Source organism: Ruegeria sp. HKCCA4633 (genome assembly GCF_013034605.1).
GTDB lineage: Bacteria > Pseudomonadota > Alphaproteobacteria > Rhodobacterales > Rhodobacteraceae > Ruegeria.
The window spans coordinates 1-230,686 of sequence record NZ_WQGJ01000002.1 but is presented as its reverse complement, the minus strand read 5'-3'; the positions used below and the strand labels follow the sequence as shown (position 1 = coordinate 230,686).

General features: G+C 55.8%; 204 protein-coding genes and 5 pseudogenes (1 of these 209 cut by a window edge). 82 read left to right on the top strand and 127 right to left on the bottom strand.

Annotated elements, in window-relative coordinates; translation table 11 throughout:
- The 13 genes from GOV85_RS07670 to GOV85_RS07610 all read right to left on the bottom strand — a co-directional run.
- Positions 1–630, bottom strand: partial view of a 2Fe-2S iron-sulfur cluster-binding protein gene (locus GOV85_RS07670; protein ID WP_171176658.1) — the 5' portion only. The gene continues 444 nt to the left of window position 1, outside the view; 630 of the gene's 1,074 nt are visible here — the first part of the coding sequence; the start codon lies at positions 628–630; its stop codon lies off the left edge, out of view.
- A 13-nt stretch (positions 631–643) separates the two neighbouring features.
- Positions 644–1,102: a 1,2-phenylacetyl-CoA epoxidase subunit PaaD gene (paaD, locus tag GOV85_RS07665; RefSeq protein WP_171176656.1), complete on the bottom strand. Its 459-nt coding sequence runs from the start codon at positions 1,100–1,102 to the stop codon at positions 644–646.
- Positions 1,103–1,108: 6 nt separating this feature from the next.
- Positions 1,109–1,876: a 1,2-phenylacetyl-CoA epoxidase subunit PaaC gene (paaC, locus tag GOV85_RS07660; protein ID WP_171176654.1), complete on the bottom strand. Its 768-nt coding sequence runs from the start codon at positions 1,874–1,876 to the stop codon at positions 1,109–1,111.
- The gene (gene paaB, locus GOV85_RS07655; RefSeq protein WP_170404692.1) at positions 1,876–2,160 is read right to left on the bottom strand and encodes a 1,2-phenylacetyl-CoA epoxidase subunit PaaB; all 285 of its coding nucleotides are present in this window, start codon (positions 2,158–2,160) and stop codon (positions 1,876–1,878) included. Before paaB ends, paaC begins: the two co-directional genes overlap by 1 nt.
- Positions 2,161–2,178: 18 nt before the next feature.
- Positions 2,179–3,156, bottom strand: coding sequence for a 1,2-phenylacetyl-CoA epoxidase subunit PaaA (paaA, locus tag GOV85_RS07650; RefSeq protein ID WP_171176652.1), 978 nt, complete (start codon positions 3,154–3,156; stop codon positions 2,179–2,181).
- A gap of 15 nt (positions 3,157–3,171) precedes the next feature.
- Positions 3,172–4,374: a 3-oxoadipyl-CoA thiolase gene (pcaF, locus tag GOV85_RS07645; RefSeq protein WP_171176650.1), complete on the bottom strand. Its 1,203-nt coding sequence runs from the start codon at positions 4,372–4,374 to the stop codon at positions 3,172–3,174.
- 221 nt (positions 4,375–4,595) lie between these two features.
- Complete coding sequence (locus tag GOV85_RS07640) at positions 4,596–5,411, bottom strand: PaaX family transcriptional regulator C-terminal domain-containing protein (RefSeq protein ID WP_171176648.1); 816 nt, start codon at positions 5,409–5,411, stop codon at positions 4,596–4,598.
- 61 nt (positions 5,412–5,472) lie between these two features.
- The gene (gene paaZ, locus GOV85_RS07635) at positions 5,473–7,503 is read right to left on the bottom strand and encodes a phenylacetic acid degradation bifunctional protein PaaZ (RefSeq protein ID WP_171176646.1); all 2,031 of its coding nucleotides are present in this window, start codon (positions 7,501–7,503) and stop codon (positions 5,473–5,475) included.
- A 117-nt stretch (positions 7,504–7,620) separates the two neighbouring features.
- A complete protein-coding gene (locus GOV85_RS07630) occupies positions 7,621–8,808 on the bottom strand; it encodes a cytochrome P450 (RefSeq protein ID WP_171176644.1) in 1,188 nt (395 codons plus the stop codon).
- A complete protein-coding gene (locus tag GOV85_RS07625; RefSeq protein WP_171176642.1) occupies positions 8,808–10,160 on the bottom strand; it encodes a TRAP transporter large permease in 1,353 nt (450 codons plus the stop codon). Before GOV85_RS07625 ends, GOV85_RS07630 begins: the two co-directional genes overlap by 1 nt.
- Complete coding sequence (locus tag GOV85_RS07620; protein ID WP_171176640.1) at positions 10,160–10,663, bottom strand: TRAP transporter small permease; 504 nt, start codon at positions 10,661–10,663, stop codon at positions 10,160–10,162. The genes GOV85_RS07625 and GOV85_RS07620 overlap by 1 nt, the downstream gene beginning before the upstream one ends.
- Positions 10,664–10,720: 57 nt before the next feature.
- The gene (locus GOV85_RS07615) at positions 10,721–11,740 is read right to left on the bottom strand and encodes a TRAP transporter substrate-binding protein (protein WP_171176638.1); all 1,020 of its coding nucleotides are present in this window, start codon (positions 11,738–11,740) and stop codon (positions 10,721–10,723) included.
- A 70-nt stretch (positions 11,741–11,810) separates the two neighbouring features.
- Positions 11,811–13,844: an FAD-dependent oxidoreductase gene (locus tag GOV85_RS07610; RefSeq protein ID WP_171176636.1), complete on the bottom strand. Its 2,034-nt coding sequence runs from the start codon at positions 13,842–13,844 to the stop codon at positions 11,811–11,813.
- Positions 13,845–13,947: 103 nt separating this feature from the next.
- Here GOV85_RS07610 and paaG point away from each other — a divergent pair, with 103 nt between their 5' ends.
- The 4 genes from paaG to GOV85_RS07590 are packed head-to-tail and all read left to right on the top strand — an operon-like array spanning position 13,948 to position 17,096.
- Entirely contained in the window at positions 13,948–14,733 is a 786-nt protein-coding gene (paaG, locus tag GOV85_RS07605; RefSeq protein WP_171176634.1) for a 2-(1,2-epoxy-1,2-dihydrophenyl)acetyl-CoA isomerase PaaG, read from the top strand.
- A gap of 2 nt (positions 14,734–14,735) precedes the next feature.
- Entirely contained in the window at positions 14,736–15,161 is a 426-nt protein-coding gene (paaI, locus tag GOV85_RS07600; protein ID WP_171176632.1) for a hydroxyphenylacetyl-CoA thioesterase PaaI, read from the top strand.
- Between the two features lie 24 nt (positions 15,162–15,185).
- Positions 15,186–16,496 (top strand): phenylacetate--CoA ligase PaaK, encoded by a 1,311-nt coding sequence (paaK, locus tag GOV85_RS07595; protein WP_171176630.1) that lies wholly within the window; start codon positions 15,186–15,188, stop codon positions 16,494–16,496.
- A 3-nt stretch (positions 16,497–16,499) separates the two neighbouring features.
- Positions 16,500–17,096 (top strand): TetR/AcrR family transcriptional regulator, encoded by a 597-nt coding sequence (locus GOV85_RS07590; RefSeq protein WP_171176628.1) that lies wholly within the window; start codon positions 16,500–16,502, stop codon positions 17,094–17,096.
- Positions 17,097–17,120: 24 nt separating this feature from the next.
- On the opposite strand, the gene GOV85_RS07585 is transcribed toward GOV85_RS07590, so the two are convergent.
- The 8 genes from GOV85_RS07585 to GOV85_RS07550 all read right to left on the bottom strand — a co-directional run bounded on the left by GOV85_RS07585 (position 17,121) and on the right by GOV85_RS07550 (position 24,995).
- Entirely contained in the window at positions 17,121–17,711 is a 591-nt protein-coding gene (locus tag GOV85_RS07585; RefSeq protein ID WP_171176626.1) for a hypothetical protein, read from the bottom strand.
- 251 nt (positions 17,712–17,962) lie between these two features.
- Entirely contained in the window at positions 17,963–19,018 is a 1,056-nt protein-coding gene (locus GOV85_RS07580) for an aldolase/citrate lyase family protein (RefSeq protein ID WP_171176625.1), read from the bottom strand.
- Positions 19,019–19,029: 11 nt separating this feature from the next.
- On the bottom strand, positions 19,030–19,830 hold the full coding sequence (hpaH, locus tag GOV85_RS07575; RefSeq protein ID WP_171176623.1) for a 2-oxo-hept-4-ene-1,7-dioate hydratase: 801 nt from the start codon (positions 19,828–19,830) through the stop codon (positions 19,030–19,032).
- Positions 19,827–20,681, bottom strand: a complete 855-nt coding sequence (locus GOV85_RS07570; RefSeq protein WP_171176621.1) for a fumarylacetoacetate hydrolase family protein — start codon at positions 20,679–20,681, stop codon at positions 19,827–19,829. Before GOV85_RS07570 ends, hpaH begins: the two co-directional genes overlap by 4 nt.
- The gene (locus GOV85_RS07565) at positions 20,678–22,075 is read right to left on the bottom strand and encodes a pyridoxal-dependent decarboxylase (RefSeq protein ID WP_171176619.1); all 1,398 of its coding nucleotides are present in this window, start codon (positions 22,073–22,075) and stop codon (positions 20,678–20,680) included. The genes GOV85_RS07570 and GOV85_RS07565 overlap by 4 nt, the downstream gene beginning before the upstream one ends.
- Before the next feature lie 109 nt (positions 22,076–22,184).
- Complete coding sequence (gene hpaD / locus GOV85_RS07560) at positions 22,185–23,027, bottom strand: 3,4-dihydroxyphenylacetate 2,3-dioxygenase (protein WP_171176617.1); 843 nt, start codon at positions 23,025–23,027, stop codon at positions 22,185–22,187.
- A 57-nt stretch (positions 23,028–23,084) separates the two neighbouring features.
- Entirely contained in the window at positions 23,085–24,593 is a 1,509-nt protein-coding gene (hpaE, locus tag GOV85_RS07555; RefSeq protein WP_171176615.1) for a 5-carboxymethyl-2-hydroxymuconate semialdehyde dehydrogenase, read from the bottom strand.
- A 3-nt stretch (positions 24,594–24,596) separates the two neighbouring features.
- On the bottom strand, positions 24,597–24,995 hold the full coding sequence (locus GOV85_RS07550) for a 5-carboxymethyl-2-hydroxymuconate Delta-isomerase (protein ID WP_171176613.1): 399 nt from the start codon (positions 24,993–24,995) through the stop codon (positions 24,597–24,599).
- 105 nt (positions 24,996–25,100) lie between these two features.
- Here GOV85_RS07550 and hpaR point away from each other — a divergent pair, with 105 nt between their 5' ends.
- Complete coding sequence (gene hpaR, locus GOV85_RS07545; RefSeq protein ID WP_171176611.1) at positions 25,101–25,541, top strand: homoprotocatechuate degradation operon regulator HpaR; 441 nt, start codon at positions 25,101–25,103, stop codon at positions 25,539–25,541.
- 33 nt (positions 25,542–25,574) lie between these two features.
- Here the strand turns inward: hpaR and GOV85_RS07540 are convergent, their stop codons facing one another.
- Together GOV85_RS07540 and GOV85_RS07535 are read right to left on the bottom strand one after the other, a co-directional pair.
- Positions 25,575–26,927 (bottom strand): aminotransferase class III-fold pyridoxal phosphate-dependent enzyme, encoded by a 1,353-nt coding sequence (locus GOV85_RS07540; protein ID WP_171176609.1) that lies wholly within the window; start codon positions 26,925–26,927, stop codon positions 25,575–25,577.
- A gap of 34 nt (positions 26,928–26,961) precedes the next feature.
- Positions 26,962–27,741, bottom strand: coding sequence for an IclR family transcriptional regulator (locus tag GOV85_RS07535; RefSeq protein WP_171176607.1), 780 nt, complete (start codon positions 27,739–27,741; stop codon positions 26,962–26,964).
- 108 nt (positions 27,742–27,849) lie between these two features.
- Between GOV85_RS07535 and GOV85_RS07530 the strand changes: the two genes are divergently transcribed.
- From GOV85_RS07530 to GOV85_RS07495, 8 genes are all read left to right on the top strand, one after another.
- Positions 27,850–28,779, top strand: coding sequence for a tripartite tricarboxylate transporter substrate binding protein (locus tag GOV85_RS07530; RefSeq protein ID WP_171176605.1), 930 nt, complete (start codon positions 27,850–27,852; stop codon positions 28,777–28,779).
- 62 nt (positions 28,780–28,841) lie between these two features.
- Positions 28,842–29,378, top strand: coding sequence for a tripartite tricarboxylate transporter TctB family protein (locus GOV85_RS07525; RefSeq protein WP_171176603.1), 537 nt, complete (start codon positions 28,842–28,844; stop codon positions 29,376–29,378).
- 7 nt (positions 29,379–29,385) lie between these two features.
- On the top strand, positions 29,386–30,906 hold the full coding sequence (locus GOV85_RS07520; RefSeq protein WP_171176601.1) for a tripartite tricarboxylate transporter permease: 1,521 nt from the start codon (positions 29,386–29,388) through the stop codon (positions 30,904–30,906).
- A 6-nt stretch (positions 30,907–30,912) separates the two neighbouring features.
- Positions 30,913–32,397 (top strand): aldehyde dehydrogenase family protein, encoded by a 1,485-nt coding sequence (locus tag GOV85_RS07515; protein ID WP_171176599.1) that lies wholly within the window; start codon positions 30,913–30,915, stop codon positions 32,395–32,397.
- A gap of 25 nt (positions 32,398–32,422) precedes the next feature.
- On the top strand, positions 32,423–33,661 hold the full coding sequence (locus GOV85_RS07510) for a Tm-1-like ATP-binding domain-containing protein (RefSeq protein WP_171176597.1): 1,239 nt from the start codon (positions 32,423–32,425) through the stop codon (positions 33,659–33,661).
- 261 nt (positions 33,662–33,922) lie between these two features.
- A complete protein-coding gene (locus GOV85_RS07505) occupies positions 33,923–35,341 on the top strand; it encodes a trimethylamine methyltransferase family protein (RefSeq protein ID WP_171176595.1) in 1,419 nt (472 codons plus the stop codon).
- Positions 35,342–35,345: 4 nt separating this feature from the next.
- Positions 35,346–37,763, top strand: coding sequence for an FAD-dependent oxidoreductase (locus GOV85_RS07500; RefSeq protein ID WP_171176593.1), 2,418 nt, complete (start codon positions 35,346–35,348; stop codon positions 37,761–37,763).
- 5 nt (positions 37,764–37,768) lie between these two features.
- Complete coding sequence (locus GOV85_RS07495; RefSeq protein ID WP_171176591.1) at positions 37,769–40,183, top strand: FAD-dependent oxidoreductase; 2,415 nt, start codon at positions 37,769–37,771, stop codon at positions 40,181–40,183.
- Positions 40,184–40,226: 43 nt separating this feature from the next.
- Here GOV85_RS07495 and GOV85_RS07490 read toward each other — a convergent pair whose 3' ends face one another.
- The 5 genes from GOV85_RS07490 to GOV85_RS07470 all read right to left on the bottom strand — a co-directional run bounded on the left by GOV85_RS07490 (position 40,227) and on the right by GOV85_RS07470 (position 46,749).
- Positions 40,227–41,486 (bottom strand): aminotransferase class V-fold PLP-dependent enzyme, encoded by a 1,260-nt coding sequence (locus GOV85_RS07490; protein WP_171176589.1) that lies wholly within the window; start codon positions 41,484–41,486, stop codon positions 40,227–40,229.
- Positions 41,487–41,505: 19 nt separating this feature from the next.
- Positions 41,506–42,519, bottom strand: coding sequence for a glutamate cyclase domain-containing protein (locus GOV85_RS07485; protein ID WP_171176587.1), 1,014 nt, complete (start codon positions 42,517–42,519; stop codon positions 41,506–41,508).
- On the bottom strand, positions 42,520–43,782 hold the full coding sequence (locus tag GOV85_RS07480) for an aminotransferase class I/II-fold pyridoxal phosphate-dependent enzyme (RefSeq protein ID WP_171176585.1): 1,263 nt from the start codon (positions 43,780–43,782) through the stop codon (positions 42,520–42,522).
- Positions 43,779–45,263, bottom strand: coding sequence for an aldehyde dehydrogenase family protein (locus tag GOV85_RS07475; RefSeq protein WP_171176583.1), 1,485 nt, complete (start codon positions 45,261–45,263; stop codon positions 43,779–43,781). The genes GOV85_RS07480 and GOV85_RS07475 overlap by 4 nt, the downstream gene beginning before the upstream one ends.
- 109 nt (positions 45,264–45,372) lie before the next feature.
- Complete coding sequence (locus tag GOV85_RS07470; protein ID WP_171176581.1) at positions 45,373–46,749, bottom strand: aminotransferase; 1,377 nt, start codon at positions 46,747–46,749, stop codon at positions 45,373–45,375.
- Between the two features lie 106 nt (positions 46,750–46,855).
- Here GOV85_RS07470 and GOV85_RS07465 point away from each other — a divergent pair, with 106 nt between their 5' ends.
- Entirely contained in the window at positions 46,856–47,782 is a 927-nt protein-coding gene (locus GOV85_RS07465; RefSeq protein ID WP_171176579.1) for a LysR family transcriptional regulator, read from the top strand.
- An 11-nt stretch (positions 47,783–47,793) separates the two neighbouring features.
- On the opposite strand, the gene GOV85_RS07460 is transcribed toward GOV85_RS07465, so the two are convergent.
- From GOV85_RS07460 to GOV85_RS07445, 4 genes are all read right to left on the bottom strand, one after another.
- Positions 47,794–48,900: a Hint domain-containing protein gene (locus GOV85_RS07460; RefSeq protein WP_171176577.1), complete on the bottom strand. Its 1,107-nt coding sequence runs from the start codon at positions 48,898–48,900 to the stop codon at positions 47,794–47,796.
- Between the two features lie 136 nt (positions 48,901–49,036).
- Entirely contained in the window at positions 49,037–50,833 is a 1,797-nt protein-coding gene (locus GOV85_RS07455; RefSeq protein WP_171176575.1) for a cobalamin-dependent protein, read from the bottom strand.
- Positions 50,834–50,904: 71 nt separating this feature from the next.
- Positions 50,905–52,164 (bottom strand): Xaa-Pro peptidase family protein, encoded by a 1,260-nt coding sequence (locus GOV85_RS07450; RefSeq protein ID WP_171176573.1) that lies wholly within the window; start codon positions 52,162–52,164, stop codon positions 50,905–50,907.
- Complete coding sequence (locus GOV85_RS07445; protein WP_171176572.1) at positions 52,161–52,952, bottom strand: 2OG-Fe(II) oxygenase; 792 nt, start codon at positions 52,950–52,952, stop codon at positions 52,161–52,163. Before GOV85_RS07445 ends, GOV85_RS07450 begins: the two co-directional genes overlap by 4 nt.
- A 60-nt stretch (positions 52,953–53,012) precedes the next feature.
- Between GOV85_RS07445 and GOV85_RS07440 the strand changes: the two genes are divergently transcribed.
- On the top strand, positions 53,013–53,942 hold the full coding sequence (locus GOV85_RS07440) for a LysR family transcriptional regulator (RefSeq protein WP_171176570.1): 930 nt from the start codon (positions 53,013–53,015) through the stop codon (positions 53,940–53,942).
- Between the two features lie 124 nt (positions 53,943–54,066).
- Here the strand turns inward: GOV85_RS07440 and GOV85_RS07435 are convergent, their stop codons facing one another.
- Positions 54,067–54,882, bottom strand: a complete 816-nt coding sequence (locus GOV85_RS07435) for an IclR family transcriptional regulator (RefSeq protein ID WP_171176568.1) — start codon at positions 54,880–54,882, stop codon at positions 54,067–54,069.
- 210 nt (positions 54,883–55,092) lie between these two features.
- Here GOV85_RS07435 and bhcA point away from each other — a divergent pair, with 210 nt between their 5' ends.
- The 4 genes from bhcA to bhcD all read left to right on the top strand — a co-directional run bounded on the left by bhcA (position 55,093) and on the right by bhcD (position 59,514).
- A complete protein-coding gene (gene bhcA, locus GOV85_RS07430) occupies positions 55,093–56,283 on the top strand; it encodes an L-aspartate--glyoxylate aminotransferase BhcA (protein WP_171176566.1) in 1,191 nt (396 codons plus the stop codon).
- A 10-nt stretch (positions 56,284–56,293) separates the two neighbouring features.
- Positions 56,294–57,268, top strand: a complete 975-nt coding sequence (bhcB, locus tag GOV85_RS07425) for a beta-hydroxyaspartate dehydratase BhcB (protein WP_171176564.1) — start codon at positions 56,294–56,296, stop codon at positions 57,266–57,268.
- Positions 57,269–57,280: 12 nt separating this feature from the next.
- Positions 57,281–58,444 carry a 3-hydroxy-D-aspartate aldolase BhcC gene (gene bhcC / locus GOV85_RS07420; protein WP_171176562.1) on the top strand — a complete coding sequence of 388 codons (1,164 nt, stop codon included), beginning with the start codon at positions 57,281–57,283 and terminating at the stop codon, positions 58,442–58,444.
- Between the two features lie 89 nt (positions 58,445–58,533).
- Positions 58,534–59,514 (top strand): iminosuccinate reductase BhcD, encoded by a 981-nt coding sequence (gene bhcD / locus GOV85_RS07415; protein WP_209509419.1) that lies wholly within the window; start codon positions 58,534–58,536, stop codon positions 59,512–59,514.
- An 11-nt stretch (positions 59,515–59,525) separates the two neighbouring features.
- On the opposite strand, the gene GOV85_RS07410 is transcribed toward bhcD, so the two are convergent.
- The 5 genes from GOV85_RS07410 to GOV85_RS07390 form a co-directional block, all read right to left on the bottom strand.
- On the bottom strand, positions 59,526–60,206 hold the full coding sequence (locus GOV85_RS07410; protein WP_171176559.1) for a GntR family transcriptional regulator: 681 nt from the start codon (positions 60,204–60,206) through the stop codon (positions 59,526–59,528).
- A gap of 128 nt (positions 60,207–60,334) precedes the next feature.
- Complete coding sequence (locus GOV85_RS07405; RefSeq protein ID WP_171176557.1) at positions 60,335–61,360, bottom strand: proline racemase family protein; 1,026 nt, start codon at positions 61,358–61,360, stop codon at positions 60,335–60,337.
- 77 nt (positions 61,361–61,437) lie between these two features.
- The gene (locus GOV85_RS07400; RefSeq protein WP_171176556.1) at positions 61,438–62,688 is read right to left on the bottom strand and encodes an FAD-binding oxidoreductase; all 1,251 of its coding nucleotides are present in this window, start codon (positions 62,686–62,688) and stop codon (positions 61,438–61,440) included.
- A 66-nt stretch (positions 62,689–62,754) separates the two neighbouring features.
- Positions 62,755–63,687 carry a proline racemase family protein gene (locus tag GOV85_RS07395; RefSeq protein WP_171176554.1) on the bottom strand — a complete coding sequence of 311 codons (933 nt, stop codon included), beginning with the start codon at positions 63,685–63,687 and terminating at the stop codon, positions 62,755–62,757.
- Positions 63,678–64,637 carry a dihydrodipicolinate synthase family protein gene (locus GOV85_RS07390; RefSeq protein ID WP_171176552.1) on the bottom strand — a complete coding sequence of 320 codons (960 nt, stop codon included), beginning with the start codon at positions 64,635–64,637 and terminating at the stop codon, positions 63,678–63,680. Before GOV85_RS07390 ends, GOV85_RS07395 begins: the two co-directional genes overlap by 10 nt.
- A 649-nt stretch (positions 64,638–65,286) precedes the next feature.
- On the opposite strand from GOV85_RS07390, the gene GOV85_RS07385 reads away from it, so the two are divergent.
- On the top strand, positions 65,287–66,429 hold the full coding sequence (locus GOV85_RS07385) for an aminotransferase (protein ID WP_171176550.1): 1,143 nt from the start codon (positions 65,287–65,289) through the stop codon (positions 66,427–66,429).
- A gap of 327 nt (positions 66,430–66,756) precedes the next feature.
- On the opposite strand, the gene GOV85_RS07380 is transcribed toward GOV85_RS07385, so the two are convergent.
- The 4 genes from GOV85_RS07380 to GOV85_RS07365 form a co-directional block, all read right to left on the bottom strand.
- Positions 66,757–68,274 carry a proline/glycine betaine ABC transporter permease gene (locus GOV85_RS07380; protein WP_171176548.1) on the bottom strand — a complete coding sequence of 506 codons (1,518 nt, stop codon included), beginning with the start codon at positions 68,272–68,274 and terminating at the stop codon, positions 66,757–66,759.
- Positions 68,275–68,284: 10 nt separating this feature from the next.
- Positions 68,285–69,334, bottom strand: a complete 1,050-nt coding sequence (locus tag GOV85_RS07375; RefSeq protein ID WP_171176546.1) for a glycine betaine/L-proline ABC transporter ATP-binding protein — start codon at positions 69,332–69,334, stop codon at positions 68,285–68,287.
- A gap of 62 nt (positions 69,335–69,396) precedes the next feature.
- Positions 69,397–70,365, bottom strand: coding sequence for a glycine betaine ABC transporter substrate-binding protein (locus GOV85_RS07370; RefSeq protein ID WP_171176544.1), 969 nt, complete (start codon positions 70,363–70,365; stop codon positions 69,397–69,399).
- Between the two features lie 35 nt (positions 70,366–70,400).
- Entirely contained in the window at positions 70,401–72,722 is a 2,322-nt protein-coding gene (locus tag GOV85_RS07365) for a DUF1989 domain-containing protein (RefSeq protein ID WP_171176542.1), read from the bottom strand.
- 107 nt (positions 72,723–72,829) lie between these two features.
- Here GOV85_RS07365 and GOV85_RS07360 point away from each other — a divergent pair, with 107 nt between their 5' ends.
- Both GOV85_RS07360 and GOV85_RS07355 read left to right on the top strand, forming a co-directional pair.
- Positions 72,830–73,843, top strand: coding sequence for a LacI family DNA-binding transcriptional regulator (locus tag GOV85_RS07360; protein WP_171176539.1), 1,014 nt, complete (start codon positions 72,830–72,832; stop codon positions 73,841–73,843).
- A gap of 448 nt (positions 73,844–74,291) precedes the next feature.
- A complete protein-coding gene (locus tag GOV85_RS07355; RefSeq protein ID WP_171176537.1) occupies positions 74,292–74,480 on the top strand; it encodes a hypothetical protein in 189 nt (62 codons plus the stop codon).
- A 222-nt stretch (positions 74,481–74,702) separates the two neighbouring features.
- Here the strand turns inward: GOV85_RS07355 and GOV85_RS07350 are convergent, their stop codons facing one another.
- Positions 74,703–75,776, bottom strand: a complete 1,074-nt coding sequence (locus GOV85_RS07350) for a hypothetical protein (RefSeq protein WP_171176281.1) — start codon at positions 75,774–75,776, stop codon at positions 74,703–74,705.
- A gap of 192 nt (positions 75,777–75,968) precedes the next feature.
- On the opposite strand from GOV85_RS07350, the gene GOV85_RS07345 reads away from it, so the two are divergent.
- Genes GOV85_RS07345 through GOV85_RS07335 form a run of 3 tightly spaced genes read left to right on the top strand, consistent with a single transcriptional unit; the run spans position 75,969 to position 78,758 of the window.
- On the top strand, positions 75,969–76,733 hold the full coding sequence (locus tag GOV85_RS07345) for a PepSY domain-containing protein (RefSeq protein WP_171176534.1): 765 nt from the start codon (positions 75,969–75,971) through the stop codon (positions 76,731–76,733).
- Between the two features lie 37 nt (positions 76,734–76,770).
- Positions 76,771–77,430, top strand: a complete 660-nt coding sequence (locus GOV85_RS07340; RefSeq protein ID WP_171176532.1) for a response regulator transcription factor — start codon at positions 76,771–76,773, stop codon at positions 77,428–77,430.
- Complete coding sequence (locus GOV85_RS07335) at positions 77,430–78,758, top strand: HAMP domain-containing sensor histidine kinase (RefSeq protein ID WP_171176530.1); 1,329 nt, start codon at positions 77,430–77,432, stop codon at positions 78,756–78,758. The genes GOV85_RS07340 and GOV85_RS07335 overlap by 1 nt, the downstream gene beginning before the upstream one ends.
- Positions 78,759–79,108: 350 nt before the next feature.
- Here GOV85_RS07335 and GOV85_RS07330 read toward each other — a convergent pair whose 3' ends face one another.
- The gene (locus GOV85_RS07330; RefSeq protein WP_171176528.1) at positions 79,109–80,140 is read right to left on the bottom strand and encodes a LacI family DNA-binding transcriptional regulator; all 1,032 of its coding nucleotides are present in this window, start codon (positions 80,138–80,140) and stop codon (positions 79,109–79,111) included.
- A 113-nt stretch (positions 80,141–80,253) separates the two neighbouring features.
- Between GOV85_RS07330 and GOV85_RS07325 the strand changes: the two genes are divergently transcribed.
- From GOV85_RS07325 to GOV85_RS07305, 5 genes are read left to right on the top strand one after another with little or no spacing between them, the layout of a single operon-like run.
- Positions 80,254–81,765 (top strand): tripartite tricarboxylate transporter permease, encoded by a 1,512-nt coding sequence (locus tag GOV85_RS07325; RefSeq protein ID WP_171176526.1) that lies wholly within the window; start codon positions 80,254–80,256, stop codon positions 81,763–81,765.
- On the top strand, positions 81,762–82,217 hold the full coding sequence (locus GOV85_RS07320) for a tripartite tricarboxylate transporter TctB family protein (protein ID WP_171176524.1): 456 nt from the start codon (positions 81,762–81,764) through the stop codon (positions 82,215–82,217). The genes GOV85_RS07325 and GOV85_RS07320 overlap by 4 nt, the downstream gene beginning before the upstream one ends.
- Positions 82,218–82,261: 44 nt before the next feature.
- Complete coding sequence (locus GOV85_RS07315) at positions 82,262–83,221, top strand: tripartite tricarboxylate transporter substrate binding protein (RefSeq protein WP_171176522.1); 960 nt, start codon at positions 82,262–82,264, stop codon at positions 83,219–83,221.
- Between the two features lie 59 nt (positions 83,222–83,280).
- Positions 83,281–84,702, top strand: coding sequence for an aldehyde dehydrogenase family protein (locus tag GOV85_RS07310; RefSeq protein WP_171176520.1), 1,422 nt, complete (start codon positions 83,281–83,283; stop codon positions 84,700–84,702).
- A complete protein-coding gene (locus tag GOV85_RS07305; RefSeq protein WP_171176517.1) occupies positions 84,699–86,195 on the top strand; it encodes a class I adenylate-forming enzyme family protein in 1,497 nt (498 codons plus the stop codon). The genes GOV85_RS07310 and GOV85_RS07305 overlap by 4 nt, the downstream gene beginning before the upstream one ends.
- Before the next feature lie 464 nt (positions 86,196–86,659).
- On the opposite strand, the gene GOV85_RS07300 is transcribed toward GOV85_RS07305, so the two are convergent.
- From GOV85_RS07300 to GOV85_RS07285, 4 genes are read right to left on the bottom strand one after another with little or no spacing between them, the layout of a single operon-like run.
- Positions 86,660–87,148, bottom strand: coding sequence for a universal stress protein (locus tag GOV85_RS07300; RefSeq protein WP_171176515.1), 489 nt, complete (start codon positions 87,146–87,148; stop codon positions 86,660–86,662).
- A 24-nt stretch (positions 87,149–87,172) separates the two neighbouring features.
- Complete coding sequence (locus GOV85_RS07295) at positions 87,173–88,513, bottom strand: TRAP transporter large permease (protein WP_171176513.1); 1,341 nt, start codon at positions 88,511–88,513, stop codon at positions 87,173–87,175.
- Positions 88,513–89,055: a TRAP transporter small permease gene (locus GOV85_RS07290; RefSeq protein WP_171176511.1), complete on the bottom strand. Its 543-nt coding sequence runs from the start codon at positions 89,053–89,055 to the stop codon at positions 88,513–88,515. The genes GOV85_RS07295 and GOV85_RS07290 overlap by 1 nt, the downstream gene beginning before the upstream one ends.
- A 58-nt stretch (positions 89,056–89,113) precedes the next feature.
- Positions 89,114–90,130: a TRAP transporter substrate-binding protein gene (locus GOV85_RS07285; RefSeq protein ID WP_171176509.1), complete on the bottom strand. Its 1,017-nt coding sequence runs from the start codon at positions 90,128–90,130 to the stop codon at positions 89,114–89,116.
- Between the two features lie 148 nt (positions 90,131–90,278).
- On the opposite strand from GOV85_RS07285, the gene GOV85_RS07280 reads away from it, so the two are divergent.
- Positions 90,279–91,196, top strand: a complete 918-nt coding sequence (locus GOV85_RS07280; RefSeq protein WP_171176507.1) for a LysR family transcriptional regulator — start codon at positions 90,279–90,281, stop codon at positions 91,194–91,196.
- Positions 91,197–91,582: 386 nt separating this feature from the next.
- Here GOV85_RS07280 and GOV85_RS07275 read toward each other — a convergent pair.
- Both GOV85_RS07275 and GOV85_RS07270 read right to left on the bottom strand, forming a co-directional pair.
- Positions 91,583–91,705, bottom strand: a pseudogene (locus tag GOV85_RS07275) (winged helix-turn-helix transcriptional regulator); the annotation flags it as partial.
- A gap of 20 nt (positions 91,706–91,725) precedes the next feature.
- Positions 91,726–92,448 (bottom strand): haloacid dehalogenase type II, encoded by a 723-nt coding sequence (locus GOV85_RS07270; RefSeq protein ID WP_171176505.1) that lies wholly within the window; start codon positions 92,446–92,448, stop codon positions 91,726–91,728.
- A 14-nt stretch (positions 92,449–92,462) separates the two neighbouring features.
- On the opposite strand from GOV85_RS07270, the gene GOV85_RS07265 reads away from it, so the two are divergent.
- Positions 92,463–93,776 carry an FAD-binding oxidoreductase gene (locus tag GOV85_RS07265; protein ID WP_371813582.1) on the top strand — a complete coding sequence of 438 codons (1,314 nt, stop codon included), beginning with the start codon at positions 92,463–92,465 and terminating at the stop codon, positions 93,774–93,776.
- 410 nt (positions 93,777–94,186) lie between these two features.
- On the opposite strand, the gene GOV85_RS07260 is transcribed toward GOV85_RS07265, so the two are convergent.
- The 4 genes from GOV85_RS07260 to GOV85_RS07245 form a co-directional block, all read right to left on the bottom strand.
- Entirely contained in the window at positions 94,187–94,567 is a 381-nt protein-coding gene (locus GOV85_RS07260; RefSeq protein ID WP_171176503.1) for a carboxymuconolactone decarboxylase family protein, read from the bottom strand.
- 261 nt (positions 94,568–94,828) lie between these two features.
- Positions 94,829–96,283 (bottom strand): aldehyde dehydrogenase family protein, encoded by a 1,455-nt coding sequence (locus tag GOV85_RS07255; protein ID WP_171176501.1) that lies wholly within the window; start codon positions 96,281–96,283, stop codon positions 94,829–94,831.
- Between the two features lie 68 nt (positions 96,284–96,351).
- Entirely contained in the window at positions 96,352–97,440 is a 1,089-nt protein-coding gene (locus tag GOV85_RS07250; protein WP_171176499.1) for an SRPBCC family protein, read from the bottom strand.
- Positions 97,437–98,324 (bottom strand): MurR/RpiR family transcriptional regulator, encoded by an 888-nt coding sequence (locus GOV85_RS07245; protein WP_171177283.1) that lies wholly within the window; start codon positions 98,322–98,324, stop codon positions 97,437–97,439. The genes GOV85_RS07250 and GOV85_RS07245 overlap by 4 nt, the downstream gene beginning before the upstream one ends.
- 106 nt (positions 98,325–98,430) lie before the next feature.
- Here GOV85_RS07245 and GOV85_RS07240 point away from each other — a divergent pair, with 106 nt between their 5' ends.
- The 6 genes from GOV85_RS07240 (at position 98,431) to GOV85_RS07215 (ending at position 106,868) form a co-directional block, all read left to right on the top strand.
- The gene (locus GOV85_RS07240; protein ID WP_171176497.1) at positions 98,431–100,908 is read left to right on the top strand and encodes an FAD-dependent oxidoreductase; all 2,478 of its coding nucleotides are present in this window, start codon (positions 98,431–98,433) and stop codon (positions 100,906–100,908) included.
- 172 nt (positions 100,909–101,080) lie between these two features.
- On the top strand, positions 101,081–102,184 hold the full coding sequence (locus tag GOV85_RS07235; RefSeq protein ID WP_171176495.1) for a mandelate racemase/muconate lactonizing enzyme family protein: 1,104 nt from the start codon (positions 101,081–101,083) through the stop codon (positions 102,182–102,184).
- Positions 102,185–102,214: 30 nt separating this feature from the next.
- Positions 102,215–103,576, top strand: a complete 1,362-nt coding sequence (locus tag GOV85_RS07230; RefSeq protein ID WP_171176493.1) for an aminotransferase class III-fold pyridoxal phosphate-dependent enzyme — start codon at positions 102,215–102,217, stop codon at positions 103,574–103,576.
- Between the two features lie 24 nt (positions 103,577–103,600).
- Positions 103,601–104,815 carry an NAD(P)/FAD-dependent oxidoreductase gene (locus GOV85_RS07225; protein ID WP_171176491.1) on the top strand — a complete coding sequence of 405 codons (1,215 nt, stop codon included), beginning with the start codon at positions 103,601–103,603 and terminating at the stop codon, positions 104,813–104,815.
- A gap of 18 nt (positions 104,816–104,833) precedes the next feature.
- Positions 104,834–105,868 (top strand): GlxA family transcriptional regulator, encoded by a 1,035-nt coding sequence (locus GOV85_RS07220; protein ID WP_171176489.1) that lies wholly within the window; start codon positions 104,834–104,836, stop codon positions 105,866–105,868.
- A 166-nt stretch (positions 105,869–106,034) separates the two neighbouring features.
- Positions 106,035–106,868: a MaoC family dehydratase N-terminal domain-containing protein gene (locus GOV85_RS07215; RefSeq protein WP_171176487.1), complete on the top strand. Its 834-nt coding sequence runs from the start codon at positions 106,035–106,037 to the stop codon at positions 106,866–106,868.
- A 373-nt stretch (positions 106,869–107,241) separates the two neighbouring features.
- Here the strand turns inward: GOV85_RS07215 and GOV85_RS07210 are convergent, their stop codons facing one another.
- The 7 genes from GOV85_RS07210 to GOV85_RS07180 form a co-directional block, all read right to left on the bottom strand.
- The gene (locus GOV85_RS07210) at positions 107,242–108,144 is read right to left on the bottom strand and encodes a LysR family transcriptional regulator (protein WP_171176485.1); all 903 of its coding nucleotides are present in this window, start codon (positions 108,142–108,144) and stop codon (positions 107,242–107,244) included.
- A 251-nt stretch (positions 108,145–108,395) separates the two neighbouring features.
- Entirely contained in the window at positions 108,396–109,193 is a 798-nt protein-coding gene (locus GOV85_RS07205) for a pyrroline-5-carboxylate reductase (RefSeq protein ID WP_171176483.1), read from the bottom strand.
- Positions 109,194–109,343: 150 nt separating this feature from the next.
- Entirely contained in the window at positions 109,344–110,360 is a 1,017-nt protein-coding gene (locus tag GOV85_RS07200) for a proline racemase family protein (RefSeq protein ID WP_171176481.1), read from the bottom strand.
- Between the two features lie 477 nt (positions 110,361–110,837).
- Positions 110,838–111,311 carry a hypothetical protein gene (locus GOV85_RS07195; RefSeq protein ID WP_171176479.1) on the bottom strand — a complete coding sequence of 158 codons (474 nt, stop codon included), beginning with the start codon at positions 111,309–111,311 and terminating at the stop codon, positions 110,838–110,840.
- A gap of 194 nt (positions 111,312–111,505) precedes the next feature.
- A complete protein-coding gene (locus GOV85_RS07190) occupies positions 111,506–112,288 on the bottom strand; it encodes an ATP-binding cassette domain-containing protein (protein ID WP_171176477.1) in 783 nt (260 codons plus the stop codon).
- Positions 112,288–113,358: an ABC transporter permease gene (locus tag GOV85_RS07185; RefSeq protein ID WP_171176475.1), complete on the bottom strand. Its 1,071-nt coding sequence runs from the start codon at positions 113,356–113,358 to the stop codon at positions 112,288–112,290. The genes GOV85_RS07190 and GOV85_RS07185 overlap by 1 nt, the downstream gene beginning before the upstream one ends.
- 117 nt (positions 113,359–113,475) lie before the next feature.
- Positions 113,476–114,450 carry a sugar ABC transporter substrate-binding protein gene (locus GOV85_RS07180; RefSeq protein ID WP_245223183.1) on the bottom strand — a complete coding sequence of 325 codons (975 nt, stop codon included), beginning with the start codon at positions 114,448–114,450 and terminating at the stop codon, positions 113,476–113,478.
- 231 nt (positions 114,451–114,681) lie between these two features.
- Between GOV85_RS07180 and GOV85_RS07175 the strand changes: the two genes are divergently transcribed.
- Positions 114,682–115,881, top strand: coding sequence for an ROK family transcriptional regulator (locus GOV85_RS07175; protein WP_171177281.1), 1,200 nt, complete (start codon positions 114,682–114,684; stop codon positions 115,879–115,881).
- A gap of 96 nt (positions 115,882–115,977) precedes the next feature.
- A complete protein-coding gene (locus tag GOV85_RS07170) occupies positions 115,978–116,262 on the top strand; it encodes a hypothetical protein (protein ID WP_171176471.1) in 285 nt (94 codons plus the stop codon).
- On the opposite strand, the gene GOV85_RS07165 is transcribed toward GOV85_RS07170, so the two are convergent.
- The 4 genes from GOV85_RS07165 to GOV85_RS07150 all read right to left on the bottom strand — a co-directional run bounded on the left by GOV85_RS07165 (position 116,263) and on the right by GOV85_RS07150 (position 120,382).
- Complete coding sequence (locus tag GOV85_RS07165) at positions 116,263–117,042, bottom strand: IclR family transcriptional regulator (protein WP_171176469.1); 780 nt, start codon at positions 117,040–117,042, stop codon at positions 116,263–116,265.
- Positions 117,043–117,053: 11 nt separating this feature from the next.
- The gene (locus tag GOV85_RS07160; protein ID WP_171176467.1) at positions 117,054–118,412 is read right to left on the bottom strand and encodes a TRAP transporter large permease; all 1,359 of its coding nucleotides are present in this window, start codon (positions 118,410–118,412) and stop codon (positions 117,054–117,056) included.
- Positions 118,412–119,077, bottom strand: a complete 666-nt coding sequence (locus tag GOV85_RS07155; RefSeq protein WP_171176465.1) for a TRAP transporter small permease — start codon at positions 119,075–119,077, stop codon at positions 118,412–118,414. Before GOV85_RS07155 ends, GOV85_RS07160 begins: the two co-directional genes overlap by 1 nt.
- Before the next feature lie 66 nt (positions 119,078–119,143).
- Complete coding sequence (locus tag GOV85_RS07150) at positions 119,144–120,382, bottom strand: TRAP transporter substrate-binding protein (protein ID WP_171176463.1); 1,239 nt, start codon at positions 120,380–120,382, stop codon at positions 119,144–119,146.
- Positions 120,383–120,491: 109 nt separating this feature from the next.
- Here GOV85_RS07150 and GOV85_RS07145 point away from each other — a divergent pair, with 109 nt between their 5' ends.
- Positions 120,492–122,087, top strand: coding sequence for a GMC family oxidoreductase (locus GOV85_RS07145; RefSeq protein ID WP_171176461.1), 1,596 nt, complete (start codon positions 120,492–120,494; stop codon positions 122,085–122,087).
- A gap of 91 nt (positions 122,088–122,178) precedes the next feature.
- Here the strand turns inward: GOV85_RS07145 and GOV85_RS07140 are convergent, their stop codons facing one another.
- From GOV85_RS07140 to GOV85_RS07090, 11 genes are all read right to left on the bottom strand, one after another.
- Positions 122,179–123,648 (bottom strand): M81 family metallopeptidase, encoded by a 1,470-nt coding sequence (locus tag GOV85_RS07140; RefSeq protein ID WP_171176459.1) that lies wholly within the window; start codon positions 123,646–123,648, stop codon positions 122,179–122,181.
- Between the two features lie 16 nt (positions 123,649–123,664).
- The gene (locus tag GOV85_RS07135) at positions 123,665–124,519 is read right to left on the bottom strand and encodes an alpha/beta fold hydrolase (protein WP_171176457.1); all 855 of its coding nucleotides are present in this window, start codon (positions 124,517–124,519) and stop codon (positions 123,665–123,667) included.
- A gap of 69 nt (positions 124,520–124,588) precedes the next feature.
- Complete coding sequence (locus GOV85_RS07130; protein ID WP_171176455.1) at positions 124,589–126,607, bottom strand: CocE/NonD family hydrolase; 2,019 nt, start codon at positions 126,605–126,607, stop codon at positions 124,589–124,591.
- Complete coding sequence (locus GOV85_RS07125; RefSeq protein WP_171176453.1) at positions 126,604–127,605, bottom strand: ABC transporter ATP-binding protein; 1,002 nt, start codon at positions 127,603–127,605, stop codon at positions 126,604–126,606. Before GOV85_RS07125 ends, GOV85_RS07130 begins: the two co-directional genes overlap by 4 nt.
- Positions 127,602–128,588, bottom strand: a complete 987-nt coding sequence (locus GOV85_RS07120; protein ID WP_171176452.1) for an ABC transporter ATP-binding protein — start codon at positions 128,586–128,588, stop codon at positions 127,602–127,604. The genes GOV85_RS07125 and GOV85_RS07120 overlap by 4 nt, the downstream gene beginning before the upstream one ends.
- The gene (locus GOV85_RS07115; RefSeq protein WP_171176450.1) at positions 128,588–129,430 is read right to left on the bottom strand and encodes an ABC transporter permease; all 843 of its coding nucleotides are present in this window, start codon (positions 129,428–129,430) and stop codon (positions 128,588–128,590) included. Before GOV85_RS07115 ends, GOV85_RS07120 begins: the two co-directional genes overlap by 1 nt.
- Before the next feature lie 16 nt (positions 129,431–129,446).
- Positions 129,447–130,391, bottom strand: coding sequence for an ABC transporter permease (locus tag GOV85_RS07110; RefSeq protein WP_171176448.1), 945 nt, complete (start codon positions 130,389–130,391; stop codon positions 129,447–129,449).
- Between the two features lie 54 nt (positions 130,392–130,445).
- Positions 130,446–132,005: an ABC transporter substrate-binding protein gene (locus GOV85_RS07105; RefSeq protein WP_171176446.1), complete on the bottom strand. Its 1,560-nt coding sequence runs from the start codon at positions 132,003–132,005 to the stop codon at positions 130,446–130,448.
- A 90-nt stretch (positions 132,006–132,095) separates the two neighbouring features.
- Positions 132,096–132,788, bottom strand: coding sequence for an XRE family transcriptional regulator (locus GOV85_RS07100; protein ID WP_170572598.1), 693 nt, complete (start codon positions 132,786–132,788; stop codon positions 132,096–132,098).
- Positions 132,789–132,916: 128 nt separating this feature from the next.
- Positions 132,917–134,956, bottom strand: coding sequence for an NADH:flavin oxidoreductase (locus GOV85_RS07095; protein WP_171176444.1), 2,040 nt, complete (start codon positions 134,954–134,956; stop codon positions 132,917–132,919).
- Complete coding sequence (locus GOV85_RS07090) at positions 134,953–135,615, bottom strand: helix-turn-helix domain-containing protein (RefSeq protein WP_171176442.1); 663 nt, start codon at positions 135,613–135,615, stop codon at positions 134,953–134,955. The genes GOV85_RS07095 and GOV85_RS07090 overlap by 4 nt, the downstream gene beginning before the upstream one ends.
- Before the next feature lie 165 nt (positions 135,616–135,780).
- Here GOV85_RS07090 and GOV85_RS07085 point away from each other — a divergent pair, with 165 nt between their 5' ends.
- On the top strand, positions 135,781–137,787 hold the full coding sequence (locus GOV85_RS07085) for a CocE/NonD family hydrolase (RefSeq protein ID WP_171176440.1): 2,007 nt from the start codon (positions 135,781–135,783) through the stop codon (positions 137,785–137,787).
- Between the two features lie 54 nt (positions 137,788–137,841).
- Here GOV85_RS07085 and GOV85_RS07080 read toward each other — a convergent pair whose 3' ends face one another.
- From GOV85_RS07080 to GOV85_RS07055, 6 genes are all read right to left on the bottom strand, one after another.
- The gene (locus tag GOV85_RS07080; protein ID WP_171176438.1) at positions 137,842–138,537 is read right to left on the bottom strand and encodes an ABC transporter ATP-binding protein; all 696 of its coding nucleotides are present in this window, start codon (positions 138,535–138,537) and stop codon (positions 137,842–137,844) included.
- Entirely contained in the window at positions 138,530–139,261 is a 732-nt protein-coding gene (locus tag GOV85_RS07075; RefSeq protein WP_171176436.1) for an ABC transporter ATP-binding protein, read from the bottom strand. The genes GOV85_RS07080 and GOV85_RS07075 overlap by 8 nt, the downstream gene beginning before the upstream one ends.
- Entirely contained in the window at positions 139,249–140,190 is a 942-nt protein-coding gene (locus GOV85_RS07070) for a branched-chain amino acid ABC transporter permease (RefSeq protein ID WP_171176434.1), read from the bottom strand. Before GOV85_RS07070 ends, GOV85_RS07075 begins: the two co-directional genes overlap by 13 nt.
- Positions 140,190–141,116 (bottom strand): branched-chain amino acid ABC transporter permease, encoded by a 927-nt coding sequence (locus GOV85_RS07065; protein ID WP_171176432.1) that lies wholly within the window; start codon positions 141,114–141,116, stop codon positions 140,190–140,192. The genes GOV85_RS07070 and GOV85_RS07065 overlap by 1 nt, the downstream gene beginning before the upstream one ends.
- A 30-nt stretch (positions 141,117–141,146) precedes the next feature.
- Positions 141,147–142,439: an ABC transporter substrate-binding protein gene (locus tag GOV85_RS07060; RefSeq protein ID WP_171176430.1), complete on the bottom strand. Its 1,293-nt coding sequence runs from the start codon at positions 142,437–142,439 to the stop codon at positions 141,147–141,149.
- Between the two features lie 87 nt (positions 142,440–142,526).
- A complete protein-coding gene (locus GOV85_RS07055) occupies positions 142,527–143,912 on the bottom strand; it encodes a hypothetical protein (protein WP_171176429.1) in 1,386 nt (461 codons plus the stop codon).
- A 42-nt stretch (positions 143,913–143,954) separates the two neighbouring features.
- Between GOV85_RS07055 and GOV85_RS07050 the strand changes: the two genes are divergently transcribed.
- Together GOV85_RS07050 and GOV85_RS07045 are read left to right on the top strand one after the other, a co-directional pair.
- Entirely contained in the window at positions 143,955–144,722 is a 768-nt protein-coding gene (locus tag GOV85_RS07050; protein ID WP_171176427.1) for a copper chaperone PCu(A)C, read from the top strand.
- 219 nt (positions 144,723–144,941) lie between these two features.
- On the top strand, positions 144,942–146,108 hold the full coding sequence (locus GOV85_RS07045; RefSeq protein ID WP_171176424.1) for an amidohydrolase family protein: 1,167 nt from the start codon (positions 144,942–144,944) through the stop codon (positions 146,106–146,108).
- A 13-nt stretch (positions 146,109–146,121) separates the two neighbouring features.
- Here GOV85_RS07045 and GOV85_RS07040 read toward each other — a convergent pair whose 3' ends face one another.
- The 7 genes from GOV85_RS07040 to GOV85_RS07010 are packed head-to-tail and all read right to left on the bottom strand — an operon-like array spanning position 146,122 to position 153,611.
- The gene (locus GOV85_RS07040; protein WP_171176414.1) at positions 146,122–146,547 is read right to left on the bottom strand and encodes a MarR family winged helix-turn-helix transcriptional regulator; all 426 of its coding nucleotides are present in this window, start codon (positions 146,545–146,547) and stop codon (positions 146,122–146,124) included.
- Between the two features lie 8 nt (positions 146,548–146,555).
- Positions 146,556–147,140 carry an amino acid synthesis family protein gene (locus GOV85_RS07035; RefSeq protein WP_171176412.1) on the bottom strand — a complete coding sequence of 195 codons (585 nt, stop codon included), beginning with the start codon at positions 147,138–147,140 and terminating at the stop codon, positions 146,556–146,558.
- Entirely contained in the window at positions 147,137–147,718 is a 582-nt protein-coding gene (locus GOV85_RS07030; protein WP_171176409.1) for an amino acid synthesis family protein, read from the bottom strand. The genes GOV85_RS07035 and GOV85_RS07030 overlap by 4 nt, the downstream gene beginning before the upstream one ends.
- On the bottom strand, positions 147,705–148,568 hold the full coding sequence (locus GOV85_RS07025) for a UPF0280 family protein (RefSeq protein WP_171176407.1): 864 nt from the start codon (positions 148,566–148,568) through the stop codon (positions 147,705–147,707). Before GOV85_RS07025 ends, GOV85_RS07030 begins: the two co-directional genes overlap by 14 nt.
- Entirely contained in the window at positions 148,565–150,049 is a 1,485-nt protein-coding gene (locus tag GOV85_RS07020; RefSeq protein ID WP_171176405.1) for a 6-hydroxynicotinate reductase, read from the bottom strand. The genes GOV85_RS07025 and GOV85_RS07020 overlap by 4 nt, the downstream gene beginning before the upstream one ends.
- Positions 150,046–152,784, bottom strand: a complete 2,739-nt coding sequence (locus GOV85_RS07015) for a molybdopterin cofactor-binding domain-containing protein (RefSeq protein ID WP_171176403.1) — start codon at positions 152,782–152,784, stop codon at positions 150,046–150,048. Before GOV85_RS07015 ends, GOV85_RS07020 begins: the two co-directional genes overlap by 4 nt.
- On the bottom strand, positions 152,781–153,611 hold the full coding sequence (locus GOV85_RS07010) for a xanthine dehydrogenase family protein subunit M (protein WP_171176402.1): 831 nt from the start codon (positions 153,609–153,611) through the stop codon (positions 152,781–152,783). The genes GOV85_RS07015 and GOV85_RS07010 overlap by 4 nt, the downstream gene beginning before the upstream one ends.
- 333 nt (positions 153,612–153,944) lie before the next feature.
- On the opposite strand from GOV85_RS07010, the gene GOV85_RS07005 reads away from it, so the two are divergent.
- Positions 153,945–154,313, top strand: a complete 369-nt coding sequence (locus GOV85_RS07005) for a hypothetical protein (protein ID WP_174827339.1) — start codon at positions 153,945–153,947, stop codon at positions 154,311–154,313.
- Between the two features lie 476 nt (positions 154,314–154,789).
- Here GOV85_RS07005 and GOV85_RS07000 read toward each other — a convergent pair whose 3' ends face one another.
- The gene (locus tag GOV85_RS07000) at positions 154,790–155,638 is read right to left on the bottom strand and encodes a fumarylacetoacetate hydrolase family protein (RefSeq protein ID WP_171176400.1); all 849 of its coding nucleotides are present in this window, start codon (positions 155,636–155,638) and stop codon (positions 154,790–154,792) included.
- A 15-nt stretch (positions 155,639–155,653) separates the two neighbouring features.
- On the opposite strand from GOV85_RS07000, the gene GOV85_RS06995 reads away from it, so the two are divergent.
- The 3 genes from GOV85_RS06995 (at position 155,654) to GOV85_RS06985 (ending at position 159,512) form a co-directional block, all read left to right on the top strand.
- Positions 155,654–156,583 carry a LysR family transcriptional regulator gene (locus GOV85_RS06995; protein WP_371809160.1) on the top strand — a complete coding sequence of 310 codons (930 nt, stop codon included), beginning with the start codon at positions 155,654–155,656 and terminating at the stop codon, positions 156,581–156,583.
- A gap of 89 nt (positions 156,584–156,672) precedes the next feature.
- On the top strand, positions 156,673–157,908 hold the full coding sequence (gene acdA, locus GOV85_RS06990; RefSeq protein WP_171176396.1) for a 3-sulfinopropanoyl-CoA desulfinase: 1,236 nt from the start codon (positions 156,673–156,675) through the stop codon (positions 157,906–157,908).
- A 185-nt stretch (positions 157,909–158,093) separates the two neighbouring features.
- On the top strand, positions 158,094–159,512 hold the full coding sequence (locus GOV85_RS06985; RefSeq protein WP_171176394.1) for a tetratricopeptide repeat protein: 1,419 nt from the start codon (positions 158,094–158,096) through the stop codon (positions 159,510–159,512).
- 92 nt (positions 159,513–159,604) lie between these two features.
- Here GOV85_RS06985 and GOV85_RS06980 read toward each other — a convergent pair whose 3' ends face one another.
- Both GOV85_RS06980 and GOV85_RS06975 read right to left on the bottom strand, forming a co-directional pair.
- Positions 159,605–160,180, bottom strand: coding sequence for a hypothetical protein (locus GOV85_RS06980; protein WP_171176392.1), 576 nt, complete (start codon positions 160,178–160,180; stop codon positions 159,605–159,607).
- Between the two features lie 321 nt (positions 160,181–160,501).
- Entirely contained in the window at positions 160,502–161,464 is a 963-nt protein-coding gene (locus GOV85_RS06975; RefSeq protein WP_171176390.1) for a LysR family transcriptional regulator, read from the bottom strand.
- Between the two features lie 128 nt (positions 161,465–161,592).
- Here GOV85_RS06975 and GOV85_RS06970 point away from each other — a divergent pair, with 128 nt between their 5' ends.
- From GOV85_RS06970 to GOV85_RS06940, 7 genes are all read left to right on the top strand, one after another.
- Positions 161,593–162,600: a TAXI family TRAP transporter solute-binding subunit gene (locus tag GOV85_RS06970; RefSeq protein WP_171176388.1), complete on the top strand. Its 1,008-nt coding sequence runs from the start codon at positions 161,593–161,595 to the stop codon at positions 162,598–162,600.
- Positions 162,601–162,681: 81 nt separating this feature from the next.
- Complete coding sequence (locus tag GOV85_RS06965) at positions 162,682–164,895, top strand: TRAP transporter fused permease subunit (protein WP_171176386.1); 2,214 nt, start codon at positions 162,682–162,684, stop codon at positions 164,893–164,895.
- A gap of 4 nt (positions 164,896–164,899) precedes the next feature.
- Positions 164,900–166,138, top strand: a complete 1,239-nt coding sequence (locus tag GOV85_RS06960) for an FAD-binding oxidoreductase (RefSeq protein WP_171176383.1) — start codon at positions 164,900–164,902, stop codon at positions 166,136–166,138.
- Positions 166,139–166,165: 27 nt separating this feature from the next.
- The gene (locus tag GOV85_RS06955; protein WP_171176381.1) at positions 166,166–166,906 is read left to right on the top strand and encodes an aspartate/glutamate racemase family protein; all 741 of its coding nucleotides are present in this window, start codon (positions 166,166–166,168) and stop codon (positions 166,904–166,906) included.
- 38 nt (positions 166,907–166,944) lie between these two features.
- On the top strand, positions 166,945–167,673 hold the full coding sequence (locus GOV85_RS06950; RefSeq protein ID WP_171176379.1) for a hypothetical protein: 729 nt from the start codon (positions 166,945–166,947) through the stop codon (positions 167,671–167,673).
- A gap of 16 nt (positions 167,674–167,689) precedes the next feature.
- Positions 167,690–168,721: a D-cysteine desulfhydrase family protein gene (locus GOV85_RS06945; RefSeq protein WP_371809901.1), complete on the top strand. Its 1,032-nt coding sequence runs from the start codon at positions 167,690–167,692 to the stop codon at positions 168,719–168,721.
- A gap of 127 nt (positions 168,722–168,848) precedes the next feature.
- A complete protein-coding gene (locus GOV85_RS06940; protein WP_171176377.1) occupies positions 168,849–169,193 on the top strand; it encodes a RidA family protein in 345 nt (114 codons plus the stop codon).
- A 195-nt stretch (positions 169,194–169,388) separates the two neighbouring features.
- Here GOV85_RS06940 and GOV85_RS06935 read toward each other — a convergent pair whose 3' ends face one another.
- A complete protein-coding gene (locus GOV85_RS06935; protein ID WP_171176375.1) occupies positions 169,389–170,297 on the bottom strand; it encodes a LysR substrate-binding domain-containing protein in 909 nt (302 codons plus the stop codon).
- Between the two features lie 92 nt (positions 170,298–170,389).
- Between GOV85_RS06935 and GOV85_RS06930 the strand changes: the two genes are divergently transcribed.
- Together GOV85_RS06930 and GOV85_RS06925 are read left to right on the top strand one after the other, a co-directional pair.
- Positions 170,390–171,910 (top strand): trimethylamine methyltransferase family protein, encoded by a 1,521-nt coding sequence (locus tag GOV85_RS06930; RefSeq protein WP_171176373.1) that lies wholly within the window; start codon positions 170,390–170,392, stop codon positions 171,908–171,910.
- 63 nt (positions 171,911–171,973) lie between these two features.
- A pseudogene (locus GOV85_RS06925) lies at positions 171,974–172,777 on the top strand (IS5 family transposase).
- 9 nt (positions 172,778–172,786) lie between these two features.
- On the opposite strand, the gene GOV85_RS06920 reads toward GOV85_RS06925, so the two are convergent.
- From GOV85_RS06920 to GOV85_RS06850, 15 genes are all read right to left on the bottom strand, one after another.
- The gene (locus tag GOV85_RS06920; RefSeq protein ID WP_171176371.1) at positions 172,787–173,482 is read right to left on the bottom strand and encodes an RraA family protein; all 696 of its coding nucleotides are present in this window, start codon (positions 173,480–173,482) and stop codon (positions 172,787–172,789) included.
- Positions 173,479–174,174: an alpha/beta fold hydrolase gene (locus GOV85_RS06915; protein ID WP_171176369.1), complete on the bottom strand. Its 696-nt coding sequence runs from the start codon at positions 174,172–174,174 to the stop codon at positions 173,479–173,481. The genes GOV85_RS06920 and GOV85_RS06915 overlap by 4 nt, the downstream gene beginning before the upstream one ends.
- Positions 174,171–175,295 carry a cobalamin-independent methionine synthase II family protein gene (locus GOV85_RS06910; RefSeq protein ID WP_171176367.1) on the bottom strand — a complete coding sequence of 375 codons (1,125 nt, stop codon included), beginning with the start codon at positions 175,293–175,295 and terminating at the stop codon, positions 174,171–174,173. Before GOV85_RS06910 ends, GOV85_RS06915 begins: the two co-directional genes overlap by 4 nt.
- A 102-nt stretch (positions 175,296–175,397) precedes the next feature.
- Positions 175,398–176,360 (bottom strand): cupin, encoded by a 963-nt coding sequence (locus GOV85_RS06905; RefSeq protein ID WP_171176365.1) that lies wholly within the window; start codon positions 176,358–176,360, stop codon positions 175,398–175,400.
- A gap of 151 nt (positions 176,361–176,511) precedes the next feature.
- A complete protein-coding gene (locus GOV85_RS06900) occupies positions 176,512–177,486 on the bottom strand; it encodes an ester cyclase (protein WP_171176363.1) in 975 nt (324 codons plus the stop codon).
- On the bottom strand, positions 177,483–178,502 hold the full coding sequence (locus tag GOV85_RS06895; RefSeq protein WP_171176361.1) for a LacI family DNA-binding transcriptional regulator: 1,020 nt from the start codon (positions 178,500–178,502) through the stop codon (positions 177,483–177,485). The genes GOV85_RS06900 and GOV85_RS06895 overlap by 4 nt, the downstream gene beginning before the upstream one ends.
- Entirely contained in the window at positions 178,502–179,269 is a 768-nt protein-coding gene (locus tag GOV85_RS06890) for an SDR family NAD(P)-dependent oxidoreductase (protein WP_171176359.1), read from the bottom strand. Before GOV85_RS06890 ends, GOV85_RS06895 begins: the two co-directional genes overlap by 1 nt.
- Before the next feature lies 1 nt (position 179,270).
- The gene (locus tag GOV85_RS06885) at positions 179,271–180,335 is read right to left on the bottom strand and encodes an ester cyclase (protein ID WP_245223163.1); all 1,065 of its coding nucleotides are present in this window, start codon (positions 180,333–180,335) and stop codon (positions 179,271–179,273) included.
- A gap of 78 nt (positions 180,336–180,413) precedes the next feature.
- On the bottom strand, positions 180,414–181,754 hold the full coding sequence (hisD, locus tag GOV85_RS06880; protein ID WP_171176357.1) for a histidinol dehydrogenase: 1,341 nt from the start codon (positions 181,752–181,754) through the stop codon (positions 180,414–180,416).
- 11 nt (positions 181,755–181,765) lie between these two features.
- Positions 181,766–182,296, bottom strand: coding sequence for an ester cyclase (locus GOV85_RS06875; protein WP_171176356.1), 531 nt, complete (start codon positions 182,294–182,296; stop codon positions 181,766–181,768).
- A 132-nt stretch (positions 182,297–182,428) separates the two neighbouring features.
- Positions 182,429–183,451: an ester cyclase gene (locus tag GOV85_RS06870; RefSeq protein ID WP_171176354.1), complete on the bottom strand. Its 1,023-nt coding sequence runs from the start codon at positions 183,449–183,451 to the stop codon at positions 182,429–182,431.
- Between the two features lie 2 nt (positions 183,452–183,453).
- Positions 183,454–184,335, bottom strand: a complete 882-nt coding sequence (locus GOV85_RS06865) for a carbohydrate ABC transporter permease (protein ID WP_170575797.1) — start codon at positions 184,333–184,335, stop codon at positions 183,454–183,456.
- Between the two features lie 9 nt (positions 184,336–184,344).
- On the bottom strand, positions 184,345–185,376 hold the full coding sequence (locus GOV85_RS06860) for a carbohydrate ABC transporter permease (protein WP_171176352.1): 1,032 nt from the start codon (positions 185,374–185,376) through the stop codon (positions 184,345–184,347).
- Positions 185,377–185,443: 67 nt separating this feature from the next.
- Complete coding sequence (locus GOV85_RS06855) at positions 185,444–186,697, bottom strand: ABC transporter substrate-binding protein (RefSeq protein WP_171176350.1); 1,254 nt, start codon at positions 186,695–186,697, stop codon at positions 185,444–185,446.
- Positions 186,698–186,792: 95 nt separating this feature from the next.
- Positions 186,793–187,839, bottom strand: a complete 1,047-nt coding sequence (locus GOV85_RS06850; protein WP_171176341.1) for an ABC transporter ATP-binding protein — start codon at positions 187,837–187,839, stop codon at positions 186,793–186,795.
- 157 nt (positions 187,840–187,996) lie between these two features.
- Here GOV85_RS06850 and GOV85_RS06845 point away from each other — a divergent pair, with 157 nt between their 5' ends.
- Together GOV85_RS06845 and GOV85_RS06840 are read left to right on the top strand one after the other, a co-directional pair.
- Positions 187,997–188,998 carry an ester cyclase gene (locus GOV85_RS06845; RefSeq protein ID WP_171176339.1) on the top strand — a complete coding sequence of 334 codons (1,002 nt, stop codon included), beginning with the start codon at positions 187,997–187,999 and terminating at the stop codon, positions 188,996–188,998.
- Positions 188,995–189,906: an amidohydrolase gene (locus GOV85_RS06840; protein WP_171176337.1), complete on the top strand. Its 912-nt coding sequence runs from the start codon at positions 188,995–188,997 to the stop codon at positions 189,904–189,906. Before GOV85_RS06845 ends, GOV85_RS06840 begins: the two co-directional genes overlap by 4 nt.
- Positions 189,907–190,012: 106 nt before the next feature.
- Here GOV85_RS06840 and GOV85_RS06835 read toward each other — a convergent pair.
- The 4 genes from GOV85_RS06835 to GOV85_RS06820 all read right to left on the bottom strand — a co-directional run bounded on the left by GOV85_RS06835 (position 190,013) and on the right by GOV85_RS06820 (position 195,992).
- Positions 190,013–191,364 (bottom strand): IS3 family transposase gene (locus GOV85_RS06835; RefSeq protein WP_171176335.1). Its coding sequence is split into 2 segments (ribosomal slippage): positions 190,013–191,028 and positions 191,028–191,364, totalling 1,353 coding nucleotides; the frame shifts between segments, so codons are not numbered across the junction.
- 490 nt (positions 191,365–191,854) lie between these two features.
- Complete coding sequence (locus GOV85_RS06830) at positions 191,855–193,798, bottom strand: DUF3604 domain-containing protein (RefSeq protein ID WP_245223164.1); 1,944 nt, start codon at positions 193,796–193,798, stop codon at positions 191,855–191,857.
- Positions 193,799–194,106: 308 nt separating this feature from the next.
- Positions 194,107–194,751, bottom strand: a complete 645-nt coding sequence (locus GOV85_RS06825; RefSeq protein WP_171176333.1) for a class II aldolase/adducin family protein — start codon at positions 194,749–194,751, stop codon at positions 194,107–194,109.
- A gap of 119 nt (positions 194,752–194,870) precedes the next feature.
- Complete coding sequence (locus tag GOV85_RS06820) at positions 194,871–195,992, bottom strand: GTP-binding protein (RefSeq protein ID WP_171176331.1); 1,122 nt, start codon at positions 195,990–195,992, stop codon at positions 194,871–194,873.
- A gap of 396 nt (positions 195,993–196,388) precedes the next feature.
- Here GOV85_RS06820 and GOV85_RS06815 point away from each other — a divergent pair, with 396 nt between their 5' ends.
- From GOV85_RS06815 to GOV85_RS06795, 5 genes are read left to right on the top strand one after another with little or no spacing between them, the layout of a single operon-like run.
- Positions 196,389–197,009, top strand: coding sequence for a glutathione S-transferase family protein (locus GOV85_RS06815; RefSeq protein WP_171176329.1), 621 nt, complete (start codon positions 196,389–196,391; stop codon positions 197,007–197,009).
- A 37-nt stretch (positions 197,010–197,046) separates the two neighbouring features.
- Entirely contained in the window at positions 197,047–197,715 is a 669-nt protein-coding gene (locus GOV85_RS06810; RefSeq protein WP_171176327.1) for a cupin domain-containing protein, read from the top strand.
- A gap of 3 nt (positions 197,716–197,718) precedes the next feature.
- A complete protein-coding gene (locus GOV85_RS06805; protein WP_171176325.1) occupies positions 197,719–198,402 on the top strand; it encodes an SDR family NAD(P)-dependent oxidoreductase in 684 nt (227 codons plus the stop codon).
- Between the two features lie 3 nt (positions 198,403–198,405).
- Entirely contained in the window at positions 198,406–199,467 is a 1,062-nt protein-coding gene (locus GOV85_RS06800) for an NAD(P)/FAD-dependent oxidoreductase (protein ID WP_171176323.1), read from the top strand.
- 4 nt (positions 199,468–199,471) lie between these two features.
- Positions 199,472–200,032 (top strand): TetR/AcrR family transcriptional regulator, encoded by a 561-nt coding sequence (locus tag GOV85_RS06795; RefSeq protein WP_171176321.1) that lies wholly within the window; start codon positions 199,472–199,474, stop codon positions 200,030–200,032.
- 602 nt (positions 200,033–200,634) lie between these two features.
- Here the strand turns inward: GOV85_RS06795 and GOV85_RS06790 are convergent.
- From GOV85_RS06790 to GOV85_RS06775, 4 genes are read right to left on the bottom strand one after another with little or no spacing between them, the layout of a single operon-like run.
- Positions 200,635–201,978 carry a cytochrome P450 gene (locus tag GOV85_RS06790; RefSeq protein WP_171176319.1) on the bottom strand — a complete coding sequence of 448 codons (1,344 nt, stop codon included), beginning with the start codon at positions 201,976–201,978 and terminating at the stop codon, positions 200,635–200,637.
- Between the two features lie 15 nt (positions 201,979–201,993).
- On the bottom strand, positions 201,994–203,676 hold the full coding sequence (locus tag GOV85_RS06785) for a peroxidase (RefSeq protein WP_171176317.1): 1,683 nt from the start codon (positions 203,674–203,676) through the stop codon (positions 201,994–201,996).
- A 15-nt stretch (positions 203,677–203,691) separates the two neighbouring features.
- Positions 203,692–204,717: a phage holin family protein gene (locus GOV85_RS06780; protein ID WP_171176316.1), complete on the bottom strand. Its 1,026-nt coding sequence runs from the start codon at positions 204,715–204,717 to the stop codon at positions 203,692–203,694.
- On the bottom strand, positions 204,717–205,421 hold the full coding sequence (locus GOV85_RS06775) for a hypothetical protein (RefSeq protein ID WP_171176314.1): 705 nt from the start codon (positions 205,419–205,421) through the stop codon (positions 204,717–204,719). Before GOV85_RS06775 ends, GOV85_RS06780 begins: the two co-directional genes overlap by 1 nt.
- A gap of 259 nt (positions 205,422–205,680) precedes the next feature.
- Between GOV85_RS06775 and GOV85_RS06770 the strand changes: the two are divergent.
- From GOV85_RS06770 to GOV85_RS06750, 5 genes and pseudogenes are all read left to right on the top strand, one after another.
- A pseudogene (locus GOV85_RS06770) lies at positions 205,681–206,251 on the top strand (IS6 family transposase).
- Between the two features lie 157 nt (positions 206,252–206,408).
- Complete coding sequence (locus tag GOV85_RS06765) at positions 206,409–207,089, top strand: IS6 family transposase (RefSeq protein WP_171176312.1); 681 nt, start codon at positions 206,409–206,411, stop codon at positions 207,087–207,089.
- A 340-nt stretch (positions 207,090–207,429) separates the two neighbouring features.
- A pseudogene (locus GOV85_RS06760) lies at positions 207,430–208,020 on the top strand (TRAP transporter large permease subunit); the annotation flags it as partial.
- A 141-nt stretch (positions 208,021–208,161) separates the two neighbouring features.
- The gene (locus GOV85_RS06755) at positions 208,162–208,572 is read left to right on the top strand and encodes a universal stress protein (RefSeq protein WP_171176310.1); all 411 of its coding nucleotides are present in this window, start codon (positions 208,162–208,164) and stop codon (positions 208,570–208,572) included.
- A gap of 230 nt (positions 208,573–208,802) precedes the next feature.
- Positions 208,803–209,435 carry a tyrosine-type recombinase/integrase gene (locus tag GOV85_RS06750; protein WP_171176308.1) on the top strand — a complete coding sequence of 211 codons (633 nt, stop codon included), beginning with the start codon at positions 208,803–208,805 and terminating at the stop codon, positions 209,433–209,435.
- 138 nt (positions 209,436–209,573) lie between these two features.
- Here GOV85_RS06750 and GOV85_RS21535 read toward each other — a convergent pair whose 3' ends face one another.
- Positions 209,574–209,792, bottom strand: coding sequence for a GDCCVxC domain-containing (seleno)protein (locus GOV85_RS21535; RefSeq protein ID WP_245223166.1), 219 nt, complete (start codon positions 209,790–209,792; stop codon positions 209,574–209,576).
- Positions 209,793–209,796: 4 nt separating this feature from the next.
- Positions 209,797–210,120, bottom strand: coding sequence for a hypothetical protein (locus GOV85_RS06745; protein WP_170724270.1), 324 nt, complete (start codon positions 210,118–210,120; stop codon positions 209,797–209,799).
- A 99-nt stretch (positions 210,121–210,219) separates the two neighbouring features.
- Here GOV85_RS06745 and GOV85_RS06740 point away from each other — a divergent pair, with 99 nt between their 5' ends.
- From GOV85_RS06740 to GOV85_RS06730, 3 genes are all read left to right on the top strand, one after another.
- Positions 210,220–210,618: a MerR family transcriptional regulator gene (locus GOV85_RS06740; RefSeq protein ID WP_171176306.1), complete on the top strand. Its 399-nt coding sequence runs from the start codon at positions 210,220–210,222 to the stop codon at positions 210,616–210,618.
- 154 nt (positions 210,619–210,772) lie between these two features.
- On the top strand, positions 210,773–212,125 hold the full coding sequence (locus GOV85_RS21765) for a sensor histidine kinase (protein WP_171176303.1): 1,353 nt from the start codon (positions 210,773–210,775) through the stop codon (positions 212,123–212,125).
- Positions 212,122–212,769: a response regulator transcription factor gene (locus tag GOV85_RS06730; RefSeq protein ID WP_171091450.1), complete on the top strand. Its 648-nt coding sequence runs from the start codon at positions 212,122–212,124 to the stop codon at positions 212,767–212,769. The genes GOV85_RS21765 and GOV85_RS06730 overlap by 4 nt, the downstream gene beginning before the upstream one ends.
- A gap of 74 nt (positions 212,770–212,843) precedes the next feature.
- On the opposite strand, the gene GOV85_RS21425 is transcribed toward GOV85_RS06730, so the two are convergent.
- From GOV85_RS21425 to GOV85_RS06710, 4 genes are all read right to left on the bottom strand, one after another.
- The gene (locus GOV85_RS21425) at positions 212,844–213,641 is read right to left on the bottom strand and encodes a hypothetical protein (protein WP_217358283.1); all 798 of its coding nucleotides are present in this window, start codon (positions 213,639–213,641) and stop codon (positions 212,844–212,846) included.
- Between the two features lie 159 nt (positions 213,642–213,800).
- Complete coding sequence (locus GOV85_RS06720) at positions 213,801–214,682, bottom strand: cation diffusion facilitator family transporter (RefSeq protein ID WP_171176301.1); 882 nt, start codon at positions 214,680–214,682, stop codon at positions 213,801–213,803.
- Positions 214,683–214,840: 158 nt separating this feature from the next.
- Positions 214,841–215,668 carry a cytochrome c gene (locus GOV85_RS06715; RefSeq protein WP_171176299.1) on the bottom strand — a complete coding sequence of 276 codons (828 nt, stop codon included), beginning with the start codon at positions 215,666–215,668 and terminating at the stop codon, positions 214,841–214,843.
- 94 nt (positions 215,669–215,762) lie between these two features.
- The gene (locus GOV85_RS06710) at positions 215,763–216,230 is read right to left on the bottom strand and encodes a cytochrome c (protein ID WP_171176297.1); all 468 of its coding nucleotides are present in this window, start codon (positions 216,228–216,230) and stop codon (positions 215,763–215,765) included.
- Between the two features lie 86 nt (positions 216,231–216,316).
- On the opposite strand from GOV85_RS06710, the gene GOV85_RS06705 reads away from it, so the two are divergent.
- From GOV85_RS06705 to GOV85_RS06690, 4 genes are all read left to right on the top strand, one after another.
- The gene (locus tag GOV85_RS06705; protein ID WP_171176295.1) at positions 216,317–217,162 is read left to right on the top strand and encodes a LysR family transcriptional regulator; all 846 of its coding nucleotides are present in this window, start codon (positions 216,317–216,319) and stop codon (positions 217,160–217,162) included.
- Between the two features lie 1,743 nt (positions 217,163–218,905).
- Positions 218,906–219,043, top strand: coding sequence for a hypothetical protein (locus tag GOV85_RS06700; RefSeq protein WP_170447558.1), 138 nt, complete (start codon positions 218,906–218,908; stop codon positions 219,041–219,043).
- A complete protein-coding gene (locus GOV85_RS06695) occupies positions 219,043–219,732 on the top strand; it encodes a hypothetical protein (protein WP_170447557.1) in 690 nt (229 codons plus the stop codon). Before GOV85_RS06700 ends, GOV85_RS06695 begins: the two co-directional genes overlap by 1 nt.
- 74 nt (positions 219,733–219,806) lie before the next feature.
- Positions 219,807–220,055, top strand: a complete 249-nt coding sequence (locus GOV85_RS06690; protein WP_170447556.1) for a ParB N-terminal domain-containing protein — start codon at positions 219,807–219,809, stop codon at positions 220,053–220,055.
- Here GOV85_RS06690 and GOV85_RS06685 read toward each other — a convergent pair.
- The 5 genes and pseudogenes from GOV85_RS06685 to GOV85_RS06665 form a co-directional block, all read right to left on the bottom strand.
- A complete protein-coding gene (locus tag GOV85_RS06685; RefSeq protein WP_254442962.1) occupies positions 220,047–221,060 on the bottom strand; it encodes a fatty acid desaturase in 1,014 nt (337 codons plus the stop codon). The genes GOV85_RS06690 and GOV85_RS06685 overlap by 9 nt on opposite strands.
- Positions 221,061–221,132: 72 nt before the next feature.
- Positions 221,133–221,339, bottom strand: a complete 207-nt coding sequence (locus GOV85_RS06680; protein ID WP_170430361.1) for a cold-shock protein — start codon at positions 221,337–221,339, stop codon at positions 221,133–221,135.
- 503 nt (positions 221,340–221,842) lie between these two features.
- A complete protein-coding gene (locus GOV85_RS21690; protein ID WP_171176291.1) occupies positions 221,843–222,232 on the bottom strand; it encodes a MerR family transcriptional regulator in 390 nt (129 codons plus the stop codon).
- A 216-nt stretch (positions 222,233–222,448) separates the two neighbouring features.
- Positions 222,449–223,807 carry an ISKra4 family transposase gene (locus GOV85_RS06670; RefSeq protein ID WP_171176289.1) on the bottom strand — a complete coding sequence of 453 codons (1,359 nt, stop codon included), beginning with the start codon at positions 223,805–223,807 and terminating at the stop codon, positions 222,449–222,451.
- Between the two features lie 105 nt (positions 223,808–223,912).
- A pseudogene (locus GOV85_RS06665) lies at positions 223,913–224,449 on the bottom strand (IS6 family transposase); the annotation flags it as partial.
- A gap of 333 nt (positions 224,450–224,782) precedes the next feature.
- Between GOV85_RS06665 and GOV85_RS06660 the strand changes: the two are divergent.
- The 6 genes from GOV85_RS06660 (at position 224,783) to glnT (ending at position 230,498) form a co-directional block, all read left to right on the top strand.
- Positions 224,783–224,995 carry a hypothetical protein gene (locus GOV85_RS06660; RefSeq protein ID WP_217358282.1) on the top strand — a complete coding sequence of 71 codons (213 nt, stop codon included), beginning with the start codon at positions 224,783–224,785 and terminating at the stop codon, positions 224,993–224,995.
- A 339-nt stretch (positions 224,996–225,334) separates the two neighbouring features.
- Positions 225,335–225,985 (top strand): XRE family transcriptional regulator, encoded by a 651-nt coding sequence (locus tag GOV85_RS06655; protein WP_170682348.1) that lies wholly within the window; start codon positions 225,335–225,337, stop codon positions 225,983–225,985.
- 167 nt (positions 225,986–226,152) lie between these two features.
- Entirely contained in the window at positions 226,153–227,049 is an 897-nt protein-coding gene (locus tag GOV85_RS06650; RefSeq protein ID WP_171176287.1) for a glutamine amidotransferase family protein, read from the top strand.
- A gap of 1 nt (position 227,050) precedes the next feature.
- The gene (locus tag GOV85_RS06645) at positions 227,051–227,734 is read left to right on the top strand and encodes a GXGXG domain-containing protein (protein WP_170508319.1); all 684 of its coding nucleotides are present in this window, start codon (positions 227,051–227,053) and stop codon (positions 227,732–227,734) included.
- A gap of 20 nt (positions 227,735–227,754) precedes the next feature.
- Positions 227,755–229,083 (top strand): FMN-binding glutamate synthase family protein, encoded by a 1,329-nt coding sequence (locus tag GOV85_RS06640; RefSeq protein WP_171176286.1) that lies wholly within the window; start codon positions 227,755–227,757, stop codon positions 229,081–229,083.
- Between the two features lie 86 nt (positions 229,084–229,169).
- The gene (glnT, locus tag GOV85_RS06635; RefSeq protein ID WP_171176284.1) at positions 229,170–230,498 is read left to right on the top strand and encodes a type III glutamate--ammonia ligase; all 1,329 of its coding nucleotides are present in this window, start codon (positions 229,170–229,172) and stop codon (positions 230,496–230,498) included.
- The last annotated feature ends 188 nt before the right edge of the window (positions 230,499–230,686 follow it).

Below are 230,686 nucleotides of genomic sequence, written 5' to 3'. Positions count from 1 at the left end.
CACGTTCTTGATGTCGATCCAGTGCTTAAACAGTTCGCCGCATTTTTCCTGCGTCACAAGCCCCGTGAACAAGTCGATCTCCTGCGCGTCGGTCTCAAGAATATGGATCACGTTCAGGCGACCCATATAGAGGTTTTTCAGGTCCTCCAGCTCCTCTCGGAACATGATCGAGTTGATGCCCTTGTTGGCGTAGATCAGCGTGAAGCGGGACTTGGGTTCGCGCGCCAGCGTTGTTTTCAGGATCGAAAGGACGGGTGTAATCCCCGATCCACCTGCAAAGCCGAGGTATTGTTTTTCCGCGCCCGCTTCGATTGGCACGTGAAAGCTGCCCATAGGCGGCATCGCTTGAACAACGTCACCAACGCTCAACTCTGCGTTGGCCCAGCTTGAGAAAGCACCACCTTCGACGCGTTTAATGCCAACTTGAAGAACGCCGTCATCCTTTCCCGCGCAGATCGAATACGAGCGGCGCAGTTCTTCGCCGTCAAAATCACGCCGGAAGGTCAGGTATTGACCCGCGGTGAAATCGAACTGTTCCGCTGCGCCATTCACAGGCTCAAGCGTCACAACAACCGCATCGCGGATGGTTTTGTGGATGTCGGTGACTTTCAGGTCATGAAAACGTGCCATCCGGTGCTCCTCCTCAGATGCACTTGAAATAGTCAAAAGGTTCCAGGCAGTCAGTGCAGCGCCAGTGAGCCTTGCATGGGGTCGAGCCGAACTGGCTGACTTTTTCAACAGCCTTGCTGCCGCAATGCGGACACCGTTCTGGCCCGCCCGCCGGTTGCGGTGGCGCAATGCCATAGTCTTCCAGCTTGGCGCGGCCTTTTTCACTTAGCCAATCGGTGGTCCAGGCGGGCGAAATGCTGGTTTCGATCCTCACTTCGCTGATCCCATGGTCTCGCAGCGCGGTTTCGATATCCATGCTGATGACGGAAGTCGCCGGACAGCCTGAGTACGTTGGTGTGACGGTCACAACCAACGTTCCGGCGTCCCAACGCACACCGCGAACGATTCCCAGATCCACGACCGAGATCACCGGTATCTCGGGATCGGGAACAGCATCCAACCAACTCCAGATCTGATCAGTCGAGGATTGCATCCGCTCTCACCACTTGGCTCCGGGATAGGCGCGTTGCAGCCATTGCATCTGCGTCAGCAGATGACCCAGATGCTCGGTATGCATGCGCCCGTCACGCCCGCCCTTATGGGCAAACTGGCTTTCTGGAATGCTCAGTGTTGCCTGGGTCAGTATCCTTCCGACCAAAGCGTCATATTCTTCTCGCAAGTCAGTCGGATTGGGTGCGATACCTGCGGCGACCATCTGGGCGTCGACTTCATCGCTTGCGAACATCTCACCGACATAGGGCCACAGATAATCGAGAGCTTCCTGCATACGGGCATGGCTTTCCTCTGTCCCGTCGCCCAGCCCCACTACGGTGTCGCCCGAGCGTTCGAGGTGATAGGCAACCTCTTTGCTGGCTTTGGCGGCAATGGCAGCGACACGATCATCCGCGGATGTCATCAAGCGCCCCAGCATAATCGAATGCCATGCGTCGAACAGAAACTGACGCATCAGTGTACGACCGAAATCGCCGTTGGGAACCTCGACAAGCAGTACATTGCGGAAATCCCAAGCGTCGCGCAGAAAGGCCAGATCGTCAGCGCTTTTGCCACCATCAATCTCGCCCGCAAGACCAAGCCACATCTGGGTCTGTCCGATCAGATCCAACGCAGTGTTGGCCAGCGCGATGTCTTCCTCCAGAACCGGCGCGTGCCCGCACCACTCGCTGACCCGGTGGCCAAGGATCAGCGTATTGTCCCCCATCCGCAGCAGGAATTGATGCAAAGCGTCGTTGGAAACAGAAACACTCATTACATCGCCCCCACTTCTTCGGGGATATCGAAGAAAGTTGGATGGCGGTACACTTTGCTTTCGCTGGGTTCGTACAGCGGGCCTTTATCACTGGGCGATGAGGCCGAGATGTTGTTTGCCTCGACAACCCAAATCGAAACACCTTCGTTGCGGCGTGTGTAAACATCGCGCGCGTTCTTGATTGCCATTTCGGCGTCCGGGGCGTGCAGCGATCCAACATGTCGGTGGCTCATACCGTGTTGGCCGCGGATAAAGATTTCCCACAGGGGCCATTCGTTGTTCATCGGGTTTCCTCCTTGGGTTTACTCTGCTGCCAGATTGCCGGATTGCTTCTTGCGGGCGTGCGCCAAAAGACCGTCACGCACCCATTTCCCGTCATCCCAGGCCTTGTTGCGGGCTGCCAGACGATCCACGTTGCACGGCCCGTTGCCTTTGATCACGTCGAAGAATTCCGACCAGTCAGGTTCTGAGAAATCGTAGTGCCCGCGTTCTTCGTTCCATTTCAGGTCTGAGTCGGGAATGGTCAGGCCCAGATACTCGGCCTGCGGCACGGTCTGGTCGACAAACTTTTGACGCAGCTCATCATTTGTATTGATCTTGATTTTCCACGCCATCGACTGGGCAGAATGAACCGAGTCCTTGTCGGACGGGCCGAACATCATCAGGGACGGATACCAGAAGCGGTTCATCGCATCCTGAGCCATCTTGCGCTGCTCGGGCGTACCTTCGGCCATTTTGCGGATCGCGTCGTAACCTTGCCGCTGATGGAAGCTCTCTTCCTTGCAGATACGGATCATGGCGCGCGAGTATGGTCCGAAAGATGTCCGCTGCAGCGGAACTTGGTTCATGATAGCCGCCCCATCCACCAGCCATCCAACAGCACCAATATCGGCCCAGTTCAACGTCGGATAGTTGAAGATCGACGAGTATTTCATACGCCCATCAAGCAGCATCTCGGTGATCTCGTCCCGGCTGACACCCAGCGTCTCAGCTGCACAGTAGAGGTAAAGTCCATGCCCGGCTTCATCCTGCACCTTGGCCAGCAGGATCGCCTTGCGCTCCAACGTCGGTGCGCGGGTGATCCAGTTGCCTTCGGGCAGTTGACCTACGATTTCAGAATGCGCGTGCTGACCGATCTGACGGATCAGGGTCTTGCGATAAGCCTGAGGCATCCAATCTTTTGGTTCGATCTTGATATCGGCATCAATCCGCGCCTGGAACTCTGCCAGTTTCTCCGGATCTTCGTTTGATGCTTCGGATTTAACCATCTGAGCATACATGTCCCGTCTCCTCCGTTACACGCGTTCAAGAATGAGGGCCGCGCCCTGCCCGACGCCCACACACATGGTGCAGAGCGCATAGCGACCCCCGGTTCGCTTCAATTGATAGGCCGCGGTCAGCACCAGACGCGCACCGCTCATGCCCAGTGGGTGGCCCAAAGCGATGGCCCCTCCATTGGGGTTCACGTGGGACGCATCGTCCGGCAGGCCCAACTCGCGCAGGGTGGCAAGGCCCTGAGAGGCAAACGCCTCATTCAACTCGATCACGTCCATCTGTTCGATGCTCAACCCTGCTCGGGCCAGAACCTTGCGGCTGGCGGGCACCGGGCCGATGCCCATGACACGCGGCGCAACACCCGCAACCGACATGCCCACCACACGGGCCATCGGGGTCAGACCATTCTTGACCGCCGCCGTCTCATTCGCCATCAGAATGGCTGCCGCGCCATCATTTACACCTGAAGCATTGCCCGCTGTGACGGTCTTTTCCGGTCCGTTCACCCCTTTGAGACCCGACAGCTTTTCTGCTGTGGTTCCCGGACGCGGGTGTTCATCCGTATCCACAATGATCGGGTCGCCTTTTCGCTGTGGCACCGAAACCGGAGTGATTTCATCGCCGAAAACACCCGCCGCATGAGCGGCCGCCCACCGGGCCTGGCTGCGTGCAGCAAAGGCATCCTGATCTTCACGACTGATGCCATAGTCCTCAGCCACGTTGTCGGCAGTCTGCGGCATGGAATCCACGCCGTAGTCCTGCTTCATCTTCGGGTTCACGAAACGCCATCCGATCGTGGTGTCGTGCACCGCGTTGTTGCGAGTGAACGCCGAAGTTGCCTTGGGCATCACAAACGGTGCGCGGGACATGCTTTCCACGCCCCCCGCAATGGCCAGATCGTAATCGCCTGCCTTGATGCCACGGGCTGCCATTCCAACGGCATCCATACCGCTGGCGCAAAGACGGTTTACCGTTGTTCCCGGAACGTCGATTGGCAACCCGGCCAACAAGGCCGCCATTCGCGCAACGTTCCTGTTGCTCTCTCCGGCCTGATTGGCATCACCATAGATCACATCGTCGACACTGGCCCAATCGACCTGAGGGTTGCGTTCTTTCAACGCCGCCAGTGGCAAAGCCGCAAGATCATCCGTGCGAACCGAAGACAGCGCTCCGCCATACCGCCCAATCGGTGTACGCGTCGCGTCGCAAATGAATGCGTCCATGTCCGAGGTCTCCTGTTCGCGTCAGTATTCATTAACCGTCTGGTCGGTTTTTATTAAAGTAACCGATTCGAGGCAAGCTTTATGTTACCTTTCTTTGACCACGTTCACCATTTTTGTAACATATAAAGTCAGAACTTTATCGTTGCGATATTCGGGGCCGCCTAAGGCGGTGATCCAAACAATACTTAGCTGACCGGGCGACGCTCACGTCCCGCTCGGAATCAATCGTCTAAAACGGCTTCCAGCGACGCAAGGTTCGGGCGAGGCAACCTGTCTAACAGCTGCACCACGGACTGTCGGCACTCCGCACCTTTCCAGTCTTCTGGCAGAAAGGCAGGTGGCAAAGGGGGATGGCGTAGGATAAGCCGCCGCCACCCATGAACGATCAGAACACGCAGAACGGCAGTTTGCAGGGGGTCTTCCATCCCCTTGGTGGGCAAATGATGCTCGACGAACTGAAGAGTGGTCCAGAACTGACTGTAAGCGTCTTTCAGAGGTTCAGGCCCACACAAATCTCGCATCCAATCGGGCACTGATATGGCACTGCTTTCAATCCCCAGCAGGTCTTCCAGCCCATCAGGGGCCGGGCCCGGTGCCATGGCCGTAGAGGCATTGACTGAGATATAGTCACCAATGAGCATCAGATCTGACAGTTCTTTGCGGGAACTTTCAGAACCGCTGGCGATCAGCACATGCCAGATGTCCGGCTTGTCGGTCTCACGGGAATAGATACGCGGCGCGGCGGCGGCACTTTGGCTGCGACCAAAATCCGTCAAGCGGTGCACGCTGGTGCGCCCCACCCGCGTACTTTCGATCCAACCTTCTTTCCGCAGCCGATGTAGTGCAACACGCGTCGCCTCAGACTTGATTCCGGCCAGACTGGTGAGCGCCGTGATCAAGCTGCCACTGACCCGGTCCGATCCGCTGGGCGCCAAATCTCCAAATATCGTAACCAGCACTGACCACACCCGCTGTGTGCCGGTGTTGGTCAGTTGACTGACACAGGTTTCGAACCAATCAGGGCTGATGTCTTTCATACACGAAGTATAATCGGGCCGAAGGGAATTACCATCCGGCCCATCGCAAGCATCCAAGTGGCTAGTAAGCAACCATCGTCAATAGCTCATATTCTGCGACCTGTTCGTCATCTTGCTGAGTCAGCGTGACGTGCCAACGAACTTCGCCATATTCGTCATTGCGCTTAGTTTTGGCCTTGACCGTCAGGCGCACTTTGATGCTGTCACCGGCTTCAACCGGCTTCATAAAACGCAACCCATCCAGACCGGTATTGGCCAGCACCGGCCCTTCATTTGGTTCGACAAACAATCCAGCGGCAAATGACAGCAACAAATAGCCATGGGCGACGCGACCCGGAAAGAACGGGTTCCGCTCCGCCGCCGCCTGATCCATATGGGCATAGAAGGTATCGCCTGTGAAAGTGGCGAAGTGTTCAATGTCTTCCATTGTTATGGTGCGCGGTTCCGTGTGGATGGTCTCGCCAATCGCAAGGTCATGAAACCTGCGCGTGAACGGATGGGCGGGGCCTTTGACCTCGGTCGCGCCGGGCACCCATCTGTTTCCAATCGCGGTCAACAGATCAGGTGAGCCCTGAATGGCGGTCCGTTGCATATAGTGTTTAACACCACGCACGCCGCCCATCTCTTCGCCGCCGCCAGCGCGTCCGGGGCCGCCATGCACCATATGAGGCAAAGGTGAACCGTGACCGGTGGATTCTTTCATCGAGTCACGGTTGTTGAAGTACAAACGCCCATGATACGCCCCTGCCCCAATGGCGACCTGACGCGCCACGTCAGGATCATGCGTGATGACCGACGCCACCAAAGATCCTTGCCCCCGGTTTGCCAGTTCAATCGCATGGTCGAGATCGCGATAGCCCATGACCGTGCTAACCGGCCCAAAAGCTTCGGTATCGTGTACACGCTGCGCCGCGTCAGGGTTGGCACAATGGTAAAGCATCGGCGGCAGGAAGGCCCCTTTTTCAGGATCTGCTCCATCGACCGCAAAATCATCCGGGTTGCCAAAGACACGCTCGGCCTCTTGGCCAATGATCGTCGCCTTTTCCAGAACGTCACGTTTCTGACCATTCGAGACCAATGCGCCCATGCGGGTGGTTTCAAGCCTTGGGTCGCCGATAACGGTTTTGGCCAGCCGCGCGGACAACGCCTCGATCACGGCTTGCACCTGCACCTCTGGCGCGATGATCCGACGGATTGCGGTACATTTCTGACCAGCCTTCGCCGTCATCTCGCGCTGGACCTCTTTGACGAAAAGGTCGAACTCAGGCGTACCCGGCTTGGCATCTGGACCAAGTATCGAGCAATTAAGGCTATCCTGTTCCGCCACAAACCGCACAGAGTTTTCAAGGATCACGGGGTTGGATCGCAATTTCAACGCCGTATCTGCCGAGCCGGTAAAGCTGACCACATCCTGCAGGGTCAAACGGTCCAGCATGTCGCCCAAACCGCCCGACACCAACTGAAGCGCCCCGGCGGGCAAAATACCGGAGTCCAACATCAACCGCACACACAGCTCGGTCACGTAGCAAGAATTCGTCGCCGGTTTAACGATGGCCGGAACACCGGCCAACAGAGTTGGCGCCAGTTTCTCCAACATACCCCAGACCGGAAAGTTAAACGCATTTATGTGAACCGCCACGCCGTGCAACGGGGTGCAGATGTGCTGGCCCAGAAACGTCCCGTTGCGCGATAGTTGCTCAACATCACCGTCCAGATAGACATGCCCGTCCGGCATTTCCCGGCGTCCCTTCGAGGCAAAGACAAACATCGTGCCAATGCCGCCATCGATGTCGATCATATGGTCCGACTGCGTCGCGCCTGTGTTGAAAGACAGATCATAGAGCGCCTGCTTGTGCTGGCCCAGATGCAGCGACACCGCCTTGAGCATCTTGGCCCGCTCATGAAAGGTCATCTTGCGCAGGGCCGGCCCACCGACGTCGCGCGCATAGTCCAGCATTCCTTGCACGTCCAGTTCCGCGTTGCCCGCAGTTGCAATCACCTCGCCCGTTACGGCGCTGGCAATATTGCGCGCCCCGGCACCAGGCGGCACCCATGCACCGGCGGCAAAGCTGGATATCTGTTGGATGGTCATGAGCGTCTCCTCATCAGTGTCTGGATCCTCACATCACCTAGCCGAACGTGTGAGGTCATATCTTTAACCGTACGGTCGGTCGTTATTTTTGCACAGCAACAACATAAACCGTACCCTTCAAAACTGCGCGGGAAGTCGCGCGAAACCCCGAAACCGGATACGGCCACCGCGTTCAGCACCATCGGTGATGCAATAATTCGGGAAGCGAGCCAGAAAACGCCCGACCGCCACGCGGCCCTCCATACGGGCCAAGGTCAGGCCAACGCAGGTGTGGGGTCCACCAGCAAAGGCGTGATGTTTATTGCGGCGTCGGTCCAACTTCATTTCATCGGGCCGCTCAAACTGTCGCGGGTCGCGGTTGGCGGCTCCGATGCAAAGATGGATATCTGTTCCGGCGGGAATGGTTTGGCCGTGGAAGATGACATCCTCGGTGGTCAAACGGTTGCCGAATTGGTTGGGGCTTTCCAACCTCAGAAACTCGTCCACGGCTGTGTTTATGAACTCTGGGTCGGCCAGCAACTCGGCCCGCTTGTCACGGTGCCGGTCCAGCAACTCCAGCGCGTTGCCGATCAGATTGGTCGTGGTCTCATGCCCAGCATTCAGGATGAAGATGCAGTTTTGGTACAACTCGACCTCGGTCAACCCGCCATCGGTGTCATCCTGCATCAATCGTGTCAGCACGTCCGTTGACGGGTCACCTGGATTGGCGCGACGATCATCTATGATGTGGCGCAGGAATGCTTTGAAGTCAGACACCGCACGGTTGCCCCAGTCTTCTTGGTCCGGAGTTAACTGAGGCTCCAGCGCGCCCAAAATGGCCAGAGACCAATCCCGCAGGGGCCCGCGCTCGGATCGGGGAATGCCTAGTAAGTTGCCGATAATCTCAATCGGGATGGCCCCGGCAAAATCCCCAATCAACTCAACGGTGCCCTTGGCCTGCATCTGGTCCAGCAAGCCGTCGACAAGCTGCACAAGGCCAGGCTCCATCTGCGCCAGTGCCCGCGGGTTCATCGCACCGACCATCACCTTACGAACACGGGTGTGCAAAGGCGGATCATTGAACACCAAACTGGTCGTGTGATGTTCGTATAAAGGGCTGTCGACCCCGTATTTCGGCCCGAAAACCGCCTTCTTGTCCGAAATGAACCGTGTCGTGTCCCGATACACCAGATCCAGATCGTCATAGCGCGAAAGGATGACAGACCCATCGGCTTGAAAGCAGACAGGCGTGTCTTCGCGCAGCGCGGCATAGGCCGGGTAAGGGTCCGCGTGAAAACCGGTTGGAAGTTCGGTCAGAGAGAACATCAGTGACCCATCGCTCCCATATGTTCCGGCAGAACCAGCACCAGCCATGGCACCAGAACGATCAGCGCCAGGCGGAAGATATCCGCCACCCAAAACGGCGTGACGCCCTTAAAGATGGTCCCGGTTGAGACATCCCCCACCACACCTTTCAGAATGAACACGTTCAAACCGACCGGGGGAGTGATCAAGCTGATCTCAGTCACGACAACGACAACGATGCCAAACCAGATCGGATCATAACCCAGCGATGTCACCAGCGGGAAAAAGATAGGCACTGTCAGCAGCAGCATCGACAGCGATTCAAAGACACAGCCCAGAATGATGTAGATCCCGAGGATCATCAGGATCACCATAAACGGCTCAACCTCATAGGCCGTCACCAAAGCGATCAGTGCCTCGGGAAGGCCAGCCAAGTTGATGAAATTCGAAAAGATCTGAGCTCCGATCAGAACCGAGAACAGCGCCGCAGCAGTGAAACTAGTCTCTTTCAACACTTCAAAGATGGAACCAAGGGTTAGCCCACCCCGAGACAGCGCAATCAGGAAGGCACCCATTGCGCCCATGCCAGCTGCCTCGGTCGGGCTGAAGGTCAGGTTCAGCGGATAGAAGTCAAACACCCCGTACAACCCGCCGATCACAAGGAAGAACAGCAGCAGCACGGCCCAGACCGAGCGCAGAGCCGAAAGGCGTTCGCCCCAGCCATGCCGCTCTCCTGCTGGTCCGGCGTCGGGTCTGCGCCAAACGGTCCAACGCACCGCCAGCAGATAGAACAGGATGCCCAACACGCCGGGAATTATTCCCGCAACGAAAAGCTTGCCAATCGAGGTTTCGGTCAAAAGGCCATAGATCACCAGTATAACCGATGGCGGGATCAGAATGCCCAGTGTTCCACCCGCAGCAATCGACGCCGTCGACAACTCATCCGAGTAACCGTAGCGGCGCATTTCCGGCATCGCGACTTTCGACATCGTTGCCGCTGTGGCCAGCGACGAGCCACAAATGGCAGAAAACCCACCACAGGCTGCAACCGTGGCCATGGCGATGCCGCCGCGGAAATGGCCCAGGAAGGCATTCGATACCGCATAAAGTTCACGCGCAAGGCCACCCTTGTTGACGAACAGGCCCATCAGGATGAACAGCGGCACAACAGACAGCCCGTAATCCTGCGCCGTATCGGTGATCTGGCGGCCTACCATGGACATCGCAGCCTTCAACCCACGTTCGGACAGGATGCTGCCGCCGCGTTCATATGCAAAGCCAAGCGTCCCAACTAGCCCCATCGCAAACACAATGGGCAGGCGCAGCAGCACAAGAACAAGGACAAGGGCGAAACCGATCAAAGCTGCAGTCATCAGGAGTGCTCCGACAAGGCTTGGGGGGCAAAAATGTGCAAAATCCCGGTGATGATCATCGCGATAGCAGTGATCGCGGTGAAGGCAGCGATGAACCAACCCACGTAGAAGACAGGAATCGACAGGTATTCGGTGACATCGCCGTAGTCCCGCGCCCGCTCTGCCAACACCCAGACACGCTGAATTGGCCAGATCAGCATGATGCCGGATACCAGATACACAATCGCGTCCCGCACCCGGCTCAGCCGCAGACGTGCGAAAATCCCGTCTGTCAGGTCCACGGCGATCTGTCCGCGTCCGGCCGATATTATGGGCAGGACCGAAAAGACAAGGATCGCCATCAGAATACGTGTCAGCTCAGTCGCAGCCTCGATTGGCGCGTTGAAGACAGAACGCAAGATAACGTCGAAAAAGGTCATCACCATCAGGATGAACAGCGCCACACAGGCCAGCAGCGTCGGAACGACACTGATGCGTCGCGCAAAGGTCACGAGTGAGTGCATGATTGGTCCCCGTCGGGTGAAAAGGGCTGGCGGGTCATGCCCGCCAGCCGGGCTGCATTACTGCGAAGCCATTTCATTTACGATCATGTCATAAGCGGCTTGAGCGTCGATGCCCGCGTCGTTGACTTCGTCAATGACCTTGGCGCGCACGTCGACGGCAATCGTGTTGAATTTCTCAAGATCTTCAGCAGATGCCGCGTTGATCGCGTTGCCCTCGGTGGTTTCGGTTGCTTCGCGACCGATGGCGTCGATCTCGTCCCAGATTTTGCCAATCTCGCGGCTCAGCGGTTCACCAAAGACGTTCTCTTCCAAAGCAGCCTGCAGATCTTCGGGCAGATCGGCAAAAGTGTCTTCGTTCATGATGAAGGCAAACGATCCGCGATAGAGACCACCTGGAACTTCGTAAACATTCTGTGCCACTTCCGTGAGCTTGAAGCCCTTGCGGGATTCAAAGGGCATCACAACCCCATCAGCAGCTTTCGAGGCCAGGGTTTCATAGACTTTCGGCGCAGGGACCTGAATGCCGGTCGCACCCAGAGCCGTGCCAACGTCCCCCCCAACGCCACCCGGGATACGCACCTTGAGGCCCGACACCTCATCCAGCGTGGTCACAGGGCTGCTGGAATGTAACTGGGCAGGGCCATGCGTGTGCAGAGCGATCACCTTCACACCGCGATGTTCGTCTGCCTCTTTGAGGAACTTGTCATATGTGCGCCAATAAGCGACCGAGGCGTCCTCGGCCGAACCCTCGTATCCGGGCAGTTCGATCATCTTGGTGGTGACAAAACGACCGGGTTGATAACCATGGAAGATGATCGACGCATCAGCTGCACCATCCATGATCAAGTCCATCTGCGCCGGTGGCGGCGCAATGCCCAGCTTGAGTTCTGCCGTAACCTTACCGTCTGTCGCCTCTTCAACCATCTCCACGAATTTCGGCCACATCTTGGCGTTGATGCCATGGGTCGGCGGCGCCCAGCTTGAAATGGTCAGCGTATAATCCGCAGCCAGTGCCACTGTGCCCGAAACGGCCAACGCGGCCGACGCCAATAATGTGCTTAGCTTGGTGAATTTCATGGTTCTGTCTCCTCCCTGTGAAACATGACTCGAGAATGCGTTAATGGTCGCTTTTGTAACCATCAACATATTAAAGATCCCCCGAATGGTCCGCGATCCTCCAAGAGCCGGGGTTTTCGTTCGCAACTGTCAACATCGTTGCACGCGAAATTGCGATGCCGATTTCCTTGCTGTAGTTCATTGGCCCGCCACGCCACCGCGGGAATCCATATCCATGGATTTGCACCATATCGACAGATTCCGCGTTTTCCGCGATGCGTTCCTGAACGATTAAAGCGCCCTCGTTGGCCAGAACCGCTAGAATACGCGAGGAAATGTCCTGCTCTGTAAAGCTTCGGCGGGTTATGCCCTGTTCGGCCGAGTAGGTTTCGATCAACGCCTCAACTTCCGGGTCGCGGACCGGTTTACGGTTGCCATCTTCGTACCGGTACCATCCTTTGCCCGTACGTTGGCCAAGCCGCCCCATCTCACACAATTGGTCGGCGATGGTGACATAGCGTTCATCAGGGTTTCGTGTTTCGGCGTTGCGCTTGCGGTTGGCCCAGGCGATCTGAAGACCGGTCAGATCCTGCAGCTCATAAGGTCCCATGGGCATCCCAAACGCGCGCATCGCTTGATCCACCTGATAAGGCAGCGCCCCATCGGCCAGAAGATAATCAGCCTCGCGCCGATACGCCGCCAGCATGCGGTTGCCTATGAATCCATCGCAGATACCCGAAAGAACCGACACTTTCCGCAGCTTTCTGCCCAAGGCGAAACCTGTGGCCAAAACTTCGGGCGACGTATCAGGCGTATGTACGATCTCAAGCAGCTTCATCACATGGGCCGGGCTGAAGAAATGCAGGCCAATGCAGCGAGCCTTGTTTTCTACGTCCTCAAAGATGTCTACCGGATCTAGGTAGGACGTATTCGTGGCCAGGATTGCATCCCGGTGCATATGGCTGGCAAGCTCCGCAAACACCGATTGCTTGACGGACAAATCCTCAAATACAGCCTCGATTGCCAACTCGGCATCTGCAGCAACGGCATAGCTCTCGGCAGCCTGAAAACTTGTCAGACGATTACGCAACTGCGCTTCAGAAATCTTGCCCCGTTTGACGGCCCCGTTCAGCAGAGATTCAACCCGCTGCTGAGCGGCCGATGCAGCCTCAGCGTTTTGCTCAATCAAAGTGACCGACAGCCCGCCATTCAGCGCGGCCGTCGCAATGCCTGCACCCATCAGCCCACCGCCGACAACAGCTATCCGAGTGATGTCACGGGCTGTAGAACCCTTGATCAAAGCAGGCTTGGATACGGTGCGTTCAGCAAAGAATGCGTGACGTAGCGCCCTGCTTTCAGCGCATTGGCGCAAAGCCAAGTGGCGGGCGCGTTCTTTCGGTTGCCCCTCGGCGAATGGCTCAACGGACCAACCGAGAGCGCTCAGGTTTTCCAGCGGCGATGGCTGCCCTTTGGCGCGTTTCCGCAACGCCAGACGGCTTGTTTCAAACAGATCGGGCGCAAAGTCCGGTACAGTGCGCTGACTGACAGGCAGTGGACGTTCAGGCAAGTCGGCAACAAATCCCGAAACTGCATCCAATAGGTCGTCGGCGATCAAATCAATGCCCCCGATTTCCGCCAGCGCTTCAGCTTTCATGATCTTGCCGGAACACGCCATGTCAATTGCAGCTTGCATCCCCACAAGACGCGGCAAGCGTTGCGTGCCACCTGCCCCGGGGATCAGTCCCACATTGACCTCGGGCAAACCAAAACCGGTATCCCGCGCTGCGATCCGCCACGCACAGGCCATCGCTATCTCAAATCCGCCGCCCAGCACGTTGCCGTGCATACAGGCGACAAATGGCACTTTGCTGTCTTCGATCTTCTGAACAACATCCGGTAAATGCGGCTCAATCGGCGGCACATCAAACTCGGACATGTCACCACCAGCGATGAAGGTCCTGCCAGCGCAACACAACACCGCCACGCGCGCGCCCTGAACCGCATCAACAGCGTCGGACAGCCCCTGTCGAACACCGGTCGAGGTCGCGTTCACTGGCGGGTTGTTGACCGTGACCCAAGCCACGTCACCCTTTAATTCAACACTTACCAGCGACGACTGCAACATCGACAACCCTTTTGATCGATCCAGATTCGGTACTGGTTTATATATTGACCAACCGTTCGGTTAATGCAATGATTAAGTTGGAACGAGGCCGGAAGAGAACGTCATGAGCGATACAATACTTGTAGAAAACAACGGGAACTGGGTTGAAATTACCCTGAACCGCCCAGACAAGTTGAACGCGTTCAATGAAGACATGCACGCGGCCCTGCAAGACGCATTGAAGACCGCACGCGACAACGGGGCCCGCGCAATACTGCTGACCGGTGCCGGGCGCGGGTTCTGCGCAGGTCAAGACCTGGGCGATCGCGATCCATCCAAAATGGATGGCCCTCCGGATCTGAGCAAAACGGTACGAACGTTTTATGCGCCTCTGGTCCGGTTGATCCGGTCCTTGGAGTTCCCGGTCATCTGTGCCGTAAACGGAGTCGCCGCAGGCGCAGGTGCAAATCTTGCGTTGGCCTGTGACATGGTTGTGGCTGGGGAAAGTGCCAAATTCATTCAGAGCTTTTCCAAGGTCGGCCTGATACCGGATACGGGTGGCAGTTGGCATTTGCCGCGCCTGTTAGGTGAAGCACGCGCTAAGGGGTTGGCTCTGACCGCCCAACCCCTTTCAGCCAAACAGGCAGAGGATTGGGGACTGATCTGGAAAACACTGCCCGACGATCAACTGATGAGTGAGGCACGCACGCTTACCGCGCAGTTGGCGAACGGCCCAACACTTGGGCTGGGCCTGACAAAGCAATGCATTCAATCTGCGGCCACCACATCGCTTTCGGATCAGCTTGAGATTGAGGCGGACGCGATGAAAACCTGCGGGGAAAGCGTGGATTATGCCGAAGGCGTATCCAGTTTCCTTGAAAAACGCGCGCCAAACTTTCAGGGGCGGTGACGATGACACCAAAGGAACGCGCCGAAAAATCCGCCGCTGCAATGTGGGCAAATGACGAGGCAAGCAAATGGTTCGGCATGGAGCTTGTCGAGATTGACGAAGGCCACGCAGTTCTGGCACTGACCGTCGCCAGCCATCACTGCAATGGTCATGGCACATGCCATGGGGGCGTCACCCACGCTCTGGCCGACAGCGCCTTTGCCTTTGCCTGCAATAGCCGAAACAAGGCAACCGTCGCGCAACACACAATGATCAGCTTCCTCGCCCCCGGAAGCAAAGGCGACCGCCTGACAGCCACCGCGACAGAGGTCACTGTGTCCGGACGCAGCGGTATCTATGACGTTCGCGTCACAAACCAAGACAACACTCTGATCGCCGAGTTTCGCGGCATGTCCCGCGCAGTGGGCGGTCAGAATTTTCAAGAATAGCTTCGCGACTGGAGGAGTGACGCGATGGAAGACCTTTCCCCAAACAAAGCGGATCTTGACCCGATCGAGATCGCCTCGATCGACGAAATTCGCGCCACACAGCTTGAACGGCTCAAGTGGTCCGTACGCCACGCATACGAAAACGTTGCGATGTACAAACAGCGGTTTGACGAAGCCGGTGTGCATCCCGACGATCTGCAGCAACTGACCGACCTTTCGAAGTTTCCGTTCACATACAAAAACGATCTGCGCGACAATTACCCTTTTGGCTTGTTTGCAGTTCCGCGCAGCGAGATCATTCGTCTTCACGCGTCCTCGGGCACGACTGGTAAACCGACCGTGGTGGGTTACACCAGGAATGACATCGACAACTGGGCGGATTTGGGCGCGCGTTCTCTGCGTGCTTCGGGACTGCGCAAAGGCGACATGGTCCACAATGCCTATGGTTATGGGCTGTTCACCGGCGGGTTGGGCGCCCATTATGGGATTGAACGCCTTGGCGCGACCGTTGTTCCCATGTCCGGGGGGCAAACCGAGAAACAGGTTAACCTGATCAACGATTTCCAGCCTGACGGGATCATGGTGACGCCGTCCTATATGCTCAATATCCTAGAGCAGTTCCACAAGGCCGGTCTCGACCCCCGAGAAAGCTCTTTGAAAGTTGGTGTGTTTGGTGCTGAACCCTGGACTGATGCGATGCGGGCCGAGGTCGAAGCCGCGTTTGATATGCATGCGGTCGATATCTATGGCCTGTCCGAGATCATGGGTCCTGGGGTGGCCAATGAATGCGTTGAAACCAAAGACGGTCCGGTGATCTGGGAGGATCACTTCCTGCCGGAAATCATCGACCCCGTGTCCGGTGAGGTCCTGCCCGATGGCGAAACTGGTGAATTGGTGTTCACAACCCTGACCAAGGAAGGGCTGCCAATGATCCGTTATCGCACGCGCGACCTGACATGCCTGCTGCCGGGAACTGCACGTTCCATGCGCCGGATGGCAAAGATTACAGGTCGCAGCGACGACATGATGATCCTGCGTGGCGTAAACGTCTTCCCCAGCCAGATCGAAGAACAGGTCATGGCGACGGGCGGGCTTGCCCCGTATTATCAGATCGAATTGTATAAGTCGGGCCGCATGGATGCGATGCGTGTATTTGTTGAATCCTCAACCGATTCCACCGACGAACTCTCCAAAACTGCGGCGGCGCGAATGCTGACCAAGCGGATCAAGGACGTTGTTGGCGTTTCAACGGAAATTGTTGTAGGTGACCCCGGCGACGTCGAACGCTCTCAGGGCAAGGCGAAGCGCGTCGTCGACAATCGCGATAAGGAATAGACCGTGGCCCGAACAATCGCCAAAGACCACGACCAAAAGCGGGAGCAGATCCTGAAAATGGCGGCCAAAGTGTTTGCCGATCAGGGGTTTGATCGCGCATCGATGACATTGCTGGCCAAAGAATGCGGGATCTCGAAGGCCAACATCTATCACTACTACGACAGCAAGGATGCCATCCTGTATGACATCCTTGAAACATACCTGCGCGAGTTAAGGGATCGGATCTGTAACGTGGATCTTAGCGGTTTGAACCCCGAGCAGAAGCTGCGCACAGCGGTGCGCGAAATCCTGTTTGCTTATCAGGGCGCAGATGACGAGCACCGCGTACAGATCAGCGGCATGAGCGCGCTGACAGACGAGCAGCAGAAACTCCTGCGGGGCTATCAGCTTGATTTGGTGAATTTTGTGCGCGACATCCTCAAAGAGTTGTCTCCCGAAGCTTTCGACGATGCCAAAGACAAGTTGCGCGGTGCCACGATGTCGGTCTTCGGGATGCTGAACTGGTATTATATGTGGAATACCGGCGCGGGCCCCAAAGCCCGCGAAGACTATGCCGATCTGGTCAGCACGCTGACAGTGCATGGCGTGCAAAAGCTTTAGGCGCACAACGCTGCACACAAAACGTTATGTCGCGGCTTTAGACCTATCCAGATAGGCTTGCTTTGCGATCATGACATCCTCGTCCGTCATGTCTGATCGGTTCAGTTCTAAGAAATGTTCTGAGGCCCCAACCGGTTGAACATTCAGGTTGCGGACGGGTGTCAGATCATCCGACCGTACATTCAAAATCGAAAGCACCTTGGTGACGGGAAACAAACGATCGCTCAGACCCGAGGTGTTCAGAGAGATAACGTCAGCTCGTGAAGACATATGCTCGGCGACCCGAGCCACCACGCCATCAAGGTCCGCGCCCGGGTTCAGCAGTTCAGTGTATTCGCACAGGTCTTCTTGTATTCTGTTTCCGCGAATGTTCTGCCAATACACGCTTTTGATCCAATCAGTAGTATCTCTGGTCGTGTAAAAGAATGTGATCCGCGCCTTGTTGTCTGTGAGTCTGTTGATTTCCTCACAGATAACTTCGGCAAGGATGTGCGTTTGGGCATAGGACCACACACCCTTGCGTCCCGGGATCATGCCTGCAAACTCTTCGCTGCTGATCAGCAACGGCAAGTCAGAGTGGCCATCCAACGACAGCAGAACCTGACGGAATTTCATGCGAAATTTTTCAAGCGTTCTTTCTTCCGATACCACTGAAAAACGGCGCGCGGCAACGCCAGCGTCTTTCAAATTCCGTGGCACTAAAGCATTGACTCGGGTCTTTAACCGGAAACGGTTCCTGTACAGCATCGTTTGCAGGGTTCTGGTTCCGGTTTTGTGAAACCCCTGATGGACAACAACCTTCAGCATCGAACCTACGACTCAATCAACGTGCAACTTCGGAAGTTAGAGCCACCGCATCGAAAACTTCAAGCGGTCCAATCGATGCTCAGTTCTTCTCGAAAGGCAAAGCGGGTCAAATGCGCCTCGATCACCTTTTGCCAACGACGCAAATCGCCACGCGGGCCGGTTGTGGCGGTCACCGTCAAAGTGGTTGCATCTGCTGTCAATGTCACCCGATCGCCGTCAGGGAAAGACGCGCTGCCCTGCGTTCCATCAAAGGAGACCTCGGCCTTGTGCGACCAATGTTTGCAGAGCTGCTGCAGGTATTTTGAGGCCGCGCTCGTTTGCGCAATGCCTGTTGCGGTCTGATCAGGCAACAGGCTCAGACCCGCGACAGCGGCAGACCGGATTGATTTGGCAAACAAGGTCACGTCAATGTTGGTGGCCACAAACGTCGCGCCGAGATCCAGACACTTACGTTGAAGGTCTGGATCCAGCGTCAAAATCCCGGCCGCTTTACCTGCTGCCACGATGCGGCGGATTGCATCCAGCACTGCGGCAACCACCTCAGGGTGGTTCGCATCCCCTAGATGGCCCATGTCAGCGGCGAGGTCGGCGGGACCGATAAACACACCGTCCACATCAGTCGCCAGAACATCGTCCAGCGCGTCCATGCCCTTGTTGCTCTCGACCTGCACAAGCAGGCAAATCTGTTCGTCGGCGGATTTCAAATAATCGGGTATCGCAGCGAAGCGTGACGCCCGCGCCAGCGATGATCCAACCCCACGAACGCCATGCGGCGGATATTGCACGGCCCGGACCAGTTCGCGCGCCTGATCGCCGCTTTCGACCATCGGCACCAGAATATTCTGCACTCCTGCGTCGAGATATTGCTTGATCATCCAGGTTTCGCCAATCGGCAGGCGTGCGACCGGCACACTGCCGGACCCCTCAATCACGCGCACCTGCTCCAGGATCGATTGCAGATCGTTAGGCGCGTGTTCGCCATCGACCAGCAACCAATCGAACTGCGCTGTGGCAGCGATCTCGGCCGCATAGGCATTGGCCAAACCAACCCAACATCCGATCTGCGGAGAGCCGGCCGTCAGCGCAGCCTTGAATGCATTTTGTGGCGCAGGCATTAGTTTTCCTTTCAGGCGAAATTGATATCGACTGAGCCAAACGGCCCGAAATCCGCGTGAATTTTGGTGCCCGAGGGGCATTCGACGGGGCGGATGAAACTGCCGGACAAAATGATCTGCCCCGGCTCGATGCTCTGACCGTATTGCGCCATCCGACGTGCCAACCAAACCACACTTTCGACAGGGTCGTTCAACACACCAGCACCTAATCCGGTTTCCTCAATCTCGCTATTGCGGAAAGCAATCGCCCCAACCCAGCGCAGATCAAGAGCATCCATAGAATGACGCTCTGCACCCAAAACGATGCCTGCATTGGCGGCATTGTCGCTGATCGTGTCAAAGACCGTGCGCGCTTTGCCGGTTTCAGGGTCCACTCTTTGAATACGAGTATCCAGAATTTCCAGTGCAGGGGCGACATAGTCCGTAGCGGCGATAATATCGTCGCGAGATACGTTTTCGCCGCCAACGGCGGACTTCATAACAAAGGCGATCTCGGCCTCAATCCGGGGCTGAATGAAACGGCCTGCCGGAACGGTCGCGCCATTGTCGAACGCCATGTCGTCAAACAAAATTCCACTGTCGGGAATGTCGATGTTCAAGGCATATTGCATCGCCTTCGAAGTCAGCCCGATCTTCCACCCGATCACCTTGCGCCCTTCGGCCAGTTTCTGGCGATAGATGGCGTTCTGAATCTCATAGGCATCATCCATACCCATCTCGGGGTGGCACAGACTAAGCAGGCCGATCTGTTTGCGCCGGCGTTCGGCCTGCAGCAGTTCGGCGGCGGCTCGGGCGTGGTCTTCGGGCGTCATACCTGTTCGTCCTCCACCGTGTTGCGCAGGGTTCCGATACCTTCGACGGACACCTCGACAACATCTCCGGGCATCAGGTACTTCGGCGGGTCGAACCGTGCCCCTGCCCCGGTTGGTGTACCAGTGACAACAATGTCGCCCGGCTGAAGCGTCATAAAGGTCGAGATGTATTCAATCTCGCGCCGGATCGGGAACATCATGCGGTTCAGCGTGTCGTCCTGCCGAAGCTCACCGTTCACGCGAGTTTGGATGCGGGCATCATCCAGTTGGGCCGCGTCCGTAAACGGCACCAGCCATGGGCCAATGGCCCCCGACTTGTCCCAGTTCTTGCCTTGCGTGACATTGAACTTTGCGTGCCGCACCCAGTCGCGAATGGTGCCTTCATTGCACAAGGTCAGCGCGGCGATGTGATCATAAGCGTCCTCCTGCGAAATGCGGCGACCAGCCTTTCCTATCACGATGGCCACCTCGCCTTCGTAGTCCAACGTATGGTTTTCAGGCGGTCGGATCAGCGGGCGGTCATGGCCGGTGAACCCACTGGCAAAGCGCGGAAAAAGCGACATGTACTTGGGCTGTTCGCTGCCGTCCTTGTATTCTGCATTCCGGTCAGGGAAGTTCACGCCGACACACAGGATACGGCGCGCATCCGGCATTACCATGTCATAGGTGAACTCAGTGTGGGTGACAGGTTTGCCCTCGGCAGCTTTTGCCAGTCGATCGAACGCCCCGTCGGCGATCACCTCGTACAGGCTGTCATGGTCCGGGAACACTTGGTTCAGTGCTATTGCACCGTCGTCAGTGATTGCTCCGAAAAACCGTTCCTCACCCGCTAAGAAAGTTCCAAACTTCATTCAAGTGTCTCCCACACGTCACGAATCACGTCGGCTGCTAACATCACGTCGTCCCGAGAGGTATCGAACTGCCCAACCTGAAAGCGGATGATCTTGCGGCCTTTGAACATGCCTTGGGTGAGATAAATCCGCCCATCATCGTTCAACGCGTCGACTAAACGCTGCTGCATTGCATCGTCTCCCGGACACCGGAACGAAAACAGGCTTAAGATCGGGCCGGTCGTGATTTCGAACCCTTCCATCGCTCCGATCCGATCAGCGAGCTCCTGTGCCCAAGTCACATGATTGCGGATGCGTTCGCGCAGTCCTTCCAATCCGTATGAGCGCAACAGAAACCAGATCTTTAACGCCCGGAACCTGCGCCCCAGAGGGATCGTCCACTCCGAGTAATTCGTCACCTCTGCTCCGGTTGTCTTGAGGTATTCCGGCTCGATCTTCAGCGTGTTGAGCTGTGGTGCTGCATCCCGCAAGAACTGGATGGCGCAATCGAATTGCGCGCCCATCCATTTATGCGGGTTGAAGACAATGCTGTCATAGCGGTCAGCACCCCTCCAAAGGGCTTCGCGAAATTCGGGGCAGATCATGGCTGATCCGGCCCAAGCTGCGTCGAGATGGGTGTAAAGGTCGTGTTTTTGCGCGATATCCGCCACGGCCACCAAGTCATCACAGGCCCCAACACCGGTTCCACCTGTGATCGCAATAATACCGGCCGGAACATGACCGGCTGCGATATCGCTTTGAATGGCGGCTTCAAGTGCAGAGGCATCAATCGCAAAGTTGGAACCCAAGGTCGGCAGCTTGACCAGATTGTCCTGTCCAATCCCCGCGACCCAGCAGGCCCTGTCGATGGACGAATGCACTTGATCCGAGCAATAGATCCGCAGCGCGCCCTTGGTGTTCAAACCTTCGCGGTTGCCGGTAAAGCCCGTGGCCCGTTCCCGCATGGTCAGAACCGCCGATAACGTGGCGGATGAGGCGCTGTCCTGAATAACTCCGGTCATACCTTCGGGCAGTCCAAGTGACTGCCGCAACCAGTCAACCATGACGCCCTCGACTTCAGTCGCGGCGGGCGAGGTTTGCCACAACATGCATTGCGCCGCGATTGTTGTCACCAGCATCTCGGCCAGCATCGACGGAGGAGCAGCATTGGCTGGAAAATAGGCAAAGAAGCGTGGGTGTTGCCAATGGGTGATACCTGGCATCACGATCCGTTCAAAATCGGCCATGATGGCATCCATCGGTTCACCCGCCTCGGGTGGGGTTGCCACAAGCTGGGCTGCAATTTCCCCCGGTGCGGTCTGCGCGCGCACGGGGCGTTCCGCAAGTGTCTTATGGTAATCGGCCGCCCATTTTGAAATGTACTGACCCCAATGCGAAAACGTGTCCCAATCCATGCGTTAACCTTTTGTTGTCGCTGAAAGATCAGCCCGCCCGGTCCCCGCAAGATGCAGCACCACAACGAACGAATTTTCTATGTTATAAAACAGTTCCGATTGTCCGATGTCAGACCGAGAAACTGACATTCGCCTGACCGGTGCCGGAACTGCCGAAATATGGGGTATAGATGTCGATTTTGCCCTTGTAGCTACCCCAACCCAGCGCTCCGAACAGCAGGGCGGTGTCGTTCATGGAACATTCTCCGGTGCATTTCTTGGCGTAGTCAGGCAGCATTTCAAGGAACTCTTCAAAACGGCCCTGTTCCCATAATTCCAACACGCGCATGTCCATCTGGCGGTTGAACTCGCCATTCACCGCGTTCAGCCCCTCGACCGATCGTTCATTCGGGGTGAAATCATGGCTGAGAGACCCTGATGCCAGAACAGACACATTGCGGTCAGAACGCCGGATGCCTTCGGCAATGGCCTCACCCCAAACCCGGTTTTCCGCAATCGATGAGAATTGATTGACAGCCACAGGCAAGACCCGCGCATTCACCCCTTCGTTGATGAAATGCATGGGCAACAGGGTTCCGTATTCCATACCCATATCCGGGTGCGAATGACCCAGAGCACGCTCTCCACGCTCGCGCAGCACATCAAGGATCGTTTCCCCCAACTCATGATCGCCGCGATAGTCGAACTCCATATCAGCCAACATATGCGGCAGCTCGTGGCTGATGAAGCGACCTGTGTGATGCTCTTTTGTGTTCAGGTGAAAGCCCTGATTGGTGATCCAATGGGTATCGAACACAATGAAGGTCTCGACTTCGCGGTCTATCGCGTCCTGACGCAGGCGGGCATACCCATCAATGGCAGATTGCCGGATACCTTTGTATTTCGGCATCGTGTGGGACATCCAGATGCTGGGTACATGCGTTATTTTCGCGGCCTGTACGATCTTTCCCATGACGGTTCCTCCTAATGCGTTCTGGTGGTCCCAGTTCGGGGGAACCACCTGAGGCGATTATTTCCCCAATTGCATGATCTTGTGCTGACCGGTTGCGAAACCGATGTGCTTTTGTTCCATATAGAACTCAAAGCTCCAATCCCCGCCGTCGCGCCCGATTCCAGACGCTTTGACCCCGCCAAAGGGCGTAGGCAGGTGACGCACGTTTTCTGAATTCACCCAAATCATCCCAGCCTCCAGCTTGTCTGTAAAGCGCAAGGCACGGGTCAGGTCATTGGTCCAGACATAACCCGTCAAACCATAGGGCGTGTCGTTGGCAATCTGAAGCGCCTCGTCCTCGGTTGCGAAGGGGATCGAGGTCAGAACAGGGCCAAAGATCTCCTCGCGCGCGATGCGCATCTGGTTGGTGGCGTTGGTGAACAAGGTCGGACGGATAAAGTAGCCTTCATTGCCCACCTTGACCCCACCGGCAGCGACGGTTGCACCGTCCTTTTTGGCGATGTCGAAGTAGCTGGTGACTTTGTTGTAATGCTCCTCGGTCACCAATGGCCCAATCTCGGTCGCCGGGTCCAACGGGTGGCCCACCTTGATGTTGTTCACACGTTGGACCAGCTTTGCCTCGAACTCTTCTTTGATCGTATCCTGCACCAGCAACCGCGAAGATGAGGTGCAGCGCTCGCCATTGATCGAATAGATCATGAAGATCACCGCATCCAGCGCGCGATCCAGATCGGCGTCATCGAACACGATCACAGGGTTTTTTCCGCCCAACTCCAGATGGTTGCGCTTGTGCGTGTCCGCGCCTTGCTTGACGATCAGACTGCCGGTGCGGCTTTCGCCGACAAACGCAATCGCCTTGATCAGCTTATGTTCGCACAAAGCTTTGCCTGCATCAGGGCCAAACCCATTTACCGTGTTCAGCACGCCTTTGGGCAGCCCGGCCTCTTCGGCGATCTCCACCAGCAGGCGGGCCGTCAGCGGAGAGTCTTCAGCAGGCTTGTGAACCACCGTGCAGCCCGCAGCCAATGCTGGTGCGATTTTCCAGGTCGACAGCATGAACGGTGTGTTCCATGGGGTAATCACACCGACCGGGCCAATTGGAACGCGCGTGGTGACGTTCATCAGCGTCGGGGATTTCAGATGTTGCCCGTCGCGCGCCTGAACCACCTGATCTGCAAAATACCGAAAATTCTCTGCCCCGCGCAACGCGGCCTTGGACATGAAGCGAAGAGTCTGGCCCGTGTCCCAGCATTCACACAGCGCGATTTCCTCGGCCCGCGCTTCGATGGCATCAGCAACGCGCAACAAGATGCGGCGGCGTTCGGTGGCAGACATGTCGCGCCATTCAGCAAACGCGGCATGGGCGGCCTTGGCCGCCGCATCAATATCATCAGCCGTGCCATGTGCAACGTCGCAGATCACAGATTTGTCGACAGGCGAAGTGGATTGGAACACACCGCCAGACCCGTCCCGGTCTTCGCCAGCGATACGATTGAGAATGCCGGCTTCCTTGAACCGGGCCAGAAAGCTCGTCAGTTTTTCAATATTCGTATCCAGCGCACTCATATTTCAGGTCTCCTGCGAAGTCGCGGCCAGATGGTCGCGGATCGTGCCGGTCTTGGGCGAAAGCTTTGGGTCAATGTCGCGCATCTCAAGCGACAGAGCGATGGAATGCTGCGAAAGAGCCGGCGCCAGATAGGCTTTGACCGCGTCAAATATACGCCGCGTCGCGTCCTGCTTGACGTCTTCCGACCTCCCTGCACGCAGGCGGATCGAGATATCAACAAACCCATGGCCCGGATTTCCATCCGCAATGGCATAGTGGTCCACGCGCGTTGCGCGCACGCGAATGCCCGGCATCGGAAAGGTGTCGATCTCGGCAGCTGTTGCCCTTATGCATTCGCACAGGCCACCCATGTCGATCTTGCCTTCCAGGTTCCCGGAATATTCGACGTGGAAATGTGGCATGATTCCTCCTCTATTACTTAACATGTTTAGTTTTTTGCCAGCCTCACGTCAAGAGATTGCTTTGTTAATCTTTGCAATTTCCGAACCACCGCTCTAGAAGACCGCATGACCACTCAAAGCCATACCAAAAGCACCGCCCGATCCCTTCCTATCGCGCTGCTGCGTGCCCGTGAAACCGTCATGGCCCCGATCCGGGATATGCTGCAAGGCATCCAGATAACCGAACAGAAATGGCGCATCTTGCGCGTCCTGGATGAGCTGGGCGAAGTGGAGCAAAGCACTATTGCGCACGAGGCTTGTCTGCTGCTTCCAAGCGTGACCCGCATCTTGCGCACAATGGAGGCTGATGCCCAGATCACCCGCCGCCAGGACAGTGACGACAAGCGCCGTACCATGGTCACGATCACGGATGCAGGCCGGTCGATCCTTAGGGAAAACCTGGCCACGTCACTTGCGATTTCCAGCAATATCGAGGCTCAGATGGGTCGTGAAAAGCTGGACCAATTGCTGGACCTGCTAGAGGAATTGCAGGCGGTTAAAGTCTGACCCTGCCTTCAGTCGACAGGGCAGACCTAAAGCTCAAAGAGTCGACAGACCAGTATCCAACGCTGACAAAATCTTGGACACATCGTCTGAGGTGATAACCAGCGGGGGCGACAGAATGATGTTGTTTCCGGATACTCGTACCATCACGCCATCTTCGTAAGCCGCTTTTTGAACCTGCAACGGCAGGTGCTTAGCGATGGGAGCTTTGGTCGCCCGATCGGAAACCAGTTCCAACGCGCACATTAATCCCTCGCCACCGCGTACGTCGCCGATCGCGTCGTGTTTCTCGGCCAGCTTCCGCAACCCGGCGAATAATTCACCCCCTCGCGCTGCGGCGTTTTCCCAAACCCGCAGCCGGTTGATCTCGGACAGAGCAGCCAGTGCCGCCGCTGCCCCAACCGGATGACCGGAGTAGGTGTAGCCCTGATCGACCGATGCCAGCCCCGTAGTGTCCTTTTCGAAGACTTCAGCGACAGAGCCCGAAATCATTGCCGCGCCGAACGGAAAGTACCCGTTGGTGATCGCTTTTGCTGTTGTCATGATGTCCGGCTGAACGCCCCAATGTCGCGCGCCGCTTTCGCTGCCAGTTCGACCAAATGCGGTAATGATTTCGTCAGAGATCAAAAGAATACCGTGTTTGGCACACACCTCACGCACCATGGGCATGAAGCTTTTGTGCGGTGGGATCACACCCCCTGCCCCCAGAACCGGCTCCATGATAAACGCCGCAACCGTGTTCGCCCCTTGAAAGGCGATCTCGGCCTCCAACGCATTGACGCAAAGTTGCGCCAGACGCTCGGGGTCCGCCTCATCAAACGGGTTGCGATAGGTCCAGGGTGCGGGCACGTGGAAACAACCCGGCATCATCGGCTCATAGACCGCGCGAAACTTTTGATTGCCGTTGACGGATGCAGCCGCGAAATGTGTGCCGTGATAGCCCTGCTTAAGGCTGATGAACTTGGTGCGACCGGCATCGCCCCTCACCTTGTGATATTGCCGTGCAAGCTTCAGCGCAATTTCGACAGAGTCCGATCCACCCGACGTAAAGAACGCGCGGGTCAAACCGTCAGGTGCGAAAAACTGCGCCAGCTCATAAGACAGCTCAATGGCTTTGTCATTGCTGGTTCCGCGAAAGGTCGAGTAATAGGGCAACGCGTTCAATTGATCGGCAATGGCCTGTTTCACCGGTTCGCAGGAATAGCCCAAATTGACGTTCCACAGCCCCCCCACGGCATCCAGCGCTTTGTGACCATCAACATCGATAATGCTTACACCTTCACCGCCATTCAAAATGGTCGGCGGGTTCTTTTGACTGTCGGCAGGATGTGCCATCGGGTGCCAGAAATAACGGGCGTTGTTTTCCTTCAGAAAGTTCGAGTCTTTCATGGTGCGGGCCTCCGGAAGTATCGCTTACCCTGGGTCACGGGTGGAATTCGGTTGGAAAGGTGTCGGGCAACTGACCGCCAAAATCTGCGGTCAGGTCCGTCGAAAGATTGTGCAATGCAGACAGAATGGATGGCAGGCGGTCGTCGGTGGCGCGACCTTCAGGCACAGCAATTGCAATGGTCCCCAGAGCGACTTGATCAATGCCAAAAATCGGCGCGGCGTACCCAAAGACGCCCTCTTCATAGCTGCCGTTGCTGTTGGCCCAGCCTAAGGCGCTGATCCGCGCAACCCGTTCTTTGATGATTTCAGGATCAATGAGCGTGGCGTCCGTGAAGCGCGCCTGCTCTTTGTGATCCAAATCTTCCATCAGACTGGGTGGGCCAAAACTGAGCATACAAAGACCCGAGGCCGTTGCATTGATCGGCAGGATCTCACTGGGGTCAAGGCTGACGCGCACGCTGTGCCGCGTTGTTTCAACCACCAATGCGGTTTGCAGCCCGGTCTTTTCCAACAGTGACAGATGCAGACTTTCCCCAACGCGTTGCATCGCCATTTGCATTTTCTGGCGCGCACTTTCGATGCCTGGCCGCGCGATTTCACGCAGCGCTGCCAGGCGCAAGGCCGCCGGTCCGATAGCATAGGACTTGGTCATAGGATTCTGTTCGATCAGACCGTATTCCTCAAGCGCACGCAGGTGGCGCAGCGCGGTTGCCTTGTTCAATCCGGACAGTCGCGCAAAGTGACTCAGCCCGATTTCCGGTCGCGCGCTTGAAAAGTAATCCAGCATTTTTAAGGCATTAAGGGCTGTGCCCATTTGTTTCACTTCCTCTTACTCAGGGAATACTTGACAGAACTAACTTAACAAAGCAACATAATTATTGTTAACGCGGATCAAATAATGAACCATGTATGGGAGGAGTCAATGAAGAAATTTCTTACTGCTGCGGCTTTAGTGGCATCAGCTACCGCTGCACTGGCCGAGTACCCCGAAAAGCCGGTCAGCTTTGTGGTGCCGTGGCCTCCGGGCGATCTGGAAGATGTTCTGACGCGAATGATCGCCGATGAATTTCAAGCCATGTACGGCGTTCCAGCCGCTGTCGTGAACAAACCCGGTGGTGGCGGTGGTCCGTTCCCGGGTGCCGTCGAGGTGGCAACCGCCCCTGCGGACGGCTACACCATCGGGTCTTTTGTCATCGGCGTGCCGGTCATTGGTCCCGAAATCGGCATCCCCGAACTCAACCCCAACCCGTTTGATCCCATCGGGATCTTCCTGACCTATCCCTTCGTGATCGCAGCCAGCAAGGATGCGCCTTTCTCAAGCTGGGAGGAGTTGGCGGAACACGGCAAGGAAAACGACGTCGCACTTGGCCATTTCGGTTCCGTTTTACCACCGACCCAGGTGACCTTTGCCGCAGCCGTCAGCAGCGGGTTCGATTTTGCCAGCGAAGCGGCGTTTGATGCGCTGGACTGCAACACTTTGGCATCGGGCGACGTCGACGTGATCAACACCACCCTTCAGCTTATCCTGCCCTGTCTGGATCAGGTGAACGTCCTTGCCAGCATCGGCGGCGAGCGGATTTCGCTGGTGCCCGATACACCAACAGTCGTGGAACTAAACCCGGATCTGCCTTTGGCCCTGTGGAACGGATTGTTTGTCCACAAGGACACCCCAGCGGACGCCCGCGAAAAGATTTCGGCGGCGGCTCAAAAGGCGCTGAGTTCTGACAAGGCAAAACAATTGGCCGAGGAAACCGGTGCCCTGATTTATTGGCAGGATCCGGATGCCTCCAACGCTCAGATCGAGCAGGACAAAGCCTCGTTCGCCAAGATCGAAGAGATCCTGGGCGAATAAACCGGAACGGGCCCGGCACATTTAACACTGCCGGGCCTATTTCCATCCAACAGGAGGCCACGATGATTGCAAAGACCTTGCAAGACATGTTCCGGCGCTATCGACGCCCCGGGGACATCGTGTTTGCCACTATGTTCTTTGTGTTCTCGCTGTTCCTTCTCAGCCAGCTTGGAAGCGAAACTCAGGTCGTCAAACGGACAAAGTGGTTTGCGCAGCCTGCTTTGTGGCCAACTATCGCGATCTGGGGCATGGTTGTGTTCAGCGGTCTGCATTTGCTGAGCTCATTCCTGTCACCACGTATTCCAGGCCGTTTGCGAGAGATCACGTTTTGGCTGAAATCGCTCGAATATGTTGTCTATTTTCTGATTTACGTTGTTGCTGTTCCATGGCTTGGGTACCTGCCCTCCACCATGCTGTTCGCCGCCCTTTTGACGGTCCGCCTAGGGTTTCGCTTGCCCGGGGCCTTTTGCATTGCACTCATCTTCGGCGCGGTGGTCGCAATCGTCTTTCGGGCGCTGCTGCAGGTGAACATCCCCGCGGGTCGCGTTTATGAATACCTGCCCGACGGGCTGCGCGCCTTTGCGCTGACCTATCTATGAGGCCGCAATGGACGATCTGATTTCCGGCTTTGCAATTCTTGCCCAGTGGCAAGTCATGGTGGCGCTGATTATCGGCTCTGTCGGGGGCGTTATCATTGGCGCCTTGCCCGGCGTGGGCGCCGCCGTGGCCATCGCGATCCTTCTGCCTGCTACATTTGCTTTCGAACCCATCGTAGGTCTAACCCTTCTGCTGGGCATCTACGGGTCGTCCATGTATGGCGGCGCAATCCCGGCCATTCTGATCAACACCCCAGGCACGGCCGTGAACGCCCTGACCACCTATGACGGCTATCCCATGACCAAACGCGGCGAAGGCCATCGGGCCTTGTCGCTGGCCTATTCAGCGTCGTTCTTTGGTGGCATTTTCTCGATCCTTTGCCTGATCGTCCTTTCGCCCGTTCTGGCCTGGGTTGCCCCGCATTTCGGCAGTCGCGAGATTTTTCTGGCCGCTTTCATGGGTATTTTACTCGTGATCCTGGCCCATCGCGGGCAGACTTTTTCCGCCGCCATGCTGGCGTTTTTCGGAATTTTTCTGAACACGGTGGGGCTTGAGCCTGTCAAATACACGCGACGTTTCACCTTTGACCAAACCTGGTTATCGTCGGGCGTCGATCTGATCGTTGTTGTATTGGGCCTGTTTGCCATCAGCCAGGCGCTGCTTTTGCTGGTCGACAAGGAACACGCCCCCGGCGAAGCACATGTTCGCGGCAATATATTTACCGGCCTGAAAGAGCTTCTGGGCCTGAAGCGCATCGCCACCGTGTCGTCATCACTGGGCGTTCTCATGGGTATGGTGCCGGGCACCGGCGAATTCACGTCCCAGTTCCTGTCTTACACCTACGCTCAGAAGACTTCGAAAAATCCCGATGCGTTTGGCAAAGGATCACCCGAAGGCCTGGTGGCATCTGAGGCCGCCAACAACGCCGTTCCGGGGGCTGCAATGATCCCGCTTTTGGCTCTGGGTATTCCAGGTGAGGCACTGACGGCGATGATGCTATCGGTTTTCTACGTTCACAACGTGATCCCAGGCCCTCAACTGTTTGCAGAACAGATGGATTTTGTCATGGCGCTGTATATGGCGTTGATCCTTCTGAACGTGGTCGTTCTGATCTTTTTACTGTTTTCAACCAATCTGCTGCTGAAAATTATCCAGATCCCTACCCGATTTCTGGGCATTATGATCCTGACCCTTTCATTTGTGGGCGTGTACAGCCTGCGAAACTCGATCACGGACTGCGCGATTGCTGCCGGGTTCGGTGTTTTCGGCCTGATCCTGAAACGCCTGAACCTGCCGATCGTGCCCATCATTTTGGGTATGGTTCTGGGTGGGATCATGGAGGTCAAACTGCGCAGCGCCATGGCTCGGGTGAAATCACCGCTTGATTTCATCGACCGGCCCATAGCGGCAATCCTGTTTGTGATGATCCTGGGGATCATTCTTTTGCACATCCGCTCTCTGATCCAGGAACACAAAGACCGCGTCAAACCGCAACCGGTTCTCGACGAAGACACTACTCAGCAAGGATAACGCCTCATGGATCAGTTCTCGATTGACGCGCTGCGCACTCAGGAAATCACTCCGCGCGGACATTTCATAAACGGCCGCTTTCAGCAAAGCGAAACCAGCGCCCAGCATCAAGTTCATTCACCGATCAACGGTCAGCCACTGGCACTGATCGCCGAAGGCAGTGCCGCAGATGTCGACGCCGCCGTACGTGCGGCGCGGGTATCGTTTGAAGATGGGCGTTGGTCACGAATGGCCCCTGCGGGCCGTAAGAAAGTGCTGCTGAAGCTTGCTGATCTAATCGAATCCCAAGCGCTGGAGATTGCTGTTCTGGGTGTTCGCGACAACGGGACCGAGATCAACATGGCCTATAAGGCCGAGGCGCTCTCGGCTGCGGCAACGTTCCGGTATTATGCCGAAGCCATCGACAAACTGTACGGCCAGATCGCCCCCACGGGCGACGACGTTCTGGGTCTGATACATCACGCACCCGTCGGCGTTGTCGGCGCGATTGTGCCGTGGAATTTCCCTTTGATGATCGGTAGCTGGAAAATTGCCCCGGCGTTGGCGGCAGGCAACTCCGTGGTCTTGAAACCCGCAGAAAGCGCTTCGCTCAGCCTGTTGAAAATCGCCGAACTGGCAGCTGAGGCCGGGGTGCCAGACGGCGTGTTCAACGTGGTGACGGGGCGCGGGCCAATTGTGGGCGAAGCGTTGGCGCTGTCGATGGATATCGACATAATTGTCTTCACCGGGTCCGGCGCGACAGGAAGGCGGCTTTTGGAATATTCCGCACGCTCCAACCTAAAGCGTTGTTATTTGGAACTGGGGGGCAAATCGCCGAACATCGTCTTTGCCGATGCCCCGGACCTTGCCGAAGCGGCCAAGGTTTCAGCCGCTGGTATATTCCGCAATTCGGGCCAGGTCTGCGTCGCCGGATCGCGCCTGTTGGTCCAACAGGAAATTTACGAGGACTTCGTCTCCGAAATCACCCACCACGCCTCAGCCTTTCGCGTTGGCGATCCGTTGGACCTGAACAGCCAGATCGGCGCGGTTCACAGCCTGTCCGAGTTGCAGGCCAATCTGGATTTCGTGACCAAAGCCGAAGCGGAAGGCGCTGAGCGCCGCACAGGTGGCGCCCGTATTCTGACCGAGACTGGTGGTTATTACATGGCGCCGACCGTCATGGCCGGGGTGAAAGAAACTGACACGCTGTTCCAAAACGAAGTCTTTGGCCCTGTTCTGGCCGTCACGCCCTTCAAGGACGAAGAAGACGCGATCCGTCTGGCAAACGCGACCGTTTACGGGTTGGCTGGTGGGGTCTGGACCTCGAACTTGGGCCGCGCACATCGCATGGTCGCAGGCATTCGTGCCGGGGTTGTCCATGTGAACACCTATGGTAGCGCAGACCTGACTGTTCCCCTTGGTGGCGTGCGCCAATCCGGCAACGGACACGACAAGTCGCTGCACGCGATCGAAAAATACTTCGACCTGAAAACCGCCTGGATCAAACTCTGATCGCTGAGGGGTAAGGGAGGCACAAATGACAAATAAGACTATCCTGTTGATCGGCACCTATGACACCAAAGAACCCGAAATGCGGTTCATCGAAGAGGCAATTCAAACGCAGGGTGCCGATGTGTTGACGATGGATGTGTCCGTTCTGGGAGACCCCTCTGCGCCAGTTGACATCTCAAAACATGACGTGGCCGCGGCTGGTGGCATGACAATTGATGAGGTCATCGCCCAGGGAGACGAAAACAAAGCCTTCCGCATCATGTCTGCCGGGGCCGCTAAAGTGGTTGCGCGGGCCTATGCCGACGGACGGTTTGACGGGATGCTGGCCACCGGTGGCACAATGGGCACCGACCTTGCGCTGGATTGTGCGCAGGCGCTGCCGATGGGTATGCCGAAATACATCGTCTCAACCGTCAGCTTCTCACCGCTTATCCCACCACATCGGCTGGCACCCGATATTCAGATGATCCTTTGGGCGGGCGGCCTCTACGGCATGAATTCAATCTGTCAATCTTCGCTCAGTCAGGCGGCTGGAGCCGTGGTCGGCGCGGCAAAGGCTGCGATCGTACCGGACCGCAGCAAGCCGCTGGTTGGCATGACCAGCCTGGGATCATCCTGTCTTCGGTACATGAAGACCCTCAAACCAGCACTGGAAGAGCGCGGTTTTGAAGTGGCCGTGTTCCATTCCACAGGAATGGGCGGCATGGCCTTTGAAAAACTGGCCAGCGAAGGCGCGTTCGCCTGTGTGATGGATTTCTGCATGCAGGAATTCGGAAACCTGATGGCGGGTTCTGTCGTGTCCAGCGGTGAGGACCGGGTTACCAATGCCGGGCGCATGGGTATCCCGCAGATGGTCGCCCCCGGCGCGTTGGACTTGCTGGATTTTGCGGGCTGGCAGGACATCCCCGAACACTATGCCGATCGCCCTTTTCATGAACACAACCGGTTGATCAAAAGCTCGGTCTTCAACGGGGCCGAACGGCGTGCCTGGATTCGGGAACTTGCCAATCGATTGGGCGCGGCCAAGGGGCCTGTGCATTTCTTTTTGCCGCTGCAAGGCATCGAGGCCTGGGACAAGAAAGGCGAAGAGGCGCATGACCCACAGGCCCTGGCGGAAATGATCGACGAAGCTCGCCAAGTGATGCCGGATCAGGTGCCAATGACTGAACTGGAAGCCCATATCAACGATACGGCGTTCTGCGACGCCGTTTTGGCGCTTTTCGATGAGTGGGTCGAACGTGGCATCGTGACATCCTCGCCTTAGCCTTCACGACCAACGCAAGTGCCTAGACCACTGGTTTGATGCAGTTTCGCTGGCGATCAGGCCCTTAAAGCACACGCCCACTTTGCATGAAATTCATTCACAAAAATCGGCTAATAATGGAATTGAGCTAAAACTTGACCCTTTCTAAGATGCGCGGGAAAACACCTTATCTAGGACGCGCTTATGCGGCGAACACGATCAAGAAGGGCCCCCGGTTCCGAAACTCCAAAGCTGACAACGCCGCCCGTCGGAGGGCGGTTCATGCCACTGGACAACAGCAAACTGGCCCATATCACCGATACGGCGTTTGATATTCTGGAACGGATTGGTGTGTCCGGTGCGCCGGAGGACATTCGCGTATTGGCGTTGGAGCATGGCGCAACGGAACGGGACGACGGGCGCATCACCTTTTCGCGCTCTTTGGTTGAAGACATAATCGCGGGGGCGTGTAAACGCGTAGAACTGCCCGGATTCATTCGGGATCGCGGGATCGAGATTGGAGGCGGCCGCGTCCATATCGGTACCGGCGGTGCAGCGGTGCAGGTGCTGGACGCCGCTACAAATTCGTTTCGCGGCAGCACGTTACAAGACTTGTACAGCCTGATGCGCATCGTTGATGCCTGCAACAACATCCATTATTCCCTGCGTCCCGTTGTGGCGCGGGATCTGGAAGACCCGCTGACGCTGGATATCAACACGGCATTTACCGCGATGAAGGCGACTTCGAAACCTATTGGCACAAGTTTTTTCGAGCCCGCCAACGTGCCCTCCGTGGTTGAAATGTTCGACGCGGCTTTGGGCGGCGACGGAGCCTTCAAGGCGCAACCCTTCTGCTTTGCGTCCGTCTGCCACGTGGTGCCACCGCTGACGCTGGCCGAGGAAGCCTGCGGGGTGATGCGTGAATGCGTGCGACTTGGAATGCCGCTACAAATCTGTTCCGCAGCGCAAGCTGGGGCCACAAGCCCGGCCGCGCTGGCTGGCGCCTTGGCGCAGGGTTTGGCGGAATCCTTGGCCGGTCTGGTGCTAGTCAACATAATGCAACCGGGCTTTCCCTGCATTCTGGCCTTCCTGCCCTTTATCTCTGATCTGCGCACCGGCGCCATGACCGGCGGTTCGGGCGAGGCTGCGGTCGCCAACGCTGCTGCGGCGCAGTTGCTATTGAACCTTGGCCTGCCTTCGACCGTGTCAGCAGGTATGACAGATGCCAAGACAGCCGATGCACAATCGGGCTATGAAAAGGGATACACTATCGCGCTCGCGGCACAGAGCGGAGCCGATATGATCAACCTGTCTGTTGGTATGCTGGGCTCGATCATGGCCGCCAGCAATGAAGCACTGGTCATAGACAACGACATGTGCGGGGCCATCCTGCGATCGGTGCGCGGCGTGGAAATGTTCGAAGGCTCGATTGATCTGGACATGATCGAACAGGTCGTGACCGGCGAGGGGCACTTCCTCGGCACTGCTCAGACCCTGGATCTGATGACCAAGGAATACGTCTATCCGTCTTTGGGCGACCGCCAGAGCGTCAATGACTGGCTTGAAAGTGGTGCGCAAACTGTCTGGGACAAGGCCATAGCCCGCGTTGCCGAGATCGAAGCACAGCCCGCACCGTCCCATCTGCCCGCCGACATCGAGGCCGCCCTGCGCGCCCGCATGCCTATCCACTTGAAAGACTAAGCACATGAAAAGCCAAGCCAAAGTTGTGATCATCGGGGGCGGCGCGGTTGGTGTCTCGACCCTTTATCATCTTGCCAAAGCCGGGGTGACCGACACACTGCTGATCGAAAAGAACGAATTGACCAGCGGGTCGACCTGGCACGCAGCGGGCAACATCCCCACCTATGCCAACAGCTGGGGCGGGATGCGCGCGGGCAATTATGCTTGGCGGCTGTATAAGGATCTGGCGGAAGAGGTCGATTATCCGATCACCTACCGCCACACCGGCGCGTTCTGGCCCGCCCACACGCCCGAACGCATGGACCTGTTCCGCCATCTTGTCGGGGTTTCCAAGGGTCTGTGCTATGACATGGCGATGCTCACCCCGTCCGAAATGGATGACATGCACCCTTATTTCAGTTCAGGCGACAGCATCATCGGCGGCATCCTTGACCCCTATGAGGGCGATGTGGACCCTTCGCAACTGACCCAGGCCCTGGCCAAAGGCGCTCGGGATAAGGGCGCGGCGATTGCGCGGTTCACCACAGTCACCGGCATCTCACGCCGCGCTTCGGGCGAGTGGGAGGTTCAGACGGACAAGGGCAATGTTGTCTGTGACATCGTGATCAACGCCGGGGGCTATTACGGTCGCCAGGTGGGTGAGATGGTCGGCCAGAAACTGCCCGTCGTAACGCTGGAACACCAATATTTGGTCACCGAAAGCCTGCCGGAACTGGAAGCGAACCCGGAAAACTTCCCCCTCGTCCGCGACCCGGACATCATGTATTACCTTCGGCGCGAGCGGAACGGGTTGCTGCTGGGCTCTTACGGACACGAAGGGCGGCCCGCGTGGCTGGACGGGATGCCCGATTGCTTTGCCAACCAGCTTTATCCCGACAGCGTCGACGACATCGCCGAAATCCTCGAAGCCGCGCTGGAACATGTGCCGTTATTGGGCGAGGCCGGGGTCAGCCGCTTCGTGAACGGCCCGATACCTTACAGCCCCGATGGCGCGCCGCTCTGTGGTCCGGCCTTTGGTCTGCCGAATTTCTACCACGCTTGCTGTTTCCCGGTGGGTATCACCCACTCAGCAGCAGCGGCGAAAACCCTGACCGAGTGGATTACCGAGGGCGAAACCGAATGGGACATGTCCTTCTGGGATCCCCGCCGCTTTGGCAAGGAATGGGCGACCTTCGATTACACCGTCAAACGCTCGAGCGAGTTGTACGAACATCAATACGCGATCCCCTACCCACATCGTATGTGGAAATCGGGTCGTCCGGTGCAGACCACGCCGCTTTACGATACGCTCAAAGACAAAGGCGCTGTGTTTGGGCAGATTGCCGGATGGGAACGCGCTTTCTGGTTCCAGACAGATCAAATCAAGAATGACGGGCAGCTGGGTTTCCATCACGAGGTCTGGCACGATGCGGTCAAAGCTGAATGCGAAGGCGTGCGGGACCGGGTTGGTGTGATGGATCATGGCGGCTTCACTCGGTATGAAGTCGAAGGACCAAAAGCCACCGAGTTCCTGAACTACGTCTTCTGTGGTGCAATGCCTGGCGTGGGCCGGGTCAAGCTGTCCTATATGCTGACGCCCAAAGGCAAGATTTGGTCCGAAGCCACCATCGCGCGGCTGGATGAAAACAAATACCTGCTCTGCGGCCCGACTCTGGCCGATCAGCGCGATCACGACTGGATGTCGAAATTCCTGCCGGGCGTGGGCGTGACCCTGACCCGAGGTTCGGATTTTGACGCTGCCCTAATGGTCATGGGGCCAAAATCCCGCGACGTCCTGCAACCCCTGACCCAGGATGATCTATCAAAAGAAAACGCGCCTTGGATGTCAGTTCGCGAAATCACTGTTGCGGGTGCTTCGGTCATTGCCCTGCGCGTGTCTTATGTCGGAGAGCTGGGTTGGGAGCTGCACATGCGCAACGCCGATCTGGTCCGCGTCTACACCGCCATAATGGATCAGGGCACTGAACACGGTATTGTCGAGTTCGGCTCTTACGGGCTGAACGCCATGCGGCTTGAGAAAGGCTATCACGGCTGGCGCGCGGATTTCGGTATCGAATACACCGCCTTTGATGCAGGGCTGGATCGTTTTGTCAGTAAAAAGAAAAACAGCTTTGTTGGACGCGACGCGTTTCTGGCGCAGGCTGAGCAGCCGAAGGATTACCATTTCACCGCCTTCGTACTCGACGGCCACGGCGCCGACGCGCTGTCTTCCGACCCCATCTGCCGCGACGGCAAGCCCGTAGGCTATGTCAGCTCGGGCGGCACCGGGTTCCGCATCGGCAAGCGGGTCGCTCTGGGCTATTTGACCGAGGCGGCGCAGCCCAGTGATTTATACCAGATCGAAGTGCTTGGCGTTCCGGTCAATGCGACTGTGGCGACCGTGCCGTTCTACGATCCTGAAAACGACCGGTTGCGGGGATAAAACCCATGGCGAAATCTCTTCCGACGGACGTTCAGGTCGCCATCATTGGCGGCGGCATTGTCGGCTGCGCGACCGCTTATCACCTTGCCAAGGCAGGCTGGTCCGCCGCCTTGTTCGAGCGTAAGAAACTGACCAGCGGAACGACATGGCACGCCGCAGGTCTGGTCAGCGAAACGCAGGGGGTTCCGGTCACGTCGGCGCTGGCGAAGTATGGCCTCGACCTGATGGAAAGCCTTGAGGATGAGACCGGGCAGAAAACCGGTTTCAAGCGCAACGGCTCGATGACCGTGGCGCTGACCGAGGCGCGTATGGAGGAGTTGCGGCGCAAGGTCGACTATGCCCATGGATGCGGGTTGCGCGCAGAAGAGATCAGCCTGACCGAGGCGCAGGATCGCTGGCCTCTGCTGTCCGTCGACGGTGCAAAGGGCGCGTTCTGGTTTCCCGGCGACGGCTATACCAATCCCATCGACACGACGATGGCTCTGGCCAAGGGCGCGCGGGCCCACGGCGCGCAGGTTTTTGAAGATACCAAGGTCACCCGCGTTGTGATCGAAGGCGGTCGCGTTGTCGGCGTTGAAACCGCCGAAGGTCTGGTCAGCGCCGAGCATGTGGTCAACGCCACCGGCATGTGGGCGCGCGAGTTTGGCCTGACTCATGGGGTGCAGATTCCGCTGCATTACACCAACCATTACTACGTTGTGACCGACCCGATTGAGGGTGTGACCGGTGACTTGCCTGTCCTGCGGGTGATGGACGAATACGCCTATTACAAGGAAGAGGCGGGCAAGCTTCTGATCGGTTGTTCCGAGCCAAACGCAACACCGTGGCTGCCCAAGGACGGTTTGCCCGAGACGTTCGAATTCGACGAACTGCCCTGCGATGAGGAACACCTTTTTCCCATCCTTGAAGCCGCGATGGAGCGGGTTCCAGCCTTGGCTGAGTCCGGTATCCGCAAGTTTTTCAACGGGCCGGAGTGCTTTACCCCCGACGCCAAACACTATCTGGGCCCGGTTCCGGATGCGGCGGGCTATTGGGTCGCCGCGGGTTTCAACTCAACCGGAATCCAGAACGGCCCCGGCGCGGGCATGGCGCTGGCCGAATGGATCATGGCCGGTCACATGACCATGGACCTGACCGATGTGGACAGCCGCCGCATCGTGCCGGGCCTGAACGCGCGCAGCTATACCGCGACCAAGGCGGCCGAAACGCTCGGCCATGCTTATGAGATGCATTGGCCCTACTTGCGCAAAACACAGGCGCGCGGTCTACGCCGGACGCCTTACTACACCCACCTGCGCGACGCGGGCGCACAATTCGGCAGCGCCAATGGCTGGGAACGTCCGCTCTACTATGGGCGCGAGATGACGGATGGCTTCGGATGCGAGCCGTGGTTCGACGATTGGCAGGCCGAACATCAGGCTCTGCGCACTAATCTGGGCTGCATCGACCTGACCTTTGGGCGGTTCATCGTCGACGGGCAGGATGCCGAGGCACAGATGCAGCGGCTCTGCGGGGCTAATATGGCCGTGACACCAGGCGCGCTGGTCTACACCCATATGTTCAACCCGCAAGGCGGGATCGAGGCAGACGTAACCGTCGCACGCCTGAATGCAAACCGCTACATGGTCATGGCCTCGGCCGGGGCTGAGCCTCAGACGGACTACTGGCTGAAAAAGCAGCTGGCAGGTACGGATGTATCCGTGGTCAACGTGACCTCGTCCGAGGCAACACTGGCCCTGATGGGACCGCGCGCGCGGGACTTTTTAGCCAAGCTGACCGATGCCGATTTGTCGAACGACACGTTCCCCTTTGGAACATGGCAGGCATTGAATGTCGGTCATGCTCCGATCCGGGCACAGCGGATCACCTATGTAGGTGAGCTGGGATGGGAGCTGCATGTCCCTGCCGAGTTCGCCCAGCAGGTGTTCGAAACAATCATGGCTGCGCCCGATGCACCGCGCTTATGTGGCGGCATGTCAGTTGACTCATGCCGCATCGAAAAGGGCTTTCGCCACTGGGGCCACGACATCGGACCACATGACAGCCCGGTCGAAAGCGGCCTGACCTTTGCCTGTGACTTCGCCACCGAGTTCACCGGCAAAGCCGCCATCGAAGCCCGCAAATCTGCGGGGTCTGCAAGCCGGTTGCTGTCTTTCCGGTTGGAAATCCCAGAGGCGCTGGTCTTTGGCAAAGAGCCGATCCTGTGCGACGGCCAGATTGTCGGGCGTTTGACCTCGGCCAGCTATGGGTGGACCGTAGGCGGTGCGATTGGCATGGGCTATGTCACACGTCCCGACGGGATGGCCATGAAAGAGCTTGCCAAACGCAGCTATCAAATCATGGTTGCAGGAAAAACCATCGCCACAACGGCGAGCCTGCGCGCACTTTATGATCCCGGAAACGAAAAGATGCGCGGTTAAGGAACCGCGCATCTCCAATATCTAACGCTGTAAACCTGTGGTGTCAGCCGTCCTGACCCATCTCTTTTACGGCAGCCAGAAGGCGCGCGATCTCTTTTTCGGTGTTATAATGGCAGAACGAGATGCGGATACAATCCGGCAAACCCAGCGGATTCAGTACGTTGCCGGAATAATGATCGGCCTTGCGCACATGGGTTCTGATACCCTGCGCGTTCAGAGTGGCGACCACATCCTCGGATGAATGGCCATCAACAACGATCGACACCAGACCTTCGCGCGCGGGGTTGTCCGCTCCGGCCAGAATTGTGACGTGATCCATATCGCGCAGACCTGGCAGGTTGCCAGTGCCATTGATGGCAGTGTTGGTCAGATGCGTTTCGTAGGCATGGATGGCTCGACCCGCAGCTTCGATCCGTTGGCGGGGTTCGGTTTCATCCGAAACCTCTCCACCCAGCCAGTCGAAATACGACACGACATCAGAAACAGTAGCATAAGAGCCGGTGTCTCGTGTGCCGAACTCCCAACCGGTTGCAGGAGCGTCGATCAACATGTCGTGCGGAACAGCACTTAGCTTGTCGGAAATCCACGCAATGCCATATCCGTGGCGTGAGAAAACTTTGTACGGTGAAATCGCATAGCCATCGACATTGTAGGCATCCAGATCCAGCTGCCCATGAGCTGCGTGCTGAATGCCATCCACGATGATCAGGCAATCCGGCGCAACTGCGCGAATCGCGCTCGAGATTGCGGCAACATCCATACCCATACCGGTCACGGGCGACGCATGCAGGATCGTTGCAACCGCCACGTCCGGAGTCATGAGTGCAGCATAGTCCTCGGGCGTGACCAAACCGGTATCGTCGTCATGTGCAACATTGACATAGTCCAGCCCGGCGATCCCGGCCCACCGGCGCGCAGCACTGCGAGTGGCGGGGTGTTCGATGGACGACCCGATCACCTTTGCCCCCTTTGGAGCGGTCAAACAGGCGGTTCGGATCAAGCGGAACAAAAGTTCTGTCCCGCTTTCCCCTGCAAAGAACTGACCCGATGACGCGTTCATGAAGACGGTCAGGTCTTGCTTGGCCTTGTTGATCACGTTCTGGGTACCCTGCCCCGCCGGGTTGATGCGACCTGGGTTGTCGGGGATTGCGGCATAAAAGGCTGAGGTTTCAGCCACGGATTTCAATGTCAGCGCACCACCAGCGTTTTCGAAGAAAATGCGCTCGCCCTGAAACGGGCAGCTGTCGACATGAGCAAAACGGTCACGGATTGCGTCGATAAGGGCGGGATTGTCTTGGATCATAGTTTAGTCCTGTGAGTTGTCAGAGCGCGCGGCTCACGATCGTGCGGCAAAGCTCGGCCACCGCGACATGGCTTTGGCGGGGAAACCCATCGACGCTGTCGTCGACGATCCCGTGGGTTGAATTGATCAGGCCGTTGGAGACCATGGTGTCCAGCAGAAGGGTTTCTCGGTTTGGTGTGTGCAGAAGTTTGGCGTTGCCCGCACGCGCTGCCATGGCAGCAGCAATCGCGGTACAGCCCCAATTGGAACAGGCAGCCGTCACCAATACATCACAGCCTGTCACAGCGCCGATCCCACCACCGCAACCACATTGGCATGTGTCTCCGTAGGGGACATGTGCCTTCACATGGTCGGCGACCTTACCCATGCCGATTTCGTTGCCACCATCGCCAACCGCCACTACTGGGATGCCGCGCTCAAGTGCCAGATCGAACAGGAAATCGACACGCGCGCGACCCATGCCATAGTCGATACCGCGCATTGAGTGATAGACGCCAAATTCATTGCGCCCGACACGCTCGGTCGAGAACAACAGATCAGGGTTCAGCTTGGCCAGAAGGGTCTCGGCCTGCGCCTTCCCGTCCGCATCATCGGTGGCGTAGGGAAGCATAACAATCGTGGCAAGGCTTTTGTCTGCCTTCGCAATCGCCGCCTGTTCCACCGTGACGGGAAAAAGCCCGGCAGCCTGACAGGTGTTCTGGATCGCAGGCAGCAGAGTTTCCTCGCACAGCATGACGCAGGTCACATTGCGGGCCAGTACCAGCGCGCGCGCAATCGCTGCCGCACCCGAGGGGCCATCGTTTTCACCCAGATCAGGCGTGATCCAGGCCCGCGAGACCGATCCGGTAGTCAACACAACTGTTCCACCCTCTGGCACTGCCATCAGCGCATCCGCAGCCGCCCCAACCAGCGACCGGCCTTCCAGCGCACGGGCTGCCTCGAACAGGTGCTCAACGCCGCGTTCGCCCATATCGATGTTCACAAGCTGTTCCAGTCGATTATCCAGCCGGGTGATCAAAGCCGTATCGGCCATTCACGTGTCTCCAAACAGTGTTGCCGCAAACCATTTCTTGTCGTGCAAATGCCGCGCAGTCTGGCGCATTGCCGACATCAAACAGTCAGCCACCGCCATTGCACCCCCAGCCCTCGCCACAGCACCCGATGTCGGTTTGAGCCGGATCGAGACACGCCCGCCGGGTTGCCCATGGGTGTTGACCGTGACAATCCCTTTGCTCTGCAGCATTAACATACCAATGGCCGCGGTCACCTCGGCTGGCACCAATTCTGACCTGTCGGCCCCGGCCATGCCCAGAACAATCTCCATCGCTTCCTGTTCATCGATCTTTGGACCAAGAGCCGACCGAGTGATGCGCCCTTGCCCCAGCACGCTGTCCAGCGCGTCGGCCAGGTCCTGACCATCCCGCGCCTCTTGCAGCAACAGATCGGGGGTAAATCCTTGCAGACTACGCATTGCACCCACGGCGACGGGGGCACGAGCCTCCATCCCAAGCTCACTCGCTTTCGCTTGCACAGGAACCAACGCCGCAGCCTCACCACACAGGACACCAGCGCGCGGGCCAGACAGGCCAGCCTTGTCTGCATTGGTGATAATCAAATCAGCCCCAAAGGACAGCGACGCTCCACCGCCGTACAGCACCGGGCGGAACCGCGCACCATAGGCGTCATCCAGGAACGTGACACAGCCCGCCTTGTTCCCAGCCGTAGCGGCGTCGCGGATCAGATCATCGCCAAGCATCGACAGTTCCGAGGTGACAGGCGTGATCACGAATAGCGCCGGGTTGTCTTCTGCCAGAGCCTTTTGCACTGCGTCCAGATCATGAACCTCTCGCACCGGCACGCCAGCCAGCCGTGCCCCGCGCAGAAGCGAGGCATGGCTGCGGTCGCCTGCGGCCACCAAAGAAAGCACCGGGTTGCCGCCTGAATGCGCCAACACAGTCGCCACGATCCCCGCGCTAGTGCGATTGACCACTGCCGCCGCCTCATGCCCCTGTCCACCCAGATGCGCGATAGCAGCCTTGCGCAGCTCTTCCCCGAACAGGCCAGGACCAATCCATTCCTCACACAGCAGGCTCAGATCGTCCGGTGTGGCGGGAAAAAACCGCAGGTTACCGGTACAGATAGCGATCTTGTCGATGCCTTCGCGGGCCACGAAATCTCTGGCCACGCGACCGGCCTGCGCCAACCTGCGCACCTCATCCCCCGAGCCCCGCAGCAGCGCCCCCCGAGCATATCCCACGCCCGGGTCAATTGCATTGCCGAACCGGTCCGTGCTCACGCGCCGCCCTCGATATTGATTGTGACGCATTTGCGGTATGTATATGCCTCTAGCGCTCCCTCAATCGAGTATTCGCTGCCCATACCCGACTGCTTGGTGCCCCCGTAAGACATCCCAGGGATTTGCCCGCCGCCCTGATTTACCTGAATCCAGCCTGCATCGATAGCGCGCGTCAGGCGCGTTATGCGGCTGACGTCATGGGTGAACAGGAAGGCTGCAAGACCATAGTGAGTGTCATTGGCCATAGCGATCACCTCCTCTTCGGTCTCGAAGGGGATCGCGACCATCACCGGGCCGAACACCTCTTCACGGGAGATGCGCCAATTGTTATCAACGCCGGTGATGATGGTGGGGTTCGGGCAGAAACCCGCCGGGTCTTCCGCTGGCGTTTCGCCGATCAGGAAGGTGGCCCCTTCTGCCTCAGCTTCGGCCACATAGGCGCGGATTTCACCATAGCGTTCCGCGTTAACCACCGCGCCCATATCCACGTCTGGATCCAGCGCATCACCCACTTTCAAAGCTGCCGATTTCTCGGCGACCTTCGGCATCAACTCATCCCAGATATCCTTGTGCACAAACAGGCGCGATCCGGCGGTACAACTTTGGCCCTGCCGCATGAACCGCATCGCGTTTGCCACCTGCTGCGCGGTGCTGTCCAGACGGCCATCGGCGATGGCGTCAGGGAAGACGATGGTCGGGGATTTCCCGCCCAGTTCCAGAGTAAGTTTTGCAATGCGATCAGCCGTGGCATGGCCAATTAACTTGCCCACATCGCTTGAACCGGTAAAGGACACCTTGTCGATACCCGGATGCGAAGCAAGCGCTGCACCAGCTTCCTCTCCCAACCCAGTGACCACATTAAAAACACCCGGTGGAAACAAGCCATCCGCAAGTTCAGCCAGTTTCAGGATTGCCAGGGGCGCATCTTCGGCAGGTTTCAACACCAGGCAGTTGCCGGTGGCAAGCGCCATCGAAATCTTCACCGCACCAAGCTGCAATGGAGAATTCCAGGGGATGATCGAGCCCACAACCCCATGTGGCTCGCGCGTCGAATAGCTCAGCAGTCCCGGGCCGAGCGGCAGGGTTTCGCCCTTTTGCTCAACCGCCACACCACCATAATACTTCAGAACGCCCGCCGCGCCCAATGCCTCTCCGCGTGACTGGGTTTTGATCGCATTCCCGCTTTCAGCAGCCAGCACGCGGGCGACTTCTTCGACATTTTCTTCCAGGCGACGGCCGAGTTCGGTCAACAGTTTGCCACGCTCGCTTGCCGCCAAAACGCGCCACGCTGGGAGCGCGGCACGGGCGGCTTCGACGGCCAAGTCGACCTCGGTTGACGTGCCGCGACCAACCTCGCAGATGGGTGCGCGACGCGAGGGATTTTCGACCACTAGTCGCCCTTCGGGCCAGTGCCATGCCCCGTTGATATAGCTTCCGGCCAAACCCGCTTCGGGCAGTTTCGGTTCCAGGTGTGTCGTCATCCCTGTTCTCCTTGGCAGGCTAGAGGTATTTCAGAATAAGTCGCGCCGCCTGGAGGGAGTTCAGCGGCGCAGCGACCGGGTGAGAGCTTGGATCTGACCCTAAAGCAAATCAGATCTTGGTGCGGACCACGGCCCACGCGTCGTCCAACGCGCCCTTGAACCGTTCAGTCGCAACATCAATCTCATCCTCATTGATGATCAGCGGCGGCATAAAGCTCATCCGGTCGCCAATCGCCCGCAAGTACAGACCCCGATCATGGGCAAAGTTCTGCACAAGTTCGCCCACTTTCCAAGAGGGATCGAAAGGTTCGCGGGTTTTGGCATCCTTCATCAGTTCGAAACCGCAGAACAGGCCAACACCCCGCACCTCGGCCACAAGCGGGTGATCCGCCATAGCGTGGCATTTTTCCAGGAACCGGGTCGAGACCCTGCGGACATGGCCGACCAGATCCATCTCGTCGTATATATCCAACGCCTCAAGCCCGACGGCAGCACCTACCGGGTGTCCGGCATATGTGTAGCCGTGACCGAACGTGCCAACCTCATCCGAGTTCTTCATCATGTCGGCGTAAATCTCATCCTTGAACATCAGCGCCGAGATCGGGAAAAACGCCGCCGACAGCGCTTTGGCACACGAGATCATGTCAGGCTCTAACCCCCAGGTCTGCGAGCCCCACATATTGCCGGTGCGACCAAAGCCGCAAACGACCTCGTCGGCCAGGAACTTGATGTCGTATTTACGTAGAACCGCCTGCATTTCTCGCCAATAGCCTTCGGGCGGCATCAGTGCACCACCGCCTGAGATGGCCGGTTCGGCAAAGAATGCCGCCACGGTTTCAGGGCCTTCCGCTAAAATCAGCTCTTGAAACTTGGCCGCCATTCTGGCCGAGAACTCTTCTTCGCTCTCACCGTCGATGTGGAAGCGGTAGTAGTTTGGCAATTCGGTGTGCTTGAATTCGGACAGCGGCAGGCCAAATTTGGCATGCATATGCGGTTGGCCCGACAAGGACACGGTGGCTATCGTGTTGCCATGGTAACCGCGTACGCGGCCAATGATCTTACGGCGATTGGGCTCGCCTTTGGCGGTGTTGGCGTACCACAGCAGCTTGATCGCAGTATCGTTCGCCTCGGACCCGGAACACTGGAACATTACCCGGTCCATGTCGACCGGAGCCATACCAATCAGGCGCTCACCCAATTCCGCAACACGTGGGTGCGAACGGTTGTAGAAGGTCGGTGCAAAAGGCAGAACATCCATCTGGCGTTTGGCCGCGTTGGATAGGCGCTCGTTATGGTAACCCAACGAGACGCAACCCAGCCCGGAAAACCCGTCGATGATCTCATGCCCTTCGCTGTCGTAGATGAAGACGCCCTTACCATGGGTGATCATGGTCGGGCCATTCTCGGCATGCTGACGCAAATTAGACTGCGGATGGACGTGATGCGCCTTGTCCTGTTCAATCGCGCGTCGGGCGTCAACGTTCATGGCGTATGCTCCAAAAGAAAACCTGCCGGGACTTCACCTTGTTATTGACTGAATTTCAATTTCGAAGTTTTTTGGTTTTTGTGAATATTTTTCAGGCTAAAAACACATGAAACCTCTCCTCGATCTGCGCCACCTGCAATTGATCCAAGCCATCAATGAAACTGGCCGGATCACTGATGCCGCCAAAAAGCTGGGCGTGACACCTTCGGCCCTGTCGCATCGTCTGCGAGAGGCCGAGCGCAGACTGGATGTGCCTCTGTTCACCCGAATGCACAAGAAACTGCGCCGGACGCCCGCTGCCGACTACATGGCAATCGTGGCCGAGCGCATCCTGACCGATCTGAGCCGCGCGGAAGAGGACGTGCGGCGCATGAATGCCAACGTACAACATGTCGTACGTCTGTCGGTTGAAGCCTACAGCAACTATCGCTGGCTGCCCTCGTTCATCAAGTTCATGAAGGCGCGCACCGACGGGATTGATATCCAAATCATGGCTGGCGCGCGCAGCGACCCGCTGAGCGGGCTACTAAACCGGCATCTGGACATCGCGATTACCTCTGGCACGGTCTCGCAAGCCGGGCTCAGCAGCATCAAACTGTTTGACGACCCTTTGCTTTACATCATGCCACCGTCACATCGTCTGGCGGATCACCCATATGTGGAAGGGTCTGATATCGTGGGTGAGCCATTTATCACCTATACCAAGATCCCAGAGCCTGACCGCGAATTCGCGCTGTTGTTCCGCCCGACGGACAGCTACCCGAAATGGGCTGCAACTGTCGAATTGCCCGAAGCGATTGTCGAGTTGGTTGCCTCGGATCTGGGTACCAGTGTGCTTTCGAACTGGGCGCTTCAGTCAGCGCTCAAAGAAGGCCGCATCGTTGGCGCTCAGGTTACTCGGGACGGTATTTCCGTGCCGTGGCACGCAGTATTAAGGTCAGAGGATATGGAAGATGGTGATCCGATTTTACAAATCGCCAAGTTGTTGTCGGAATGGTGCAGCCTGCCTGACTGTGGGTTTCACATAACCTGACCGCAATAGGTCTAAAGTGCGATGTCAGCTAATGACACAAGGGGTTTCTCGTTCTTGACATGACGGTCAATGAGTTTCCGTTGCTGTTTGCCCGTCGGGATGAACCCGGCAGGCTCTGGCAACACATCCGTTTGTTTCAGTTCTGGGAACAGCACGAAAATCTCTTCTCGCGCCTCAGCGCTAATCGCCTTGAGCGCTTCGGGCCCGGTAAACAGGCTCTCTGACGGCGCGCCTTCAGCAAAGATGATCTCGTGCCGGTCAAACAGCAGGTGGAAGTATTCGACTTCCTGGACAGTCTTGTCCACGTAAACCCCAGGAAGGCTTGTCAATTTGATAGCCGGGACAAGAACCTCTGGGACGCCAAACATGCGTTCGGCAATGGACGAGCGGACAAGCATTCGATGCTGCCGCGATATCAACAGATCCCTCTGCGGAAATCCGTTTCCCAGAGACCCGGCAAGAATTCGAACCGGGTATAGCTTTGGGTTGGCATGAAGCTCTGATTCAGCGACCCGCCGTCTGCCAATCCATCGCACAGGTTGAGGTCCATGTTGACGTGTAAGGACCAGATCCGACAGTGTAATCTGTTCGACCCGCTCTGGCCCGGTCGTCGTTGAAATCAATGTTGACCCGGTGAAACAAGGTACCAGACTGCTCTCATCGACAGGCGGCTGTCCCGAAGACCCTGGCCCTTCTGCGGATGAGATAACCTCAAGCGGCACTCCGCGCGGTGGGAAACTACCAACAAAGGCCACACCTTCGGTGGTGCCAAACGAAGGAGAGGAATTGTTAATGTTGACACCAAGAACCTGATAGGTTTGCCCGGTGCTGTTGTCACGCAGCGTGATGCTGTATTCAGCCTCGATACGCGTCCCATCGGCATAGGTCGTACCATCAAAGCTCTGAGCACCGTTTAAGCGCTGGTTCCCGTCATTGTCGTCAAAATCGGAGTCCGATCCGGCGTCTGACACGTTTAGATCCGTCAGCGGGCCATTGCCGATCGTTATAAATTGACCGACAAGGTTTGACCCATCACCCTGGGTGATACCGCTCAGGCTTTCACCTCCAGTGATCGAGACCTGGCTGGCAGCCAAAGCGTGTACGATATAGTCAGCCATGTCCCCTCAGCTCACTTGCGGAACGCTTTTTCAGGCTAAAGGATTGTCGGCTTCTTGCAAACAGGCACAACAGATAAACATTGACGGATTCGCTATTGACGGACATTTCGCCCAAAGCAGCGCTACGTGAAAAGAGTTACAATCCACGGTCTGGTATGCTGCGGGCAAGCACATTCTCCAGCGCCTCAGCGGCAGCCTCCAGATTAGTGCAGGCAATGACCCCGATCTCGGTCAGCTGATCGGTCACATCCACAGGCAGGCTTGTATTCGTGCCTTCTGGTATCTCGTTCAACCGACCGCCGATCAGAACCGGCACATCCAACCCGGCCTCTTCCAACTTTTGCAACAGTGTTTTTGAGTACCGCAACGCCACGCCATTATACGTGCTAAGTGCAATGGCATCGGCCGCGTTTTGTTTGACCAAGGCCACAATGTGATCCGGGTCGCTTGAAACGCCACCATCTATGACAACAAATCCTGCTTTGCCGAACACCAGATCCAAAAGCATCTTCCCATGCTCGTGCACATCTGTGGTTGCAGTCAGAATACGGGCAGAAGACTTGGCCAAATGGGCCACTGCCCGACCGGCTTCAGAGGACATGAAACGCGCGGCGGCTTCTTCTAGTTCGCGATATGTTGTAGCGCTTACAATGGGGGTTCTGCGACGCGGCGCATCTGGCCTTTCTTCACCTCCGCCAAAGGCTTGCTCCAAAGCGCGCCCACCGATGCGACGCAGGGCCAGCAGCATCTCAAAGGGATCGTCTGTATTGATGCCACCTTTTGACAATCCAGCAAGAACCCGATCTGCAAAACGCTGACCTTCGCGTAGCAGCATATCGCTGATCCGATCAATCTCAGTCATGTCAAACAGGGGCAGATACCCCTCTGCCAGCTCGGTCAACCTGCTCAAATGACATTGTGCGTCGCAAATCTCGGTCACGTCGGGGATGCGCTCATTCTCGCTTACTGGAACCGGGTTCAGCGCGTGCCCGCTTGGTCGCAACCGCTGCGCCACAATATCGGACAAAAGATACGAGGACAGCCCTGCATAGTTTTCGGCACGCGATCCTTTGTAAAGCACCGTTGCGCCATAGATCTGCGACCCCGGAACCCCATCGCTGATCTGCGCCAAGGCGCGTTGAAATGCCAGACGCGTCAGGGGTTCGGTAAAGTGATGGCCATAGCAAACAGCATAAGGCGCGCCGATCAGCCCGGTTACAATGTGCTTCTCAAGCAAAGCCTGACCCAAGACCGAGGTCAGGTCCTCGAATATTGCGGCGTATCCGTCATCCAGATTTGAGTGCACCAATACAGGAACAGGTTGCGCGGCAATCAGGCCAAGCGCCTTAACGGTAGCTTTTGTGGTCTCTATATCGTCTTGGTAGCCCGGCAGACGAAACGTGAAATACTGCCCCAGATTGCCGATCGTTGTGGCCCCAGCCGCAAGTGCAGCGCATGTGTTTTCCAGAGCTGCCGGAAACCCCAGCATGAAATCACCGAAATGCATCGCCGCGGGGCTGGCTTGTGTAAGACGCGCAAACGCGTCCGCGTCCTTTAGGATAACACCTGTTCCACGCACGTTTTCGGTTCTTTGATGTCTCGGAAACCCCATCGACCAATCCAGACACATACCAAAGCGATCAACCCGTGCACCGCGCTGGGCGCAGGTATCATACACCCTTCGGATGGCATCAATACTGTGGGACACGTCCCGAAATCCAAGATGCGCATGCTGCATAACCTGCCCGGACCGGATCATGGACTTCTTGTAGTCAATCTCGTTCTTGTACCCGGTCGCGACCTGGAAAGCACTGCTGCCGACACGCCAGTCCGACACCATTTTTTTACCACAGCTCAACAGCTCTGGGCCGCTGATCAGGTCCTGCTCTGGCAGAAGCGCCGCTCTGTCAATTCTGAGGTTTCGATCGTCCATTTCGCCACAATGGCCAATTCAGTGCAGCAGGCAAGTCTATTAACCCCAGCGATTTCCGGTGACGAAGGCACCTAGATACTCTCCCAAGGGAAACTGTCCAACCGTTCAATCCCTGTTTCGGTTACCAGCACCTGAGTTTCCAGTTTGACACTTTCCGAGCCCTCTTCCCCAACAAGACTTTCGACGCAGACGACCATTCCCGGCTCGATTACGCCCGACATGGCGGTCTCATCGAAATCGACATGCAACGGGATGACAGGCCATTCATCTGCCATGCCCACGCCATGGACCGCCAGCGAATATCGATAGTCAACATGCCGTTCAGGAATGCGCCAGCTTCTTTCGTTAAACTCGGCAAATGTCATCCCCGGCTTCAACACATCCAGGTTATGGTAGATCTGATCCACAGCCGTCGCATAGATCCGCCGCTGCGTATCCGTCATCGGGGTATAACCACAGGTCCAACTGCGGCTGAGGTCCGCGCAGTAACCGTACGGGCCAATCATATCTGTATCAAACGATATCATTTCACCCAATCGGCATACCCGGTCCGAACATTCTTTGTACCAAGGGTTTGTATTAGGACCGCAGGTCAAAAGCTTGGTTTCAAGCCAATCTCCGCCCGAACGTGCATTCTCAAAATGAAGATGGGCCCATAGCTCGCGTTCGGTTACGCCGGGAACTGAATGTTCGTAGATACGTGCCATCCCAGCTTCGCAGACGCGAATGGTCCAACGCATCAGTTCGATTTCGTCAGGGGACTTGATCGAGCGCGCGCGCTCCGTCAATTCACCCCCTTCCACGAAAGTTAGACCGCGCTTTTGAAGCGCGTGAAGTCCCGGGCCGTCCAGCCTGTCTGCAGCAAAGCGGCGATTGCCACCACCATGTTGGCGGATTACGTCAGCTATTTCATCAGCCCAACCTTCAACGCCAACAGGGGCTTTGTCGCCCTTTGTCATGAACATCCATGACACGGCGGTTCGAATTTCGTCGATACCGGGCAAACCATTGTTCAGGTGTTCACAGCCCTTGAACTCCCACAGGATTGCTGGGCCGCCCGCCAGGATCATCGCATAACGAACCGGATTGTGGCCCGTCCAAATCTGCATGTTCGAGCTGTCGACCGCATAGCGGATATTAATCGGATCATAGAGCAACAGACCTGCCACATCATGCTGTGCCATCTGCTGTCGCAATCGGGCCAATCGATAGGCACGGGCCGCATCCAGAGTGGCCTGTGGGACTGGGCTGATCAGCGGCTTATCCGCACCGTCGCGGTTCAGGTAGGTTAGCTTGCGCTCATCCTTGAAGGCAGGGCGCACCTGAGTCATGACACGGAACGCCCATAGAAACCAATTTGTTCTTCGGCGGAAAAATAAACGCCAGGGGTCTCATAAAACGAGAAAATCGCGATCACGCGTTCGGTGTCGCCTTGAACAGGTACAACACGGTGCGGTGTATTCACCCCACGGAACACATTAAGCGCGCCGGGCAACGGCATGATCCGTTTTACTTCCGGGTCCTTCCCGGCCAGAACAGCGACAACACCTTCATAGTTTTGGTCATCCGGCGTGCGCAGGTCTTTGCGATACTCAAGCTCACCGCCCACCTCAGGGGCCTGCAACAAGATCGTCGTCGTGAATTCCGAGCGGTCGAAATGCCAGTTCAACCCTTCGCCATCCCGTGTTGCCTGCACGTTCACACGCGCCATGGGGTCATCCATCTGATACAGCTTTTCTTTGCCCATTGTTGCAGCCAGAAAGTCGGCGAAGGGTTGCCATTCGTATACATCGATCACCGGGTTGCCCTCTAGCTGATCGGCGCACAGTGTATGGTTGACAGTCTGCGATTTGACCATCGCCGGATGCGCATCGTCGATGCCGGGCATATCATCTTTGAAGTAGACGTTGTGTTTACGCGCATGCCTGAATGAGACTGTGTCCAACGCGGGTTTCGCCGCATCTGCAGCTTGCTGTGCGATGCCAGGCTTAAAAAATCCTGGCAGGTTGAACATGCCGTCAGATGCCAGGTCTGCCCGACACTTTTTCACCAGTTTCTCGTATTCCCGGCTGTCAGGTCTGTGCAAAGGGTATTTTTCAAGATCCAGCAAGTGCTTCATCGCGCGTCCTCCTTTACTTCATTGAAGTTCAGTTTATGACAAAAGCAACCAGGAAAATTATTGGGTATCATAAGTTTTACTATGGGCTATGGGCACACTCTTCCGCCTCTGACCGCGTTGCGCGCCTTTGAAGCCGCAGCCCGATGTGGCAGTTTCGTATTGGCTGGGAAAGAACTGAGCGTCAGCTCGGCCGCGATCAGTTTACAGATCAAAACCCTTGAGGATCATCTCGGCAAAAAACTGTTCGTCCGCAAAGGCAACCGGATTTCGCTGACGGATGCGGGTGAAATGATGTACCCCAAGCTCGCTCGTGCCTTTGAGGAAATGTCTGAAGCCGCTCGGATCGTACGCAGCGATACGTCAACCCGGCAGTTGGTTGTCAGCGTGCTGCCGGCATTGGCTGAGTTGTGGTTTCTGCCCAAAGCCATCACGTTTACCGAAGAAACCGGAATATCGCTGGATGTTCGCGTTCAGGAAGACCCGATCGACTTTGAACTTGAAGCCATCGACATACGTCTGACCTATGGCTCGGCGCTTTATCCGGGTTACCGGGAAACTCGCCTGTTTTCAGATGTTGCGATACCGGTCTGCGCCCCCTGGTTCTGTGAAGCATATCCCAACATGGATGAAGCACTGACAAATGTCCCGGACAACAAATTCATCCACAACAAATGGGGCTCAAACTATGCAAGCGAGCCACTTTGGTCGGATTGGAGGCGCCAGGTCGAGTCTGATGCAACGCCGTTTTCTGATGCGGGTTTGACGATCAACGATTTGACCTTCGCCATCGCAACAGCCAAGCGGGGGGCCGGTATCGCGCTGGTGCCTTCCGTCCTGGCCAAAACGGACCTTGCATCGGGGCTACTCGTTATCCCGTCGAAACATGCCTTGAAAATGAAAAAGGACTATGTTTGCGTGATCCCGCATGCGCGTTTCGATACCTCTGCCGTCCGTCAGTTCAGCGCGCATCTGGCACTGAATTGGGCATGAGCGAGCACCGGCACACCGCTAGTTAATCAACGCTTGATCGCTTAGATGATGGTCTTTGCCCAGGGCAAGTCCCTGAGTATTTGTTTCGAATGTCACGTTCATAGCGCACAAAGGCAGAGGCTGCTCAGCGCGGCTGACCACCGATTGCCAATGTAATTTCGTGCGCCGCCTCAAGGACCATTTCGCCGAAGTAAGCAGCGTTCGCTTTGTTGATCCGCGCAGTGGGGCCAGAGACGGAAATACCCGCACATGCAACGCCAAATTGGTTTTGAATTGCCGCTCCGGTGCAGGACATTCCCTCGTAACGCTCCTCATCATCAAAGGACCAACCGCGTTGTCGGATCAGTGTAAGATCTTCAAACAGAGACGCCGTCGATCTATGCGTGCGATCTGTGTAAGGCTCAAACGTAAGGTCCGACGTCAGCCTGCCCAAGGCATCCTGGCTAAGCTCGGCCAGCAATGCCTTTCCGGTCCCCGACGCGTACATCGGCGTCCGCGCGCCGGGCGGGAAAAAGGCCCTGATCGGATTGCTGGTTTCGATCTGATTGACGAATACCACATGGCTTCCATCTGGCATTGCCATATTCGCCGTCTCACCCGAGTCGCGCATAAGCCTGCGCAGGATCGGTCGACCAATCTCAACCACGCTGTTGCGGTTCAGATAAGACGCACCAGTCCGATACGCCTCGATCCCGATCATCCATTCCTGGCGTTGCTCATCAAAACTGACATAGCCGCGGTTGGACAGCGTCGTCAGTATGCGATGCGTCGTAGCCGTTGGCACGCCCGTCTCGCGACTGAGGTCGCTCAGCGTGCAGCGTTCCAGCGTCGCCAGGGTCGTCAATGTCTCCAAAGCCCGGTCCAGGGATTGCAGTGTTCCGGCTGAACTTTCCTTGAACAGTGACTTGGGCCTGCCGCGCGGCTTTTTATGATTCTCCATGGGGATTTTCCTATGTGGTCCACAGCTCGCTTTTAGGCTTCGCTGCAGAATTTTTCAAATTTGAAAAATTTCCTCTCCAAAGTGAAAAACGATCTTACCCATGTGTTTCAATGCGCTAGGTAATTTTTTCGCTATGTGAAAAACATTTTCGAGAAAATTGCAAACCCCAAGCATTGGTAACATCATATTACCAAAGAGGAGGGGCAAGCCATGTCTCAACAAAACCCAGTTTTTATTCCGGGGCCCACAAATATCCCCGATCGTCTGCGTCTTGCGATGCAGGTTCAGACGCAAGACCATCGTGCGCCCGATTTTGTTGAAACGTTTGCCCCTGTGTTGGAAGACACCAAGCGGGTATTTGGGACAACCTCGGGCCAGGTCATTACCTTCCCGGCCAGCGGGACAGGCGGTTGGGAGGCCGCGATGACCAATACGCTCAGCCCTGGCGATGCCGTCCTCGTGGCGCGCTATGGCATGTTCAGCCATCGCTGGATCGACCTGTGTCAGCGTCACGGGCTGGATGTCCGGATCATCGAATGCCCATGGGGCAGCGGTGCTCCGGCGAACAAGTTCGCCGAGGCTCTGGCCGCCGACAAGGCCCATGAGATAAAGGCGGTTTTGGTCACCCATAATGAGACGGCGACTGGCGTACGTTCGGATATTGCAGCGGTACGTAGGGCAATGGATGCCAGCACTCATCCGGCGATGCTGTTTGTAGATTGCGTCAGCTCGCTGGCCTCGATGCCCTTCGCGTTTGACGACTGGGGCGTTGATATCGCGGTCTCGGGCTCGCAGAAGGGCTTCATGCTGGCCACCGGAATGGCGATCTTGTGTGTCAGCCCCAAGGCGCTGGCGGCGATGGAGACGGCACAACTGCCGCGCACCTTCTTTGACTTCCGCGACATGATGAATGCCAACGCGTCGGGCGGCTTTCCCTATACCCCGCCGCTGCAGCTGATCTATGGCATGCGCGAAAGCCTGAAAATGCTGTTCGAGGAAGGCTTGGACAATGTCTATGCCCGCCACTTCCGTCTCGCCGAAGGTGTGCGCAAGGCCACCTCGGCCTGGGGGTTGGAGCTGGTGGCGCAGTCGCCGGATCTCTACTCTGACACCCTCAGCGCGATCTATGTACCCGACGGCTTCGACAGCAATGCGCTGACGGATCATGCCTTCAACACATATGGTGTCAGCTTTGGCATCGGGTTGGGCGAGATGAACGGCAAGGCCTTCCGCATCGGCCATCTGGGCAGCCTGACGGACGTGATGGTTCTGTCCGGTCTGGCCACGATCGAAATGGCCATGGCCGATCTGGACTATCCGATCGAGCTGGGCCGCGGCGTGGCCGCAGCGCAGGAATACTTCCGCGCGGGCCGTGCCACACCCATGCAATCTGCAGCGTAAGGAGGCTCTGATGTTGGATGCAATGACCACAGCCGATTGCCTGACCATCGCCGATATGCGCGAGGCGCATGAGCGGATCAAACCCCATATCAACCGCACCCCGGTGTTGCGGTCGGAGTATCTGGACGATCTGACCGGCGCGCAGCTGTTCTTCAAATGCGAGAACTTCCAGGAGGCGGGCGCTTTCAAAGTGCGCGGGGCCTGCAATGCGGTCTTTGGCCTGAATGACGAGGCCGCCGAGCGCGGCGTCTGCACGCATTCTTCCGGCAACCATGCGCTCAGCCTGTCTTATGCGGCGGGCCGCCGGGGCATTCCCTGCAACGTGGTGATGCCGCGCACGGCACCGCAGGCCAAGAAGGACGCGGTGCGCCGCTATGGCGGGATCATCACCGAATGCGAGCCCTCGACCACCTCGCGCGAGGTGGTGTTTGCCGAGGTGCAGGCCCGCACAGGCGGCGAGTTCGTGCACCCGTATAACGACCCGCGCGTGATTGCGGGGCAGGCGACCTGTTCGGCGGAGCTGCTGGAACAGACCGACGGGCTGGACGCGGTGGTTGCGCCCATCGGCGGCGGTGGCATGATCTCGGGCACCTGCCTGACCCTGTCGAACCTGGCGCCCGAGGTGCAGATCTATGCCTCGGAACCGGAACAGGCCGATGACGCCTATCGCAGCTTCAAGGCTGGTCACATCATCGCCGACGACGCACCGATCACCATCGCCGACGGGCTGAAAGTGCCGCTGAAAGAAAACACCTGGCACTTTGTGTCGAACTTTGTGCGCGACATCCACACCGCCAGCGAAGACGAGATCATCGCCGCGATGAAGATCACCTGGAAATACCTGCGCATCGTGATGGAGCCCAGCTGCGCCGTTCCGCTGGCGACGATCCTGAAACACCCCGAGGTGTTCAATGGCCAACGCGTCGGCGTGATCATCACGGGTGGCAACGTGGATCTGGACAAATTGCCCTGGACCCAGGGCTGAGGAGGAAGTGAGATGAATATGCCTGTGAATATCGACCAGCTTGAGGTTGGCTATGACATCCCCGCCGCCATCGGCATGGACGCATCCGAGATTCAAACCCCGGCTCTGGTGCTGGATCTGGACGCGCTGGAGCGCAACATCAAGAAGATGGGCGATTATGCCAAGGCCCACGGCATGCGTCACCGGGTGCATGGCAAGATGCACAAATCTGTCGACGTGGCGCAGCTGCAGGTCGAGCTGGGCGGGGCCTGTGGCATTTGCTGCCAAAAGGTCTCGGAGGCCGAGGTCTTTGCCCGTGGCGGCATCAAGGATGTGCTTGTGTCTAATCAGGTGCGCGACCCGGCCAAGATCGACCGTCTGGCGCGGATGCCCAAGCTGGGCGCGCGCACGATCTGCTGCGTTGACGATATCGACAATGTCGCCGATCTGTCCGAGGCCGCGCAGCACCACGGCACCCAGATCGAATGTCTGGTCGAGATCGACTGCGGCGCGGGTCGATGCGGCGTAACCACCACGCCAGAAGTGATCGCGATTGCCAAGGCCATCGACGCGGCCCCGGGGCTGAAGTTTGCGGGCATCCAGGCCTATCAGGGCGCGATGCAGCACATGGATCTGTATGAGGACCGCAAAGCCAAGATCGACATCGCCGTGGCGCAAGTCAAAGACGCCGTGGGCGGGCTGGCCGCCGAAGGGCTGGACTGTGACATCGTCGGCGGCGGCGGTACCGGGTCTTATTACTTCGAGAGCACTTCGGGCGTGTATAACGAACTGCAATGCGGCTCCTACGCCTTCATGGATGCCGATTATGGCCGCATCCTGGATGAAAACGGCAACCGCATCGACCGGGGAGAGTGGGAGAACGCCTTCTTCATCCTCACCAGCGTCATGAGCCATGCCAAGGCCGACAAGGCCATCGTGGATGCCGGTCTCAAGGCCCAATCCGTGGACAGCGGCCTGCCGGTGATCTTCGGGCGCACGGATGTGGAATATGTCAAATGCTCGGACGAGCACGGCGTGGTCGCCGACCCCGACGGTGTTCTCAAGGTCAATGACAAGCTTCATCTGGTGCCCGGTCACTGTGACCCGACCGCCAATGTGCATGATTGGTATGTGGGTGTTCGGAACGGCAAAGTTGAAGCGCTTTGGCCGGTCTCCGCGCGCGGCAAGGCTTACTAGCCGCCGCACATGCGTCCCGGGCGGCAGTTATCCCTTCCCCTGCCGCCCGGACCTGCACCCCAAAGCTCAAGGAAAAGGTCATGAAAGATATGACAGACAAACCCCTGCTGATCGTTGGAGAAGACCTCTGCCAGCAACTGGTCGGACGCCGCGAGGCCTTCGACGCGGTTCAGGACGTCTTTGCCGCCATGGCGCGTGGCGACGCCTATAACTTCCCCGTCATTCGTGAGGCAATCGGATATGCTGATGCGCTTTATGGCTTCAAATCCGGCTTTGACCGAGCCGGTCAAGTGCTGGGTGTCAAATCCGGCGGCTACTGGCCCGGCAACATGGACAAGGGCTTGACCAATCACCAGTCCACCGTCTTCCTGTTCGACCCCGATACCGGACGGCTCTCGGCACTGGTCGGCGGCAATTACCTGACCGCCGTGCGCACCGCTGCATCCTCGGCCGTGTCGATTGCCCATCTGGCGCGCAAGGATGCCAAGGTGCTGGGCATGGTCGGCGCAGGCCACCAGTCGACCTTCCAGCTGCGCGCCGCCGCCGAGCAGCGCGACTTTGAAAAAGTCGTCGCCTGGAACCCACACCCCGAGATGCTGCCCCGCCTGGGCGCGGTCGCAACCGAGCTGGGTCTGGAGTTCGAGGCCGTCAGCCCAGAGGACCTGGGTGCACAGGCGGATGTCATCATCACCATCACCTCGGCCTTCGAGCCACTGCTGATGAAAGACTGGATCAAACCCGGCACCCACCTAGCCTGCATGGGCACCGACACCAAAGGCAAACAAGAGGTCGACGCCGCGCTGGTCGCAGCCGCCACAGTCTTCACCGACGAGGTCGCACAGTCCATCACCATCGGCGAGGCCCAGCACGCTATTAAGGACGGCACTCTTGCCGAAGACCGGATCACCTCAATAGGTGCGGTCATCAACAATGATCATCCCGGAAGAACTTCCGAAAACGAAGTCACCCTTTTCGATGGCACTGGCGTCGGACTACAAGACCTCGCCGTCGCCAATGTCGCAGCTCGGATGGCGGAAGAGACAGGAAACGTAACACGCGTGGTACTTTGAAATAGGCCCGATTACGCCTCTTCAGCCGCGCGTTTCGAGGCGATCATGTCCAAAAGTTGTTCTTTGGTTCGCCGTATGTGGCGGACCAAAACATCGCAGGCTTCATCAGTTTTGCCTTCTTGCGCCAACTGCAGCAGGTCGCGGTGGTCCTTCTTTGCCGGTTCACGCTGTTTCATCACACTCAGATGCATACGAACATAACGGTCAGATTGAAGATTGATGCGGTCCAACAATTCATTGGTCAGTTTACGTTGCGAGGCGGCGTAAAGCGCCGAATGGTATTTGTAATTCAAAATGCCCCACTTACCCACGTCGTTTTCGTCATAAGACGCTTCCATCTGGGTCAAAATCTCATCGCACCGCGCGAAATCAGCGGATGTCATATTCGGAATGGCACGGCGAAACAGATCCACTTCGATCAGGATGCGCAAATCGAAAATCTCGCCTATTTCACTGAGGGAATGCTTGGTGACTGAACCGCCTCGGTTGTTGGCCCATTGCACCAGACCTTCGGCATTCAGACGTTTAAGCGCTTCACGGATCGGCATCCGTGAAACATCATATTCTTCGGCCAGAGCTTCTTGCCGGATCGTTTCACCCTCGGAGAGATCACCGCTCAGGATGCGTTCACGCAGGTCATTTGCAATAACCTCCGGTAAGCTCTGCTTGGTGATTGCGCGTTTACCTGCCATTTCAGATTTTGCCCTGCAGTATTTCAGATAGGGGTACCCATTTTTTGCAGCCTCTCCAAGCCGAACCAAAGAACTGGCATCGGCGGGACGAATCCGCGTGAACGGATACGGGATCGGAGATTGCGCATTCAAACACCCCAGGTATCCGACAAACGATACCCGCCTGGCCACGGGTCGTCGGGATCAAGCATGTGCTGATGAATACCAGTGATCCAACCGCGCCCGCTGATCTCTGGTATGATCGCCGCGCGATCCCCAACCTGCGCCGTGCCGACGATCCGCCCGGTGAAGCGCGACCCGATGATCGAGACCGCTTCGAAACTCTGACCAGGCTTCATCAGCCCCTTCGCCGCCATCAGCGCCATCCGTGCCGACACCGCTGTTCCCGTGGGCGAGCGGTCAACCTTACCCGGCTGGATCGCCACCGCAGACTTTCCGGAGAGGCCCGTTTCGATTTCACTGAGCGGGCCGCAAAAGGCGCAGAACGAGATATGGTCCCAATCCGGGTTCTCGGGATGCGAAAACCCAAGCTGTTCATTTGCGGCATTGGTGATCTTTACGCCCAACCGGGCGATATCGCGGGCTTCGTGCTCAGCGATTTCAAATCCCAGCGCCTTTGCGTCGACAACTGCGAAACTGTCGCCGCCATAGGCTGTATCCACGATGATCGTGCCCATCCCCGGCACCTCAAGCGGGACCGACAGTTTGTCGGCGAAACTGGGCAGGTTCTGCACGAAAATGCGCTGCGCCTTGCCGTTGCTGCATTCCGCCCGCACCCGGACCAATCCACCCGGGGCCTCAAGCACCATGTGCGTTTCGGGTTCCTGCATCGGAATGATCCCGCCATCCAGCAACACAGTCGAAACGCAGATCGAGTTCGATCCGGACATGGGTGGCGTGTCTTCGGGTTCCATGATGATCCACGCAGCATCAGCTTCGGGGTGTTTCGGGGGCACCAGCAGATTGACATGGCGGAACACACCACCCCGCGGTTCGTTCAGCACAAAGTTGCGCAGGGTTTGGTCCTGCGCAATGAAACTGCGTTGCGCCCAAACCGTGTCGCCGGGTGGCGGGCTGACGCCCCCAACAATCACATCCCCCACTTCGCCTTCAGCATGAGCCGAGATCACATGTATCGTTTTGCTGCTACGCATTTGGTTCCTCAGTCATGGTATGCGACAGGCGTTCGGCGCCTCGAATTCGAATTGACGGCAATCGCCCATCTTCCGGGTCAAAACCGTGTGGATGCATAAGGCGTCACATCAAGCGACGGTTTCCCATCAATGGCCAGATCTACAATCAGCTCAGCCGTGCCTGCGGATTGAGTAAGCCCCAGATGGCCATGGCCGAAAGCATAAAGGACCTGCGGTGCCCGCGCCGCGCGGTCGATAACCGGCAGGCTGTCAGGCAGAGACGGACGAAAACCCATCCATTGCTTGCCCCCTTCCAAGTTGAGCTTGGGCAGGAACCGTCCGGCTTTGGCCAGCAACGTGTCGGCGCGTTTGTAATTCGGGGCGAGTTTCAACCCTCCGAGTTCGACCGCACCGCCGACACGCACACCGTCGTTTATCCGTGTCACAACAAATCCGTGCCCGCCAAACGTTAGATGCGTACGCAGGTCAAAGGCTCCTTTGGGCAGGGTGGTATTATACCCGCGCTCTGTCTCAAGAGGAATGTGATCCCCTAGCGTCTTGGCCAATTGATGTGACCACGCCCCTGCCGCCACGATCACCTGATTGGCTGAAACTTCACCGCTGGCAGTTGTCAGGCGAACCCCCGCTTCGGTTGGCGTCAGAGAAGTGACACCTGCAATCTCAACACGACCTCCTCTCGCGGTGAACTTCGCCGCCAGATGGCTGGTCCAAAGGGCCGGATCGACCGTATTCATCCAGGTGGGCGTAAAACCTGCATGGGTAAACCGATGATCAAGACCGGGCTGAATCTCGGCAATTGCATCCGGACTGTCCAACAGATCAAAGGGAATGCCATGGTCCCGGCGCAAGTCCCAAGTGGGCAAGCTGGCACGGAACTCGGCTTCGCCTTCGAACAGCTGCAACTGACCATCGCGCTGCATTAGCACCTCGCCATCCACGTCTTTGATCTGACGCTCCAGCGCCGCCCGGCAATGGTCCATCAGCGCAGCTTGCGCCGACAGCGACGCGTCGTAGTGGTCCCGACAACTGGCCCGCCAGAACCTCAGCATCCAGGGTGCGATATTCAATGCATAAGCGGGCGGCACCGACAGCGGACCCAAAGGATCGAGCAGCCATTTCGGCGCTTTGCGCATGATCCCGGGCGTGGCAAGCGGCACGATATCGGTAAAGGCAAACGCCCCGGCATTGCCTTTCGACGCCCCTGCCCCGATACCTTCGCGGTCCAGCATCAGAACCTGCTTGCCGCGCTTTTGCAGCTCCAGCGCAGCGCTGATTCCGACGATACCCGCGCCGATTACAACAATATCCGCTTTTATGTCTTGCTGCATGGCCAGATGTTCTCAAATCTTGCTTCATGTCCGGGGACCGAATTACACCGGTCCCCGGTTTTTATGTCACAGGTAGATCCCAGCGCAGAACGGATCGTTCTGAGCGAAGATCAATTTACCCTCAGCCATGACATGGGCCTGCCCCGTCAGGGTCGGGATGACTCCACCGTTAGGACCGGGTTGGTAGCTCAGCCGGTAGGGGCTGCCGATCACACTTTCCTGTATGATCTCCTCCCCCGGAGCCAGCACCCCATCAGCAGCCAAACAGGCCAGACGCGCCGAACTGCCCGTGCCGCATGGGGACCGGTCGTATTCATCGTCCGGGCACAGCACAAAGTTGCGGCTGTGAATACCTTGCGATGGGGATTTGCCCTGCAAGATCACGTGATCCACGTCTTCTCCGTTCTCGCCGGTCACACCCTGCGCGATACAGGCTTCGCGGATGGCAATGGTCAGATCCGTCAGAGCGCGGATGTTGCCGGTCTCAACCGCAATCGGGCTGGGGTCGACAATAAAGAACCAGTTTCCGCCATAAGCCAGATCACCCGTCACCTGACCGTGGCCTTCAACTTCAATCGAAACCGACGCCCGAACTCGGCGGCTTTCAATATTGGTGACCCGTACAGTATTGGCGTCCAGCAGTTCGACCGAGATCAGACCCGCCGGAGTTTCGATCCTGTGCGTGCCCGGCGTAATCCGACCCAGATGCGCCAGCGTCACCCCCAGCCCGATGGTGCCATGTCCGCACATGCCTAAAACCGCGTCGGCATCGAAATAGATCACACCGGTTTCACAGTTCGGGTCTTCGGGGGGCACCAGAAGCGCGCCCACCATTCCAGGTTGTCCACGTGGCTCCAGCAGAACCGATTTATAGAACGCCTCATGCTCGGTGGCCAACAGACGGGCACGCTCGGCCAGCGGCCCCGATCCCAGATCAGGGCCACCATCCAAAATCACCCGTGTGGGCATCCCACCGGTATGGCTGTCGATCACATGCATTCAGCAATCACCCCACCCTGGCTTGACCAGTCGGCAAACCAGGTGCGGAAAAGGTTGTATTGCTGTTCGCAATAATTGCGCTGCGCATCCGACAATTCATCGGTTTCAACAAAATGCAGGCGGTATTCCTCTTCCCCGTTCAGAACCAGCAGATGCTTGTAATACAGCACCAGATCAGTGCCCTCGTCAAAGCTGGCCAACACACCAAAGGCTTCTTCCAACTCGCGCGCACGCTGACGGGCGTCGGCATGACCGGCCGCTGCTTTCTGGCACAAGGCGGCCAATAGCAGCGCCTCTTTCGGCAGCGCCGTTCCAATCCCGGTGATCGAGCCGGTGGCCCCGCAATTTACAAAGCCATGATAGACTTCGGTGTCTACACCCACCATCAGCGTAACCTGATCGTCTTGCGAGGTGATATGCTCTGCCGCATAGCGCAGGTCATCCTTGCCACCGAATTCCTTGAACCCTACTAGGTTAGGATGTTCGGCCCGCAGGGCAAAGAACAGATCGGCCCTTGTGGCAAATCCATAGACCGGGCTGTTGTAAATGATGGCCGGAACGTCGGGTGCTGCGGACAGTATGGCCTTGAAATGATTGCGCTGTGCCGCGACAGAGGACCCACGTGACAGTACGCGGGGGATAACCATAAGCCCCGCCGCGCCCACCTTTTGCGCGTGCGCTGCCAGTGCCACGGCGGATTTCGAGTTGATCGCGCCTGTGCCGACAACCACCGGCAGACCGGCATCGACCAAACGTTCCACGCCTTCCATCCGTTCAGCATCAGACAGCAAGGGCCAGTCACCCATTGAGCCGCAATACACCACGGCAGACATGCCTGCCGCAATCATTTCCTTACCCTTTTTAACGAGGCTATCGAAATCCGGCGTTCGATCCGTTTTGCACGGGGTCATTAGGGCGGGCATGGTACCAGTGAAGATGTTTTGAGACATGAAGATAACGTTCCTCAAGGTTGTAGGGGTGTGAGCGCTTTGCGCGTGTATGCTTGGTGTTTACAGGTGGCTGAGACATTTCCCGTAGGTTTCATTGGCTCAAGCGAAATGTAAAATGCGACCCCTTTCGAACATGTCCGAAGGCTCGGAATTTGTGGCACAAGTCTTGGGTCACTATAGCCGCAGGGTTTCAAACGCAGTCCTCCTGAATCATCTGACAGTGATGCCGTATCGGATTTTGTATCCAAAATCCAGTTCTGTTTGACCGAAGGAAGCCACATCCTGGAATTCAGCACAGGTAAGCACGTTGCGTTTCGTGAACAGGCTTGGAGCAGTCATTGTAATTAAGCCCATGGCTGTCCATTAAGTTCTGCAACCAGCGCCCCGTGCACCCGAATAGTCAGTTCCGACGGACTGGAAAAAATGCCGCCCATCGGCAACAGGCTTTTTTTGTCGGTGAACTCCGTAACGCGACATGGACAGCATCAGGCAAATAATGAGACAACACCGCAAACCGGTACCTAAGACAATCCACCTGGCAAAAGCCTGTGTTCTTTCGGCTTTGTCGGATTGGTCCCAAAGATACCTTTTGTGGAGCGCGCCATCCAAAAACGCGGCTTCGGATGAATTGACATTGAAGGAGAGACCGATGGAAATCAGGCCTTTCGGCGTTGAGATGTGGATGAATGAGTTCGAAACCAAGTGCGATCTCAACCTGGCAGAAACCTGTGTGGAGTCCATCACACTGGGTGAGCTGTTTGAGATGGCTGGCCAGCATAATCATATTCTGAATGATCTGTCGGCCCTAAAGATGACATATGGCGCAATCGAAGGATCTCATCGTTTGCGTGACGCTATCTGCAGTCTGTATGAAAATCAGACCCGCGACAATATCCTGACGACCCATGGAACAATCGGGGCCAATTCACTGGTACATCAAACATTGGTTTCGCGCGGCGATCATGTGATTTCGGTGATCCCAACCTATCAGCAACATTACTCGATCCCCGAAAGCATCGGCGCTGATATCGAACTCTTGCACCTGACACCGGAAAACGCGTTTCTGCCCGATCTCGACAAGCTCCGCGCTATGGTTCGACATGACACGCGGTTGATTGCAATCAATAATCCGAACAACCCGACCGGCGCTTTGATAGACCGCACCATGCTGGAACAGATTGTCGAAATAGCGCGCAGCGTCGATGCGTGGCTCTTATGTGACGAGGTGTATCGCGGCACCGATCAGAAGGGTGATGGATTTACGGCCGCCATAGCCGATCTTTATGAAAAAGGGATCAGCACGGCGGGTATGTCCAAGGCGTATTCGTTGGCAGGGTTGCGGGTCGGTTGGATCGCGGGACCGAAAGAGATGCTGCATGACGTGATGATCCATCGCGACTACAACACTATCTCGGTTGGGAAGGTTGACGAATTGCTCGCGGCCATGGCGCTTGAGAACCGTGACAAGATTCTGGCCCGTGCCCGACGGATCACCCGTGAGAACCTGCGTATCGTAGAAAATTGGATCGCAAACGAACCATTGCTGAGTTGGGTACCGCCAAAATCAGGTACCACCGCGCTACTCAAGTACGACCTGCCGATGTCTTCACGCGACTTGTGTGTTACGCTTTTAGAAGAAGAAGGCGTGATGCTGACACCTGGCAGCGCGATGGATATGGAGGGCTGGCTGCGGCTTGGCTACTCCAATCCGACGGCGGATCTTAAAGCAGGGCTGGAAAAGTTCTCAGGCTTTTTGGCGCGCCACAGCACGGCGAAAGATGCAGGGCACTGACGGCGCTTGGCATGGCTGGCTGTTCGGCGACCCCTGGATAGTACGCCCCGACGCATTCAGCTTTCGGACTTCCTGGCGCTTTTGCCGACGGAATTCCCCGGAGCGATAGAGAAAAGCTGGCGGCAACGTGGTCTTAGCGCAACTCGCTCATTAGCCGTTGTTGCATCGCCAAGCCGATCATTTTCGGCCCATTTCGCATTCCTGCTGGTGTCCAGGCGATGTAACTGTTTCGATCGCCTAGACACGTTACTCGGGTTGTAACGAGCCAAATGCTTAAGCAACAAGCCCATTTGCCCGGTTGCACAAAGCCCGCCCTCAAGCTCAGCGTTACCGTTTACCCGCAACAATGCGATCCAAGATCAGCGCACAGAACAAGATTGCAAGGCCAGCAAGAATACCCTGTCCCGCCGCCGCGTATTGCAAGGCTTCCAATACGTCTTCGCCCAAGCCCTTTGCCCCGATCAGGGAAGCAACGACAACCATGGCAAGTGACATCAGAATGGTTTGGTTAACACCAGCCATGATCGTTTTGTGGGCCAGCGGCAAATCCACACGCCAAAGCAGGTAGCGAGGCGTTGCGCCAAACGCCAGCGCTGCTTCTCGAACAGTTTCTGGGACCTGCTGAAGACCCAGCACTGTAAAGCGGATAACCGGTGGGCTACCGAAGATCATGGTTGCAACAACGCCCGCGGGCTTGCCCGATCCGATGAAGGCCACAACTGGGATCAGATAAACGAAGGATGGCATCGACTGCATGAAATCCAGAATGGGACGAACGATGGCAAAGGCACGTGGGCGACGAGCGCAATAAATGCCCAATGGAATTCCCAGGGTAATCGAGATCAGCGCCGCCGCGCCCAGCAGGGCAATCGTGGTCATCGCTTTTTCCCAAAAATCCAACAGACCCAGATAGGCAAGCGCAGCACCGGTAAAGATGGCGACCCGGGGACCGGCTGACAGGTACGCCAGCATGATGATCACCAGCGCGACCACCGGCCAGGGGGTATCAACCAGTACAACCTCGATCCAATCCAGAAGGGTGCGCATTCCATAGGTCAGTCCATCGAAAAAGCCGCGCCCGGCGGTTTTGGTCCATTCGAACACCGCCTGCACCCCGTCACCCACGTTCAAACGCCAGTCGCGATTGGTCGGGAAGGTCTTGAGCACAGCCAACGCGTCCGGCTGGGCAAATTTGATCATCGACAAAATCACAACCACAGCGGTCAGTGCCGTGGCAACAATCAAACGTGTACCAGACCAACCATGCGCCACGCTGGGATCAGAACGCCATCGTGCAAATTGCCCCTCCAATGTCCAGTTGGCTAACGACGCGGCAAGGAACTTGACGGCCAACAGAAGGACGACCCCGATAATCAAGTAAGTTATACCGGTCGAATCCGCCGTGCGTGCCGCCTCCTGCGCATTCGCAAGAGCCCCTTCAAGAGATTCCGATGCCCGTTTCAGGGAGTCCAGCGAGGCCGAGCCGGATTGTTCTGCCGCAGCAATTTGCTGGCGGCGCAGTTCCAGCGTCTGCTCGATCTGTTGCGCGCGCTCGCGGAAGTCCCGTCCGAGATCGCCAAAAAGTCCAAGCCCGATCTGGATAAATGCCAGCGTTTCCAGCACCAAGAACCCCAGAAACCACGACCAAAGGCCGCGTGCCCCGAACCAGATAGGACCCAGAATCGCTGCCGCTTTGTTCAGTGTGAAACGATAACCGGGGGCCTGCATCATATAGGCAAATGTCTTTTGGTAATAGGACTGCCCCTGCCCTACAAAATCGCCGATCAGAGCGTTCAGACGGTCGGCGGTTTCCGGTTGGATCTGTTGCACATCAACATGTTTCATATCGGTCCCCCTATGCCTGACTGTCCTGAATCGCGCGGATCAGACCCGCACGGTTGATTACGCCCACGGTCTTGCCATCCTGCGTTACAGCCACAACACCGTGGCCGTCGACACATAGGTTCATCAGATCGGAAAGGTCCATGTCTGGATGCGCTTCTTTGGCGTCGTTGGGAATTTCGCCGTGATGCGCCTCGAACTCGTCCACAGGTTTCATCACCGCATGGGCGAAGATCATGTTGAGCTTGGAAATCCCCGCCACAAAGTCCGCTACATAGTCGTCTGCTGGGTTTAAGATAATCTCTTCTGGCGTGCCGATCTGAACGATGCGCCCGTCCTTCATAATCGCGATGCGGTGTCCGATGCGGATCGCTTCGTCAAGGTCATGAGTGATGAACATCGTGGTCTTGTTGAGCTTATGGCTGAGCTCCATGAACTGATCCTGCAACTGCTTTCGGATCAGCGGATCAAGGGCCGAAAACGGTTCGTCCATCAACAGGATTTCCGGGTCTGCAGCGATGGCGCGGGCCAGACCCACGCGTTGCTGCATCCCGCCCGAAAGCTCGTGCGCGTACTTATCTTCCCAGCCGTTCAACTCGACCAGTTCGAGCACCCGGTCCGCCTCTTCCCAGCGACGGGCCTTGCCGGTGCCCCGGATTTCCAGCGGCATCGCCACATTGTCGCGGACAGTGCGGTGAGGCATTAGGCCAAAGTTCTGAAACACCATCGCAACGCGCCGGTTGCGCAGATCTCGCAGGCCCTCGTCATTCAAGCCCATCACGTCTTCACCATCCAGATAGATATGGCCGTCTGTGGGTTCCAGAAGGCGGTTCACATGGCGCACAAGGGTCGATTTGCCCGAGCCCGACAGGCCCATGACGCAGAACAGCTCACCCCGCTCGATCTCGAAGCTGGCATCGGCCACGCCGACAACGCAGTTGAAGCGCTCCAGTACCTCGGCCTTGCTCAGCCCTTCGCTGTGGATGGCGTTTAACGCCTCCTGCGAGCGTGCACCAAACACTTTCCACACGCCTTTTGCGTCGATTGCAATATCCGCTGTCATATTGGCCTCACCGCTGTAGATTGTGTTGAATGGCGCCCCTGCAAAACAGGGGCGCACAGGCTTCAGTTGGTGGCCAGTCCCAACCAGCTGTCGACAGTATCGCCGTTTGCCGCGATCCATTCTGCCACGACCTCATCTGTGTCGCGACCCTTGACCACGACCTCATAGGTCAGAGCGCTCAGTTGCCCTGCATCCATGTCGATATTGGCAAGGAAAGATGCCGCTGCTGGGTTGCGCTCTTCCAGTGATTTTGAATGCGCCACGGTCACGGTTTTGACCGGCTCGCCCGTGCTGACATGGGATTTGTTATACCAGTCGGCATCTTGATCGGGCTGCACCATTTTATAGGTGGCCGCGTCATGTTCTGGCTCTTCCAAGATGGTCACATCGTAGAGCGCATGGACGTAGTGCGGCGCATAACAATAAAAAGCTGCACCTTTCTTCTGGTCAATCTGATCCTTCAGTCGCGAATAGAACACAGTTTCGTCTTCGGTGGTCGGCGTTAGGAAAGTCTCAATCCCGTAATCCCGAACCCGCACTTTAAAGGTGTTGGTCGAGGCCCATCCCGAAGCACCAACCCAAACCTCGCCCAGGCCGTCGCCATCCGAGTCGAACAGTTCTTGCGCTGCGGGTGTGGCCAAATCGTAGATTGAGCGGATGTTGTGATCCTCAACCATGTAATTCGGCACGCAAATCCCGGCACGACCCTCATAGCTGCCCGAAGACAGTGCGACAGTGCCCTTTTGATCCACGTATTCGTCCGTGAATGAGGATTGGTTCGGCAGCCAGACATCCGGGTGAACGTCGATATCGCCACGTCCGCCATCCATGGCCGCAAAGATCACCGCGTTGGCACCGGGGGCATAACCAGCCTCTCCTCCCAGACGAGTTTCGATCACCTGCCCGATCACCCGGCTCATGATTTTGGCGCCAGGCCAACTGGGCTCACCCACCATGACCTTTTCCTGCGCCATCGCAGTTGTTGCACCCAGCGCCAGCGCCAAGGTTGCGGTAAATGTCAGTTTCTTCAAGTCTATTCTCCCTTTGCTGTGAGTTACTTACACCGTCAGGCGCGCGCCCGCTTTCGTTGCGGGTCTAAGAAAGGTGTGTCCGAGACAGTGGCGCGCAGTCGTTTCATCCGCCCGTCAAGCTGGCCAACATCCAATTGAGTGCCGTTGTCCGCGTGTTCAACGGAAAGCCGTGCCATCGCGATCGCGTGTTCCAACATCGGCGAACGTGTCGCTGAGGTGACCACGCCCACTTGTCGCTCGCCCGCATAGATGGGTGCACCGTGGGCGGGCACATCATCACAGCCGATCAACAGCCCCTTGAGCACTCGGCGTGGTTCGCGGGCATTGCGTTCCAGTGCGGCCTTGCCGGTGAATTCGGTTTTGGTCAGATCGACGGCAAAGCCCAAGCCTGCCTCGAACGCATCTACACCCGGTGCAAATTCTGCGTTGGCAGCAGCCAGCCCCGCCTCGATCCGAATGATATCCAACGCCGCAGAACCCATCGGGGTGATCCCGAATTCTTCGCCGGCGGCCATCACCGCATCCCAAATCGCGACCGCATCGGATTTGGTACAAAAAATCTCGTACCCCAATTCGCCGGTATAACCTGATCGCGACAGCATGAAAGGCGCGCCCTCACGGTCATTCAGACGCGCAATGGTGACACCAAACCATTTCAGATGATCCAGACTTGGCACATGCGGCTGTGTGAAGGCGATCTTGCGCAGCAGGTCGCGGGATTTCGGGCCTTGAATGGCGAGGTTCGGCATCGCACCACGCAGCGCATGAACCCGTACTTGCAATCCGCGTGAATCTGCCAGTTCCTGCAAAGCGCGCCCGCTTTCCTCCGATCCACAGCACCAGCGGAAAATTTCAGGCGCGAGGCGGAACAAGGTGCCATCTTCGATGACCGAACCGCTCTCGTCACACATCAGCGTGTAAGAGCCGCGCCAGACCGGCAGTTTCGCCACGTTGCGTGTCGTGGCCAATTGCATCAAAGCCTCGGCATCTGGGCCGACAATGTCGAATTTGCGCAAACCGCTCATGTCCTGCACAGTCACGGCCTCACGACAGGCCCAGTATTCACCCAAGCTGCCATAAGCGGGGTAACTGACGGGTGCCCACAGATCACGCGCCGGGGCGAAATGCTGTGTCAGCGGGGATAGCCGCTCGTGAAAGGCGGATTCCTGACTGATCGACATGGGGGCGTCTTCCTTTTCGCGATAAGCAACCGCTCGGCGGATCGGTGTTTCAGGGCGGTATATACGCACGTGCACGTCCGTTGGGTTCCAGCCATTGATCGGATCGATATCATCAGGGCAGGCCGTCGAAACACAGACCAAGTCCTCAAGCGCCCGCAATGCAACATAGTCACCTGAGCGCGAGTAAGATTCTTCGGTCAGAATGTGATGTGTGACCGGATCAATCCACGTGTTCCAAAAGAAATTGATCGCAGGCCAAGCCGCCCGTCGCGCCACCCCATATGGCGCCAGCGCATTTGTCATGTTGTCCGAGCAATTGAGATGGCCGGGGAAGCCTCGCTCTTCATAGCCGCGTGCGGTGCAAGCCAACCCGAAGGTATCGTGCCGCCCACACGTGTCTTGAAGCACATTAAGCAACGGACGCATTTCACGGTCAAAAAACTTGTCCAGCAATCCCGGCCCCGGATAAGACCGCCGCACCATCGATCGGGTCGCGGTCGAGTCGATCATCCACTCGTGTCCACATTCCAACCCATCAGCTCGCAGCGCCATAAAATCAGAGCATTGCTGACCTTCGACATCAATGATCTGAACAAACTCCCCGGCCTGAAGCTCATAAGCAATCGCGCTGCCGCTCGGCACAGTGAATTCATCCCGTGTGTCCCCCAACAAAGGCGGCAACTGCGGCGTTTGGACTTTCGCAACTTTATGTAGAACCGTAATGCTTCCGGTCGCCCTGCCCTGGATCAGTTCGTCGATGTCGGAGACGTGAATCACCCAAAGCGTAATCGCGTGATCCGCTCGTAGAATCAGGCAATCCGACGTCTTGTCCAACCGGCAACAAGGAACCCGCTCGTCTCCGCCTCGAGCAGCGATCCAGCCTGCAAGTTGAGCGCTGTCAAATGCACCCCAGTTGACCGCCCCGTTCTCTGTCAGGTTTAGCGCCGCCAACATCGGTTGCCCATCATCAGCGAGGGCCACCACGTCCAAAGGCTGTGACGGCCCAAGCCCTTCTATCGAAAGCAAATCTCCTGGCTTCACAATCAGGCGGACAGCCTCGCGCGGGGCAAGTGTATATGTGCAAGCACCAGAGGCTTTTGGAAAACCCGGAAACAGGCGACCCGGGCCGTCGAGCCCTGCGTTGTTGAACGTATGTAATACAGTTGATCCCTGCATTTCGCCGAAGGAGTCCCGAAATGTAACTAGTTACAGAGGTTGATGAAACTAGTTACATATGTCAACTCTTTCTTAAGGAACCTGAAAAATGGACCGAAAAAACAGAAATGCAAAAAGCCTCGGAGCCTAAGAAACGCGCAAACCTCAGAGATGTGGCAAAGGCCGCGGGCGTGTCTGTTGCCACTGTGTCTCGCGTCTTGAATGAACCAGGCTTGGTTAAAAAGGACACATTAGAGAAAGTTCAGGCTGCCATTGCCACGCTGAAATTCGTTCCCAGCGCCGCGGCCCGAGCAATCAATTCCGGCCGAACCCGATTTGTCGGCGCTCTGATCCCCACGTTGGACAATGCGATCTTTGCCCGGTTTCTTGCGGCGCTTGAACGAAAACTGTCGGAGCACCAATTATCGTTGGTCGTGGCAACAACAGATTCGAATCCCGACACCGAGGCAGAGAAAGCAAAAAGTCTGATCGATATCGGAGCGGAAGGCTTAATTGTCACCGGAGCTACGCATTGCGCAGCTATGCACGACTTGCTCGAGCGTACTATGATTCCGACCATCATCACGTCTTTCTATGAGTCAGATAACGCCCTGCCAACGATCGGATACGACAACGCGGCCGCAGCGCAACTTGCATTGCATCACCTGGCCGAACTTGGGCACAAAGACATCGCTGTAGTTCACGGGCCAGTTCGCGACAACGACCGAACAAGAGCGCGCCTTGATGGCCTTAAGACCTATGTGTTTGACGGCAAGCTAACAACGTTTGAAACTCAGATCAGCCATCAGGGCGGGGCGAACGTTGCCGATCACATTTGCAGCTTACCTCGTCTGCCGGACGCCATCTTATGCCTTTCCGATGTTGTGGCATTAGGGGTATTGCTCGGCCTGCAAGCCAGCAAGATTTCAGTTCCAGAGCAGGTTTCGATGATTGGCATCGACGACCTACCAACCTCGGCTGTCACGGTACCACCTTTGACCAGCGTGCACCTGCCCGTGTCCCAGATGGGTGAACGTGCTGCAGATGGATTGGCGCAATGGATCACAACGCAACAAGCGCCTCATTCCGAAAAACTGCATGCCCGCCTCATCGTCAGGAACTCCACCCGGTCCCTGCTCTGACTAGCTTCAATGCCACTGTGCCATTCGGTCAGATCTAGCAGCCCTAAAAGCGGCGTCTTTTTGTTCAAGTTCTGTTCAATTCGCGAATTAAACGCCTGCGCGCCGATAGTCTAAAGGCAGCACCTTGCGACGCAGTTGTTTGGATAGCTCAACCCGGTGTGGAGACGGTCTGAGAACCAGGGGTTACGGTTTATAGAGAAGTCACTTCTTCTCTAGCCGCGGCGCATTTCAGCGCCAGTTTTCACGCAGGGTCAATACAGCACAAACGCTCTGTGAGTGCGTTGAGGGTATCAGCGTGCACGGCTCAACGTTTGATAGTTCTTGTTTCGCGAACAACGTTAACCGAACATGAACAATGTATTCTCAGTGTGTTCAACCAAGATTAGGCATAGTGACCATGTTGGATCGAACGAAGTGTGTTTCGTTTGGTTGAAATAAGGGGAACAGCATGAATAAGCCTGCCTTTATGACTGAAGACTGTGGCGCAACAGCTGCGATGCAGACTTCTGGCAAATACGCTGAAGAACGTCTGCAAACCAAGATGAAACCGAGCAATGGTCGCTTCCCTCCTATTGAAAATGCACTAACAGAAATCATAAAAAACAAGCGGCTATCCGAGGCTCATAGCGCCGTCTGAAGGCAAGTCAGCTGGCGCCCCCGAACAATTCTCGATATTCGTCCTAAAGATCAGAATTGTAATCGAAATCCCGCCCCATTTTGGGGCGGGATTATTTTTTGAAAGCCGCAATGATCGAAACGGCAGATCAATTTAATTTGGGCCAGCCGCGTTCACGTCGGTGATACGGCTGGCCCAGCTTCAATACGTCCGCGAGTGATCGATAGCGCGTGAAGCCTAATATTAAAGTCCCAGAAGCGATTTTACTTTTTCTTCGACCTCGTCAGTGACAGGCTTGTTGGCTGCAGCTTCAAGCGCTTCTCGCTCAGCCAAATCTTGCTCTTCAACACGCTCCGCCAGTTCTCCCAGGTCTTCGACGGCCTCGTTGTAGTCGATAGCAGCCTGTTTTTCGTCATTCAGATCTTTAGCCGCATCAACTGAGGTATCCAGGTCCGCTTGCGCCTCTTCCAGGTCTGCTTCTATGTCTGGGTCCATGCCACCGGCATCTTCCAACGCCTGCTCAAGCTCTTGAACCCTATCGCGATTGTCCTGAACTTCACCCAAAGCGGCCTCCAAATCATTCTCGATTTCCGACAACGTTCGCTCTGGCGGATCCAAATCTTCAAGTTCCTCCAGTTGTTCGGCCAAATCCTCACGCAAGGCCTCTCCGGCAAGTACAGTGTCCCGATAGGCGGCAATTCTGCCGACTCGGGAATTCGGAGCGGCATTTTCCAGCGCAGTCGGGCTTGCATGGGCCGCATTCAGTGCACCCAGCTCAGAGGGATGAGCTTCAAGCTCTTCTTCGACATGGTAACGTTTGGGGCGGGTGACCGGGCGTATGGACTCTTCCACACTCGTGGACCGATGAGCCGTCTTGGTGTTGTGCGTGCCGCTTGTTGTTACACGTTTTGGCGAAGACGCCGATTTGCGTTTGGTCCCTTTTCCAGTGAACAGGCCCTTCAGGGAAAACCCGCCACCCTTATTTTGTCCGGAGTGGGCAGATTGCGATTTTGATTTGCCACTACCAGATTTCCCGGCTCTGGTGCTGCCACGGTTTGAATCGGCTTTGTTCCCACGGCTGCTGTTTCCGGCCGCGCTGCGATCACCGCTATCTCCTTTCGCGCCGTTACCATTGCCGCCGCCGTTGCCACCACCATTCCCGTTGCCTTTTCCGCCACCGTTACCACCGCCATTTCCTTTGCCTTCCTTGGCATAGGCAAAATCAGGAGCTGCAACTGTGGCAACAACGGCCGTGGAGCCCAATAGGGCAATCGCAACTGTGGAAGCCTTAAGCAATCCGCGACTGGTGGTTTTCATGACAATCTCCTCAAGTCATGTGCGAACAGCTTACCAAGGCTGGCCGCCGCATTCTATTAGCTCGAACCGCAATCGAATCACTGATCGTTCTTGCCATTTGACTTGAATGCACTTGAACGCAGGGCTAACTGCTTGTTCATCATCGGTTCACGTCCACCCATGTAATCTGGTTCGAAACTGTTTGAGAGTCCGATGCAGACCAGAGCTATAATGTTGGTAGCGGCGTTACTAACCGCTTTATCCGCCGGGAAAGCGGCGGCTGACGCACGCGAACTCAAACAGACCGAGTTGCGCAAGGCGACGTTGTCAGGAAACGCGATCCGACTGAAGCGTGTCATCAAGGGTGTGGAAAGTGCATTCGGCGGAACGCCAGTTGACGCGCGAGCGTTCAAATCAGGCGACATATACTACCGCATTCTGGTGAAGAAACCGGGCGGAAAGATCGTAAGTGTAATCGTTAATGCCAGGACCGGCACGGTGGTCTCGAACCGCTCGAGTGTTGGCCAACAGATCTCCGAGGCCGCGCGCTCCAGTTCGACCAGAACAAAAAGCAGCCAGAGCGCTTCGACCACCCGTGGAAACAGCGAAAACCGTGGTAACGGTGGCGGCAATGGCGGCGGCAACGGTGGCGGCGGCAATGGCGGCGGCAATGGCGGCGGCAACGGTGGCGGCAATGGCGGCGGCAACGGTGGCGGCAATGGCGGCGGCAACGGTGGCGGCAATGGCGGCGGCAACGGTGGCGGCAATGGCGGCGGCAACGGTGGCGGCAATGGCGGCGGCAACGGTGGCGGCAATGGCGGCGGCAACGGTGGCGGCAATGGCGGCGGCAACGGTGGCGGCAATGGCGGCGGCAACGGTGGCGGCAATGGCGGCGGCAATGGCGGCGGCAATGGCGGCGGCAACGGTGGCGGCAATGGCGGCGGCAACGGTGGCGGCAATGGCGGCGGCAGAAAATAGTGTGATTTCGATATCAGATTGGCTGTAGTCTCTGGTTATGCGAATCCTTCTTGCTGAAGATGAACCTCAGCTTTGCGAGCAAATCAAAAAGCTATTAGTGGCGGAAAGCCACGTTGTGGATGTAGCCCATAATGGCTCCGACGCCCTGCATCTGGGAGCGACTGAACCCTACGACATGATCATACTGGATATTGGCCTGCCAGAGCGTGACGGTATCTCGGTACTCCGCGAATGGCGCAGCGCAGGCGTTACGACTCCTGTATTGATCCTGACTGCCCGAGATGGCTGGAGCGAACGCGTCGACGGCTTGGACGCAGGCGCGGATGATTACATGACCAAGCCCTTTCACATGCCGGAATTGGCCGCACGGGTTCGAGCAATCCTGCGGCGGCAAAGTGGCCAGTTGAACCCGGTGATCGAAATGGGCGATGTGTCTCTGGATACGCGGAACGGCAGGGTCAGTATCGGGGGCATACCTGTCGATTTGACCGCGCAGGAAATCGCGGTTCTGACCTATCTGGCGCATAACATCGGTCGTATGGTGTCACGCACCGAATTGTCCGAACACATCTACGAATATGACGGGGACAGGGATTCCAACACAATCGCAGTGTTCGTCACCCGCCTACGCAAGAAACTGAGGCCAGATCTGATCACAACTGTCCGAGGGCGTGGCTACATGATTGATACGGCCTGATGCTATCGCTTCGTCAACGTGCGTTGCTAGGTGGCCTTGCATCCGGCGCGTTGTCCGTGGGTGTTGGTACCCTGGTTGTTTTCTCATACATCAACACGCGCGTTCTGGATCAGTTTGACGGTGCGTTGCGAGACCGGCATACCCAGCTTGTCGTTGGTCTCAGCGCCACTACGGATGACCCCGAATCTTTGCGCGAATTGATATTCGACCCGGCTTATAGCACCCCGTATTCTGGCAGATATTGGCAAGTGACAGACGGCGACGGAGCCGCTTTCACCTCAGCCTCGCTTTTCGACGAAACGATTGCAGAGCCTTCACAGACCAGCGACGAGGCAACAGTTTGGAATACCACGGGCCCGGACAATGAGGGCGTTCGCAGCGTCTATCAGAAGATCACATTCGAAGACGGAACAGAATGGGGCGTAACCGTCGCCGAAAGCAGGCAGGTACTCATCAATGAACGCAAAGATGCGCAAAGCAACTTGCTTCCGGTTTTTGGGTTGGTCGGCTTGATCGGAGTGGCCAGTTCCCTTTTGCTGATGTCGGCCATCGTCGGCCCCCTCAGAAAGCTGCGCGCGGATGTGGCCCATCGCTGGGACGAGGGCGACGACCTGACCCCCGAAGATTATCCGGAAGAGGTTTCGCCGCTGGTAGAAGACCTGAATCAATTGCTGCACAGAAACCGAGAGATTGTCTCCAGTTCCCGACGGCAGGCGGCGGATCTTGCGCATGCGCTCAAGACACCCACGGCCATTCTGCGCAACGAGCTGACGGACTTATCTCAAAGCGGTGCACAAACCGAACCCGCAGAAGAGGCACTCAGCAGAATTGACGCTCAGCTTAGCCGGTCGCTTGCACGCATGCGCGCAGCAAATACCGGAGAGTTGACGCATTCCCGAACAGATCTTTCAAACTCGGTCGAACGCTTGTGCAGGTTGTTTTCATCCATGGCAGAGCGGGAGGGAAAAACGCTCATTTCGGAGTGCGAGGCTGGACTTCGTGTACGAATGGATCCCCAGGACATTGAAGAAGTGATCGGAAATCTTCTCGACAATGCCCTCAAGTGGTGTCGCACAACCTTTCAAATCTCTGCACAGCGGACCGAAAATGGCATCGAAATTCGCGTCGAGGACGATGGACCCGGAATTCCAGAAGACGCCCGACCAGAGGCCATTCGCTCCGGTAGCCGGCTGGATACTTCTGTGGGCGGAACCGGTTTGGGCCTGGCGATTTCCGTCGATTTGCTGAACGCTTATGATGGACATCTGGAATTGGGGGCTTCTGAAAGCCTTGGTGGTTTGTCCTGCAGAGTTCTGATCCGCGCTTAAAATGCCGTATGCCCAGGCCATGGGAGTACTGAACATTCACCATTCTCCGCGGCATGCGCCGGGTTTGTGAGTGTTGGAAACTGGTTTTGCTAATGGCTCTGCCACGAAGGAGAGCAGAACACGCATTATCAGATGACACTCTGGGAGTTGGAAATATTGGTTTTACAACCAGAACCTACCGGAAACCAACCATTGCCGAATACACAACACGACTTCGTTCAATAATATCAAACGAACCCTCAAATCGTTTGGAATCCAGTCAATTTTCACACCAAAGCGATTGACCCATGCGTTTCGGATAACGTCCGACCCCTGATTATTCCGCAAGGAAAATGACGTATTTGCGTTGACTAAAAGACCGCAACCGGACCCGTTGTTCCTCTGACGATGCGCTCTAATTCGCAGCAGATTCTAAAAGGCTCAGGATCATCTGAGGTAATGTAATCGGTAAACCTCTCACCAGCGAGTTTTCCAATGGTTTCTGCTGGGATGCGAATGGTGGTGAGCCCAGGTTCAACATCCGCAGATCCTTTGAAGTCTCCTATGCCGATGATGGATAGGTCGTCGGGAACCTTCAAGCCAAGACTTTGGGCTGCAAACAATCCACCCTGCGCAATAACGTCATTTCCGCAAAGCAGCGCCGTCGGGCGAGCATGTTCAGTTAAAAGAGACATGGCGGCCTGCTTAGCCTGAGAAACACTGTAGGGAGCTTCAGACTCATGTTCGCTGGGAACGGAAATACCTTTTTCGTTAAGCGCTTCGCGGACGGCAGAAAGCCGATTTTGAGCCCGATCGTTGCCTGTGGTTTTCGGAAAGATCAACCCAATGTGACGGTGGCCCAAGGCCAATAGGTGCTCGGCTGCAAGGTGCCCTGCCAATCGATTGTCAGCCCCAACACAGGGCAGCGGACAGTCCTCCGAGTAGTTCCATATGGCTAGCGCTGGTGTTTTCTGCTGCTCGATCAGCCGGGTCGTAGCGTCGGAATGCTCCAATCCTACCAGCGCTACTCCGTCCACGCGATGCTCTAAAAACTTGCGGACCATCGCGTATTCACGATCGAGGTCATAACTATGGGACGCCAATAGCAAGCTGAACCCGGCTCTATCGATGGTCTCCGAAAAGGCCTGAATGACTTCGGCAAAAATGGCGTGGTTAATCGTCGGGACAACAAGACCGATTGTACCGGATCGTTTGCCATGCATCGTCTGCGCCGCCCGGTTTCGAATATACCCCAGCTTCTGCACTGCTCGGTTGATCTTTTTCCGAGTCGCGGGACTGACCAAATTCGGGTGATTGAAGGTGCGTGACACCGTGGACGGTGACACTTTTGCAGCCTTTGCAACCGCCACTATATCCACCTTACCCTTCTGATAATTATCCATTATCTTCTTCCGATTGGTCGAATTTATGAAAACATTTGCAATACTATTTTCATCGCCTAACCTGATTTGTCAACAAAAGGTAAAGTTTGGCCCAACGGGTTGGGAGGCCCTGAATGGAGTTCATATATTATTTCGGAGAAGTGTTCACGCCGCTGTCGTTTTTGCTGCTTTTGGGCGGCACGATCGGAGGGCTGATCCTGGGCGCGACGCCCGGCTTGTCACCCACAATGGCGGTCGCATTGCTGATTCCGTTCACCTTCCAACTTGAAGCGGCGCAGGGGTTGATCCTCCTGGGTGCTGCCTACACCTCAACTGTAGCAGGTGGTGCGGTCAGTGCAATTTTGCTCAAGATCCCTGGTGCACCAGCCAATATTGCGACAACTTTGGACGGGCACACCATGGCCAAGCAAGGTCAGGGAGCACGGGCATTGCAGCTGTCATTCCTCGCCTCGGCCGTGGGCGGCGTCTTTGGTGTTCTGCTGTTGATCTTCTTGACCCCGGTTCTAGCAAAATGGGCCTTGGCCTTCGGCCCCTCGCACCTGTTCTGGCTGGCCATTTTGGGTGTGACAGTGATCGGGACGTTGGATTCCCCCTCGGTGGTCAAAGGTTTGCTGTCAGGCTGTATCGGGTTGTGGCTGGCTACCATTGGATTTGACGACATCATGGGAGCACAGCGCTTTATCTTTCACCCCGCTTTGGGCGGAGGCATCAATATCATTGCCGCGCTGATTGGCCTGTTTGCGATCCCTCAGGTATTGACGATGTTTGCGAAGGGTCGCCACAACAAGGGTGCCGAAGTCATCGAGGTTCAGCGCCATTCGATCCTGGCCGCGATTCGAGAACTGACCAGCCGAACCCGTGCACTTGGCATCGGCACATTGACCGGTTCGATCATCGGCCTGATACCCGGTGTTGGCGGACAAATCGCTGGGTTGGTCGCCTATGATCAAACAAAGAAGTTTTCAGCTGAAAAAGACAAGTTTGGCACAGGGCATTCCGAGGGTGTGATCGCTGCGGAATCCGCCAATAACGCGATGGTCGGCCCGTCTCTGGTGCCGCTGCTGACCTTGTCGATCCCGGGCAGTCCAACCGCCGCGGTTTTGCTGGGTGGGTTGCTGATCCACGGGATTTTTCCAGGCTCGGACCTGTTCGACAATCACCCGGACGTAGCGTGGACTTTCATCAACTCGATGCTGATCGGACAAGTCCTAATGTGCATTTTTGGTCTCTATGTTGCCGGTCTGGCCGCACGTGTCGCGCAGGTACCGCAGTCGGTCATGGCGGCCATCGTTCTGGCGCTATCGGTCTTCGGCGCCTATTCGGTTCAGGGCTCAATGGGTGATGTCTATGTCATGGCCTGTCTTGGCATTAGCATGTTTTTCTTGGAACGTTTTGGCTTTTCTGCCGCTCCTCTTGTTCTGGGTCTGATCCTGGGACCCATCGCCGAGGCCAACTTCATTCAAGGCGGGATGATCGCCGACGCGACGGTGGGCAAAGCTTCGTATTTCCTGACCGGTGGATTGAACCTGCTGCTGATCGCGGTGGTGCTGGCTTCAGTAGCTTACTCGGTTTGGATGGAACTGCTCCATCGTCGCTACACCACCAAAGAGGAGGCGCAGGCATGAACCGTTCGCAGCATGTAATTGGGTCTGGTGTGGTCTTTGCAGTAGGTCTTTGGGTGACCTGGGTCAGCTATACACAGCAACCCGCCGAAGCGTTCTTGTTTCCACGTCTTATCGCATCGGTCTTTGTGGTTCTGGCTGGCTGGACTTTTGGTAAGGCAGTCATGGGACTGTCCAAGGTCGGAAACGGCATGACACGGACGATGTTTATTAACATGATGCCGGGGCTGATCGTGACGCTGATCTACGTCTTTTGGGCGGCCAAGTCATTGGGCTTTTACACAGCGACCGCAATCACGTTTTTTGCTCTACTGTCGATCTACGATCCAGCCTCACATTCCGAAGCCAAAACCTGGGTCAAACGCGGCGCCATCACAGCGATCTTTGTGACCGTGATGTACGGCCTCTTTGCCATGCTTCTGAACGTCTACACACCAAGGGAAATTCTGTTCTGACCGCACGAGAGATGCGGGTGGACTAAAACAAGGAGGAAATGCAAATGAAACGAATGATTGCAGGGATAGCCTTGGCTCTTATGAGCCTGACGGGCCCGGTGGTGGCCGAGGAATTCCCCGAGCGACCGATCATGATGATGGTTAGCTATGGCGCAGGTGGCGCTACAGATTTTCAGGCGCGGATTGTCACAATGACGTCCGGAAACGAGGACGCGTTGGGGATGCCCATCGCCATCATCAACAAGCCCGGCGCAGGTGGACGCGTGGGCTGGAACTGGTTTGCGACGCAAGCTGAGGCTGATGGCTATACGTTGGCGGCCTATAACGTACCACATTTTATCGCACAGTCGATCAAGGGCGGTGTTGAGTACTCAACCGACAGCTTCGAACCCATCGCAAACTGGGGTGCCGACCCGGCAGTGTTTGTGGTTGGGGCAGACAGTCAATTCAATTCGATGGAAGATGTCGTCGCCTATGCCAAGGAAAACCCTGGCAAGTTGACTGTTTCCGGTGCAGGCCTTTTCGTGGGCCACCACATCGCAGCCTTGCAGATTGATAAGGCTGCGGGAACCAAGATGGCCTACATCCCAACCAAAGGCGGCGGGGCCGCAGCCATGAAAGCAGTGATTGCAGGTGAAGTCATGGGAGGCATCAACAACCTGTCGGATGCGTTCAGGGCACAAGAGGCGGGCAACGTCAAAATCCTTGGTGTCGCTGATCTTGAACGCAGTTCATTCCTGCCGGACGTTCCGACAATGATGGAGCAAGGGCTGGACGTCGACAATTCATCGGTCAACTTCCGGGGTGTGATGGTGCCCAAGGGGACACCGCAAGACGTAATCGACAAACTTGCAGCAACGGTCCCAGAAATGTTCGCCAACGACCGTGTGACCAAAAAGATGAAAGCCGGTGGATCACCGATGCACATCATGACGCGCGATGAAGTGAAAGAGATGTGGGCGCAACGCCAGCAAACTCTGAACGAATTGCTGGCTGGTCTGTGATCTGAACAACATTTGCGGGGCGGAACCGGTCCGCCCCGAATAAACAATTGAGGACCAAGATGAACGCTCGGGACGGGATTTACCCAGAAATCGCTGAAGTGGATCGTATCGTGACGCGCGCACGAACGGCTCAGGCAGTTTACGAAAAAAAAGGCTGTCAGGCTCTTTATGACAAAGCAGCGTTGGCGGCTGGTTGGGCAATTATGGAACCTACCCGCAATCGGGCGCTTGCTGAGATCGCGGTGGAAACAACCGGTCTGGGCAATGTGCCCGACAAGATCACAAAAAACCACCGCAAGACATTGGGCCTGCTGCGAGATATAGCCAAGGTGAAAACCTACGGTGTCATCAATAACGATCCGGCGACCGGTATGACCGAAATCGCTCGTCCCATCGGCGTAATAGGCGCAGTCGTGCCGTCGACCAACCCTGCTGCGACGCCCGCCAACAACATCATAAACGCACTTAAAGGCGGCAACTCCATCGTGGTGGCGCCATCGCCTAAAGGCGTGGCGTCTTGCGAGATGCTGATTGGTTACATCCACGCTGAATTCGACAAGCTGGGCTTGGATCGTAACTTGGTTCAAATGATTCCTGCTCCGGGTTCAAAGGCCAAAACCCAGCGACTGATGGAATCTGTTGATCGGGTGATATGCACCGGTAGTCAAAACAACGTTCATCGCGCGCAGTCCTGTGGCACGCCAGCTGTCGCAGTTGGTGCTGGCAATGTGACTGTGATTGTGGATGAAAGTGCAGACTTGCAAGCAGCTGCAGCCAAGATCACGGCCTCGAAATGTTTCGACAACGCGACGTCCTGCTCATCTGAAAATGCTCTGGTCGTGGTGGATGCGATCTATGACGCGTTCGTGGCCGCAATGGCCGCTGAAGGCGGTGCCTTAGTGCCTCATTCCGAAGCAAGTGGCATCATCGCCAGGCTTTGGCCCGATGGTCATCTCAACCGTTCAGCCATAGCGCAAGATGCGGATAAAATGCTCGAAGCTTTGGGAATGGCAGGAAAAGTGCCCGAAGGGACCAAGTTTTTGGCTGTAGAAACCGATGGCATAGGACCCGATCATCCATTGTCCGGCGAAAAACTCAGCCGAGTTTTGGCGCTGTACCGCGCGGCTGATTTTGAAGAGGCCAAGGTTATTGCCACACGTATTCTAGAACATCAGGGGGCCGGGCATTCCGTCGGCATTCACACCAAGCACGACATACGCGCCGTTGGATTGGGACGTGACTTGCCCACCTGTCGGGTCATTGTGAATCAGGCGCATACCTTCGCAACTGGAGGCAGTTTTTCAAATGGCTTGCCGTTTTCACTCTCAATGGGTTGCGGCAGCTGGGGCGGCAATGCCATCGACACCAACCTGCACTGGAGACATTTCGTCCAGACCACTAAGATCGTACGAGAAACACCCCCGCTTGAGCCCGGACTAGAGGAAATTTTCAGCGACTACTGGTCGGAGGTCGGCCAATGATGGAACCACCCAAGGGAACCGTCCGTGATTGGTTGGACCTAAGAGCAAGCCAGGGGGGAACTGGTTTTGTTTTCCCGGACGGGGCACCTGATCTTAGCTGGAGTGAACTGCGCGAAACGGCCCAACGTATTGCTGTCATGCTAACGGGAATGGGTGTGGCAAAAGGCGAGAGCATTGCGATCCTCTATCCCAATTGCCGCGAAGCGCTTGAGGTCTTGTTCGGTGTTCTCTACGGAGGATTCCGCGCAACGATGATTAACCTTGTCGCCGGTGACAGCGCCATCGCTTATGCACTGGAGCACAGTGGCTCACGCTATGGCTTTGTGCACTCCAGCCAAACGCAATTGTTCGAACGAACAGCCGATCCCAACAGAATTACCCGGTTGCAGGTTACAGATGCCGCCGATCCCAAAGTCGAGCTTCACAGCGTTTCGCCCGACAGCCATGCGCTGTTAATGTACACGTCAGGAACCACCGGGCGCCCCAAAGGTGTAGTTCACACACATTCCAGCCTACTGGCAGGCGGCTGGACGACGGCGGTCGCTCATGAGTTGTCCGAGGTCGATCGCGGATTTTGCGTATTGCCGATCTACCATATCAACGGGCTCTGTGTGACCGTCATGGGAACGCTTGTTTCAGGTGGTTCGTTGGCCATGTCCGAACGGTTTTCGGCCAGTCGGTTCTGGGACAGTCTGAGCAAGTCTCAAGCGACCTGGTTTTCAGTTGTACCTACCATCATTTCTCACTTGTTGCACTCAGACACTAAGCCGGATGCGTGCACTCGTCAGCGCGTGCGTTTTGGTCGTTCCGCATCTTCGGCTTTGGCACCAGATGTACAGCGGGCCTTTGAAGACCGTTTCGAAATCGCGATTGTGGAAACGATGGGATTGACTGAAACCGCTGCTCAAATTTTGTCCAACCCCTTGCCACCCGGTGTGCGTAAGATTGGTTCACCAGGTATCCCCTATGGAAACGAGGCCGCCATTTTTGATGCGAACATGCAGCCCGTTCCGCGTGGGATAGAGGGCGAACTGGTCATTCGCGGGCCAAATGTGATGCTGGAATACCTCAACGACTGCGACGCAACCGCAGGCACGTTCAGTTCTGACGGATGGTTAAGAACAGGTGATCTCGCACGGATGGATGACGACGGATATGTTTTTGTCACTGGTCGACTGAAAGAACTGATCATCAAAGGTGGTGAAAATATTGCGCCGCGTGAGATAGACGAAGCGCTCTATTCTCATCCCGATGTCGTCGAGGCCGCAGCGTTTGCCCGACCCTGTGACAGCTACGGGGAAACTGTCGAGGCAGCCGTGAAAATTCGCGAAGGTTCTCAGCTAACACCGCTGGGTTTGTTACAACTATGCGAAGTCCGATTGGGCCGATTCAAGTCACCCGACGCAGTTCACATCTTGTCTGACCTTCCAAAGGGGCCATCTGGGAAAATCCAGAGAAACCGAATCCTCGAAATCGTTGACGAGGAGGCATGACTTTGGGATGTGACTGCCCTTGCCTTCAGATCGATTGAATGCCCAACAGCCGTTTTTTTAAGGAACGCCACAGCAAAGCAAGCCTAGCTTGCGCGGCACGACAAAATTGAGAAACCTGACGCCGAAAGCACAAGATCCATTCGTCACATCAAACACCTATCAAAACACCGTACATGTCTAAGGGTCGAGTCAAACAGCAGTGATGTCACACGGACTTAAGTAGTAAGTGATAATATTGGGGCTGACCGCCTTGTCACGGTCAGTCTCTGCCGTCACGCTCCGCCCCTGAAGCATTGCTTCAATGTGTTTCTACCGGTTCCTCACGGATCACCGGACTTCCCCAAACTTCTCGCATTGTGAAGCATTGAAAAAGTGTGGCACCTCGTCTCGAATCATCCTGAAATGGCCTAACGTCAGACCATACGGACGACCCGTTCAACGAAGTGCCACCGGGGGAGAACACCCTATAGTTGGCTCGGCACCACAAGGACTGGAATCGTGGATCTGCGCAACACCCGTTTCACAACAGTGCCTAGGAATGTATGTGACGTGCCATGCTCGTGCGACCCCATCACGACCAAGTCGCAATTCAGGTCTCTGGCGCGTTTCAGAATCGATTCCGCAGGATGCCCATCGATCAATTCCACTGAAGTCACGGCAGAGTAGTTCTCTTGATCTTCAGGGGTCAGAGACTTCAGGAAATCATGCTGATTGTCCGTGAGCAGCGATTTAACCGCTGCATGCCGGTCCTTGATGGCCTGCTTGCGGGACTTATCGTCCTGGATGAACATCCTCATGGTGACGATGGCATCCTGCGACAACGGTTCTGTAACATGCAGCACATGGGCTTTGGCCCCATGTGCTATTGCAATGCTCAATGCGTGCCGAAGCGCGTTGTCTGCGTTTTCCGAAAGGTCCGTCGCGACCAGAATGTTCTGTATTTTGGGTAACATTGTCTTCTTCCTCCGTTTCGCGGATCAGTACCCAAAGAACCTTGGGAGCCACAACGCTATTTCAGGCACAAACGCGATGATGAAGATCGCCACAGTGTTGATGAAGGCAAACGGTAGAGCCGCCACTGAAATGCGTTCGATCGAGATATTGGAAATACCTGACGCGATAAACAGGTTCTCACCCAAAGGCGGCGTCTGGAAACCGATGCCCAGCGTACAGACCATGACTACACCAAAGTGAATCGGATCGATCCCCATACTGTAGGCCACTGGTAGCATCACCGGAACCAGGATCAGAATGGTTGCCAATGTCTCCATGAACATGCCGACGAACAGCAGGAACAGGATCACCAACGTCCAGATGATGTAGATGTTGTCGGTGATCGACAGCATCCCGTCTGCAATGATGGCAGGGATCTGATTTTCAACCAGCAAGCGGCCAAACACCGTCGCCGTGAACATGATCAGCAGCACGCGGCCGGTCAGCCAGGTTGTCGTCTCCAGCGAGGTGAAAAGCTTTTCCCAGGTCAGTTCACGATAAATGAACGCACCCACGATCAGCGTGTAGAAGATGGCTACGATCGCAGCTTCAGTCGGAGTGAAGAAACCCGAATAGATGCCGCCCAGAATGACCAGCGGAGCCATAAGCGCCCAGAAACCCCGATACAATTCGCACCAGATATGGCGGGCAGACCAACCTTCCGTGGTACCTTTGTAGCCGTGCTTTCGGGCCAAAATATAGTTCATGATCAGTAGGCTACCGGCAATCAGGAAAGCCGGGAGAAAGCCCGCGATAAACAGTTTCGGGATCGACACGGTTTGGAAAGTGCCATGTTCAGCCACCGCCTCGGGTGGGGGCGGCATGCCGAGGGCCGCGATGCCGAAGATGATCAGCGGAATCGATGGCGGGATCACGATGCCCAAACCACCGGATGAGGCCGTGATAGCCGACGCATAGTCTCGGCTGTAGTTACGCTGGATCATCGCAGGGATCATCAGCATGCCCACCGCCGCTGTTGTCGCAGGACCTGAGCCCGAGATTGCACCGAAGAACAGACAGGCAAAGACCGCTGCGGCAGACATGCCACCAGTGAACGGGCCAGCAAAACTTTCGGCTACGTTGATCAGCCTGCGGGACAGGCCCGACGCCTCCATCAATGCACCAGCCAGAATGAACGCGGGTAGCGCCATCAGCGGAAATGAGCCCACCGAAGTAAAGGCAATCTGCACGAACTTGATTGGGTTTTCATCCAGTACAAGGAAGGTAACCAGCGTAGAAACGCCCAACGCAACTGTAATCGGCGCGCCGATGAACAGCAGCAGAAGAAACCCGCCGAACAGGATATAGATGATTTCGGTGCCCATTACTTGCCCCCTTCTTCACCGAGCTCAGCGCGGACCTCGTCCAGATCAACCTTGTCCGGATCTTTTAGATCTTCGCCGAGAATGATTTTTTTGTAGTTCACCTGAATGATGCGAACGGTCATCAGGGCAAACGCGATGGGCAGAACGATGTAAACCCAACTAAGGTGAAACCCTAGCGTCTGTGACGACTGAAACTTGTTCATCCGGTTGAAGATGAAGTCCAGCGCCAGATAGACGAAATACAGGTTGAAGCAGATCCAGAACAGATCGGCGAACGCTTCGATATATTTGATCGCACGGTCCGGCAGGAATTTGAACTGAAACGTCACCCGGTTGTGGGCGCCCATCTTGGCCGCATAGCTCGCACCGAAAAACACGAACCAGACGAACATGTAGATAGACAGTTCTTCCACCCAGGAAAACGAGAAATTGAACACTGTTCGGACGACAACCTGTAGGAACAACAAGCAGACAAACGTCGCAAGCAGAAAGCGGCAAAGGTAGCTTTCTATGTTGTTGAGTATCCCTAAAAAGGTTTTCATATGCCCCTCCCTAGAAGTGAGAGAGCGCCACTCGGGCGCTCTCTTGTTTTTGTTTTATTTATTCGGAAACCGGGTCGCGACCGATTGCAGCCAGAACGGCGTTCAGCTTTTCAACGCCGCCGATGCTTTCATAGAACTTCGGCCAAACAGCTGTGGTTGCCAGCTCGATGAACTCGGCCTCGTCGTTTTCAGGGACGTGGATTTCCATGCCTTTTTCGACCAGCAGCTCTTTGATTTCAGCTTCCTTGTCGCGCAGGAACTGTGCGGAAGCCTGAGTCGCGGCTTTGCCTGCTTCCAGAACAATCTCTTGATCTTCGGCGGACAGACCTTGGAAGACCTGCTCGGACACGATCAGCGGCTCGATCGAGAAGATGTAACGGATTTCAGTTACATAGTCCTGAACTTCGTAGAACTTCATCGCGTTGATGGTGGTGTAGGGGTTGTCCTGACCGTCAACAACTTTGGTCTGCAGACCTGCGAAGGTTTCCGACCATGCCATCGGAGTCGGGCTGATGCCCCACGCCTTGTAGGTGTCGATCATGATCTCGTTCTTGGGAACGCGGATGACCAGACCTTCAAGGTCAGCAACCGACTTCACAGGTTTCTTCGAGTTCGTCAGAACGCGGAAGCCTGTGTAGGTCCATGCGATGATGCGAACGCCAGCGTCGTTGATGGTGTTCTCGGTCAGTTCCTGGCCAATCGGACCTTGGGTCAGCGTTTCCGCGTCTTCCAGGCTGAGAATCACGTAAGGCAGCGTGAATACGCCAACCGTCGGCGAGAACGGAGTGACGTTGTTGATCGCCAGCAGCGACATGTCCAACGTGCCGATTGCTGCTTCGTTGACGGTGTCCTGCTCTGAGCCGAGCTGACCATTCAGGAACAGTGTCGCGGTGTGCTTGCCGCCTGACAGTTCTTCAAGTTTCTCCTTGAATGCAAGGCCTGTTGCTTCCTGGCTGGAACCGCCGCTGTCACCGACAGCAATCTTAAAGTTCTTGGCGCTTGCCGGTGCGGCCAATGCCAATGCGCCGAGCGACGCAGCCGCCGCAAATGTTTTGATACTTTTGAGCAGAGTCATAAAACCTCCTCCTGTTCGTTGGTTTTGGAAAGTGTTCCGACATGAACAATTGCCCACCAGACCCACTTCGCACGAACACTAGGTTGTTTGGGTTGTGCAATTAATATAAAGTAGTCGAAGTAAAGGTGCAGAAAAATACACGTAAAAAATGCCACAGAAAAAAGCAATCACCAACATCTCTGACGTCGATATAAGGCTCCTTCAGGTATTCCGTACGGTCGTTTCGTGTGGTGGCTTTACAGCCGCAGAATTTGAACTCAACATCAGCCGATCAACAATCAGCAAGCATATTGCCGATCTTGAAACGCGGCTGGGCACAAAACTTTGCCACCGCGGCGCGGCAGGCTTTTCTCTGACATCGGACGGCAAACATGTGCTTGAAGCGTCGAACGAGTTGTTCTTGGCCATAGACAAATTTCAGAACGGATTAGGAGATGTTCGGTCGGAATTGACCGGTAAATTAAGGATAGCACTATTTGATCATTCCACTTCAAATGAGGAATCCAACCTCGATGAAGCGATCAAACGATTCATCGACAAAGCGCCCGGCGTGACACTGGACATATCCATGGAACCGCCGAACATTATCGAAGAAGGCGTGATTAATGGGCGCTTCAACCTCGGTATCGTACCCTTGCACCGACAGTCACCGATGCTGTCTTACTCAGAACTTTATGTCGAAAGAATGCGGTTGTTCTGCGGTCGGGACCACGATTTGTTTCAGTCTGCGTCTGACGACGTCCCTCTAAGTAAACTTCGGCGGTACAATTATGTCGGACTTAGCTTCAACTCACCCAACATGGCTGTTCACCAAAAGTTGATGCTCAGGAAATCCGCATTTGTACAAAACGAAGAGTCTTTGATGCTTTTGATTCTATCCGGCCGGTACTTGGGATTCGTGCCAACGCATAAAGCCCGCACTTTGGTTAAAGAGGGGCACCTCAAACAGATCAATTGCCCTGAAGCCGAGTTTTCTTCGACCATGGCTGCGATTGTACGGAAGAGCGCATCAAAAGGTCGTCGTTTGAACTTGTTTTTGGATGTTCTGCGTTCGTCTCACGGCTGACAGAAGTGTTTTGTCGACGCACTCAGGTTTGTTTTCAGCTCTGGAATATCGAAGCGTAGCGATCCCTTGATGCGCTTCTCGCTTTGTGAAGCAGGCAGTCGTATTCTGTTCTGTGTGAGACCGGGCAACGTAAGCCTTTGCGTATCGTTAAGATAATACCGCTGAACTGCTCTGCCAGAGAGCGAGATGCTTTCCGTCGGATTTCGAGAAGATGGCCACAGAAAGCTGGAAGAAATCACGCGGTTCAGTGCACATTTTTCAAAAGCACGGATCACGCCGCAACGCGGGCCTCAATGTCGCCTGACTGTCTTTGCTTCCTAGAGTTGGGCCACTATTTTTGCCGAGAAAAAACAATGACGAGCTAAACTTCAAAGAGTTTGCAGGGGAAGGCATGGGCTGGGTGACAGGCCAACTGCATCGGCGAGGGCAACGTTGGTTATATTGCCTTGCTCCTGCAGCGTAGACAGAATGTTTATATCGATCCGGTCAAGCTTTGCATTGTCTATCATGATGTCGTCTCCTGAGCGTTCTACTCAGCCAATTCTGCTTGATGGGCCTTGGCCATGTCGATCATGCTGTTGAACTGGAAGTCGTACTTTGGCATTTCACCAGGGTGCATGGTTGCGCCAAAGCCTTTCTTGTCATGCCGACGATAGATCCAGCAATTCGCCAAGCCAAATTTGTTTGCGGGGGCGTGATCATGGAACATGCTTTCTGCGGTATGCAGAATTTCATGCTTTTGAATGCCCTGACGAGCCAGCATTTCGATCATGTAGTCAAAGTTCCGATCAAAAGGTTTGTAGCTCCCTACGTCCTCTGCTGTATAAACACCGTCAAAATGCACGCCAAGACGGGTGTTTGCTGCGGCAAAGGTCGTATTGTCCGTGTTGGTCAGAACAAACAGTTTGTAGTGCTTTTTGAGATACTGCAGCGCTTCGATAGTGTCGTCAAACGCTTTCCAGTGACGCGCATGTTCGCCATACGCAACGCACTGCTCCCAAGTTACCTCAACGCCCCACTCTTCGGCCAAACGGCGATAAACGGTTGGCAGCAATTCGTGATACTTCTTCGCGGGTGTATAGCGCTGCGAAGTGCTCTCGTAGAATGCATGAGCCTCAAGGATTTCGTCGCGCGTCAGGTTACGGCTCACAAGATCAGTAAGTGTTTTCAAACCGTCGATCATGCCGCCTTCCCAATCGAGAAGCGTTCCATACACATCGAATGTCAGGGCTTTGTAATCGCTAAGTTTCATCGGTTTATCCTTCCATATCCGATACTGCATCCAGAGTCGCGCGAAGCCGGTCAACCAAAGGTCTACTTCGCTCTCGGTTAGGGGGCAACACAAGCTACTGCGGAGGCGCGACGCCTAGTGCACAAGGCGATCAGTTGATCATCAGTATGCAAAGGATGAACGCAATTCGCGAGGTTGATGCCAATAACCTCTCGATGACAGTCGAAGCAGGATGTCTGCTTTCGGAAATACAATCGGCGGCGGCCTCTGAAAACTTATTCTTTCCGCTTTCACTCGGATCGCAAGAGTCCTGCCAAATCGGTGGAAATATCTCAACCAACGCTGGCGGTGTTTCAGCTGTACGCTATGGTATTACAAGAGATCTGGTCCTCGGGTTGGAAGCCGTTCTTCCTAATGGTGAGATCCTGAACAACCTGTCGCCACTACGCAAAGACAATCGTGGGTACGCGCTACATCACATGTTGATTGGGGCTGAGGGTTCACTGGGAATAATCACCGCGGCATCCCTGCGTTTGCTTCGTGCACCCTTGTCACAAGCGACCGCATTTTTGGCTGTACGCGACATCGGGGATCTGATGCCCTTGCTGGCGATGGCCCAAAGTGCCACAGGTGAGGCCGTCACGTCCTTCGAGTACACATCGAACTCGTCTCTACAACTTCTGCTGAACAAAGTGCCGGAACTACGGCGTCCGACAGAGGAGCCAGCGGAGCACTATGTACTGATCGAAGCTGCGACATCCTCAACTATTTTGTCCCTTGATCCCGCAATGGAAGCGTTTTTCGAAGCAGGGATGGAACAAGGTTTGATCCTTGACGGGGCAATTGCGTCCAGCGAACAGCAGCGCAAAGATTTTTGGAATCTCAGAGAACATATACCTGAGGGCGAGGTGCTCAATGGTAGCTCTGTCAAACACGATGTGTCTGTAAGAGTCTCGCATGTCGGGCGCTTCATTGAACTTGGGTCAGCATTGGTAAACCAGTATGGGCAAGGTGCTCGTCTCTCCATCTACGGACATGTTGGAGACGGAAACATACACTTTAATCTCTTGGCGCCAGAAGGTGCAGACAATGCAGCATTTCTTGAAATGCTCCAGACTGAGATATCTCCTCGGATTTATGACCTTGTCGCAAAAATGGATGGCTCATTTAGCGCAGAATACGGGTTGGGGCAGGACAAAATTCAACTCAACGAAGCTTTTGGGGACCCTGTTAAGCGTGCGCTCATGTCGACACTTAAAGAGGCGATTGACCCCAATAACATAATGAACCCAGGTAAAGTGGTTCGACCTGGCAAACTCGGTTCAGAGGCCGAGGCCTCAAGCGTGTAGAGGTCGAAAATAAGCTGCAAACAAAACCCTCGTGTTGAATCGTGAGCCGCACTCATAAATCAAGTTGGCCGAGAGAATCCTCGGCCGCTTGGTTGCGATGCGGAATTGTTGCTGATGCTGAAAAGCGTTGGTTGCCTGGCACCAGCCAAGTCGACAGGGTGGAAATACCTCAAGTTGTCGTTTTACAAAGCCACCGGTTCATCAAACGCCAGATTAGGCCGATCTTGGGTTTCAAGCCTTCTGATTCCGCGGCATCCGCTCTGGCCGGAATTGAACGGACTAATATGATCCGCTAGCATCAATTCAAGCAAGTGCTCGCGTCGTTTCAACAATTTGCGCAACGATTTATATCCGCAAACCGTTGAACCTATGTTCCAAGGATTCCTGCTGATTTCGCCCAATTGCGCGGATTATAGCATACCGCGTTCTTCCAGCACTTTACGTGCAACCCGAAAACATTCCAACGATTGCGGAACGCCGCAATATATGCCGATCACGTGAATGATCGAGCGGATTTCTTCTTTGGTTACGCCGTTGTTCAAAGCGCCATTGCAGTGAATTTCCCATTCATGCATTTTGCCCAGAGCGCCTATCATGGTGAGGTTCAGCATCGAACGAGTCTTGTGATCGATTGTGTCGTCACCCCAGCCAAAGCCCCAGCACCAAGCGGTCATGGCTTCCTGAAACGGGCGAGTAAAGTCGTCGGCGGCTGCCAGGTTCTTTTCGACATACTCGGCGCCCAGCGTCGATTTGCGCTGTTTCAAGCCGTGTTCGAATAGGTTGTCGTCCACGTTATTCTCCTTTGATGAAAAGGGCGGTCCTCCAGTTTGACCGACCCGATTGAGTTTTGTTGTTCCGACAGCGTCGTTGAGACATTGTTATCTTCGCAAATCGGAAAGTTCAGGTAACAAATGCGCCGACCAGCCGCTTGGTGGTATTAATTAGGTCCTTTGTGAAGCCACGACAGAACCCGACTTTTTTTGTGAGTTTGGTCACGCATGGCTTAATCGGCACTTGGTTTGCTCCTCATCGTCGATGGTTTTTTCCGCTGATCAACTCCGCAACCGGATGGCCACGTTTTTGGTCTGGACATAATTCCAAAGCGCTTCGCGTCCTTTTTCGCGCCCGTACCCGGATTTTCCATAGCCGCCGAATGGCGTTTCCACCCCGCCTGCATACCATTCGTTGACAAAGACCTGACCAGCACGGATCTGCCGTGCGGCCCGCGTTGCCCGGTCGATATCGCGTGTGAAAACACCGCCGACCAGCCCATAGGGTGTTCCGTTTGCAATCTCGATAGCCTGAGCATCATCACGGAATTTCAGAACCGAAAGGACCGGTGCAAAAGCTTCTTCATTCGCGATGTTCATCTCAGGTGTGACGTTGGTCAGAAGGGTTGGTTCCAGAAATGCGCCGGGGATATTCATTTTACGACCGCCGGTGGCTACCGTGGCCCCCGCCGCGATCGCATCAGACACCATACCAGCCGCACGATCACGCTGTGCCTCGCTGACCATCGGACCCATATTCGGGCCAAATTCACCACGTTCGATACCCGGACCGACGGAAAGGTTGCGTGCGACATTCGAAATGCGTTCGACCAGCTCGTCATGGCGACTTTCGTGTACGATCACGCGGCTCATGGCTGAACACACCTGACCCGCGTTGAAGTAGATCCCCCAGCGCACATCGCTTTCAAAGGCGTCCAGATCAGCGTCATCATGCACGATGGCTGCGGATTTTCCCCCAAGCTCCAATACACAGGGAACCACATTGCGCGCGGCTGCGCTGGCGATTGCGATACCGGTCGGTACAGAGCCTGTGAAGACGATTTGATTGACATGCGGATGCGCCGACAGCGCCGCACCAGCCTCGTGACCCAAACCGCACAGGATGTTTACGGCGCCTTTAGGCAAGCCAACAGCTTCGGCCGCGTGGGCGAACCAAGCATTGGTCAAAGGTGTCAATTCAGGCGTCTTGATCACTACGGTGTTGCCAGTCGCCAGCGCGGCCGAAAGGGAACGCGCGGTCATTTCAACCGGGTAGTTCCAAGGAATGATTTGAGCGGATACCCCAAATGGCTCATACGTGGTGAAATCGAAGTAGTTGGCGCCAAGCGGGATGGACCGCCCCTCGACCGTTTCAGCCTGATTTCCGTAATATTCGAAATACCGGGCCGCGCCTTCGATCTCAACGCGCGCTTCCCAGAGCGGCTTGCCCTGTTCAAAGGTCAGAACCGGGGCAATCTTGTTTATGTTATCCAGCAGGTACCGGCCCATAGCCTGTACCATGCGGCCACGTTCCACGGGGCGCAGTTCGCTGAGCGCACCTGAAAGATGCACGCGGCGGGCCGCCATTACAGCGCGATCCACATCCCCGGCATCAGCCAGCGCCTGTTCGGCCAGCTTTTTGCCTGTCCCGGGGTTGAAAACATCGATCCGACCTGCACCACCATCGATCCAGGTGCCGTCCACGTAATTCTGCCAATAGGGCTTCACGTCGTGCATTTCGCGCATCTCCAAAGCTTCGGAGGGCAAAACACCCTCCGAAAAAAGTTGTTTAACTGTGCTGGGCTTTATTCCACCGCCTCACGCATCCATTGCTGGAGCTTGGCGATGGAATGTTCACTCATGACGCCGCAGGCGGGGTCCAGAACCAGCGGGCCGGGAACGTAGCCTTTGGATTTCAGCCCGCGGTGAACGGATTCGACAAGGCGGATGTCTTCTTCGACCGTTGTTTGGCGGTCTTGTACCGCGAGCCCCCGGATAACATCGCTTTCATGACCGCCTTCGGTGTACCAGCCGCGCCATACGGTGCAGGTGTCCACAGTGTTGGCACGCCAGTGATAGGTGTTCAGCACGTTACCCGGATAGCACTGGAACGAGAACATCGGCCACAGGAACCACGACTGATAGTCGCCTGCATGCGGAACTGACATGTCGATCGGATAGGTCATCTTTTCCAACGCCTGACATTCAGTGGTGTGACGCAACACGTAACCGCCGCCCACGTCGGGTTGAATGTCGTAAGTTTCAGGCTTTACAACGCCTTCTGCAAAAGTGGGGTGGTTAGAGGGGCAGTGGTAGCATTCGGAGTAGTTTTCGATCGAAACTTTCCAGTTGCAGTTTTCCGGAATCTCGACCCATTCCAGCGGTGCCAGGTCGTTTATACCAGGCACGTATTCCGAAATCTCTTCCCTCACGCCGGGATACCATTCGTCCATGGGGGCGGCATCTTTGTCGAGGTTGACGAAGAGGAAGCCCAAAAAATCTTCGGTGCGAACCTCGGTCAGGCAGATTTTTTCGCGCTGAAAGCCGGGAACGTTCTTTACGTTAGGGCCTGCGCGCAATCCGCCGGTCAATTCATAAGACCACTGGTGGTAGGGGCACACCACTACGCGGGTATTGCCGGTGCCGGTAACCATTTCATGAGCCCGGTGCTGGCAGACATTATAGAATGTACGAATGACGTTGTCGCGCCCACGGATAGCAAACAGGTTCTGACCGGCAATCTCAAACGCGAAATAATCGCCGACATTGGGGATGTCGTTGGCGTGACCCGCAAATTGCCAGGTCCGCATCAGAAGACCATTCATCTCATTTTCAAAGACTTCCGGGGCGGTGTAGAATCTGGCGTCCAGCGAATGGGTCAGCGGGGCGTTCATGTGTGTTCCTCCTGGTAAAGGCCAAGCTGATGACGGCGTATGTGAAACTCTTCGACCCGCTCGACGATTTCATCACTCGACACAGCAACAACAAAGCTGAGCAGTGTTTCTAAAAGTGCAATGATAGACAGGGAAGAAGGATAGAATTGAGGGGTGTCTACCGAGACAATGAAACTATGCTGTGCCGACAAAATTATCGGGCTGGCGGGCGAGTCTGATATTCCAATGACAGTGACACCTTGCTTTCGCGCGATGTCCACTGCCTCGACGACTTCAGTACGATAGGGATGACACGTGATGGCAATCAGCACATCCTTCTCATCTGCCCAAGCCAGGTCATCAATAGCCGTTGATCCAGGCCGGGGGATCGCATGAAAGTCTGTCATCCCCGTGCGGGCCAGATATGTGAAGTTTGACGCACTCGAGTTGTTTATTCCAACGCCGAGGGTATAGACGGAACGTGCCGACCAAATAACTTCTGCTGCGGATTGGAGCTGTTCGGCATCAATTTCTGCAAAGGTTTCTTCTATGTTCCGAATGGCGGAATCCAACAGGTCGGCATAGAGTTCTCCAAGGTCACCAGTGCGCCTGATTCCCTGCAGCCAACGCGCCCGGTCCGGGAAAGAACCGTCACTTCGACGAATCTCATCACGAAATGGCTCGCGAAAGTCTCCATATCCTTCAAAACCGATTTGCCTGGCCATTCGCACAACCGTGTTTGGTTTTACTCTGGCAGCCTCGGCTATCTCACGCACGGTGGAAACACCAACTTCCCGTGGGTTTTCCAAAACATATCGCGCGGCTTTCTGAGCTTCGGGTGTCAAAAGCGTCAATTCCTCTGACAGGCGCCCCAGAACCCCAGTTGAAACATCTGTACCATTCATTGCGAGTCTCGGTATGTACATTTGTGCCGTTAGACATTGACACTGGTACATATGTGGCAATAGGAAGTCCATAGAAATCTGCGACTCTCGAACAGGAATTCTTGCGATGTCCACAAAAGAACTGCCCGAACGCGCCAAGGTCGTCATTGTTGGTGGCGGCGTTATGGGATGCGGCCTAGCGTACCACCTAGGTCATGAAGGCTGGGGGGCTGAGACCGTCCTGCTGGAAAAAGCTGAACTGACAAGCGGGTCGACTTGGCACGCCGCAGGTCAAATCACCCATTCCACCAGTTCTTATGGTTTGGGCCGCATGGTCGACTATAACATCGGCCTGTATTCAAAGACGCTTGAGGAAGAGACGGGGCAAGCCGTAACGTGGCACGGCTGCGGTTCCTTCCGTCTAGCCTACACCGAAGACGAAATGGATTGGCTGCGCCACACCCTGTCGGTGGGTCGTTCGCTCGGCTTCAACATTGAACTGGTGGGCCCGGACTTTATTGCCGCGAAGCACCCGTTCTATAACCTCGAAGGCGTTCTGGGCGCGCTTTACACTCCGGATGACGGCCACGTTGACCCGTCGAACGTGACCATGGCCATGGCCACAGGTGCCCGTCAGAAAGGCGTGAAAATCTTCCGTCACTGCCGCGCCACCAACATCACCCAAAACGATGCAGGTGATTGGGTGGTCGAGACCGAGAAGGGCACGATTATCTGCGAGCATGTGGTCAATGCTGGCGGCACTTACGCTCGTCAGATGGGCGAATGGTCGGGCCTGCAACTGCCGATGACCTCGATGACGCACCACTATTTCGTAACCGAGAACGTACCTGAGTTTCAGGATCTGGACACCGAACTGCCGGTGATCCGCGACGACAAACAGGTCTCAGGCTACATCCGGATGGAGCAGAAAAAGGGCCTGATCGGGATTTACGAAAAAGAAAACTCGAACTCGGTCTGGCATGACGAATGCCCATGGGAATACGAGAACTGGCTGTTCGAGGCCGATTATGACCGCGTGATGCCCTGGCTGGAAAACTCGCTGGAACGGATGCCGATCTTTGCTGAACTCGGCATCACCCGCGAAGTGCATGGCGCGATCAGCCATCCGCCGGATGGCAACCCGATGGTTGGCCCCGCTCCGGGCGTCAAGAATTACTGGTGCTGCTGTGGTACACAGATCGGTATCGGTTGGGGCCCTGGCCTGACCCGTGAACTGGCCAAGTGGATGGTTCATGGGGCCGCTGACATCTCGATGCGTGACTACGACCCGCGCCGCTTTGGCGCCTATGCAAAGAAAGACTGGCAGGTCATCAAAGCGCACGAAGATTACAAATTGCGCCATGAGATCCCCTTCCCGCACTTCAACCGTCTGGAAGGCCGCCCGATCAAGCCGTCGCCGCTATATGAACTCCTCAAGGACAAAGGCGCGGTCTACGAAGAAGTCTATGGTTTCGAACGTCCCCGTTGGTTTGCAACCGAAGGTGTCGAGCAGCACGATCACTACAGCTTCCGCCGCAACGTGGTGCATGATGTGGTCGGTGCCGAGGTCAAAGCCGTCCGCGAAAACGTCGGCATCATGGATGTGACCGCTTTCACCAAGGTCGAGGTTTCGGGACCGGACGCCTATGCGTTGTTGGACCGTCTGACCGCCAACAAGATGCCGCAGAAGACCGGCTCGATCACGCTGACCCATATGCTAAACCGCCGGGGCCGGATTGAGTTGGAAACCACTCTGGTGCGGATGGCGGATGACCGCTTCTATCTGGTCTGCGCGGCCTTCTTCGAGCAGCGCCTGCTGGACCACCTGAACCACAACCGTGCCGATGAGAATGTGACCATCACGCCACTGTCCGCTGGCTGGTCGGCCCTGTCGCTGAACGGTCCGAAATCGCGCGAAGTTCTGGCACAGTGCACCGATGCGGACCTGTCCAATGCCGGTTTCCGCTGGCTGTCGGCTCAGGAAATCACCGTGGCCGGTCACAAGGTCTGGGCGTTCCGCATGTCCTATGCCGGCGAGCTGGGTTGGGAATTCCACATGCCGGATGAGGCCTGTGTGGATGTCTATACGGCCCTGTGGGCTGCTGGCGAGCCGCATGGCATCGTCAACTATGGCTCTTTTGCCATGAACGTGATGCGGATGGAAAAAGCCTTCCCCGGCGCGGGCGAACTAACCAACGAGGTCACGCTGCCCGAGGCCAATGTGGGTCGCTTCTTCAAGCTGGACAAGGAGTATCTGGGTGTCGAAGCCACACGCGTAAGCGCCGAGCAGACCGAGAAAGGCGAAATGCCCTGGGTCTGCGCCTATCTGGAAATCAAACCAGACGGGATCGAAGACGGACATGGTGGCGAGGCGATCAAGTTAAACGGCGAGATTGTTGGCGCGACAGCATCTGTTGCTTACGGCCACACGGTCGGCAAGATTCTGGCCTTTGCCTATGTCAAGCCGCACGCCAACGTGCCGGGTCAGGAGATCGAAGTGATCGTCGCAGGTGAACCCCGTAAGGGTCGCATACTGGGCGAGCCTGCCTACGACCCACAGAGCAAGCTGCCTCGCACCGACGCACCCGTTGCGGTTCCAGCTTAAAACAAAACCGGCGGGCATAAGATCAGGTGCCCGCCACCCAATACCGACAACTCAGATCAGGACACTGACCGTTTGGCAACATCGTAGTAACGCCCTGAAGCATCCTGCGACCCCAATAGAAAGACCGAAAAACCTGCCATTTGCGCAACGGGTTAATGAAAGGAAACCTGACGTGAAGATCACCCGCATTGCTGCCTGGGAAGTCCCGCTGACCAGCCATGAAACATATTACATGGCAGATGGGAAAACCTGTGACACGACCATTTCGGTGGTTTTGCGTTTGGACACGGATACGGGCTTGTCCGGCTGGGGCGAAGTCTGCCCGATCCCGCATTACCTGCCCGCCTATGCCAAGGGCGTGATCCCGGCCATTGCCGAATTGGCTCCGGTGCTCATTGGTGCGGACCCGGTGGGGCCGGAAACCGTCATGGAGCAGGCCAACAGGTATCTTCATGGCCATGGTTACGCAAAATCCGCGCTCGATACGGCGCTGTGGGACCTGACCGGCCAAGCCGCCGATCTGCCGGTGCATCGCCTGCTGGGAGGTCGGCAGGTCAAGGACATGCCGCTTTATCACTCGATCACATGTGTGGCGCCGGACGAAATGGCGCGCATGGCACAAGATGCTTATGACAATGGGATGCGCCAGTTCCAGGTCAAGCTGGGCGCTGATGGCGACTGGCAAACGGATGTCGAGCGACTGGCCAAGGTGCGCGAAACCGTGGGTCCGGGCCCGCTGGTTTATGGCGATTGGAACTGCGGCACTGACGCGTTAACCGCGATCCGGGTTGGTCGTGCTGCGGCCCATCTGGATGTCATGCTGGAACAGCCCTGTGCCACGCTTGAGGAATGCGCCCACGTGCAGCGGACCACAGGCCTTCCGATGAAGATTGACGAGAACGCGCATGACATCGCCTCGATCTTCGCCGCGCATCAGGCCGGATGCATGCAGGCCGTGGCATTGAAACTATCCAAGATGAGCGGCCTGTCTGCCATGCGGCAAATCCGGGATTTGTGCCTGACGCTGGGCACCCAGATGTGTATCGAAGATACCTGGGGCAGCGACATCACCACCGCCGCGTTGCTGCATCTGGCCGCGTCCACACCTGCGCGTGGTATCATGAACACGTGCGACCTCAGCCACTATGTCGGCCCGCGTCTGGCCCCCGATGGCCCTGTACGCGAGAACGGCCGCATCACACCACCAGAAGGGCCGGGTCTGGGCGTCACACCTGATGCCGACGCTTTGGGCCAGCCCGTCACCATTATCGATTGATCCAAACCTCATCCCGCCGAGAGACCTGTTATGGAAGATTTCAGCAACGCCTTCCCCTCACATGATCCTGAATGGGTCAAGGACATGCATGCAGATCACTATCTGCAAAGCTGGTCGAAGCAAGGCAGCCGCCCACGTGTCATCACCGGCGCGCAAGGCAGCTGGTTCTGGGACAGCAACGGCAAACGCTATCTGGACTTTCAAAGTCAATTGGTGAACGCCAATATGGGTCACCAGCACCCCAAGATCGTACAGGCGATCAAGGATCAGGCGGACAAGCTGTGTTATATCGGCCCGGCGATGGGTTCGGATGTGCGCTCGGAAATGGCGGCGATCATGAACGAGATCACGCCTGAAAACATAACCTCGACCTTTTTCACTACCGGAGGTTCGGCGGCGAACGAGACTGCGATCCGTCTGGCGCGGCACTATACAGGCCGGACCAAGATCATCGCGCGCTATCGCTCGTATCATGGGGCAACCGGGGGCACACTGTCCCTGACAGGCGACCCACGCCACCACCTGACCCGCGCCGATATGCCGGGCGTGGTGAGGATGCTGGACCCTTACGTGTATCGCCTGCCGACAGGCCACACCGATCCGGCGAAATGCCCGGTGGCCCAGGGCGGTCCGCATCTGGAAGAGATCCTGATGTACGAAAATCCCAACACGGTGGCGGCCGTCATTCTGGAACCGATCGTGGGCACCAACGGCATCATCGTTCCCCCGGATGGTTATCTGCAATCGATCAAGGAAACATGTGAAAAATACGGCATCCTGCTGATCGCAGATGAGGTCATGGCCGGGTTCGGTCGTACCGGAAAATGGTTCGCCGTCGATCACTGGGGTGTACAGCCGGACATCATCACCAGCGCCAAGGGCATCAACTCGGGCTATGTACCACTTGGTACCATGTCGGTCTCAACCAAACTGCATGACTGGCTGCGCGACTACCCGATGCCAGGAGGTCTGACCTACGCTGGGCATCCGCTGGCCTGCGCCTCAGGCATCGCTGCAATCCGCGCCATGCAGGACGAAGGCGCTCTGGAAAACGCAACCCTCATGGGTGAAAAGATGCGGGCCGAGCTGGCCAAAATGGCAGAAAAGCACCCCAGCATCGGGGATATTCGCGGTAAGGGCATGTTCAACGGCATCGAACTGGTCAAGAACCGCGACACGCGCGAACCATTGGTGCCGTTTGCAGCGAAGGGCCCGGATGCCAAGCCAATGTCGGATATGATGAGCTTTGCGATGAACGAAGGGCTGTACCTGTCCTTCTATTCCAATGTCGTCCGCCTGACCCCACCGCTGAACATCAGCGAAGAGGATCTGATGACGGGTCTGGAGATCCTGGATCGAGCCCTCGATATCGCGGACCGCGAATGTGTTTGAGCGTGACTTTGCGAGGTCAATGAAATGACCAACTATGGTGTCATCATTGTCGGGGCGGGGCAAGCGGGTTGCTCCGCCGCAGTCAAACTGCGCAATCTTGGCTATGACAAGCCAATCGCCCTGATCGGAGAGGAGGCGCACCCACCCTATCAGCGCCCGCCCCTATCCAAAGCGTATCTGTTGGGCAAGCTGCCTCGGGACCGCTTGTTCTTGAGGCCCGAGAGTTTCTTTGATGAGCATCAGGTTGACTTGCACCTGAATCAGCGGGTGACGGACATTTCTGTGGACGATCAGACACTTGTCTGTGACGATCAAACACTGGCCTTTGAACACCTAGTCCTCGCGACAGGCTCAACCCCCAATCGTTTGCCCGAGAGCATAGGTGGAAGCCTGACTGGCACCTATACGATCCGAGGGATTGCCGATATCGATGCAATCGCACCGGAATTCAAGCAAGGTCGAAAGGTTGCCATCATAGGCGGAGGCTACATTGGCCTCGAAGTCGCTGCCGTTGCGGCAAAGCTGGATCTGGATGTGACTCTGATCGAAGCTGCACCGCGCATTTTGCAGCGTGTCGCGTCACCGGAAACCGCCAAGTATTTCCGCGAGCTGCACGATGCCAACAACGTCCGAATTCTTGAAGGTACCAAGATCGCACGCGTCACGGGAGAGGGCCGCGCAGACGGTGTCGAACTCGCCAACGGGGACGTTGTCCCTGCCGATTTTGTTGTTTTAGGGATTGGCATTACCCCGAACACGGCACTTGCCGAGACAGCCGGAGTTACCGTCGAAAACGGCATCAAAACCGATGCGTTGGGCCGCACCTCGCATCCTTGTATCTGGGCTGCGGGGGATTGTGCGACGTTTCCCCATGGGAACGCCCAGATCCGATTGGAGAGCGTTGGCAATGCCATTGATCAGGCCGAAACGGTAGCCGAAAACATCATGGGTGCCACCAAACCCTATAAGGCGAAGCCCTGGTTCTGGTCGGATCAGTATCACGTCAAGCTTCAAATCGCCGGATTGAATGCCGGCTATGATCAGGTCGTCTCACGCGAAGGTGACGATGGGTCGTACTCGGTATGGAACTATTGTGAAGGGAAACTCATTGCGACCGACGCAATGAACGACCCGCGCGCCTACATGGTTGCAAAACGGCTGATCGAATCCGGCAAGTCCCCGCATCCCGAGATGGTTGCAGACAGGGGTACTGATCTCAAATCCATTCTAAAGGTCTGAGGAAAGGCAAGGCAGCGTATGTATATTGAGTCCAAACCCATCACCCGTTGCCGGGGGGGTGAAAACCCAAGCGCTGTCGGGCATTCAGAAATCATTGCCCAAAAGCGCCACTTTTACTTTCTGCTGCTTCCAGGCACCAACATGTTGGATTTCGCGGCGGCAATCGAACCTCTGCGGGCGGCCAATTTAGTGACAGGTGAAACAGAATACACCTGGTCGGTCATGACCGAAACAGGCAGCAACGTAATGTGCTCGAACGGGATCGAAATCCCGACAGAGACCGGCCTTTCTATGACGCGGCATGCAGACTACGTGATCGTGTGCTCGGGGTACTCCGGCTATCTCGACGCTCTCCCTGAAACTCTGCAATGGTTGCGCAGACATTCCAGATTTGGCGGTCGGGTCGCGGCGATCGGAACCGGTGCATTTACCTTGGCGCGCGCCGGGTTGGCAACCGAAGCGCAACTGACGCTCCACTGGTCTCTGGCGCCGGTTTTTGAAGAGATGTTTCCAAAACTTGACTGCTTGTTGGTGCGTGTTGTGGCTGATGACAGTTTGGCGTCAAGCGCCGGGGGCACTGCCAGCCTGGACTTGACGCTTTCCATCATTGAATCGGACTTCGACAGTGGCACTGCCCAGAAAGTGGCGGACCATTGCCTCCATAACTTTGACAATCACAGCAACCGATCGCAACGCCAGACAATGTCAAAAATGGCTGGATCCCGAAACCCCGCTTTTCTGAGCATTCTCAAGAAAATGGAAGACTCACTTCAGGATCCGATCCCGGTTGATGAATTGATTCGAGAAGAAAAAATCTCGAGGCGGCAGATCGAACGGTTGTTCAACAAACACTTGAAGACCAGCCCGTCACGACACTATCGCAATCTGCGTCTGGACCGTGCGCGCGTGTTGCTGCATGGAACGGATTTGTCCATCATTGATGTTGCCGTCGCAACTGGGTTTGCCAGTATCGTCAATTTCTCAAAAGCCTACAAAGCGCGCTTTGGTGAGCGCCCAACCGCCGACCGGTCGATAGCACTGGCGTACAGCTGACCTGAGATGACAGCTCAAGGAAGCGAAACCAACGCGAAACCCGATATGCTGATCCGTTGGCTGGACGTTAAAGAGGGCAAGCGTTGTCATCCGCCCCCTCAATCGATCAGTATGGCGCGGCGTTGCACCCTGCATTCGCGTGACCAACGAAGAAGGATCCGTATTGATGCCGCACGACGTCGACTATTGGATCGGACGCTCAGAAACGCGTACGGACACTTTGCGCACCGAACCTGCCCGGTTTATGCAGGCCACAATTGGCCGCGAACCGACATTGCAATGCGGCGACGCACTTCCACCTTTGTGGCATTGGCTTTACTTTCTCGAAGCAAAACCGCTGGGCGAACTGGGTCGTGATGGTCACCCAAAGAAAGGTGGTTTTCTGCCTCCGGTCGCTCTACCTCGCCGAATGTGGGCTGGCGGACGGTTCAAGTTCAAGGCAGCTGTCCCACTGGGCTCCCAGGCTAAGAAACGCTCTACGATAAAAAAGATAACCGAAAAGATCGGTCGCAGCGGGCAACTGTGTTTTGTGACGGTTCTACACGAGCTTTTTTTGAACGACGGAACGCTGGCCATAACTGAAGAACACGACATCGTTTATCGGGAAGACCCGCATCCCAATGCTCAAAAATCCTTGCCTATTCCTGCTCCGATCAATGCCGAAGTCTCTGAAATAATATCGCCGTCGCAAGTTATGCTTTTTCGCTATTCGGCCCTGACCTTCAACGGGCACCGGGTCCATTATGACGTAGACTATGCGCGCTCAGTCGAGGGGTATGACGGGTTGGTCTTTCATGGGCCGCTTACGGCAACGCTACTGGTTGATCTTGCGCAACGTACCATGGGAGCGACACCAAGAATCTTTGAATTCCGTGGAACTGCTCCTCTGGCGGGGATGACTCCGTTCCATATCGAAGGAACGCGTGAAGACAACACGATGCAGCTATGGGCTCGCCGCTTCGACGGGGCCAAAGCCATGCAGGCAAAAGCTACTTTCTAAGTTCCAGGACACTTGGCCAACAAACAATGTGGGCTGCGATAGCGCCTGCAGACTGGAACACCTTCGGGCAACTGTCATACTTTGGCTGTCGCAGATGGCGTGCAGTTTCCTGTTCCTTGATCATTTGGGTGATCTTTTTCTGGGTGCATCTGGTCTTTATTTGCCCATCCCTCAGTTGAGCGGACTAAACACTAATTTGGAGGAGATTCTGGGGCTCAGGCCAGGTGACTTGAACACACAACTTTGACGACAAAATATTGCCTGATGGCTCGATACGATTTGTAGCATGACCGAGTCTGAATTCTGAGCCTCAATGATCCGAACATAAGTTTACCCATGGTGGCGTACCGCCACAGTCACCAACTAGGCTTACTCAATCTGCTAACTGTGATCCCTTCAAAAGCAAAAGACACTTTTGCGCCATTGGGTTCCTTTGCCCAAATCGCGTTAACCGAGCATATACCTTGGTGGATGTTGAATGCCAGTCAACTGGCATCTCAACCAGATCACCACGCGCTAGGTAAGGGTCAATGAAACTGAGCCAACCCAAACCCAAACCCTGACCGGATGCCGCCGCTTCTAACATATAGACATAGCTATCGAATTCTCCACAGATCGGCCAATCCGCATACTCGGGGTGCGCATCCCACCAGTCAATCCAATCCAACCAACCATAGTTCTCTTTCTGCAATCTCAGTAGCGGCGGTGCTTCGCATTCTCCCGACAGGGCGCTGACAGCGCGCCTAACCATTTCGGGCGTCCCAACCGGTTTGACCTTCTCTTCACATACCACAACATGTTCTGTGTCAGGCGCTGTTGCAGAGTATTCAAAAACAATATCACCGCCCGAATCGACTGCAGCTTGAACCAAATTATATTCAGCAGTCATGACACGCAGTTCGGCCTCATTTCCCAAAGCGTTCCGAAGGTATCCAAATCGCGGCATCAGCAACAAGTGCGAAACTGAATGAGAACATACCAGGGTGACCCTGTTATCGACTTGCTTCAAATCCTGAACCGCATTTTGCAATGCATCGAAACCTTGAACCACGCCGGCGTAAAACTGACTGCCTTTGGATGTAAGCGCTATCGGGTTTTTGTCGCGATCAAAGAACTCAACACCATATCGGATCTCCAAGTTTCGAATGTGGCGACTGATAGCGGGCTGTGACGTGTTCAGCTCTTCGGCGGCACGTGCGAACCCCTGCAGTCGCGCCACCGCCTCAAAGGCAACCAGCGAGCTTAGAGAAGGGATGTTGTATCTGCGATTAGCCATATCAATTCAGTTATGGCCGTGAGCACTTCAAAGCAATGCAAAACACAAGCGCCCGCAATCAATCCGGTCAACCGAGTTCGAAACCGGATTCAGTTGGGCAGACAATGAAAGGCTGTATAAAGCCTCTGTAATGCACAAACCCTAAGTTTCAGATTGTCCGGGTTTGCTTCACTTGTCCTTCGCATGAATTTGGCGCGGGGCTTGCTTGCTGGCACCCGTCAAAACACTGACCGTTCCGACTGGAATGCGCCTCACTCCTCACCCCGCTCAGACCTTTCGCGGGCGTTGCATAAACGCTGCATTACGCTGTCCAGCCCTGTCTTTACGGCCTCTGTACCTCCTGCTTCAACAAAGACCTGAAACAATTGTGCGTTCAGCCCAGCCGGGGTCGAATGCTCGATCCGCTGCGCGTCATAGGATTTTTCACAATCCTTCATCGCGGTCTGCGCCAGCGCTGCAAAAACGCCATTCAGGTAGCGTTGCGAATCCACCTGCTTAATTCCGTTTGATTGCATCCAGGCCGAAGCGATATCCAAAATACCAAAGTACGTTCCCATCAGCGCACTTGCGGCGGCAAAGGCATCGAATTCTTCCACTGTCTGGGCACTGACCACAGTTCCCAAGGGGTTAAAAAGCGCCTCGCCTATCGGGTCATGTGGAAACAGGACAGTCACTCCGCGGTGCTGTGCGACTGCGGGCAATGGGATTGCTCGGAACAGTCGTACAGGTGCGCCAATCCAGTCTTGCAAAGCATCATGCGTCAACGTGGCGATCAGGCTGCAGACGTGCTGACCCTCGGAAAACGTGAGCGGGCGCAACACCGCTTGGGCATCCTGCGGGCGGACAGCCAAAAACACCAGATCCGAATTATCAACAACCGATTGCGCGGAATCGCAGATCTGCACAAGATCGCTAGTTGCAGCCAGCCGCGCGGACGCTCGGCGATTGCGTTTGGTCACATGAACCTCAGCAATCTCCAGGTCGGTCGCCAAAAGGCCGCTTACCACCGCCTCGGTGATCACGCCCGTTCCGATAAATCCTAGTCGCATATGCGTTGCCCTATTTCTTTTAGATCGCCACGAGGGGGCTGGATCTTTCAAATAATGTGAACAGATTGACCCCAAGCCACCTGTTCAAGCCACAAACTCTCAAAATCTCGCCGGATATCACCTTCAAACCCACCAGAAGAAGGGCGGCAGCTAGCCTCCCCAAGTGTCCGATAGTGTGAACCCATTCTGAAACGGGTCGGTAGGATCAAGACCAATTTGGCTCAGGCCATAAATCCAACATTGACCGGAAACGCGGTTTTGCGTTGCAGGGTAGCTTCCAATGACTGCATCGGAGATAAATTCCGTGGTGAATTCCCCGCCAATTATGGAGCGCGAAACCAGTTTGTCGCCCGGTTCCACAAATCCGCCGGCATGTCGGGCAGCCATGTTTGCATTTGACCCGGTGCCACAAGGAGACCGATCCACACGCCCGGGACGCATCGTCGTGCAGGTTCGAATGGCCCCGTCATCGTCTTCGCCACGGAACATGACATAAGCCAGCCCATCCAGAGCTGGCGTCGTTGGGTGTTTCACCTCGATGCTGGACGCGATCCGTTCCCTCAAAGATACGCCGTTCATGGCTAATGCGCGTGCATTCTCAGGTGATATGGTAAGCCCCATTTGTTCCACATCTACCAACGCATAAAACACGCCGCCAAAGCAGATATCATACGTGATCTGCCCCCGATCGGGTGTGTCGATGACAGCAGCTTTGGTCAAAACGAAGGAAGGCGGCATGTCCAGCGCCACGTTGATGACCTTGCCATTCTCGCATCGGGCGATGGCACGCACTAACCCGGCTGCGGTATCCAGCACGACCTCGGTCTCAGGGTCAACCATCTGTTTCATGCCGGTTTCCAGAATGGCCGTCACGGCGCACATTGCATTGGAACCTGACATCGCGTGTGCCTGATCGGGCTGCAAGACGATAAAGCCTGTATCGGCCTCCGGTTTAGTGGCTGGAAGCAACAGAACCACAGAGCCCGCAGGGCCTGAACGCGGCTCAGAACACAACAGTCGGCGCAAGTCGTCATCCACCTTGTTGATATAGTCAAGCTTGTCAGCCATCGTCGCGCCGGGGATGTCCAGCATGCCTCCTGTTACCACACGGCCAATCTCACCGGCGCAGTGCACGTCGACCAATTGCAATGTTCGTGTCCAACGCATCGGGTCCTCCTTTCAAGCTACGGCCTGAGCGCCCGGAATCTCGAAAACGGATCCGCACAAATACCCTGCCCCTTCGGACCACACAGATCAGAAAACTGCGCAGCAGTACACATGCGCCTGTGCCCACCAGTTCGTGGGTGGTTGCCGATCCAACGAACTCTATTGTCGCCGACAAACGCAAGGCTCGAGCGCGTCTGAATGCCATGCCTCGACCTTTCAGATAACGGCGCGATGGTTTGGAACGACCATATGTCGTGACCTGCTCTGTCTCGAGGCAATTATTTAACCGCCACTCTTCCAACAATCCGTCAACACCAGACTGCTTGTATCTGCCTCAGGGTGCCTGGGTGAAGGTTGGTCGCGAGGCTCCTTAAGAAAAGAAGCGGTCACGCAGTACTGGTTGCCAGTTCCATTTCAAGCACAAGGCTTCGTTCAGCGAAACACCCGGCAGACTAACTTGGTGCCTGGAAAACCGGGTCAAAAAGCGTAGCGTGTGCCGGTTTCCGTATAATTCTGGTTTAAGTTTAGGTCTGCTTTCCTGCTGTTGCGAATAACAAGCTGGGCATTGGGCAGATCGTTAGATTTAGCACGTCGAAGCGCGGATTTTGGGTCAAATCCATGCTTTATCCATCGCTGTTGCAGCCTGCTTTCGAGTTCTTCCAAAGTTGGGCTTATGAAAACCGTTGCAGCATACGCATCCGCCACTGTCCTCCACGGGTCGCTGTCCATCAGAAGGTAGTTTCCTTCTACAACAACAACTGGCGTTTCAGGGTGAACAGCAATCGCGTTTGCGATGGCAATATCCATATGGCGGTCGAATTTTGGGTAAAAGAGCTCATGCCGTGCAGACTGAAGCCGTCTGATTGCATCGCAAAACCCAATACCGTCGAAGGTTTCTGGCGCGCCTTTTCTCGGCAGCAGACCGCGCGGTTCGAGTACACCGTTGTCCAAATGGTAGCCGTCCATCGGGATCAGAGTCGCAAACGGAACCACCGAGTTTTGCTGAGTGTTCAGCGATTTTACAACGGTTTCTGCCAAGGTCGATTTACCGGACGCAGGAGGGCCGGCAATTGCAACAATCGTCCGGACCTCAACCTGCCTCCGGGAGGAAATCAAATCGCAAACGCGCTCTACGTCCTGCTTGATCACGCGGCGTCCTCTTTCGGGGGCTCTTTGGCGCCGGTCATGAAGGCGACGGCGTCGGACATCGTATAGTCCTTGGGATCGATCGTGCAGAGCCGTTTGCCTAGTCGGTGCACATGGATGCGATCTGCAACTTCAAAGACATGCGGCATGTTGTGGCTGATTAGGATGATCGGAATGCCACGCGCGCGTACATCCTGAATAAGTTCAAGCACCTTGCGGCTTTCCTTGACCCCCAAAGCAGCCGTCGGTTCGTCCATGATAATGAACTTGGTCGCGAAGGCGGCTGCGCGGGCAACGGCAACACCCTGGCGCTGTCCACCCGAAAGCGTCTCAACCGCTTGGTTGATGGATTGAACGGTCATCAGCCCAAGCTCGGTCAGTTTCTCACGAGCGAACTTTTCCATTGCAGGTCGGTCAAGCTGACGCAGGTATTTGCCCATGAAGCCCTGTTTGCGGATCTCGCGACCCATGAACATGTTGTCCGCAATGGATAACGCCGGGGACATCGCAAGCTGCTGATAGACGATCTCAATCCCCATGTTGCGAGCGTCGATCGGTGAGGTGAAGTTGACTCTCTTCCCTTCGATCAAGATCTCACCCTCATCCGGGATCGTAGCGCCGCAAATCGCCTTGACGATAGACGACTTGCCCGCACCGTTGTCTCCGATGACCGCAAGGATTTCACCTTGGCGCAGCTCAAAGTCGGAATGGTCGATGGCGGTGACGTGGCCATAGCGCTTCACGATCCCGCGCCCTTGGACGACTGGAGTTGTGTCTGACATCAGCCCGATACCTTTCTGATCCACTGGTCGACTGCGACTGCTGCGATGATGAGAAGCCCGATAAGCAAGAAGGTCCACTGCGCATCTGCGCCAAGCAACCTCAGCCCGAGGGTGAAGACACCCACGATCAGCGCCCCGAACAGGGACCCCAGAATGGAGCCACGGCCGCCGAACAAAGAAATACCTCCGATCACGACAGCGGTGATGCTTTCAATGTTGGCCAATTGGCCGGAGGTTGGTGAGACCGATCCGATGCGCCCGATCAAAGCCCAGCCCGCAAAAGCGCAGATCAGACCGGACAGCATGTAGACGGACATTAGGGTTCTGTGGACGTTGACACCGGACAGCTCGGCGGCCTCGGGGTCATCCCCTACGGCATATACGTGTCGGCCCCACGCTGTGTGTTTGAGCGCATAAGCCAGCACAAAGATAAGCGTGAGCATGAATATGACGCCAACGGTAAAAGTCGCCCCGCCAATGCTGAACTTTGTTCCGAAGAACTGAAGGAAGGGGGCGTTGGCTTCGATATCCTGACTGCGAATGGTTTCGTTCGCAGAGTACAAAAAGTTGGTCGCAAGAACGATCTGCCACATCCCGAGTGTGACAATGAAGGGGGGCAGCTTGACGCGACTGACAAGCCAACCGTTCAAAGCTCCGATCATCGTGCCAACGGCCAGACCGCACATGACGGCAATTGGTACCGGAATACCGTAGCGGAAGGTGAATTGCCCCATAATGACAGAAGAAAACACCATGATCGCCCCGACGCTTAGGTCAATGCCGGCGGTCAGAATGACCAAACTTTGCGCTGCGGCGACGATACCTACAATCTGAACCTGTTGCAGGATCAGGGTCATTGCGAAGGGCGAGAAGAATTTTGAACCCAATAGCAAGCCAAAGATCAATATTGCTCCGACCAATACGATCAAAGGCACAAAAGATGGGTTGACGTGGAGAAGGTGCTGTAACTTCCCCAACATGCCGCGCCGGTGGCTCTCAAATTCAGCCACGGTCTCTTTCGGACTGGCAGCAGTCTCAAACTCCTGGGCGCCTCGTTTTGCTTCAGACATCTCTCCCCCTTCCCTAGCGCGCATCGCAGCCACGAGATCAGTTTAAAGGAAGTTTCGGTTTTTCGGTGAACAGAAAGGATGAGGCGCTGCGACGCGCCTCATCCAATTGGTGCTTGCTTAGCCCCAGCAGAGATCCAGGCCTTCGGCGACCGAAATAGACTCGACGCCGTCAACTGGTTGGTCGGTAATCAGTGCAACGCCGGTATCGTAGAAGTCTTTCCCGGGCGTATTTTCGGGCTTCACACCTTCGTCCGCCCATTTCTTGATGGCTTCGACACCCAGCGAGGCCATTAACAGCGGGTACTGCTGACTGGTGGCACCAATGACACCTGCCTCTACGTTTTGGACACCGGGGCAGCCGCCATCAACCGAGACGATCAGCACGTCGTTCTCACGTCCGATAGACTTCAGAGCTTCGTAAGCACCTGCCGCTGCTGGTTCATTGATCGTGTGAACGACATTGATTGTTGGATCTTTTGCCAGAAGGTTTTCCATTGCACGTCGGCCACCTTCCTCGTTGCCGTCGGTTACATCGCTGCCAACCAGGCGCGCATCGGTTTCGTCACCGATCACGTTGGGGTCGGCCAAGTCTACACCGAAGCCATCCAGGAAACCTTGGTTGCGAAGAACATCCACTGTTGGCTGGCTGACGTTCAGATCAAGTGTCGCAATTTTGGCGTCGGCAGCTGCATCACCCATTTTGGCCTTTGCCCATTGTCCGATCAGTAAACCAGCTTTGTAGTTGTCCGTGGCAAATGTAGCATCCGCCGAGTCAATTGGGCTCAGCGGTGTGTCCAGCGCAATCACCAGAAGTCCAGCGTCGCGCGCCTGCTGAACAGCCGGTACAATCGAGCTTGTGTCAGACGCCGTGAGCAGAATTCCCTTTGCGCCATCAAGAATGCAGGTTTCGATCGCCTGAACCTGAGTTTCGTGGTCGCCGTCGACCTTACCTGCAAAAGCCTTAAGCGTCATGCCAAGCTCTTCGGCTTTGGCTGTGGCACCTTCCTTCATCTTTACAAAAAATGGATTGGTATCCGTCTTGGTAATCAGGCAAACGGTTTCACCAGCCGCTTGGGCGGATGCTGCGGCCATCGTAAGCGCAGTCGCTGATGCGGCAATCTTGAATAGATTTCTCATGTTGTCCTCCCAGAAAATTGTTGTTGCCTCGCACGGCATGCCAGCAAGACCCGACCTCATCCTCCAATGAAGGTCTCAATCAGAGAACAGTGATTCTGGCCTCTCTGTCAATAAATAAATAAAGTTTATTTATTAATTTGCGCGGATGTCTTTTCATAAGAAAATAAGGCGTTTATGTTCAAACTTATGGAGAAAGAGGCTCTTAAATCACTGACCGGCGGGGTAAGTCAAAGCGGGGTTCGCGATCACAACGAACGTCTGATTTTGACGGTTTTACAGCGACATGGGCCCACCGCTGGCGCGGACGTTGCGCGGTTAACAGGCCTGTCTCCGCAAACTGTATCAATAATTTTGCGCAAACTTGAAAAGGACGGGATTCTCAAACGTGGAACCCCGTTGCGCGGCAAAGTGGGGAAGCCCTCAATCCCCATGGAATTGAACCCGGAAGGCATCTTGTCGGTGGGGATGAAGATTGGACGGCGTAGTGCCGATCTGCTGTTGATCGACTTTTTGGGCACGCCGCGCCGCCAACTCTCCACCACGTATGACTATCCGCTACCAGAGGTCATTTTCGGCTTTCTGGAGTCTGGGCTGGAGACGCTCCTCTCACACGAACCTCGGACTCTTCGGGACCGAGTGTGCGGTATCGGAATCGGTACTCCGTTCGAACTTTGGAAGTGGCATGACCTGTCAGGGCTTGCAGCCAAGAAATTCAGGTCGTGGAAAAACGTGAATTTCTTTTCCGAAGTTGCCAAATTCAGCGATCTTCCGGTCTTTGTCGTTAACGACGCTACTGCCGCGTGTCACGCAGAGCATCTCTATGGTCGCGGGGCCGAGTATCGCGACTATTTCTATTTCTTCATCGGCTCGATGATCGGCGGTGGCGTCGCGTTGAACGGCACGGTGTTCGAGGGCAACCAAGGCAATGCAGGTGCCTTAGGCGCGATGCGCACAACAGGCCCATTGGGTGAAAGCCAGCAACTGATCGACACTGCATCACTGTTTCTGCTCGAGGACAGGCTGATCGAAGCAGGTGTCGACCCTGGGGTTCTTTGGAGAAAGCCGCAGGATTGGAGCAGCATTTCCCGATATGTGGATCCATGGATCGGCACCACTGCGCAGGAATTGGCAAAAGCGGCATTGTCCATCTGCGCTGTCATCGACTTCGAAGCAATATTCATCGATGGCGCATTCCCACCCGAAGTGCGGGATGAACTGGTCGCCCGGGTTCGCCGGTATCTGGTCAATCAGGATAAACGGGGGTTGATCCCTCCGGTCGTCGAAGCTGCGGCGGTCGGAGAGAACGCGCGCGGAATTGGCGCGGCAAGCAGCCCGATTTTCCGCCAATTTCTTTTGAACACCAATGCTGGGCTTTCAAGGATGTAGCGAGCTCATCTCGCGATCATGCTTCGTGGCCCTTCAAGATACCCGGAAGCTGTCAAAGGCGATTTGGAGTTCCTTATTGCTACCGACAATTAACGCTTGTCCGACGGCAGGTTCTTATCTGGTACGCCGGGAGACACGCTCGCATTCAAGGCCCTGGACACCAGCCGCGACGAGATCGTGCGCTATATCGTCGAGCAAGGCATAACCAACCCCAAAGCACTCGCAAACTGGTCCTTTGCGCCGCTCGGCAACACGACAGTGTTGTTTGAAATCGGACCAAAGGCACAAGATTATCAAAACGATGTCACAGGGGGCACGATCGAGGATGCCGGAGACGGCACGGAAGGAAATTTGCATCCTAACTGTCATCTTAGGTACTGATCATTCCGCTAACATCGCCGAAAGCTCTTTCGCCCCTTTTTGCAGCGTGCCCAGAAACGACATCAGGCTTTTGACATCGTGACGTTGTGTCGGGGCATGAACCGAAAGCGTTCCAGCCAACCTGCCCTGCCCATCTTGAATCGGCACAGCAAGAGCTGTCATTCCGGCCATGAACTCCTCGTCATCTGTGGAAAAATTGTTTTCGGATATACGCCGGATTTCCGCTTGCAAAGCTTTGGGATCCGTCAACGAGTGTTCGGTCTGCGGCCGTAAGTTTCCTGCTGAAAGAAACCCATCCAGCGTTTTCTGCCGCAGTGTGGACAGATACATCTTGCCGCTTGCGGTGCAATGGAAGGGTACTTGCGTACCGACAGGCAACTGAATGCGCAAAGGCCACTTCGTTTCGACCCGGTCAAGATATATCATTCCCTCGCGGTCCGGGATAGCCAGATTGCAGGTCTCGCCCACTTCTTCCGCGACACTGCGCAAGATTGCCAAACGTGCTGTTCGCAGATGCTCTGACGACATCGTATTGACCGAAAGCAACCGTAACCGGCGACCTGGCCCATAAGAGCGACCGTCCAGATCGCGTTGCAGGAAACCTTCGGCTTCTGCTGTTTGCAACAAACGATGAATGGTTGGCTTGGCCAGCCCAAGTGTTTCGATCAAGTCCGATGGTTTGACGGCCACACCGCGCCGCGCCACCTCCTCAAGTATGAGAAGAAGGCGCAAGTTGGTCGGGATCTGAGTTTCTTTCTCTTGTGTTTCCGTTTCAGCCATCCCGTAACAGTCTAGCTATTTGGAAGTAGGATCAAGGCCAGATCGGGCACAAGCGACACCAAAATCCAAACCGACAGCAACGCCACCAGATACGGCACCGTGTATCGCAACAACCGGAAATAGGGTACGCCTGTCACGCCCGAAGCTACATAGAGATTTAGACCGTAAGGTGGTGTGATGAACCCGATAGATGCCCCAACCAGGAAGATCACCGAAAAATGAACCGGATCGATTCCAACCGAAGCTGCAATCGGGGCAAGGATCGGGGCAAGGATGATTGTGACTGGCAAACTCTCCAGCACCATGCCCGAAAAGAAGACGATGACCATCGAAGTGAACAGAACCGCATAATAGCCACCCATTGAAGTCACGAAATCGCCAATGGTTTGCTGCGCCCCTAGCAAGGACAGGATCTGTTGCATCACCACAGAAACAGCGATCAGCGGCGCAAGAATGCCGGTGATCTGCGCCGAACGGATCACGATCGACGGGATCTCGGGGATTGTGAAACCTTCAACCACGAACATTTCGGCAAAGCTTTTCTCGGTTGGTGGAATGTCATTCCGTGCGCCCATGATCCGATTGATCGGATAGCTGACCAGACCGGCAATGACGCAGAAGCCAACAGTTACACCTGCGGCCTCGGTCGGGGAAAACTTGCCTGTGTAAATGCCCCATAGCACCAAACCAATGGCGAAGAAACCAAGCCAAGCGCCAAACGCCGTTTTCAGGACACGGTTCAGCTGCAACGGGATCAGGTAGCCCCACCCGTTCATGCGGCAGATAATCCAGCAAGCAAATTGCATCCCGATAACCATCAGTGCGCCGGGTAGAATCCCTGCCACAAAAAGTTCGGAAATTGGCAGATTCATCAAAAACCCATAGACGATGAAGATGATTGATGGGGGAATGATGATCCCCACCGTGCCACCCGCTGCCGCAGTGGCCGCACTGAAACGTTCATCATAGCCGCCCTTGACCATCTCTGGATGCAGCATCGAGCCGATTGTCGCCGTCGTCGCCGAGTTCGACCCCGAGATCGCCGCAAACAACCCGCATGCCCCAAGCGAAGCCATTGCCAACCCGCCGCGTATCCAGCCCAGACAGGCGTAGGCAAAGTCACTGAGCCTTCGGGCAATGCCGGATTTGTTGATGAGGTCACCGGTCAGAATGAACAGGGGCATCGCCAAAAGAGCAAAGCCCTTGTTGAAGACATTGAGAAGCTCGGCACCCATGTTGTCCAGGGTGAGACCCAGCACAAAGGAGCAACCGATCACCCAATATCCAATGACCAGAAAAACGGGCACGCCCAGCATGAACAGAAAGGTCACGCCCAGCGAGATTAATGTCACCAAAGTTCCGTCAGCCATCAGTCTGCCCCAATCACGGCCTGCTTGATAAGCGGCTCACCCGTTTTCCAATTGTGAAGATCATCTGCCAGGTTCTGAAAGACCCGCCCAACCATCAGAAAGAAAGACAGCGGCGCAGCCATAAGGAACCACCACTGCATGATGTTGTCCGTGCCCAGAACGATCTGGAAATTTGACGCCGACAACGCCACCAGACGCGTGGTGGTCACGATCACGATTACCGCAAAGCCAAACCACAAAATCGCATCAAGGATCAGACAGGTCAGCTGTCCGCCACGGGGCATAGCGGTTCGAAATTCGCTAAAGCTCAGATGAGTGCGCAGACGGACATTATAGGACGCGCCAAACCACGCCATGACCATGAACAAGAGCGGCGGGATGGTCGTCGACCACGGCTCCTGATCGTTAAAGACGAACCGATCAATAACACCCCAGAAGATGATCAGCGCGATAGCGAGATAGGAATACACCATCACCGACCGCTCCAGATGGCGTTCGACAAAGGGCACTGCCCGATAAATCAGCATGATCGCGACCCCGCCCAGGGCCGCGACGACCGCGCCCAATACCCAGGTCGCGTTCGATTCCAGCGCAGATTGAATCTCGAAGGAATCCTGGCTGAGAAAGGCGCTGAATATCGCGCCTGTTTCTGCCCAAAACGACATGTACCCCGTCCTCCCAGTCGGTTTTGCATCGAACCGGCCCGCTATGGGCCGGTTCGCAGAAGCTTATCAGGCCTGGCCCATCCACCAACGGCGTGGCTCGACATTCTCCGGCAGCATGTCTGCTGGAATCTCACGCGCGATGTCGTAGATTTCCTGATAGGTGTCGATGCCACCGGCCCATTTGTTCAGACGCTCACGCCACTGCGCCCAAGGTTCAGGGTTATAGTTGGGGGCACACATCTCTTCGGCCAGTTTGATCTGATCGTCGGGCAGGAAGGCCGGACGCACACCGTTCTCAGCAAAGATCGTGTTGGGCAATTGCGGCTCTGAGAACCCAACTGTGTTCAGCAGCGCGGCCTCGTTCGCACCCTGAATCAAAGCCTGAGTGAAGTAAGAGGACTCCATCACTGCATCCTGCAACTCGCCGCCCAAACCGTCAAAGACCTTGGCCGACATCGATGTATGCTCGGTTCCGCAGAAGAACTTCAGGTTGACCGACTGAGATACGACCGGCGCCATATTGGCGTAGGCTACAGCCGAGGCCCAAGTTTCGGCGCCGTCGATCAGACCGGTTTTCAAAGCGTCCAGCGTTTCTTCCCATGCCACCGGCACCGGATTCAGATTCAAGAGCTGCATGGCGATGCGGCCAAGCTGCGTGCCCGTCACGCGGTTCTTTGTGCCAAACAGCTCTTCCAGCTTGGTCACGGTCGGCTTGTCCGCAAAGGTCGAACCCATTTGCAGACCGCGTAGTTCGCAATGGGTGAACAGGAACTTTAACCCGTGCCGTTTTTCCAGGGGATCCCGCAGGATGCGCTGGCTCGCGGGGCTGTAGAAAAAGTGATACTGCGCCGCGCGGCTCGGGAACATGTAAGCATAATCCAACACGTTCAGGTAAGGTGCGCCACCGGCCGAGTTCTGGGTCGAGGCCGCGTAAATGTCGACGATCCCCTGCTGGGTCTTCTCGACACAGCTCAGCTGTCCGCAGATCTGATTGTCGCCGATGAACTCAATCCGGATCTCTCCGTCAGTGCGTTCCTCAAGATCACGCGCGAACTCGATCGCACCGGCGCGTTCGATCAGCAGGTTGCGAGTGTTGAATCCAGAAGCACCAAACTTCAGCGTGTGTTTCGGCTCTTTAGAAAAGCGCTTTTCATAGGTTGATTCGGCGGCCTGAGCCAGATTCGCCAAACTCATCGCTCCACCGAACCCGCCTGCTGCCAACAGTGTCGAGCTCATGCCGTAACGGCCCGCCACACGGAAGAAATCCCGCCGCGAAATACCACTCAGTTTCTTACCGATCTCCATTGCTTACCTCCCTGATTGCAATTATTGAGACGTTTTGTATCAAAAAAGGCTAGTATAATTCCTCTATCTTGCATAGAGTTTTTTTCAGCGGCATTGGGAGGAGGCGATAATGGAAGTGGATTATGCGATTGTCGGGGCCGGTTCCGCAGGCTGCGTGATTGCCAATCGGCTCAGCGCCGACCCCAACACGAGTGTTGCATTGCTTGAGGCTGGTGGCCGCGACAGCAACCCGTGGATTCACATCCCCGTTGGCTATTTCAAAACCATGCATAACCCCACGGTCGACTGGTGTTATCGCACCGAACCTGATCCGGGGTTGAACGGGCGCTCGATCGACTGGCCACGCGGCAAAGTGTTGGGCGGCTCATCCTCGTTGAACGGGTTGCTATACGTACGCGGTCAAAAGGAAGACTATGACCGCTGGCGGCAAATGGGCAATGAAGGATGGGGCTGGGATGACGTCCTGCCTCTGTTCAAACGCTGTGAAGATCAAGAGCGGGGCGCAGACGAATATCACGGTGTTGGCGGGCCTTTGTCCGTGTCCAACATGCGTATCCAACGTCCTATCTGCGACGCGTGGGTCGCCGCTGCACAAGCGGCAGGCTACCCGTTTAACCCCGATTACAACGGTGCCAAACAAGAGGGTGTTGGGTATTTTCAGCTGACTACGCGCAACGGCCGCCGATGCAGTGCCGCCGTGGCCTATCTAAAGCCCATAAAAGGCCGCCAAAACTTGAACATCATCACAAACGCGTTGGTGTCACGCGTGGTCATAGACAAGAAAAAGGCGACCGGTCTGGTATATCGGGATCGCTCTGGGGTCGAGCAAACGCTGAAAGTCCGTCGCGAAATCATTCTGTCAGGCGGCGCGATAAACTCACCACAGATTCTAATGCTTTCAGGGATCGGAGACCCGGACCACCTGAAAGAAAACGGTATTGAACCGCTGCACGCCTTGCCGGGTGTCGGCAAGGGCCTGCAGGATCACTTGCAGGCACGGCTGGTATTCAAATGCAATGAACCGACATTGAATGACGAAGTCCGCAGCCTCATCAATCAGGCGCGCATTGCCCTGAAATACGCGTTGTTCCGCGCAGGGCCAATGACCATGGCCGCAAGCCTCGCAACCGGATTCATGAAGACCCGCCCGGATGTTGAGACCCCCGATATTCAATTCCACGTTCAGCCCTGGTCCGCCGACAGCCCCGGCGAGGGCGTGCATCCGTTTTCCGCCTTTACAATGTCGGTTTGTCAATTACGCCCGGAAAGTCGGGGGGAATTGCGCCTTAACGGCCCGGATCCGTCTAAACATGTCAAAATAATTCCAAACTACCTGTCTACAGAAACGGATTGCCGCACAATTGTGGATGGTGTGAACATCGCGCGTAGGATCGCTAAACAGAACCCTCTGGCGTCAAAAATTTCAGAGGAGTTTCGACCAACGGCAGAGTTAAGCCACGATGACTATGAAGGCACGCTGGATTGGGCCAGATCGAACACTGCATCAATCTATCACCCAACCGGCACCTGCGCGATGGGCAGCACCAAGACATCGGTTGTTGATGCAAAGCTAAAGGTGCACGGGATACAAAACCTGCGGGTGGCCGATTGCTCGATCATGCCGGAAATCGTCAGTGGCAACACAAATGCACCAGCGATCATGATCGGAGAAAAGGCCAGTGATTTGATAAAGGCGGATGCATAACAACTGATCCTCCAGCCCCATAGTTCGGCTTGGCAACGGTGTGGGACAACAACGTTGTATTAAGTTGAGAGGCAGGAGTTGGGGATTTGAATTATCCTCCGAGTATTCGAACCCCTGATCGCAGCTTTGTATAGTTTACATCTTTGAGTTCACAGGGAAACTGCCCCGGCGCGGCGCATAACAGGACGTCTTGCGCGATGGGTTCAAAATCAGCTCGGAAGTGGGCTGTGCTTTTGACGCAAATAATCCGTGCCTGTTCAGGTTCGAGATTGAACAGCCGAATTTGCGCCAGATCCAGACATTGATTTCGAATGCTGGTTACTATGACATGAATTTGCGTTCCAATCAGCTGCAATGCCGTCGAGGGGCCCAGCGTTGCAATCCCGCCGCCATACATTTCGCCCGTGTAACGACATTGGCCATCGCTCAGATGATGCACACGCACATTTGCTAAATATGGCGTGTCACCGGGGCCGCGACCGCCAATTTCTGCCTCAAATTCTGCACCTGGACCCCTGGCATGGGCTTTTGCTGCCAATTGCGGATCATGCAACAGCCCAAGAATGGAAAGTGGGGTATTCTGAATAACAAGTTCACGCAGCAGCCCAGTGGTGTCCGCCGACGCACCGGCACCTGGATTGTCCTGTACATCCGCAATCACAACAGGCCCAGCGCCAGTTGCCTTTTGGGCGGTTTCGACTGCGTCCTCTGGCGTTAGCAAAGCTGTTTCAAACTGTGTTTCAGCAGCCTGCAACTTTGCAAAAACATGCCCGGCCATTGCCTCGGCGTCGGGCTGAGAGGAACTATACGCCAGCACGGATGGACCACAATCAGCTGTGTCCGCTGCGGTAAATCCCATGGCAAGTTCAACCAGTCGCGTGCCGGGTCCGTCGAACGCCTTCAGAGTTCCATACAGCGTTTGGGCTGGCGCCACTTCTGTATACTGGATGTGCAGCGGGATCAGATACTCCCCTTGTCTCCACGATTTCGCGGGTCGGCCATTTGCATGGATTTCGCGTATCATCCGATACGCCCGTGCGCCTGTGGCAGCCATATCAAGATGCGGGTAGGTGCGGAAAATGGTCATTGCATCCGAGTAATTCACCATTTGTTGCGAGATATTGGCATGCATATCAAGGCTTGCAACAAGCGGAAGATCCGGCCCAATGATCTGTCTGATCCGCGCCAAAAGCTCACCCTCGCCATCATCCCATGACTCTGTCACCATGGCACCATGCAGGTCCAGGTAAACACCGTCGAGCGGTGTCATTCCCTGAAGTTTGTCAGTTATGAGCCTCGCGATGGTGTCAAAGGCGCGGTCTGTTACCTTGCCGCCCGGTTCTGCTGCGCACCACAGAATGGGTAGTAATTCCACGCCTTCCGCCAACGCCGCCTTTGCGAATCCGGCGATGGGCAGATTCATACCATCGGTCACGCCCAAAACGTCCCGCCCCCGCAACAATTCTGGCCAGCTATCTGCCCGTTCAAAATCACTCAGTCGCGTTGGGCTTTCCACGAAGGTGTTGGTTTCGTGCTGAAATCCTGCAATTGCAATTCTCATCTAACTGGTCAGCCGTTTACTGCTGCACCAATTCGGCGCTTAAAATCTCGCGTAGTTTTTTCGCTACGACGTCAGGTTTGTGGCGTGTCATGGAAACATGTCCCAGCCCTGGGATCTCGTGGAATGTTCCGTTCTGCGCCAGGTCCGAAACAACCTTGCACATGACTGGAGCGGTCTGAACATCCTCAGAGAAAGCGACTACATGCATAGGGACCGGGCAGATTTTCAGATCTTCGCGGCAATCGAAGTTCAGGCACGCTTCCCATTGATCGATTGTGGCTTGCGGATCGCGGTCGCGGAAGCGTTCGGTGTAAGATGCCTTGAGCTGTTCCCACAGTTCTGGTTCGTGCAGCGCTTTGGCTGGAAAGGCATAGACCGCATAGTGGGGGGCAAGAAAGTAGTCGGGTAGGGTTATGCCATCTTTTCGAAGGTCAATCTCGGCTTGCATCCAGTCGCGCGTGAACCCATCGATATAGGCGGAAGTTCCCATGGGAATGGCAAGTTGAACCTTGTCAGGAAAGTCGATCGCAGTTTGCTGTGTAACGAGGCCACCCAACGACAAGCCACATACAGTTGCGCGGCCACCCGCAAACGCATCGATCACCGCCGCACAGTCGGCAGCATAGTCGTTCATCGCCCAGGGAGGCGGGGGTGATTGGGTCTCGCCCGCACCGCGAGGATCATAGGTGATGCAACGAAAGCTGTCGGATAAGCGCGAGAACTGTTCTGAATAGGCTTCAGCAGTTTGGTCCCCACCAGGAACAAATACGATAGCAGGCCCCTCACCTTCGGTAACAACGCGCATGGTCACACCCCCGACCGATAGTTGATGAGTCTCGGCCCGCGGTCCAAACTGCAAGAATACCGACATCCTTCGTCTCCTGTTATTATACTGCTGACAGCAGCCTGTTTGGCCCGATACTTGGTTGGGTTTTAGTGGCTACATCCCGTTACGAGGGATGACGTGCACATTCTCTTCCTCATAGACAAGTTCGGTTCCGGCCCAAGCCTTGAGGCGTGAAGTTAAATGAAACTCCGTCGGTGTCGCTGTCTGTTCCGAATAGGTCCAAATCTTGGCCGACCAGCCTTCGCGGTCGAAACCGGCCGTCTGCTCCATCGTTGCGGTGGCCGAAAGTGGATCGCTGGGATGGATTGTGTAACGCCGATCTGAAACGTCGCTTAACACCGTTCCAATATCGTCGAGGCGGAAATCGCCCACTGGCCCGAAAACGCCACCATCAAGGAAAAACCTGTGAATGGTTTCTCCGTTGGTCAGATCAGTGCGGATAGAGCGTTCCATTGAACCTGACCGCACTTTCGTTTTTCGGGGCGCCGTTTGAGGCTTGCTTGGCTCGGGCAGCGCGCGTGGTTCCGATGCTTGCCCCTTTTGCGTGCGAACAGGCAGATGCAAACACGATGACCCTGAGCGGATCGTCAGCGTTACGGGTGCAGGTGCGGGCCAAAGCACGGGCCAATAAGCCGAGGCGATCTGCACTACGATGCGATGACCGGGCATGACACGGTAACCGCTGCCGTAAAGCGGTATGGTCACGGTCATGTCCTCGCCCGGCACAATTGCGGTTGGGTTGGTGTTACCAATCCGATGATTCAGATTGCAGAACCCCCGAGAAATCAGGGTTTGCGCACCGTTGGGGGCTTCGTCGACCAACAAAGCAGCAACGAAACCTTGCTCCTGATCCGCAGAAACTGTGATTTCGACAGAGGGCTGGCCCAGAACGTCAACCGCTGCTTCCAGAGGATCACCTTTGAATTGCAGTGCCCCTGCCGCATCGATCCGGCAATCTTCAGCCATGTCGCCGGGTATGGCAAACGAACACATATCGCCTGCAGCGGCCCCAAAGTTCTGTGGCGAGCAAATGGACATTGTAGAGCCAGTACGCGGCTTAATGTCCAGAGTACCGTCGTTTAACCACATCGAATAATCTTTGACATTTGGCGAGGGCCAGCTTGGTTCTTCGACCCAGCGTCCTTCACGTTGCAGATGAGTTCCACTTGGTGCCGCGCTTTCCTGCATGAAGAACCGCAAGAGTGGTTCATCCATTAATCCGGTGTCGATACCCTTTAACCAACGGTCCCAGAACCTAAGGACTTCCCCTACAAAATCGGCCTTGGGGCCCGGCACCCCTTCATGTGGATACAGGTGGGCCCAGGGCCCCATCAGGATTTTCACAGGACCGCTGAGATGTTGAGCGATACGGAACGGGGTGTCGCGATAAAGGTCCATCCACCCGCCGAAAAAGTAAACCGGAACCTCGACGTCGGCGTAGTTTTCGCAAATCGAGCCGCGTCGCCACATCTCATCATGGGTTTGGTGTTCCAGCCACATGGCAGGCCAGAAACTGGCCCCCTCCATACGTTCGCGCCACATGTCGATCCAGCGGTCTTCACCTACGATCTCGGGATCGGGCGGCATCGCATTGTAGAGCTGCATGATGGAGCCCCACCAGAAATTATCGTTGGCCAGACAACCGCCGTAGAAATGGATATCCTCGCGCCATCGATCATCCGTTCCCATCACCGGCGCGATAGCCTTCAAGGCCGGGGGTCGTGTTGCCGCGACTTGGAACGCATTATATGCCCCCCAACTTTTTCCGAACATTCCCACATTTCCATCACACCAGTCCTGATCTGCGATCCACTGGATGACGTCGTGTCCGTCTTGGGTTTCCTGATGTGAATACTCGTCTTCAGCAATGCCGTCGCTATCCCCATAGCCCCGAATATCCACCCGAATCGAAGCATACCCAGCGGCTGCAAAATGCGGGTGCATACTTTCGTCGCGCATTCGCGTGCGGTCTCGACGACGGTAGGGTATGTATTCAAGGATGCAGGGCAGCGGAGTGGTTTTCGCCGCTTCGGGCAACCACAGTCTTGCTGCCAACTGCGTTCCGTCAGGCATTGGTATCCAGACGGTTTCGATGACCTCAACATTACTCATGACAAGACGCTTTCTTTTTGCTCAGGCGGGCGGGCCCCAGGTGCCAGCGGGAAGTGGCATGCGATTACCCGCTCATCCGTAACATGTCTTTCAGGAGCATCAAAACTGCACTGCGATTGAGCCCAGGGACAACGGGTGTGGAACTCACAACCCGACGGTCGAGCCAACAGCGAAGGGACTTCAGCCGGCAAGGTGATCCGGTCGTGGGTCTTGTCCGGATCAGGCTCGGGGTTGGCCGAGAGCAGTGCTGCGGTATAGGGATGCTGCGGCGCGCTGAATACCTCTTCGGTTTCACCAGCTTCTACAAATCGACCCAGATACATTACGGCAGTTCGATCCGCCACATGATGCACCACGTGCAGATTGTGCGTGATAATCACCATTGCCAGCCCAAGACGTTCCCGCAAATCGTTCAGCAGGTTCAGCACCTCACCCTGAACCGAAACATCCAGTCCCGCAGTCGGTTCGTCTGCGATAATCAACGCCGGGTCCAATGCGATGGCTCGTGCCACTCCAACCCGCCGAGCCTGCCCTCCTGACAACTGATGCGGGAAGCGCGAGTCAAAGCTTGTGGGCAAACCGACCAGCGTCAGCAGACGCTCGGCTTCATCCCGCAGATTACGCCCTTCGATGCCGTGAATGCGGAATGGTTCCGTCACCAGATCACCCACGGTCATACGAGGTGAAAGGGATCCTACTGGGTCTTGAAACATCATCGACATGCGTTTGCGGACAGGCTTCATCGCCCTTGGGTCTAACTCGTCGATACGTTGATCTTCGAACGTTATGGATCCTGCGCTAATTTCCTGCAGACCATTCACAGCCCGCGCGAGGGTCGTTTTACCCGACCCGCTTTCTCCAACGAGTGCAAAGGTTTCGCCTCGGTTAACTTCAAAACTCACCCCGGCCACGCCCAGGATCGAGTTTCGACGCCCGAACCCACCGACTGGGAAAGAAACCTGGACGTCTTCAACCTTGAGAATGGGATCGCTACTCATGCAGTCACTCCGGTTTCCTCGGGACAATCTGCAATAATGCAGCGCGCGACATGACCGTCTCCGATGTCTTTGTCGGGCGGAGGGGCCGAGCAGGCGTCGCTCACGAGATCGCACCGATTGGCAAAGATACAGCCTGCGGGCCGCGCGCGCAGATCAGGGATTTCTCCGGGGATTGTCGGCAGATGCCGGGTGCGTTCGCTTTGCCGCGCCGGGTCGCATTCAAGCAATCGCGCTGTGTAAGGGTGGCGAGGGTCTTGGAATATCTGGCGGACGGTGCCGCGCTCCACCACTTCACCCGCATACATGACCACAACGTCATCACACAGTTCGGCGATGACACCCAGATGGTGCGAAATGAACATGACCGAACAGCCGATTTTCTGCTGCAAATCCTTGAGCAACTCGATCGTGGTCACCTCAAGTGTCGCATCCAACGCCGTTGTGGGTTCATCCGCGATTAGAAGGGCGGGTTCCATCATCAGCGCCATGGCGATGGCAATCCGCTGTTTCATCCCGCCCGAGAACTGATGCGGATACCGCGCCAGCGCCGCGCGGGCATCAGGAATGCGGACCAGTTCCAGCATCTCGACAGCGCGGTTCATCTTTTCGTCTTTCGACAAGGTCGAGCGATACTGGATATTCAGCATCTGCTTTCCGACCGAGATGACCGGGTTCAACGCGCCCATCGGGTCCTGAAACACGGTGGCTATGCGCGGGCCGCGCAGGTCGCGCATCCGCGACGAGGGCAGGCTTGTCAGTTCATCCTGCCCTTCGAACAGGATCGAGCCACCGTCGATGCTACCATTGTCTGCCAGCAGGCCCAAAATGGCGTTGATCAACGTGGATTTCCCGCAGCCGGATTCGCCCACGATGCCGACGATCCGGTTTTCCGGTACATCGAAGCTGACGTTTTTCAACGCATGCAGCGGCCCGGCTTCGGTCGAGAAGCTGACGTTCAGGTTGTCTATGCGCAGCGTGGTCATCAGCGTCCTTTCAGCCGGGGATCAAACACGTCCCGCAGCGTCTCACCCAGGAAGGTAAAGCCCAGCGTTGTGATGATGATCGGCACACCGCCGGCAATCGCGATCCAGGCGGTGTCGCGGATATTGGTGAACCCGTCATTCAGGATCGAGCCCCAGCTTGGGGTTGGCGGGCGAACACCAAGGCCCAGAAAGCTCATGCCCGCCTCAATCCCGATGACGACCGGAATGTCCATCGACGCGAGGATAACCAGCGGCCCGATCACGTTGGGCAGAATATGTACCCGCAGGATACGCGCCGATGACGCGCCCATACTTTGCGCTGCCGTGACGTATTCCGAGGTTTTCAATGCAATGGTCTGGGTTCGGATGATCCGCGCATATCCAGGCACGGTGACCAGAACGACAACAACCATCACGGCGGTCAGTGACGGCCCCATCAGCGTCACCAGCGCAAGGGCCAGCATGACGGTTGGAAAGCTCTTCATTGCGTCGAACAGCAGGATCATCAGGTTATCCAGCCAACGCGGCCCGTAACCTGCGATCAGACCGAGAACGATGCCGATCACCAGCGAAACCGCCGTCGAGACCAGCGCGACAAACAAGGCAATCCGTCCGCCGTGTAGCACGCGTGCAAACAGGTCCCGGCCCAACTGATCCGTACCCATCAGGTGATTTGCGCTTGGTCCCTGAAATCGGTCCCGCGGATTAATCTTGGTCGGGTCCCAACTGGTTAACAGATCGGCGAAAACGGCGCCGAAGATGACAAACAGGACAAGGAACAATCCCAGCGCGCCCAAAGGTTCTCGCAGGATTTTGCGGATCGGGCGCCACAGTTCGGCCATGCGCCCGGGGGCGGGATTAGAAACTGCTTCTGACACGGGGATCCAAAGCTCCGATAATGAGATCTGCCAACAGGTTGAGCAGAACGAAAAGGACGGTGGTGATCAGCACAGTGCCTGTCACGATGGGGAAGTTGCGCGTCAGGATGGCGTCATAGACCAGCTTGCCGACGCCGGGGCGGGCAAAGACGATCTCGGCAAAGACGGCCGAGGACAGCATCTGGCCGATGCCCACGCCCAGCAAGGTGACCGTGGGCAGGATCGCAATCGACAGGGCATAGCGAAAGGTGATCGTCCTGTCTGGCAGGCCAAAGGCGCGCGCGGTACGGATATGACTGGCCTCTAGCACTTCGAGCATCGAGGCGCGGACCATGCGGGCGATATAGCCAACCCAGCCCAGACCAACCGCCAGCGAAGGCAGGATCAGGTGGGTCAATTGATCGCCCAGATCGCCGGGTTCGCCCGCGCCGATGGCAGGCAGCCAGCGCAATTCAACAGCAAAGATCAGCAGGGCATAGATCGCAATGACAAAGGATGGCACCGCGATTACCGCCACAGAGAGGATACCTACAACCCGGTCAGCCCAGCTGCCGCGGCTGACTGCTGCCCAGCAGCCCAGCGGGATACCAAGCGCCACCGACCACGTGATGCCGCCAACGATCAGGGCCAGAGTGTAGGGCAGTTGTTCGAAGACAACCGTGGTGACGGGGCGGCCTGATAGAACCTCATCCCCAAGATCACCGGTCCAGGCGCCGATGTAGAAATTCCAGAACTGAACCAGAACCGGCTGGTTCAGCCCCATCTTTTCGCGCAGGGCGGCGCGCATTTCCTCGGTTGCCCGAGGGCCCAGTGCTACCGAGGCCGGATCGCCTGGGATCAGGTAGATCATGCAAAACAGCAGGAACATGGCGACCGAGACAATCGCAGCAGCCAGTCCAAGCCGTTTGAAAAAATAGCTTAGCATACGTGCCCCCTATTGGCGGACGGGCGGCATTTGGATGCCGCCCGTTTGCGTGGATCAGGCGGGTTTGAACAGCGGCAACAACGGCTCGCCATTCGGCTTGAGGCCCGGATCGACCGTATCCTTGTGGATCAGGCCAACTACCTCATGCGTCAGGAAGACGTAGCAGCCGCTTTCATCCATGAGACCCTGCATCTTCTTGTAGATCTCATCACGCTTGGCCGCATCGCTTTCGACCAGACCTTCTTCGTGCAGCGCTTTGTATTCCTCGTTGTTGAACCGTTCCCAGTTCCAGACGCCGACTTGTTCCGGCGTGAACCAGACGGTCGCCCAGCTTGGGTCAGGGTTCATCGAGAACCGGCTGAGCACCAGCTGCAGGTTCATGAAGTAATCGCCATCCTTGGACCCCAGCGTCCAGAACGTACCGCTGTCATTCTGTTTGATCTCGCAGGTGATCCCAACATCGGCCAGATTGGCCTGAATGACCTGCGCTGCCGTCAGACGTTCCGACTGGTTCAGGATGTCCAGGGTAACGGTCATGCCCTCGGCGCCTGCCTCGGCCAGCAACTCGCGCGCCTTGTTCGGGTCATAGTCATAGGTGACACTGTCGCGGCTGCCCGGCAAACCCGGTGCGATAATGCCGTTGCCCACGGCGGCAGCGCCGAAATAGGCCGCATCGACAACCGTTTGCCGGTCAATCGCGTGCTGGATAGCCCGGCGGATACGAACGTCTTTCAACGCTTCGTTGTCCTGATTCATGCCCAGCCAGACATAGGCCAACGAGGGTTTTTCTTCGACGACCGACCCCGCAGGTGGGTTTTCCTTGAGCCGCGGCAGCGAGGAAACCGAAGTCCAAGTGTAATCCAGATCACCAGCTTCGAAACCCAGCTCGGCGGTCGAGGGGTCTTCGATCGGCAGGATGTGAATTTCCTCGTATCCGCCCGGCTCATACGCCCAGTCCGGGTTGCGTTTCAGAACGGTTTTCTGTTTGGGCACCCATTCGGTCAGAATATACTGGCCGGATTGCGCCACCGGCTCAGACCCGATCTTGCCGCCGATTTCCCCGACAGCCTTGCGCGACACGATGCAGGACGCAGGTGTTGGCAAGGTTGTCGTCCAAAGCGGAACGAATTTGTTTTTCAGATGGATCAGGCCTGAGAGGTTGTCCTTGACCTCAACCTCTTTCAGCGCGCTCCAGTCGCCAGCGTATGGACTTTCATTGGCTGGATCAGCAATCCGCTCGATCGAGAACTTCACGTCGTCAGCCGTCATTTGGCCAAAGCCGTCCGTAAAGCCGATATTGTCGCGCAGCTTGAAGGCGATGGTCAGGTCGTCCAGCTGTTCGATGCTTTCGACCGCAACGGGGCGCCAGTTCCAATCGTCGCCTTGCTGGTTCGACACCAGTGGGGCATAGATCGACCGCATGATATCGGCTTCGGGCAGCGCCAGCCAAAATGCGGGGTCCAACACTTGCAGGTCACTATAAGACCGGATGGTCAGAACCGTCCCATCGGCGCTGACGGCCATATGCGGAAAGGCAAGGCTGGCTGCGCCCAATGCGCCAGCTCCGGCCAAAACGGAGCGTCGGGAAACGTCCCCTTTGAAAATCGAACTCATTTGCTTACTCCCTGTTTGTCTTCGTATCCGGGCATCTGTCCGGCGTGGTTGCTTGCGGGCAGAGCCCGCGACTTCAGGTGCCAGCAGGCGTTATCCGTTCTTTTTCTTGTGTGACTGTGGCAGTTGCTCGTCAGCGCCAAGCGCTGAGAATCTTGGAATGATCACGGGTGAGTTCACCCAGATCATACGCGCAGGTTGGTCAGTTACGTTGCGCAGGACGTGCAGGATTTCACCGGGAAAGCTAAAGCTGTCACCCGTGCGCAAGGTGACGGTTTCATCTTCCATCACCAATTCCAATTCACCATCCAGAATGACCCCGTGCATCTCGCCATCGCGCGAGAAGTACTGGTCAACAACCTGCTCGGAATAGGGGCGATAGTCCGACACGCCCAGACAGAACCCGCCACCGATAGAGCTGGACAGCAACTGATCTGCATAGCCCGACTGCTCGATGGGCTCATCATACAGCAGGTTCAGATTGCGGCGGTTGGACTGCCGCACAACATAGGCGCGCTCTAACGGGCCGGATCCGGGGCGGTGATTGAAAAACCATTCCTCTGGCACGCCCAGAGCGTCCGCAATTCGCGAGATTTTGTTGAGCGAGGCGCTGACCGTTCCGCGCTCGATTGCGCTGAGATGGCTGATCGAAACACCGCTGCTGGTCGCAAGCTCGGCCAGTGTCATCTGACGTGCTTTGCGCAGCTGACGTACCTCGGCCCCAAAGGCCGCCAGGCCCTCTTCGCTCGCAGTACGGCTGTATTTTCTTGATGCGCCCTGGCTCACGAATCCTCCCTTCGGTTACTAGGTGCTTCAGGAATGCTACGACAACTTTTCTTTTTCGCAAGAATTTTTGCTAATTTTTCCTTTATTGCTTTTCAAACTCGTCTACAAAACTTGGTTTTGCACGCATGTCACCACCGAATTCCAATCCGCAGCGCGTCATAGATTGCAGCGTGAATGTTGCGTGCCGATACGGCGTCTCCGATACGATAGAGGTCAAATTCCGCCTCGGGGTTTGACTGTGGAAACAATTGGCCTGCGCCCGAGACAAGTGCGCCTTGATCTACGGCACCCCTATTGCGCGAAAGCGGTTTGAGATCAAAGTAAAGGTCGCCCAGCGGTAGGGTGCCCTGATTGACAACTATCTGATCGTAATACTGTTTCTCTCTCAGGTCCGAGTAATCGGTACCGACATGGGCCAATAGCTGATTGCCGGATTTCTCGATCGCGTTCAGTGTACGTGTCACCGTGAAAACGGCGCCGGTCTTTTGCAGCGCACGCATATACGGCACCAGGTTCATCGCCATCACTTCCGGCGCGAAACTGCGATCACGTGTCATGATTTCGACACGCGCGCCGGTGGCGGCGATAACTTCGGCCGCCATCAGCGCAGGATGGTCCCCCGCATCATCATAGATCAGCACGTTTTCACCCGGCTGCACATCGCCAGACAGAATGTCCCAAGCAGAAATCGCCAGTTCATTGCCCGAATCGAGGATCGTCGTCTCGGGCAAACCACCCGTTGCGATCACAACCATGTCCGGCGACAGCGCGGTTACGTCCGCGACATCGGCGAAGGTGTTAAAATGAAATTTCACGTCCCGCGCCGCACATTGGGCCATGCGCCAGTCGATGATCCCGATCATTTCGGCCCGGCGTTTGGATTGCGCGGTCAGGCGCACCTGTCCGCCGGGTTCAGGTGCGGCCTCTAGAACGGTGACTTCATGCCCGCGCTCTGCTGCAACGCGCGCTGCTTCAAGCCCACCCGGACCTGCGCCCACAATGACCGCGCGACGACGTGTTTCAGCCACCGGTATGATATGTGGCATGGTCAATTCGCGCCCGGTTGCCGGGTTGTGAATACATAATGCTTCACCAGCCTGATAGATGCGATCCAAGCAATAGGTCGCCCCTACGCAAGGTCGGATGTCATCCTCCTGCCCGGCTTGTATCTTGGACACAATCAACGGATCTGCCATGTGGGCACGGGTCATCCCGACCATATCCAACAGGCCCGAGGCCACGGCATGGCGCGCCGTCGCCACATCTGGGATGCGCGAAGCATGAAAAGTTGGCATTCCAATCTCGGCCCGCACGCGCCCGGCAAAATCCAGATGTGGCGCACTTTTCATGCCCTGCACGGGGATCACATCCGTCATGGCGGGGTCGGTATGAATGCGCCCGCGAATAACGTTCAGAAAGTCAACCTGACCGCTATCGCGCAGCCTGCGCGCGATTTCCAACCCCTCCTCCTGAGTAATGCCGCCCTTTTGGACCTCGTCGGCGGTGTAGCGCACCCCTACGATAAACTCTGGACCCACACGGTCGCGAATTGCATCCAAAACCATGAAACCAAAGCGCAATCGATTGTCGAGATTGCCCCCAAACGGCGCCTCCATCGTGTTGGTCAGCGGCGACCAGAACTGATCCAGCAGGTGCCCGTAGGCCTGCAACTCGATCCCGTCCAACCCAGCAGCCTGCATCCGTTCGGCGGCGTCGGCATAATCGGTCACAATCCGCTCAATGTCGAAGTCTTCCATCTTTTTCGGAAAGGCCCGATGCGCAGGTTCACGATAATGCGACGGCGACAGAGACGGCAGCCAATCGCCCTTGTTCCAACCGGTGCGCCGCCCCAGATGGGTCAGCTGGATCATCACGGCACAGCCATGGACATGGCAGGCGTCGGTCAGTTCACCCATCCAGCGCACGACCTCGTCCTTGTAGGCAAGGATGTTGTTGAAGACTGGCGGGCTGTCCCGGCTGACAGTGGCAGAACCTGCGGTCATCGTCATGGCAACACCCGCTTTCGCACGCATTTCGTGATAGGCGCGGTAACGTTCCTTGGGCATTCCATCTTCGGGATATGCTGGCTCATGACTGGTAGTCATGATCCTGTTTTTCAAGGTCAGGTGCTTCAATTGGTAGGGCTGTAACAGAACATCGCGGGTCATTGCCGCGTCTCCTGTTCCGCAGCATTGGTCACCGCGACATCCTTTGGAATGACCACTGGTGAGACTGCCCAGATCAGGCGGCAGACCCGGTCTGTTCGATTGCGGGCATGGTGCGGAATACGTGCGTCAAAACTGTAGCTGTCCCCGGCGCGCAGAGTAATGAATTCATCACCGATCCGCATTTCCAACTCGCCCTCAAGAACCAACCCGTGTTCTTCACCTTCGTGTTCCTGCAAAGGATCCTCGGGGCGTTCTGAATGCGGCGCATAGACCGCCATACCCATGTAAAACTGCCCACCAATCGAGCTGGACAACAATTGGTCGGTATAGCCAAGCTCTGCCGCATCCTGACCGTAAAGTGTATTAAGGGCACGGCGGTTCTGAGCACGCACAACAAACGCTTGCTCCATCGGTCCAGCACCGGCGCGTCGGGCAAAAAACCAGTCAGGCGTGACGCCTAAGGCGCTCGCAATGTCTTGCAGGACGTCAACCGAAGGTTTGGATACACCGCGTTCAATCGCCGACACATGGCTGAGCGAAATACCCGCCTCTTCGCTCAACTGTTTGAGAGTGAGTTGGCGAGCCTTGCGCAACTGTCGAACCTCACTGCCCAGCGAAGAAATTGCAGATGGCAAAGCGACGACATTGTCAGATGGCATTTGGCTCTCCGGATTTAGGTCAAGCGATCTATTTTCTCCAAAATTGAAATCAGACTGGAATTTTAAAGTCAAATTCTATTTTCAAATGAATGAATGTACTGTATTGCAAATATTCTTGGGATTTGCAGAACTGGCTCGAACACAAAACGCATGTGGCGGATCACTATGGCGGACCAAACCGAACATCCTTTTGACGTTACAGAGACGGACCATCTGTGGATCAGAATGCCGGATGGAGTGCGACTGGCCGCCCGGTTGTGGCGCCCTGTGACGCAAAGGCCTGTCCCCGCCATCTTAGAATACATCCCCTATCGCAAGACAGACATGGTGCGCGCGCGCGATGAACGGAACCACCCTTTTTTTGCTGCCCATGGGTATGCATGCATTCGGGTGGACATGCGTGGGTCTGGCGACAGCGAAGGACATATGTCGGATATGTACGCGCCAGAAGAACTGGATGACGCGCGACAGGTCATCGATTGGCTGGCCGCGCAGCCCTGGTGCAACGGCCGCGTCGGGATGTTTGGTACGTCGTGGGGTGGCACGGCCTCGCTGCAGGCCAGCGCAAATGCGCCAGACGCTTTGAAGGCGACAATCGCTGTTTGCGCCACACATGACCGGTTCGAGGACGACATCCACTATATGGGTGGATGCGTTTTAACGGATACGTTCGAATGGGGTGCAACCTTGCCATCCATTCTGGCCTCACCTCCGACACAAAACGTTGGGGCAGGCTGGAAAACCTTGTGGCAAGAGCGCATTGAAAACCTCTCCTTTCCTTTGGAAAACTGGCTACGCGAGGACGCACGCGGTGCATACTGGCGACATGGGTCTGTAATTCACGAGACAGATGCGTTTTCCGTACCGATCCTGTCCGTAGGGGGTTGGAGCGATCGGTATTCAAACTCTGTCATGACAATGGTCGATGCGCGCCCTGACCTGGTGTGGGGGGTGGTGGGCCCTTGGGGGCACCACTATCCCGATCACGGCGCACCGGGACCGGCGATTGGGTTTCAGCGTTTGGCACTGGATTGGTGGGATCATTGGCTGAAACCAGACACTCCGAAAACACCGGATTGGCCGCGGTTGCGAGTCTGGCTGCGCGAATTCGATACGCCGGGCGATACGCTGGTTGAACGGCAAGGCAACTGGATCGAAAGCGGCCCGACGATCGAGCATGTTGACCCTCAGACAGTCTCTTTGACCAGCCTCGAGTCGTCTGCAGGTCACGAGCCTTGGGTGCTACCAAACTCGCGAAACGTTGGGCAGATGTCCGGGGACACGGGCTATTTCGGACGCGCAGGTGGTTTGCCTCTGGACCAGTCCGACGACGACGCACGGTCTTTGGTTTTTGAAACAGCCCCGCTGTCCGAAGATCTTGTGCTGTGCGGCGCAGTGGACTTGACCCTTTCAGTTGACGTAAAGGGCTATCCTGCGGTTGTCGCAGCCCGGCTAAGCGACGTCAACGCAAGCGATGAGGTGGCACGGATCAGTTATGGCGTGCGCAATCTGGCCCTTGATGAAAACCTGGACAGTCGATCGCATCCCGATCAAACGGGCCGGGTGGATTTTTCGATGCGCCTGCACACGACAGCTTATCGCGTTCGAAAAGGGCACCGTCTGCGGCTTGCCTTATCTTCGGGCCTGTGGCCGCATTTACATTTGCACGCACCACCGCAAGATATTGTAATACAAGATGGTGCGCTGAAATTGCCTGTTTTTAATGGTGCCACCATGGACTTGTCAGCGCAATTGCCGCCGCCTGAACCGCTGCCAAAAAAGCCTTCGCACAAGGTTGTTACGTCAAACAATCTGGTGCGTTGGAATAAACAAATAGCCGGCAGTCACGAGATTGGATGGCATCAGCCGATGATGCTGGTTTTCTATCCAGACATCGGGACAACATTTGGGTATGAGACGCGCATGTCCCACACAACGTCGCTGGATTCGCACGAACACCAGCGAACCCAAGTCGATCATCGGATGGTGTTTGAGCGCACGGACGGAACTGCCGATGTTCGCGTGTCCCTTCTTGCAAGCGCATCACGTGGCGTTACTACTGTTCATGCCAACCTTACGGCAACTTGGAATGGCGCTCCATTCGCGGCACGGACCTGGACTATTCGCCACCCTGCCAAGGGGGGCATTCCAGAACGAGACGATGACAGTTGAGCAAACACTTTTGTCCGCGTGAAGCACGGATCAAGCACTAGCGGTCACCATCATTCAAACACCAAGGTACTTGGTGAGGATCGTTCCATCCTGAGCGACATTCGCAGGTGCAACGGTTTCGCGATCCTGACCGTTTTCAATGAACGTGATACGGTCTGCTATCGACAAAACCGCATCAATCCGCTGCTCTACCAGAATGATGGCATAGCCTTGCGCCTTCATTTTGACGACCACTTGTCGGATCTGTTCGATTATCGAAGGTTGCAGACCTTCGGTCGGTTCATCCAGTAGCAGGACTTTAGGGCGCAGGCACAGCGCGCGGGCTGTTGCCAGCATTTGCTGTTCGCCCCCCGAAAGCGTGGTAGCGACTTGGTCCAGGCGCTCTTTCAGCCGAGGGAAAAGTTCCAGAACCCAGTCTCGAGTGTTCGCGCCTTCGCCGCGTGCCATCAGACCCATTTCGATGTTCTCTGAAACAGTCAGCTCAGGGAAAAGCCGCCGACCCTGCGGGATGTAGCCTATGCCGCGTTTGGGCACGAGGTGCGCCGGCAAGCCACTGAGACGTTCCCCATCCAGCGTGACTTCACCTTGGTTCAAGGGTAGTTGGCCCATAATGGCCTTGAGCAGAGTCGTTTTCCCGGCCCCGTTGCGGCCCATGAGACAGTGTATTTCCCCGGCCTTGACCGACAAAGACACACCGAAAAGAACTTTTACCTGACCATAGCCGGTGTGAATATCAGTGACCTCAAGCATTGGCAGTTGTCCCGAGATATGCGGCTTGCACCGCCGCATTCGCGTGGATTTCGTCAACAGTTCCCGAGGCTAAAAGGCGACCTTGATCCAGCACAGCTACATGGTCGGCGGTCTCGGTGACTACACGCATATTGTGTTCGATCAGTAGGATTGTTGTCTCTTTGGCCATTGTCCGCATCAGCGTCACAAATGCATCCACTTCGCCTTCGGCCAAACCCTGTGTCGGTTCGTCAAGGATGAACAGCTTTGGGTCTTGCGCCAGACCCATAGCAATTTCCAGCACCCGTTGATGGCCATAGCTGAGATCCGAGGCAACCTGATCAGCCCGGTCCCCCAATCCAATCTTGTCCAGAACGGCGGCGGTCTTTTGAGCATGGGCCGTCTTGTCGTGCGCCAGCTTCCGGCCTGCCGCTAGGGCGACGTTGTCTTCGACCGTCAGCCCGGGAAAGATCGATGTAATCTGAAACGTGTAAGCCATGCCCAGTTGTATACGTTTATGTGCAGGCAAACGGCTGATGTCCTGGCCCTCAAAATAAACGCTGCCACTTGTCGGTTTCGTGCGCCCGCTGACCATACCAACGAAGGTCGATTTGCCAGCCCCGTTGGGACCGATCAACGCAGTTATCGCATTCCGCCGCAGGGAAAAATCTATGTCGGTGTTGGCCTGAAGCCCGCCATAAATCTTTGTCAGGCCTTTGGTTTCGAGGATACTTACGGCAGCCATGACACAGCTCTCTTGCGCAATGTGCCCGCAATGCCTTGCGGGGCGAACAGGGTAAGAAGAACCAAAGCAATGCCGGCAACCAGCATATAGGCATTGGTAAAGCTGCTAGAGACATCGATCAGGTAGAACATGAAGATCACCCCGATAAGAGGGCCGACCGTAGTTCCAGCGCCACCAAGCAGGACCCAAAGCAGCGGAAAGATCGAGTAATGGACCGCTGCAAAGCTGGCCCCGACATAGCCGAACAGCATCGCATAGGCAGCGCCTGCCACGCCCGAGAACAATCCCGATACAACCAGCGCGGCAAGCTTCAGCCGCCCCACGTCATAGCCCAGCATCCGGGCACGTTCCTCATTTTCCCGAATGGCGACGAGGCGCTTGCCAAAAGGGCTTTGCACCAAACGCGCCATGGCGAGAAAACAGATCGCGAACAGGATAAATGCCGTGAAATAGCGCGCCGTTTCCGTGGTCAGGTCAATTCCAGCGATGCTGCGTTGCGCCTGTTGGATGATAAAGCCCTCGTCGCCGCGAGTATATTCTCCAAAATAAAGGATCACGAGATAGAAGGTTTGAGCAAACATCAGCGTCACGATCATGAACGCCACACCAATGGTGCGCAACGCCAAAAAGCCAACAGCGACGGACAACAGCCCTGCGGCGGTAACTCCGACAGCAAAGGCGGGCAGAACAGTCAAACCGCCAAAATTCATGCTCAGCCCAAAGCCGTACATTCCGGCGGCAAAAAACATGGCGTGGCCAAGGCTCAGCAGGCCGGTATAGCCAAAAAGCAGGTTGTATCCGATGGCATAAATCGCCAGCACCATGATCCGCGAGAATGCACCCACGTGATAGGCGGGAAGCACGAAGAAAAGCGCCACAAGCGCAAGCAAAACGCAAGAATGCAAAGCGGCTGATCTGAACACCACCATCAGGCCGCCACCCGCCCCATCAGGCCCTGCGGCCTGAATACAAGCACCATTGCCACAAGGAAAGTTGCGATGATTTTAGCCAGGGTCGGCGAGAAAAAGACCGAGATGATGCCGTCACTCATTCCGATCAGAACAGCTGCAATCACCGTGCCGGGCAAACTGCCAAGACCGCCGATGATCACCACGATAAACGCCAACAACAACGGATCTCCGCCCATTAAATAGTGGGCCTGTTGGATTGGAACGACCAGCACCGCGCCCAGCGCGGCAAGCCCTGCTCCCAATCCAAAGACCCAGGAGTAAACGCGATTGACAGGCACTCCAAAGGCCTGCGCCATTCCGCGGTCCTGCTGGGTTGCGCGCATGATCAATCCGATCTTGGTGCGCGTCAGTACGAACCAAAGCACCCCCAGCACCGAAATTGCGGCAAATATCACGAACAACTTGTATGTCGTAACGCTCAGCCCCCAGGGCCAGATCATCTGGAACCCGTCCGCGCCAAACTCGAACCACGGAAGAGCCAGGCGGGTATTGAAGGGCGGCTCAACCGGCCGCGCCTCTGGACCGTACAGCATCAGCGTCGATTGTTGCACGATGTACAAAATGCCGATCGTGGCCACGATGGTCCGATCCACGTCATAGTCGATCCGTTTGAGGATCAACTGATCCACCCCCGATGCAATACATCCGACCAGTACCGGCACGATAAGCAAAGCAGCCACGAAGCCAAAAGCCGCATGTCCACCGATCATCGTGCTGACTGCCCAGGCGAAAACCGCACCCAACATGAAGAATTCGCCATGGGCGACGTTTACAACGCGCATGACGCCAAACACGATGCTGAGCCCCATCGCCGTCAGCACAAGAATAGCCGAGATGACCGCCCCCTCGATGGAGGCGAGCATCAGGTGAGGGCCGAAGTCCATACCCTGCCTCGCTTTTGCCTGTTGATGGGATCAGAAGGATCGCGTGGTGTAATCCACCTCATCCTCATACAACCCGTCCTCGATCGACGCCGTATGCACCACATCCAGCCGGCCGTCACCGACCTTTGAGATAAACTGTTTGCCAAAGGCCTGATGTGTCTTGCCGTTGAAGACTTTATCGCCCTGCGGGTGTTCGATGGATTCAGGCATGTCGCTCATTGCCTCGACCGCTTCGATCAGTTTGGCGCGATCTGCAGGGCCCTGATAATCCGCCGCTTCCATACCGGCTTTGATGACATGCAGCGTTTCCCAACACCCGAACATATGGGCGTAAGTGGCGACGTTAGAAGGGTCATCTATTGCTGCACCACTGTCATTGACACCAACGGCGGCACGATAAGCCGAGGCCGCCTCGGATTCGTTGGCCTGCTTGTAACGAGGCATACCTTCCCAGAAATATGTACCTTCAAGGAACTCCAAACCCGGGCTTTGGATATCAACCGCTTCAAGACTGTCGATAAACCCAAAAATCTCGGGTCGGCTGGGCCCAAAGAACTCGCCCATTTCCTTGACGAAGGTCAGCACGGCCGGTCCTACCATCACGTGATAAATCACCTCGGTCTCGCGAGGGATGTTTGGAAAGTAACGCGTGAAGGTCGTCTCGGTGGGTGGGATCGCAATCTTCGCAACAACCTCACCACCCTGCGCTTCGATCGCTTCCGAGAAAAAGTCGCGGTGATCGTGGCCAAAAGCAAAGTCAGGATAAATCATCGTGACCTTCTTGCCCAGATTGTCAGCCACAAAAGGCGCCATCGAAATGACCTGGCTTTTTACATCTGTAATACCGGGTTGCAGCGTATACCGGTTTAGCATGCCGCTGGCCACGTGGTGACCTTCGGAGACAACAAAATAGGGCAGTTTCAACTCGCCCGCGCGGGGTGCAGACCCGATCACGACGTGGCTGAACAGAGTGCCGAAGGCAACGTCAACTTCGTGCTGGTTGGCGAATTTTTCTAACACTTCGGCACCGCGACCGGGGTCGGTCGCGTCGTCTTCGGTGATGATCTCGACAGGACGCCCATTGATACCACCCATCTCGTTGATGCGCGCAGCAGCGGCGGTCGTCGCAACGTCATACCATCGTCCATATGCCGCACCGATGCCGGTCGCGTGCTTCTGGAACCCAATCTTGATCGGAGCCGAGCCTTGCGCTTGCGCAAAACCAAGCGAACCGGGCAGCACACCGCCTGCCGCCAAAGCTCCTGCACCGGCCCCCAGACCCAGCAATGTCTTGCGGCGACTGATATTTGAAGTCTTTGTCATGACGTTCATCTCCTCTGTTGTTTATAGGGCGGTGCTTCGCCTCTTTTGTGATCAGTTTGTATGTATGCTAACGAGTTGTCTACTTTTTTAAGCGCCGCGTGGACTTGCTAGTAGCCACAACCCGAAAATCGTATAGCAAATCATCAGGATAGACAGGCCCAATTGCAACACAAGTATGTCCCGGCGCGTGTGGCAAAAGGTTTCAGCCGTCCGGTGGCTGAGTATGACCGCCAGCACATGGGACATCACCACGACCCCGGCCTGAGTGAGCCAAATGGCCTTCACAGTGCCGGGGACCGTCAAAAACCCAACCATGACCCGACGGCTACCAAGCCCGAACAGGTTCCAGCCAAGCGCAAAAGGGTCCGCCAATGTTGCGATCACAACCTGTATTTGCACAAGGAACGTCACGAAGTAGTGGGCAAAATGATAACCAATCGCAATCGGCAGCAAAGTGATGGAAAAGTGAATGAACGCGTTTTTGAAGGGTATTTTCTCGCGCACCAGTACGGTTCCTGAAAACACGGCAAATCCAAACACGCAACTCAGCAGCAGGACGCTGCCATAAAGGCCCACCGTTGTCGGCCAGATCAATGCCGTCCGGCCCGGGTACTCCAACGGGTTGACCCCAATCTGCGCCAACCACCAAAAGGTCTCGTACAGGCCGTCAAAGCTGCCTGCTGCCAAGGTTACCAGAACCAAAGCTGCATGGCTCAGATCGAACCTACTGCCTTGAAACACCTGCCACCCCGGCAGACCAAACGCTCCGGCGCGCGCGATCCTCATAGTGCCGATCAAGTTGAACAAAACCGAAAAGCACTCGACTTGCTCCAGCCAAGGTCTGCGCCCAAACAGGGTCATTCCCGCCAAGGTGAACATCCAATACCCGAACGCGAAACGCGCAAGTCGACCGGGGTCATTTGGTGCCGCATCGGCCAGAACAAATCCTTGAAACGCCGCCATCAGAATAACCGCCGGCCAGATCGAAACCTCTTTGGGCAGCCTAAAAAGCGCTTTGTGATCCGGGGCCAGAAGGCGATGCAAACCCGGCCAGGGATTGACCCATTTCCAGACATCAAAAACCAGCGCCTGCACAACAAACAACAGCATCCACCATACTGTCCACAAAACCAAAGGCATCAGGTTCGCTTGTGGATCCGTCGGCCCTCGCAAGCCAATCAGGATCAACCCCGCCAGGCACAGGGACGCGGCAATCTGACCCCAATGGTGCCATGTGCTGTCTCCTCGCCCACGGTTCAGAACAATAGGCCTGAGCACAGTTGCAAGCTGGCCGGGCCTGAGGCAAACAAGAAGCAGGATCGTGATTGTTACGGTCAATGCTCCGCCGGTAATGTAGGCGGTAGTAGGCAACAAAAGAACAAAGCCCTGATCCGCCGCATGGGCAAAAGCCGGTTCCACGCTCGATACTGCAATGAGAAACGCGGCGAGAAGGGGCTTCAAAATCGGCGCCATTTTGTTAGCATACACACAACTTCGTTCAAGGAGGCAGATTAAATGAGAAAACGCTGGTTCGCCGTGGCAGGCATCGCGGCTGCGTTGGGTCTCGTTTACATGTTCACTGGTACGCCGCAAACCACAATGAAGGTCAGCGACGGACGGGCCATCCCGATGGGAGCCTCGGGATCGATGTTCATGGTTACGCTGAACCTGCAAAACGATGGTGAACCTCGCACTCTTCTAGCTGTCACGTCGCCTTCCGGAGGCCAAACATCCTTAATGAATCCCGGACGTGACGGACCACTTGTAGTGCCCGGAAGTGATACGGCGCAACTGGCAATGGATGGCGCTCATGTCATGTTGCAAGTCCCGGAGGGCGCGTTCCCCGAAGGTACGTACCATGCGCTTGCGCTGGAATTTGATGACGGCACCGAAGTTGTCACCCGCATCTTGCACCCCGAAGCGACCGGTGGCGCGAGAGGAATGGATCACAGTATGTCCAACGGGATCGCTGTTTCACCCAGTCCAACCATCGAGCTGGCGCAAGATCCAGATGTCAGCACAGACGGGTTCGCCATTGAAATCAGTGTTGAGAATTTCGAGTTTGTCCTCATTGAGGATAGCGCACCACATGTCGATGGTCAGGGGCACGCGCATATCTATCTGAACGGTTTTAAGTTGGGCCGCCTTTATGAAGAGCGCTTTGAGATCGGCGCTCTTGCGCCCGGCGACTATATTCTTACCGTCGCACTGAACTCCAACGACCACCGCCCTTATGTTTTCGAAGCAGCACCTGTTGCTCTGACCTACAGCTTCGGCCTTTAAGAACTTGGTATGAGATAGGGGCTGTCCCTGATCGACACACAGCGCTCCGTTTTTTTCAGATGCACTTCAGACTGGTCGGCTTATTATTCGCATACTAATGACTGAGTTTCGATACACCGCTCTGCCAATTGCTTTGCGATGTTTAAGGCTCGTTCCAGAATTTTCTTGACGCGCGCTTACATCCTATATTCGTATACTAATGAATATCGGGAGGATCTTATGGAAAAACTGGTCATCAAGAACATCGGTATGATCCTGTCCGGCAAGATGGAAGACCCAATCTTTGACGGCGATTGTTTGATTGCGATCGACGGCAAGATCGATGCGTGGGGTTATGAAAAGGACCTTGATACAGACGACCCGACCTCTGTTGTTGACGCGCATGGAGTGACGCTGGCCCCCGGTTTGATCGACAGTCATGTGCATCCGGTTGTCGGCGATTACACCCCGCGACAACAGCAACTCCACTGGATTGACTCCACCCTGAATGGAGGCGTGACCACGATGATCTCGGCCGGGGAGGTCCACATGCCCGGCCGACCCAAAGATGTGATCGGCCTCAAAGCGATGTCGATTGCAGCACAGCGTTGGTACGAGAATTTTCGCCCCTCAGGCGTCAAGGTTCACGCAGGTGCCCCAGTGATCGAACATGGTATGGTCGAAGAGGATTTTGCAGAGCTGGCGAATGCTGGCGTGAAATACCTGGGCGAAGTTGGCCTGGGGTCGGTCAAAGATGGCAAAACCGCGAACCAGATGGTCGAATGGGCCCGCAAATACGGCATTCAGTCAACAATCCATACCGGGGGGCCGTCCATCCCCGGGTCTGGTCTCATTGACGCAGATATGGTGATCGAAACGGGTACGGATGTGATCGGCCACATCAACGGCGGTCACTCGGCGCTGCCAGATGACCAGATCATCTGCCTGTGTGAAACCTGCACCAAGCAAGCCTTTGAAATCGTGCATAACGGTAATGAACGCGCTGCTGTGCTGACCGTGAACACAGCGCGTGAACTTGGCAAGCTGGATCAGGTGATCCTGGGCACTGACGGGCCAGCAGGGTCAGGTGTACAGCCCCTTGGCATCCTGCGCATGATCGCGATGCTGTCAGCCTTTGGAAATGTCCCGGCCGAGATCGCCTTTTGCTTTGGCAACGGCAATACCGCACGACAGCGGGATCTGAATGTGGGCCTGATCGAAAAAGGCCTGTGCGCCGATTTTGTTCTTATGGACCAGGCCCAGCACGCACCGGGGAAAACCATGCTGGAAAGCGTTGCGCAAGGGAACCTGCCCGGTGTCGGCATGACGATCATCGACGGTGTGATCCGCTCGGAACGTTCACGCAACACACCTCCAGCGCAACGCCTGCCGGAACGCATCCTCTAAGCACGACGGAAGGTCAGGTGATCTTTCTGAGCAATGTCAAAAGCGTTTTTTGTTCAGATTTCTTGAGCGGCGCCAGAGTTTCCTGTGAGATCCCTAACCCATCTGCATAAAGCTGGTCTATCAATTGCGCACCCGCATCGGTCAATGAAATGATCGAGCGTCTTTTGTCTCCGGGATCGGCAGTCGCTTGCAACAGACCCTTGGCCTTCAGCCGGTCGACCACCCCTTTGATCGTCGCGATATCCATTGCCGCAAGTCGGCCCAGCTGATTTTGCGAAACCTCTTTCTTCTCGGCCACGCGGATCAGCGTGGAAAACTGAGTGGGCGTCAAATCTCTGGAGATACGGTTCTGAAAGATGATCGAATGGCGTTGGCTGGCCAACCGCAAAAGATATCCGACCTGATCTTCTAGACGGTAGGGATCGACGCTGTCTGACATAAGTGCTCCTAACGAAGCCCGTCTTTGCCTTCTGCGTCGTCATGGGTCAAGCCACCAACTCGCGGTAGCGGCCGCCCGCTGTCAGTCACTGCCACAGCTACCATAATCTCGTTTGCGCGCGGCGCATCATTCAGGCGCACTTCAATCCCGTCGAAATGGCTGCGCACATAGGCCGCATCCTTGTGTCCAAGAGGCACATCCAGCACCTGACCCGGAGATCCCATCTTTTTCGAGGACGGCACCAAGGCCGCTCCTTTCTCTACTTCTTTCCGCAGTGGTGCGCCGAGTTTAGGATGCAGAATTGCAGCGGCGTGTTCCAACTCGCCATTCTCTCCCACCATGGCCGACTTACCATAGCTTTCAGCTTGTTCGGGCGCGATACCAAGGGCTTCGACGCATTTGCGACCCAACAACGCACCCAATTCCGCGCCTATCTCCATCAGCGCACTCAGGTCTTCCTGATAAGCACCTGCAAACGGGTTCTCGATCACGGCCACTGCAACTGCTTTGCGCGTGGCCGGGTCGATCTTGCGCCCGATTTCGGTATGGGTTTCTTCGATGTTCACGGCAATTTTGCGGATCTTGGCATTCATCTCAGCCCATCCTCTCCTTTGATGTCTTTTGCAGCCAGGCCACCAGCCCGGTCGTGGATGCGGGGCCCAGTGCTCATGACAAGAATAACGGCCATCTCGCCCGCCTTGGGTGCGTCATTCAAGCCAACTTCCATGCTGTCAAAATGGCTGCGCACGTATGAAGCATTGATATGGGTGATCGGCACATCCAGCCGCCCACCCACACCGGCGACCTTTTTGGATGAGGGCACAATCGCATTCGAGTTGTCCAGAAGCTCGCGCATCGCGTATCCGCCGGGCGCGTGCCACAGTGCACCATGCTCCAACTCACCGGCCTCTCCAATCATTGCGCCTTTGCCATACCCTTCGATTTTGTCAGCGCCTCCCAGCATCTCGACCAGACGCTTTGCCATTTTCAATCCCAGCGGCTTGAGGTCCTCCATGAACCACTGAATGTCGGGCTCGTACCGCCCTGCAAACGGGTTCTCGATGATCGCGATCGCCGCCGCCCGGCGCAAGGGTGTTGCAGGGACAGGGCCACCTTCGTGGAAAATCTCCTCAACGGAATAGGCGGTCTTTCGGACGTTAAGTTGGGACATTTTGGATCTCGTGTTGAATGGGTAAAATATGTGCGCCGGTCGTGACGGCGTGGCCTTGAAGGAACAGTGCCGCAGTTCTAAGGCAACCGTGGGTCTTTAACGATGTTGCGCGACGGACGCCGAAGGCCAATGCTTGCTGGCACTCGCTGGCCGATAAAGCGCCACAACCGACAACCACAGGCAAGCCCCCAAGATCGCTGTTCTCGTCAACCCCGCTGGCTGCGCGACGGCTGACCGAAGGGTGCCCTGGCACATCCACTGCATTGGCAACAAGTGTTGCTGCGGCATCAGCCTCGGCGGCAGAGTTAGCAAGAACTGTCACGCTGTCTGCTATACCCAACGACAGGCTACGCCCGTGGCGGCCCGACGTCGCGATACCGCCAATTCGATCCGCACCTGTGACCTCGATCCGGCCCAAATCGCTACCGTCATGGGCCTTGATCGCTGTTTTGAACGAGGTCCCCGGCGTCAGATGTAAGGCAATGTCGCCACCGTTATTGACATAAGCGCGGGTGATATCCGCGTTTTTGGTCATGGCCGCAAGAACCTCGTCTGCTATGCTTCCCGCCACGGCGGCCATCCGGGTTAGATAGCCTACATTCATCAAAGGCAGACACGCATCATGCATTCGGCGTGCCACCGCGCCCATGGGGCGGTTGGTAAATGGTGACAACATCGCACGAAGGTCAGGCAGCTCCTCGACCACCTCGGCAATAATGGTTTCGAACCGACGCATTGCGGCCCGATACGCGTGATCCCGCGCGCCATCCGCCCATACGATCAGATCGCTGGGGCCATGCTGCAAATGCAAGCGCTGGCCATCGGGCAACAGGCGCGCGTGCGGTTTCATTCCGCGTCTGCCTTCCAGCGGTAGTTGCCAAGGTCCATTGGATTCCCCGCTTTGGGATTTTGCCGCACATGACGGGCCTGATCAGAGTTTATGTCACTCACCTGCCGCATATGGTCGACGTGCCCGCCCAACGCGGCATAGTCGCTCACGCGCAGGGTGAACTCGATAGGCGCGACCAGAGCAGGCGTTGGAACGTAGCCAAAAGAACTGGTTGGCATGTCCAGAACGTCCACCATCACAGTGATACCGCCGCCGGGCCAAACATAAGCATCCGCCCCACCGCAGGACACATGCGTCAGCGCCTCCTTAACCGATTTGGTCAGACGCACTGGGTTTTCTGTGACACCCGCCCGCAGCGATCCCCCTGCCCCGCCCATGAACAGGACCGAGCAAACCGATGGTTCGCAGTTCTCCGCGATCAACGCCGCCGAGGACGCAAGTTTCGCGGGCACCTCTCGCTGTTGCGGAACAAGATCAGCATCAAGCTCGTAATATGAGAATTGCTCACCGGTGGTCGACACCATGAACAACCGCAACCCTTCCCAGGCTGTTTTGGGATTGAACGGGCCGAGGATCGCCAGAGGATCTTCAATATCCGTGCCGCCCCACCCTGTTCCGGGTTCTGCCACCTGAAAATACCGCCCCGGCGTCGAGCGGCGCCCCTTGATCTTGATCCCCGTCGCCGGCACGTCTAGCTGCTTGCCTGTTTCGTGCTCACTGAGAACACCGGTTATGTGATCGTCCACCACCACAACGTCGTCCACATGGCCGATCCACTGTTTCGGAAACATGCCAATGGTGGCCGAGCCGCAGCCCACGCGCATTAGGCTTTCGGTAACGCCATTTATGATCGGGGGTTGACCTGCCTGCACCACAACTTCTGTCGCGTGATCCTCTTCGCCGATTATCATGGTCACTGGTTCTCGGTTGCACAGCCGCAGCAGCGCGTCACAAGTCACACGGCCTTCTTTCTTACTGCCACCCGTCAGGTGCTCGACACCACCCAAAGACAACATCTTTGACCCGTATTCCGATGTCATTACATGGCCGATCGGCTCGCCATCCACGCGCACAACATCGCGTTCGTGGCCAATATGGCGGTCGGTGTCGATTTTTACCTTCACACCGCAATAGCTAAAGATCCCCTCGGTCACGACCGTGACCATATCGACACCTTCAACCTTCTGACTGGCGATGAAGGGGGCGGGCTTGTAATCGGGATAGGTTGTTCCTGCGCCAACGGCAGTAACAAACTGACGCTCTCCTTTGAAGATGTCACCATCCCAATCCGCGGACGCGCCCTCTCCCATAAACGGTACAAGATCCGGCCCGCTTTGGATGATGGTCAGCGGATCCAACCGTACCAGTTCACCACCATGGTTTGCATAGCGGTCACAAGCGCCGGACTTGCCGTCGGCGATGTAACACATCACCGGGCAGGCATCGCAGCGGATCTTTTCGGGCTTCGAAGCATTGGTCATTGCATCACGCTCTTCTTCAGGGCCTCATGAACGACGCTGGGGGTCGCAGGGCCTTTGTACAACCGCACCCCGGTTGCGTGTTTGATCGCGTTCAAAAGCGCAGGCGCGGTGGGGATCAAGACGTGCTCTCCCAGACCCTTGGCCCCGAAAGGCCCATGCGCATCAGCCTCTTCGATGATGATCGCTTCAATCGGAGGGATATCCCCAATGGTCGGGATCAGATAGTCATGCAGGTTCTCAGTCCGGCCAGGGATGTATTCTTCCATCAGCGCCATGCCAAGTCCCTGAGCAATCCCACCGTGAATCTGCCCTTCCACAAGCATCGGATTGATAGCCTGGCCGACGTCATGAGCCGCGACAAATTTCACAGGTCGGACAATGCCCAGCGCGGTATCTACCTCGACCACGGCCAAATGCGCGGCATAACCGAATTGGGCGTAAGGATGCCCTTGCCCGTTGTCGTCCAGGGGTTTTGTCGGAGGATCATAGCTTTCTTCCGCACGCAGAACAAAACCGTCTTCATCGGCTGCAAGCGCAGACAGGGTCAAAACATGAGATCCTGCGGCATCGGTTGCATGGATTTCTCGGTCTCTGAAGCCCAGAACTGCATCCTCTGCCACATTCAAACGCTCCAGGATCGCAGCCCGCAACGCTTTGCCCGAAAGCCGCGCCGCATTACCCGAGACAAAAGTCTGGCGCGAGGCCGAGGTTTTGCCCGCGTCAGGTGTTACATCCGTATCCACGCCAACGCGCGTGATCTGACCTGCTTCGACCCCAAGCGCGGTTGCAAATATCTGCGTGATGACGGTGTTGGCCCCCTGACCAATATCCATCGCACCTTGATGCAGCACCACCGAGCCATCTGCGCGAATACCACATTTGATGGTTGACGGGTTGGGCAAAGATGTGTTGCCGCACCCGTACCAGCCACTTGCGATGCCGACGCCGCGTTTCAGCTTTTCGTTGCGGGCGTTGAACCCCTCGGCCTCTGCACGTTCTAAATCCCAGGCAGGCCGCAACGCCTCAAGACAAGACTTGATCCCGACGCCCTGATCAAAAACCTGCCCGCACACGGTCGGCACATCATTGTCCAATGCGTTCGCTATGCGGAATTCCAGCGCGTCCATTCCCAATTTCTCGGCCAGTTCGTCAAAAAGACTTTCTTGCGCGATGGCCGATTGCGGCACGCCAAAACCACGAAACGCACCGGATGGCGGGTTGTTGGTGTGAACGCCCTTGGCCTGCGCTACATAGTCCGCAACGCGATATGGACCCGAGGCATGGACCGGAACCCGGTTCGCCACCGTTGGCCCCCAACTGGCATAAGCACCAGTGTCGAAGCTGCCGCGAAAGTCAAAGCCGCACAGCTTGCCATCTTCATCAGCTCCGATCCTGAGTGTGATGTCGCACGGGTGCCGCTTGGTCGAGCTTTGCATGGATTCCGTGCGTGAATAACAAAGCCGTACCGGCTTGCCTGTTTTAATCGCCGCAAGCGCCAGATAAGGCTGAACGCTCATATCCAACTTGGCACCAAATCCGCCGCCAACAGCAGTAGGAACCACCCGGATTTTGGCGCGATCCAACCCCAGAACAAGCGAAAGCCCGTCAAGATCCATCACCGGGGCCTGCGTGCAGGCATGCACCTCAAGACGACCGTCTACGAGTTCTGCAAACCCCGCTTCTGGCTCTATATAGGCATGTTCCACAAAGCCGCTTTGAAATCGGCCTTCCACAGTCACATGGGCACGCTCCAGCGCCGCCTCAGGGTCGCCGCAGGTCACAAACCCGGTGCACATCACGTTGTTATTCCGCCCCTTATGCAACTGTGCCGCAGAGACACTCTGAGCTGCGCCCATGTCCTGAGCTGCAGGCAACTCAGTCCAAACGATCGGCAATACGTCAGGATCAATCGCGCGCAGAGCATCCCGCGCGCCGACCAGGGCAGCGACCGCCTCACCCCGGAACCGAGTTTCTCTCTCGGCGAAAACGGGCTGATCCTCAAACCCCGGAATGACACCAAAGCAATTCTGGCCCGGAACATCCGCCACCGTCAGGACCGCGTCCAGCCCAGCCGCCTGCGCAAACCCCTCAAGATCACCGATTTCGAAGGTTGCCCGCGCAAAGGGCGAGCGGATTACCATAACCTCAAGGCACCCGGCCGGCGCCACGTCGTCCCCATATTTCACGACAGCTGAGACCTTTTCGATCCCATCCAAGTGTTGGATCGCGTCACCCACCTGGCCTGCTGTTTCGGTTGCCATGGCAGGCGCGCCCATGACAGCGTCGATGATTTTGCGGTAGCCCGTGCAGCGACACAGCACGCCACCCAAAGCGTCTTGCACCTGCGTCTCGGTGGGCGCAGGCACATCTCGCAAAAGCGCGACAGCGGACACGATCATACCCGGCGTACAGATGCCGCACTGCGCCGCCCCATGATCCAGAAAACTCTGCTTTAACCTCGTGGCAACGGGGTCTTGGGCGTTCAACCCCTGCACAGTCTCGACCTTGCGCCCTGCAACCTGATGCGCCGGGGTCAGGCAGGCGCAAACTGGGTCACCATCGATCAGTACGGTACACGCCCCGCAATCCCCTGCGTCGCAGCCGATCTTGACATCACGCTGACTCAGACTTTCACGCAAAACCTCGGACAATCGTTGGCCAGGTGCGACGAGTGGGGCCGCCTCTCGACCGTTCAGTTGGAATGGAACCGGGGTATCTGACAACGCTTTGTTCATGACGTAACCGCCTTGTGAATTGCGCGCTGAACTTGATGACGCACCGCGTCGAACCGGTACGATGCCGCCCCCCGGACGTCATCAATGGGCGTCAGACTCGCGATGTCGTCCTGCGAAATCCTTAGTTTATAGGGATCCTGCCCGATCAAACGCGCTTCCAGCGCTGTCAGCCGCTGCGCCACAGCGGAACAGGACCCTACGGCGACGCGGGCATCTGCGATTTTGCCCTGTGCATCCAGCAGGATGTTAACCGCCGTCATGGCAATCGAGATGACCAAATAGCGGCGGCTGCCTAGCTTCTCAAAGCCGGATGTCATGCGGACATGTTGTTTTGGCACAATGATGGCTGTCACCAGCTCATCTTCTCTAAGCACCGTTTGCCGCACGCCCGTAATAAATTCGCCCAACGGCAGAATGCGTGTCCCTCGCGCTGCGCTGGCAAGCTCAACCTCAGCGTTCAAGGCCAGCAGAGGCGGAACACCATCTGCCGCCGGTGACGCGTTGCAAATGTTCCCGGCAATCGTGCCCGCGTTCTGGATTTGCAGGCTTCCGACCTCACGCGCTGCCTGTTTCAAGGCGTCAAACGCTGCGGGCAAATCCGCTCTAACAACATTCGACCAAGTAGCAGCCGCACCAAACCTTGTGGCGTCTTCCGTTTGCTTGATGTCAGACAGGCCACCGACTCTGGTTATGTCTAACACATTCTCCGTCTGCTCACCCGGTCGTAGTGCCGGATAAAAATCTGTGCCACCCGCGATTACACGAACCCCAGCCTGCTTACGAAGACACAGCGCATCCGACAGCAAGCTTGGTTGTGAGTAGGCCATGCACAAATCCATTTTCGTTAGCGTACTAATGATAAGAGGGAGTTTCCACTAAAGTCAACATGACTGGCCAGGGAACGAAGAAGAACGGGATGCGTTCCGGGCAGTCTGTTGGTGTCGCATTCACTGGAACCCCGAACTGCACACGTCTGTGTTGACAGAATTCCGAAGCTGGCTAGGGAACATGACGCAACAAGTGCTGAACAGATCGGCGCTCCGAAATCGGTGCGGGTCGCCCTCACGCTAGAGGAGGGGATCCGATCCGGCAGGCTGGACAAGGGTGCGCCGCAGGCCAGTGAGAACACGTTGAACAAGCGGTTCTAGGTCAGTCGCAACATGGTACGAAAAAGCCTGGAGATCCTCAGCCGCAAGGGCCTGATCACAACGAGGCGCGGGGTTGGATCATTTGTCACTTTCGGCGGCAAAACCGTCGACGATCACACGGGATGGAGCGTGACATTGTCCTCAGGTGAAACCGAACTCGCCACGCGCGTCTTTCGTTTAGCGCGTGGAGAAATGGATCTGGTAGGTGCACCTGATACGGCTGGCACCGATGTCCTGATGGTCGACCGCCTGCGATTTCGGGCAACCACTGGCCAAAGCGTCTCACTGGAACGCAGCCGCCTTCCTTGGCGTGCAGGATTCTCCGAGATTCTTGAAAGCGGGCTGAAAAAGTCGATCAATGAAAATCGGCGCACCATCTGATGTTGTACTTCAGACTTGCCTTCGAATATGACCCCCTTAACCTGCCTCGCTTTGTTGCTACCATGGAAGCTTTGGCAGTTTGCATGGAAACTTTATTCAACGAAAATGATTGAATTTGCGTCGCGTGGAAATCCTCTAACAATTGTCCGCGAAGTTCAAAATCGAGCAATAGTAACAAACCTAAACAAGCAAAAAAATGATTGATTCCTGTTTGGTTGTCCGCCCATCAAGTGTCTCGCCACGATATTTAGACCGGCTCTTGTTTTTCAAGCCCGACAACGGCGATGGAATTCGCCTGGCTGGTTAAATTCACGTTCCGAAACTAAATAGGGTCGGTCGGTATCTCACCCGCCGTCCCTTTTTCCATTTTGTGGGCGATCTCAGCGTCCAGCGAGTAAAACAACCCTCACCGTGCAGCCAAGATCCTAAAGCTGAACCCGCTTTGAATCCGCTGTTGGTCCAGCAAATTGGTGTATTCAGCTATAAGCAACCGTGTTTTGTTGCTGTATGCCGAGGCCTTCGATGGAAAGTCGAATTTGTTGACCTTCTCTCAGAAATACCGGTTCAGGCTTTTGCCCCATACCGACGCCCGGAGGCGTGCCGGTGGAAATGATATCGCCAGGCTCCAGAGTCATAAACCGGCTGCAATAGGAGATGAGTTCTGCCACTCCAAAGATCATTGTTGAGGTCGAACCATTCTGATATCGAACGCCGTCCACTTCTAACCACATGGCAAGTGCCTGCGGATCCGGAACTTCATCCCGAGTCACCAGCCATGGGCCAATCGGGCCAAATGTGTCACAGGATTTTCCTTTAACCCACTGACCGCCCCGCTCGATTTGAAACTCGCGTTCAGAAAGGTCATTTACAACGCAATATCCCGCGACGTACGAAAGGGCATCCGCCTCGGAGACATGACGAGCAGTTTTTCCAATCACGACCCCGAGTTCAACTTCCCAGTCAGACTTTTGAGAGCCTTTTGGGATAATGACATCATCAAAAGCGCCGACGATGGAACTGGTCGCTTTCATAAACAGGATCGGCTCACTAGGGATCGGCATATTCGCTTCCTTGGCATGATCGCTGTAGTTCAGCCCAATGCACAAGAACTTCCCGATACCGGATACACAGGCCCCCAGACGAGCCCCTTCTTCTGCTAGCGGAAGACTGGAGACGTCCGCGGACCGAAGAACTTCAAGCGCGGAATCGGTAAGCACGTCACTGTTGATATCAGCGACAACTGTCGACAAGTCGCGGATCCTTCCTTCTTCGTCTACAATTCCCGGTTTTTCCTGGCCCGGTGAACCAAATCGCACAAGTTTCATTTCATCTCCGATTTTATGCTAGAGCAGTTGGGCTATAGCCCTAAGCCTAGATTTCGATGCGATGGTGTGGTCAATTTCATCGTTATGAACATAAACCAGCTCAAAACGCTACTCGCAGTCATTGAACAGAAATCTTTTGCTGCTGCAGGGGAAGTCATCGGGCTGTCGCCTTCGGCTGTAAGCCTTCAGATAAAGGCCATGGAAGATGAGTTGGGCGTACAGTTGTTTGACCGTATCAAGCGACCCCCTGTACCGACGGCGCGGGGACGCGCTCTGGCAGAGCACGCGCAACAGACTCTGACCCTCTTCGAAGCGTCGGCGCGTGTAGCACGGGGTGAGATCGTCAGATCAAGATTGGCGATTGGGGCTGTCCCCACGGCCTTGGCAAGCTTCCTTACGGTTGGCCTGAAGGCGCTGCAGACGACCTATCCCGCCTTGCAGGTCGAGGTAAAAAACGGAAGTTCATCTGCATTGGCCCAGAAGCTCACGGATGGGCATGTAGACGTTGCGATATGCACCAAACCTGTGAACCCGATCCCCGGTCTGGATTGGCACAGTATCGCGATTGAACCTTTCGTTGTTGTAGCTCCAGCGCATGCCAAGGGCGACAAATGGCAGGACTTGCTGCGCACGCAACCGTTTATCTGGTTCAACCGTAAGACTTGGGCAGGCCAGAGCATTGAAGAAGAACTGCGTGCTCAGAACATTGACGTGAAAAGTGCGATGGAGATCGACTCACTGGATGCAATTTCCAATCTTGTCAGTGAGGGGCTCGGGGTTTCGATTGTTCCGCTCTGCAAAGGTCGTCGGCCATTTTCGAACCGCCTGCGCACGCTTCCTTTTGGGGATCCGCCGTTTTCCCGAGAGATCGGAGCTTTCACAAACTCCGACGGCCGGGCAGATCTTGTAATCGATACTTTCATAGGGGCGCTGCAGTCTTCATGAGGAAACCTCATGCAAGAAACAAGAAATTGAAACTAACATAAATTTTTTTGGCGATGCTATGCTGACTTTATCAACAAGGCGAGCGCACCATGCTTCAAGACGCTAACTATTCAGCAACCCCGTCATTCGAGCTATCCGTCAGACAACGCGAAATTCAAAACAAGGCTCGGCACATCGCCGAAACCGTCTCCGGCCCGCTTGCTGCAGAAACTGATCGTTCCGAGAGGTATCCGGTCCGCGTTGTCGAAGCGATGACCAAATCGGGGCTAATGGGCATGAGCGTTCCCAAATCGCTTGGCGGTCCTGGTCACAGCTATTTTGACGTCGCACTTGTTGTTGAAGAGTTGGCTGCAAAATGTGGAGTATCGGGTCGGATCGCTGTTGAAGGAAATATGGGAGCCGTCGGCGCGATTATCACCTACGGATCACACGACCAAAAGAAAAGTGCGGCAGCGCATGTGTTGGCCGGTGACAAACCGGCAATCTGTATCACAGAGCCTGATGCAGGAAGCGCCGCGACCGAAATGACCACTACAGCGGTGCGCGAAGGCAATGCATGGGTTTTGAAGGGAAAGAAACACTGGATCACGGGAGGTGGCGTCTCGCAGCTCTATTTGATCTTTGCCAGAGTTATTGAAGAGGGCGAATTCAAAGGGATCGGTGGCTTTATAGGCTATCTGGGCGAAGACGGGCTGATGATCGGCGCGCGTGAGCCGACGCTGGGCCTTCGTGGCATCCCGGAAACCGAGGTCATTCTGGATAATCTGCGCCTGCCCCTGGACCGGTTGATTTCACCGCCCGACGGGCTGAAGCATGGCTTTTCCGCATTGATGAACGCCTACAATGCGCAACGCGTCGGGGCGGCGGCGGTCGCGCTTGGGATCGCACGCGGAGCGTATGAGGCAACGTTGGCGTTTGTAAAAACGCGCGAGCAGTTCGGTCGCCCGATTGCCGAATTCCAGGGTCTGCAGTGGATTATTGCCGATATGTCGATGCAGATTGATGCCGCTCGGATGATGATCTGGCGCGCAGCGGCCAGTGCAGACCGACAGCACTTAGGTTTTCCTGATCCCATGTTGGCGGCGCAAGCCAAGGTCTTCGCCTCGGAAATGGCGGTGAAAGTGACCAACGACGCGTTGCAGTTACACGGCGCACGCGGGTATTCGCGCAACACTCCCATCGAGCGCATGATGCGTGATGCACGAATGTTCACAATAGGCGGCGGCACGGCGCAAATGCTGCGCAACCTCGTGGCTGGACAGGTTTTGAAAATGAAAACCCCGCAAACACGGGGTGGATATCTTCCGAAAAACGAAAACGCTTGAAGAAACAATCAGAGACCAAGACGTATTGGACAAAGCGCATCCCCTGGCTTTGAAGCGGCGCGGAAGGCGTGACGTTTCCCGGAGAATGCACAACCGACGGCGTGAGCAACTTAGACTTGCAATTGGCTTAGCTTTCCAGCGGAATACCTTCACCTTAATTTCAGCTTTTGTTGGAAGGAGTGCGCATGACGGCCGTATCTGAAGTCTCACACAAACGGGCAACTTTCACCGATTGTCGGGGCGTGCCAATCTCGTATAAAGACTCCAAGGCCATTGACGGATTGGAACGCGCGATTGAGATGTCGTTGTCTTTTCGGGGCGACGCGATTGCGGAAATCGACGCGGTTCTGGCCGAGCATCCTGAATTTATCATGGGTTGGCTTTTTAAGGCCGGTTGGCTGACCCAATCCATGGAAACTCGCATCTACAGCGAGATGGTCGCGGCTTTGGACGAGGCGGGCAAGCGCCTCAAATCCGCCAATGATCGCGAGATTGGCCATTACGAGGCGGTCAAAGCCTGGGTAAATGGTGATTTCTACGGTGCGGTGCAGAAATGGGAGGCCGTGCTGGTAAAATACCCCATGGACCTCTTGGCAATGGAGTTGGTTCACTACACCGACGTTCTTCTAGGAGACGTCGCTGGGCAGCGCGACGTGGTCGCCCGCGCCTCCACGCTCTGGGAAGAAAGTATACCCGGATACGAATTCGTGCTGGGTTTCTATGCTTTTGGCCTCGAAGAGAACCGTGACTTTTCCCACGCCGAACAATTGGCGCGTCAGGCTTTGGCCATTCGCCCTGATCACCCCTACGCCGTGCATGCTGTCGCCCACGTTATGGAAATGCGTGGCCGCCAGATGGGCGGCGTGCGGTTCATGCAAGAACGCGCAGGTGAATGGGGCACGTCCAATTTCGCCAATCACCTTTGGTGGCACACCGCACTCTACCACCTTGATATCGAGCAATACGACAAGGTGTACGAAATTTTCGATGCGCATTTGGACTCGCGCCAGAAGGACGGCAATAAATATGAGGAACTGGACGCTTCAGCCTTGCTGTGGCGCATCAACCTTGTTGGCCAAGAGTCTGGCGACCGATGGAAACACCTCGCGGACAAGTGGGAGCCCGCCGCGCAGGACACGCTTTATGCGTTTAACGATGTCCACGCGATGATGACCTTTGTGTCAGATAACAGGGTCGAGGCACAAGACAAGCTATTGACGGCCAATGAGCGATATCTAGAAAACGCGTCTGATGCCAACGTCGCCATGAGCCGTGAGATTGGTATGCCTTTCTGCCTGGCCATGCGCGATTTCAAGAATGAGAAATATGGTGATTGCGTGGATCGGCTTTTGCCCGTCCGCTACCTGACCCACCGGCTTGGCGGATCCTTTGCTCAGCGTGACATCATCGGTTGGACATTGTTGGAGGCCGCCTTACGTGCGCGTCGGTTTGATCTTGCACTGGCCTTGGCCAACGAGCGCACCGCACTCAAACCAACCTCGGCGCAGAACTGGCGGGCCGTAGCGCGGGCGTTCAAAGGGTTGGGCGACACTTCCAATGCTGATCGGGCGATAGCCAAGGCGCAATCCCTAATCCTTGCGTGATCGGGCCAGACCCTTTCGGTTTACATATGAAAAGGCCTTTAAGCGCCCCGACCGGTGACGCTGTGCCGCCATTGTGAAGTGAACTTACTTACCTATTGGGTGGTCAGGTTCGTACTTGAAAAACTGAGAGCCAACATTAAAAGCGAAACGGCACCCAACCACGCTGCAATTACACGGAAAGAAATTCCAACCCACGGCCGTGTAAAGTGCTTCCCGACCAAAAAGCAAATACCCACAAGATACAGCAAACCTAAGTTGGCACCGATCATCGAACCGGACATCGTGAACACCCTGTCTTGGGATGGGCCATCGTCCGGCACCGAAGCATCACCGATCAAAAATGCACCCAGCCCGATCACTAAGGTTGCAAGAAGCGTAGGTTTTCCGGGAAAAAGTGCAGCCGTTGAACAAGCCAAAAAGGCCATTGCAAACATCATTGAATCGATTTCAGCAAAGCCAATCGCGAAAATGAGGCCAGCTAGGCTGGTGACAAAAAAGCTTACAAGAAGAAATCTCGCATGTGCTGGTTTGAACCCGCCAGCAAGCAAACGCAGGCCAATCATCAGCAGGGCTTGCGGTGGCGTTGAAAAGGGGTGGATTATTCCAACGTAAAACCCCTCGATACCCGGCAGGGAACTATGTGCCGACGCCGGATCGGCCACCAACACCAATGGGACAGATGCAAGGGGTTTGGGGTCGTTCATCCTCAGGCGACACCCGTGAGAAACGCAATCCCGGCAAAAGCAATCAGACCACCCGCGCCGCAAAACCACCACCATACCCATCGCCGGAGTGGGCGTACGCGGCAAATGTAGTAAGAAAGTATACCAAAGAAATAGCAAGAAGGCTGTGCACGATACGAGTAGGGAAAACAATTACCCCTTTGAAAAGGGGCCCTTCATTATTGGTAAGCTACGTATTCGAATGATTAAACGTGAGATGATCCAAGCGTTGTCTAAGCGTATGCCGCCCCGCGCAGTTAGGCACTACTATGCCTCCCCCTCTGTTCTGACAATACTGGTGCTGGGATTGGCAGACACATCCTCAAGCATCGCAAGGACTTCAGATTTCCAGCCCGCTTTGATGTTCAGGGCCAACTGTGAAGGAGGGCGGTGTACTGGCTCTAATATCGCGTATTCATACCTAAGTGGGCTTTCGATGGGCAGAAACACGACCTTTCCGCCAGACAGCTGCAATTCCCGTTCGGTTGCAACGGTCAGAGGATCCACGATTGTGCAACACTGCCCCGAACTTACGAAGGGGATCAGGGGTAAAAAGTACTGACAGGTCACCGTCGAGTTATACTGAGCAGAGGCCCCTTGGAACTGTGCCCTTATTTTGCGCTGAAACGGGTGCGTCTCATGAAGACCACCCATTGGAACCCCGTCGAGATCGGAGACCGAGATGCGATCACGTACGGCAAGCGGGTTTTCTCGGTCAATGGCACAGAAACAATCCGCCATAATCAATTCGACGGAATACTGCGGCCCTTTACCGTTGGAATGTTCGAAATCCGCAAAGCCAAAATCGATATTCTGTGTTCCCGCAAGCTCGATAATTTGCGGTGAGCTGCGCGTTGACAAAGTGATTTTAATGTCAGGGTTTTCACCAACTGACTGGCTAATAAACCGCGGAAACAAAAAGGCAGAAGGACCGGGCATGGTTGCAATATTCAGGCTGCCTGAATGCCCTTTAATAAGCCCCTCCATTGTGTTGGAGATCGCAGCTAGACGGTCCAAGATACCAGTCGTCTCAGCAAGCAAATAATGCGCTTCGGGGACCGGCACCAACCGCCGCCCTTTACGCTCAAACAATGTCAAACCCAGAGTTTTTTCCAGGTTCTTCAGTGCCAAGCTGATCGCTGGTTGGGTGCGGTTCAGCTTTCTGGCCGTCTGAGCGATGGAGCCTGTTTCCATAACTTCGCGAAAGACTGTGAGCTGTGTCAGGTTCATAACTCATATATAAGCTAAACTTTAGTTTTGTGAAATATAACAAATTTGTATTAATGAAATTTGTCTTTACGCTCTCAGGATCGAGGTTCGGGAAAACCGAATCCCACGATCCAACAACGGAGACGACTATGAAACTAGTGAAATGTCTGACGGGTCTGGCTTTGGCTGGTGCGCTGGCCGCACCGGCGCTGGCGCAGGATCCGACCTTTTTCCGCATCGGCACCGGTGGAGCTGGTGGAACCTATTTCCCCATCGGTGGCACCATTGCGAACGGTATCTCGGCCCCTCCGGGCTCGCGTCCTTGCGAAGAGGGTGGCCAATGCGGCGTACCAGGACTCATCGCGATTGCACAATCGACAACTGCGTCTGTCTTTAACAATGCTGCCGTACAGAATGGCGAGCTTGAGGCCGGTCTTGCCGCAGCCGACGTGACCCGCTCGATGTATCTTGGCGAAGGCAAATTTGAAGGCAAACCCCACCCCAACCTGCGCATCGTCGCAAACCTGTTCCCCGAAGACCTGCATCTGGTGCTTCCAGCCGGTGAGACGATCAACGATCTGAGCGATCTGGAAGGAAAACGCGTTGGTATTGCGCAGGCCGGTTCTGGTACGCAGGTTGCAGTTTTGCAGATGTTGGACGCCTGGGGCGTCAACCGCGACAACATGGAAGAAGCCGAGCTGAACAACAGCCAAAGCGCCGAGCGTCTGGCAGATGGTCAGTTGGACGCCTATTTCTACGCTGCAGGTTGGCCTGTTGCCGCGATGGTGCAGTTGTCTTCGACCAAAGGCATGAACCTGTATTCCTTCAGCGACGAAGATCTGGCAAAGATCAACGAGATCATCCCAGCCTATATCCCGTCCGCCATCCCTGGCGGCGTTTATGAAGGAATCGACGCAGAAACCAAGACCCCTGCGGTCAGCGCGATGCTTGTGGTGTCCTCTGAGTTGTCGGAAGACCTAGTTTATCAGTTGACCAAAGCTTTGTGGAACGACAACACCCGCAAACTGCTGGACAATGGCCATGCAAAAGGCAAGCAGATCACGCCTGACACGGCGCTGGACGGTGTCGAAGCCTTGGGTGTTCCGCTGCATCCGGGTGCCGAGAAATTCTATAAAGAAGCCGGTCTGCTTCAGTAAACGAACCCAATTGAAACCTGTCGCTGGTGCCCCTTATGCGGGGCACCGCACTCTGGAAATTTGCGAAATCGGGGGGCCATCATGTCCGAGACCCAGAAACTTGATGACCACGAACTGACGGCCGAGGAACTGGCGGCCATCGAAGAACAGTTCGATGAAGGTGCTGCCGTCCGGCAAGTCACGCCCACCACAGGCAAGGTGCTGCGCGTTGTCGCCCTGATCTTTGCGTTTTATGAATTTTTTACTGCCGGATTTGGCCTGCCCGCCGACCATTGGCATATGGGTATCTATTTGGCGCTGCTGTTCATTCTTGTCTACGCCACGATCCCGATTGTCGGGGCCAAGAGCCTATATGCCCTTAAGGTCAGCCGGTTCCGCATTGGGAATATCCCCCTCTATGACCTGGTTTTCATGGCGCTTGGCATCACGGCCGCGTTGTATGTTGGTCTTGCCTGGCGCGGCATCCCGTTTCTGGGAATCGAGGAACAGACCTTCCGAATGGGCAATCCCAACGGATATGATGTGTTTCTTGGCGTCATCATCATCCTGCTGGTGCTGGATATAGCCCGCCGCACGTTAGGGTGGGTGCTTCCGCTGATCATCTGTGTCTTTATCTCATACGCCCTGCTGGGGCCGTACTTCCCCGGGTTGTTGCAACATCCCGGCGTGAACTTCAAAACCTTCGTTTCGTCGATGTACTTCCCGCAAGAGGGTATCTACGGGGTCACTCTGTGGGTTGTTTCAACCATCGTCTTTCATTTTGTCCTGTTTGGCGTCATCGCCCAGCGCACCGGATTGGGACAATTGTTCATCGACAACGCTACAATTTTGGCGGGCCGCTATACAGGCGGTCCGGCAAAAGTGTCGGTGGTGTCCTCGGCCTTCTTCGGCACGATCTCGGGGTCTTCGGTGGCCAACACCGTATCAACCGGCGCGCTGACAATTCCCAACATGAAGCGCCTAGGATACCCCGGCCACTTTGCCGGGGGTGTCGAGGCCGCGTCTTCGGCTGGTGGACAAATCACCCCACCGATCATGGGGGCCGCCGCCTTCATCATGGCCGAATTTCTTGAAGTTCCTTATACCACAATCGTCATCGCGGCGATCTTCCCGGCCATCCTCCACTACGTAGGCGTCTTTGCCGTGGTGCATCTGATGGCACGCAAACTGAACCTACAGGGCCTTGCCAAGGAACAACTGCCGCAACTCAAAGCCGTCTGGGCCGAAGGTTGGGCCAATATCGTGCCTCTGATTGGACTGCTTGTCGTATTGTTCACTGGCTACACGCCGTTCATGTCAGCTTTCTGCGGAATCTCACTTGCGGTCATCGCAGGCATGTCGCGGCTCAGGCAACCTCCAACCTTGATTTACGCGGCAGCCTTTTTGGCCTTTGTGCTTTGGAAATTCTCGGACGGCGGATTCGACCTGAACATGACCCTGATCTTATGTGGGCTTTCAGCAGTCGCAACGTTGAACCCCCAGAAACGCATCGAAGTACCTGAAATGCTGCAAGCGGTCGAACTGGGCGTAAAATACTCACTGGCCGTGGGTGCTGCGGCGGCCGCGGTTGGCATTGTTGTCGGTGTGATCAACACCACCGGCATCGGCTTCCGCATCGGATTCATGGTGACGCAGGGCGCGGGGAATCTGGCGGCTGATCTTTACAACATGATCTCGTTCGGCAGCTTCCAGTTGTTTGCCATGGAAGACCTTCAGCTGTTTATCTCGCTTGTTTTCATAGCCGTGGTGTGCATCCTGATGGGTGCAGGCATTCCCACCACTGCACTATACATCATGCTGGTCTCTGTAGCACAGCCAGCACTGGCGCAGTTGGGCGTTCCACCCATCGCAAGTCATCTGTTCGTGTTGTACTATGGTGTTGTGTCCGAGATCACACCTCCGGTCTGCACCTCAGCCTACGCGGCAGCGGCCATTGCGAACTCCAACCCATTCCGAACCGGTTTGTCCGCCTTTACCCTTGGGCTGGGCAAGGTGATCGCGCCAATGGCTTTTGTCTACGCTCCGGTGCTGTTGTTTGTATCCTCAACCGGTTTTGATCTGTGGGAGTTCACGTACACTGCGGCCAGCTGTATCGCCGGTGTCATCGCCCTGTCCGCAGCTGTGGTCGGTTACTGGCTGAAGTCATTGAACATAGCGTCGCGTATTTTGATGGCGATCGCGGGGGTGATCTTCGTCGCGCCAAGCCTGACAGCGGACCTGATCGCGTTGGCAGTGGCCTCGCCAGTCATCATCACCCAATTGATCGCGCGCAATCGCACCCATTCTCCGGCCTGACAGGATGACACAACAAGTTACCATCATAGGCGCTGGCATCGTCGGAATTTGTTGCGCGCTGTCGTTGCAAGAGCGGGGCATACCGGTCCGTCTTGTAGACCGGGGTGAGCCAGGCCAGGAAACATCATTTGGCAATGCAGGCGTGGTGTCACCCTGGTCGATAATTCCTCAGGCAGTTCCTGGAATTTGGAAGAAACTGCCACAAATGCTGTTGGATCCGAAAAGTGCGCTGTCGGTACGGGCGTCATTCTGGCCGAAGATGATACCTTGGGGGATGCGCTTTCTGGGAAAATCCGGCGAAAAAACCGTTCGTGAAGTCTCGGATGCGATGGAGCTTTTGTGCCGTCCATCCATCGATTTGTACCGTCGGCATCTGCACGGCACCGGGCATGAAGATTTAATTGCCGACAGTTATTACATCCACGCTTTCCGCAATTCTGATCAGGCCAGCCTGGACGAGCTTGGTTATCGGATCCGCCGAGAAAAAGGCGGGGAATTGGAGCGTGTCGACAGCGCCGAGTTGCGGCGCCTGGAACCTGCGCTTTCAAAAGCGTTCAAGGCCGCAATTGTGATCAAAGGCCAGGCGCGCGCGATCTCTCCGGGACGCTTGGGCACTGTGCTTGCAGAAAAAGCGCGCGCGCAAGGGGCCGAATTCGTGCGAACCGAAGTCGCCAAGCTGACACAAGCCGAAGGAGGCAATTGGCAGCTTGATACTTCGCAAGGCAAAATACATGCACATCATGTCGTTCTTGCCGCCGGGGTATGGTCTGCCGACCTGCTGAAGCCATTAGGACTTCCCGTACCACTTGTGGCTGAACGGGGTTACCATGTTGAATTCCCTAACCCCTCTGCGGTGCTGAACAATTCGGTCATGGACGTGGATGCAAAGATCGTCGCAAGCTCGATGCAAGGTGGATTGAGAGTTGCTGGTACAGCCGAGTTCGCAAGCGTCGATGCTCCAGCCAATCCACGAAAAGAAAAGATTCTGACCGAGCAAGCCAAAGCATTGGTGCCGGAGCTTAATACAGGCGAACCGCAGTTTTGGATGGGCCGTCGCCCCTCTTTTCCCGACAGCCTGCCTGCGATTGGGCCGCTGAAGGGCAAAGACGGTTTATTTGCCGCGTTTGGACACTCTCACTACGGCCTGATGATGGCGCCGAAGACTGGGGAACTTGTGGCAGACCTTGTGTCTGATCGCAGCCCAAATATCGATTTGGCCCCATTTTCGCTGGACCGTTTCTAAATCTCCAATTCGAAAGGACCTGAGCACATGCCAATCTACAATGGCGGTCAAAACATTTGCGGGGCTTCGATCGGGGTTTTGTGCCTTGAAAGTTATTTCCCCAAACCCCCAGGACACATCAAGAATCCGTCCAGCCTTCCGTTTCCGGTGCTCTACGAAATGATAAGCGGGATCACCGTCCCTACCCTTCTAAACAACCCAACGCCTGAGTTGCTGGCTCCATTTATTGAGGGCGCAAAACGCCTTGAAGCCGAAGGTGTTCGGGCCATCACCGGAAGCTGCGGTTTTCTGGCGTTGTTCCAAAAAGAACTGGCCGCGGCTGTTTCTGTACCTGTCTTTGCATCCAGTCTTATTCAGGTGCCTCTGGCCTTTCATATGACCGGAGCAAGTGCTCCAGTGGGCGTGCTGACTGCAGACGCTTCAGCGCTGACAGCGAAGCACTTCGAAGGTGTCGGAGCAGCTACCATCCCCGTTGCAGTGCAAGGTTTAGAAGACACCAATGAATTCGCAGAGGTGATCTTACGGAACACGCGGACACGCATGGACACCGACCTGATCGAGGCCGAAGTTCTGGAAGCTGCGCGAAAGCTCATACAACGTGCACCTGATATTCGGTCGCTGGTTTTGGAATGTACCGATTTGCCGCCATATGCCGCGCTCCTTCAGGAAGAGCTGCGTCTTCCAGTCTTCGATTTGACGACATTGGCACAGATGGCGCATACCGTTGCCACGCGCAAAACTTATGGAGGCCTCATGCCTTGGGCGTAAAAGCGCCTGCAGTATCATGAGGGACAACGGGGAAATCAGTGTCCGTTGACTATTCTATCTTGATGGTCGCCATAGGCCTTGGTGCTATGATGCAGGTCGGTGTCGGCATCGGATTTAGCATCATTGCCGGGCCACCGATGATGATCCTTCTTGGAACGGCAACAGCAGTTCCGATACTGCTACTTTTGAACACTGTCGTTTCAGCGGTCGCAACAGACCAACGGGTGCTGAAGAGCGACAAACAGACAATTCGCACGGCAATCATTGGTTGCCTCGTCGGAGTGGTGTCAGGCCTCTCGATCTACCCCTGGCTAAGCGAAGCGTTTGTCCTTGTTCTGACGGCCAGCCTTTTGCTGATTGGGCTTCTTACGACTTTGCTGCCCGTTCGTTGCTCAATTGGTACAGCAGGATTTTCAACCGTTTCCGGTTTGTCAGGGGTGGCAACCGTTTGGGCGGCGACGCCCGGCCCGCTAATGGTTTTCGGATTGATTGCGAAAGGCCATTCCGCCAAAGAGGTTGCAAAACTGGTGCAACCCATTGCGCTGGTGGCGTACGGTATCGCTTTTGTTTTACACTGCCTGACAGAGACTCAGATGCTCAGTTTTGGCCCGCAACTTTGGGGTTTTATCGCGCTCACACTGACAGGCAGCCTGCTTGGTCGCACTGTAGGCCCCCACTTACCGCAGACACTGGTCACGACTGCCATCCGCGTGATTTCCTTTATCGCCTGCGGTGTTCTTTTTCATCGCGCATTGACGATCGCGTAACTTCGAAGGTCAAACCATGATGCAAAAAAACATTCTGGACAGGTTCCCTAGAGCCCAACTCATGTCTGGCCCTACACCCTTGGAGCGGTTGGACAGGCTGTCTTTAGAACTGGGTATAGACCTATGGTTGAAACGTGATGATCTGACAGGTCTTGGATTTGGCGGAAATAAAACGCGGCAACTTGAATTCTACTTTGGCGATGCTGTTCGACAAGGCGCCGACACTATTCTGATCACTGGCGCTGTTCAGTCTAACTTTGTTCGATCTGCGGCAGCTGCGGCTGCCAAATTGGGCATGCAATCCGTGCTGCAGCTGGAAGAGCGTGTACCAGATATGGGTAAGGAGTATTACAGGTCCGGGAATGTGTTGCTTGCAAAGATTTTAGGTGCGGAACACTTGAGCTTTCCCGAGGGCGAAAACGAAGTTGGTGCCGACGCTGCGTTACACGCGCGGGCCGAAGAACTGAGAGTGCAAGGACGCAAACCCTATGTCATTCATCTGGGTTTACAACATCCACCTTTAGGTGCCTTGGGCTACGTCGCTGCCGGACAAGAATTGTGCCAGCAGATGTCGAATGTTGACGCGGTCGTCGTCCCTTCAGGTAGCGGCGCAACACACGCTGGTATATTGGCAGGCCTCGCGCTGGAAAAGAATGCCTGTTCTGTGTTTGGGGTTTGCGTTCGCCGAAATCAACACAAGCAAAAAACCCGAATGAACACTGTCCTGCAGAAACTAGCGGATTTGCTGGAAATCGACGCTGGGCCCTTGCAAGACAAGGTCACCGTTCTGGACGAGGTGTTATCCCCTGGCTACGGCAGACTAAGCGAAGTGACCCGTGCAGCCTTGGAAAAGATGGCGCGCACCGAAGGAATATTCCTTGACCCCGTTTATTCCGCAAAAACATTTGCGGGGTTATTGCACCTGCTGAGTAAAGGAGACATTCAGCCCAGGCAAACGGTTGTTTTGCTGCATACAGGGGGGCTACCTGCGCTCTTCGGATACCAAAACGAACTGGCAGACAACATGGAATCAAGCCAACCAAATTAGTCTCAATAGCCTGCCGACTTGCGCGGCAGATTTATTGTTGCTGAACGCGATTGACCTCAACGGCCATCTGCTGTTTGGCGTCGACAAGCACTCAACTCAAGCTTCCTCAACTGGAAAGACATAAGAAATGACCATTACTCGGATCGAAACCGCCCAGCGCATGAGCCGGATCGTTAAACACAACGGCGTCGCCTATCTTTGCGGGCAAACCTCGGACGCAGCTACTGTCGCTGAACAAACACGCGACATCTTGGCCAAGATTGAAGACCTGTTGACCAAAGCAGGCAGCGACAAGAGTCGTATTTTGAGATGCGAGATTTGGCTGGCCGACATGGCAGACTTTGCTGAGATGAATGCTGTTTGGGACGCTTGGGTGCCCGAAGGTCACGCTCCTGCCCGCGCCTGCGGAGAGTCCAAACTCGCCCGCAGCGTCTTGAAGGTGGAAATGATTGTGACCGCAGCCTACGACTGAACCGAAACCCAGGGGTGTAGACGAGATCAGCTATACGTTTTGACGGCATGGCAGCATACGTCCCTGGCTATCCAACAAACGTCAAAGCAGCCGCACAGTTTGGCCAATCCAAGAACCGCGGGTCAGTCCGAGTGTGATCTCCAATCCAAACCTTTAGGATGAATGTATTGACGTAAACTCCGGCATGCCCGCCGGTCAGATGGGTTGCCGGTTTTTCAGCACCCAGTCACGAACGGTTTCCGCTTTGGGCGTCAACGACCCGATCTTGGACCAAACCAGATAAAACCCGTTTCCAGTTTTCCAGGCCCATTCGGGACGCCCCGCCAACAAGCCCTTTCTCACGAAAGGATCGACAAGGTGGTGCCGACCGAAGGCAAACCCCTCGCCCGCAATGGCGGCCTGCAACACAAGAGCGTAATCATTCAGTCTCAGCCCGCCACTTGGCGGCATGTCCTTAACACCAAATTCGTGAAACCACTGCTGCCAGGATGGTCGTTCGCGGATCGGTTCCTCCAAGTGAATCAAACGTTGGCTCAGTAACCCCGGTACGTTTTTCAGGTTTACGGCCGCAGCCATCACGCGGGGCGCGGCGACCGGGTATATCACTTCTTCGGCAATTAAAGCGCATTCGCATTCCGGCCAAGATCCATTGCCACGACGGATGGCCAAACTAATCGTCTCAACACTAAGATCGGATTCCCGATCACTCGATTGCAGACGCAAGTCGATTTCAGGGTGATTTTGCTGGAACGAACCAAGGCGCGGCAAAAGCCAGTAATTGTTGAAGGCAGACGATGCGCTGAGGGTGACATGGTCGCTGCTTGCGAATTGTCGGATCGATGCTGCGGATTGTTCCAATTGGGTAAACGCCCGGGTCACATCTGAAAACAAACGGCTTCCAGCATTGGTGAGAGTGATCTTTCGGTGGCTACGCTCAAAGAGCACAACACCCAATGACACCTCCAATTGTTTGATTGTCATGCTCACTGCAGGTTGCTGAACATTTAGTTCCTGCGCGGCATTCGTGAAGGATTCCGTTCTGGCCGCCGCTTCGAAATATACCAGATGACGCGGTGAAGAAAAATGAGACCAGAGGTTTTGCATAAGCTCCACTTATCCAAATCATATATTATTTCAAGCGTCACAAAGGCGGATTCGAAAGCTATTTTCTACGTACTTGCTTAAAGAGGGGTCCAATGGCTCGTAGGTCACGCACATCAAGGGCACGAAACGCCGTGCAAACCGGCGCTGCTCCGTCTCCCTTCATTCGCCGAACACTGCCTCATTACGACGTGTTGGACGAGGATCAGATCGCCCGGCTAGAGGAGCAGGTGGATTGGATATTGCAAGATGTCGGCATCGCCTTTCGCGACGACCCAGAGGCGCTGGAACTTTGGAAGCGCGAAGGTGCAACCGTCAACAAAGACATCGTGCGCGCGCCGTCCGATTGGATACGCAATCTCTGTGCCAAGGCTCCACGCGAATTCACCCAACTGGCGCGAAATCCTGAACGGTCCGTTCAGATTGGCGGGATGAGCCAGGTTTTTGCTCCGATTTACGGCGCGCCCTTTGTACGCGACGTTGAGGGCGGGCGCCGGTATGGCGATCTTGAGTCATTCGAAAAGCTGGTCAAGCTGACCTATATGCATCCAAACCTGCATCATGGCGGTTTTGTCACCTGCGAACCCTGTGACGTTCCGGTCAGCAAACGGCACCTCGATATGCTGTTCGCGCACATGACCCTCAGCGACAAGCCGCATCTTGGCGCCATTACCGAGATGAGCCGCGCACAGGATAGCGTCGAGATGGCCGAGATCGTTTTTGGGGCCGACGTGATGGCAGAAAACTGCGTCATAATGGGTAACGTGAACACGAACTCACCGCTCTTGGTGGACCGGGTGGTAACAGAGTCGGCCCGCGTCTATTCGACCCGCGGTCAGGGTTTGATTGTAGTGCCCTTCATCCTGTCCGGTGCCATGGGGCCGGTCTCGACGGCCGCATCCGTGGCCCAGGCCATGGCCGAGGCGATGATGGTCTGTGCCTACGTGCAATTGCTGCGCCCGGGTGCGCCTTTCGTACTAGGAAATTTCCTTTCATCAATGTCGCTGAAATCCGGTGCACCGACCTTTGGCATGCCCGAACCGGTGATTTCCAACTATGCGATCGGCCAGTTGGCGCGCCGTGCCGGACTACCACTGCGTTGCGGCGGATCGCTGACCGCCTCGAAGATCGAAGATGCGCAGGCCGCCTACGAATCCGCAGATTCTATGCATTCCACAATGCTGGCCGGAGCGAACTTTGTACTGCACTCCGCGGGCTGGCTTGAGGGCGGGCTGTGCACCGGCTTTGAAAAGTTGATCATGGATGCCGATCGACTGGGATCTTACCAGAAGGTGCTGGGTCAGGGTCTGAACACCAGTGACGAAGCCTTGGCCCGCGACGCCTATGACGAGGTTGAAGCCGGAGGTCACTTCCTGGGCTGTGCCCACACCATGCGTAACTATCAAACGGCATTTTATGAGCCGAAACTCAGCGACAGTGAGAATGTCGAAAGCTGGGAAGAAGGTGGCTCGAAAGACATGCGTCATCGCGCTTATGAGCGCTGGAACCAGATGCTAAACGAATACGAACCGCCCGCGATGGATGAGGCCAAAAAAGAAGAGTTGGCCGCCTATGTTGCGCGCCGTAAAGAGGAAATCCCAGATGCATGGTATTAGGCTCAGGACCCGTTGATTTCCGTTTGGCTGCGTGATTCATCGCGTTCAAAACAAGCGGTGAACATATCTGATCTTTTCTGGTTGAGCGACGAGCAAATGGCGCGTCTGGCGCCGTTCTACCCAGAGTCTCATGACAAACCTCGCGTTGATGACAGGCGTGCCTTGAGTGGGATTATCCTCGTCAACCGCAGCGGGTTACGTTCGCGCAATGAACCCAGGAAATATGGACCACACAGTTGAAGGGGACCGCGGCCCCAAGGGGGCCGCGAAAGCCCTGGAAACGCCCTACAATCGTTGGAAGCGGTGGAGTGACAAAGGTATCTTTGCCCGGATTTTGGTTGGCTTGGCTGCCAACCACGGCGAAGAAAAGACGGTCATGATCGATGCTAAACACCTGAAAGTCCATCGCACAGCTTCCAGTCTTGCCGTGAAAAAGAGGCCCTGGACTTCTGATCGGGCGCACCAAGAGCGGCATGAACATAAAGTTGGATGCAGTTTGTGATAGTCAGGGACGCCTTTTGAACCTGTTCTTCACTGCTGGTCAGGTCAGCGACTACATTTGTGCTAGGGCATTTGTCAGCAGTCTGCCAAATCTCGAATAGTTGCAGGTTGATCGCGGCTATGATGCCGATTGGTTCAGAGAAGGGCTAAAAATCCAAGGGATACGCGTGTGTATCCCAGGACGCAAACAGCGCAAAACAACCGTCCGATACGACATGCGCCGCTACAAACGCGCAATCGGATTGAGATCATGTTTGGCAGATTGAATTGAAGGACTGGGGGCGTGTCGCGACGCGGTACGACAGGTGTCTCACAGTCTTCCTCTCAGCCATCACTCTCGCCGGTATGGTCATCTATTGGCTATGAGTTCTGCCCCTAAGTCCGAGAGGCTTCGAACGCCGTCCATGCTTTTTCAAAAGTGTCGAAATCGAACCCTGTTGCGCGGGCGGGTTCAAGGATCAGTTTTTCGGTTTCAAGCAGCTTGATGATCGCCTGCTCTAGATCGTCCACCACTTCGGGTGGGACAACAAGGGCACCATGCCGGTCGGCATGCACAAGGTCTCCATCTTTGATCACAAGGCCGTAGATTGTCACCGGTGTGCCAACTTCTTTCACGTGCACGAATCCGTGGCTTGGCCCGACAGACCCGGCAACTACCGGAAATCCATCCGGCAGGTCGCCGAGGTCTCGCATCACGCCGTTGGTCAGGGCGCCGCTGATGCCGAAACCCTTGTGTACGGTCGTATTGATCTCACCCCAATAAGCGCCGATGCAGTTGGGGTAGTCCGTGTCTTCCACAACGGTCACAGATGGGCCACTGCCCGAGGCCATGTGCCGGTAATAGTCCATTCGGCGCGCGCGGATCACGTCGGGGGCCTCGGTCGGCGGATTCACGGCGGCAATCTTAGCGGTGCGGGCATATCCCACCATCGCGCCTGCATCGGGATCAGAGCACAGCATTGTGCCCCGGGTAAAATCATTGAATCCGCGCTTGCCCTGGGCCACTTCGATGGCGTTGCAAACAGTCGGCGTGTCGACCTTTTTCAGCAGGTCCAGCAGGGATTGTTTCATATCAGCTCCAGCCAGCGGGTCAGAGCCGCCGTGGTTTGTTGCGGTTGTTCCAGTGTAGGCAGATGGCCGGCGTTTTCGATAATCTCCAACCGGCTCTGCGGCATCAGATCGTGCATCAACTCATGCCTTGAGACGGGACACAGGGCATCGTCGCGCCCGCACAGAACCAGTGCTGCGCCGGTAAAGTCCCGCAGGGTATTGCTCTGATCGGGGCGATCACGCAGAGCATTGGATTGATTAATGAAAACGCCCGGCCCAAGTCCCATGGCCATATCCATGCACAAATCCAGAATGGCGGCGCGGCGTGGGCCGTCAGTCAGGTAGTTCGGCTTCATCTCTTCGGCCATCACCTTGTGCAGGTTGCCGCGTTCGACGGCATCGATCTGAGGACTGCGCCTCGCCCTGACCTCGTCCATCTCTGCCATCGGGTTGGTGTCCATCAACGCTATACCAGTCACACGATCCGGTGCTTGACGTAGGATTTCCATCGCCACGATGCCGCCCATAGAGAGCCCGGCCATAGCAAATCGTTCAGGCGCATAGGCCAGTACATCGGCGGCCAGCGCTTGTATCGTGTCCTGTCCGCCAATGGGTGCAGACAGGATCGGGTATTTGCCTGACAGCGCGTCAATCTGCGGGGTGAACAACCGCGCATCGCACATCATGCCGGGCAGAAGGATAAGAGGCGTCATTTAACCAATGCAGCCCCTTCAGCAAGCGCACGCAGCTTGGCATAGGCGATATCCGGGTCGACCGCGCCAAAGCCAGCAAAAGTGCCAAAGCCACAATCCGATCCGGCAATCACCCGCTCAGACCCAACAATGTTAGCAAACCGCTCAACACGCTGCGCGATCAGTTCCGGGTGTTCGATAAAGTTGGTCGTGGTGTCGACAACACCGGGCACCAGAACTTTGTCATCGGGAATCTCATCCTTGCTGTCGCGGAACACCGTCCATTCATGCGCATGTCGCGGGTTCGAAGTTTCAAACAGAACATAGCGGGACTTGGTGGACATCAGCGTTGGAAACACCTTGTCCATGCCGATGTCACAGCAATGCGGCCCCTCGTAATTGCCCCAGCAAATATGGACACGCACTTTGTCAGAAGGGACGTTTTGCAGCGCGTGATTCAACGCCTCAACATGCATGTCGGCGATTTTCACGAATTCATTGTCAGAAAGATCATTGAACAGCATATGACGAGACAGCGCGAGGTCAGGACAATCGAGTTGCAAATCCAAACCCGCACCAACGATGGTCTCATATTCTTCCTTCATCGCGTCGGCCAGCGCGACCAGATAAGTCTCACGCGTTGGGTAGTAATCATTCTGCAAAAACAGGGAAATCACCCCAGGGCTGGCGGCATTCATAAAACCGCGCTCAACCCCGTGTTCCGCCATCGCGGCCTTGAGATTATCTATGTCCTTCTGCAATTCGCCCTGCCCCTTCGAGCGCACCTCACCTACGCACATGGGCCGCGCATATTGCGGCGTTCCGCCGTCATCTGCCAAACGCTGCAGAAAACCCGGAAACATCTTGAGGTCCGCCGGCGCGTTGCGTGGGCTGTCACCGGAAAAGCCGGTATAGCGGTCCTTTACATAAGTGGCATATGAGATTTTTGAGGTCTCGCCGTCTGAAACGATATCAATTCCGGCATCGGCCTGTTTGCGCACCGTCTCAGACACTGCGGCGGTCATACAGGCATCGAATGCGGCTTGATCGAACGGTTCCTCTCGCTCGCGTGCGAAGATGAAGTCAACAACCTCCTGACTGCGCGGCAGGCTTCCCACATGGGTGGTTGAAATGCGGGTCATGTATTCATCTCCCTTCAAATCTTGTTCCTGCGCCGGGCCGGAAACCGGGCGCAGGATGTGCTGAGCATGTCCCGATTGATTTCGGGAGACGCAATTTTGGCGTTATGCCCCTGTCCAGGTTGCGCCAGCCGGATCGTCGGTGGCAGTGATACGGTACAGACCCGCTTCGCCGGTCATCGACGGCTCGGCGCTGTAGCTTTCACCGGGCAGAACCAGCGCGGTATCACCGTTGGACAGGGTGGTTTCGACCTCATTGATTTTGATGCGCCAATGACCGCTGGCCGGCATCAGAACCACAGGTTTTTTCGCTATGACCTGTTTACAAACGGCGGAACCGCGTGTCAGGAAATCCACCTCAAAGCCGGGCTTGTCCTTGATCAGACCATTTTCGCCAATCACGACCGCCGGCTTGTCCGCCGCCAACGCCATCAGGTCCCAGTACCGGGCGACATATTTGCCGATCACCGCATCAACGGGAACCTCGGGGTACGCTTTCATCTCTTCCTCGGTTAACAAGGGCATGGGCTGCACGTTGTGCGGCAATTCCTCGCCCTTTTTGCTGTCATAGAGCACCCCGTTATTGCCTAGAACCAAGCCATGGGCCTGCGCGTCCTGAATAACTTGCGGAGCCCAGGTCACACCGCCACCTGCGTCATCGCCGCCCAGCATCGACATGATCATGCCATAGTCCTGGCCGACATTCTCGAACCCACGGAAGATGCCTGTCGGGATGTTGAAGATATCGCCTTCCTCGGCGATAAACTCTCCTGCGGTCCCGTATCGACCCCAGAAGAACCGCCAGCGGCCTTTCGCAACAAAGAAGACCTCGGCTGTGGTGTGGCTGTGCAGCGAGTTGCGGCATTTCGGAGGTTGTCCCGCTGCTCCGATGTTGAACCCGATCTTGTCGGTGATGTGGACGTGCTGATCGGGGCTTTCGCTGACGCCGCCGCCGATGATGGTAAAATTCTCTTTCTGGTCCGAGCCTGGCGTGTGCGCATCGATGAACGCGGTCTTACAAGGTTTCAGCTCGCCATAACGGACGATGCGGCTTTGAATTGTACTCATATCTTTTTTCCTTTTGATTTGCGTTTGATCGGATCAAACCAAACCTCCCGGCGGGCGATTGTTCAGCCGCCGGGCGCGCAGGCTGGCGCGATGGGCGTGGAACCGCCGTAACGCCTGCCCGGTATCCAGATTTGAGATACGGTGCGGCATTCTAGAGATCGCCGGTTTTCAGCAGAATCTGTTTCCAGATCGAGGTTTCGTCAAACAGGGTGTATTCCTTGCGCAAACCCCAGGGACCGAATTCGGCCTGGCTGATACCCAGCACAAAAACCTCGGCCCCTGTCGGCACACCAAAGACGCCCCAACCGTCATGCTTGCCGTGCAGCGTCCAACGGATCGCGGCACGCGGGGGCATCATCGGATCGTCGCGGCCAATCTGGTGCTGAACTTTGAATTCTGCGTTCGGGAAAGAGGCGCGCAGGCCCATCCAGAACCGATCCACTGGCCCCCAACTATGCCCCGTGGTACCGCCGGGATATTCCGAAAGGACCGCGCGATCATACTCTGCCTGGATTACACCCATATCGGCATTCATGATCCGGGTCAGGATCTCAGAGTATTTCTGGCCCCACTCATTATCGTTGCCATGGCCTTTATAAGGACCGGGCTGATCGTTTGCGGGCGTGTAGGGCTGAACACAGGCGTCGGGTCCGCCTTCGCGTGCGATCAGGTCGCGGGCATATTCCTTGGGATCCCAACCCATCTGCTGGACGATCGCGCTCTGGTCGCGGATCAGCCATTCGTCGTTGATCTGGTTGTTGATAGCGTGGCAGTCGGCGAGAATGCGATAAACCAGCTTTTTAGCGGTTGCATTGCCATAAACGCCGTCGCCCAAATGTGTTGCCGTGGACAGCAGCCGGTGCGACGACAGCATGCCCTCTTCCGGTGTGCCCGACCAGATCACATCCTCGCCGAGCAATGTACGATCCGGAAACTCGGCAAGAGTCGCCATCGTGGCGGCGATAACCCCTTGATTGCCAACCACAACCGAAGCGGGCGAACGCACCACAATGTCCGGCGCATAATAGTGGTGCAAAGTGGCAATGCCGCGATCTTCCCAAATCTCTTTGGTGATGCCGATGATATAGTCGGGAAAATCTTTGAATTTGGGATCAAATCCCTTCATGTCTTCCATCCTTCAGGTATGCGGGCAGAGCCGCGAACAATTAGCGGTCCGTCAATCTCTAACCGGCGCGGACCGACGTCCGGGCCTTCGATTTTGCTCAGTAAAATGTCCACGGTTTCGGCAACCATACGGTTGGCGGGTTGCCTCACAGTGGTCAGGTCATAGGTGGGCCATGCAGCCACGGCCACGTCATCATATCCAACGACAGAAACATCATTGGGCACGTGCAGCCCCAACTCAAACCTCAGAGTATCCATTACCGCAATCGCCATATGATCATTGGCGACAAACACGGCGTCAGGCGGATCAGAGGTAAACATCTCGAGGGTCGCCTCGCGCGACTTTTCGCTGGAAAAGTCACCAACCCCGCGCGCGTGCAACGCGACGCCCGCTTTGTTCAACGCAGCTAAAAATCCTGCTTCGCGGTCCCGTTGGGTCGAGGCCCCTTCCCAGCCCGCAATGTACCCGATTTTCTTATGACCGCCTGCCAGAAGAAAATCAGCCACCTTACGGCCTCCGGCAATATTGTCAGACGAAACCGCTGACATCCCCGGATCGTCCTGAGCCCGGTTGAACAGCACCACCGGAATACCGGCTGCCTGACACCGATCAGACAGATCAGACGACAATGCAACCGACGCGGCAATGATCCCATCCACTTGGAAATCAAGGATTTCCTCGACCACCTTGTCGATGTTCTGCGCCGAGTTCGATGCCATAAAGACCAGCACGTGATAGCCACGTTCCTGCAGCGCGTTCGTCAGCTTTTCCAGGGCTTCGGGGTAGAACTGGTTGTTCAGATACGCCACGACCAAACCAATGATCCGGCTTTTTCCAGAAACAACTGCGCGGGCCAGTACGTTGGGTCGGTACCCCAGCTCGTCCGCCGCCTTGCGCACTTTCTCAGCTGTTTTCTTCGACGCGGATGCGCCGGGCGTAAACACCCGGCTGACCGCAGATTGACTGACCCCAGCCAAACGGGCAACGTCCAAGGATGTGATCTTTTGCCCAGGCATCAGTCTGCTGTCCACCCACCGTCAATCATCATCGCAGTCCCGGTCACAAGCGCTGAGGCGTCTGAAGCGAGATAGACCACAGCCCCCATGATGTCTTCGATTTCACCGGGGCGACCCAGTTTGATCTTGTCCAAAATCCAGGCGCGTTTGTCCGGGTCATCGAAGGTCGCGCGCGTCAGGTCCGTCAGGATAAAAGTTGGGCAGATCGTGTTGACCCGGATTTTCGCGGGCCCGAACTCTAACGCCATCGCCTTGGAGAACCCTTCAACGGCGAATTTCGACGCGCAGTAAACGGCGCGTTCGCGGCCGCCGACATGGCCCATCTGACTGGAGATATTGATCAACGAACCGGAGCGGCCAGCATCGAGCAGGCCCTTGGCGACGGCCTGGGTCAGGAAATAGGCACCTTTGACATTGACGCCCATCACGGCATCAAAATCTTCCGGCTGCGTGTCCACGGCCTTGCTATGGCGGGCAAGCCCGGCCGAGTTCAGCAGAATATCAAAGGGCCCGCTCTGCGCCACGGCTTCAGAAGTTGCTGCCACGTCCGACACATCCAGTTCCAGAACCTCTGCCAACCACCCCCGAGCCGACATGTCCTTTGCAATTTGCTGCAGCGCGCCAGTACGGCGCGCCGCCAGAGTGACCTCAGCACCATGTTCCGCCAGCGCCACAGCGCAGGCCATGCCGATGCCGGACGAGGCTCCGGCAACCAGCGCGCGCTTGCCGCGTAGTTTGAAACTGGGTGTGCTGGGGAATTGGGGCATATCAGACCTCGCCGACCGGGAACGCAATTGTGCCCGGAACGCGTGCCTTGTTGAACTCACGCAGGCGGGCAAAGACATCTACGCCCAGTTGGCGGTATGCGTCCAGCAGATCGACCATGACCCAGTTCTCGCGGATCAAACCACCTTCGAGCCGCCAGAAATCAAGGCTACGCATGGTGATCCGCTTGCCAGAGGGTGCAATGCCCATCCAGCCATCGTGGGTGACAGTCTGGATCATGTCGGGCCAGCCGGTCACAGCTGCATAGTCGCCATCGCCAAAGAAGTGATAGGTGATTTCATCAACGAATTTACCGCGGTCGGGCATGCCGTTCAGAAAGGGTATCTGGTGCCAGTTGCGGAAGCCCGAGATGCCGCGCCCGGTTCCGATCCCGGCAGGGCCATACCAGTTCATGCGCGGGTGCCAGAACTTTTCCATCTCCATTACTTCGGGCCCACCCTGACTGGGGTGTTTCTTCAGGTGGTTCAGCATGTCGACGATATGGTTGCACGAGGCCTGTGATGTCGCCTCATCCCACGGTCCGGGCACGATCCCGTCCAGTGTCACCGGGCCGGGAATGCAGAACTCCAATCCCAGTGATGGGGCCATCGGCCAGGCCTTCGCCTGCATCATCACTTCGGGAATGTCCCAGAGCGTCTGGATCTCGACAACCTTGCCATTTTCGAAGCGGTAGAATTCGTGGAACCGCATATGGGTCAGGTGCCCGGTCGGCGGGATGTCCAGCCAGGGGGCAACGAAAGTACCAACGTAGTGGCCACCACAGCCGATCCAATCATTGCCATGTTCCGTGGGTCCACCCATCACGATCCAGTCGCGACGTTCCAGATCTGGCATGGATGTCAGCAGCGGCGCATAGCAGGTATCGTAGAGCTCCTGCGGGCCGGTCAGGTCACCGAACGGATGCGGCATGTGGATGACGGCGTCAGGCGCAACCACAGCGCCCAAAGCGGCCCGAACGCCGGTTTCGTCAAAGTTGTACATGGCTTCGCGCAAGGGCGCGATCAGAGCCTTGTGAGTAGAATGTGTGTCCATTGCGACATCTCGCATTGTGTTATCTGCTTCTCTTTCAAAATCCGTAACACCTGGTCGATCCCGGGCGCATGTTCTGTGGCGGTTACCTGGCGGTCACGAAGACGCCTCGGCGGCCTCGCGATAAGCCGCGCCTTCACCGTAGGGCACGTTAATGCCCCCATAACGGCGAACTCGGATGTTGCATTGCTCGGCATGGCCAACAAAGCCCTCCAGCATACACAGGCGCGAGCCGTATTCGCCGATCATCGCCGCAGCCTCGTCAGTGATGACTTTCTGATAGCTGTGCGTTTTCATGAACTTGCCGACCCAGAGCCCACCTGTATAGCGACCGGCTTTTTTGGTTGGCAGGGTGTGGTTGGTGCCGATCACCTTGTCGCCGTTGGCCACGTTGGTGCGTGGCCCAAGGAACAACGCGCCGTAGCAGGTCATGTTTTCCAGGAACCAATCGTCGCGGTCTGTCATCACCTGAACGTGCTCGGACGCGATGTCATCCGCCAATTGCAGCATTTCCTCATAGGTATCGCAGACGATGATCTCGCCATATTCCTCCCAACTGACTTTGGCTGTGCTGGCGGTGGGTAGGATACCGAGGATACGGTCGATTTCGACGAGTGTTTCCTCAGCCAGCTTGCGCGAGTTGGTGATCAGGACACATGGGCTGTTATAACCATGTTCGGCCTGTCCAAGCAGATCAGTCGCGCAGAGCTCGGCATCGGCTGCGGTTTCATCGGCGATGACCATTGTCTCTGTCGGACCCGCGAAAAGGTCAATGCCGACGCGGCCAAACAACTGGCGCTTGGCTTCGGCCACAAAGGCATTGCCTGGTCCCACCAGCATGTGAACAGGGTCGATGGTCTGGGTCCCTATCGCCATTGCGCCAATCGCCTGAATACCGCCCATGACATAGATTTCATGCGCGCCGCCCAGATACATGGCCGCGATCACCGCCGCGTTTGGTTTACCCTGAAAAGGTGGTGTGCATGCGATAATCCTGGGAACGCCCGCAACTTTCGCCGTTGCCACTGACATATGCGCCGAGGCAACCATCGGGAACTTGCCGCCTGGCACGTAGCAGCCCACGGACTGCACCGGGATATTCTTGTGACCCAGGATCACACCGGGCAGAGTTTCAAGCTCGATATCCAACATCGAGTCGCGTTGCGCCTGAGCGAAGTTAATCACCTGCTTCTGAGCGAACTTGATGTCGGCCAGCTCGCGTTCAGTCAACGACGCGATCAGGTCGTCGATCTGCCGTTGGCTCAGGCGGAAACTCTCAGGCGAGTAGTTGTCGAATTTCTCCGACAACTCGCGCACTGCGATGTCACCGCGGATTTCGATATCTTTCAGCGTCGCCTCGACGACGGTACGGGTCTTGGCATCGTCTTCGGCCCGGTCGGCCTCGGGTTTGCCGCGTTTCAGATATTCGATTGCCATTGTCCTAATCCTCAATTGTCGGGGCGGGGCGGAGTTTTCTCTCCCCGGTCAAATGTTTCCCAGCCTTCACCATTGAACAGATCAACGCCAAGCTGTGCGGCGACATGGGCAAAATCGACGTTCACCCAGTTGTCGACGATTTTGCCGTCAACGACTTTCCAGAAATCCATGTATCGGATTTCGACCCGCTTGCCGGTCGGGGCGATGCCCAGAAATTCGCCCGAATGCGTCGCCTCCTGTCGGCCGAAGGCCGCAGCCCATTCGCCCATGTAAAGCCGGGCCTCGTCGATGCAGGTCTTGTCTGAGAACGCCGCCTGAAACGGGCGTTGCCAGTTTTCCTGAAACTCTTTCAACCCGGTTTTGGTGCCGCAGCCCTGGTTGCCCAGCCAGCGGAACCCTTCCGAAAAGAACTCGCCTATATCGTCGATGCGGTGGTCGTTCAAACCATCGACCATCCCCTCGATCACGGCGCGGGTCTCGTCGGTTTTGCTCATGTCCGTGTCTTTGGTCAGCACGGCCTGTTCGGGGCGGGAGCCCTTCATGTGTCTCTTCCTTTTTAGGTGCGTGAGGAATCTTCTGATGTGAACCGCGCGGTTAGCGCGCCGACAAAAAATCCCTCGGCATCCGGTTGAGCGCTGGGTGACGCGCAACAAAACTATTTCTTGCAGCCGAGCTCATGCCGCTTCCTTCATATCGCTTAGGGCGGCCATACGGGCGAACACGTCCACACCCAGCTGTCGGTAAAGATCAATCATATCGACCATGACCCAACATTCTTGAACCAGATCATTCTCGATGCGCCAGAAATCTAGACTGCATCGCGTGACCCGACGACCCGTCGGGGCAAGCCCGAGGAACCCGTCTCCGGAGTGAGTGGCGGTGCCAGATGGCCAACCGGTGAAGGCCACCAGATTGCGGTCACCGAAAAACACCCCATCTTCTAAATGGCGCGTATTGTCTGACAGTCCCTGCCGAAAGCCTCTAAAGATTCTGTTCCGAATTCCTGCGTGACCGCGTGCTGTGCCCAACCCGGTTGGGCCAAACCAATAGGCATTGTCGCTCCAATACCCACCAAGACCACGACCCGGGGACGTCGCATCGCCTTGCTTCAGGTCATGCAGCATGTCCCAAACGAGGTGTACTGACGCATCAGTCATCGCCTTGTCATTTGGCGCAGTCACCACGCCCTGCCCATCCGCCGGTCCGGGGCACATCCATTCGACACCCAACTGTGGAGCCATGGGCCAAACGCCAGCCTGAAGCATAACTTGAGGAATGTCCCATAGACCTTCCATCTCGACGACTTGCCCGTCTTCGACGCGCAGATATTCGTGGTAGCGCATGAAAACAGGCTGGCCAGTCGCTGGGATACCCAGCCATTTCGCGTGCAACGTGCCAACAAAGTTACCGCCCAAGCCGACCCAGCTACCACCGGCGGAGCCACCCCAACGCGGGCCTGCCATGACAATGAAATCTCGGCGTTCCAGATCGGGCATAGCAACCAGAAGCGGGCGATAAACACGGCTCCACAGTTCCTGAGGGCCTGTTATTTCGTTGAACGGGTAGCCAAGTCGGATCCTCGCGTTAGGCGCGAAAATCCGCAGGATTTCCTGCTGCATCCTTTGCGGATCGCCGGCCCTAAACGCAGCCCGCAATGGCTGTAAGAGGACCTTGTTCTGATCGTGAATCGTCTCCATGATCAGCCCTTTACGGCTCCGGCGGTCAAACCGCTGACGATCTGGCGCTGGAAGAACAGGATCAGGACGAACAGCGGGGCAGTCGCCGAAACCACGGCGGCGACCGCATACATGACCTTGCCTTCAACCTGAGTGGTGCCCATGAAACTGTTGATCGCAGGTATGATGGTTTCATTCTCTTCGCTCAGCAGCATCACCGCGACGGTAAAGTCGTTATAGGCCAGCAGGAAACTGAACAGGCCAGTGGTGATCACGCCGGGCCACATGACCGGGACGATCACGTGCCGGAAGGCCTGGAACCGGGTGCAGCCATCGACCATGGCACTTTCGTCCATGTCTTTCGGGATGTTCTTGAAGAATGAATGCAGCATCCACAGCGTGAAAGGCTGATTGATTGCCACAAGCACAATGATGGTCGTTGGCAGAATGCCCCAGACGTTCCACTCGAAGAACCACAGCAGGTAACCAGAGACCAGCGTGATGTGCGGCATAGCGCGGAACACCAGCGCGGCCATAAGGATCCAGAATGCATAGCGAAAGCCGGAACGGGCCAACGCGTAACCGCCCAATGTTCCGAAGGTTAGCGAGATGACTACTGTGAAAAACACCACGATGCCGGTGTTCTTGAAGTTGAACCAGAAGTCTTCTTCAATCCACGCGCCATAGTAACCCGCACCGGTAAATGCGCTGCCGGTTTGCTCGATCGTGTTAGTGCCGCGCAGTGCATTCATCCAATCGGCCTTGGACAGGAAGTCAGCTTGCACCTTGAAGCTGCCCCAAAAGGTCCAGAAAAAGGGAAACGCAGCAATGATCAGCCAAAGGGCCACAAAGCCAAAAGAGAACAGCTTTAGCGGGGTCATGCGGGATTGTGCTTTGGTCGCCATGTCGTGTCCTCAGTGAGATTTACGGGTGAAGTCGCGCCAAGTGCGCACCAGTACCGGCATCATCAGAATGACAACGATGATGATGGTGATCAGCGAGGTCGCTCCAGCCGAGGCATAAAGCGGATTGCCACTTTCGCGCAGGTCGTTGAAGATAATCCAGCTCAGCGAGCGCGCATGGGCCTCGGCTTTGAAGCTGACGATGGGTTCAAAGACACGCAAGTTGTCCATGATCATCATAAGGGTCACAAACGAAACCAACGGCATCAGATGCGGCACGACCACATGGATCATGCTTTGCCATTTGCTGGCACCGTCGATCTGCGCGGCTTCCATCGTGTCTTCGGGCACGGTCTGAAGCCCGGCATAGAATGTAATGAAGCTGAACGGCAGGGTGTGCCAGACACCGTAAACCATCAACATGATCCACATCAGCGGCGTGGACGCCTTCAGGCTTAGGGTTGGATCATTGAAAAGCCGTTGAATTGTTGCTCCGATCACCCCGTCACCGTCGACCATCCAGAACAGGATCAAGGAACCAACCAGTGGGGTTACGAGGAATGGCAAAAGGGAAATGAAGATCGCAAGGCCCTTCAACGCGCGTGGCAGGTTGTTGACCCCAACCGCAATCGCCAGACCCAACACCAAGACCAGAGGCGTCACAATGAAGGTATAGGCCAGCGTGAAGGTCAGAGCGTTGTAAAATGGCAGGTTGTAAACCTTCGACCAGAACTCACCCAGGCTTTCTGAAGTTGCCCATGCCTCCCCAATGTCGGCGAGGGCCAGGTGTGACCTGTCGAAATACGTGCCCAGACCGTTGAAACGGCCCAGCGGTTGTTCTTCCCGCAGCTTCTCGGTCGCTTCGATATCGACTGTCGTTGTCGGGTTGCAACCAAACGGACCGCAACTTTCCGAGACGACCAGAACCTGTTCGTGTTCGACAAAAAGCGACTGGATAAACACCGACACGATCGGCAGCGCGATGAACAAAATCATCGCTGACAATGTCGGCAGAACAAACCAGAAGAAGGTGCGGTGTTTCATGACATGCGTCCCGATTCAAATTCGAGAAAGAGAGGGGGCCGCGACAGCCCCCTCAAGTCGGGGAGATTTACTGGAGGAAGCCAGCCTCTTTGGCGGACGTCCGGTAAGACGCCTCAACATCAGCGAGCGCCTGTTCAGCGGACTCGTCGCCCTTCAGGAAGTCAGACAATTCCTTGCCAAGCGCGGCATGCAGAATGCCGATCTGCGGGATCATCGGATACGGTTTGGCACCGCCCTGCGCCGTCGCCGAAACACCAGCAGCGGCTGGGCCAGGCTGATAGCCATTCAGCAGCCAGACGGCATCATCGTTGTTTGCCGCCACCATCTCCGGTGTCAGGGCGCTGACCAATGCCGCAAAGGTGGCTTCAGCTTCTTCGTCTGATACGTTGGACGCGATCGAGATTCCGTCCCACCACAGCGTTGCAGCCGGGATCGAACCACCGCCAACGGTCGGCGCCGCGGACAGAACCGTGTTCGACGTCACTTCTTCCGAGGAACCCTCGTCATCCAGGATCGGCGCACCGCGCGAGCCCCACATGACACCAAGTGCGGCCTGACCAGCTTCCCACAGGCCTTGGGTTTCGTTCGAGGCATGGGTCAGGTGGTCGGGATGCGCATATCCAGCAAGCGCCTTCATAACTTCAAGCGTAGCCAGACCTTTTTCGTTGTTGATCGCAGGCTCGGCAGTGCCCGGTTCAAAGAACTCTCCACCATGGCCAAGGTAGATCATGTTGAACACCTCGGCGAGGTTCCAGCCACCGTCACCGGCGCTCAGGTTCATCACGATCGGATGTTCCATGATACCGGCGGCACGGATCATCTCGGCGGCCTCAAGGACTTCCTCATAAGTCGCTGGAATACCCTCAAAGCCGGCCTGCTCGAGAATGTCGGTCCGCGAGAACAGATGCTGCGAGTTGGCCATAAAGGCCACAGCCATGACATTGCCATCGATGGTGATCAGCAAGTTCGGCGAGATGTTTTCGCCGTATTTTTCAACCAGATCATTCAGCGGACGCACAAGGCCGTCATTCATCAGCTGAGTCAGCGTCGAGTTGGCCAGAATAACCGATGTGTATTCAGACGGGTTCGGCGTCAGGGCCGCGTTCATGATCTGGCGCGCCTCGGTTGTGTGGTTTGTCGAAAACTCAGACGCGCCACCTGCGCAATTTTCCTCGGCGGTGCCTGCAACGGCGTGGATGGCCGGGAAGTCACTGGCCAGAATTCGGATGGATTGACCTTCGGGACCGCAGTTCGCCGCATACGCAGCCGAACCCATCAATCCGACGAAAGTGGTTACGGTAGCTAGCTTTCTCAGAAACATCTCATCTCCCTGTTTCTCTGAAGTGTCGTGCGCGCCCCTGTCGCGCACAAAGTTCGGGCCCCGGGGCTGATCCCCGGTGATTTGCGGGGCTACTTTCAGATCCGTTCGCCGGTTTGGCCGTCAAACAGATGACAGATTTCGACCGGCACCGAGATCGACACCATGTCGTCAATTTCAGCCCGGAAATTCTTGTCGGCCTTCACGGACACCAGCGCTCCACCAACGCGGACCGAGATCATCGTCGCGTCGCCCAGCAACTCCTGGGTATAGATCGGAGCATTGATTTGCCCCCGCCCGTCTTCGGCAAGCGTGGCGTCTTCCGCACGGAAGCCGAGCGTAAGAGGACCGTCAGGTGCGTTGATATTCGCGATTTCCACGTGGTCGGCTAGAAACGTGCCGTTGCGGACTTGGCCTTCCATCAGGTTCATGGCCGGGTTGCCGATAAAACTGGCCACAAAGGTATTGGCCGGGGTGTCGTAAATTTCGGTCGGGCTACCCACTTGCTGCACGACGCCTTGTTTCATGACAACCACGCGATCGGCAAGCGTCATCGCTTCGATCTGGTCGTGGGTGACGTAAATTGTGGTCACCGCCAATTCGTGGCTTAGGTTTTTGATCTGTGCCCGAGTGGACACGCGTAGCTTGGCATCAAGGTTGGACAGCGGTTCGTCCATTAGGAACACATTGGGTTCGCGAACAATGGCACGGGCAAGCGCAACACGCTGGCGCTGACCTCCCGACAATTCTGCTGGCTTGCGATGCAGGAAGTCGTCCAGTTCGACCATGGCGGATGCGCGACGCACTTTTTCGTCATGCGTAGACGGGTCGATGCCGCGGACTTTCAGCGGGAACCGGATATTTTCGTAGACGTTCATGTTCGGATACAGAGCGTACGACTGGAACACCATCGCGACGTCACGATCCTTGGGCTCCATATCATTGACCCGGGTACCGTCAATCAGAATGTCACCTTCACTGGCGTCCTCTAGGCCGGCGATCATGCGCATGGTCGTCGTTTTGCCACAGCCTGATGGGCCGAGAAGAACCAGAAACTCTTTGTCGGAAATCGTTAGATCGAAATTGTCGACCCCGACAAACGAACCCCAACGCTTGCCAACGTTGCGAAGTTGAATCTCGGCCATTGAGTCCCTCCCTGCGGGTCGTCATGCATACGTTTGCAAAAAGCATAGACAACAAAAGAAACATCTGGCAAGCTTTTTTTGCATGCGCATGCAAAAGCGGATTTGCCCCTCATAAACTGCTCTGATGCAACAGTTAAAGCACTGAAAGAAATTGATAATGTCTTACGATGCCGAAAAAACGATCGTTCTTGAGTACTACGAGGCGCTAGGCAACGCAGATGAATCGGATGTCACTGACACGATGTCTAACTACTGCGCGGAAGACTACCTGTGGCGCGGATTCCATCCGTTTGATGAACTGCACGGCTCTGAAGATGTGGCCCAGAAATTCTGGCACCCTCTGAAGCACAGCCTAAAGCACCTGCAACGTCGGATGGACGTGTTCATGGCCGGTAAAAACGAGATCGACGGGTTCAGCTCGATCTGGGTCGTGTCGATGGGTCACCTCATGGGCCTTTTTGACAATGAGTGGCTGGGTATCGCCCCAACAGGCAAGATGGCGTTTCTGCGCTACTGCGAATTCAACAAGGTAGATAATGGCAAAATCAGCGAGACGGCGATGTATTTCGACATCCCTCACCTCATGATGCAGGCCGGGCTTCAGCCCTTCCCGCCACAGACCGCAGCCCATCTTGTTCAACCCGGACCGATGACGCATGACGGGCTGATGTTTGGCCCGCAGCCCGCCGAAGAGGGCAAGAAAACGCTCGGCACGATTAATGCCATGATTTCCGATTTGGGCCAATGGAACAGCGGCCTGAGCCTTGTGGACGAATTGCACCAGACATGGTGCGAAGACATGATCTGGTGGGGTCCTGCCGGGATCGGTGCGACTTATACGATCGAGCGCTATGCAAAGCAGCACTCGGGCCCGTTCCGCGCATCCTTCACGGACCGCTCAAAGACCAAACATATCTGCCGCATGGCTGAGGGTCAATATGGTGGTTTTTTCGGCTGGCCGAATTTCACGGCGCGACCCACCGGCGGGTTCATGGGCATGCCCGCCACCGACAAGGCCGGTGAATTCCGAGTTATCGACATATATCGACGCGACGGTGACAAACTGGCCGAGAATTGGATTTTCATCGACCTGCTGCATTTCTGGAAACAACAGGGGGTCGATATTCTGGCCCGTATGGCGAAGGTACCACGGACATGATTGGCTGTGTCGACGCGCATCACCACCTATGGGACCTTGAGACAGTGCACTACCCTTGGCTGATGGCGCGCGGTGTGGATAGGTTCTTTGGCGACCCGACGCCAATCCAGCGGGACTACCTGCTAGATGAATTCCGGTCCGAGGCCGCACCCAGCAGTGTACGCGCTTCGGTCCATATTCAAGTTGGGGCCGAAAACGGTCTGGACGAAGCTCGGTGGGTCCAATCCGTTGCCGATGCCAATCCAGATTGGCCGATGGCGCAGGTTGTGTTTTGTGACCTGACCTCAACCGACCTGCCCGCCCAACTCGACAGGTTTCAGACCCTCCCGACTGTTCGCGGCGTGCGCCAGATCGTTGGCCGCGCACCCGGAGAGGACGCGCAGACAGGCACCAATACCCTACTCGACGACCCACGTTTTCTGATCGGCTTGCAGGAAGCAGGGCGGCGGGGTCTCAGCTTTGATCTGCAACTCATCCCTGAACTGATCGAAAAAACCGCTCGAATTCTAGCACGGGCGCCGAACACGCGGATCGCGCTGTGTCACGCAGGCTCACCGCATGATCGCAGCGCGGCAGGCCTGAACGACTGGGCTCAGAGACTGCATGCGCTGTCTGATCTGCCGCATGTCTCATGTAAATTGTCTGGCCTGGGCATGTTCGACCACAAATGGACCGCGGAAAGCGTACGCCCAATTGTGGATGAGTGCCTCGCCCAGTTCGGAGCGAATCGAGTCATGTTCGGTTCAAACTTCCCGGTCGACAAGCTCTACGGTGACTACGCCTCTCTGATGCAGGCTTACCACGATCTGGTGCCCGCTGAGGTGCACTCGGCAGTGTTCAGTCAGACCGCTGCGCGTTTCTATGATCTTGAGCTGCCAGAAATCTCTGAGCTTGCGACGGTAACTTGAACCGTCCCACGATCTTCTGTCGTTTTCGGCCCGAGTCTGTCATCAAATGATTTGGAACACGAGCGGTTGATTGGCTTTGGAGGCTCAGGCTCGCTGTAGTTTCAATTTACGCCGCGTTTTGATGATGCAGCAAGCGGCGTTTCTGGATTGTCTGGTGTTTGATTTCCTTTCTGCGTCTGAGGATAGTTTCGGCCCGACCGAAGTAGACATCGGCGGGTGTCAGATTGCTGATGCTCTCGTGGTATCGGTTGTGGTTGTAATGATCGATGAAGTCGCCGATGGCCTGTTCGAGCGCTCCGGGCAGATAGTAGTTTTCCAGCAGGATACGGTTCTTCAGGGTCTGGTGCCATCGTTCGATCTTGCCCTGTGTTTGCGGGTGGTTCGGGGCACCGCGAACGTGATCCATGCCCTGATCTTCAAGCCATCTCGCCAGATCACCAGAGATATAACTGCTTCCATTGTCGCTGAGCAGCCGGGGCTTGTGAACAACGGAAGCGCTGTCGCAACCTGATGTTGCCAAGGCGTCTTCCAACGTTTCCGTGACATCGTCAGCTTTCATCGTGGTGCACAGCCGCCAAGCAACAACATAGCGGCTGTAGTCATCGAGTATGGTTGAAAGATAAAACCAGCCCCAGCCAATGACCTTTAGATAGGTGAAGTCAGTCTGCCAAAGCTGGTTTGGCCGAACAGTCTTCTCATGGAATTCATCCGCCGCTTTAATGGTAATGTACGCTGGGCTGGTGATCAGATCCTGCGCCTTCAGAAGCCTGTAAACGCTGGCCTCGGAGACAAAGTAGCGCCTGGTGTCGGTGAACCGCACCGCAAGCTCGCGTGGTGATAACTCGGGCTCCTCCAGAGCCAACTCCACGATCTGCTTACGCACCTTGTCAGGGATGCGGTTCCAAACTCTGCCTGGCCGGGAATGGCGATCCTCAAGCCCGGCCTCGCCGAGAGACAGATACCTGTCGTACCAGCGGTAGAACGTCGTTCTGGGGATACCAAGCTTTTCCAGGGTGCGTTTGATCGGCAGGTGTGATCCGTCAACCAGCCGGATGATCTCAAGCTTCTCGGATGCAGGATATCTCATTCGTCGTCTCCCCCATCCTCGAACATGCTTTTTTTGAGTAGCCTGTTCTCAAGGGTCAGGTCGGCTACCACCTCTTTCAGCGCGGATGACACCGCCTTCAGATCCTTCACCTCGGAACTGGTGGCTTGGCGGGCCGTGTCCCCAGCCAACCGCTTTTTGCCTGCCTCAAGAAACTCTTTCGACCAGCTGTAATAAAGGCTCGTGGCTATTCCTTCTCGGCGGCACAGTTCGGCAATGCTGTCTTCACCACGAAGCCCGTCTAAAACAATGCGGATCTTCTCCTCTGCCGAATGTTGGCGCCGTGTCTTCCTGCGGATGTCTTTGACGACCCTCTCTGACGACGCTTTCTGTTTCCCGGATTTCATTCTCATCTCCACTCTCTGATGGTTACGATGAGCCTGAAATCCTCCGTTACGCAATCAACCTATTCTGTTCCATGAGTGCTGATGGCAGACAGTATGCACAACTCCACTGGTCACCGTAATCTCCTATCCCACACAGATTTCGCAATGACCACGATTCTAGGGACAGGCCGTCAGCGCAGCGTCAAACTGGCGTTAAAACGCCATTCGCTGACCCAAAGGGTTGAATTTTTGTTCAGCTAGATGTGAAAAGCCCTTTGCCTATGCCGCACTTTTCGTTGGGCATTCAGATAAATGAGGCCGATCATCACGGCCTTCTCGTCGACGTACTCGGCTGTCACACCGACCGTCATCCACGCGGGGCTTACCCTGGGACTTGAAAAAAGATTGAGAGTCGCGTCATTTGCGCGTCTCTCAACCAGAAAAGATCATACATGTGCACCGCTTGTTTTAGACGCGAAGACTCATGTGGTGCGGCGAAGAACAATGGGTCCTTAACCTAGTTCTCCGGAGTATACCAAATCGGGGAAGTATACGCTCGTTCCTGCGTAGACGTGGGAACGTCATTCGGAATCTCATCGCCAAACCGGACTGCCTCATAGACTGTCCATCTTGGCGTTGGGATTTCCAGAACCCGCGCGTAGTAGAAAGCCTTTTGTTCGGGATCAAATTCCGGGTCGGTCCAGACGATTATCAATTCCGGCGCTCCGATAGAGTTCGTGAACGTGCCTGTCTCAACGTCTACGGTGTTGCCAACAGATGGTAACTTACCAGCGTCGTCGATAACGCGGTCATCAGACCAAACGACGTTAAACACTTGCTCCTGCGTCTCGCCGTCAGCCGTTAGCCAGCCCTTGACGATCTGAATTCTATCAAGATTGCCAGAATATGGATCCTTGAGGGCAGCGACGAGAAAGGACGGCGCAGAGGCATCGTCTGGCGCTGCTTGCAGATCTCCTCCCATTGGCACGCCTTTTTCATAGCCAATTTTCGCGGGAAGCCGGGATTGAGCATCAGACGCGTCGAAGTCCCATCCGCCAAAGAAACGTACGGTAATACGGCTGCCGGTTGTGCCGTATACTTCCTTGCGCTCCATTGCGTCAAAAATAGAATCCCGCGTGTTCTCCTGGGCCCAAACAGCTGCATAACCCGACGCCGCCATCTGCCAGCCTAAAATTCGCGTCGCTTCAAATTCGCCGACCACATGTTGCCAGCGGCCCGGTTCCGGCTCTACCCCCGAGTGTTTGCCGAAAAAGTTGTCTTCCTGCGCCGTGGCCAATGCAGTGTGGCTATCAGTCGATCCAACGACACCAAATTTGTAAGGGTTTGTCCCAAGCTGCTGTTCCAGTTTCAAACCATTCTTGAACGCTTCTCGCGCATATTCATACTGCAACATCCAGTCTTCCTTTGGCACAGGGCCAAGGTTCGCGACGTCCCAGGTTTCGTAATCTGCAAACTCATCGTTGGGGCTCAGAAACGGATGGGCTTCACCGTCACCCTTTATCTGTGTGATCTCATAGAGAGGCTCCCATTTGGCACGCCGTTCCGCATAATCTCCTGTCAGCGGTTCCCCGGTGTCTGGATTTGTCTCGACCGGAAACATCAGACCGTTCGAGACATTCCCATTGTGCGCCAGCGCCAATACACGGCCGCCGGTCTCTTCTTCGTACCGCTCCATCCAATCCCACAGGTCTTCCGGATTGAAGGTTTCTGCTGTGGTGAACGGCAGCATTTGGCGGGCTCGAATTGCATCGTCGCGATAGATGACATTGCGGTGGAGGTTGTTACCGCCCTCGGTCGACGTCCATTCATACCCGATAAAGGCTGTGAAAGAGCCGGGATCATCAAACGCGTCAGCGGTTTTGGTAAAGTCATCCCAAACCGATTGCACAAAACGGCGGTCCGCTATTGCTTCTGGCAATGCACCACCGGATATGCCCGCAAAAGTCTCGATAACTTCCATGGTTGCACCCAAAGCGACGTCGCCGCCCTGATTCAACCGGTCATTCCAATCACGCAAAGTCGGATCACGCATGAGTGTGGCGTTACCAGCCACGATTTCATTCATCGCACCCATGGCGTCGGAATGGTCAGAGACCACGAGCCAATCAAGCGGACGGGATAATTTCGCCTGCAACCCGTGCGATGTTGTCACTTCTTCGCCGCGGGCAAAACGAAACGCGTCGGCAGGCGACAACAACACCCCAAAGGCACGCGCATCCAGCGAAAGTGAGGTGTGCAGATGTGTGTCACCCCAAAGCGGTCGGGTCGGGAAATCCCGCCCGGCATAAGGTGAAAATGTATCCGCTGCCTGCGCGCGCATGTCGGATTTCGAAATCGTCATCTCACCAACTTGTCCACCTTCTACGGCGTCCTGCGCGAGAATGGATGTTGCGGACATGAAGAAGCTAAAAACTGTGGTCGTGCTATACAGGATTCTCATAACGATATTCCTATCTTTGCAAATGATACCTGATGCGACCATTTTGAAACCGCTGCTGTCAAGTTAGTATCGTGTGCGCAACTCGGGCGCACGCTATCAGTGTGTGCGATCCTACTCGCGGGGTCTTCCAAGCTCGCTATGGTGTTTCAAACCGTGATCTTAAGGAAATCATGGATGGTGTTATATTTTGACTGAATCGCTGGGTGACAAGATATTCAGGCACAATCGCTGAGGCAGGGCATGCCACCTTTGGCCCGCAGGCCCGGATAAATTGCAAGTCGCTACCGCGCCGAACGACTGAGATTGTCTCAGTCAGAAGACTGCCCATAGCTTTGACTGTTCATCTTCTCAATCACAGCCGCCATTTCCTTGTCTGACAGAACAGGCGGTTCCCCCAAAGCCAATGCGTTAATGTAGATTTGCGAAAGTGTCTCGACCTCTGTGGCAAGCCACAAAGCAGCGCTCAGGCTTTTGCCGATTGCGATTTGCCCGTGTTGCCCAAGCAGACAGGCACGACGCCCCTCTAACGCGGTCAGAGCTTTGTCCGATAACTCTTGCGTTCCGAAGGTGGCATAGCCCGCACATTTGATATCGGTGCCTCCGGCAACTGCAGTCATATAGTGAAAACTTGGAATACTTCTGTGATGGCAAGCCAGCGCCGTCGCGTGGACAGAGTGGCAATGCACCACGGCATTTGCATCGGTTCGTGCCTCAAGAATGTCCCGATGAAAGCGCCATTCAGACGACGGCCTGGGACCCTGATAAGATCCGTCAAAAGCCATGTCCACGATGTCTTCCGGTGTCATCGTGTCATAAGGCATACCCGAAGGTGTAATCAGAAAACCGTCCCCCGCGCGTACAGACACGTTGCCAGACGTGCCCTGATTTATTCCGCTCGCGTTCATGGCGCGGCAGGTTGTGATCAGAGCCGTGCGCAGTTCAAGGTTTTCCACGTAAAAACTCCCGATGAATTTACCCAGCCACGTTTCCAGAGCAAATCCAACATTTTTTGGTACAAGATGGCAATCGTCTTTCCTGTATGAGCTTATAGCTTGATGCCGGTCATTATCTGTCACCTGCACTTCGTCAAAGACTTAGCATCTGCAGGCCGTGCATTACGCAACAAATCAAGGCTTCGCTGGATTTCAGGCCGGTTTAGGTTTCGGCCTATCAAAACGATGCGGGTACGCCGGTCTTTGCCGGTCCAATTCTTCAACGGGACCGGCGGGTCAAATACGTGCTGGACGCCATGGAAAGCAAACGGCGATTCAATTCCCTCGAGAAACAAAATACCTTTCACACGCAGGATATCCCGGCCCTTGTAGGCAATCAAAGTGTCGAACCACTTATCAAAGACTGCATCATGCAACGCCTCGTCCAGAACAATCGAAACAGACGAGATATCTGTATCATGGCGTCGAAACTCGGAAGTGGTCCCAGGTTTTGTGTTTGAGGTTGACATGAGCCCTGAAAGGTTGCCCAGAGGATCATTTGCAACCTTGGGCGTCGTCCAGGAAATAGCATCCTGTTGACGGGCGTTTTCGCGCATGCTCGTCAGGTTCCGCAAGCTTTTCGGGCCAAAATCATGATCAGATGGGCGAACAATGTCGGCTGTTGGATTGAGACCGCGCAGCCGTTCGGTCACAGCTTTATTAGATGCTTCAGATACTAGGTCCGTTTTGGTTAGGACGATCAGATCGGCCACCGCGACCTGCGAAACGGCCTCGAACTGGGCATCCAATGTTGCAGGCCCATTCACCGCGTCCACCACCGTCACGACGCCATCCATTCGCGTATTTCGCGCGAGAAAAGGATCGACAAGCAGCGTCTGAAGGATTGGCCCCGGATCTGCGAGACCAGTGGTCTCGATCACAATGCGGCCAAAGTTGAGCATGCCTTCGTCGCGCCGTGCGAGCAACTTGACAAAGGTGTCCGAAAGGTCTCCGCGGATTGAACAACACAAACAACCTGACGACATCAGCATCACATCGCCGTCCACCTTTTCAATCAGGTCATGGTCCAGACCCACTTCGCCGAACTCGTTCACAATGACGGCAGTTGGCTCAGAAGTTGGAACGGCCAGCAATTGGTTCAGCAAGGTGGTCTTACCCGCCCCCAGAAATCCGGTTAGCAGCGTTACAGGTATGCTCGGGTCATCAACCTTTTCTGACCGGTTTTTTGAGGCATGGGCCATGAACATCACAAGCTCAGTTTTGAAATAACATTACATCAGTATGGTGAATCAATTGGGCTGTCCAGTTAAGCTGCGCCGTTACATTCCTTCTGCCATATGTTCACCACCCGACCAGTTACAAAACAAGGGTTAACGCCCTGATGCAAATCTTCGACTGCGCGTTCCATTTTAACCAAGAAGTCCGACAGGGTTGGTATTCCCTGCGTACCGGCGTGCCGTTCCAAATCCTGACCTTGTTGTCACTGCGAAAGGCGAAATGTGCGGCAATCAGAACCCTAAAGAACTAACAAAAAACCTGTTTCTTAGAACCTAGGAAAGAATTTCAAAAATGAGGTTGCAAACCTACCTATTGATAGGTAGAGTTCGCATATTGCAATCCCAAACGGAGGCATTCCAATGAAGATTTATGATGTCGAGGGTTTCCCGAATCCCGCCCGCATTCGCATCGCGCTGGCCGAAAAAGGCGTTTCAGATAAAGTGGAATTCATACCGGTGGATGTGATGGGCGGCGAACATCGCACGCCCGAATTCAAGGCCAAGAACCCCGATGCGGCTGTGCCCTGCCTGGAACTGGAAGACGGATCACATATTGCTCAGTGCAACGCGATCACCGAATATATCGATGCAATGTTCGACGGCCCTTCGCTGACAGGTGTGACCGCACAGGAACGCGCACGCATCTCAATGATGAACCTGCGTGCGGAAAACGGTCTACTGAATGCGGTTGGAACCTATTTTCACCATGCCACACCTGGCTTGGGCCCGGATCTTGAAACCTATCAATGCGCCGAATGGGGCAATAAGCAGAAAGAGGTCGCCGAGAATACCATGGCGTATCTGGACTCTGTTCTGGCCGAAAACGACTACTTGGCCGGTGACACATTCTCGGTGGCTGACATAACAGCCTTTGCAGGATTGGCGTTCGCCGATTTTGCCAAGGTTGAAATTCCCGAAAGCCTGACCAAACTCAGGGCTTGGCGTGCGAAAATAGCGACCCGCCCGTCTATTGCAGCCTAAGCGAAACCTGACATTTAAGTCGAAAGGACCTTTCCCCATGGAACTCAACTCGGATTTCACGTCCCGTGTCGTTGTTCACTCCGACCAAATTGAGTGGCAGGCCTCGCCTATGAAGGGTGTGGACCGGCGCATGCTGGACAGGATCGGTGGCGAAGTCGCCCGCGCCACCACCATTGTGCGTTATGCACCGGGCAGCAAATTTTCGGCCCACACCCATACAGGCGGTGAGGAATTCATAGTCTTGGACGGCGTCTTTCAAGACGAACACGGCGACTATCCCGCCGGCACCTATGTGCGAAATCCTCCGACCACGGAACACACACCAGGCTCGGAACCCGGATGCACCATCTTCGTCAAACTCTGGCAGTTCAACATGGAAGATCGCACCCAATTCCGCAAAACCATGACTGAAGAGTTGGCTTCACCAGTGAACGGTGTCGCAAGCGCAACCCTGCACAGGGACGACCGCGAGATCGTAACGTACAGCCATCTTGACCCAGCTGCGACCTTGGCTTCGGACGCGACGGGAGGGATCGAGCTTTTGGTCATCGACGGCTCAATCACAACCGGGGGTGACGTTTTGGGGAAAAACGGTTGGTTGCGCCTACCCGAGGGTGAAGCTCTTTCCGCCGTAGCTGGACCAGAAGGCGCAAAGGTCTGGATGAAAACCGGGCACCTTCCCTTTGCCCAACCACCGGCGGTGTAGCATATGAAATCCGCTAATCCACTGGCGCTTGTCGCAGGTGCTGGGGCTGGCCTCGGCCAGTCTCTCCTTTCCCGATTTCAAGCTGGCGGCATGACCGCCGTTGGCCTCGGCCGAAGTCGACCGGAAAGCCCAGTCGGCACTTTTCATGAACTTGATCTGAGCGACCCTGAGGCTGTCGGCCCAACCATCGCGGATCTGATAGCGACCTATGGCCCGCCAAAAATCGTGGTCCACAATACTGCTGAACTGGTGATCGCACCCTTTCCCGAAACCACATTAAAGGATTATCAGCGGGCTTGGACATCAATGGTGCAATCGCTAGTGGTCCTTGGGCAATGCGTGCTGCAACCCATGGTGCGTGGCGGCGGTGGTACGCTGATCGTGTCTGGAGCGACTGCATCGCTGCGGGGTGGCCCGCGTTTTTCGGCTTTCGCGTCCGCCAAGTTCGCTTTGCGCGGGCTGACGCAATCACTCGCGCGAGAATATCAACCAGCCGGCGTGCATGTCGCTCATGTGATAGTGGACGGTATCATCGATACACCTCGTTCTCGTGATTTGCATAGTCTCGATCCGGCGAAAATGATCAAACCCGGCGAGATTGCCGAGGCGTACTGGCAACTTGCACATCAGCCGCAATCGACCTGGACACATGAGCTGGACCTACGACCTGCTTCGGAGGGGTTTTGACATATGCAAACTGAGACGTTGATCATTGGCGCTGGCCTGTCGGGCTTGTCGCTCGCGGTGCGGATGGCCGAAGAGGGTCGCGACTTTTTGCTTGTCGAGGCGCGGGACCGACCCGGCGGACGCATTCTAACCCAACGGGTCGGCAAAGGTTACTTCGATGTAGGACCCGCCTGGTTTTGGCCCGGCCAACCCCGGATTGCGGCGCTGATCAGCCAGTTGGGGTTGACGCTGTTCGAACAATACTCAATGGGCGCGCTCAGCTTTGAAGATGAAAATGGACGCGTCGAGCGCGGTCGAGGCTTTGCGTCTATGGAAGGGTCATATCGTCTCAAGGGCGGTTTGAGTGCACTGACCGACGCGTTGGCAGCCCAACTGCCCAAGGCCCGCGTGGTTTTGTCCTCACCCGTTGTGTCGCTGGCGCAGACCCACAAGGGAATAACGGCAAACACAGAGTCGGGGCAGGAATTCCAGGCCAAAAAGGTGGTATTGGCCCTGCCGCCCCGTGTGGCCAGCCAGATCACCTATTCCCCTTCTCTACCGCGGGAAACGCTTACCGCGATGAAGGACGTTCCCACGTGGATGGCAGGCCAGGCAAAGGCTATTGCCATCTATGACCGACCATTCTGGCGCGAAGCCGGCTTGTCCGGCGACACCATGAGCCGCCGTGGGCCAATGGTCGAGATACACGATGCTTCGCCTGACGAAAGCGGCCCGTATGCCCTGTTTGGTTTTATCGGAATACCACCTCACGCCCGCCGGGATCAGCGCCGCTTGCGACAAGCCGTGCAAGACCAATTGACCAACCTGTTCGGACCCAACGCCGCAAAACCGGAAACACTGCTGATCAAGGACTGGGCCTATGATCGCTTCACCTCTACCGAAGAGGATCAACTACCGCTATACGCACATCCGTCATATGGATTGCCACAGGCTTTGACGCAGATTTGGGGAAATCGCCTGATATTCGCCGGAACCGAGGTGGCGTCGCATTTCGGAGGCTATATCGAGGGTGCCCTGGAAGCAGCGGAAAACGCGTTTGCCCTGATCGCTGAAGAAAAGGTTTGAAAGCATGTCGGATACCAAAACTGCGTTACTGGATTTTGCTGAACATGCAGCACGCGCGCGAGGGTTTGACGGGTTTAGCTATGCTGACCTGGCAGAAGCAGTTGGTATTCGCAAAGCTTCGATTCACTATCACTTTCCTACTAAGGCCAATCTGTCCGCAGCGTTGATGGACCGCTATCACACTGTACTTGAACGCGAATGCCAGAAGATTGAGGATAAGTATGAAACTGGATCTGAACGCCTTCAGGCTCTTGTCCAGCTTTACCGGGATGCACTCAACGATGGTAAAACACTTTGCCTGTGTGTCTCGCTGATCAGTAGTCGCGAAAGCCTGTCTGATGAAGTTATCGAAAAAATCCGAGCTTTCAGGGCCATGATGGTCCAGCGGATTCAGTCGATCTTTGAACTTGGCCAGAAGGATAAAACGATCTCGGGCGTGACCAACCCGGCATCCGAGGCCCGCGCCGCTCTGGCATTGCTCGAGGGCGCGCATCTCACCGCCCGGGCGGAGGAAAACATCAAAACTTTTGATGAAGCCATAGGTATTTTGAAGTCCCGTTGTTGACCCAACGTTCCACCTGAGCGATCGCCAAGGCCGTCGGCGGAATGCTAGGTAATGAGTGTCTGCCGATACACCAGAAATCTATGAGTGGAAGACCACACCGGAAGAGTGACAGTGAGTCTGGCTTGGCCGCAATTTCTTCCTCTCTGTCTGAAGTGGGGTCCACATTTTGATGCCGTCATGAATTTCGGCCTTCAGCAATTCGAGAACCGCATCATGTTCAGCGGTAGATGGCAGGTGGGTCATTCGGGGCCGGGTTCCGGGCTCGCCGACAGTTCGTTCAGCAAAGCTTGGGCATGTGAAGCGAGAAAGGCATCTTCGCGCGCGCAAAGTGGCCGGCTTTGCCGCCGAGCATAGAGAAGAGAAAACAGTCATGATTGACGCGACATCAGTTCCTCCACTCTCACCCTTCTAAAGTTGGGCCGCAGTATGGGGTGTGGATCAGAACACCCATCACCACGCCTGAAAGGTTCTGAGCAATTGGATTTCCATGCCACCTTTTCTAAATTCGGAAACTGGAAAATCAAAACCCTGCGTTGGCAACCCAACTCTCAAGGTCAACCCCGGAGAACAGCCGAGTAGTGGTTTCGATGTTGTTGCCCCCTTCAGGTATCGAATTCTAGATGGAAATGGCCGGGGAACCCGGCGATACCTGGTTGGATCTGTCCGGCAGCGCCGGGCGCACGGCGCAGGTTTTTTTGGATCAGAAGCGGTTTCAAGATGGCAGGGATGACCGCCTGATTGATGGTATCACCAAAGCAGCGGTGCATGCCGTAACCCCAGATGATGTAATCCTTCCATGGGCGGTCAGTGCGGAACTCGTTGGGGGCTGGTATGTCAAGGCGGTCAAAACAGGCTGATGCGTTCGCGGCGAAAACGATCTGGCCTTTGCGGATTTTGGCGCGACGCAGGGTAGACGGTGCGATCTCGGTATCGTGCAAGGCTCGGCGGTAGATCACTGGGTTGAACGGATTGAAGCGTAGTGCCTCCCAAATGTGTTGGGCAAGAAGCGCGTCGTCGTCAGCGCGTGCGGCGCGTCGGGCTGAGACGAGCACTTCGGGTCGGTTAAGTAGCTCATCGAGTGCGAGACAGCTGGCCTTTGAGATGGTGGGAATGGCACCGATCAAAAGGCCGAGTAGGTTGTTGCGGATGCCCAGATCGCTCATCCCCGGCGTATCCGAGGATTGTAGCGCAAGGCAACGATTGAGGATGTCCGGAGTTTCGGTAGGGTTGGCCTTGCGTTCCGCGATATGTGCATCAAGGTAGGCACGCAGGAGATCGGCTTGTGCCAGCGCACGAGCTTCACCCGCAGCGTCAGCTCCAAGGTCCTGGAACAGGTACCAGAACAGGTTGGATGTCCATTCCTGCATTTGCGCGGGCTTTGCACCGCAGCCAAAATAGGTTTCAGTCATGTCCCAAGGCACTTCGAGCGTGAGGGATGGGACGATGTCGATCTTGCCCTTGCATTGTGCGATGATACGGTTGGCAAGATCTGCGGCGCGGGGTTGCACGATCTCAGCCACATCGCTCATCCGCGCGGCAAGGCGCATGGCGGACGTGTCGCGGGTATAGTCCCAGCCCGGCTGCATCCCGAGAAAGAAGTTTTCGCCTTCGGTCAGTTTACGCATGCGCGAACCGTAAACGACTTCAAAATCTTCGTTGCGGTTCAGCACATCAAGACAATCGGCGCGGCGGGTGACAATAGCAGTGCCGGTGTTTTCGTAGCATTTCATCAGCACGCGGTTGAACGTAAGATTAGGCCAGAAGGCGCGCAATACGGCAAAGACGCGGCGCTGGGACGCTGGCTTTTGTAGGTAAACGCCGATTCCGCCGGACATAAGCGATCCAAGGCAGCCCGGCAGTAGGCAGGCGAAGGAAAGAAGCCCCTCGCCCCACAAGACGAGGCGTTGAAGGATGCTGAGGAAGATGTTGGCAATGGCGGTAATCATGCACTGATGCTCCGATCAGGTGGGATCAACAATGCCCATGGCCATCATTCGCAGCGCGGTCATGGAAGGCACAAAGAAATAGTCACCTCCGCGGCATTCCACGAAGGTTTTGAGCTTACTCATAACATAAGGCGGTTTGTTGGAACTCGGGTCGGACGGAATCGTGTGGCGTGTGTGGTGGTCGTGATTTCCAAGAAGTGGACAAGTGTTGTTGCCCTGATGGAAATCGAGCCCGTATTGAATCCACTGTTGCTGTATGAACTCGAACTGCCGGAACAAGCTGGCCCCCATGATGATCATGATCACGCCTTGTTCGGTATCATCGTCCTTATGTTCAAAATTATGTGGCCCATAAGGCAGACCGCGCCGCAGAATGCGGCGGCGTTTGTTGAGAGCGCTGGTGGCTTCGGGGTTTTCGAAAGGTTTGCCCGTGGTTTCGTCAATGCCGCCCTTGTTCAGCGGGTCGAGATAGTCGCGGGTGTTCATGCGGCGCATATGGGCACCGCCTGGGCATTTGAAGCCCGTCATGTCATCGCCGTAGCGGAAATCCCGTGCCTCTGGAGACGCAATATAGGCGAGGTTTTTCTTGTAACCTTCGATCGGGTCGACACCCTCACCCCGGAAGCCCATCTTTTCGCCAAAGGCGACCCATTCGTCATAGGTGGGCACCTTCGAGAGCGGTACGCCATCGGACCACCGCCCGCACATTTTGGCGCGTAGGGTTTCCTTGGCTTCTTCGATGGGAACGTTCATCACCTTGGCATATTGTTCGGCCTCCTCGGCGACGACGGCATCGAAAGAACCGACATTTTCGTGCAATTTTCGAAAGGCGAAGAACGTGCCATTTCGCATGAATTCAGGAGGTGTGGCGGTGGGGGCAAGTTCCTGGCTTTCGTCTGGATGGCCAAGGATAAACTCTCCGGTGGCCAATGGTTCCCAGCCATTTCCCATCAACTTACCGCGCCCGATGACGGCAGATTTTTCGTCCTCGGCGCGCAGTTGGCCTTCGAAGACCGGATTGCCAATACCGTCGGTGAAACCAAAATGTTCCTTTGGGGTGGGAAGGATCGCGCCACCGATCTCTTCAAAGACGGCTGAGGCATCCTGATAAGGCTGGTCGCCCTCGGCACCGACACCGGTCAGGTGAGTTACGCCGCATTTTTTGGCGGCCTTGAGCAACCAATCTGTGCGCTCTTCCAGCTCAGGATGTGGGGTTGCAAGGTCGGTTTTGCTTTTGCTCTGCACATTCAGAGTGACCAGCACATGTACGTCGTCATCGCCAAAACCCAAAGTGCCAGGGGCGCGGCTTTTCTGCCAGATCGGGTCCCAGTGCTTTAACCAACTTTGGTCTTTGGCATCTTCGACCTTGGTCTGGTCGCGGTCACCAAGAATAAACGCCCGCTGGCGCATGCCCTCGATGAATTCGGCTGGCATTGCCTGCAGTGTGCGCACGGGCAATTGCAGGGCAAGCATTCCGGGAAAGGTAAGGGCGATATTTGTGGTGCAGGTCGGCTTTAGGTTTTTTTCATTCCAGCGGACAGCGGTTGTGACCTTTTGGCGAACTTCTTCAAGGAATGCGCGCCCGGCCGCGGGGTTGGGGAAATGAAAAAATACATAGCGGGCAAAGGGGAAGGAATGGCGGCCATAGGCGCGGATGACGTTCCCCTGAATGTCATTGAGATTAAGATTGCGTGTCATGTCGTGCTCATGTCTTTAAGAATTCACATTGCCGGGGTGGGTCGAGGAAATGACGCCTGGTTTTTGCGTTTTGACTCTGGTGTTCAGAGGTTCGTGCTCTGACATGAAGTCGCCAAAAGCCGCGTACAGATCTGTATCGGACTTGGCCTGGTTTTCGACAAAGAAGTCAGCGAATTTCTGTTGTAAATAGAGCGCCTTCAGAACTGAAGGTAGATCGTCATACTTGGCCGGGGCTAAGGGTTTTTCACCGTTTTGGATGGCGTAGCGAATGAAGATCACTGCAAGAACAAGTCCAAGCAGAATCGCGAAGAGACCAGTGGCAAGGCTGGAAAGACCCAAGAATGGCACGGTTGCGATACCGAAGAGCCAGAGCACTAGCGAGAACAGACCGATCGCCAGCGGGGCAACCGCGCCGATGATCAGTTGCGTAAGTGGCAGATTGTGGAATTCTGGCAGCTCCAGGTAGTAATCATGGAACGGCATCGTAGTTTCGACATGGCATTTGTCGAGGTAATCCCCGAACTGCTCTGCCGAATTGACGTGTTCGAAGCCGTAGCAGTTAGAGTACACCGCACGAAGCTCTTCTTCCATTGTTCTCCAGAGCTCGCCTGCATATGAAGCGCGCACTTCGCGTTGTTGTTCGGCGCTCAGAGTGGTGGGTAGCCGATCGCCATCTTTCAAAACCGCGTCCACATCCGCGCAGAATACCAAATAGGGCGTTTTCAGTTCATCCACATGCTGGGGAATGATCGGGGGAGGGCTACGCCTAAGGCGGGCGACCAACGTATTTTGCGTGTTGCGTCCGTTATAGACCACATCGCTAAGCACAAACATACGCGCCAAGTGGTTGCGGGTGTTACGGGCAAAGGGGCTGTTGAATTTGGTATGTTCGGTGGCCGGTGACTGATGAGCTGTGGGCAATTCGGCAAGCGCGATGCGAGCGCGTTGCTCGAAAGAGGTTTGAGGATCGTCCTTTGGGGCACCGGGTTTGATCGGGGCAAGCGTGGTCAGGAAAATATGGCCGGAATCGAGGTCGGGCATCAGCGATCTCCCTGTGGCTTTGGAGCGGCTTTGGCTGAAGCGCGTAGGGTGTCAAAGCCGGATTGTGCCTTGTTGACGAATTTCTCACGATTAACGTCCGCACGTTCGGTATCGAGGCTCGCGACGGGTCCGAAGCCAGGATCACCAAGGCCCTTTTGCATAACATAAGCGGCGTCGCGGTAGGCATCGGCGAATTCTTCGGGGGAAGATCTTCCATGTTTTTCAGTAAGGTCGCGCAGTTGGTCATAGATCAGCAGGCTGGTCTTGATGTCACGTTGGGCAGAGCCGGGCGTGGCGTTGTAGTAATAGTCGGTATCGATCTGGTTGTAGGTGATGTAGTTCTTGAACGGCGTAATCGGGATCGACTTGGGGTACTTGATCGAGGAAAACCAGAACAGGTCAAGACCTGACGGGATACCGTCGGAAAAGGCATCGATATACTGGTCCCATGTTCCGTTGAAGTTTGAGCAGAAAAGCACATAGTCGTCTTCTACCTGCTCTTTACCTTGGCCGAGATCGGGCCAGTCCTTGGGTTTGATGATTACCCAGCGGGCGAAGTGAATAAGTGACAGCCCTAGCAGTCCAAGCAAATTTGATGGAACTCCGCGTGCCGCCATGAACAGCAAGCGGTTGATCCAGGTTATTCTTGGATTGCTGGGCGTGACCACATTCATTGCATAGGCTTTACCGGCAATATTCGACATGGCGATCCCTTTCGTTAGCAAATTGATTTTAAAAATTGCGCATGCATAGCGATCCTAATTGAACGTTATCACTGCTGTAGAATGAGTCGAGGAATAATGGCGGTAGCTGAAGATGCTAGGTTCAGGACTCATAACGCGTAAATAACAACTGCTGCGTGGACGATTGCTTAAGGATGTGTCGCAAACTTTGGGCCTGGATTAACGAGCATATAGATTTCGATCTTTGGTGTCCGCGTATTGTTCTCCAACAGGTTTCAGCATGATTTCCTTGAAAGGCTGTCATTTTCCAAAGGATGCAGTTTTGTGCGCCGTTTACTTCTACCTGCGGCACACGGTTTCTTATCGTGACTTGAAAGAGATCATGGCGCATGGACGAAACCAATATTCGTGTGCGCGGGAAGTGGATGTATCTCTATCGAGCGGTCGACGAAGTGGAAAACACTCTTGATTTCACGCTGTCTGAGCGGCGAAATCGTCCAGAAGCCACCAGGTTCTTTGCCAAAGCACTGTCGTCAAACGGAATCCCAAACAAAATCGTTATAGACAAGAGTGGTGCAAATGCAGCCGGCAGTCGAGAAGTGAACAGAATCCTGAAGCGGTTCGGATGCTCTGCCAAAGTACAAGCGATCAGGTCCAAATATCTAAACAAAATGATCGAGTAGGATCACAGTTTCATCAAACGACACGTGCGGCACATGTGCGGGTTCAAGCCGTTCAGATCCGCCTCGGCTACTCTGGACGGCATTGAGGTCGCCAACACGATCCGCAAGCAGCAATTTCCCAGCACTACCACGTCGGGCTTTCTGCAATTTGTCGAGATCGCAGGATAGTCGTGTCCGGCAGGTCGCTGGCACGGGCCGTTCTAAAAGTTTGCGACACATCCATGCTCCTGACCCTAGATAGGATCTGTTGCAAACTTTTTGTCATTGACGCTCAAGAACACAGAGAGTGAATAGCGGCCGGTGTAATTCAGCCGAAAGCCAGCTCATGATCTCCTTTAAAGGCGCTCAATATCCCAAGGATGTGATCCTCTTTGCTGTGTTCTTCTACCTTCGATACGGCGTGTCATATCGGGATCTGGAAGAAATCATGTCCGAGCGCGGCGTTGCGGTAGATCACACGACGCTGAACCGTTGGGTGACGAAATACGCTAGTGCAATTGCCGATGTTGCGCGCAGACGAAAGGGACTGTGCGACCGTTCTTGGAGAATGGAGGAGACTTACATCAAGGTAATAGGCAACTGGGTCTATCTCTATCGAGCCGTCGACAAGCACGGCAAGACGCTTGATTTCATGCTTTCCCCGCGACGAAACAAACCGGCTGCGACAAAGTTCTTCTCCAGGATGCTGGAGATCAACGGGCTTCCGAGGAAGATTGTCATCGACAATAGCGGAGCTAGCACGGCCGGCATCAAAGCCATAAACAAGATGCTGAAAGGCTTTGGTTGTCCGATCCCAATCGAAATGGTCAGGCGGAAGTATCTGAATAACATCGTGGAACAGGACCATCGCTTCATCAAGAGACGCACTCGGCCGATGTTAGGGTTCAAAGCCTTCGCTTCAGCGGCGGCTACACTGGACGGGATCGAAGTGGCACACATGATCCGCAAAGGCCAAATCAAGCCCGGAATCTGCCCGTTTCGTCAATTTGCAGAACTGGCGGCATAAGCCGCGGGTTCGGTGTCAACTCTTCGGTCAGTAAGAAACTTTGCAACAGATCCGTAGCGGTTATTCGCTGCACTCGGCATAAACGACCGCTCTGCGGACAAAGCTGCCGATTAGTCAGTTTGCCGGGATGTGTGACAACGGCCCAGAGCCGACTTTGAGCACTTCGTTGGATTTCGCAGCCGCAGCCCGCATTCCGGCCATTCGCTGCACGCGCGAAATCTAAAAAGCCCGCCGACGGGGATCGCGTAAGAGATTAGACAAATGGCCCCTGGTTGTGAATGCCGATTGCATTTGTACATTCTAAATTGGTCGTCGAGTTTGACTATCCCGAGAAATATTAGGTATCATGACACCGACCGAAGCCGCCGGTATCGCAGTGGTCTACTCGATCCCAATCGCGATCTACTTCTATCGTGGCCTGACCTGGAAAACTCTGGCCCAGACGATCCAGAATTCCGGTGTTACGATTGGTGTGGTCATGGTCATGATCTTCATGGTTCTGATCGTGTCGGACAACCTGATCTCGCAGGGTGCACCTCAGTTGGCCAAAGATCTGGTCTATTCCGTTTCGGACAATCCGGTCGTCATCCTTCTGATGATCAACGTCGTGATGATCCTGATCGGGATGCTGATGGACGATATCTCGGGTTTGCTGCTGGCGACACCGATCTTGCTGCCCATCGCGCAGAGCACTGGAATGGATCCGATCCATTTCGCGGCCGTAATTGGTGTGAACCTGGGTATGGCGAACATCACTCCACCAACTGCGCCGCTACTTTATCTCGGTGCTCAGGTCTTTGATGAACCGGTTTCGCGCATGTTGTGGCCGACTTTGATCTTCATTGTCTTTGCATGGCTTCCGACGCTGATGCTGACGACTTTTGTCCCAGAGTTGGCCCTGTTCCTGCCTGATCTCCTGCTCAGCCGGTAGTGGCAAGAAAGCGCAAAAGCCCGAGACGAAATAGCACGCACCCCAACCTTACGGCTGGGGTGTCTGAGCGCCCTCCTAAAGATGAAGTGGGAGAGGCCAGTTCGCAGAAGAAAACTGAAAACCTAAATACGGAGGTTTAAAATGTACAAAAATATTCTAGTCGCGCTGTCTCTGGAGCATGGCATCAGTGAACACGCGCTTGCGGCGGCACATGCCCTTGTATCCGAAGGTGGAAAAATCACTGCCGCGCATATCCATGAGCCCCCAAATAGACAGATAATGTACTATATGGATGAAGGGATCGCAGAAAAATCTCTCCAAAAAGCAAAGGCGCGCTTGGCCGAGCGCCTAACAAGTGAGACCGACGTGTCGTCTATCTTACTCGAGAGCCAATCGGCAGGTCGCGCAATCACCGAATACGCCAACAAACATGGCATCGACTGTATCGTCCTCGCTTCACATAAACCTGGGATGAAAGAGTTCTTTTTGGGTTCCACGGCTGCTCTCGTTGTTCGCCATGCTCAGTGTTCGGTGCATGTACTCCGTCTGTGACGCTGGTACCCGCAACATGTTAGCAACTTTGCCCTGTGAAATCTGCGGTGATAAGCACGTCTCATGGCAATCTAGGTCTAATTTTGGCGTACCAAAAGAGTTTCATTTTGCGGCATTTGGGAGGTAGGACTCGCAGCCGACCTCGGCGGCAACGCGCCATCCTGTGATACCCTCTTTCGTCAACGTCGGGTTGTCGTTGTGGGCGGGAATGGCGGAAAGCAGGATCAGTTATGGAAACACCAAATTTACCTGCCATTCGCGCGCTTCGCCCTGCTTGGAACAAGGGACGCATCGTCGGTCAAAAACGGCCGTTAAAACCCAAACACGTCTGGGCAATTCGAGTAAGATTGGAGCTCGCAGAGAACCATCGCGACCTCGCTCTCTTCAATATGGCCATCGACAGCAAGTTGCGCGGCTGCGACTTGGTTAAGATGAAAGTCGTTGACATCATGGCCTCTGGTCAGATCAAGGAGCGGGCTTCCGTGCTGCAAAGTAAAACTCAGAAACCCGTCCGCTTCGAAATTTCTGAAGGAACTCGGGCCTCTGTCGAGAAGTGGATGGAAGACGAGCTCATGGTTGGGTCCGAATACCTTTGGCCAGGGCGTTTCCATGAGCGTTTGCACATTTCAACGCGCCAGTATGCCCGGATCGTGCGTGATTGGGTCACGTCTATAGGTTTGGAAGCAAGCGCTTATGGCACACATTCAATGCGTCGAACCAAGGTCACCCAAATTTACAAGAAGACGGGCAATCTGCGCGCGGTGCAGCTCTTACTCGGACATACTAAGATGGACAGCACCGTTCGGTATCTCGGTGTTGAGCTTGAGGACGCACTTGCCATAGCGGAGGCCATTGAAATCTGAATACTACGGGCCGCTTTCGTTGGCGGCCCATATCAGTCGTTCAAGAACCCTGTGGCGAACGGCCGGTTTGGCCCGAAATATTCGATCTTGTATTCTTTCGGCATTGCCCGCAGTCACAGAAACCAACCCACAAAAAAGCTATCCACAACAGCAGTCCCCTAACTGGATAGGCGGACACGGAACGGTAGCGTAAGAGCAAAAGACACAGCAATCGCCTTCTAAAGGCTTCAAAACTGACTTGCATGATTTGCATTCATAAAACCACTGGCACGAGTCAGTTGGCATTTTCTCGGTTTCAACATGCCCACACCGAGGGCAGGTCAAAGTGCTATCCAGCACCACAGTTTGTTTTGTCATTGTCTCACATCTGCATGATTAGATAATCGTTGATTTGAGCCTCATTGAACACGATGACCCATGCCAGTGCGGTGATCGCCGTGCTTCCGACAAGCCACCATTTCAGGTTTGCCAACGTCCCGTTTCGATGCGCTACGAACCACGAAACCGCGATCAGCGCTGTTGAGATGGCGAGAACATAGTAGCTTGCTGCCGCTATTTTTCCGAATATCGCCAACCAACTGCCACCCAAGCCGAGCAACATCATGGCCATTGGAAGAACACAGCATGTCGCAACTCCCAGAGCGGAAACCGATCCCAGGTAGCTGAGGGTCAAATACTTCTTCATCTTTCGCTCCCTGGGTACTCGATTTGAATGTGTTGAGGCACCGGCATTCAGAGCGTATAACTCCTGTAGTAACTACAGGATCAAGCGGAGGCACTTCACATGATTGCGATAGGTGAGGCTTCTCGGCAAAGCGGGGTTGGAATAGAAACTATCCGCTACTACGAACGCGAAGGTATCGTACCAAGACCCGCACGAGCTCTGAACAATCGTCGCCTCTATTCAGCAAACGATGTGGGTAGACTTCGGTTTTTGAAGAAATGCCGCGACCTGGGGTTTCCTCTATCTGACGCAAAGGCGCTTTTGGAGCTGTCAGAAGGGAGTACCGAAGACTGCCGATCAGTGAAAGAACTGGCCGAGGCACACATTGCCAGCGTTCGAAGCAAGATTGATGAGCTCAGACGTTTGGAGCGCGCCTTGAGTGAGCTTACGGCCAATTGTGATAGCGGAAACGTTCAATGCCCGATGCTGCAAAGACTTAGAACGATGGATGATATCTGACTCTGGCCGCTGGGCGGAATCAAAGAGTCTGAGATTTATCCAGATCGCGTCAGACCAAGGTCTGTGGTGCGGTAACAGATTGTAGTTCATAGTCGATTTCACGATGAGAGTGAAAGTAGCTGACCTGACGATTGGCAATTGGTCGTTGTCGCGAGTGTTTCTTGCGGCCAGCATCGTTGTGATGGGCACTGCTACTGCAATCGTCGGGGTGTGGGTGTCAAATCGAATCCAGAACGCAGTCGTGCAAAACTCCGCTAACTCTGCGGCTCTATATATGGAAAGCGTAGTATCCCCGCTCAGCCAGGAATTGGCACATGGCGATCGCCTTTCAGAGCAAGCGAGCCTGGCGCTGGACGAGATTTTTATGACCCAACCAATGCGTGACCGCATCGTTTCCTACAAATTCTGGAAGCAAGGCGGTGTGATTGCGCATGCCTCGGATACAGACATCATTGGAAACAGTTTCAATCCAACAGATGACTTAAGGCGGGCGTGGAGCGGTGATATCTCCGGCTCTTTCGAAGAGCTTGATCATGCCGAAAGCGCCGCAGAGGCGGCATTGGGAATACCATTACTTGAAGTTTACAGCCCCATCCGCGAACTCTGGTCCGGCGAAATCATCGCAGTTGCTGAGTTCTACGAAAGAGCTGATCAGCTTGAGTTAGACTTAGCCCAGGCCAGGCGAACAAGTTGGTTGGTCGTCGGTTCCGCATTTCTGGCATGTACGATTGTTCTGTATTCCATCGTTGCAATTGGCGACAAAACAATTCGACGACAGGGGGCTCTTCTTAAACAGCGCCTGACAGAAAGTGAGAGGATGGCTGAGCAGAATGCGCTGCTGCGGTCGCGTGTGGTCGAGGCGTCAGAAAGATATGCCACGCAAACAGATCGGTTCCTCAAGAATCTTGGAGCTGAGCTACATGATGGCCCTGCGCAATACCTGTCGCTCGCCGCCCTTAGACTGGAGGCGGCGTTTTCCAAAGGGTCCGAAAGACCTAAAGAGGCAGAGGAAATTCAGCAATCCCTGCAAAAATCTCTTGCTGAAATTCGTGCAATATCGCGAGGGCTGTCCGCGCCAGATATCGACAGCCTGTCATTCGCCGATGTTGTGAAGAGAGCAGTGGAGGATCACGCCGAACACAGCCCGTTGCGACCGGAGATTTCGTTCTTGGGTAGCCAGGCCCCAGAGTTGTCATTGTCCGACAAGCTGTGCATTTTTCGGTTCCTTCAGGAAACGCTTTCCAATGCCGCGAGGTATGCCCCAGATTCCAACTGCACTGTTACTTCTGAGGTGCAAACCGACCGCATAATTATAAAGGTCAAAGACGACGGGCCTGGATTTAGAAAGTCAGAAGAATCCGCATTGCGTGACGATGGAGGCCAGGGGCTTATGGGCTTGCGAGATCGAGTCGAGAGCATTGGCGGCAAGTTTGAAGTCGTATCGAGACCGGGCGAAGGCACCACCATTGCTATGACACTCTTTCCCAGAAAGTTAGGCACATCATGACTACATCCGTCGTAATAGCTGATGATCACCCGATATTCAGGGATGGTTTGCGACGCACACTAGATGAAGCTGATGGTTTCAAAGTTTTGGCTGCCGGTTCCAATGCTGAAGAGGCAGTGTCGCTGGTCGGCACGCATCAGCCGGACATAGCTATTCTTGACCTCTCGATGCCCGGTGGCGGGATAAGCGCGACACGTAAAATTGCGGCAATGGAAAATCCACCCGTCATTGCAATCTTGACGGTCTCAGAGAACAGCAGCGATGTCGCGGACGCCTTGGAGGCGGGCGCTATTGGGTACATTGTGAAGGGAGTAACCGCGAGCGAACTAACCGCTTCCTTACGCAGCATCGCCGCAGGTGAAGGGTTCGTTTCTCCGGGCTTGGCCTCGCGGGTATTGCTGCAAATCAATGCTGACACCGGCATGTCTATTAACAGCAGCATTCTCGATGACCTTACGCATCGTGAGGAAGAAATACTTCGACGCGTGGCCAAAGGACTGAGCAATCGTGAAATCGCTGACGAGTTAGACCTTCAGGAAAAGACCGTGAAGCACTACATGACGGCAATCCTGTCCAAGCTTCATGCGCGAAATCGGGTAGAGGCTGCAATCATCGCCCATGATGTATGGAACAAAGCAGAATAACTTCTTTTTCTTTCAAGACGATGGCGGCCCTCACCAAGAGAAGCCGCCAACGAATCTTCGACTGGAGTTGCTGTTCAGTTAGCAACCGCCTGTAGCCTCCGGCGATCAGATGCCGTTGCGTTTCTCTCAACAACAGTCCGGTTGTACGGGTCTTTCAACTCGTAGCGCCCGAACTCGATCTCTTCCTTCCAACCATTGGCATAGTTAACTTCGATGTTGTTGCCTTGGATTTCCACTTTCGTGGGCCGACTTCCGGCAGTGCCGCCTTGCCCAGAGGAACGCACGCTTTCGATTGAGATACCATTCGCTAGAGACCGAAGCCTAGAGACGTCAGCGCCAGTCGCGGGGCGCTCCTCAACGGTTCGGTTCTGAGCATTCTTTCTCTCATACCGACCGTTTTCGATCTCTTCCTTGGTTCCGTCGGCGTAACGCACTTCAATGCCGTTAGCGCTTGTTTCGACCTTCGTTATCCCCGCCGAACCCGACGGTTTGCCCCCTGCTTGAGACCGATCCTTCTTTCCGCTAGCTTCATTGGAACGTTTGGAGTCATCATCGTCATCATCATCGTCGTCGCGACCACTTTTTCCTGACCCCGAATTGTCATCACGGTCATCATCTCTGTCGTCGTCGCGATCATCATCCCGGTCATCGTCTCGGCCGCTGCTACCGGACCCTGAGTTGTCGTCTCGGTCATCATCTCTGTCGTCGCGACCATCCCCGTCGCTTCCCCTGCCGCTCTTGGCAAAGGCATATGACGGTTCAAAGTGTAGGCGACCATCGGCATCAAACGCTGGCACATAAGGCGTCGCCGCAATCAACGAAGCCAACGCCGCTGTACTAAGAAGTTGACCCAGCTTTCTTTGAATTTTCATTTTCGCCTCCAATTCTGAGCATCACGTTTCGTGACGTTGGAGACAGGTTACTTCTGGTTCGGCTGTCCCACATCGGGCTTAAGTCTGACGAATTTCAAGCCGAACGTCTTAATCAGATCAGTCAAGCCGATAGTGTTTTTGTAGAGCCAAATGACCAGTTTAGTGGGATCTAACTCCGTCACCCTTCAATTCGTCATCAGGTTCGAGATGAATGACAAAGACCGAACCCGGGTACAAACGCTCCAATTCTTCCTCGATGTCGTTGCATATATCGTGTGCCGCGCTGACTGGCATCGTGCCGTCCACAACAAGATGAAACTCCACGAAGATGACATTTGCGGACCTGCGCCCTTTGAGGTCGTGGTACTCTAAGGCTGCGCCGAGATTTGCTTCGATTGCATTAGAAACGGTCTGCAAGTCATGATCCGAAAGGGTCGCATCCATGAGGCCATCGACGGACGCCCGAATAACTTTCCAGCCCTCCCACAAGATGTTCAGCGCAACAAGAATTGCCAAGATTGGGTCGAGGATCAACCAGCCGGTGGCAAGCGCCAGTATCAGACCTGCGATGACACCAACTGAAGTCATGACATCTGTAAAAATGTGCCGGGAGCTTGCCTCCAATGCAGGCGAACCCTCGCGCCTGCCGATTTTGAGCAATAGGCAGGCCCATGCGCCATTCACGCCCGTTGCAACGACGTTGACGACGATTCCAAGAAGCGGCGCATCCTCAAGATGCGGGTTTGGGAGTGCCAATACAGCTTCTCTGATGATCAAGAACGCCGCCAGCACAATCAGTACGCCCTCGACGACAGCGGAAAGATACTCGGCCTTTTTGTGACCAAAGGGGTGGTTTTCATCAGGGGGTTTATTGGCAACCCGAACCGCAAAGAATGCCAGCAACGCCGCAACGACATTCACGGTAGATTCCATTGCGTCCGACAACAACGCGACCGAGCCTGTCAGCCACCAAGCGAGAAGTTTCAGAGCCAGTACGGCAATGGATATCGGAATGGACCAAAGAGCGATTTTTTGTGTCATTTGGCCACGACCCTCAGTCAATCATGAACAGAAACTCGGTTGTTTGGTGAGCTCCGACGTTCAAAACCTAAAACAGGTGTTTGATGAAAAGGGAATAGGCCTTACGGCTTCCTACCGGCGACAGCATCAGATCCCCGCGGCATGGCGCCAAACGACTGTTACTCAGATGGAAGCCGCGTCGACGAAACGGGAACAGCTTTGAGATACGCGGCAATCGCCAAACGATCCTCATCCGTGAGGCGTGATGTGTTCTCGATGACCTCCACCATCTCGCCACCTGCGCTGTCATAGTCCGGCGTGAAGCCGGATTTCAAGTACTCGGCGATGTCAGCCTCGGACCAATCAAGCTGGTCTGAGGTAAGGCCGGGGATGCGACCTTTCCCGTTTGGATTTGGTGCACCTGTCAGCCAAAGGTCTCGTTTAAGACCACCTAAGCCATTTCGCGGCGTGTGGCATTCGGCGCAGTGACCCAACGCCTCCACCAGATACCGGCCTTGCCTTTGTTGGTTGGTCAGATCACCTTGGACTACCCAACCTGGCGACATGAACAAAAGCTTCCATCCCCCCAGTCCGCGTCGAATGTTGAAGGGAAAGTGAACCTCATGCGGAACGCTTGCAGTTGTGGCTGGTGGCAGAGTGCTGAGGAATGCTTGAAGCGAAACGATGTCATCCGCTGACATGTTGGTGTAAGATGTGTAGGGAAACGCTGGAAAATAGTGCTGCCCTTCGGCTCCGGTCCCATGGATCAAGGCGTTGGCCAGATCAAGGGCAGACCAGAACCCAATACCAACTTCTGGGTGACTGGAAATGTTGGGGGCGATGAACGTGCCAAACTCCGTCTCAAACCGGCGACCACCAGAGAGCATGAGCTTTTCTTCACCAACCGCGTCCGGCGCTGAATGACAGGATGCGCATCCTGCGGCGTGGAAAACGATTTCACCTCTGGCGAGATCTGGGTTCAAACCGTCAAGTTGAGATCGATCCATTCTTTGTGGTCGGGTCAGCACCAAACCGGCCAACCCAACCAAAAGTGCAACGAAAGCAGTGAAAAGGAAAAACCGTTTCACAACTATCTGCCAATTAGTCTTTCGGTGCTCTGTACGCTTTGTGACATGCCGAACAGCTTCCGCCCAGATTGCCCATCGCAGCTTTCAGGGCATCAACATCTTGTCCGGCCGCAGCCTGCATCGCAACAGCTGCGTCTGCCATGGCTTGCCCTTTCGCACCAACGTCAGGGAAGTTTTCCCAGATTGCCGGCAGCGCTCGGGTGGACGGATCGGACACATTGTCAGATCCCTGGGGCCACATCGCGGATTGGTCGATCTGCGTTAGCACAACAAGGTTGTTTGCAGCCCGTGTTGCGGCCTTGGCGTCATAATCCACCTCGCCTTTGGCCATGCCGCCAAGCGTACCAAGATTGAAGGCATAGAGCTGCATGATTGAGGTTCGAGCTTTCACAGCCGGGTTTTCACTTTCGTGGGCGATGGCTGTGCCAATTGCGGTCAATGACAAAAGACCCGCTGCGAAGATTGAGAACTGCTTCATCATGATGTGTCTCCCTGTTCAATGCTCCGAATGTTAGCTTGAACGAATTTTCTTGTAATTGTTTGTTATTGGTCGTCTCTTGTTAATTTATGAACAACGAAAACTGGGACGACATTCGATACGCGCTGGCGGTAAGCAAATACGGCTCACTTAATGCAGCCGCAACGGTCATGGGCGTCACGCACGCCACAGTCTTGCGCAGAGTGGCCGCTTTCGAAGAGCGCAATGGCTGCCGGATTTTTCAAAAAAACCCGTCAGGATATTCCGTTCTGCCCGAAGCTAGTGCGATCTTTTCTGCAATGGAAAGCGTCGAAGACGCAGTGCTGTCGGTGGAGCGAGCGGTTGTCGGGGCAAACCGGTCTCCTATAGGTCACGTGCGAATTACGTCTACCGATAGTCTTTGTCAGATTGTTCTCCCTAGAATACTCAACGAAATCTCACGCCTTTACCCAGGTTTGAACCTGACTCTGCTAAGCCAGAACAGCCACCATGATCTTTCCCGACTGACAGCAGACATTGCTGTGCGCCCTTCGATAAAGCTCGGGGAAGGGCTGATCGGGGAGCGTGCAGGAACGCTGTCCTTCGGTGTCTTTGACGATGGTAGCCCCAATCGCAGGTGGATGAGGCTAGACGGGGCGTTGAGTCGTTCACTTCCTGCCAAATGGCTGGCGCAGAATGTAAGCGCCGACGAAATGACCAATGGAGCAGACAGTTTTCTGGTGCTACAGCAGATGGCGGCCTCGGGAGCTGGTAAAACCTTTCTGCCGTCATTTTTTGGCGACGTGGATACCCGCCTTAAACGGTCACAGGACGTGAATCCTAAGATCGAGGTTCCGCTGTGGGTCGCAACGTTAGAAGAAATCTCGAAAACTCCAAGGTTTGCTGTAGTTCAGAAGGCACTAGTCGAACGCATATCGGAAGCGCTAGCTAAGTGATTTTGGGCAACTGAGACTTTCGAGTTCCTAAATTTTTGACTTTCCAAGTTTGCAAAGCCCAGTCGGAAACGTTCGCATTAGGCTAGACATCTGAGGCAGTTTGGCGAGCGGCGCTGTCGTTCGCCAATCCATAGCAGTTCTACGTCTTTTACGCAGGGGTGGGCAGTCGCGAGCCCTGAGCGGAAGTGTCTAAATCTTGTTGCGTGCGCTCGCAGCACAGATTTCTCGGCACACGCGCAATTTTTTGGTGTCGCATCGCGGCGAGTAAAATAGCCGTTCGTGCGTGTTGCAACAAGGTTGATGAAGGCAATTTACATGGTGCGGGACCGAGCCGCCATTCGATCGCGCCGCGAGTACTTGTGCAGAAGCGGCGCGAAAATCGCTGCGTTGCAGCCAATGTCGTCAGACCGGCTATTCAAAGCCATGAGGAAGCCTTGATCTTAAACCACATTTCGCCGCACGCAGGCCCCCGACAAAAGAGACGCGGACTTAAGCTGCCGTTCGCCGCTGGTTCGACCCAAATTTCCTCAATGACAGTTTAACGCTGGACAACTCCTTTAGGTATTTCAATCGGCCACCTGGTCACGTGCTTGTTACAAAGCTGCCTGTCCTAGCGGTGCTAGCTTGGCGACCAAGGAAACTTCCTTGACTCTATGCTGACCAGGACCCACAAAAGTGTATTGGTGAAAGTCACTCGTCGCCGCGATGCTGCCGGCTACGATGATCCAATGGCCTTCAGACTAATTGTAGCATGTGCCCCAGCGTAGGAACGGGTTTCGCTGGGGTCTTCGCTATGAGCTCGTTCCTCGCAAGCATTCGCAACTGTCACCTGACAAGCCCCAGTCATCGCGTGACCCGTAAAAGAAGGCGCCGTATGAACAGCACATGGCTCATAAATTGCGTGCTTGATGCCCTATAGATCAGGTCTCAGGCTCCGTTTCAATCAGTCGTTCATCGTGTTTACGCGCTGCATTCTTTGTTTGATCCCGACACTCTTGGTGTTGCTCTCAGGAACGCAGCTTCCTGCCCAGGTCGCAGGCAATGCCGATGGATCGGTTTGTGACGAAGGTTTCGAGAACAAGAACGGATCGTGCCAAAGAATAGACCTACCGGAAAACGCATATTTGACGGGTAGCTCCTATGGCAGTGGCTGGGAATGCAATCACGGTTTTCAGAACGTCGGAGAACTCTGTGAGGAGATAAGAGTTCCTGAAAATGCCTATCTTGCATCGACCGGAGATCAGTGGGAGTGCAATCGGCTGTTCCAGCGTGTCGGAGATAAATGTGAAGAAGTGATTTCGCCTCAAAATGGGTACGTCGAAACTCGGTTTGGCGTGCAGGAAATACACTGCAACTGGGGATTTCGTAAGGAAGACCAGGATTGTGTTGCAATAGAAGTCCCAAAAAACGGTCGTCTGAGTGACAAAAGAAGCTCGGATGGTTGGGTATGCCTCAGAGGTTACAGGGCAGCGGAGAGCGGCTGTGAGCCTGTGGCTGTTCCACAGCATGCATTTCTTGCACCTGAAACTTATTCCGGATGGAAATGCGAACGTGGTTTTCGAGCAGAAAGAAGCCAATGCACAGCGGTCATACTCCCTTCAAACGCGCATTTGAATCGAAGAGGTGATGGTTGGGAATGCAATCGGCCGTTCACGAGACAGAACGATAAGTGCACCGAAAATGTGCCGCGACAATAGGTTGGTGGGAACCAATACCTCCTGACATATCCGGAAGGACGAATCCGTGAACCATAACTCGATTGACGAAAACCTGGGTAAAATACTCAAAGCCGAAAAGGCGCAACGCTGGTCCTACAGCATAAAGATGTTTGTCGCATTGGCGATGATTGTTGCGGCCATAATTGTGGTGGTGTTTCTCTGATGCGTAAAAGCACCCCTCAGGTTAGCCTCCGACACCCAAAATCGGCAATTCGCGACCTAGAACAAAGAGCATTTCAGGAACGCAGTGTTCGTAAGTCGCGGAACGCTGACGTAGCCGGTGTGATTGAGGAACAGTTTGGCAAGTACTTGATTAAAGCCGGCATTCTGAGCGGTAACAGCGTTGCGCGCGCATTCCCCAAGCCACCAGCTAAAACGCAGGCAATGATTGCCGATGCAGTTGGTGAAACACCAGAGTTGGCCATTGAAGCCTTAAAAGGAATTCTCGAAGAACGAGACAGGAAACGTAGCGGTCAACGACGTTTGGAAGGAAACTCCGGCACGCTCGTTCCCAGTGCAAGAGAATATGCAGAGGCATTGCGCCAGATCAGGCTCACCCCTGCGCAGGTCACAATGCTCAAAGCACTTACTATCGCGGGCAAGGACGGTCTGACTATTGGTCACTTGTCTCAGGCAGCCGGTTACAAATCGCGCGAGGCCTCCATCAAGGTTTTCAAGAAAATCGGACTATTGATCGCAGAATATCTGGAACTGGACCTACCCGAAGCCGGATCGGTACAGAATGATGGCGCCGCTCAGGTCCTAGCATTTTCTCACATCGAAAGTGACGATGAGCCAGCAACTTGGATTATGCATCAGGAACTGCGCGACGCTGTTCGTTCGGTTCTATGACGTACGTTCCAGCCCCCGCTTTTGTAGAGAACTCTGAACCGGAACAAATGCACGAAAGGTTGCACACGTAGCTTATGCTTGAGAAGAAACCATACCCGCTCGACCTGATCTATGTACCTGTGAAGCGTGCAAAAACACTTGATCAGCAAAAAGTCCTGACGCTGGCCGAAGATATCCTGAAGAACGGCCAGAAGACCCCGATTCAGATACGCGCGGACAACAAGAGGTTCGTGCTGATTGAAGGCCTTCACCGACTAGAGGCCATTCGCGCCCTCGGCGGTGATACTGTCGACGCCTTTTTGGTGCGCGCCAGATTACACTAAACTCTTGTTGGGATTGGCGTTCGACAAAGCCTGAGAAAACGTCAGCAGGCGCTGACTTTCTTCATCCCAAAGATGCAATCGTGCGCAATGAAGGCTCTCATATAGAGTAATACGCTGGCAATTTTCCAACTCGGAATGGTCACGCAAAACCTCGTTTAGCCGATAAAACGGTATGCGGCTGGCAAGGTGGTGAACATGGTGCACACCGATATTGGCAGAGAACCACCGCAGGATGCCTGGCAGGGCGTAGTGAGAACTTCCATAGAATGCGGCGTTCTGAAGATTCCACACTTCTTCCCGCTCCCAAGTCGTATGTTCAAACTGGTGTTGAATATAGAATAGCCAAATACCAATCGATGCGGCGACGATCATGGTTGGAAGGAATACAAAAACCAGTACATCCAGGCCTCCGGTCCAAAAAATCAGAGCCAGGACCACTGCAATCGCGGCGTTTGTTCCCATAGCACTTGCCCATTTCAGCCAGCCTGACCGCATGAAACCAAAGGGCAAGCGATTTTGAAAAAAGAACGTGTAGACCGGTACTATACAGAACAGGAAGAAGGGGTTCCGGATTAACCTGTAAGCGGCACGCCCGAACCAATTCCGTTTCAGGTATTCCTCAATGGTCAATGTAGGAATGTCACCCATACCACGCCGATCAAGGTTACCGGTTGAGGCATGGTGAATCGCATGGCTTTGCCGCCAGACGTCATAGGGTGTCAGGGCGAGAACACCCAGAACCCGGCCGGTCCAATTGCAAACGGTGCGGCTTCTAAAGAAAGATCCGTGACCACAATCATGCATGATGATGAAGATACGCACCAGAAATGCGGCGTTCAGGATGGCCAATAGAACAGTGACCCAGATACTAAGGGATAGCGCAAACCACGCTGCGCCCCATAGCGCGAAAAAGGGGATGACAGTGATTGTCAGTTCAATAACGCTACGCTTCGTATCGGGCACACGGTATTGCGCGAGCGCCCGGGTCAATTCCTGCTGTTGCAACTGACTTGTTCTCCAAGGGCTTTTAGCAGCCCATTGTGCAAACGGGCACCCCATAAGGGTGCCCGTAAAAGGTCAGGCCAGTGCCAGATTGGCGGCGCTGTCGCGCCCGTCACGGCCAGCTTCGACGTCAAAAGTGACCTTCTGGCCGTCCTTCAATTCGCTGATGCCGGAACGCTCAAGTGCTGAGATGTGCACGAACACATCGCGCTTGCCATCTTCAGGTTCGATAAAGCCAAAACCTTTGGTCGAGTTGAACCATTTTACTGTGCCATTTGCCATGGTGGAAGTCTCCTAATACTTGCCGCCCGCATTATTGCGGCGACTCGGCGTGGTCGGTCTGAATCGAAAGACTGAACGCCGAGTTTGGGAGACAGCAGGTCGAAAAAGAAAAACGTAAGCCCTGTGTATATGGACTTCGAGTACACACGATACAAGCCTTGATACAACGGAAAGCAACAGAAGATCTAAGTCTGCCCAGCCCAATTTGGGACAAAGATAAGCAGAACCATTGCTCTGTGGTTCGGAAATCAGAGGTCGGCTTCCGATAAAACCTGCCGAATGCGTATGCAGCAAATTGATTGCTCAGGCACGGCAGGTAGGGCTCACTGTCCGAAATCGCCGCGTGCTTCAAGAACACCGCGGCAAGGCACAAATGTTCATTGAGTGATTGAAACATTGCTAAATCAACGAGTTGACCTCTCTAACGAACGGTAGATTCTGCGCGGCCCGAATCTTGGGTCATGCTGCGTTGGCATAGGGCGACTGCGAGCCTCAAAGTGCCATTAGTAGGTCCGTATCTGCGCAAGCATCGGGCAAGAAACGTTCCCGATGTTACAGTTGGCCGTAAGTTCATTCAGGGCGGCCTCCAATCGCTTAAGTTCGATTATCTTCATACGCACATTGGAGATATGAAGCTCGGCCAGTTCCTTAACGGATTGGCAATCCTCGCTATCACCTTCGGATAGGTAGAGAAGCGCCTTTGCATCGGCAAGCGAAAAACCCATGTCTCGGCACTTCCTTAGAAAACGAAGCCGTCCAACATCGTGCGCGGAGTACATGCGTCGATTATTCGATGCCCTTTCTGGTTTCGGCACGATCCCTTCGCGTTTGTAGTAGCGGATAGTATCAATTCCGACACCGCTTTGCCGGGATGCCTCCCCAATCGCAAACATGTGAGATTTCCTGTCTTGATCCTGTAGTGGCTACAGAAGTTAAACGAGAGGTTGTTGTCTCTACAACTCCGCGCGACGTAGTCCATCAGGGAAACAGAATGCAGAAGTACCTTAGCCTCAGCTATTTGGGATCGCTATCAGCGCTTGGCGTCGCGACTTGCTGCGTTTTGCCCATGACGATGATGTTACTGGGGGGGAGTGGAAAGAATGTGGGGATCAAGCCGCTCGGAGTAGACCTTCGCCAAGCCTTCCATCCAAAACTGCGGCCCTTACCGTTGCCACCCGATGCGCGCCTTGCGGGGACCAACGCATCCGGCGCTTCTTGCCCATCCGGGCGTTCGCGACATCATTGACCAGTCCTTCTGCTCGTGATGTCGAGATTGCCTTCTCGTTACGACGCCGACGACCATAATCGACGAGTGCAGCACGATTGTATTCCAGGTAGGTGCGCAGCTCCATTGCTCGTGCAACCGCTGAAAAGGCCGCTTCATTCGTTCGGCCAATTGTTTCGCGGCGCACGCGTATACCAAATCTGAGCAGGGTTTCAATCGCATCAAGTGCCCGATCCGCTTGCCCGTGCCATATGCGCCATCGAAGGCTTTGTGCCAATGGCTCAAGTCCTGGAACCTCGACCCCTTCCAGTAAAGAAAGCAGAGTTTGAAATGTTGTTTCCACATGCCTGATGCGGATCGAAATATGCCACCAGTCCAGGACGTGACTGACATCCGCACCTGTGGCGTCCCTCACCAATCGGGGCAATGCGGGGTCACCATCAGACAGAACCGTTACGGTTGTGCCATCACGCCATCCGGCCGCTTCCAGATTTCGTCGCAGATATTCGCGCGCATTGTTCGAACCAATCACGCTCAATCCAAATCGGCGTTTTTCGCATCCTTTGCTCTCGATGGAACCAACAATGACTTCAAAGTTCCGGCGCTGGTATTCCGGTCTCGACCTCACATATGCGCTATCCAGAAACACTGTAATATCAGGCGGCTTTGGGCGTCGGTCGGTCTCGGAAGCCGCTGTACTTTCGTCGTCTGCAAGGTCGTCAGCGAGGGTCGCGAGTCGATTGCGGATCGTAACATGGTTCTGCTTGCCGCATGGTGTCAATTCATTCAGAAGCCGTGCAGCTTCTCGAAAGCTATGACGCGCTCCCAATTCCGCCTGCAATCGCCGAAGCTCTGGTGTGGCATTGCCCGGCAAGAGACGTGTCAGAGGAGAATGCGCGACTTTCAACGTTGGAAATCCCGGGAGTCCACACATGCATATCCGAACACGCGGCGCTTCGACGATGACCCGACCGAAAAGCGTGTCAATGCGGCGGCAGCGGCGGTCATGAACCGGTAGATAGGTGCCACAAAAACGGCAGACACGCGCGATTTCGCCGATCTCTTCAACCTGATCCTGCAGCAGCGCGCGCTGGATCTCATTAAGTATTGATTTCGCCTCGACCAGACACAGTCCAAGGTCTTCCTCGGACGCATCAACCGACCGGCGTTCCAGGGTGCAAATCTCGTGTGATCGCTTCTCGCCCCAACCAAACTCAGTCTCTAAACTGATCTTGAATTTCATCGCTATGCCTCCTGCAAAAACAACGAGACATTAGATCAGAATCTGCAGGTATCCCCACATTCTTTCCACTCCCCAGTGACAGAACCCCAGCATCGGACGGGTTCACCTTTTGATGAACCTGTGATCTTGTTCCACTATATTATTGAGGTATTTGCGCCTGACCATCTCGATCGGGATTGGGCAGCCAAACCCCCTTAACGTCCTGTTGATGGCTTTGATGCCGGCTGTGTTTGCGCCGCTTTTGTCGATCACAATCTTTCGTGGAAGGCCGTTGACCTCCAGCATCCGGGCAAAGAACTTCGTCGCAGCTGGTTTGTTGCGCCGCTCAGACAGCATGAAATCAAGTGTTTTTCCGTGCTTGTCGACGGCGCGATAGAGATAGACCCACGTGCCCTTCACATTGATGTATGTCTCGTCCATTCTCCAAGAGCGGTCACATGGTCCTTTGCGTCTACGTGCGGCTTCGGCAATAGAGCCAGAGTATCGCGTGACCCAACGATTCAGCGTGGTGTGATCCACGGCAACACCTCGCTCTCTCATGATTTCTTCCAGATCGCGGTATGAAACGCCGTATCGGAGATAGAAGAAAACCGCGAACAGGATCACGGCCTTCGGATATTGCGCGCCTTTGAACGAGATCATGAGCTAGCTTTCGACTTGATATGACCAGTGGTCATTCACGCGCTAACTCTACCAACGTCAATGGTCAAAACTTTGCAACAGATCCAGGTAGACGTGGTGAAGTAACAGCGAATGACATCGTGGTGGGACTGCCTGAGCTGTGCGCAACGATGCCGAGGCATTGAATGTTGGCAGTGCGGCCGCCGACAATTGCAACTGCTCAACGGCATGCGCAGCATCTGAGACGTGTTACCGTGGGGTAGGGCGTTGGTTGATTGCATTTGCTAGCGCACCTATCGTGCCAGGGGTCTAGCATCGCGTGTTCCATAGCGTTGGAGTGATCCCCGGATGAACATGTTCGAACTTCGCGTACCCTTCTTTCTTCCGCTCTGGCGGCGGGTTGCCGTCACACTCTTGAGCGTTGGATGGGCGATCCTGGAGCTTGTAACCGGGAACTTGTTCTGGGCCATACTGTTTGGTGCGATTGGGGCCATCGCGACCTGGCAGTTTTTCCTTTCTGGTTGGCCCGACGAGGCGTCAGATCAAGACAACACTCCTGGCTCGTAAGCGCTTTCAGTTCTTTCGTGCTGCCCATTGAAATTGCTGAGACTGTAGTCGCAACAAAATCAATTACTTGGAGGTTTGAATTTCTGAGGTTCTGGAATTCATGATTTTCTGGATGAGCAACCGAGAAGCAGCTCTCAAAGAAACTTGCGCCAGAACCAGATCAACATCGTTCAAATGCTCTGATGTCTGATGCATGTCAGCCTCCGTTCCAGGCGTTTTGAGATGCAAGTCCGGCGGATACTATGGTGAATAAAAATTTCCTGGCAAGACCAGCTACACAAAACGGTCGCTCTTATGTCATGGTTGGTTCAAACACCACAAGCGATCAAGAGGACCGCGATGGCGCAGGCAGAAACCACCAATGAAAAAGCGATCCTGTCACAGGATCCGCATAAGGTTCGGGACAGTGGTGAGAAGAATCTGGAAACCGCAATCGGACGCGAAATTAGGGCGTTGCGATTGCAGCAGGGGATCACGATAGCCGAATTATCCGCTCTGACTGGCCTGTCGATCAGCATGCTGTCCAAAATCGAGAACGGGGCGACCTCACCGTCGCTGACCACGCTGCAATCTTTAGCAGATGCACTTAGCACGCCGATTACCTCTTTTTTTCGCCGCTATGAAGAAACCCGAAACGCAGTGCATACCAAAGCGGGTGAGGGGGCCGAAACCGAGCGGGCGGGCACACGGGCCGGGCATCAGTATAACCTTCTGGGCCATCTTGGGGCCAATGCCAGTGGCGTGGTGGTCGAGCCCTATCTGATCACGCTAACCGAGGAATCTGACCGGTTCCCGACATTCCAGCATGATGGGATCGAGATGCTTTATATGCTCGAAGGTGAGGTGGACTATCGCCACGGCGACAGCATTTATGCCCTGAAGCCCGGCGACACGCTTTTCTTTGATGCCGACGCGCCGCACGGGCCAGAAGTTCTGGTGAAACTGCCAGCGAGATACCTGTCGATCATTTCTTATCCGCAGACCAGCTAAGTCTTGCTTATTGTTTTTCGAGCCGGGCGGCCATCGTTCCTGGCGGTTGCCGGATTTGAGTGTCTCGCGCGATTGTTTCCCTACATGAATATTTATTTCTTATAGTTGTTTTTCTCGCCTTGCGCTGTTAGCGTCGGGCTCGATGAAATTTCATAGGGCAAAAGCTGATGTGTGGAATTGTCGGCCTGTTTCTCAAGGACAAGACATTGGAGCCCGAGCTGGGCTCGATGCTGACGGATATGCTGGTCACAATGACCGACCGGGGCCCGGACAGCGCAGGGATCGCAATCTATGGGGCCGAGGTAGCCGGGGCCGCGAAGCTGACAGTGCAGTCGGACAAGCCTGAGGAGGACTTCGCCGCGCTTGCCGCTGATCTGGGGGTGGCGATCGAGGCGCCGGTTACTCTGCAGGCCAACGACACGCATGCGATTCTGGAACTGGACAGCACGAAGGTGGAACAGGCCCGCCAAGCGGTGCGCGATCTGCGTCCCGGTCTGCGCGTGATGTCAGACGGTGCCGCGATTGAGATTTACAAAGAGGTCGGCCTGCCCAAAGACGTGGCAGATCGCTTCAACCTGTCGACCATGGGCGGCAGCCACGGGATCGGTCATACACGCATGGCAACGGAATCCGCTGTGACCACCGAAGGCGCTCACCCGTTCAACACCGGCCCGGATCAGTGTTTGGTTCACAATGGATCGCTGTCGAACCACAATGCACTGCGCCGCAAGCTCAAGCGCGAAGGCGTGCGGGTTGAGTCGATGAACGACACCGAAGTGGGCGCGGCGTACCTGACCTGGAAGATGCAGAACGGCGCGACTCTGGGTGAGGCGCTGGAAAGCAGCTTGGAGGATCTCGACGGGTTCTTCACATTCGTGGTCGGCACCAAGGATGGGTTCGGCGTGGTTCGTGACCCCATTGCTTGCAAACCTGCGGTTATGGCCGAGACTGATCAATACGTGGCCTTTGGCAGCGAATACCGCGCGCTAGTAAACCTGCCGGGCATCGAAGACGCCAAGGTCTGGGAACCCGAACCCGCAACCGTCTATTTCTGGAGCCACTAAGATGCAGACCTATGATGTTGCAGAAAACGGCCTGCGGGGTTTGAACTCGACCCTTCAGGCGCAAAGCGCCGAGACCAACCGGACCAATTGGGAAGTGCAGAACCCCAAGGGCAGCCACGCCATCGCCGTGGGTCTGGACGCGCCGATTGAGGTCACCGTCAAAGGCTCGACTGGATACTACTGTGCGGGCATGAACCAGCAGGCGACCATCAAGATCGAAGGCTCGGTGGGCCCGGGTGTGGCCGAGAACATGATGTCAGGCACCGTGATTGTTGACGGCGATGCTAGCCAATATGCAGGTGCGACCGGGCATGGCGGGTTGCTGGTGATCAAGGGCAATGCCAGTTCGCGCTGCGGGATTTCGATGAAGGGCATCGACATCGTCGTACATGGCAATATTGGTCACATGTCGGCGTTCATGGCGCAGGCGGGCAATCTGGTTGTGTGTGGTGATGCAGGCGACGCGCTTGGCGACTCGCTCTATGAGGCGCGGCTGTTCGTGCGCGGCTCGGTCAAAAGCCTGGGCGCGGATTGCATCGAGAAAGAGATGCGGCCTGAGCACATCGAAACTCTGACCGACCTGCTGGAACGCGCGGGCTCGGACGCCCGGCCGGAAGAGTTCAAGCGTTACGGCTCGGCCCGTCAGCTTTACAACTTCGACGTCGACAACGCAGCCGCTTACTGAGTACGAAGGGAATGAAAGATATGGATCAGACCATCCCCCGCACCATGCCGATTCAGTCGGCAACCTTCACCAACCCGATCAACGCCGAAATTCGGCGGGCTGCGGCCACCGGTACCTATGACATTCGCGGTGGTGGAGCCAAACGCAAGGTGCCCCATTTCGATGACCTGCTGTTTCTGGGCGCCTCGGTCTCACGCTATCCGCTGGAAGGGTACCGTGAGCGTTGCGATACCTCGGTGACGCTGGGCACACGCTTTGCCAAGAAGCCCATCGAGTTAGATATTCCTGTCACCATTGCAGGCATGAGCTTTGGCGCTTTGTCCGGTCCTGCAAAAGAGGCTCTGGGCCGTGGGGCATCGGCGGCTGGAACGTCCACCACCACTGGTGACGGCGGTATGACGCCTGAGGAACGCGGGCACTCGTCCAAGCTGGTCTATCAGTATTTGCCGTCTCGCTACGGTATGAACCCCGATGACCTGCGTAAGGCTGACGCCATCGAGGTCGTTGTCGGCCAGGGCGCGAAGCCCGGCGGTGGTGGTATGCTGTTGGGCCAAAAGATCAGCGATCGTGTTGCGGAGATGCGCACTCTGCCCAAGGGGATCGACCAGCGCTCGGCCTGTCGCCACCCTGATTGGACGGGTCCGGATGATCTTGAGATAAAAATCCTAGAGCTGCGTGAAATCACCGGCTGGCAGGTGCCGATCTATGTGAAGGTCGGCGCAACGCGGCCCTATTATGACACTGCGCTGGCGGTGAAAGCCGGGGCCGATGTCGTGGTGATGGACGGGATGCAGGGCGGCACCGCTGCCACGCAGGACGTGTTCATCGAACATGTCGGCATTCCGACGCTGGCCTGTATCCGCCCTGCTGTTCAGGCGTTGCAGGACCTGGGTGTGCACCGCGAGGTGCAACTGGTGATCTCGGGCGGTATCCGCACCGGGGCCGATGTGGCCAAGGCGATGGCCTTGGGCGCGGATGCGGTGGCCATTGGTACGGCTGCTCTGATCGCTTTGGGTGACAACGACCCCAAATGGGAATCCGAGTATCAGAAGTTGGGCACCACCACCGGGGCCTATGACGATTGGCACGAAGGGCAGGACCCGGCGGGCATCACCACGCAAAACCCGGAACTGGCCGCGCGCCTTGACCCGATCGAGGCGGGTCGTCGGTTGCGCAACTACCTGAAGGTGATGACGCTTGAGGCGCAGACCATCGCGCGCGCCTGTGGTCACAATCACCTGCACAATCTGGAACCCGAGGACCTCTGCGCCTTGACTATGGAAGCCGCTGCGATGGCAAAAGTGCCGCTGGCAGGCACCGACTGGTACCCGGGCAAAACCGGGTTCTGATCGATACATGACACCAGGGCGCGGTCCTAAAAAGGGCGGCGCCTTTCTTCTATTGAGACATATAAACAGGGAAAGGAAGGCCGACCATGACGACAGATCTGGCAGCTTTCGCCAAAGAAAAAGGCGTCAAATACTTCATGATCTCATTCACGGACCTGTTTGGCGGGCAACGGGCCAAGCTGGTGCCCGCGCAGGCCATTGCCGACATGCAGGACGAGGGCGCGGGCTTTGCCGGGTTCGCCACATGGCTGGACATGACGCCCGCCCATCCTGACATGCTGGCGGTGCCCGATCCGTCCTCGGTAATCCAACTGCCGTGGAAACCCGAGGTTGCATGGGTCGCGGCCAATTGCGTGATCGAGGGCGAAGATGTGGCACAGGCCCCGCGCAACGTGCTGCGTCGCCTGATCGACGAAGCCGCCGCCGAAGCAATGCATGTCAAAACCGGCATCGAGGCCGAGTTCTTCCTGCTGACCCCCGATGGCGAGCAGATCAGCGACCCGTTCGATACGGCAGAAAAGCCCTGCTATGACCAGCAGGCGGTGATGCGCCGCTATGATGTCGTGTGTGAGATCTGCGACTACATGCTGGACCTGGGCTGGGGTCCGTATCAGAACGACCACGAGGATGCCAACGGCCAGTTCGAGATGAACTGGGAATTTGACGATGCACTGCGCACCGCCGACAAGCACTCGTTCTTCAAGTTCATGACCAAATCGGTGGCCGAAAAGCACGGCTTCCGAGCCACCTTCATGCCCAAGCCGGTCGAGGGGCTGACTGGCAATGGCTGTCACGCCCATATCTCGGTCTGGGATGCGCCGGGCGCGGACGCGAAGACCAACGTATTTGCAGGTGAAGGCGACGGTCCGACCGGTGAGGTGGGCCTGAGCGAGAAGGGCAAGCATTTCCTCGGCGGGATCATGAAACATGCAAGCGCGCTGGCAGCGATCACCAATCCGACGGTGAACAGTTACAAGCGCATTAACGCGCCGCGCACCATGTCGGGGGCCACATGGGCGCCCAATACGGTCACATGGACCGGCAACAACCGCACCCATATGGTGCGGGTCCCCGGACCGGGCCGGTTCGAACTGCGTCTACCCGATGGGGCCACCAACCCCTACCTGTTGCAGGCGGTCATCATCGCCGCCGGTCTGTCGGGCATCCGGTCCGAGGCTGATCCGGGCAAACGCTGGGATATCGACATGTATGCCGAAGGGCACACTGTCACCGATGCGCCCAAGCTGCCGCTGAACATGCTGGACGCGCTGCGCGAATATGACAAGGATGCAGGGTTGAAGGCTGCTATGGGCGAGGAATTCTCGGCCGCTTACCTGAAGATGAAGAAGCAGGAGTGGATGTCTTTTACAAACCACTTTTCGCGTTGGGAAAAAGAACACACATTGGATGTCTAACTGTTTGATCCCATCGCGTTGTTTTAGGATGTTCTGGCCCCGCCAAGTGGGAAGAGTTTGAGCATAACAGGCTGACAAATAGAAAGGAGCTGGCATGCGGTTTTTGACGTCCCTCATATTCATTGGTGTTCTGGCAACCGCTGCGAATTCTGACGTGACCAGTCGAAACGGCGGTCCAAGCAACAGTC

Coding starts and splice junctions, on each gene's coding strand:
- paaD (WP_171176656.1), bottom strand. CDS start 1,102: ATGCAATCCTCGACTGATCAGATCTGGAGTTGGTTGGATGCTGTTCCC.
- paaC (WP_171176654.1), bottom strand. CDS start 1,876: ATGAGTGTTTCTGTTTCCAACGACGCTTTGCATCAATTCCTGCTGCGG.
- paaB (WP_170404692.1), bottom strand. CDS start 2,160: ATGAACAACGAATGGCCCCTGTGGGAAATCTTTATCCGCGGCCAACAC.
- paaA (WP_171176652.1), bottom strand. CDS start 3,156: ATGTATGCTCAGATGGTTAAATCCGAAGCATCAAACGAAGATCCGGAG.
- pcaF (WP_171176650.1), bottom strand. CDS start 4,374: ATGGACGCATTCATTTGCGACGCGACGCGTACACCGATTGGGCGGTAT.
- GOV85_RS07640 (WP_171176648.1), bottom strand. CDS start 5,411: ATGAAAGACATCAGCCCTGATTGGTTCGAAACCTGTGTCAGTCAACTG.
- paaZ (WP_171176646.1), bottom strand. CDS start 7,503: ATGACCATCCAACAGATATCCAGCTTTGCCGCCGGTGCATGGGTGCCG.
- GOV85_RS07630 (WP_171176644.1), bottom strand. CDS start 8,808: ATGTTCTCTCTGACCGAACTTCCAACCGGTTTTCACGCGGACCCTTAC.
- GOV85_RS07625 (WP_171176642.1), bottom strand. CDS start 10,160: ATGACTGCAGCTTTGATCGGTTTCGCCCTTGTCCTTGTTCTTGTGCTG.
- GOV85_RS07620 (WP_171176640.1), bottom strand. CDS start 10,663: ATGCACTCACTCGTGACCTTTGCGCGACGCATCAGTGTCGTTCCGACG.
- GOV85_RS07615 (WP_171176638.1), bottom strand. CDS start 11,740: ATGAAATTCACCAAGCTAAGCACATTATTGGCGTCGGCCGCGTTGGCC.
- GOV85_RS07610 (WP_171176636.1), bottom strand. CDS start 13,844: ATGTTGCAGTCGTCGCTGGTAAGTGTTGAATTAAAGGGTGACGTGGCT.
- paaG (WP_171176634.1), top strand. CDS start 13,948: ATGAGCGATACAATACTTGTAGAAAACAACGGGAACTGGGTTGAAATT.
- paaI (WP_171176632.1), top strand. CDS start 14,736: ATGACACCAAAGGAACGCGCCGAAAAATCCGCCGCTGCAATGTGGGCA.
- paaK (WP_171176630.1), top strand. CDS start 15,186: ATGGAAGACCTTTCCCCAAACAAAGCGGATCTTGACCCGATCGAGATC.
- GOV85_RS07585 (WP_171176626.1), bottom strand. CDS start 17,711: ATGAAATTCCGTCAGGTTCTGCTGTCGTTGGATGGCCACTCTGACTTG.
- GOV85_RS07580 (WP_171176625.1), bottom strand. CDS start 19,018: ATGCCTGCGCCACAAAATGCATTCAAGGCTGCGCTGACGGCCGGCTCT.
- hpaH (WP_171176623.1), bottom strand. CDS start 19,830: ATGACGCCCGAAGACCACGCCCGAGCCGCCGCCGAACTGCTGCAGGCC.
- GOV85_RS07570 (WP_171176621.1), bottom strand. CDS start 20,681: ATGAAGTTTGGAACTTTCTTAGCGGGTGAGGAACGGTTTTTCGGAGCA.
- GOV85_RS07565 (WP_171176619.1), bottom strand. CDS start 22,075: ATGGATTGGGACACGTTTTCGCATTGGGGTCAGTACATTTCAAAATGG.
- hpaD (WP_171176617.1), bottom strand. CDS start 23,027: ATGGGAAAGATCGTACAGGCCGCGAAAATAACGCATGTACCCAGCATC.
- hpaE (WP_171176615.1), bottom strand. CDS start 24,593: ATGAGTGCGCTGGATACGAATATTGAAAAACTGACGAGCTTTCTGGCC.
- GOV85_RS07550 (WP_171176613.1), bottom strand. CDS start 24,995: ATGCCACATTTCCACGTCGAATATTCCGGGAACCTGGAAGGCAAGATC.
- hpaR (WP_171176611.1), top strand. CDS start 25,101: ATGACCACTCAAAGCCATACCAAAAGCACCGCCCGATCCCTTCCTATC.
- GOV85_RS07540 (WP_171176609.1), bottom strand. CDS start 26,927: ATGAAAGACTCGAACTTTCTGAAGGAAAACAACGCCCGTTATTTCTGG.
- GOV85_RS07535 (WP_171176607.1), bottom strand. CDS start 27,741: ATGGGCACAGCCCTTAATGCCTTAAAAATGCTGGATTACTTTTCAAGC.
- GOV85_RS07530 (WP_171176605.1), top strand. CDS start 27,850: ATGAAGAAATTTCTTACTGCTGCGGCTTTAGTGGCATCAGCTACCGCT.
- GOV85_RS07525 (WP_171176603.1), top strand. CDS start 28,842: ATGATTGCAAAGACCTTGCAAGACATGTTCCGGCGCTATCGACGCCCC.
- GOV85_RS07520 (WP_171176601.1), top strand. CDS start 29,386: ATGGACGATCTGATTTCCGGCTTTGCAATTCTTGCCCAGTGGCAAGTC.
- GOV85_RS07515 (WP_171176599.1), top strand. CDS start 30,913: ATGGATCAGTTCTCGATTGACGCGCTGCGCACTCAGGAAATCACTCCG.
- GOV85_RS07510 (WP_171176597.1), top strand. CDS start 32,423: ATGACAAATAAGACTATCCTGTTGATCGGCACCTATGACACCAAAGAA.
- GOV85_RS07505 (WP_171176595.1), top strand. CDS start 33,923: ATGCCACTGGACAACAGCAAACTGGCCCATATCACCGATACGGCGTTT.
- GOV85_RS07500 (WP_171176593.1), top strand. CDS start 35,346: ATGAAAAGCCAAGCCAAAGTTGTGATCATCGGGGGCGGCGCGGTTGGT.
- GOV85_RS07495 (WP_171176591.1), top strand. CDS start 37,769: ATGGCGAAATCTCTTCCGACGGACGTTCAGGTCGCCATCATTGGCGGC.
- GOV85_RS07490 (WP_171176589.1), bottom strand. CDS start 41,486: ATGATCCAAGACAATCCCGCCCTTATCGACGCAATCCGTGACCGTTTT.
- GOV85_RS07485 (WP_171176587.1), bottom strand. CDS start 42,519: ATGGCCGATACGGCTTTGATCACCCGGCTGGATAATCGACTGGAACAG.
- GOV85_RS07475 (WP_171176583.1), bottom strand. CDS start 45,263: ATGACGACACACCTGGAACCGAAACTGCCCGAAGCGGGTTTGGCCGGA.
- GOV85_RS07470 (WP_171176581.1), bottom strand. CDS start 46,749: ATGAACGTTGACGCCCGACGCGCGATTGAACAGGACAAGGCGCATCAC.
- GOV85_RS07465 (WP_171176579.1), top strand. CDS start 46,856: ATGAAACCTCTCCTCGATCTGCGCCACCTGCAATTGATCCAAGCCATC.
- GOV85_RS07460 (WP_171176577.1), bottom strand. CDS start 48,900: ATGGCTGACTATATCGTACACGCTTTGGCTGCCAGCCAGGTCTCGATC.
- GOV85_RS07455 (WP_171176575.1), bottom strand. CDS start 50,833: ATGGACGATCGAAACCTCAGAATTGACAGAGCGGCGCTTCTGCCAGAG.
- GOV85_RS07450 (WP_171176573.1), bottom strand. CDS start 52,164: ATGACTCAGGTGCGCCCTGCCTTCAAGGATGAGCGCAAGCTAACCTAC.
- GOV85_RS07445 (WP_171176572.1), bottom strand. CDS start 52,952: ATGAAGCACTTGCTGGATCTTGAAAAATACCCTTTGCACAGACCTGAC.
- GOV85_RS07435 (WP_171176568.1), bottom strand. CDS start 54,882: ATGGAGAATCATAAAAAGCCGCGCGGCAGGCCCAAGTCACTGTTCAAG.
- bhcA (WP_171176566.1), top strand. CDS start 55,093: ATGTCTCAACAAAACCCAGTTTTTATTCCGGGGCCCACAAATATCCCC.
- bhcB (WP_171176564.1), top strand. CDS start 56,294: ATGTTGGATGCAATGACCACAGCCGATTGCCTGACCATCGCCGATATG.
- bhcC (WP_171176562.1), top strand. CDS start 57,281: ATGAATATGCCTGTGAATATCGACCAGCTTGAGGTTGGCTATGACATC.
- bhcD (WP_209509419.1), top strand. CDS start 58,534: ATGACAGACAAACCCCTGCTGATCGTTGGAGAAGACCTCTGCCAGCAA.
- GOV85_RS07410 (WP_171176559.1), bottom strand. CDS start 60,206: ATGGCAGGTAAACGCGCAATCACCAAGCAGAGCTTACCGGAGGTTATT.
- GOV85_RS07405 (WP_171176557.1), bottom strand. CDS start 61,360: ATGCGTAGCAGCAAAACGATACATGTGATCTCGGCTCATGCTGAAGGC.
- GOV85_RS07400 (WP_171176556.1), bottom strand. CDS start 62,688: ATGCAGCAAGACATAAAAGCGGATATTGTTGTAATCGGCGCGGGTATC.
- GOV85_RS07395 (WP_171176554.1), bottom strand. CDS start 63,687: ATGCATGTGATCGACAGCCATACCGGTGGGATGCCCACACGGGTGATT.
- GOV85_RS07390 (WP_171176552.1), bottom strand. CDS start 64,637: ATGTCTCAAAACATCTTCACTGGTACCATGCCCGCCCTAATGACCCCG.
- GOV85_RS07385 (WP_171176550.1), top strand. CDS start 65,287: ATGGAAATCAGGCCTTTCGGCGTTGAGATGTGGATGAATGAGTTCGAA.
- GOV85_RS07380 (WP_171176548.1), bottom strand. CDS start 68,274: ATGAAACATGTTGATGTGCAACAGATCCAACCGGAAACCGCCGACCGT.
- GOV85_RS07375 (WP_171176546.1), bottom strand. CDS start 69,334: ATGACAGCGGATATTGCAATCGACGCAAAAGGCGTGTGGAAAGTGTTT.
- GOV85_RS07365 (WP_171176542.1), bottom strand. CDS start 72,722: ATGCAGGGATCAACTGTATTACATACGTTCAACAACGCAGGGCTCGAC.
- GOV85_RS07360 (WP_171176539.1), top strand. CDS start 72,830: ATGCAAAAAGCCTCGGAGCCTAAGAAACGCGCAAACCTCAGAGATGTG.
- GOV85_RS07355 (WP_171176537.1), top strand. CDS start 74,292: ATGAATAAGCCTGCCTTTATGACTGAAGACTGTGGCGCAACAGCTGCG.
- GOV85_RS07350 (WP_171176281.1), bottom strand. CDS start 75,776: ATGAAAACCACCAGTCGCGGATTGCTTAAGGCTTCCACAGTTGCGATT.
- GOV85_RS07345 (WP_171176534.1), top strand. CDS start 75,969: ATGCAGACCAGAGCTATAATGTTGGTAGCGGCGTTACTAACCGCTTTA.
- GOV85_RS07340 (WP_171176532.1), top strand. CDS start 76,771: ATGCGAATCCTTCTTGCTGAAGATGAACCTCAGCTTTGCGAGCAAATC.
- GOV85_RS07335 (WP_171176530.1), top strand. CDS start 77,430: ATGCTATCGCTTCGTCAACGTGCGTTGCTAGGTGGCCTTGCATCCGGC.
- GOV85_RS07330 (WP_171176528.1), bottom strand. CDS start 80,140: ATGGATAATTATCAGAAGGGTAAGGTGGATATAGTGGCGGTTGCAAAG.
- GOV85_RS07325 (WP_171176526.1), top strand. CDS start 80,254: ATGGAGTTCATATATTATTTCGGAGAAGTGTTCACGCCGCTGTCGTTT.
- GOV85_RS07320 (WP_171176524.1), top strand. CDS start 81,762: ATGAACCGTTCGCAGCATGTAATTGGGTCTGGTGTGGTCTTTGCAGTA.
- GOV85_RS07315 (WP_171176522.1), top strand. CDS start 82,262: ATGAAACGAATGATTGCAGGGATAGCCTTGGCTCTTATGAGCCTGACG.
- GOV85_RS07310 (WP_171176520.1), top strand. CDS start 83,281: ATGAACGCTCGGGACGGGATTTACCCAGAAATCGCTGAAGTGGATCGT.
- GOV85_RS07305 (WP_171176517.1), top strand. CDS start 84,699: ATGATGGAACCACCCAAGGGAACCGTCCGTGATTGGTTGGACCTAAGA.
- GOV85_RS07300 (WP_171176515.1), bottom strand. CDS start 87,148: ATGTTACCCAAAATACAGAACATTCTGGTCGCGACGGACCTTTCGGAA.
- GOV85_RS07295 (WP_171176513.1), bottom strand. CDS start 88,513: ATGGGCACCGAAATCATCTATATCCTGTTCGGCGGGTTTCTTCTGCTG.
- GOV85_RS07290 (WP_171176511.1), bottom strand. CDS start 89,055: ATGAAAACCTTTTTAGGGATACTCAACAACATAGAAAGCTACCTTTGC.
- GOV85_RS07285 (WP_171176509.1), bottom strand. CDS start 90,130: ATGACTCTGCTCAAAAGTATCAAAACATTTGCGGCGGCTGCGTCGCTC.
- GOV85_RS07280 (WP_171176507.1), top strand. CDS start 90,279: ATGCCACAGAAAAAAGCAATCACCAACATCTCTGACGTCGATATAAGG.
- GOV85_RS07270 (WP_171176505.1), bottom strand. CDS start 92,448: ATGAAACTTAGCGATTACAAAGCCCTGACATTCGATGTGTATGGAACG.
- GOV85_RS07255 (WP_171176501.1), bottom strand. CDS start 96,283: ATGCACGACGTGAAGCCCTATTGGCAGAATTACGTGGACGGCACCTGG.
- GOV85_RS07250 (WP_171176499.1), bottom strand. CDS start 97,440: ATGAACGCCCCGCTGACCCATTCGCTGGACGCCAGATTCTACACCGCC.
- GOV85_RS07245 (WP_171177283.1), bottom strand. CDS start 98,324: ATGAATGGTACAGATGTTTCAACTGGGGTTCTGGGGCGCCTGTCAGAG.
- GOV85_RS07240 (WP_171176497.1), top strand. CDS start 98,431: ATGTCCACAAAAGAACTGCCCGAACGCGCCAAGGTCGTCATTGTTGGT.
- GOV85_RS07230 (WP_171176493.1), top strand. CDS start 102,215: ATGGAAGATTTCAGCAACGCCTTCCCCTCACATGATCCTGAATGGGTC.
- GOV85_RS07225 (WP_171176491.1), top strand. CDS start 103,601: ATGACCAACTATGGTGTCATCATTGTCGGGGCGGGGCAAGCGGGTTGC.
- GOV85_RS07220 (WP_171176489.1), top strand. CDS start 104,834: ATGTATATTGAGTCCAAACCCATCACCCGTTGCCGGGGGGGTGAAAAC.
- GOV85_RS07215 (WP_171176487.1), top strand. CDS start 106,035: ATGCCGCACGACGTCGACTATTGGATCGGACGCTCAGAAACGCGTACG.
- GOV85_RS07210 (WP_171176485.1), bottom strand. CDS start 108,144: ATGGCTAATCGCAGATACAACATCCCTTCTCTAAGCTCGCTGGTTGCC.
- GOV85_RS07205 (WP_171176483.1), bottom strand. CDS start 109,193: ATGCGACTAGGATTTATCGGAACGGGCGTGATCACCGAGGCGGTGGTA.
- GOV85_RS07200 (WP_171176481.1), bottom strand. CDS start 110,360: ATGCGTTGGACACGAACATTGCAATTGGTCGACGTGCACTGCGCCGGT.
- GOV85_RS07190 (WP_171176477.1), bottom strand. CDS start 112,288: ATGTCAGACACAACTCCAGTCGTCCAAGGGCGCGGGATCGTGAAGCGC.
- GOV85_RS07185 (WP_171176475.1), bottom strand. CDS start 113,358: ATGTCTGAAGCAAAACGAGGCGCCCAGGAGTTTGAGACTGCTGCCAGT.
- GOV85_RS07180 (WP_245223183.1), bottom strand. CDS start 114,450: ATGGCCGCAGCATCCGCCCAAGCGGCTGGTGAAACCGTTTGCCTGATT.
- GOV85_RS07175 (WP_171177281.1), top strand. CDS start 114,682: ATGGAGAAAGAGGCTCTTAAATCACTGACCGGCGGGGTAAGTCAAAGC.
- GOV85_RS07165 (WP_171176469.1), bottom strand. CDS start 117,042: ATGGCTGAAACGGAAACACAAGAGAAAGAAACTCAGATCCCGACCAAC.
- GOV85_RS07160 (WP_171176467.1), bottom strand. CDS start 118,412: ATGGCTGACGGAACTTTGGTGACATTAATCTCGCTGGGCGTGACCTTT.
- GOV85_RS07155 (WP_171176465.1), bottom strand. CDS start 119,077: ATGTCGTTTTGGGCAGAAACAGGCGCGATATTCAGCGCCTTTCTCAGC.
- GOV85_RS07150 (WP_171176463.1), bottom strand. CDS start 120,382: ATGGAGATCGGTAAGAAACTGAGTGGTATTTCGCGGCGGGATTTCTTC.
- GOV85_RS07145 (WP_171176461.1), top strand. CDS start 120,492: ATGGAAGTGGATTATGCGATTGTCGGGGCCGGTTCCGCAGGCTGCGTG.
- GOV85_RS07140 (WP_171176459.1), bottom strand. CDS start 123,648: ATGAGAATTGCAATTGCAGGATTTCAGCACGAAACCAACACCTTCGTG.
- GOV85_RS07135 (WP_171176457.1), bottom strand. CDS start 124,519: ATGTCGGTATTCTTGCAGTTTGGACCGCGGGCCGAGACTCATCAACTA.
- GOV85_RS07130 (WP_171176455.1), bottom strand. CDS start 126,607: ATGAGTAATGTTGAGGTCATCGAAACCGTCTGGATACCAATGCCTGAC.
- GOV85_RS07125 (WP_171176453.1), bottom strand. CDS start 127,605: ATGAGTAGCGATCCCATTCTCAAGGTTGAAGACGTCCAGGTTTCTTTC.
- GOV85_RS07120 (WP_171176452.1), bottom strand. CDS start 128,588: ATGACCACGCTGCGCATAGACAACCTGAACGTCAGCTTCTCGACCGAA.
- GOV85_RS07115 (WP_171176450.1), bottom strand. CDS start 129,430: ATGGCCGAACTGTGGCGCCCGATCCGCAAAATCCTGCGAGAACCTTTG.
- GOV85_RS07110 (WP_171176448.1), bottom strand. CDS start 130,391: ATGCTAAGCTATTTTTTCAAACGGCTTGGACTGGCTGCTGCGATTGTC.
- GOV85_RS07105 (WP_171176446.1), bottom strand. CDS start 132,005: ATGAGTTCGATTTTCAAAGGGGACGTTTCCCGACGCTCCGTTTTGGCC.
- GOV85_RS07095 (WP_171176444.1), bottom strand. CDS start 134,956: ATGACCCGCGATGTTCTGTTACAGCCCTACCAATTGAAGCACCTGACC.
- GOV85_RS07090 (WP_171176442.1), bottom strand. CDS start 135,615: ATGCCATCTGACAATGTCGTCGCTTTGCCATCTGCAATTTCTTCGCTG.
- GOV85_RS07085 (WP_171176440.1), top strand. CDS start 135,781: ATGGCGGACCAAACCGAACATCCTTTTGACGTTACAGAGACGGACCAT.
- GOV85_RS07080 (WP_171176438.1), bottom strand. CDS start 138,537: ATGCTTGAGGTCACTGATATTCACACCGGCTATGGTCAGGTAAAAGTT.
- GOV85_RS07075 (WP_171176436.1), bottom strand. CDS start 139,261: ATGGCTGCCGTAAGTATCCTCGAAACCAAAGGCCTGACAAAGATTTAT.
- GOV85_RS07070 (WP_171176434.1), bottom strand. CDS start 140,190: ATGGTGGTGTTCAGATCAGCCGCTTTGCATTCTTGCGTTTTGCTTGCG.
- GOV85_RS07065 (WP_171176432.1), bottom strand. CDS start 141,116: ATGGACTTCGGCCCTCACCTGATGCTCGCCTCCATCGAGGGGGCGGTC.
- GOV85_RS07060 (WP_171176430.1), bottom strand. CDS start 142,439: ATGACAAAGACTTCAAATATCAGTCGCCGCAAGACATTGCTGGGTCTG.
- GOV85_RS07055 (WP_171176429.1), bottom strand. CDS start 143,912: ATGGCGCCGATTTTGAAGCCCCTTCTCGCCGCGTTTCTCATTGCAGTA.
- GOV85_RS07050 (WP_171176427.1), top strand. CDS start 143,955: ATGAGAAAACGCTGGTTCGCCGTGGCAGGCATCGCGGCTGCGTTGGGT.
- GOV85_RS07045 (WP_171176424.1), top strand. CDS start 144,942: ATGGAAAAACTGGTCATCAAGAACATCGGTATGATCCTGTCCGGCAAG.
- GOV85_RS07040 (WP_171176414.1), bottom strand. CDS start 146,547: ATGTCAGACAGCGTCGATCCCTACCGTCTAGAAGATCAGGTCGGATAT.
- GOV85_RS07035 (WP_171176412.1), bottom strand. CDS start 147,140: ATGAATGCCAAGATCCGCAAAATTGCCGTGAACATCGAAGAAACCCAT.
- GOV85_RS07030 (WP_171176409.1), bottom strand. CDS start 147,718: ATGTCCCAACTTAACGTCCGAAAGACCGCCTATTCCGTTGAGGAGATT.
- GOV85_RS07025 (WP_171176407.1), bottom strand. CDS start 148,568: ATGAAACCGCACGCGCGCCTGTTGCCCGATGGCCAGCGCTTGCATTTG.
- GOV85_RS07020 (WP_171176405.1), bottom strand. CDS start 150,049: ATGACCAATGCTTCGAAGCCCGAAAAGATCCGCTGCGATGCCTGCCCG.
- GOV85_RS07015 (WP_171176403.1), bottom strand. CDS start 152,784: ATGAACAAAGCGTTGTCAGATACCCCGGTTCCATTCCAACTGAACGGT.
- GOV85_RS07010 (WP_171176402.1), bottom strand. CDS start 153,611: ATGGCCTACTCACAACCAAGCTTGCTGTCGGATGCGCTGTGTCTTCGT.
- GOV85_RS07005 (WP_174827339.1), top strand. CDS start 153,945: ATGGTACGAAAAAGCCTGGAGATCCTCAGCCGCAAGGGCCTGATCACA.
- GOV85_RS07000 (WP_171176400.1), bottom strand. CDS start 155,638: ATGAAACTTGTGCGATTTGGTTCACCGGGCCAGGAAAAACCGGGAATT.
- GOV85_RS06995 (WP_371809160.1), top strand. CDS start 155,654: ATGCTAGAGCAGTTGGGCTATAGCCCTAAGCCTAGATTTCGATGCGAT.
- acdA (WP_171176396.1), top strand. CDS start 156,673: ATGCTTCAAGACGCTAACTATTCAGCAACCCCGTCATTCGAGCTATCC.
- GOV85_RS06985 (WP_171176394.1), top strand. CDS start 158,094: ATGACGGCCGTATCTGAAGTCTCACACAAACGGGCAACTTTCACCGAT.
- GOV85_RS06975 (WP_171176390.1), bottom strand. CDS start 161,464: ATGAACCTGACACAGCTCACAGTCTTTCGCGAAGTTATGGAAACAGGC.
- GOV85_RS06970 (WP_171176388.1), top strand. CDS start 161,593: ATGAAACTAGTGAAATGTCTGACGGGTCTGGCTTTGGCTGGTGCGCTG.
- GOV85_RS06965 (WP_171176386.1), top strand. CDS start 162,682: ATGTCCGAGACCCAGAAACTTGATGACCACGAACTGACGGCCGAGGAA.
- GOV85_RS06960 (WP_171176383.1), top strand. CDS start 164,900: ATGACACAACAAGTTACCATCATAGGCGCTGGCATCGTCGGAATTTGT.
- GOV85_RS06955 (WP_171176381.1), top strand. CDS start 166,166: ATGCCAATCTACAATGGCGGTCAAAACATTTGCGGGGCTTCGATCGGG.
- GOV85_RS06945 (WP_371809901.1), top strand. CDS start 167,690: ATGATGCAAAAAAACATTCTGGACAGGTTCCCTAGAGCCCAACTCATG.
- GOV85_RS06940 (WP_171176377.1), top strand. CDS start 168,849: ATGACCATTACTCGGATCGAAACCGCCCAGCGCATGAGCCGGATCGTT.
- GOV85_RS06935 (WP_171176375.1), bottom strand. CDS start 170,297: ATGCAAAACCTCTGGTCTCATTTTTCTTCACCGCGTCATCTGGTATAT.
- GOV85_RS06930 (WP_171176373.1), top strand. CDS start 170,390: ATGGCTCGTAGGTCACGCACATCAAGGGCACGAAACGCCGTGCAAACC.
- GOV85_RS06920 (WP_171176371.1), bottom strand. CDS start 173,482: ATGAAACAATCCCTGCTGGACCTGCTGAAAAAGGTCGACACGCCGACT.
- GOV85_RS06915 (WP_171176369.1), bottom strand. CDS start 174,174: ATGACGCCTCTTATCCTTCTGCCCGGCATGATGTGCGATGCGCGGTTG.
- GOV85_RS06910 (WP_171176367.1), bottom strand. CDS start 175,295: ATGACCCGCATTTCAACCACCCATGTGGGAAGCCTGCCGCGCAGTCAG.
- GOV85_RS06905 (WP_171176365.1), bottom strand. CDS start 176,360: ATGAGTACAATTCAAAGCCGCATCGTCCGTTATGGCGAGCTGAAACCT.
- GOV85_RS06900 (WP_171176363.1), bottom strand. CDS start 177,486: ATGAAGGGATTTGATCCCAAATTCAAAGATTTTCCCGACTATATCATC.
- GOV85_RS06895 (WP_171176361.1), bottom strand. CDS start 178,502: ATGCCTGGGCAAAAGATCACATCCTTGGACGTTGCCCGTTTGGCTGGG.
- GOV85_RS06890 (WP_171176359.1), bottom strand. CDS start 179,269: ATGCCCCAATTCCCCAGCACACCCAGTTTCAAACTACGCGGCAAGCGC.
- GOV85_RS06885 (WP_245223163.1), bottom strand. CDS start 180,335: ATGCGAGATGTCGCAATGGACACACATTCTACTCACAAGGCTCTGATC.
- hisD (WP_171176357.1), bottom strand. CDS start 181,754: ATGGCAATCGAATATCTGAAACGCGGCAAACCCGAGGCCGACCGGGCC.
- GOV85_RS06875 (WP_171176356.1), bottom strand. CDS start 182,296: ATGAAGGGCTCCCGCCCCGAACAGGCCGTGCTGACCAAAGACACGGAC.
- GOV85_RS06870 (WP_171176354.1), bottom strand. CDS start 183,451: ATGGAGACGATTCACGATCAGAACAAGGTCCTCTTACAGCCATTGCGG.
- GOV85_RS06865 (WP_170575797.1), bottom strand. CDS start 184,335: ATGGCGACCAAAGCACAATCCCGCATGACCCCGCTAAAGCTGTTCTCT.
- GOV85_RS06860 (WP_171176352.1), bottom strand. CDS start 185,376: ATGAAACACCGCACCTTCTTCTGGTTTGTTCTGCCGACATTGTCAGCG.
- GOV85_RS06855 (WP_171176350.1), bottom strand. CDS start 186,697: ATGTTTCTGAGAAAGCTAGCTACCGTAACCACTTTCGTCGGATTGATG.
- GOV85_RS06850 (WP_171176341.1), bottom strand. CDS start 187,839: ATGGCCGAGATTCAACTTCGCAACGTTGGCAAGCGTTGGGGTTCGTTT.
- GOV85_RS06845 (WP_171176339.1), top strand. CDS start 187,997: ATGTCTTACGATGCCGAAAAAACGATCGTTCTTGAGTACTACGAGGCG.
- GOV85_RS06840 (WP_171176337.1), top strand. CDS start 188,995: ATGATTGGCTGTGTCGACGCGCATCACCACCTATGGGACCTTGAGACA.
- GOV85_RS06830 (WP_245223164.1), bottom strand. CDS start 193,798: ATGAGAATCCTGTATAGCACGACCACAGTTTTTAGCTTCTTCATGTCC.
- GOV85_RS06820 (WP_171176331.1), bottom strand. CDS start 195,992: ATGGCCCATGCCTCAAAAAACCGGTCAGAAAAGGTTGATGACCCGAGC.
- GOV85_RS06815 (WP_171176329.1), top strand. CDS start 196,389: ATGAAGATTTATGATGTCGAGGGTTTCCCGAATCCCGCCCGCATTCGC.
- GOV85_RS06810 (WP_171176327.1), top strand. CDS start 197,047: ATGGAACTCAACTCGGATTTCACGTCCCGTGTCGTTGTTCACTCCGAC.
- GOV85_RS06805 (WP_171176325.1), top strand. CDS start 197,719: ATGAAATCCGCTAATCCACTGGCGCTTGTCGCAGGTGCTGGGGCTGGC.
- GOV85_RS06800 (WP_171176323.1), top strand. CDS start 198,406: ATGCAAACTGAGACGTTGATCATTGGCGCTGGCCTGTCGGGCTTGTCG.
- GOV85_RS06795 (WP_171176321.1), top strand. CDS start 199,472: ATGTCGGATACCAAAACTGCGTTACTGGATTTTGCTGAACATGCAGCA.
- GOV85_RS06790 (WP_171176319.1), bottom strand. CDS start 201,978: ATGATTACCGCCATTGCCAACATCTTCCTCAGCATCCTTCAACGCCTC.
- GOV85_RS06785 (WP_171176317.1), bottom strand. CDS start 203,676: ATGACACGCAATCTTAATCTCAATGACATTCAGGGGAACGTCATCCGC.
- GOV85_RS06780 (WP_171176316.1), bottom strand. CDS start 204,717: ATGCCCGACCTCGATTCCGGCCATATTTTCCTGACCACGCTTGCCCCG.
- GOV85_RS06775 (WP_171176314.1), bottom strand. CDS start 205,421: ATGTCGAATATTGCCGGTAAAGCCTATGCAATGAATGTGGTCACGCCC.
- GOV85_RS06765 (WP_171176312.1), top strand. CDS start 206,409: ATGATCTCCTTTAAAGGCGCTCAATATCCCAAGGATGTGATCCTCTTT.
- GOV85_RS06755 (WP_171176310.1), top strand. CDS start 208,162: ATGTACAAAAATATTCTAGTCGCGCTGTCTCTGGAGCATGGCATCAGT.
- GOV85_RS06750 (WP_171176308.1), top strand. CDS start 208,803: ATGGAAACACCAAATTTACCTGCCATTCGCGCGCTTCGCCCTGCTTGG.
- GOV85_RS21535 (WP_245223166.1), bottom strand. CDS start 209,792: ATGACAAAACAAACTGTGGTGCTGGATAGCACTTTGACCTGCCCTCGG.
- GOV85_RS06745 (WP_170724270.1), bottom strand. CDS start 210,120: ATGAAGAAGTATTTGACCCTCAGCTACCTGGGATCGGTTTCCGCTCTG.
- GOV85_RS06740 (WP_171176306.1), top strand. CDS start 210,220: ATGATTGCGATAGGTGAGGCTTCTCGGCAAAGCGGGGTTGGAATAGAA.
- GOV85_RS06730 (WP_171091450.1), top strand. CDS start 212,122: ATGACTACATCCGTCGTAATAGCTGATGATCACCCGATATTCAGGGAT.
- GOV85_RS21425 (WP_217358283.1), bottom strand. CDS start 213,641: ATGAAAATTCAAAGAAAGCTGGGTCAACTTCTTAGTACAGCGGCGTTG.
- GOV85_RS06720 (WP_171176301.1), bottom strand. CDS start 214,682: ATGACACAAAAAATCGCTCTTTGGTCCATTCCGATATCCATTGCCGTA.
- GOV85_RS06715 (WP_171176299.1), bottom strand. CDS start 215,668: ATGGATCGATCTCAACTTGACGGTTTGAACCCAGATCTCGCCAGAGGT.
- GOV85_RS06710 (WP_171176297.1), bottom strand. CDS start 216,230: ATGATGAAGCAGTTCTCAATCTTCGCAGCGGGTCTTTTGTCATTGACC.
- GOV85_RS06705 (WP_171176295.1), top strand. CDS start 216,317: ATGAACAACGAAAACTGGGACGACATTCGATACGCGCTGGCGGTAAGC.
- GOV85_RS06695 (WP_170447557.1), top strand. CDS start 219,043: ATGCGTAAAAGCACCCCTCAGGTTAGCCTCCGACACCCAAAATCGGCA.
- GOV85_RS06690 (WP_170447556.1), top strand. CDS start 219,807: ATGCTTGAGAAGAAACCATACCCGCTCGACCTGATCTATGTACCTGTG.
- GOV85_RS06680 (WP_170430361.1), bottom strand. CDS start 221,339: ATGGCAAATGGCACAGTAAAATGGTTCAACTCGACCAAAGGTTTTGGC.
- GOV85_RS21690 (WP_171176291.1), bottom strand. CDS start 222,232: ATGTTTGCGATTGGGGAGGCATCCCGGCAAAGCGGTGTCGGAATTGAT.
- GOV85_RS06670 (WP_171176289.1), bottom strand. CDS start 223,807: ATGAAATTCAAGATCAGTTTAGAGACTGAGTTTGGTTGGGGCGAGAAG.
- GOV85_RS06660 (WP_217358282.1), top strand. CDS start 224,783: ATGTTCGAACTTCGCGTACCCTTCTTTCTTCCGCTCTGGCGGCGGGTT.
- GOV85_RS06655 (WP_170682348.1), top strand. CDS start 225,335: ATGGCGCAGGCAGAAACCACCAATGAAAAAGCGATCCTGTCACAGGAT.
- GOV85_RS06650 (WP_171176287.1), top strand. CDS start 226,153: ATGTGTGGAATTGTCGGCCTGTTTCTCAAGGACAAGACATTGGAGCCC.
- GOV85_RS06645 (WP_170508319.1), top strand. CDS start 227,051: ATGCAGACCTATGATGTTGCAGAAAACGGCCTGCGGGGTTTGAACTCG.
- GOV85_RS06640 (WP_171176286.1), top strand. CDS start 227,755: ATGGATCAGACCATCCCCCGCACCATGCCGATTCAGTCGGCAACCTTC.
- glnT (WP_171176284.1), top strand. CDS start 229,170: ATGACGACAGATCTGGCAGCTTTCGCCAAAGAAAAAGGCGTCAAATAC.